Here is a 175,808-nt window from a genome sequence, read left to right on the forward strand (position 1 = left end):
AATTACTTTCTTAATGACTCACAAATAAAAATGATGCTAAACTACGCATTTTGAGGTTTAGCACCATTTTTCTCTTTTTACTCCTAAAGACAGGTTACACAAAAAAAAACCAACCGTAAACGGTTGTTTAAATATTGGATGCATAAATTATTTGTTATACATATTTTTTAAAACATATTAAAAAAATACATTATAATCATGTATTTCTTTATAGACATGAATATCCAATAAAAAAAGGAGATACATTATATAAATCACGATAATGAAGTTACAAGGCAAACATCACCATACAAAATAGGGCAAATTCTATTGCATTATGTTAACTATACACTCTAATAGAATGGTGGTTACTATAATGAATAGAATAGGCCAAATACTTAAAATTGATAATAAAAACCAAGAATAAAAGGATATACCAGCGTTATATGGCAGTGCTTTACCACCTTAAAGGTTACCTCAACAAAGATATTGCTGAAATGCTTGAGCTTTGCCAACATAGGGTTGAAACCTATGTGACCAGATATAAAGCAAGTGGCATTGATGTGCTGGCTCTTGGCCATAGCCCCGGTGCTCCTCATATACTCACCGATGAACAGTAATCCAAAATGGTACAAATTGTCACAATGCATACCCCTGATGAAGTCGGTTTCCCAAACAGAAAGAACTGGTATGTCGATATTATCCGGCAGTGGGTACAGCAAAACTTTGAGATGCAATACATCTACACAGGTATACTTGATTTACTGTATCGGTCCAACTTGAGCTATACTCAGTCCACATACATACTGACCAAGGCAAATCCCCAAAAGCAAGAAGAGTTCTAGCAGGAGCTCTAGCTTTTTAAAAAAACTACTGGAGCCATTCCTGCAGGAGAACGAAGACAGATTGAAATTTGTATTCCTGCCACCCTACAGCCCAAAGCTCAACTTGATTGAAGGTTTGTGAGCTTGACTGAAATCAGAAGTTATAAATAACGTCTTATTCTCCGCTGTGAAGCAGATACACCAAGCAGTCCGGTGTTTATTAATTCAATTTTCAAGATCCATTTGCAGGTTATTAATAGATTGTGCCTGCGAATGTAAAATCTTTATCGTGACTTATATAGATATTTTTTTCACTTTTCAATATGCAACTGTTCGATATTTCTTTACTTTAGGAGTTTTTATAGCTTAGTTAACACTACCCGTTTAGTTTCTTGACAATTCTCAAACTACAGGGAAATCGTGATTTTTTGCAATGACGAAACCGCTTATGCATGAAAAACATTAAATAATTTGTTGTATACATTGCGAAATAATTTAAATCTTTCTTTAGTCATCAAAGCAGATTCATCTGTAAATAGAAACTTAATCTGGTAAGTTTTGTGCCCGAATGGCAGTATTTCGCTAACCAAGTCAGGATTTATAATAAAGCCTTTATGGCAACGGTAAAAATTAATGTCCAATCTCCTTTCCATTTCTTCAAGAGAATCATTCGTCCTAATATGGGCATATCTGGTGACTATTATAGTTTTACGTTCATAACGTGTTATAAAGATTATATCATTTGGATTAATTATATTGCATACTCCGTTACATTCTACAATCACCTTTTTACATTCTTTCTTTAATATTGTCTCACAAACATTATCAGAAGCATTGTATGTGACTGTCTTCCTAAAGTCCAATATTCTCTGTATTGTCTGTTGAATACGCTCGACCTTAAAAGGTTTAATAATGTAATCAAAGGCATATACCTTAAAGGCTTCGTGAGCATATTGAGTGAAAGCTGTTACAAAAATTATACAAATTCTTGAATCGAAACCAAATATTTTTTCAGAAGCTTTTAAGCCATCCATTTTAGGCATATTTATATCTATGAAAACTACATCAGGAATTATTTCCTGCACCATATCAACAAGCTGTCCTCCATTTTCAGCCTCACCTGCAATCTCTACATCCGGGATTCTTTTCAAACACCGTGACAAAAACAATCGCATATAGTATTCGTCATCAGCTATTATAATTTTAAGCATTTTAATACCCCCAAAATGAATTTAGTAAATTTGAATTATCAAATAATAAAGGGTATAATTTTTTTCTTTACTTTTTTTGAGTATTCTATGTACTCATCTCCATATTCTTTAATCAATTCCTTTTCCTCATACCTTATAAGTATATAATAAAGCACCGTTGATAAAGGAAAATATAATAGCGGTATCAACGCCTCAAACAAAACTATTAATCCTAAAAAGACTATTAAAGTACCAGAATATATCGGATGCCTTACAAGACTATACGCTCCACTAGAGATTATTTTTGACTTTTGTTTAAGACTTGGTATGGCTCCTATCCTACGGAAAGCAGAAATTATAGTTAGTGACCCTAAAAGGATAAAAATACCACCAAAAAGGTATTTTAAAAAAACTGTACCAAAGTTAATACGAGGCTGTTGCACAATCGTAGAAACGAATAAAGGCCCTACAGCTCCGAAAACTAACAATTTTTGTAAAAAAATAGGTATTTTTAAGAATACTGCCTTTTTTTCATCGCTGGATAAAAAATACGAATATATTATCATTGTTAAAAAGTTTATTGTTAGAATCAACAATAAACATCTGACTCTTTCCATCATAAGCTCCCCTTTAGTTCATCAAATAAAGATTTCATCCATCAACTAACTCCAGTTAAGTGCAATAAGCATTTTTCAAAATAGTATTATTAATAATACCTACGATTTCTTCCATATGGTTATGCAAAAAGAAGTGACCGCCTTGAAACTTATAAAAAGCACATTGCTTTTTTGTATAGCTGGGCCATTCAACTATATCAAGATCGCTTACATACTGGTCTTGATTACCAACAAATACAGTTATATTGCAGTCCAATTTATCATTCTTAGCAACAAACTGACATTCTTCCGCCAACTTTAAATCTGCTCTCAGTATAGGAAGGTAAACCTTTGTCAATTCCTCATCTTCAAATATTTCTTTTAATGTTCCCTCAAGCGTCATAACTTCTGCTATCAGTTTTTCTTCGGTCATACCTCTCATAGTGCTTTCGTACCCGATATGGGGAACCTGCCTTCCCGAAAAGAATATATGTTGCGGACTACATTGTTTCAATTCCGTTATTTTATGCCCTAGTTCATATGCAAGTAGCGCACCATAGCAATGCCCAAAAAGCACATAAGGTGAACTATATATCTGATTTTCAATCTGGTCGTATAAGTAATTAATTAGCTCTCCTGCAGAATTACATAGAGGGTCGCTGAATTTTTGACCTCTCCCAGGAAACTCCACCTGGCAAAGTTCAATAGATTCATGGAGGCAGCTTTTCCATCGGCTGTATAACGTCGCTGAGCTGCCGGAGTAGGGTATACAGAACAATTTAGTTTTAATCATTTTGAGTTCATCCTCCTTTGATACTCTCGTATATTAGCGGAAATTTTTAGTAGCGCAATTGTGCCAAATACTAAGATGCTGTTGGTCTAGAACACGCCGCCTATATAGACAGAGTGCTCTAAACCTTTTACCCAGCGTTACAGGCGTTAATTGGATGGTGCGTCCAAATTTACCGTCTCATCAACTTTCTTCTTAAGCTTATCGCTGAAGAATGCAGGTATTATACCAAATATCAATAATAAGCTGAAGAATCTGAATGTATCAGCGAAGCTTATCTGCATGCTGCCTTTTAAGTCACCTTCAACTACAGGCCATATATTTTTTATTTCCTGCTTTTGCTCATCAAACATTGCCTTTACTTTCTCCTTTTTATTTTCGGGAGTGCTTTTTAAAATCTCTTCCTCCTTTTGGTCTGCAGCAGCAATAATATCTTCGAGGGTTATTGCCTTGCTGTCACTCGAAACCTTGATATTACGAACTTTTTCTATGAAGCTTTCCTTAAACTCTGAGTTAAATACCTTATCGGCACTTATATTTGCAATAACTTTTTCTTTACCGTTCTCTATTTGACTGTTCATATTCATGCTTAACAAGGTTGCCAGAATAGCTACTCCCAGCACCATACCGAAAGTACGCGCAACATTGGTCACACCAGATGCTATTCCTATTTTTTCTGGCGGAGCGTTCCTCACTGCCGCTCCCATTACAGGGGATATTGTCATTCCAAGACCTGCTCCCAAAATTATTAATCTCCAAATAACGTCCCAGCGGGCTGAAGCAACATCAAGGTCACCAAATAAGAACACCGCCAATGATGCTATCGCAATCCCCAGCACGCCAAATATTCGGCATCCGAATTTATGTGAAAGTGGCCCACCAACAATAGAGAATACCATCATGGCTATAGGCATTGCTATTGTCGTCATTCCTGCATCCAGTACAGACATTCCCATAAAACGCGTCAAGTAAAAAGCAACGAGGAAAGAGCCTGCCATCAAACCTGCAGTTGCAAACACCAACGTAATAGTAGCAGCACTAAAAGATTTGATTTTCATCAACCACATTGGAAGCATAGGTTCTTTTGATTTAAGCTCAATAATAATAAAGGCTATTAATGAAACCACTGCAACAGTAAACAGGGTTATTATGTAACTTGACCCCCATCCCTTATCAGGTGCTTGAACCAAGCCGAAAGTTACAGTCAGCATTGAAATAGAGATAGCAAGTATACCGGGTATATCCATATACCGGCTTGCGGTTTTATCATACGATTCGTTTAAGAGTATGGCAGAGAAAATGAAAGATATTATTCCCAGCGGCAGATTCACATAAAATATTGCCTGCCAATTAAATATTTCAGTGAGTACACCCCCCAATGCCGGTCCACAAGCAGCAGCAAGGCCACCAATAGCTCCCCATAAACCAATTATCATTCCGAGCTTCTTCATCGTGAAAATTTCTATAATCAACGGAACAGTAACAGGCACTAAAATAGCTGCTGATAGGCCTTGTAGTACCCTGAATATAATCAACATCTGCAATGAAGTTGAAAGTCCTGACAAACAGGACGAGAGGGTAAAAGCGAAGAGACCGAAAAGAAAGAATTTTTTACGTCCGAACTGGTCAGCCAATCTGGATGCAGTAATCATTAATACTGCAAAGGCGATATTGTATCCATTAATTACCCAAGATATATCTTTAACATTGGTATGAAAATAATCCGTCATTTTAGGCAGCGAGATGTTGACAATTGTAGTATCAAGCAATGCCATAAAGAATCCTAATATAATTGCTATAAAAGCAGCTACTTTTCTATGTTTGCAATTTTCCTTCTTGCAACCGTTCATAATTTTTCATCCTCCTCATTATTCATGTTATTTTTCAATATAAAACTATCCTTTTCTGCACCTAGAACTCTTTCCAAAAAATCTTCGATGGCCCTTAGCTTGGCCGAATAGATTGCCTCGTCGTATTTTAAAAGCTTTAACGTATCATACACTCCACTTATACCAGCAACAATCATTTCGGCAGCATCTTCTGGATATTGTGCATTAAATACCCCTTCATAAATACCGATACGAATCAATCTTCCTACTATAGGTATTAACGTCTTTCTGCTTTCAATCTTAAACATCTGATGAAGCAAAATATTCTCCTCACGATGAACAAATTCAATGGTTTCCTTGTTCCAACCGCCAAAGTCAATAATACAGAATATCACCTTTTGCAGTTTCTGGTTTACGCTTAAGTTCTCATTATCTTCTATTGCCTTTGCTTGTTTTGCAATATTTTCAGTACTACGTCGCATCATCGCATCCAGGACTTCATCTTTTGATTTAAAATAATTATAGAAAGTCCCTTGAGCTACATTCATATGCTTGACTATATCGCTGACAGCAGTTTTTTCATATCCGTTTTTCATGAAAAGCTCTTGCGCAACATCAAGTATCTCTGTTCTTCGCTCATCTCGATCTTTTGTTATCCTTGACAATTTATCACCCTCCTTTAATACAATATAATGTTGACTGATTGTCAGTCAACATTATATTGTATTTCCGACAATCAGTCAACATTATATTGTGGCAATTTTTACTTCCTTAGTATTCTAAGTAAGAATACATTACCAGTTAATATTTTGTAAGAACGTGTTATACTCCCTTATGCAAGGGGGTCATACCACATGATAAAGATAGAACTTACAACAGAAGAAAAATACTGGTTAGAAAGAGCAAGTAAAACAGGGAAAGGGCAGATATCTTTCCGTTCGAATATCGTTCTTATAGACAATGCAGGCGTAAGTGCATCTGCAATCGCTAAAATGTTAGGTATCACCCATCAAACCGCGCTTTCATGAATTACAAATATAAAAAGAACGGTATTGATGGGCTCAAAGATAAAGAGCATAAGATTGGTAGTCCATCAAATCTTGGTGATAAAAATCACGAGGCTTTAAGAGGATTTATGGGTAGAAGCCCCAAAGAGCTTAAGTATCTTCAAACCTGTTGGACAATCCGTCTCATGCTTTATCGCCTGCAGAATGAATATAACTTAGAACCCATCTACACTACTGTAAAGAGGCAACTTAAGATACTTGGATACCTCTAGAGATGAAGCATACGGTTGTAAATGCCGATGACCATGAATTTGCAGCTAAAATAAATGCCATAAAGCAAGCTATTCAAAATGCAGGGCCTAATGATTTTGTTGTATTCATTAAGCAAACCCACCCTACCGAAACTATCAACATCATAGCTGATAACGATCCGACACATATGTCCAAAGATACAGCGAAGTGGCCGGAGAAGCATCCATGAATTAACCTGTTATTTTTGCCAAAGTGCAGTCCTCAAATTAACCCGGTTGAGAAGGTATGGTGATTTCTCAAAAACAGGCTGTTTGCCAACAGGTGTATCCTTGCTTTGAGAATATTGAAGCTGTTATATATAGGTTTTTTTGTAAAGTTGCAGCCTGCTAATATTTTACAACTGGCACCGCTAAACATTTAAACTGGTTTCGAATTACTACTTAAGAAAGCCTCAGCAGAGTATTTTTCCATCAATTACATCATTAAGAATTTCACGGGATTTATCCAACCATGCATCAACTTCCTGTTTATCATACGAAATTACTTTTTCAGCCCAGCTCTTGCAATAAGAACATGTTAACGAACTATCGCCAATTACCCTATTGCTTCCATCAGGGCATTGCATTCCGTTACAAACTTTTTTATTGCATTCATAGTTCGAAACGAACTTTTCTACAAATCCATCCAATTTTTTGTTATCGATATAAATATCCGGAAGCTTGAAGAAATCCATAAATCTTTTCATGCCTGCCAGCTTATCAGGTTCTGAAGCAGATTCCAATGCTATAAGAGGCTTGCTTACATTGCTCATTTCTTTAATTGCTGGCCACAATATGATATCAAGCAGGTTTCCTTCATACCCCCTTGAGAGATATGCTTTTGCCACATTTAACAGGTATTCAGTCGGCTTTGTTCTCTCCACCAGCTTAATTGAAAATTTATGATTGCCTGTTTTGTCACAAAGCGCTTCATAGTATTTTACATCCTCGGGCCTAATCCATTCAGCAGCAATCATATGTGTGGGATTTTCAACTTTTTCGGTGGTGCAGTTCATTAGATTATTATCCATATAAAATTTTGCCGAACGCTCACCTGTTCTGCTGGCATGTGACTGCCCTGTTGCATGGGACATACGGTATGAGCAATTATGCAAACATGCAGAGTTTCCAAAAACTCTAAGTGCGACACCTGATCCCTTGGTGTAATTTAACATCCTCTCGAGAAGTTCGAAATTCCGATTAATATACATTTGTAAAGTAATCTCATCGGCCCCCATATCTTCCCAGTACTTTATATGCTGCAATTCACACACGCAAGAATGTACACCTATAGATACTTTTATGCCTGGAAAATCCTTTTTGACGACTTTACATAGATAGGGAGAATTTACCGTTATCCAGTCAATACCAATACCCTCAAGATCCTCTATAAATTTAATAATTTCATTTCGGCTGTCTTTTTGAAGTTCTTTATTTGACAAGCACATAGGGTTTAAAAGATAGTTGAATTCAAGACCATTTTTATGGCATAACTTTATGTAATTTTTTAAATTATCCATAGAAAGTGGGGGAAGAACCATAGATGCCCTGCCTCCCCCGATGATATCACTTTTCATCTTTCCGTAAACCGATTTTATAGATTTACCAGTATCCATTTTTGCAATCTCATCTATAAGCTTAGTGTCAAAATTTGTCGCTATTGAGTACATCATGTTGAATTTTTCATTCGCTGTTTTGCTCATTTATATCCTCCTCAATTATTTATTAAATATAAAATTATTCCCTTTTATATACGTGTCACTATATTTTCTCGTCCAACCAAATACTTTTCCGCTTGTCCTTTTCAGCCATAAACTTCTCCAAGCTTAATGCACAGTTCCTTAAATCAGACTTTGGAGCCCTCCCAATTTTGGACATTACATCGCTTGTCCTTCCGCAGGAACATTCACAGTCCCTCTTCAGGGTAGCTAAATCTTCAGTCAGAATAAAGCCCGGATATGATGTGGAAATCGGATCTAAAATTGCAATAAGCCCTTCCTTCCCATCTTCAGCCTCCGACGCTGGATTGCCCATATCCCTTATGCTGACATGGACTGTCGGTGGAATATGCTTATTGTTGTTCTCACATTCAAAAGCCATCAAATTGGATTCTGCTAACCCGTAAAAATCGCGGATCTGACTTTTATTTACGCCAAGATACTCTTCACACTTTCTGTCTAATTCCTCACGGGGAATCATAGCTCCAGTATGATGCTTCCAGCCGCCGACAGTGACTATTTTGGAGTGTTTATCCAGCTTTATTCTGATATCATTTTGCGCTAGATAATCCACGAAGCTGCTTAGCATAAACGGCGGGGACAACAGAAACCGTGTAAATTTTCCCTCCCACTGCTGCAGGAACTTTACTGCTTTTTCACAGTTAAGTTTCATATTTTCTACAGCATATCCACAGGTATGGAGCGCAAAATTTAACAAAGTAAACCCTTTTATCATACCCATATCCGGAACTTCTGCTGGCGAAGGAACTAGATAGACACCAGCACTCTTTCCTCCTGTTGGGAAATCCCTAAATAAGAATTCCCTGTAGGTACCGATATATAACATTTGCGCTATGGTATAGGTGTCATAATCTCTTCTTGCTACACTAGGAGTACCGCTTGTTCCCGAGCTGCGCAATTCATGTTCAATAGTTTTTAACGGAACAGACAGCAAGTATTGGGTCTCCTGTTCCTGTTGTTTGAAAGATCGGATAGGAATAAGAGGAATTTTATGGAAGTCTCCAATTCCTTGTATATCTTCTGGTGAAATGCCCGATACCTCGCAAAGGCTTCGGTAATAATCATTCTTTTCATAATGATAGTGAAAACTTTTTTGGATAACTTCAAACTTAATCTTATCCTGTTCTCCCTTTTCACAGTGGAATAAATAGGGGCTTATTGCTAGTTTACCTAAAATTTCGTACACCGTAATCCCTCCATTTTCATTTATTATTCATACTTCCGACCCGTTTTTCATTCTAAATGCCTCCGAAACAATCTATCTGACCAGTAGTTCTCCTCTATATCTTCTCCCTTATTCTGTTATGTTTGACAGACATATCAGGCCTCATTGATATATGCTTAGCCATAAAATTGCACTCTCCTTTATTGACATGCTTTGACACGACATTTTCAACTTTACGTGTAATATGCTTTGCAATGGCTGCAACGGTCTTGTTCTCATAAATAGTGTTGGGTCCTATTGTAAATAAGCCCCGCAGTTTTGTATAAATCCGCATTGCACTTAATGAGTCTCCACCTAGATCAAAGAAGTTGTCATTTATCCCAACCTTTTCTCTTCCCAAGACCTCTTGCCATGTCTCAGCCAATTCTCTTTCAATATCATTTCTAGGTGCCACATAATCTGACACATCTGCATTATTTGTGTATGGTTCAGGTAGTGCCTTCCTATCAACCTTTCCGTTGGATGTCAAAGGAATTTTGCCCATCCTCACGAAAACTGAAGGTATCATATATTCAGGAACTTCCTTCTGCAAATGCTCCTTCAAGCTCTGTGGGTTCAATCTCTCATCGGAGACAATGTAAGCGCACAGGTACTTTTTCCCACTTGCATCTGTCCTGTCTATCACTGCCACGTTCTTTACACTCGTATGCTTGGTAAGGTTGCTCTCAATTTCTCCCAATTCTATGCGGTGGCCCCTTATTTTTATCTGCTGGTCTTTTCTTCCTAAAAACTCAATATACCCCTTGTGCAGTACACCATAATCTCCTGTCCTGTAAAGGTCACCCAGCTTAGAATGACTGATAAAAGCATTTCTTGTTTTTTCCTCATCATTCATGTAACCCTTAGCTATGCCGACACCTCCGATGTACAATTCACCCTGTACACCAATAGGGCATATTTCTTTTTTGTAATTTAATACATAGAATTTCTGGTTTGCCAGTGGTATCCCATAGGGTATACTTTTCCAGATTTCCTTGACCTCTTTTATAGGGTAATAGATAGACCAGATGGAAGACTCTGTGGCTCCTCCCAGACTTATAATGTCCGCACACGGAAAACTGCTTCTTATCTTTTCTGGAAGCCCAAGAGGTATCCAATCCCCACTAAGCATTACCAAGCGTAGTGCATCGTTTTCACTGTAATCGATAAGCAGTTCCGGATTATAGCTCATTTGCCAGAAAGGCAACTCTTCATCCGCCTCTGTTTCTATATTTTCAATAAGCATATCCATGATTGCCGGAACAGAATTCCAGACAGTTATTTTTTTCTTTTTTACTATTTCCATCACATTATTCATATCTCTGAGGTCCGAAACCATGACAAGGGTCCCTCCCACAGAAAGTGTGCCAAATATGTCGTAAACTGACAAGTCAAAGCACATGGAGGATAGTCCAATAACCTTATCGTCTTCTACGACACCGAACTTCCTATTTATATCCTGGATAGTATTTGACGCTGCACCATGGGTAATCATAACCCCTTTGGGCCTTCCCGTACTTCCGGAGGTATATATTATGTATGCAAGATCCTCTGGATTCTCGCTCATGTTTATTTCTCCAGTCGGATAACGATCAACGCCACTTTCCGCATATAGCTCGGGTTTAAGCAACAGCTTGCAATCACTGTTCTCAAGAATATATCTCCGCCTGTCTTCAGGATACTCAGGATCAATAGGCACATAGGCCCCTCCCGCCTTGAGTATGCCAAAGATATTAACAATAGTTTCAATACTTCTTTGTGCCAACACACCGACTGGGTTATTTCTGCTTACTCCTCCTTCTCTTAAGAAGTGCGCTATTTGGTTAGACTGTTTGTCCAATTCCAGATAGGTTATGCTTTTTTCTCCAAACTCTACCGCTATGTTACTCGGTGTTTTCATTACCTGCTCCTTGAACAGTGCATGCAGCATCGATAGGCTGATGTCCTCTTTAGTGTCGTTGTATTTCCTGACAAGCTCCATATCCGCTGTTGAAGCACATATCTCATAAGTCCCGGTTGCCGCCAGATCCTTCAATGCCTTTGTATATTGTTTGAACATAGTGTCAATCACTTCTTCTTCAAACAGCTCCTTTACAAAATCCCAAGTGATGGTCAGTTCCCCTTTTACCTCCGACACTTGGTAATCTAGGTACACCTGGGAAGTCTGACTTATGCCCATTTTAATTTCTCCGAAATCAGTCAGGCTGCCTTCCTCCTCATCCGCGTCATCAGAGAATAGTAAGCTGGTAAATACAATAGGCATTACCGCTTTGGTGCCGAAGTTGTTATGCTTGGACAATTCACGAATAAATTTTACTCCGTCATAGTGACGGTGTTCCAGAGCTTCCATCAGCTTTTCCTGCAACAATGTAGTGTTGTCCCAAATGGTAAGTTCCGGCTTCAAATCAGCCTCTACCAGCATCACCGATGTGAAATCACCTATAATACTGTTAATATCTTCATGAAACGGATACCGCGTAAATATAGTTACGTTAATTGCATGGTGCTGCTGGTTGCTCCAGAACCCCAATATATCGCTATAAACAGTACACAATAGAGCAGAAGGAGTTACATTCTTCTCCCGTGCCTTCTCCTTGATCTTCTCCCACTCTCTTCTGCCGATCACTTTTTGGTATCTCTCGAAATTGGGAAATGTTATTTGCGCCGGGTCTTTTTTTAACGGCAGTTCAGGAGAAGTGGGGAATTCTTCCAGCTTGTCCAGCCAGTATTTTTTATCTCTAGAATATATATCATGCTTCTGGAACTCCTCGCAGGCCAATACATAATCCCTGAATGAAAATCCAATATCTGGCTTTTTCATGTCGCCATTCCTATAGAAATCCATAACTTCCTTGATCATGATTCGTACACTGCTTCCATCTACCACAAGCAAATCAAAACTCATAAATAGGTAATTGGTCTCATCGGTTATTCTGTATGCCTTAAATTCAAATAGCGGCCACTCATCGGTCTTAAATATGTAGTGTGACATCCTTTCTCTTTCTCTCATGATGAGTTCCATCTGCTCTTCCCTGCATAAATACCGTATATCTTCAACAGCAATGGTATATTGAGGAGTGTCTTCAAGTATTTTTTGCTCCCCATTAGGCAAAATAACAGCCCTTAGCATCGACTGGCGCTTGATTACCTTTTGCAGACTTTGATTGAATCTTGCTATATCCAGTTTTGTTTCAAACTCATAATATCCATGGGTAGAAACTCCTCCCATCTCAAAACTACTGCTGCGTCCCATCAAATAGGCTGTTTGAACGTCAGTTAGCGGAAACGGTTCGTTCATATTATCAAAATCCGCTTCTCTAGCCTTGAATTTAAATTCTGTAGCCGTGTTCATGTTCAGTGAGACAAAATCACTCAGATTGGCGATATTGCTCAAAGCCGTAAAATCCTTGATACTGATTTCCAGGCCATAATCCCTGCTAAGGTCTGAAATAAGCTGCATCATTTTGATGGAATTTCCTCCTAATCTGAAAAAGTCATCGAAAATCCCTATTCTTTTCGTCTTGAGCACATTTGACCAGAGTTTGAAAATATGGGCATCAATATTGTTTCGCAGTCCGGACAGGCCTGCGCCATCTGCAATATCGCTAGCTTCTGCGTCCTGTCTTGTTAACAAAGGCAAAATGTCGTCAAACCCTCCATTTAAATATTGTTGACCCAGTTTGTACCTCTGCAGTTTCCCACTGGTTGTTTTTGGGATGGTCTGCACAGGCAGCACATGTGTAAGGGGTTGCCCCAACTTGCAGTTAATATGCTCCTTGGTTTTTTCAGCAATGGGTAAAAAGCTTTCGGTTTTTTTTCTAAATTGCACAAAAACTAGTATCTCTTCCTTGCCGACATTATAGTTAAACACTCCGCAAGCAGCAACTTTTCCCAGTTCAATATCATCAAGCTCTTCACAGATCCTTTCCAGATCATGAGCATAATAATTTTGACCGTTAAAGAAAATGACATCCTTTTTTCTTCCGGTAATAACCAAACGGTTGTTTTTTACGAAACCTAAATCCCCAGTCTTTAAGAAACCCTTTATAAACAATTCCTTATTGATTTCAGGATTATTAAAATACCCTAGAGTTACATTTGGACCTTTAATTATAATATTTCCAATCATACATTCATCAAGCAATTGATAGTTATCGTCCACTATTTGTACTTCTGTTGCATTCAAAGGATAGCCGACTTCAATAAATTCAATGAAATCCTCTGCTGTTTCGTCTACTTCCACAATCCGGTTTCCGAAATTGAATGCCTTTCTATCAAGCCTATAGCTCTTTTGAACTTCACCTACATCTGGAAAGGTAACACCTACACTGGCTTCCGCCATTCCATATGCATAAATTAACGCGGAGCTTTTTAGATTGCATACGCTGTATTTATTGAGAAATTTTCTTGAAACTTTCATTGAAATTGGTTCTGCACCGTTTATAATCGTCCTTATGGAAGAAAGATTGATTAGAGACAATTTTTCTTGCGTAACTTTTTCTTCCAACCATGCTAAAGCAAAATTTGGAGCACCAAAAAATGTGGCTTTATGTTTGGTAACTTTTTCAAAGAAAAGCATTGGTCTCCTAATAAACAAATCTGGTGCCATAATAAATTGATTGGAGGCCGCCATTACAAAGGTTAAATGAAGGCAAATAATGCCCATATCATGGGTTAGAGGCATCCAATTTCCAACAAAATCATTTTCACCTATCTGCAGCCTAGAAATAATAGAAGCAGTATTGCATGTCAGGTTGCCATGCGTCAGCATTACTCCTTTCGGGCTACCTGTACTTCCAGAGGAAAATTGTATAAAAGCCAGATCTTGAGGAACTACGGTAGTTATTTCACCGCTTTCTACAGACATTTTTTCAATATCCTCAAAAAACACAATAGATAACTCCTTGTTTTCTTGCGCCACTTCTTTAAAAATATCTTTCAAAGAATATTCCGTCACGATTTTAGGATTAGATAGCTGCCTCAAAACATTCAACAGCTTAGCAAAAGCTTCTGAATTGGTGGAAGCAGTGTTGGACACCGTCAATGGAACAGGTATTATTCCTCCCATAATACACGCCCAAAAAAGATTTACAAAATAGTATTCATTCTTAATTTGAAAGACTAATTTATCACCTTTTCTGACTTTAAGCTCTTTTAAACCACCCAAAATTTTTTTGGCACTTTCCACCAGTTCATAATATGGTTGGAATCTTTCATTGCCGTCTCCTTCAATAAAATAGATGCCCTTCAATCTGTTTTTTGATATTTCCTCCGCCTTCAAAAGCACTGATACCAAATCCCTCGACATATTCTGTATATTAAGTTCTTTCGCAATAATATGAGCTTTCATTATTCAACCCCCTTATAGCAAACGTTAGTGTAAACTCCGTTACACTTTTGATTTTTTAAATTACCTATATATAAAGGGTTTCAAGATTTTTTTGAATAAAAAAACAATGACCCCTCTTTTCCTGTATAATTGAAGTTCTCAGACACCAAAAATCCAGAAAGGAAAGTGTCATTGTGAACTCAATTATAATCCTTTTGATAGCATATAATTAAATGCTACTTTTACAAATTAATAAATTACTCGTTTTTATTGCAAAAAACATACCTCTAAGCTCTTCTAAATATGACTCCAAAAGTCCCAAATACAACAAGTACAACATCGACAAATCACCTATTATCAAGCATTTTGAGCGTTTAGATTACAAACCGCTTCTTTCAGAGCACATGTTATCTCATGGTAAGGAACTTAAACTTGTTAAATCCCGTGGTAAAAACCCTGTCCCCGAGTCCTTTACCTGCTCTCGCTGTGGAGCTCCTTACACTTTCCTTTACGACAACACAGGTGGTAGAGGTCAGCTTCTGTGCAAAATTTGTGATTTCCGTTTTAGAAGACAGAAAACCAAATTCAAGCCTATTGTTTTTATCTGCCTTTACTGCTGTCATATCCTCGGTCTTAAAAAGAATTGCAAGCATTTTAATATCCATAAGTGTGTCAATAAAATGTGCTCTTTTTATGTCCAAAACCTCAAAAACATTTCACCAGTAGACTTAGCAGAGTATAAAAAGAAAAATCAAAATTCAAACTCCATTGCATTTACAGGAAATTTATAATGGATTTCTTCAAAATTGATTTATCCTCGATTCCTGATAAGCTGTTTTCTATGAGCTTTAAGAACTTCTCTGGCTTAAGCAATCATCGAACGCCTAAATCGTACCTTTAAGTTCTCATACCAAGTTACAAATGTCTATGGCAGTAATGAAGTGTCAAATACCTATGTAGCCTTGTTTGTAGCCTATTACAACTTCTTTAGACCTCATCCGTATAACTACTGGAGACCTCTTAATGAAGTACCTGAACTTGAGAAACTATCAACCATGCCTGCCAAATGTCAGATACTTATCGAACTTTCCCAAAAACTTATTATTGTTAAACAGAACCATCCTTGTGCCGCGAAAGCCTGACGATGTCAAGGGCGAGTGCTTTTTGCTCGTTCATAGGAGGTGTAGCCGTAGACCCTTGATATCCACACTGCATCCAAATTCTCTTGTTGCGGTGGTCCGTATAACAGACCGCCTGCCTTCCAGCGAGGACAGAGTTTGGGACAAAGTTCCAAGGTCTTAATTCTTTAGGTATATTTTTCACTTTTCAAGGTACACCTGTTCGTTTTTTTGCTTTAGTTTTTTATGGCTTAGTTAACACTATCTGGTAAACTCTTAGTTAGCTTGTTTCAAAATTAAATTAGAATGCTTAGAAAACCGACTCTACCTCATCATAAGACTCTAACGATTTTAGTCCAATTTCCAATGTATGAAGGAGCACCTGATTCTCATTAAGTTTAAAATACTCTTCTATTTTCTTAAAATTTAGATCTCCAATAGAACATAATCCTACATTATTCTGCTCTGCAACCAAGGTCAAAGTTCCTACGATAATGCCAGAGTCAATAGCTGCAAACAAATATGCCATTCCGCCGTATTTGGGCATAGTAACCTCTGCATTATAAACAAGGAATAATGAAAAAGCTGAGTTTCCGAATATGGACTGATTAGTGAAATAGTGTGTATCTTTTGACACTTCACAAGTATCGTCGATTAAGGTCAAACTATTTTCCGACGGACTATAGTAATACAGCCCCTTATTGACATTTTCTACCCGGGCTTCTTTCACATATACATAAATATCAATCGGATAAAGTCCTCCTGCACTAGCATAGTTATATCGAATACTCCCTTCAGTTTTCTCCTGCCTCAAAAGCGATAGCATTTTAGAAAAGATACTATAGGGTAGCTTGTTTTGAGTATCAAACACCCTACAGGTTCTTCTCCTGCTGATAAGTTGCAAAACTTCATCTTTATTAAGTTCTATTTTAGGCCCCGTGTAAACCTCATAAGCTCTGTTCAAGTGCTTCTTTTTGAACTTATTGAGTTCCTCGGCATTATACTTTATTTTCTCGCTGTATTCATTTTTAAATAGATGGTTCTGAAGATAGAAAACCTCTGCTGGAGATAGGATGGAACTAACAAGTATCCTCTTTTTGATTAAATCCTGTAAAAACAGAAACAGCTTCTTTGCATCAAATTCAGAAAACTCTGCCATTATATCACTCAGACTGATACCCTTTTGTGTCAAAAAATAAAACTGGGGAAACATGTCTATAAAAAAATCCTTATACGAAAACATTTCTATCCGAACTTCCATATTGGTCTTTTCCCACCTCACAGCAGGTGACCAGTAATATTTTTTCTGCCCTTCATATGTAGCTTGGCTAGTTTGTATTTCCATCATAAATTACCTCCTGCAAAAAACATTTAAAAAATTTGAATAATAGCCCCTTCTACATTGCTTTTTCCAACAATTCATTCTCCAATGCCATTATTCTTCTCATTAAATAATTAATCTGGTCTTGAACAGGGTCAGATAGATGTACTTAATCCAAGTCAACTTCATCATTTCCCTTTAGATATCTTATTCTCTGGTTATCTTTTTTCACAATTCTTCCAGATACCCCTACTACCATACAATTTGGTGAGGCTTCTTTTAATACTACAGCTACAGCCCTATGTTAGAATTTTCCCCAACTGTAAACGGTCCCAATATTTTTGCACCTAAGCTATATATTTAGCAATAAAGCTTTTACATGGAGGATATAATTTGATGAAAGAAATTTTTTTGACCCGTAAGGAATACATCTAAGAAAAGCGCCTGATGACATACCCGTGAGACATTTCCCCGCAAGGCGTCTTTTCGTTGCTATTAAAAATTTCTGTAAGCAATTATATCCTCCATGTTTGTAAAATCTTTATTGCATCCTATATAATAACAACATTATCGTAAATTGTTGTGTATCTTTTCCCATCCCAGCTAAAGTAACACCTTGGTATATGGTTACATTATTTCCTATCACTGCAGTTTCACCTATCATGGCTCCCATACCATACTCAATAAAGATACCTTCACCAATCTGAGCTTCAAGATGTATGTCTATGCCTGTAAAGGTTCGACTTACATTTGATAATATCCTGAATAGCAGAAAATAACTTCCAATGTATCAGTAACGTATGAGTCAAGTTTAAGTATCGCTTCAATATCCTTTCTAACTGTCTTAATTTACATGGGCGGAATTCCTTACAAGCACTGCGGTTTCACATTCCCAAAATGCATCAAATACAGGTACTGGTTTGATTATTACGGTATTAAAAAGCCTTCGTCTTACTCTGATAGCAACTATAGTAGGACTATCTACATTAAGCCTATGATTTGCGCTTGTTTCCTCCAGTTTCCCGAAATTCTGAAGCTTTCAAAAAAATGTTTAAGCGCAGGACGTCTGTAGAACGCTCTAACAAAAATATTCTTGTTGACTACAACATTGAAGCTAGCAGATGTAGAAGCTCAAAACACAGATTTTTCAGGGCAACCTTTGCCGTCGTTAACACCCATTTAGATCCTTGGATTAAGCACAAAAACTTTTTAATAAACAATCTTCCTTCTGAGGTTGGTACTAAAGTAGCTTGAGTTTTAAATTTCTACCTTTCACATTAAGGTTAGCTTTGCTATTCCTTTTTTTATCCAGTTCAATACATAATTCAGTTTTCAAGGAACCTTTGCAGCTTATTCATCTTTATTTTTATAACTATGCCTTCTATAATAAAAACTTCGGCATGTACAGGTTGTTGAAAATATCATACCCAAACCCCAATCAGCAATCAGCAATACAAAAAATTCAAATATATTACTCCCTCAATTACTACCTTTAATAATATTACCATAAAACTACTTTTAAAAAGTATTAATGTCTAAAAAGGCACTTTTTATGCTTAAAAAGTCAAAATATTTTTCATCATTTTTTATTCTGGAAATATTATATGGATATACTCAAATATGGTTTCTTACACTTTTAATAAGTATTTTTTAGGGCAAAGACTTTCTGAATCTTACAAATTATGGCGTTTGATAGTGCCAAGGTTTTTGTGATTCAGCTAATTATGATTGACAGTATATATTTTTATACATATAATTAATTATATGGGTTTGGAAAAATTTTGACATAAATTGATATTTTTGCTTGTATTAGCGCAGGAGTTGAGGTTCTTGTATGCCAATGGGTATAATTAACTTTTTAACTAATTATTTAATAATTTTTACTCAAGCGACTCTAGTTATGCTACTAGGTCTTATATTAGCAAATACCAAGATATACATTAGAAAAATACTTATTGTATCTTGCTTGTATGCTTTTTTAGCACAACATCTGCCCTATACCAACCTAAATGCTGAAAAGCATACATTGTTACATGTCATTTTTTTATTTCTTCTTCTAAAATTTTTTATGCCGCTGTCATATAAAACAGCCTCAGTTATCGTACTATCAGGCACAATTATACATATTACAGTAGGTTTAATAGTTGCTTGGGCCATTTTACCTTTTGGTAGTATACAATTACAAAGTATAATATATGCTCATATTTTGAGTTTTATTATAGAAACTTCGATTATTATGATTTATTTGGTTATTAAAAAACGTAGGCCTCATTTTTACATTTTCGGTTCTATCACAGATAATCTAAGTGTAAAAAATCTTTTGGAAGGAAAATTCTTTTTACTTACGAGCATTTTCTTATTTCAGTGTCTTTTAATTTGTTTATTTAGCTGTCGATTTTCAGAAAATACTGCCTTGTTAGTGCCTCACGACTTTCTAACAGCAATCATTGCTACAATTTTTATTCCTTTGGCTATTGTTTTAGTATTAAATAATCTTACCAAGATTCTTCATGATGAGGCAAAGTATAAAGATCAAATTCAATCTCTTAAAGCCGTTGAAGAATTATTAATCTCGTTAAGAATTCAACGTCATGATCTCTGCCATGATTTTCAAGTAGTATATGGGTTGATAGAAGTAGCTGAATTTGAAGAAGCAAAAAAGTATATAAAGAAAAGCATTTCAGAATTATGCCTCTCTACAGAATTTGTAAAAATGGATAACTTGCCACTAGCTGCTTTGCTTTTTTTAAAAAAAAACATTGCAGAAGGTAAAAATATAAGTTTTAATATAACTACATTGTCAAGTCTTAAATCACTTAACATTGAGGTAAGAGATATAAATATAATACTTGGAAATCTAATAGACAATGCTATTGATGCTTGTTTAGGGACACCTTATGAAAAAAAGCAAATAGATATAATAATCTCCTATGAAGCTGATAAATACATTTTTGAAGTAATAAATTATTACTCCCCTATAGGCTTTGATCTGAAAGAAAAGATATTCTCTTTGGGATATACAACTAAGAAAAATGGGGCAGGCATAGGACTGTATAGCGTACAAAAACTTCTGCAAAAATATAATGGTCGCATAGAACTATTTAGTAATGATCAAAGTACTTGTTTCAAAATAGTTATACCAACAGAAAGGTAATACCGACCCTGTAAAAAATGTAAGCAGTGGAACAATCATAAGGCGCCAAAGCCTCAGGGAGAATCCGGAGCTTGGATCTCCTTATCGCCGGAAGCATCTCCTGCGGCACCCTTCTTTTCGACGGAAAGAACAACGCTGATATTTTCAAGGCTGTGCTTTAGATTATCCAACTCCCATTGCACATAGCCTATTTCCTCCTCTGTTTTAACAGCTTCTTCAGGCACCATTTCTTCATGAGCCGAAGCTTTCTTTTCGTTCAAGCCTGAAAGCTGGTCTTGCAAGGAGTCTAGCCGGTCTTTAACATCTACCGACTTACTCTCTCCCACCACAAGGGAATCCTGCCCAAAGGCATTTCCCAATTTCTCTATAAAGCCGCTGTATTGAACCTTCGGCATTTCAAAGGCCAGCTTGCCTGATCCGATGACTTCGGCAGGGCCTCCTGCTTCAGCAGGTTCAGCAAAGCCGCTCATATCCTGCTCCCCCGAAGCCTCAGCCTCCGTAAGCTTCCCTCCGAAGTCTGCGATATATGTCCTTGCTTCTTCTCTTCCGCTCTCGGGGTCATCTACCTTCAAAATTAAGTCCACACCCTGAAGACAGGCTTCCTTTTTGTCTTCCTGACCCGCACCCCTGTCCTCTTTTAAGCTTCTCTGTGTTTTTTCATGCTCCACGGTACTTTTGGGGGTATGCTTATCTATGGAGCTTTGATTTTCCTTCTTCTTTGCAGGCGCCTGCACAGGCTTATCCTGCTTATATGAGCCTGTATCACCGCTGCCGGACTCCTTTTCCTGCTTTTCGCTTATAATGATCTCTCCATTCTCTGCGCCATATAACGACGAATCAGGCAGCATAGCCATACCGGCATCGTTTTCCAGATCCGCCTCTGAGCCTACAGAGCCTGAAGAGCTGAATTGTCTCATATTTAAGGGTTCGGATTGGTCGTGTGTTTTTGTGTAAGGGAAAAGTCCTCTAAGCAGCACCGCCAGTATCAGCGCAGCCGCTATTGACGAACAGATTTTTAAATATCTGCTGTTTATAAATGCGAGTCTGCTCTTTTTTAAAGAGGCCGAAGCATTTTGTCCTGCGCTTATGCCAACCAGCTTTTCATGAAGCTGACTGTGAAAATCTTCAGGCAGCTCCTCCTGAGGCATACCGGCACACAGCTCCATCACCTGCTTTATATCGTAAAGCTCAGTCCGGCAAAGCTCACATTGTTCGATATGCTCTTCTACTTGGTTACGCAAGTCTTGATCCAGCTCATTTTCAATATACGGAACAATCATATCCCTTACAGCATTACATTTATCCACGTCCATCCCTCCCTTCTGCAATACATTATTTGACGTACTCCTCATTTAAAAGTTCCACCCTGTCTTTAAGTAATTGTTTTAAGCTTTGCCTTGCCCTGTTTATTCTCGATTTAACCGTCCCTTCAGGGCACCCTGTTATTTTGGCAATTTCCTCATAGCTAAAGCCCTGAATATCTCTCATTATTATAACAAGCCTGTGCTCCTCGGTAAGAAGCCCAATAGCATCGTTTACCTTTCTCCTCAGCTCATTTCTTTCCGCAACAGCTTCGGGAGAAGGGCCGGTATCCTCTATCTGCCGGCTTACCTCTCCGTTCTCAAGCTTAATATCCTCATCTAAGGATATCTCTTTTTTTCCCTTCCTTTTCCTCAATTCATCAAGGCAAATATTTGTGGCTATTCTGTATATCCATGTGGAAAACAAGGATTCCTCCTTAAACTTACCAATGGATTTAAATACTCTTATAAAGGTCTCCTGAGCAAGCTCACTTGCATCCTCAGGATTCCCTATCATTTTTAACGCAATATTAAATACCCTCTTCTGATAGCCCGCAATCAATTGTTCAAATGCCTCAACGTCTCCTTTTTTGGCCTTCTCAAGGAGCAACCCCTCATTCATACGCCTAACCTGTCCTCTCTGGAGAGAAACGGCATTGTTCAATGCCTGAAACCTTTTCTCTTATGTAATGCTGAAAGGATGACAGCTCGTTTCCATCATCCTTTTCATTCATATTATACATTCTTTTTTGAGGTTTTTAAATATATTTTTTATGTTCGTCAGATATATCCAGCTCAAACCAGAATTCCACTCCTCCTTCGAGGTTTTTTACACCATACTCGTTGCCGTGCGATTCCTGTATTGCCCTGACAATCGAAAGACCCAAACCCGTGCCCCCGTATAGTCTTGTCCTTGCCTTGTCTACCTTATAGAAGCTCATCCATATTTTGTCGATGCATTCGTCAGGAATATGTCTCCCTGAGTTAAAAACACATACCCTCACCTTTCTGTTTTTTACCTGAGTTGTGACCCTGATCACTTTTTTCTCGTCGACATGATCCACCGCATTGTTTATATAGTTCAGCAGTATCTGCTCACACCTGTCAAAGTCAGCGTTTACACGCAGCTCCTCTTGCCTGTCGAAGATCAGCTCTATTCCCTTGTCCTTTATTATAAGAGAGCTTTTTACAAGCACAAGGTCTATAAGCTCAAAAATGCTGAAATCCACCCTCTCGGGAGCCAGCATACCCGATTCTATTTTGGAAAGCTCCAAAAGCTGCTTAACCAGCTTATTCATTTTAAAGGCCTCATCTATTATCATGTTGCAGTAGAAGTTCTTGTTTTCCTCATCCTTGTTGACATTCACCTTCAGCCCCTCGGCATAGCCCTGAACTATCGCAATAGGCGTTTTAAGCTCATGAGAAACATTGGATACAAACTCCTTTCTCATTTCATCTATCTTGCGCTCTCTTTCAATATCCTTTGTAAGCCTTTGGTTTGCCTCCTTAAGCTCAAATATTGAGCTCTCAAGCTGCTCGGAAAGAGAGTTTATGCTTTCTCCAAGCTGCCCTATCTCATCCTGGCTTTTAACAGGATATCTCCTGCTGAAATCCAGAGTTGTCATTCCCTTTGTAATTTTGTTCAACTCCAGTATGGGCCTTGTAAATTTTCCCGTCATGAAAAAAACAATAACGGTTCCCGCCAGAAGCGTTATTATGCCTGTAAACAGGAAAAACTTATTTGCTATATCCGCACTGTCCTGTATGGCGGATACAGACATGCTCAAAAATATATAGTCTCCATTGTCAAGAGGAGAAAACAGCCTTATAAAGCTGGCATTCAGCCTGTCATCCCTGCTGGTTTCAATTATTACTCCATTCTTAATAAAATCCTGAGAAAACCGCCTTCCCATAGCACCGCTTATTTCGCCATATTCCTGAGCATCACTGCGTCTGAAAAGTCTTGGGACAGGTACAAGCTCTCTGACCCTTTCATTGTATTTTACTTCAAGCTTCTTATTAAGTATAGTTATACGCATACCCTTAATGCTCTCCAATTTCTCAAGCTCTAAGGATATGTCGTCGGGATCTCCCCGGTATATTCTGTTTATCTGGCTATAAGCATCCATAAGCGTATTTTTTTTGCTGTACAAATAGTACTTGTCCAGAAAAAAGATGTTCAGCAGCCATGAGAGCGACACAAAGAAGAGTATCAACCCCGCTGTTACAGCAAAAAGCTTAAGTCTTATTGTAAGTTTCATTTTTCACCTCAAATTTATATCCAAGTCCCCTTATTGTCTGGATATAATCCCCTTTACCACCTAACTTAAGCCTCAGGTTTTTTATGTGAGTGTCTACAGTTCTTACATCTCCGAAATAATCGTAATTCCATATTGTATTTAATATTTGCTCCCGCGACAGCGCAATCCCGTCATTATCAGTGAGGTACACCAGCAGCTCAAACTCCTTAGGGCTTAAATCAACAGCCTTTTCATCAAGATATACCACATGCCCCACCTCATCTATTTTTAAGCCGTTATATTCCTTGAGTGATTTTTTATCCCTTCCCGCCCTTCTTAAAAGCGCCTGAACTCTTGCAACCAGTATAAGAGGGCTAAAGGGCTTTGTTATATATTCATCAGCTCCTAAATTAAACCCATAGAGTTCATCGCTTTCCTCACTTTTTGCCGTGAGCATAATAATTGGAGCCGAGCATTGCTGCCGTATTTCCCTGCATACCGACCAGCCGTCAATTTCAGGCATCATGACATCCAAAATCACCAAATCGAACCTTTTCTCTTTATGGAACAGCTCAAGAGCCTGCCTTCCATCTCTGGCCTCATGCACACTGTAGCCCTCTCTTTTAAGAAAATCGGACACAAGCTTCAGCATGGGCAGCTCATCATCTGCAATCAATATTTTAACCCTGTCCAAAAAACATATCCCCCTCACAAAAAGCACTCTTTTAATTATAATTATATAACTGTTTTATATAGGTTAAAAGGGCCTAATCCTTATGAAGATTAGGCCCTTTTAATCCGGATTTTACTTTAAAACAAGCTATATGCTATTTTTTTCTTCACTTCTTTTATGGCTTCCAGATCCCTTGCTATGAAAATCGGGGTATCCTTTTCCATCCCACTTTTCTATCTTCTCCGAAAACTCTTTTACCAACTGCTCTGCCTTATCCTTTTCAAGCTTCCCCTCTTTTACCTTCCTGTCAAGCTGTGCCTTAAAGTCGGCTAAAAGCCTCTCTTTTTTCTGCTGGGGATTTAAGCTGTCAAACTCTTTAATTCCTTTTATTCTGATGTCTATTTTCTTAATTATTGCATCGGCCTTCTCCTGAGTAATTTCCCCGTCCCTCACCATTGCCTGTATTTTTCCCTTTTTTGCTTCCAGCCTCTTTACGGGGTCCTTTTCCTCAAGACTTCTGCACTTGTCCTTACACTTATTGCTGTCTTTGCTGTCTTTGCTGTCTTTGCTGTCTTTGCTGTCTTTGCTGTCTTTGTTGTCCTTGTTGTCTTTGTCGTTTTTGCTTTCTTTCTTGTCTTTGTTCTCTTTGTTGTCTTTGCTGTCTTTCTTGTCTTTGCTTTCTTTCTTGTCTTTGTTCTCTTTGTTCTCTTTGTTGTCTTTATTCTCTTTATTGGCTTTGTTCTCTTTGTTTTCTACAGGACTGTTTTTCCTAACCTCGGTTGCAGGCCCTGATGACGGTTCAACAGCCGCAAATGCCGCAGAAGACATAATTCCGACAACAATAGCAGCGGTAGCAGCAATCCTCATAAGCTTCATTGTATCACCTCCTCCAACACTTAGTATGATCTATTTTGCGTGTTAATAGTGTGGGAATTTGTGAACAATTTTTAAATTTTAAGTCAGGCTTTTCATTTCCTCTTGTTATCTTAGAACTATAACCTCAACCTTTCCCCCTGAGGCGGAGGGCTTATCGAGGTATAGGGAAATTTTCCCATACGCAACATTCGATTTTAAATCCGCTATAGTCTTAAAGGTAACATTTCCCGAAGCGTCCACCTGATATACAGACAAATTATTCTTAAACCAGTAAACCCTTCCATCAATTTTTATTCTCTGAGAATCGAACGCCTGTATCACAGTCCCGCTTTTTTCTGCACCATAATTTATTATTGAATCTCCGTCAATCGAGCCTTTGGACAATTTCAGCTTAAATACCGAGCCTATCTGTCCTATTTTTCCGGCAGCATTACTGCTGTATTGGTAATCCTGCCCGTTAACAGTCATGGTGTAAGAGTATCTGGACACACCGCTGTCTGTGGTTTGGGCGGTTATATCCTTTATAATGGCAGGCTTGTATTTTTCCTTGAGAATGTCGTTGGCAAGAATTACGCTTACATCCTCAAAATCTCCCGTAATGCCTGTAAAATGTATCTCTCCGTCGGTTATCCTGCCCTCCGGCATGTCGCTCCAGTTCAATATTCCTGCAACAGCGTCCTCACCGCTGTTATTTGATATTACATTGAATATTTTTACATTTTTAGTTACATAATTTGAGTTCAGCAGCCTTTCATTCTTATTGGTATACACACCTGTAGGATAGTTATATACTACCGTTTCAAGATCTGCCTCACCGCTGCCGAGCTTTTTTACTTTTACCAGCTTGCCCTTGAATTCTTCTGTATTCCACGCGCAGCTATATTCTCCGATAGCCCCGTCCGAGGTCAAAAGCTTCACCGAGTAAAAGGTTTCGTTTCCGACAACCTTACTGCTCTGGTTCAAAACCACCGCATACTGCGAATTGTCCTGGCTTCCCGAATATTTTACGCTTACGATTTTCCCGTCGTAGCCTAAGATGGCAATTATATTGTCGTCCACATCCAGACTTGAGGACAGGTCGCCCAGCTGTGAAAAGTCCATGTTCTTGCTGAAGCTGTAGTCAGTTCCGTCTATTTTAAGAGTCTTGGGAGAAAGCTTGTTGGGAAGTATGGCGGTTATTTTGCCCCCCACCTTATTTGAAGTAACAAGTATGTACTTATATTTACCCCATATATCCGACACCTGATATATTACGTCATTTTCTTCGATATCCTGAATTTGGGCTAATGCCCCATCCTTTATGACACTGAGGCCCGACAAATCAATGGAGCCAATCTTATTTGAAATAGTGCGGTAGCTGTTTGCCACCTCCGGGCTGCTGTATACAGGGTCAAAAACCACGGCATATTCATACCCCGTCCTGTCGCTGTTATATGCAAAAACAATTGAGCTTCTCGTCTGCACTACTTCCTTCAGACTGTCATAGCTTTGCTTAACCCCGTTATAGTAATATGCAGTTTTCTCAGGAAGAATTTTATACTGCGTCTTGCCGTCCTCATCAGTGTATGAAATCTTTGTGTCGGCAATACCGTCCACCGAAATTCCGTCGGTATATTTAAGTCTCCCGTAAGATGCCTTTATGGTATCCTTTTCTACGAGTAAACGGTATGTATTGCCTAAATCGAGCTTAATTGCTTTGTCCTTGACATACAATATTCCCTTGTCTGTCAGCACCTCATTGTCTCCCAGCTTATCCGAGGTAACAGAATCGGCAAGTATTATGCATTGCGAAAAAAGCCCTGACGCATCTGCAAAGCTTTTATCGGAATCAGATGCCGAAGCCTTCTTTACATTGGTGTCCAAAAGCCTGTCTATAATCAAAGCGGCTGCCCATAGCGGGACGCTGTCGCTGCTTTTAAAGCTTATGCCTTCAGTAAGCTTAAGGCTTGACGCCTTATCAATATAGTTTTTAGGCCATATTCCCGGAACATCCGCATCGGTATACCCCAGTGCCTTTACAGCGGAGGTACATATTTGAGCATATGTAATGCTGCCCCCCGGGTTGAATTTGCCGTCGGTCATTCCCAAGATATATCCATTGTTTACCGCGGCTGCAATATATCCCGATACTGAGCTTTTGGGGTCTACATCCGAAAACATTGTAGAGCCCTTTAATGCATCCGCATCACTTTTAAGATTGGCTGCCGTAACCATCATTACGGCAAATTGCCCTCTTGTAACAAGTGCTTCGGGCGTAAATGAAGAGTCGGATACCGGCTCTATTACTCCCAGAGAAGCAAGCCTTACCGCAGAGTCGGTATAATATGCCTTATCCGGTGCGCCTGCCGCTCCTGCCTGTATAACAGATGAAGCACATATTAACGTGAAAATCAAAATTACAGAAATAACCCTTCTCATTTTTTTAGTACCTCCGTATTATTATTCAAATCTAAGCGCATCAATGGGATTAAGCCTGGCCGCCTTATACGCCGGAAACATGCCGAACACAACTCCTATTATAAGTGAAATCCCAAAGGAAAGACTCATCCACAGGGGAGAATATACAGGAGTCGTTATGTTGAAGCCTCCTATGATAAAATATATTATGGATACGCCGAACAAAACACCCAGTAAGCCCCCAATCCCTGTTACCATAACAGCCTCAATAAGAAATTGTATTAAAATGCTTTTTTTCTTTGCTCCAATGGCCTTTCTTATGCCTATTTCACGAGTTCTTTCAGTAACGGAAACCATCATTATGTTCATAATCCCTATGCCCCCGACTATAAGCGAAATGGCAGCTATGCCTCCAAGCACAACCATCATTGAGCCCGTTACGCTGTTTAATGTGGAAATCATCTGGGCCTGATTGAACACACGGAAGGCATTCTCATCGTGATATATTTTTGTGAAATAGTCCTCCAGCTTTTTCATGGCAGCATCCACAGTATCGGGAGTTGCGGCCTGAACCAGATAGTTTGCAATCATCATCTGCCTGCCCATTCTCTGAGCCACCTTAAAGGGAATTATTATCTGGTCGTCATCCGACTGCTTCTGCCCTCCGTTCTTTTCTGTCAGCACACCTACCACCTTGAATATGTGTCCGTTTATTTTCATGCTCCGGCCCACAGGGTTCTGCCCGTCAAACACGTCATTAACCACAGCGGTGCCCACAATAGCAACCTTTTGCATATAGTCATTGTCGAAGGAAAGTAAAAACCTTCCCTCCTGAACGCCGGTGCTTTTTATAACCTCATATTCCGAGCTGGTGCCTATTAATGAAGTGTCACCTGTTTTTGTGCCCACCTTTACCGTAGCACCGGTGCTTACCTGAGGGGCAATCATGGCTATTTCGGAGCTGTTTTCCGCCCCAAACCTCTGCAAATCCTCATAGCTTACGCTCCTGTTGCTGTTCCTTCCCATAATTGTAACCTGTATCAAATTTGTCCCCAGCTCTTCTATGGAGCTTGTTATGCTCTTTGTGCTGCCCTGTGCAAAGGCAACTGCCGCAATAACCGAGGCCACCCCTATAATTACCCCCAGCATAGTCAGAAAGGAGCGAACCTTGTTGCTTAAAATGCTCTTTATAGCCATTTTATATGCCTGAAAAAAGCCCACTATTCCACCTCCCTGTCCTCAATAATCTGCCCGTCCTGAATTCGCACCACCCTTTTTGCCTGCATTGCCACATTGTTGTCATGAGTAATAAGCACTATTGTATTTCCGCCTGCGTGAAGCTCCTTCATAATGCGCATAATCTCCACTCCCGATTTTGAGTCAAGATTTCCCGTCGGCTCATCCGCCAGCAATATGGGAGGCTGGCTTGCAAGCGCCCTGGCAATTGCCACTCTCTGCTGCTGCCCTCCCGAAAGCTCATTTGGCCTGTGATTTATTCTGTCTCCCAATCCGACATTTTCGAGGGCCTCGCTGCACCTTCTGTATCTTTCCTTTGTACCCACTCCCTGATAAATCAGGGGGAGCTCGACATTTTCTATTGCAGTCAGCTTTTGCAGCAGATTAAAGCCCTGAAATATAAAGCCTATTTTTTTATTCCTTATTTCCGCGAGTCTGTCATCCTTTAGTCTGCTGACCTCATCACCATCTAATATGTAAGTTCCCTCAGTAGGCGTATCAAGACATCCCAGCATATTCATGAGAGTGGATTTCCCTGACCCTGACGGTCCTATTATGGCTACAAATTCATGCCTTTTTATATGCAGTGAAACATCATTCAGCGCATTTATTACATTGTCTCCCATCTTATACCTTTTGTACATATTTGTTATTTGAATCATATTTTCCTCCCCGAACACCGTCGCCAGATCCTTCTTAAGGCCTGCTTCTCTGCGAATTGCCGCTTATCTGGAAGGTGCGGGTTGTTCCTCCAATTCCCCCCATACCTCCCATACCTCCCGAGAATTGCATATTAGCACCGCCCTGGCCGGTTGATGCTGTAACAGAGGTGACAATAACCTCATCCCCCTCCTGAAGTCCGCTTATAATTTCTATATATTCATCGTTGTTTATACCTACTTCAACAAATGTTATAACAAACTCTGAATTTGCTGGTTCCGTTCCCTGCCTTACACTAAAGTCCGCTTGGCCTCGCTGCTGCCTGTTGCCACCCGCCGTCTCACCCGGGCCGGGTGCGGAGGCATTAGAATCCCTTCGCCCTGCGGAAGCATTACCCACCGCACCCTCTGAAGACCTCTTGCCTTCACTATCCCTTGCGGGAAAACTTCCGGTCCGGCTCCCTCCGCTGCTTTTCAGCCTGACAAAGCTTTTGCCCTGAACCGTCTGCACAGCGTCAATAGGAACCATAACAACATCCTTTTTCTCATTTACTATTATCTCGGCATTGGCGTTCATGCCTATTTTAAGGCTGTCGGTATTGCTTATCTTTACAGTAACGGGATATGTAGTTACGCCATTTGAAGGGTTGCCCTGAATGGAAATTTTTGATACTTCTCCTGATATAGGAGATGAAGTGGTTTGAGGCAAGGCGTCAATTGTTATATTGGCCTTCTGTCCCTCGGCAATCTTTGCAATATCCAGCTCATCAATGTCTATTTCAAACTCCATAGCCTGAGTATTTGAAACGACACAAAGCATATCGGCGTTTTTCACTGTTGTTCCCACCGTTATAGTCTGAGATACAATGACACCGTCTATAGGAGAGTAGATTTTAAACTCTGAAAGCTGCTTTTGGGCGGATTCCAACTGCGAATTCAAGTCCTCCATTTTTAGGGATGTGGTCTGAGCCGATACATGCAGGTCATCATTTTCAATCTGAATCAAGGTCTCCCCTGACTCAACATGCTGATTTTCCTTTACATTTATGCCTCTGACGGTACCCCCCGAAACACTTTTAACAACCTGAGTGCTTACATACTCAAGCATTCCTGTTCCGGCACTCATCTGCGAACCGCTTTTGGTATCTATTTCAACGCTTACGCTCATCCCGTCGGTTATACTTCCCGGATTGTCAAGCGTCACCTCAACGTTGTAGACCCTTCCTCCCGAGCCTGAGGCAAAGGGAGAGCTCCCTACATACGAAACGGTAGCGTCTACCGACTGCATCATATCCTGAATATTTACAACAGCCTTTTGCCCCACCTTTATATCGCTTATGACGGCTTCGCTGAATGTGACGTTTGCCGTTAGCCTTGAGGTGTCGGTAATGGTAAGTATATTGGCGTTCTTACCCAGCTCGTCACCCACCTTCAGGGCGGTTATATTGCTTACCCTGCCGCTGAACGGAGCCTTCACATCAAGTCCCTGCAAGCTCTTTGAATCACTGTTTGCAGTGAGCTGTGCCTGTGCAATGCTGTTTTTAATTTTCTCCACGTTAAGCTTTGCCTCAGAATCATCAATTTCCATCAGCAAATCTCCCACTTTAACGGAATCGCCCTCTTTAAACAGCACATTTGTAACCTTCCCTGCCACCGCCGAGGTTATCTTGGATTCGTTGGACGAAACTATAGGGCCCGATCCGCTGACGCTGACACCTATATCTCCTTTGGAAGCTATTGCCGTTCTCTGCTGGATCGCTGAGTTATTACCTGACGAACCCAATTTAGATACCAGCACAACAACAATTACTCCCACAGCCACCAATGCCACAGCCCCTATGGCAGCCTTCTTTAAAACACTTTTATTAAAAAATCCCGAAACCTTTTTTACCGCTTGTAGCCGCACATGTATACCTCCTTAAAATAGGTGTTATTTTGAAAAGCTTTATGCCGGAATTTCCTCAAATTCCTTTTAGCCACCCAAAATTCCAACAATTTGATATAAATAATCAGTTTAATAATATCCCATAATTGTGACGGAGCAGTGTTAGAAATGTTAATATTTTATGAACAAATACTGCTTAATTCACGGTAAATATCGGGCAGGATAAAGCTCCAATATATTCTTTAATATTTTTTTTAAAAGTGCCCAGACTATCTATAGTCAAAGCCTTCTAAAGCTCAAGCAGAATTTTTATTTGGAAAGCGGAGACGTTATAAAAAATTTATAGAGTATTTAAAGCAAAGGGAGGGAGCTTCTATGAAAATTCGAGAGGGCTTAATCCCAACAGTTCTTGGGACAGCAGTTACGGCAACGGGTCTGGGTCTTAAGCGCACCGCGCCGTATTTGTCATGGGGAATAGCGGGCTTTGGGCTGGCACATATAGTGCTTGGTTCAATCGACCTGATAGGACACCGTCGCTAGGATAAAAGAGGCGGGCCACTTTAAAAATTTCGGCCCGCTTTTTTATTTTCATTTACCGTCTCCCCCGTCCGGGCATGTAGTACTTTCGAGATGTGCCAAAGACCTTTCCGCCTCCTCAGGGCTGCTTAAGCACATCTCCTCCGAGGGCTTCAAGGACAGGCACACAAGCGGCCTCTCCGGCTTTCCGAACAGCCTGCACCTGTTATCCTCTGTCAGCTGCACGCATCTTATCCCTGCCGGCTTGCCATCAGGCATTCCGGGTATGTACGAGGATATCGAGGGTGCTATGCAGCACGCCCCGCACCCTGCTCTGCATTCCTTCAAGTTCCTTACTCCCCCTTATAACCGGAACTTTTTAATATAACAAAATTCCGGCAAGCTATTTGCCAATACCATTACATACCCACCCGGATAGCTGTACACCGTGTAAGCACTCAGGCCCTGCGTCTATTGCCGCAGGCTCTCAATTCCGGCTTCGGGGAATATTCTGCACAAGCTGTCAATGTTCTCGGCCAGCTCTATTTCAACACTGCCGCCACAGCCTATAAGTATTCTTTTGACTATAAGCTCAACATTGTGTCTGCGCGGCTTTTCCGCCCCAATGATACCGTTTAAGACGCTAACAGCATTCCGCGCGCCCCCTTCAAAGGAGCTTATGCACAAGGCCCTTTGGGCAATACTCTCCAAATGCCTTTCAACGGAAGCTATGCTTTGGAGCTTTTGACGCTCAAGCTCGCCGTACGCCTCCTCCACCGTTTGCTTCATATCCTCATTCACCATAATATCCTTAAGTTTCTGCGAAAGCAACCCCCTATATTCCGCCTTCAAGGCTTCAAGCTGCTTTTCAAGGCTTCCGGCAGCATTGCCACATTGCTTCTCCTTTCGCAGCCTGACCTCTATTTCCGCATCAAGTGAGCTTATAAAACCTTTCATGCGGCTCCTTATGAATATAAGGTGTCCCTTAATATAATTAATCAGTTGCCGCTCCTTAATGCGGTGGCTGGAGCAGTGCTTTGCCCCCCGTCTGTGGTATGTTCCGCAGACATAGCTTTTCTCACCCGTTTTAAGGGTATGTGCAACCATATATGCCCCGCATTCGGCACAAAAAAGCAGTCCTGAGAAAATATTGCCTTCACGCGCTCCCGCCTTCCCTGTACCCCTGTATTTGACCTTGTCCCTCCGCTTCATCATATCCTGAACAAAATAAAAATCTTCTTTTGTAATTATTGGTTCATGCCTGTTCTCAAAAAGCATGTGTTCATTTGCGCTGACTCTGACGGATCTCGCCTTTATCAAGGGCTTCTTTGTCTTTCCCTGTCTTAAGCTGCCTATATACACATCGTCCTTGAGAATTCTTGATACATGTGTAGGAGACCATGCATGGGAAATAATATTTTTATATTCCCTTCCCCTGCTGCCGCAGCTCTCTGCTATAGCCTCCGAGGGAGTAATACATCCTTTTTCATTTAAGCATTCCGCAATTCTTCTGTATCCGTTGCCCTCGGTATACAAGACAAAAATCTCCCGTACTATGCGGGCCTTTTCCTCATCGGGCACAAGGCAATTGCGGGCTCTGTCAATGCTATAGCCGAACTGGGGCCTTATCAGAAGCTCCCCTCTTTGCTGCTTCTCTCTTAGCGTGCTTATTATTTTTCTTGATATGTCCTTTACATATCTTTCATTATACCATGTTTTAATGCCTATTATATCGTCATCGTCCTTTGAGCTGTCATAGCCTCCCGACATTTCGTCAGTCAGCACAATTCTCTTTCCCGCAGCCCTTACATCCTCCAGAAACAGAAGGGTCAGAGCATTATGCCGCCCTATCCTTGAAAGATCCTTGGCAATAATAATATCAATATCACTGCTTGCCAAGCAGCTCTTAAGTTCATTTAGTCCCGGCCTGTCAAAGGTGTAGCCGCTTACATTGTCATCCTCATAAACCCTCAGAATTTTTATTGAATTTTTTTGTGCATAGGTATTAATGACAGCCCTTTGATTCATCAGTGAGGCATAGTTCTTTCTGTCCTCATCCCTCGACAGCCTAACATATGCAATTGCTTTCAACATATAGCCACCTCATGGCAGGCATCCTTCCGCAGCGTTGTCAAGAATAACCCTTCTGTACACCTCCTCGCCCGGCGCCTGCCCCGAGCGGTACACGCAAACCCTGTGCCTCTGTTTTATTGCTGCCAGTATATCCTGAATAACGCAATCCTCCGCGTCGCCCTCGGACAGCCATACAAGCACCGCATCGCTTACGCCGTGTGTATTTCCCGGCTGAACGACCATATACAGCCACCCCCTCCCTTAATTTAAACATCATACTAAGATAATATGAACAATATATTTCCCGTATGTTTTTAAAATTACCGAAAGACATGGGGATAAAAACGTCTGAACAAGATTAAAGGATTAAAGGATGGATAAGATTAATAACAAAAGCACTCATCCTGTAAATCTTTTTAATCCTTTAATCCTGTTCAGACGGCTTTAAAATAGACATGTATCCTTCAAATAGGGAACGGGTACTTGATTCAGCATATTCTTGCTGATGAAAAAAACATATTGCTTACATGCGTATCAGAGGATAAGCCTGATTATAACTATTACTTAAAAAAGAAAAGTTTAAGCAGCATCTATATACCATGTGAGTAAAGTACAAAGGCAGGCACAGCAGCTTAATGGCTGACTGCGCCTGCCTTTGTAACCTTTAAAAACAGTGCCATTGCCAGTATGGCAGCACCCGCGCACAGCCCGAACATAACGCCTACTCCCGCCCGCTCTATAATTACCGCGCCAAAAGCTGAAGACGCCATTCCGGCAAGCCCCGCAAATACAGCGTCAGTAAGCGTCTGCGCCGATGTACGCATCTGCTCAGGAGAATTGTCATGCGCAAAGGTGCGCAGGTTGGGCAGCAGCACCGAAAACCCTATGCCCTGAAAAAGCACCCCAACAGCAACCATTGTGGTGGAATGCGCAAGCGCAATTATTGTATACTCCAGCACATAGGCACAGCAGCTGAACCAGAAGCACTGCCTGGGGCTGAACCGGGAAAATATCCTTGCGGAATAGAAAAAAAACGGCAGCTCCGTTATGGCAGAAAGAAATATAATCATCCCCAGATCCCCCGAGCCTCCGCCTACCTCCGATACAACCAGTGAAAGCAGGTTGTCCGTCGCCTGATTTCCAAATCCGATTAAAAAGCACGCCGCCAGAAACAGCAGGTATCTTCTGTTTTTAATAAGCCGCCCGTAGCTCAGCCGCAAATCGCCCAGCCTTATTCCCTCGCCTCCCCCACCGCAGTCAGACACAAGCAGTGAAACCGCCAGCGTAACCGCCACAAAGGCCGCGGCAAACACAAACATTACCCCGTAGCCCGCCCCCTCAATGCTTATGCCTATAATCCATCCGAAGCAGGAAAAGCCTATAGATGCCCACATGCGTATAAAGCCGTAGTTAAGTGGTGTATTTACATTTTTCTTCAGAATCCAGCTATCTAAAACAGCGGGCTGGGGTGTCTGGCAAAAGCCCAGAAAGCCTATAAAAATAAGCACGCTGTATGGTGACCTAGGATCGGCAAGCGCCAGTATTGCCGCAAGCAGTAATATGTTTGCCAGAATAAACACTTTTTTAATGGATTGCAGCTTATCACATAAAAACCCCCAGAACACCTGGCCCGCGATTCCACAGCAGATAGCCACTGACATTGCGGCACCGACAAAGGAATAGCTGTATCCGCTATGAATAAAATACATTCCGGCAAACGAGAAAAAAGAACACCAGGTAGACCAGAAGGTAAACTGAAGAATGCTGAATTTCAACGTCAACTTCTTGTCTCCGTGCTCCTTTATGAATTGCCCGTACCGCAAAAGTGACTCCCCCCTTGTTTTTATCGGAGCCGCGCGATGGGTAAGCCATGCGCAGCCCCTTATCTATTCCATTGCCTTTAGAAATCCAGCTCATGAAGCGTTCCTATCGCTTCACACAGGTTTTCAATACCGTCCTCCTTTATGACAATTCCCTTTTCCCACCTTGCACCAAAGGTATCCGTTGTAATAAATGTGTCAATCTGAAACGTCATATTGGGTTCAAGAACATAGTCCGAAATGGTTTCCATCCACGGCGCCTCAACCTCGATCATTCCCGTTCCGTGGCATGGGCCGTAGAGGTAATTGCTCTCATGTCCACTGTCCTTGTAAAATTTATAAAAGCCCTTTGCAACATCGCTTGCTAAAACTCCTGCCTTAAGCTGCTTTTCAGTCCACTGGTGCGCCTCCCAGCAGAAATCTATATACGCCCTGCGCTCAGGCGACAGCTTGCCCATGCTTATGGGAAGCCCCACCGAAGGAGAATACCCGTCAACCTTTGCAGAAAGGTTGAGCTGAACTATATCACCCTTCTTTATCTCTCTGTGGGAGGAACGTGAAATTGCATGGCGTGTGGAGGCCTCACTGAAAACGTACATGGGAAGCCCCTCATACTCCGCCCCATTCTCATAAATGGCCTTTTGCGCCACCCCTACCATCTGGCACTCGGTCACCCCCGGCCGAATGGCCTTTATCACCTCACGGGTAGCAATTTCTGTAATCCTGAAGCCCTCTCTCATACATGCAATTTCATTTTCAGACTTGATTTTACGCATCTCAATCATGATATGGTTTGCGTCAACAATCTCCGCCTTGGGGAAGCTGTCCCTTATCCCCTGCATAGTTACAACACTGGTGTCCAAAAGGCTTGCCACACCTATTCTTAAATTGGAACCGTTTACCCCCAGAAAGCTGAACACATCCTGAAATCTTTCGGCCTTCACCTCGGGATAGCTGGGGTCGGCTGACTCCCTGTACTCCATAAGCATGAAAATATCCTGAACTCTGGAAAAATCTGAAGCATACACCCTGCTTTCAGGTCCCACCATAAGCGCGGTTTTGCCCTGTGGCGTTATCGCAAGCCCGGCCCTCTCAAAAAGAGGCCAGAAGCCGCTGAAATATCTTACATTTGCATAATCCGCTTCATTTGAGTTAACAATTAAAACATCCAGATTGTTTTTTTCAATAAGCCTTGCAACCCTTTGCGCCCTCTCTTTATATTCGTAATCAGGTATACATATACGGTTTGCCATGGTAACAGTCTCCTTTTTCACTCTATTAGTTTTAAGATAATTCTGATCCCTTAATTATTCGCATATTCCCATTGTTGTGTAAAACGCCATGTTGGGCTGGCGGTTATCCAGTCTTCCATATTGCGCAATGATGGGGACATCGCTGGAGAGCTTAATTGCATACTGAGTCTCCAGCGGTAAAACAAAGCCGCACAAATGCTCAGGGTTATTAGTTCTTATGCATCTTACCCTCTTTGCCCTGACAGTCGCGGTGATATTTTCAACAGGCTCCAAGTCGGTAAAATACAATGTAATTTTAACATTGGCATCCCTTGAATTGGGATTTAAAATCACAATTGATTCATGTCCCTTCATTTCCCCTTCACCGGGAGGGGGAAGCTCCCCGTCGGGGAAAAACCACACTGTTTTCCCGTACTCCTTTTCCATTTCCGCACCTCTTTTTTATCAATCTTTTTTTGAATTCATATCAATAAGCACAACCGAAGCAAGGATGACTCCCTTTACAATCCACTGCCAATAAGTGTTTATTGAAAGCAGAACCATTGCATTGTCCATAACGCCCAGAATCAGAGAGGCTATAACCACCCCCCACACCTTTCCGCGCCCGCCTGTAAGAGAGGTTCCTCCAAGCACACATATCGTCATGACATCAAACAGCATGTTGTCACCCACCGCGGGCAGGCCTGCCATTGTTTTGGAGGTAAGCGCAATGGCTCCTACAGCCGCCAGTACCGAAGACAGCACAAACGCCAGAGTCTTAATCCTTTTTGTGTTTATTCCCGAAAGCGTACTCGCTTCCTCATTGCCCCCCACAGAAAAAACATTCCTTCCTGTCTGTGTATGGTTTGTAAACACCCAGCATATCAGCGCCACAACGAGCATCAGCATTACAGGAACGGGAAGAAAGCCTCCTATATACCCCATTCCGATTACATTAAAGGACTTTGGCAGCCCGGAAATGGGAATGCCGCTTGACATGAGGTAGTTTATACCCTTTATTCCCAGCATTGTCGCCAGTGTCGCTATAAAGGACGGAACCTTTCCGTAGACAGACACTGCCGCGTTAATAAGGCCTATGGCGACGCTGGCCGTTAAAACAAGCACAATAGCAGTTCCCACGCTTGTCCCGCTCTTTACAAGGGTAGCCATCAATACCGACACAAAGCCTATTACCGAGCCTATCGACATGTCCATATTGCCGACTAAAATTACAAAGAACTCGCCTATGGCAATAATGGCGATAAACGAGACCTGCCGCGCAATATTTAAAAAGTTTTTACTGTCAAAGAAATTGGGAACAAAAATTGAACATACCACTACAAGTCCTAAGAGGATGAACAATACTATCCATTCCTGCATGAACAGCCTAGCCGACCTTTTATTTTTCATTTCCAACTCAGCAGTTACAGAGCTCATATTTTTATACCCCCAGCATCTTATTAATAATATTTTCCTGTGTTATTGCATCTCCCTCAACACAGCCCTTGAACCGGCCCTCAAACATAATATAAACACGGTTGCTGAGGCCTATCAGCTCCTCCAGCTCGGGAGAGACTATAATTACTGATTTGCCCTCCTGAGTAAGCTGGTTAACCAGCTTATAAATCTCCGATTTGGCTCCCACGTCGATTCCCCTTGTCGGCTCGTCAAAAATTATAATTTCAGCCTCTTCCAGCAGCCATTTGCCTATAACAATCTTTTGCTGGTTTCCTCCCGACAGCTTGCCCGCCTTCTGGTTGATTGAGGAGTAGTTGAGCTTCATCTTCTCGCACATCAAAAAGGCTTCCTTCGCTTCCCTCTTATGATCTAAAAACAGCCCGCGCAATCTTTTATAGCGGCGCAGTGAAACCAGCGATGTATTAGTCTTTATATCGGCACCGAGAATCAGTCCAAGACGCTTTCTTTCATCCGGCACAAGGGCAATTTTATTCTTAACGGCATCAATGGGTGATTTGATTTTTACCTTTCTTCCGTTCAGGAAAAGATTTCCGCACTTTAGGGGGTATGACCCGAAGATTGAGTTTATAAGCTCCGTTTTGCCTGCTCCTACCAGACCGGCAATACCCACTACCTCCCCCTTTTTAAGTGTCATGTCAATATTCTTAAAGGCCTTTTCGGAGGTAAAATTCTTAAGCTCAAGAACAGTCTCTCCAAGCTTTGTGTTTACCTTAGGAAATACCTGCTTCAGCTCACGGCCTATCATCATGGTTATAAGCTTGTCCTTATCTATATCAGCCACGTTTCCGCTATGAGTCAGCTTTCCGTCACACATTACGCTGAACCTGTCGCACACCTCAAAAATCTCGTCCAAGCGGTGCGAAATATATATGATTCCTATCCCCTGAGCTTTAAGCAGGCGCACCAGACGGAATATGTTTTCTATATCGCTTTCCTGAAGCACCGCCGTCAGCTCATCCAGAATAACAACCTTTGCCTTAACAACAATTGCCTTTGCAAGCTGTATAATCTGCTGCTCCGCCATTCTCAGCTTTTTTACCGGAACCTCCAGCGGTATATCGCATTGCAGGAACTCAAGTATCTCCTGAGCCTTGCGCTTTAAGGCCTTCCAGTCCACAAACATACCCTTTTTGGTGTAATTTCCTATAAAAATGTTTTCAATGCCGTTAAGCTCAGGGATAAGCTGCAGCTCCTGATGAACCACCGCTATGCCCATTTGCTGCGACATCTTAACATTGTAGTTTTTGTTAAGCACATCCTGCCCGTCAACCTCAAAGCTTTTAATGTCTCCTTTGTACGCACCTATAATGATTTTGGCAAGCGTGGATTTTCCCGCGCCGTTTTCTCCTGCCAAAGCCAGGCATTCTCCCGGATACAGTGTGAAGGACACATCGTCTAAAGCTTTCACATTGGGAAATGTTACCGAACAGCCCTTAATATCTATTAACGGCCTTTGCTTAGCTCTATCGGACAAAAAACTCAACTCCCCTCTTAGAATATAAAGCGGCAGAAAATTCCCTTGCGCTATTTAAGCTCCCCGGCAATTTCAGCGGCAGTTTTAAATGATGCTCCCTGCTCCTTCAGCAGCACGATAAGCCTTTCAAACTCTCTTATTGCAATGTCACCGCAGCCTGAGACAATAAACTCATCAGGTATAACAGTGGCCTCACCAAAGTTATAGCTTTTTTTGCAGGGTATAAACTCCCACGGATGTATATAGTAGCACAGCACCACCGGAAGCCCCTTTCCTTCCGCAAAGGCGGCAAAGTCCATAGAGCGCTTCATAAGGTATTCGGCTCCCTTCGTTCTGAAAAGCGGCCACTGATCCCTGTCCCGCTCCAACGGGCTGTCGTTGCTGACCATAGTCATATCTGCAAAATTGGGGATTTCAACCAAGCGCATGTCGCCCTCCTTTGTCCAGTCCTCTCTCGACGGATGATACGGTGCAAACTTATCCCTGTAAAAATACATGGGATAGGTTGCGTCGGAGGTATAGCCCAGCCTCTCTAAGGCATTCACAACGGCAGTTGAGCCCCACAGTCTGGGGCAGCGGAAGGCCTTCGGAGCCACGCCCGAAGCCTCCCTTACCCATTCGGTAGCCATTTCCAGGCGAGGGAACACCTCATGAGGCAGCAACGGATTTACTCCCGGTAGAGGAAAAAGCTCGTCCCCGACGGTTTCATGGTACAGCGAATGGCACCCCACCTCGCTGGTACCGGCAGCGACTATTTTGGCCTGCTCCGGGTTCTCTCTTGCCGACTCTCCCGTAAAATAAAAGGTGCCCTTGATGCCGTGCCTGTCAAACATCTCAAGAAGGATGGGGACACCCTTTTTAACGCCCTCGTAAAAAGGGGTAAAGCTCCCGACATCCGTTTCTACATCTACTCCTATCAGTACCGAAATATCTTTTGCCATATGCTCTCACGCCTCCTACAGCCATAACCATCCCAGTGCTTCCACTCCAAGATAGACAGGCACATTATCCGCATTGGCCGGGTCCAGCGCGTTGTTGATGACGCGCCGGAGCTCGTGGTACGGTATCATGCATGACTTGGTGCCTGTCTCCGATACAGGGTTAACATCAAAATAATTGCTCCTGACTATTTCAAAATTCCTTTCATTGTGCAGCGACATTTCCTTTAAGTACTTAATTTTTTCCTCTTCTGTGGGCGCATTGTCATAGCTTATGGATGCCAGTGCCAAGTCATATATCACTCTATTTCTTAGGTTTGCCACAATAAGCTTTTCAAAGTGCGGGGAATAGACCTTAAGCCTTGAGTCTGCGTCCACGGCAGCCTTGACTCTGTTCAGCCTCAGCATTATATTGTCATGATCGGCAATAGCGGCCTGTATGGCGGGAATGTCACGCTTTTCAACCTTGTTCCTCGCAAACGGGAACTCGGTGGGGAATATCTTCATCTGGCTTTCGTGTATTGTAAACATGTTTTTGAGAACATAAAGAATATCATCCTTTAAGCCTGCTCCAAACACCGCCGTTACGGCATAATCGTAGAACTCCTCCGGCTCCATAATGCTTCCCCATCCATAATTGGCGTGTGCAAACAGGTGAAGGAAAAAACCGTACCATTCAAACATATAGCCGTTGATGCCCTTTACCCCCAATTTAACAGAGCCTATGTGCTGCCGTATATCCTCTTCAATATACTGGTGGTTGGTTTCCTCGTCACAGCGCAGGCCGTTGGAGCGGAAGGTTCTTATAAGGCGTCCCATACATGCTGAAACGGCGTTTGATTCAGTGTCTCTTGCCCATATTCTGTCCTTTCCGAAGGCCTTCGCCCATTTTTCGAATTCATTCTCGCCGCAGTAAAGCCCCGGAGCCCAGAACAGCACCATATCGGGCGGCACAGAAGCCACCATCTCCCTTAAATACTCCTGCGGCTTTTCAAGCGGCGGCTCACGCCACATCCTTGCTCCTATAACAATATCGGGGTTTACATCCCTCACCGCTTCATACAGTATTTTAAGAAGCTCATAATTGGCGTGGTGCTTTGCCTCGGCGGGAGTACCATACTTATCGAGGTATTTTTCACTGCATTTTTCGCAGTTGCAAAACCAGAAGGATTCCTCGCTTTCCTCAAAATCAATTCCGTCGTAGCCAAGAGAGGCAATACGCCTCATGGCGGACTTCAGGTACTCAATAGTATCCGGCTGGCTTAAGCAAAGAGTGTCAAAATCATTTACAAACCTGCTGTTCTCCGGCAGCTTCATCCGTTTTTCCTTATAAATACTGGGGTACCCGCCGCTGTAGCTGTTCAGTCCTATATATGCAAAAAATTTAAAGCCCAGCTTATGACCGTAATCGAATAATTTGCTTAAAAACTCCTGCGATAAATTGGGATGGCTGTATCTTACCTCAACCCAATTCTTGCTTTCCTCGTTCCACACCTTAACGGGGTAATTGCGAAGCACAGTCTCGGGGTATTCGTCAAACTCAAACGGCCAGTAGCCGTACATGCACATATTGAACTGATTGATTTTGAAATCGGAACAGATATTAAGATATTCCTTCCACTCCTCAAAGCCCCACAACTGCATATCAAAGCCAAGCCGCCCATACCCGGCATACCATGCAAACGTATTGGAAACCGACCTTATTTCTATTGATGGCCAGTCGGCAATTTCACAAAAACCAACAGTATATCCGTCATCCTTTTTGGTTAAAAGCTGCTTCAGAGTAGAAATTGCATTTATCAGCCCGTCGCGGCATAAAGACTTGATTGTAATGCCATCTTCGTTAACGTCAATACAGTAGCCCTGTTTTTTGTACAGCTCGTCATTATCTGCAAGCTCCTGCGGAGGAAGCCCATAAACCAGCCTTACGGCAACAGAATTCTCCGGCGAAAGAGCTATTTCACTGTAATTCCACAACTTGTACCGAAACAGCTCGGCGATATCTCCATACTCTTCATTTAACATACTGCCTTCTAAATCAAAATTTTTAAAGCATGGTGTAGCACCCTCTTTTTTGTTATACACCTTCACTCTGGGCAAAGTATAATTCATCGCAACTCCTCCTCGTATATTTTTGTTTATATAAATTAGGATACAGACTATCTAAAAAGGATGTAAAATAATTTCCGGAATAATAATTTCCCCGGAATGCGTGACCGGAATATAATTTAAGCTAACTAAAATCACAAGCGCCTTCTACAGGTATACATGCTTTTATAGTTAGAGTAGAAATTATTATGGAGGATATTATTTTACATCCCCCGTTATCCTATATGCAAAAGCCTAAACTATATAGAAAGGGCGTTTTTGAAAAATCATCCCTCGTGCCTAAGATACACCTTTCAGAAACGCCCCTGCATTATGATTAAAGGAGCATTTCATATAAGCTGCCGCCCACCCCCTTAAAGGGGACGGCAGCTTATACTTAAAATGCATATCTTCTAGTTCCCAAGCCAAGTCCAGCTCTTCCAATCCTTCTGCCCAATATTTTCAGGTGTCAGGGCCTCCGGTGCAGGCAGATCAAAATTATCCGGCAGCTTCTTTCCATCCAGAGCATTTACAAGAGCCTCCATAGCTGTATATCCGAGTACAACGGGGTCCTGAAGCACCTCTCCAATCCATGACTTGTTTCCGTCGGCAAGGTACTGTATAACCTCCTTGTCCCCCGCCATGCCTATAAATTTCATTTTATCGGCAGCATTAGCACCTACCGCCGCATTGTACGCACCCACTACAAGAGCGTCATTATGCCCGCAAACAATATCTATGTCAGAGGATCTTTGAAGCACGTTTTCAAACAGCGTTTGTGAAGAACTGCGGTCGCCGGTTGAATCTCCCTCCTCGATTATCTTTGCATCAGGAAGCTCTGCCAAAACAGCCTCCTTAAACCCTTCAAAGCGCTTTACCGAAGCCTCGCCCGACTTTGGAAGCGACAAGTAAACGCAGGTTGGGTTTGTCTTTCCCTGTGCCTTCATTTCTTTAACGGCAATCTGTCCCGCAACAGTCCCCATTGCTTTAAAGTCATGCCCAACAAAGGTTTCCCACACTATGTCATCTTTTGAATCGGGGTTCTGTGCATAGTCGCCTACTACAAATTTAATTTGCTTATTTTTATGCAAATCAACCATGGTAGGTATAATTGCCTTACTGTCAACGGGGAATATTACAATACCGTCAACTCCCTTTTGAGCCATATTTTCAAGCTGCTTAATCTGTGTCTGAATATCATTCTGGCTGTCCTCGAACTGGAACTCGACATTCAGTCCTTTTTCCCGTGCGTACTGCTCCATTCCTACCTGCGTGCCTAAAAACCACGGCCACGCCATGTTCATAATTACCCCGCCAACGACATATTTCTTGCCCTCGGCTTTATCGTCAGTCTTAGATGCCTGAGTGCCGGCAGAGGATGCCTGAGTACCGTTATTCCCATTTGAGTCTGCTCCTGAAGAAGAACCGCAGCCGGAGAATAATACCATCGAAACCATAGAAACCGCAAGAATCAATGCTGCTAATTTTTTCATAAAAATTCCTCCTGTCATTTTTTTAGTATTTGCATCATCCCAATTATATAAGTAATTGTGATTTATAGTATTTTCCGAAAGAGCAGATAAATTTTGTAATAACGTTTGCATTACCTGCAAAAAAAATTCCTCCTTTCTTATATGCTGCTCCTTCAAGCAAAACCACCTTTTTCAGAATCAAATGAAACCCATCTCTCACCAACGGTACACTGCCGGTGTGTACCATCACCTCTGATTCGTCTTGCATCCGCAGGAGTCCCCTATTTTGAGCTCCGCCTCCAAAATAATATTCTCGTATATCTGTAAATCAGTTTTACTAAGCTTTCTGCTGATAATTTCACCCGCAAGCTCTCCTATTTTTTCTGCAGGCTGTACCATAGTAGTCATTTCAGGCACCATCAGGCCTGTCTTATCGACAGCGTCAAAGCAAACCAGAGCCACATCCTCGGGAACTCTGAGCCCGCATTCTCTAAGTGCATGAAGTGCGCCGTACGCCTGCATGTTATTTGCAACAAACAGCGCTGTTGGGCTCTCTTGCTGCTGGAACATTTTTTTGGCAATGCCATAGCCTGTTTCCAGCTGGAAGCTTCCCTGCCGGAAATATTCCGGCTTTATCTCAAGTCCACTCTCTTGCATTGCCTTCTTAAAGCCCTGCAAACGTTCCGACCCTGTAGATTCCGACACAGGCCCGGAAATGGCGGCTATGCTTTTATGTCCAAGTGAAATAATATGCTTGGTAAGCCTGTAGCTTGCTTCCACATTATCAATTGTGACAAAATCAAATTTTGTTTTCATCTTAGGGAGATTATCGATAAAGACCACTGGTATTCCAAAGTCCTTATAGGTCTTGAAAATACTTACGTCCTCGCTCACAGTGGCTATAACCAGTGCCGTAATCTGCTTCTTTAGCAAAAGCTTTAAATATTCCTCTTCTCTTTTTGCATCACCATCGGAGTTGCAAATAACGGCGGAATAATTATTTTTCCTTGTAGTACTTTCAACGCCCTTTATAACGCTGGCAAAAAAGGTATTTGTAATATCGGGAACAATAATACCTATTGCCTTTGATGTTTGGGCCTTTAAGCTTCTGGCAATCTCGTTGGGCTGATAATTCAGGCTTTCCAAAGCTGCCAGCACAGCCGCTCTTGTCTCGGGGCTAACCCTGTCCTTCCCGTTCACAACACGGGAAACAGTAGAAACAGAAATCCCGAGATGCTCTGCAACGCGCTTTAGATTTGTTCTCACATCACATCATCCTCGTTGTTTTGTAATAACGTTCTTACAAAAAGTATACAGCATAAATAACCAGGCTGTCAAGAGAGATTTAAAGCCCTTTTTATTCTTTTTGCATATAAGTTTTTAAGCACGGCATTTAAATTATCCATGATTATCCTTTGTTTTACTAAAGTAAATCTCCGGCAAAATAACTTTAATCTCGTTTTCCGAATTTTCCTTCTTCCAATACACTATAAACCTGATTTTTGCTTCTACAGGAGCATAGTTGTTTTTCTTCATGGCATCTGTCTGCCGAATAAAATTCTTTGAAAACTTTAATACCTGCCGACCGTTTACGTCACGGCAGCCATCCTCGCAAATACCAAGTCTGTCTCCGCTCATTAGATGTGAAACAGGCTTTTGGCAATACTGAAAAAAGTCCAGCCATACATCTTTAAAGGTCAGCTGGGCAGCTAATTTGTCCGGCTGCAGGTAGGTCTTAGAATCCATAACCGTTTTAAGTCCATCTGTCTTTATAAAATCAAAATAATTTCCGTTGCAGTGTATACTAAGCTTTTGCTTTGCTCTGGTCACTGCAACATACAATTGTCTCATCGCTTCTTCCTTTGCGGCATTGAATCCGTCAAGCATTAAAAATACATTGTCAAACTCCCGCCCCTTTGACTTATGAATTGTTGAAACAAATACTGTTTCCACATCGCCACCGCAAAAATCCTCAAATCTTGACTCCCTTATAAAAGTCTCAAAATCGGATCTGTATTTATTTTTGGGATTTGCAGTCTCAAAGTCTTTGAACATATTAGTGCATACATCCAAATTCAAACTACCTTTGAATTTATTTTCAAGCTTCTTTTTGGCCTCTCCCCAAATATCGTCATCTATAATATAAATATCATCAGCTAAATTCAGAGCATTTTGGAAAAACCTTATTTCCATAAGATTGTTAAAATTAAACCCGTCGTTTGATTGAATAAGCCTTGCCTTTAACCCTCTTTCAATAAGCATTCCCGAAATCTGCAGTGCTTCCTCATTTGTTTTAGTCAAAATACAGGATGTTCCAGCAAGACCTTCTGATAGGATATCCTTTACCAGCGGTATAACAAGGTTACCACTGGTGTATCTCACCAACTCTATTTTTCCGATATCACTCTGAGCCGCAATAATTGGAGCCTTCTTCAGCCTGTGCGGGATTCTGCTTGCGTACTGATTTGCAAAGTCTACAAGATTGCTTTTACTCCTGTAGTTCTCTACAAGCTCATACATAACCGCCTCTTCCTTATAAGCCAAACTCTCCAAGTGCTTTGAGCTTGCGCCTCTGAATTCAAAAATATTCTGGTCATCGTCTCCCACCGCAATAACACGCATATCCTCATTGTGCTCCATCAATGCTGAGATTAAATTAAACTCGTTTGCATCCATATCCTGAGCTTCATCTATAACCAAAACCGTTTTAGTAATTCTGCCTGCCTCAACCTCTCCCCCTTTAATTCTCTTTATAGTCTCTGAAATTACCTCATCTGACTTTTCAACATTACCAACCTTACCTAATAAATCAAAACAATAGGAGTGGAAGGTTTTTATCTCCACAAAATTTGCAGCGTTTCCTATCAGCTTAAGCAATCGCTTTTTAAATTCCGTAGCTGCCGCCCTTGAAAAAGTTAGCATCAGCAATTGCTCATGCTTTACATCCTCCATTAAAAGTAATGAAGCCAGCTTGTGAACCAAAATACGGGTTTTTCCGCTGCCAGGGCCGGCTGCTACAACAATGTACTTTGATTCATTGTCGGTGATAATTTTCAATTGGGTGGGAGATAACTCTCCGAAAAGCTGCCGAAATTTGGCAGGGGTAATATTTCTTTTAATTTCATCCTGCCTGCTACCCTTAAAATACTTATTCAGAAAGGAGGAATAGTTCAGCTGAAAATAATCGTCCACAAATTGCAATGCTGCCTTATAATTGCTGAGCATTGTTCTGGCATACTCACCCACAATATGAATTTGCTGCATCTTATTATGGTAAAACTGGCTGAGCTTTTGGTAATTCTCCATTTTGTAACGCTTTTTAGTATCCTTTTCAATGCGCTCAATAGTCAGAGCATTATAAACAACCATGAACCCACCCTCTATTTTTAACGCCTGTATTCTTGACAGATAAAAAAGGCTGTCCTCAATATCGTCCACAGAGGCTTTTGAATCAAGGAGAGTTAACCTGCCCTCAAACTCCTCCTTCAATTCCAAAACCGAAAACTCAACCAGAGCCTCCTCTTTAGTCTCCTCATCCTTTGATTCTTCTTTATTGACTTTACTATAGAGGTACTCCAAAATAAAGTGCGCAAGCTCATGCCTTTTGGCAAGCCTTTCCTCCAACTCTTTTGTATCCTGCATACAAATAACGGTAATATGGTTTTTCGAGTATTCTGAGATTTGGCGCCTTATCCATCCCTTAATTGCCCAGAAATTAACGATTGTTTTTATCTTATCAGGGTTGACATCCTCACACCCATTTTCTTCTGCCCTCTCATTAAGCTCCTTTATATGAAATGTCTTTTCCTCACCATCCAGACAGCTTAAAAAAAATCTTTCAATTTGGCGGAAGGACTTCAATATATCCAATGAACGGTTTACATTCTCTCTCTTTTTTATAAACGCAGTCAAATCCTTTGTATCTGCCAAAATCCTTTCTTCTCTAAGAAGATTTACAATCTTAATTACTTCCTCTTTTACGATTCCCAGACGATCAGATATGTAATCAACTCTTGATTCCGCCTCCTCATCTCCTAGATGCTTCCTGCTCCTGCTGGAAAAAAGCCCTTTTATGATCCTCACTGCTTTTACCTTTTGCTTTGCATCAAACCTGTCCGATGCGTTAATTTTTCCAATAGCCTCCTCTGCATTTCTCGCTAGAATGCTGCTTGCAAATATTCTTGGCATATTATAGCCACGTTTGAGATATCCTGCATCCTCTAACGCTGCAATTGCTGTCTTAACCTTTGTTTCTATCTCTGCAATGCTGTCATCCCATCCGGCTCTTCTGGCAATTTCCAGTGCAGACTGTGATGCCTTCAAACGGAATCTTGTAATGTCCTTAATTGCCTTCCATATCTGCTGAATTTCCTGAATACTAAGCTTGTTTTGATTCAGAAGCATAAAATGCTTGTTCAGATCCTCATCATCAAATAGAACAAAGCAATCTGCAGATATATTTTCATCTCTTCCTGCCCTTCCAGCTTCCTGAACATAATTTTCGAGAGAATCGGAAATGTCGTAGTGAATGACCATTCCCACGTCCTTCTTATCCACTCCCATTCCAAAAGCCGAGGTTGCAACCATGATACGAACCTCTCCCCTTATAAAAGAGTCCTGATTCTCAATTTTTTTCCGGCTGTCCATTTTTCCGTGATATGGCCTGGCTGTATAGCCATCCTGCATCAATCGCTGCGCTAAAGAGTTTGCTTTGCCTGTACGTGAGACATAAATAATTACAGGACAGCTCTTTTGTTCAAGCAAGTCTCTTAAGGTATTGTATTTTTCTTCCTTACTTGCTCTTTGAAGCACCTTATAGCTCAGGTTGCTCCTTGATGCTCCCGACCTGAAAACCTCCATTTCAATAGACAGCTTTTCCTTAAAATAACTGCGGATATCTTCAACAACCCTTCGCTTGGCAGTAGCAGTAAAGCAGGAAACTGGAATTCCGTCCTGAAGGTTCTTCTTTTGCTGGATTGACTTTATAAAATCGCCAATATACAAATAGTCAACCCTAAAGTCCTGTCCCCAGGACGAAAAGCAGTGTGCCTCGTCAATTACAAAGCGGACGATATTCCTTCCTAAGAGCAGACGCTCGATAGTCTTTGAGCGCAAAGCCTCAGGTGATAGGTAAAGCATATACGCAGATCCGTTTTCAACCCGCTCAAAGGACTTTGCTCTTTCAATAGGATCGAGCAGACCGTTAATAGTAACACCATACGGTATACCAGCCTTTTCGAGATTGTCTACCTGATCCTTCATCAGTGATTGCAAAGGTGAAATAACAACAGTAAGTCCCTTTGAATTTATCCCGCTCATTAAAGCCGGTACTTGAAAGGTAATTGATTTGCCTCCCCCTGTGGGGAACACAGCTAAAAGTGATTTGTTCTCAATTGCCGCCCTCGCCGCCTTCTCCTGTAAAGCTTCTCCGGCATACGTCCTATAAGAGTCAAACCCGAAAAACTGCTTTAGGCCCATGTGAATATCAAAAGCTTTATTGCAATAAGCACACCCCTTAATACACGGATTTCTCCTTAACAAAAACATAACATGCTCAACCGCCGGAAAATTTCTCAAAACCCACGGAGGAGTGATTGAATATTTGCTGTTGGCATTTATCAAAGCTAAACAATAAGCCAGCTCAACAGAATATTGTGTTATTATATCGCCAAGATTTGCCTGTTCACATATCCATGATTTAAATTTTTCCTGAATCTCCTTTTCAATATTTATATGAGCTTCAGTATAGCCTAAAAAAAGAAAAAATGAACTGAACTCCATTTTATCCTTTAAAAGAAAATAGAGAATCCTCTTTAGTTTATTATCCATCCGTTGAAAAGCCGCAACCTCATCAAAAAATAGATCCCTCGCTTTCATAGAATCGTTCAGCGGGTTGTTGGCATCCTCCGTTTGCAGCTTATCATCTTTGAGCAGCGCATGATAGGGTCTGGTGGGAAACATAAGAGGAGAGAGATAGAGCGTATCTATAAAATACAAATCGTCTATTTCCGTGGCATCAACAGAAGCTTTAATATACCTTAAATCATGATTTAAAATATTATGTCCACAGAGATACCGCAAGCCCTTTATAAATTTGATAAATCCGGCAACAGAATTGGAATGGAATAAACTGCCGTCACTCTTAACGCCTCCAACGTCAAGAATCTTTTTACTATTAGGCTCACCCTCTATATCAAAAAAAATAATCGGCTCCATTTTCTTCTCTCCCAAAAATTGCAAGCTGCACAAAATTCGATTTTATTACAAGTAATATTATTTTATATTTCTATATTTTATTACTATATCCTTCCTTTCTTCAAGATAATTTTGGCAAATAAGGCATACATATTAATTCATAAATACTCTGCTCCAGCATATAAAAACAGACAATAGCCTTCCAACGGCAGCACCGCCATTGGAAGGCTATTATAAAGTAATCTATTACCGACCATACAGGACATTAAAAATTAAACTCTTCCCCTCAGTCAACATCCACCCAATTTCCACCGTTTTTATTGCTGGCCAGACAAGCATGGACGAATTTTACGCCCGCAATACCATCATCAATGGATGGAAAATCATCATCATATTTGCTGAATTCGTCGCCATTGAGTTTTTTTAAGTTTGCATTAACCCATACTTTGTAGATATTGGCGAATGCTTCATATAATCCTTCCGGATGGCCGGACGGAATGCGGCTCATTTGTGCTGATCTTTTCGACACGTATGACATGCCCCGGTTATATATCTGAGTCGGCTTTCCTTTAAGTGTCACTGAAAGAATATTGGGGTTCTCTTGTACCCATTCAATTGAGCCTTTTGTTCCAAAGATGCGCACGACAAGTCCGTTCATATGTCCAACGCAAACTTGGGATGAAGAAAACACTCCATGTGATCCATTATCAAACTCTACAAGGATATTGGCATTCAAATCAAGAGGCTGCCCGAAATAGTCCATTTTTGCAGCTAATCTTTTCACTTTCAACCCTGTGATATAAGAAACGGTATGTTCAATATGCGTGCCTATATCACCGACACAGTTGGAGCTGCCTGATAATTTCGGATCCTTCCGCCAGACGGATAGCTTGTTCATAGTATTGTCACCGGCGCCAATATCATCAATTAACCATTCCTGCAAGTATTCAGCATTGACATTGATGATGTCGCCAATAACGCCTTGCTCAACAAGCTCTCTTGCTTCTTTGACCATATTGTTGCCTGAATAAGCGTAGTTAACAGCAAATAAAAGTCCTTTTTCATTTGCAATTTTTTTTAGCTCCTCGCCTTCGCTGACCTCAAAAGAGAGCGGTTTTTCACACAGAACATTGATGCCGTGTAAAAGGAATGTCTTTGCGACTAGATAGTGCATATTGTTTGGTGCGGCAATTGTCACAAAATTGATGCCATCCTCTCTTGCGCTTTCTTTTGCTGCCATTTCTACATAGTCCTTGTACACTCGATCTGAATCGAGTCCAAGGAATTCACCGCACTCTTTATTGGGTTCAGCATTAGGATTAAAACATCCCGCTGCCAATTGAGTTCTTCCGTCGAAGGAAGCGGCTACCCTATGAACTCCGCCGATAAAAGCATTTAAATCTCCGCCGACCATACCATAATTCAATCGCTTTATCATACAAACCTCCTAATTCGCTATTGCTTCATCGAACTTTATATTTGATGCTTCAAAATCAATTTTCCTAACAAATGCCGCTGCCTCAGCTGCACCATATTCTCTTTCCATTCCGGAATCTTCCCATTCCACAGACAAAGGCCCCTTATATCCGACTTTGTTCAACACACGTATAATGCTTTCGAAATCCACATCACCGTGTCCCAAAGACCGAAAGTTCCATCCCCTGTTTAATTCTCCAAAATCAACATGGGAGCCCAGCAAACCGTTTCTGCCATCAAGCGTCACTGCTGCATCTTTCATGTGGACATGATAAACACGGTCTGCAAAGTCCATCAAAAACAGCTCTGGTTTGAGACCTTGCCAGATCAGATGGCTTGGATCGAAATTCAATCCGAATTCAGGTCTGTCAGCAAACTTCTCCAGCAACCTTTTTGTGGAATAGTAATCAAATGCAATCTCGGCAGGATGCACTTCCAAAGCAAATTGAATACCGGATTCCTTGAAAACATCAAGTATTGGCGACCAAAGGTCATAAATTTCCTGGTAGCCGGCTTCTATAACTGCTTCCGTTGTCTGAGGAAAGCTATACATGTATTTCCAAATCGGTGAACCTGTAAATCCGGTGACGACTTTGCATCCAAGCTTCTTCGCTGCAATAGCGGCATATTTCATATTGGTAACCGCCCATTTGCGAATTGCCTCAGGGTTATCTGCAAGCTCAGCAGGTGCAAAATTATTCAAGCGAGGATCATTATAATCACCTACACATTGTCCGATAATATGTGTTGCCAGAGCATATACCTTAAGCCCATACTTATTGAGCAGTTTTTTGATATCCTCAATATACCGGTCATCATCAACAGCTCTTTTCAAATTCAGATGGTTACCCCAGCAGGCAAGTTCAAGTCCGTCATATCCCATCGCTTTAGCTTTCCGGCACATTGTTTCCATTTCAAGATCTGCCCATTGGCAGGTCATAAGAGTCAACAATCTTCCCATAGTTCTATCCTCCTGCTCTATTAATTTTTGTTGGGTGACAAACATTCCGCCATATGCTGCCAAATGATTCGTCAATTGCATTTTGAAGGAAAAGGCGCTTTGATTAAAAATCAAAACACCTTTTCCAATAAAAGTCCTAAGTTATCCCATATACGCTGCATTTTTGGGACATTCAATTTCACATGCATAGCAATCAAAGCATTTTTCCCTGTCAATTTCCATGTGCTTTTCGCCCTCTGAAATAGCTCCAACAGGGCAGAATTTCACGCAAATACCACAGTTAATGCAATCATCATCTATAACTCTAGCCATAATCTATTTCCTCCTCAATATTCAAGATATCTTATAACGGTTGTTTTTTATTACATCTGCCGTTCAAGTGTGTTTTGCCTTCAGTTTTCCTTCAGCTTTGATCATATCCACATACACAGTTGTGTAGTGCTTGTCATAGGTAGCGCAGCCACAATTGTGCTGACGAATGAGCAACTCTACGCAATGGTCGCAAAGGGTACACCAGTGTACTTCCTTATCCTTGTCTTCCATCATCTTCGCAGGCAGATAGGGATCAGCAAATGCCTGCCGGCCGATGGCTACTGCATCCACGACACCTTCCTTGATATTTTTGTTTCCCCAGAAGCGAAGTGTATTGTTTTCTGGCTTTACAGCGCAGAATGGTTGTTTGCCATCTCGGAAGATGGAATATGCAGAACCCATTACAACGGTTTCTGGCTTCAAATTATCTCTGCATATCTTCTGGAAGTAGAAGTGCAGATAAGCATAGTCAGGTGTGCGCCTGTCAGGATGCGCAAGATCCAATGTATGGGATGGTGAACCGGCAGATTGTAAAATGTAATGTGCTCCATGTGCTTCCAAGGTTTTGATGAGATCAATTGATTCTGTCAAATCCATGCAAGCACTGTCTGGGCTCATTGTACCTACACCGCCCGGAAAACCTTCATACATTGAAATTTTGGATCCAAGTATGAAGTTATCATCGTTCACAGCAAGACGTACCCGATCATAAATGTCAATAGCAAACTGTCTTCTGTTTTCCCAGGCTCCGCCATATTTCCAGTTATCTTTGTTGAATGGGCGTAAGATCTGTGTGCCAAGATACCCATGGCAAAGTTTCAGGTCAACACCATCCGCTCCAACTTCATACGCATATCTAGATCCAAGTACGTAATCCTTGATAACCTGTTCGATTTCAGCCTCTCTGACAAGTTTTGCATCCTCATATCCCGCAAGTGGTTCTTCAGTAACGCGGATTCTTTGTGAATACACGTTATTGCTTATTTCACCTGAATGCGTGATTTGGAATAAGAAAATGGTCTCCGGGTTAATCGCCTTGAGGTGACTGACAAATTTCTTCAATGCCGGCAGATTGTGTTCCTTAATAGAAAGCTGATTTTTACGTGCAATGTAATCATACTGGGGTGTAATAGCCTCTAAAACAACTACGCCGGCTTTGCCTTTGAAGTAGTCTTCATAACGTTTGTAGGTTAATGGGCTTGGGTCACCATTTGGCAGTGCATCGCAACATTCCATCGCATTGATAACAATACGATTTGGCGCTACCTTCTTTCCAATTTTTAGTGATGTAAATAATGATTCGCTCATGTCATTTCCTCCATGGATTATTTTTATTAATGCTTTGCCATATAATCATCTACTGCTTTGTCAAATTTCTCATATTTTACCATGTTCTTATCATAGCTTTCTTCGTAATAAGATAGATTCCATTCAAAAACATTATTGGCACGTTGCTTCATGTAGGTGTCAAGTACCCAGGATATCCCCTTGTCTGTATTCTTTGCATCAAGAATAATAGACGGTGTAATTTGAATTTGCTTTTTGTATGGCTCTTTTGAGAAATACTTTACAATTTGCTGTACACATAGGTCAGCACTTAGTGAAGGGGGATTTGGAACAGAAATTGCAAGTCCTCCATCTTTCATCGCATCCCAGCCAGAGTCTTTACCATTGTTTGAAACAACGACAATACCATCTTTCCCGTCGTCCGGATATTGCTTAATTGGTATATCGCGTTCTTTAAGAACCTGAATGACGCCAAATGCAGTTTCGTCATTTGCAGCAAAGACCACATCAAATTTTTCTCCAGAATCAATTAATGCTTCCATAATCGGAACGGTTTTTTCTTTCTGCCACTCGCCACTTGCCAGAACCTTCAACGGTGTCATGCCGGCTTCATCAAGAGCCATTGCAAAACCAACCACTTCGCCCTCGGCCATTCTCTGGCCAAGCTGACCAGGTATTGTGACGCATTTGGCCTGGGGATATTTTTCGCTAACCCATTGTCCTGCCATATAACCCATCATTACAAAGCTGTCTGTTACATGTCCCTGAATTTCAGATCCTGCTTGCAATTCAGGCTTGCCACCAACATAAAAGATTGGAACACCGGCACTGTTTGCAGCTGCAATAGCAGCAGAGCTGCCTGCGGTATTTGCACTTATAACTGCGATCGCATCAACGCCTGCAGATATCATATCCTGAACATTGGCCAGCTCTTTTTCTGCACTATAAGCAGAGTTTAGTTCGGCCACATTCATGCCATAAGATTTTGCTACTGCTGTAAATGCGTTACCGAAAGCAGCATAATAGTCATCCGGTCCGGCATTTATAAAGGCTAATTTTTTGTTCTTCAGATCTACGGCAGTATCTGCGTTTGTCCCCGGAGTCAGAACTGTTGTATCCGTTCCGTCAGATGTTGTTACAGGTGCTGGAGCATTGGATGAACATGCACCCATGGACAATGCTACTACAAAAACCATAAATATTGTTGCAAGTTTCTTCATTGTTTCCTCCTTCATCGTAAACAAGTTATTTTTAGGCTATACTTCTCTGGTTCAGTCTTGTTTTTGACTTTTTTCTCAATCCGCTATAATATCCAATGAAAACAGATAAAACAATTAAGCCTCCCTTCATAACATATTGATAATAAGGATTGACTCCCAAAATGTTCAGCGCGTTTGAGATACATCCAAGTAAGATGACCCCTATCAAAGCTCCCCAGACATTTCCCTTCCCGCCGGACATTGCAGTTCCACCCACAACAACTGAAGCTATTACATCAATTTCTTTTCCTTGTCCCATATTTGGGCCACCCGTACTCAATCTGGAAATCATAATCATTGATGCAATGGAAACAAAAAAACCATTCAATCCATAAACCCATAATTTGAAATTTTTTACGCCGATGCCTGCCAAGAATGCAGAATTTTCATTTCCTCCCACAAAGTAAAGCCGACGGCCGAACTTAGTATATTTAATGGCTAACCATACGATAACCGTCAGTAATACATACAAGATAACGGATGAAAATATTTTAAAGTTGCTAGTTATATTAATTGAGGTTTTGCCTATAAATTCAAATTTATCTCCGATGCTAATCTCCCGGCCATTTGTAATCAGATAGATAAAACCTTGGTATATGCTCATAAAGCCTAATGACACAATAAATGATTCCAGTTTAGTACGGGATATAATCAAGCCCATCAGCAGCTCACAAACAATAGCCGTGGACATGCCTATCAGTACAATAGACCACATTGGCAGGTTGCCCGCTTTTATCAGCGAAGCCATCAGAACACCGATAAAGCCCATCAACTGGCCGACCGAAAGGTCAATTCCACCCATCAGCATGACAAGCGTCATCCCAATTGCGAGAATGCCTGTGATTGATACCTGCTGCAAAACACTTGAAATATTTCTTGATGACAGAAAAGCAAGATCCTTGAATACCATCCCTCTTGCTAAAAAGAATTCGGCAAGAACTACCAATGCAATTACAAGCAGCAATACAAATAAAATGGATGAATTTTCATGATGCATTAGTTTTTTTGTAAGTGCATTTTCCCACTTTTTTTCATTGACTAAGTCCTTTTTAATCATCACTACCACCGCCTATTGAAAATTTTAAAATATTTTCTTCTGTCATTTCATCTTTGGGAATATCAGCAACCAGTCTCCCCTTGCGCATAACCAGTACACGATCACTCATTGCAATTAATTCAGGCATATCAGAAGAAATCATTATGATACTTTTTCCTTCCTTAAGCAGTTGTGTCATGATTTTATATATCTCTTCTTTGGCACCAATATCTATTCCTCGGGTAGGCTCGTCAAAAATGTAGATGCTGCCGTTGGTTGCAAACCATTTTGCAAGAACTACCTTTTGCTGGTTTCCGCCAGATAGCAGACTTACCTTCTGATGAACAGTTGGCGAAACAACATTCATGCTCTTGCAATATTTTTGTGCAACCCTCAAATCATCTGAAGGCTTTACAAATCGTTTGTTGTCTTTTGAATACATGGCGATATTGGAATTACTGAGAATAGAATGCTGCAGTGATAAACCGGTTGATTGTCTGTCTTCCGTAATAAAACACATACCATTTAATATAGCATCTATGGGAGAATCAATTCGGACATCTTTCCCGTCTATTTTAATGCTGCCGGTGTCAGCCTTTTTGACACCGAACAAAAGCTCTGCCAGTTCAGATCTGCCCGCTCCAACCATACCCGAGAAACCGACCAATTCACCTTCACGAACAACAAAAGAGACATTACTGACACCGTTTCCCGAGAAATCGGTCGCTTCGAATTTGATGCCTCCAATATCCACCTTTTCACGGTTAAAAAAGGAACATACATCACGTCCTACCATGTCATTGATTAAGGTGCATTCATCTAAATCCTTGATATTGTAAGTATTGATTTTCATACCGTCACGAATGACTGTGACGCGATCAGCAATTTCAAAAACTTCTTCAAGATGATGAGAGATATAAATAATACTGATTCCTTCGCTAGAAAGCTTCTTGACAATATGCAGAAGATTTTTGATTTCTGCTTGACTGAAAGAGGCTGTTGGTTCATCCAGAATAATCACTTTTGATTCTTTTATAAATGCTCTTGCAACCTCAACTGTTTTTTGCTCACCGCTTCCAAGCTGTCCAACAATATCAAATGGCGAAATATCAGAATTCAAAAACGCTAATATCTCCGAAGTCTTCTGTACCATTTCGGACTTCCTGAGCAATCCGCCTTTCGTATATTCATTTCCTGCAAATAGATTTTCATATACGCTCAATAGCGGAAACAGATTATGCTCCTGATAGATGGTTTGTACACCCAGTCCCATTGCTAAATGGGGCGTATTATTTTCAACAACCCTGCCATCTATACGTATTGTCCCACTATCTGGCATATGTGCTCCGGAAAGTATTTTGATTAAAGTGGATTTTCCGGCACCATTTTCACCACAAATACAATGCACTTCCCCTTTCCGCACATCAAAACACAGGTTATCAAAAACCTTTACACCCGGGAATGACTTTGAAATACCGTCCATCTCCAGTATCGTTTCGCTTTGCATTGTCACTTACGCCTCCCCCTGACTAATATGTAAAATTTTCAAATATATACTTTAACATCGATACAACTTTACATCATATATGAAGGATTGCATTCAAATATTTGATAATGACTGGATGTGTTTTATTGTTTTTGCTTAAATTTAAACTGACTATGTATAATATTATTATGCAATATGCACAATTTAGCCATCCCAACAATGTAATAGGTTAATACCAGTAAACTTTAGTATCTGAAAATATACCTGAATGTTATTTTCCAGACATATAACAAACTTGTTTTTTTATATGTATACATAAAAGACAGCGTGACTTCCGCTAAAGCTAAAAAAAGTCAAAAAAATAGCGTCCAAATCGAAGTTGAACGCTATTATAAAACTATTTTATTTTTAAATTTAATCTTTCTCGGCATTGTTTTTAATACATTTTCATTTACATATTCATTTCAATATATCGCTGCAAATTGACCTCTGGACTAAGATTCAGTTTTTTACGGATATTGGTGCGGTGAAAGTCCACTGCCTTTTTTGTTATCTGTAATTGATCAGCAATCTCCTTACTCAGCTTGTTTTCAACGATTAATTTTGCTATCTGGATTTCCTTCGGTGATAATCGTTCAAACAAATATTCTTTCTTCTCGGTAATTGTATGTGTCGATAAATCCAATTGGCGTTTAACAATGTTCATGGCTTCTGCATCTAATACATTTTCTAAATACCGCAAAACCGGCTGAATAATGCGATCAATATTGACCGCAAAATTACGTTCCATTATTTCTTTTTCTTTTCGTTTTTCTTCAAGAAAGCCCATCAAAAGTTTATTTTGACTTTCTATCAGCTCGGAAGAGAGCTCTAAATGTTTGAATTTGCTGATATCTCGAATATATTCAATGGCAAGAATGACTTCGTTGTCATTATCAAGTATAGGGGTGCAATAAATTTGTTGCCATCCAAAAGCAGCCTTGCTATTTTCAAACGGAACTATACCCGTAGTTGGATTTTTATCCTTAATCGCCTTCAAAACAGGACATTCGTCGCACGGCTCTGAGCGATGATGATATACCGCATAACACTTTCGCCCTTTCGTTGGTACATAGTCAGGATACCAACACAAAATTGTCGGGTTGATGTATATAATGTTTAAATCCTTATCCAAAAAGCAAATGCCATCCTGCACAAGTGTCAATAAACTTGTCAGCAAACCATCACTCAGATCTTCCATGAGACTATCCATTTTAAATTTCTTAATTTCAGGGATGTTTATCCAATCTTGGCTTTCAGGTATCATTGATTTATCCTCCGGATATAGTGTAAATATAAATTAGAATTTATCGCTGCCAATGTCTTTAGCACATAACACAATCACTGTTCAATTTTAAATGCTGTATTGATATGTTAAAGTACTAACAAGGCTATCATTAACGATATTTACTAAAATTTTGCTATTAATCCATCAGGTATGATTCTGACAATGTTGAAAACTCTTATTGAAAGTCTTTCCAAAAGCTTTTATCGTTTGTGCAAAGCAATTATATATAATGATACACCAAAAAACCACATTTGTAAATTGCATGATTTGTTATTTGTCGATACTTTTTGATTATTAGATTCACTTTTTATATCTTTTCCAAAGGTATTTGAATTTCGGTAAGGTACTTATCGGGGCTTTCCTCGTTCCAAGGCCCGCGGTGGACAATTTGCCTGCTCTGCCCGCTCATTTTATACTGGCTGTGAGCTTGCAGCCAGCTTGCGAAGGCAAGGTATGCGCCCGAAATGTTTTTAAAAGGTCCGTACACCATGGTACATGCCATAATCGGCACAGGCTCGGTATTGTGCGGTATGTAAAGCCGCACATGTCCTTTTCTGTACGTGACACGGGAGCGCATATTTCTATATCCACATCCGTTTCCCTGTAATCCGTGTCATGGTAAATGGTAAATGTGCTGTTTGAAATGGGAATGCCGTTTTTGTCTGCAAAAGCCGACATTTCCTCCCACAGCTCGCCCTCGGCATAATAATCGCATACAATCCTCCTTAAAGAAAGCACCTGACAGCTTGGTATGGATTTAATAGAAACATTGTAATGCGTCGCTATTCTTTGCTGCCGGATATCCCTTTTTGCCAGCTCGATTTTAAACAGCTTATCCTGCGCGGCCTTAATTTCACCTTCAATCTCCAGTCGTTTATTTTCAAGCCGATCAGTTATAAACCCGTCGTCCCAGTGCTTCATGGCGGCGGCAATTTCAGCAACATTAAAGCCTAAATCACGTAGGAATACTATTTTATTCAGAACATCAATTTGTTCCGCGGAATACAGCCTGTAATTTGTAAATTTATCTGTCTTGGCGGGCTTTAGCAATCCCGTCTCATCATAATATCTTAACATTCGGATTGATACTTGCGTTAACTTGGAAAACTCACCTATCTTGAACATGCACATCACCTCTGTACTGAAATATTATATCCTGCACAGAATTAAAGTGCAAATAAATAAGTATCAATGATATCCTTAAATCAGGCATTTCCCTTTGCGGGCAGTCAGAGTACCTTAGTTCTTTTAAAGCTCGCCCTCTTCGTATTCTCCTTCCATATCCTCGCCATAATCGCCCAATATTTCCGCCAGCTGAGCAACCGTAGACCTTTCAAAAAAGCTTTGCAGATTTATGTTTTTATGAAATTTCTTTCGCAGGATTGAAATCATTGAGGTAGCAAGCAGCGAATGCCCTCCCAGCTCAAAAAAGTCATCATTTATGCCAACGGGGTAAACACCAAGCTGTTCCTGCCATATGTCGGCAATTGCTTTCTCCGTCTCACTTTCAGGGGGTATATATTCCGTCCCCAGCTTGGGGCGGTTATCCTGCGCTGCAGCTCTATTTGCGCTCTGCTTGTGCTCTTGTCCCGATGAAAGCCTGAAGCTGTTAATCTCTTCAAGCCTCCCTAAAAAGTCTCCCGGAACCACAGCTACCTGCTCAAACGACCGCGCCGATATAATACGGTCAAGCAGCTCCATCCCCTCTGCAACGGTAATTTTTCTTCTTGTGCTCCGGGCTCCGGTATTGACCGCCATACCTACCTGGCCCCATTCATCCCAGTTCACCGATACGGTAAAGGTGCTTGATATTGTGTTCCTATAGTGAGCGTATGCATCCAAAAAGGAATTGGCCGAACAGTAATCAATAAATCCCGCCTCTCCCAAAATAGAACTGCTGGATGAAAATAATACTATAAAATCCGGCTCATCCCTGCCGATAAGCTCGTCTATAACAAGAATTCCCGAAACCTTTGGGGCAAGCACCTGTGCGGCAAGCCGGATGTCCTTTTCCTGAATCAGTCCGTTTCTTGAAATTCCCGCCGCATGTATAACTCCGTTTATAGGGCCAAACCGCGCTTTAGCACTCTGTATCAGCTCACTCATATGCTCAAGGCTTGAAGTGTCAACACCGGCAGCCATAACCCGACACCCAAGCTCCTCTATTTGCAGGAGCTGGCTAATAATACCGCTCGTCTTATCCTCGCTGTCATGCGTATCAATCCACTCCTGCCACCTTTCCCTTGAAGGGAATTCCGAATACCTTGTTAATATCAACTTGACCTTTGCAAATTGCGCCATATGCAGGGCAACAGCAAGGCCAATACCCCCAAGCCCCCCGGTAATCAGGTATGTGCCTCCGTCCTTTACCCAGCAGCCATCACCGCAGCCTTCAATTTCTACATTTTCAACCGATTGAACCCACCTGTGACAACCCCTGAGCGCCACTGCCGTCTCAGGCTTTCCGGCAGTAAGCTCCGCTAAAATCATCGCCACAAGCCTGTCGCGCGGTGCATTGCTGTCAGGCAAGTCCACATCTATAGACTGGCAGAAAATATTGGTGTACTCCATGGGTATTACCTTGCACGGACCTATAACAACCGCCTTTTCGGGCTGGACGTCCCTTTCCTCAGATATTGCATGAATACCCGTCGATACCACCGCCAGCCTTATGTTATCATCTATAACACACTCTCCAAGTGCCTGTGCAAGAAAAAGCAGGCTGCCGAAGCCCGACCTTTCGCACCGGCCGAAAAGCTCTCTCCTTGAATTAAAAGGCTTGTCTCCCGTAACGCTCCAGAGATGAAGGATGGGACCCGGTTTTTTGTCATGGAATACCTCCCTTATCAACCGCAAATGGTCTTCTTTGCTCTCGGGATTGATTGTATATTCCGAGCTGCCTGTTCTGCAATACCCGTTGGCCGTTGAAACCGTTACTGTCTCAATCCCTTCCTCTTGCAGACGGCTCTTTATTTGTGCAGCCAACCCCATTTCATCCTCAAATATAAGCCATATGCCCTCCTTATCCAGCCTTTCCCCGTCAAAAGGAAGCCTTTGCGCCCTCTTCCACAGGGGAGAATAGAACCAATTGCTTAAATCATCGCCTGCATGGGACGGAAAATTGCTTTTCCTTGTCAGCTCCGACATATTGTATTGCTCCGCCCAATACCTTTTTCTTTGAAATGGGTATGTAGGCAGAGGCAGCTTAAGCCTTTTTTCATCCTCATGAAAGGAAAGCCAGTCTATGGGCGCGCCTTCCATCCATAGCACTGCCAATGATTCCAGAACCTCTCTTTGTCCTAGGTCCTTGCCCATAACCGAACATGCACCCTCATCGGAACAGCTCATATTCTTTGCCTGTCCTGAAAAAATCCCCTCTCCCCTGCCCGCTCTCAACATGCCGATTGCACCGCTTACACTGTCGCAAACTATTGCGCGCCTGTATTCAAACTCTTTTCTCCCCACGTGAAGAGTGTATGCGGCATCCGCCAGATTAATCCCGGGGTTTTCCTCAAAATGCCGCGCAAGATTGACGCACATGCAGTCCAATGCATTAAGACTCTTTGCCGACAGCGTTATCATGTGATAGCGCCTTGTAGAAGGGTGCTGCTGTGACGGCGGCGCTTCCTCAACCACCGCATGTACGTTTGTCCCCCCAAAGCCAAAGGAGCTTACTCCCGCTATTCTGGGCTTTCCGTTTGTTTGCCAGTCAATAAGCTCTGTATTTACATAGAAAGGACTATTCTCAAAATCAATCTTGGGGTTGGGATTTCTAAAGTTTATGCTTGGAGGTATTTGCTTATGCTTAAGCGCGAGAAGCGTTTTTATCATTCCCGAAACACCGGCGCCCGAAATTGCATGACCTATATTGCTTTTTACGGATCCTATCGCGCAAAAGCCCTTCTTGTCGGTTTGCCTCTCAAATACCATAGTCAGCGCCGACACCTCTATAGGATCTCCTAAGGAGGTTCCCGTGCCGTGAGCCTCTATGTAGCTTATATCCTCGGCATTTACTCCCGCTAAGCCCTGTGCAGCCGCAATCACCTCAGCCTCTCCCTCTCTGCTGGGTGCCGTAAACCCCACCTTGGTGGAGCCGTCATTGTTTACCGACATCCCCTTAATTACTCCGTATATGTGATCCCCGTCTCTTATGGCATCCTCCACACGCTTTAAAAGAATAACCCCTACCGCGCTCGTAAAAACAGTTCCGTAAGCATCGGCGTCAAATGGGCGCGTATGCCCGTCGGGAGATCCTATAAAGCCAGTCTGAAACATATAGCCGGATTTTTGCGGAAGCTTTATTCCCGCACCTCCTGCCAGCGCCATATCACAATGGTAATTAAGCAGCCCCTCATACGCCATGGCAATTGCAGTCATGGAGGTGGAGCAGGCAGTCTGTATATTAACGCTGGGGCCTTTGAGGTTAAATTCATAGGATGCCCTCGTCGCCACATAATCCTTGTCATTTCCCACCGCTATTGCAAGGTCGTCCTTGACACCAAGCTTATTAAAAAGGTGATAAAGAAAATAGTAGCTCATGTTGCTTCCGGCATATACACCTATGGGATAATTGTAGTCATTGCATGAATACCCGGCATCCTCCAGTGTTTCATAGCAGCATTCCAAAAAAAGCCTTTGCTGAGGATCAAGATTCTCTGCCTCTCTGGGATTGAGGCTGAAAAAATCGGCGTCAAACAGTTCAATATCCTCCAATATACCTCCCGCAAAAACGTAGTTGGGGTCGTTTATGCTTTCCTCATCTATACCGCACGCTCTTGCCTCTTCTTTTGAAAAGTAGGTTATGCATTCCTGTCCGCTTTTTAGCCTGTCCCAAAATTCCGCCGTATTTTTGGCCCCCGGAAAACGCCCCGAAACTCCTATGACGGCTATGCCTTCCAGAACACCCTCCATGCTTGTATCCTCCATTTCTCCATCCCCCTTAATGCTCCATTGTTAAATATAATTTTATGTAAATGTAATAAAACAAATTATTCTATATATTTATCTGTCGGCAAGCCTCGAAAATAGCCCCGATTAACCTTCTGCAATACAGTATCTGACCTTATACACCTTAATTGTTTATTTGAGGCTGGTATGCTTTAAATACCCTCTCTGTATAAATTATACTATTTATGTATACATACTAACATAATATGAAATACTTGTCAACGTAAGCCAACAGTAGATATGTTTTTAAGACAATATTATACACAGTGTATACACACCCACCCGGGTAGCATATACTCACTTTTCCGCACCGCGCCAGCATAGGGCCTATGAATATAACCGAGGATCTCATTTCAGTGGCAAGCTCCTGGGATATCTCCGTACTGCTTATGGTTGAAGAGTCTATAATTACCATATTGCCCTCCACCACAACCTTGCATCCTATATTTTTTAATATTTCAAACATTATTTCTACATCTTTTAATTTAGGGCAATTTTTTATTATATTAATGCCTCCATTTAGAACAGTTGCAGCTAAAACAGGTAAAACAGCATTCTTGGAACCCTCAACAGTTATTTCCCCTTTTAGTTTCTGCCCACCGGTCACCTCTATTCTGCTCACAAAAATACACCTCCATAAAACGCGGTGAAATACGGCATATGGCAACAAAAAACATTTATATTCGCATTTATGCACACTATTATTCTATGCATGGCATATAAAATTGTTACAGAGAAAGGGAAACGGGACACACCTCTCCGATGTCGAGGAATGTCCCGTGGGGTGGCGTGGTGGCAGGGGGGGCATGGATGGCAGGCTTTATGTAATCTATTTTACTCCCCGCGGACCGATGATTTGTGTGATGATTTCATATATCTTTTCACAGGCGTTTGATATTCCCATTTTTTTTGCGTTTCTGGACATTTTGCAAAGCTGCTCCCTATCCTTTAGCAGCTCTGTCATCTGATTGTACAATATATCGCAGCTCAAATCCTTTTCAAGGATTACAACGGCTGCGCCGTTCTTTTCTAAAGCCCTTGCATTATACTCCTGGTGGTTTGCGGTTACATAGGGCGAGGGAATCAATATTGAAGGCACACCCATAACGGTCAGCTCGCTTGTGGTTATGGCCCCCGCACGGCATATTACAATGTCTGCCGAGGCCATAACGTTTGCAGTGTCATAAATATACGGCAAAACCTGTACATATTGAGGATCTGCGTCCTTAAGCCTGTCGTTTATCCTTTCAAACTGCCCCTCTCCGGTGGCAAATATAAGCCTTAAGTCACTGCGCTTAAGATTTTTCAAAACCATATCCGCCACAGTATCATTGATTTTTTCAGCTCCCCTGCTTCCTCCCATAACTACCACTATGCGCTGTTCCAAAGGCAGACCGAGATTTTTTCTGGCTTCCGTCCTGCTTGCCAACGCCATTTCCTGCCTAACTGGATTACCCGTAAAGCAAAGCTCCTTTGCAGACTTAAAATAGCCCCTTGACTCCTTAAAGCTTATCGCCACGGCATTAACAAAGCGGGAAAGTATTCTGTTGGTAACCCCCGGAAACGCATTTTGCTCATGTATAAGCGTGGGAATTTTCATTCTTGAGGCGATAAACAGCACAGGGCCGCAGACATATCCCCCTGTGCCTATAACCACATCGGGCTTAAGTTCCTTAATAATGCCGCGTGCTTCTATTATTCCCTGAAAAAGCTCCTTTACGGCTATAAACGTGTCTGCCGACAGCTTTCTCTTAAAGCCTCTTACCGTTATAAGCCGGAGCTCAAATCCCTCACGGGGGACGAGCGAAGTTTCAAGGCCCCTTTTTGTCCCCGCAAACACTATCTTAGCATCGGGGCTTTTATTTTTAATATGCTTTGCTATGGATATACCGGGATTTATATGCCCGGCAGTGCCCCCGCCGGCTATTAATACCTTCAAAAGCTCACCTCATTTACTAAATTTATGCCATACGGCTATAGTCTATCATAGTTTGCATATCTGGATATATTCAAAAGGATTCCCACTTCCGCCATAAGGAAAAGAAGCGATGTCCCTCCATAGCTGAAAAAGGGAAGAGGCATACCTGTTGTAGGCATTGAAGAGGTCACTACAGCGACATTTATTATAACCTGTATTGCAATAAGGGAGGTAATGCCTATCGCCATCAGGCTTCCGAAAGTATCGGGAGCGTTTATGGATACCTTTATTCCCCTCCAGATCAGTATAAGGAAAAGCATTAATACAACAAACACACCTATGAAGCCCAGCTCCTCAGCTAGAATAGAAAGTATGAAATCATTGTGCGGCTCAGGCAGGTACAGGAATTTTTGCATGCTCTTTCCCAGTCCTTTTCCGAAAAGCCCCCCCGAACCAATTGCATAAAGGGAGTTTTTAATCTGCCATCCGCTTCCCTGAGGATCGCTTAAGGGATCTAAAAACGCATATATCCTCCTCATCCTGAACGGCTCTATTATAATAGCTGCCGCAAGGCCCGCCACAGCCGGAATTACCATAAGTAAAAAGTGCCTCATTTTTGCTCCGGCACAAAATAAAATTACGCATGAAACGGAAACAATAACAAGCGTGGCGCTTAAGTGCTTCTGAAGAAGCACCAGAGGCAGCGCTACCACGCCAATAATCACAAGATATGGAAGCAGCCCCTTTGCAAAGGAGCTTAGCTGATCCTTTCTCTTTGAAAGGCTGTAAGAAAAGAAAATTATTACGGCCATTTTTGCAAACTCCGACGGCTGAAAGCCAGGCCCTATATTTATCCATCTTCTGGCTCCGTTGGCCTCAACCCCTATTCCGGGTATGGCAACAACTATCAGCAAAACTATGCTTATAACCAAAAGAATCGGAGACAGCTTTCCCAGCTTCTTATAGTTGAAATTCATCGCCACAATCATGCCCGCAAAGCCAACAGGAAGAACTGTTAGCTGTTTTTTAAGGTAAAAATAAGCGTCCCCGTCATTATTATTATATGCCCAAGGCGCACTGGCACTAAATACCATTATAGTCCCCAATGCCAGCAAAATCAACACCGTCATAAATATCCAGAAATCAAAAGGCTTTTTCGATTTCATCAATTACCTCCAAAACAGACCATGCGTTATTATACTAAAAAAAGCTGAATCCAAGCACTACCAAGCCCGCAATACAGCAGGAAAGCGTCGCCACCCAAAAAACAGCTACAACCTTTGTCTCCTTCCACCCGCAAAGCTCAAAGTGATGATGCAAGGGAGCCATTTTAAATACCCTTTTCCCTCTCAGCTTAAAGGATGCAACCTGAATTATGACAGACAACAGCTCAATAACATAAACGGCACCCACCACAAGTATTATAAACGGCATTTTAAGCATAATTGCCGTAGAAGCCACCGCACCTCCCAAGGCAAGCGAACCGGTGTCTCCCATAAATACCTTTGCGGGATGTATATTAAATGTAAGAAAGCCCAGACATCCTCCTGCCAATGAGGCGGAAAAGATTTTTATATAATCCCATTCGGGTCTCGTCATTGCCACAACAGTAAAAAACACCATTACTATAAGCGTCATCCCTGTGGCAAGACCATCTAAGCCATCTGAAATATTTACTGCGTTTGTAGTCGCAATAAGTACAAAAACATTAAACAGCACAAAAAACCAAATGGAATTTACCTTGCCAAAAAGGGGTATTGATATGTCGGTATCAACATTCGTTCCAAGAGCCAAATAAAGGACAAAGGCGGTGGATATAAGCAAAAGCCCCAGCATTTTCTGCCTTGCATAAAGCCCATCCTTACGCTTTTTTACAACCTTAATAAAGTCATCTATGAATCCTATTGCGCCAAAGCCTATGGTAACAAGCACAAGCGGCAAAATTTTAGCGTCATACCTGGCAAAAAATATGCCTATCACAAGCAGCGGTATTAAAAAAATCACTCCTCCCATAGTAGGTGTCCCCGTCTTTTTCAAATGCGTGGACGGCCCGTCGTCTCTCACCGTCTGACCGAATTTCAGCCTTGCCAGCATTGGAATAAAAATGGGGGCCGCAATAAGCGCAAGAAAAAAGGTTGCGACAAAGACCACTACCTGTATGGAGCTATAAAATTGTATATCCAAATTTTTTCACCTCACGTTGTAAATTAATTGCTTCTAAGCCTTAAGCCGTAAACCGCTCTACTATTTCTTCCATTTTCATTCCTCTCGAGCCCTTCACAAGGATTACGTCTCCCTCTTTAAACAGCTCCTTTAAAAAATCCGCCGCGTCCTCATTTCTCTCAAAGCTATGTACCCTGCATTTTTCGGCCCCTGCTTCAACCGCACCCGCAGCAATATTTTTCCCGCTTGCCCCCACTGTTAAAATATAGTCCACTCCTTTGGAGACTGCAAATATTCCCACATCCACATGGGCATTAAGAGCCCATTCCCCCATCTGCAGCATATCTCCCAGCACTGCTATTGTACGGTTATTTCCCGCCAGCTCTTTAAGCACATTTATAGCCGCTTCCATAGACTGGGGGCTTGCATTATATGTATCGTTTATAACAGTCGCTCCCTTATGCTTTATTATATCCATTCGCATTTTAGACGGAATAAACCGGGCAATTCCCTTTATAATGGAGTCCATATCCATTCTCAGCTCAATGCCTGCCGCAACTGCCGCCAGAGCGTTATAAACATTATGAAGCCCCGGTACCGGCACGTGTATCTTATAATCCCTTCCGTTTACCGTCAATTCAAAGCCTGTTCCTTTTTCTCCTTCAGTCTTAATATTAAATGCCTGATAGTCAAGACCCTCCTCCATACCATAGAATACAGTCTTAAAGCTCACCAGATCCTTAATACCATACAAAAGCTTGTCGTCTCCGTTCAAAATAACAGTTCCGTGATTGTGAAGCCCCTCCAATATCTCCAGCTTGGCCTTCAGTATATTTTGCCTTGAGCCCAGCTTTTCAATATGAGAAAGACCTATGTTTGTAATTATTGCAATACTTGGCCTGACAATCGACGTAAGGCGGCTTATTTCACCAAAGCCGCTCATCCCCATTTCAATAACAGCGGCCTCATGTCTGCCGTCAATATTAAAAATGGTCAGCGGAAGTCCTATTTCATTATTAAAGTTCCCCTCTGTCTTCAGCACGTTAAAGCTTCCGGCCAATACCTCCGCAACCATATCCTTGGTGCTTGTTTTGCCAACGCTTCCGGTAATGCCGACAAAAGGAATAGCAAACCTTTTTCTATAATATTTTGCAATTTTCCCAAGAGCCTCAACAGTATCGCAAACCCTGATTATGGCCTTTCCCGGCACTTCGGGAGTAAGACTGCTTTGAGTAAGTGAAGCGGCTGCTCCCGCCTCTAAAGAGCTTGTTATAAAATCATGTCCGTCAAACCGCTCTCCCGCAATAGGTACAAACAGAGCTCCCTTTCCGACTCTTCTTGAATCGGTTGAAATACTGCAAATATCAAGCTCCGCATCCCCAAAGGCCAATGTGCCTCCCGTAGCCTCTAATATTTCTCTGCATTTTAAATTCTCCATTTAAATACTCCCTATATACTCATTCTCAAGCTGGTGCTGTCCAATTCTCCAAGAATTTCCGCCACAACTTCTCTCTCATCAAAATGAACTGTTTTGTCCTTGAATATCTGATACGTTTCATGTCCTTTTCCCGCAAGCACTATTATATCTCCCTGCGCCGCGTTTTGCATGGAATATTTTATGGCGCTTCGTCTGTCTGCGATTGTTACATATTCCGCTCCCGTCCCTTTAATGCCCTCCTCTATTTCCTTAAGTATGGCCTCGGGCTCTTCCGTTCTGGGATTATCCGAGGTGATAACGGTGTAGTCGGCTATCCTTCCCGCTACCTCTCCCATTACCGGCCTTTTGCCCCGATCCCTGTCTCCTCCGCACCCGAAGACACAAATCAATCTCCCCGGAGCATATGCCTTAACGGTGCTTAATATGTTCTCAAGGCTGTCAGGCGTGTGGGCATAATCAATCATTACGGTAAAGTCCCTTCCAGTGTCAACTATTTCCGCACGGCCTGGCACACTTATTGCTTCAAGCCCTTTTTTCACCGCATCATACCCTATGCCTGCAATTCCGCATACACCTATGGCGGCAAGTGCGTTGTACACACTGAACCTTCCGGGAACGTTAACCCTTATTTCGCCCTCGAACCACGGTGTCACCGCATAAAAATCCACACCTCCGGGGTGCTCTGCAATGTCTGCCGCCCTGATGTCCGCTTTGCCGTCTATTCCATATGTTAAGACATCGCATTTCGCTGCCTGTATTATATATCCCGAATATTTGCTGTCTATGTTCACCAGAGCCTTTTTGCACATTGTAAAGAGCTTGGCTTTAGCTCTCAAATAATGCTCAAAGTCAGGATGCTCATTAGGGCCTATGTGATCTTGAGATATGTTGGTGAAAACACCTATGTCATAGTCACATTGAGATACCCTGTGAAGCTCCAGCCCTTGGGATGAAACCTCCATCACAACACTGTCAACCTTCTTCTCAAGCATTTCGGAAAACAGTGCCTGAAGGTCATGAGACTCGGGTGTTGTACGCTCTGTAACAAGCACCTCTCCGCCTATTCTGCTGCCTAAAGTGCCTACCAGCCCTACCTTCTGCCCCGCAGCCTCCAAAATGGATTTAACCATAAACGAGGTGGTGGTCTTACCCTTAGTTCCCGTTATTCCCATAAGGGAAAACCGCCTTGAGGGATGACGGTAAAATGCCGCCGATACTTCCGCAAGGGCTTCTCTGGTGTCTCCAACCCTGATAGCGGTAATTCCCCTCGGTACATCCACATCCCTCTGGATTAAAATCGCACTCGCCCCGTTTTCCGCCGCTGATGCTATGTAATTGTGCCCATCGGTCTTAAAGCCTTCAATGCACACAAACACAAACCCGCCTCTAACCCTTCTGGAATCATATGCAATACCCGATATTTCCAGTTCTGTGCTCCCCCAAATGCTTATTACCTTCAAATTATCAACTAAGTCTTTTAACAGCATATAAACCTCCATATGTCAGTCTGCCCTTATAATTAAAATTCAACCCTGTACCGGCAATTTATTCAGTATCCAAAAATCTCAATTCCACCTCTACAACTGTACCCTTCTCAAGCTCTGTCCCGGGCTCAAATTGCTGCTCAACCACTACCCCTATTCCCTTGCCTTTTACATTCAGGCCTACCTTGCTGAGAGTTTCCACAGCCTCATCAATAGTTTTGTTTTTAATGTCTGGCATTTTCACCTTAATGCCCTGCTGTGGCTTATAGGTATATAATATAACAACAGATTTTTTAGTCAAGCTTATTCCGGGCTTAGGAGACTGCTCAACTACTATTGTATTATTGTCGTAGCCTTCTCCCTCTATGCTGTACTTAAGATTAACGCCCGTGGCGGACAATATCTGTCTGGCCTCGGCAGTACTCTTGCCTCTTACATCGGGGACAGTAACCTGATCCTCAAGCTCTTCCTTATCCTTCTCAGTGTATCTTCTTTCCACACCAAGGTATTCAAGACTGTTTTCAATAATATCCCTGACTACCGGAGCAGCTATCTTGCCCCCTCCATGTCCGAAGGGCGAGCTGGGATCGGGATAATCAAGAACCACAAGGACACATATAACAGGGTTGTCGGCGGGTGCAAATGCGGAAAAGGAAGCTATATACCTTCCCTTGCTCTTAGTCTCAGTCGTCTCGGACGTACCCGTCTTGCCTGCCACTCTGTACCCCGGCACATATGCATTACCTCCCGTCGCAGTATCAACCGAAACGACCCCCTCCAGTATTTCACACAGGGTGTCTGAGGTTTGCTTGGAAATAACATTCCTCACCGGCTGGGGCTCAAACCTCTCAATAATATTTCCATCCGAATCGGTTATTTCCTTAATAACTCTCGGCTTCATAAGCGTTCCTCCGTTGGCAATAGCACCGTAAGAGGATATCAGCTGAATAGGCGATATCTGAAATCTCTGGCCAAAGGCAGCAACCGCCATATCTATTTCCTTAGGCTGTGCATGGATTTGGCTCTGTGCCTCTCCGGGCAGCTCTATCCCCGTTCTGTCATAGAAGCCGAAGGCCTTCATATACTTGTAAAATTTGCTTACCCCCATCACCTGAGCTAAGCGTACAAACACAGGGTTGCAGGAGTTGTACACACCCTCTGCGAAGCTTTCCTCCCCATGAGGCCTGTAGCCTCTCCAGCATTTAATGGTATTTCCCTGAACAATAACGGGAAAGTCATTGACGCGGGTCTGAGGGGTTACAATTCCCTCCTCAAGGCCCGCCGCGGCGGTAATGGCTTTAAAGGTAGACCCCGGCTCATAGGTGTCAACCACCGCCTTATTCCTCCACACAACGGAAAACATAGCTTTCTTTTCTTCAGAGGACATGCCCTCCCATTCTGCCTTATCTGTATCAGTAGGACAGCCGAAGGGGTCGTTGGGATCAAAATCAGGCTTGGAAACCATAGCCAGAATATCTCCGTTTCTTGGATCTGTTACAATAGCAGTGGCTCCGTTCAGAACCATATTGTCGGTCACCGCTTTTTCAAGAGCTCTCTGTGCAAAATACTGTATCGTTTCATCTATCGTCAGAACTATATTGGCGCCGTCCTGAACCCCTATGTGTTTTTCCTCATTAAGCGGAAGTCCTCTGCCCCTTGCATCTGTTTCACTTAGGATTTTTCCCGGAACTCCCTTAAGATACTTATCCATCACCGCTTCAATTCCGTCCAGCCCCTGATTGTCATCACCCGTAAACCCAAGAATATGAGCCGCAAGATTTCTGTTAGGGTAATACCTCTTGCTGTCCTCGTCTATGTATATTCCTCCCACATCGTGTTCCTTTGCCCATTTCCTTATATTATTGCCTACTTCATCATCTATTTTTCTTTTTATTATTTCATACATGCTTTTTTTCTTTATTTTTTTCAATATACCCTCGGGGTTCATGCCAAGAATTTCTCCCAAATTATCGGCAATAGTTTCCTGATCAAGCTTAGATTCCCTTACCTCCTGAGGGTTAATGGTTATTTTTTCTACCGAAGCACTTACAGCAAGAGGCTTTCCGTTCCTATCAAAAATAGTCCCTCTCTTAGGGCTTATATCGCGCCCTCTGGTCTGCTGGGAAAATGCCTTCTTCTGATAGAAATCACCCTGTACTATCTGTATCCATCCAACCCGGACTACTAAAGCAGCTATTAATACAGAAAACGTGACCAGCAAAAAAATCAGTCTTTTTTTCATCGTCAACCCAAGCCCTGCCAATTTGTACCCCCCCAAAAAAGCCTTTTGCACCCTTTTAAAAAATCACTGCCTTTTTTAGTTTATTCCCTAAACCCCAATATTATTTCTATGATATAAAGCAAAAAGACTACAGACCGCATAAAAATATATTTTATACCATCTACAGCCCATTATCCAGCTATATATGTAGCGATAAAGATTTTACATGTAACCTTTGTCCCCTCTCTTTTCAAAAGAGGGGGGCACGCGCTTGCTCCCATATACCTTAAATAAACAATCAGTACAGCAGCGCCACAAGCTCTTCAAGCTTATTAAGCACCGACTTCAGCACTTCCTCTCCGCTGCTTTTCTCCTTATATTTTTCCGATACTATAGACAAATTCTCTCTGGGAATATTCACGTACACTATCTGGTATTTATCAGGCTTATGCATACCAAGCTTGCTCTCTGCAATCTCCTTTACCTTTACAAGATCCATCTCCTGCTGTATGGCAATTTCCAGCTTGGCATTCTCATTGGAAATTCTCGCGTACTCCTTATTCCGGCTGTCAATAGAATAATTAATCTGCGTAATCATTGTGTACCTGAGCATAACGGCAGAGCCCGCTATAAAGACAAGGAATATTGCAAACACCATCTTTAATTTCGCCTTGTTATTGCTCCTCTGCGTCTTTTTAGCTTTTAAAACCTTATTCTCTTCGTATACGTCATACTCAATCTTAGGAGCAGCAGACCCATGAATATAATTTTTTCCGGATTCCATACTTTTAATCACCTCTAAACCTTACTTAGCATATACAACAGGCCAAGAGACAGTAAGCCGGGAGATTGACTTTACCTGTCAATCCCCGGCAAGAGCTTATTTCCTGAATTTTATGCTTTTGTTTTTTATATTTATCTTTTCCTTTGTAAGCCTTAAAACACCTGTCAATCCTCTTTTGTATTTCTTAAACCCACTTTTCTTAGAGTGTATTTATATTAAATCCTTTGTATAATCCGTAATTTTGCACTTCTTGCCCGGGGATTGTCCTCTATTTCAGCCTCTGAAGGCAATATTGGCTTTTTTGATATATGCCTTGCCACAGCCTCCTTGCCGCAAACACATATCGGAAATTCGGGAGGGCATGTGCAAGGCTTAACCATTTTTTGATACTCCGTTTTAACAATCCTGTCCTCTAATGAATGAAAGGTTATTATACAAAGCCTTCCCCCCGGTGAAAGCACCGAAACAGCGTCCCTTATGGCAGCCCCCAATATTCCCAGCTCATTATTCACTTCAATTCTTATTGCCTGAAAGGTTCTCTTTGCAGGATGAGGGCCTTCCCGTCTGGCCGAGCTGGGTACAGCCGCCTTTATTATATCCACCAGTTCTCCTGTAGTTGTCACAGCCTTTTTTTTTCTGGCCTGAACAATGAACGCCGCTATTCTGGCCGCCCATCTTTCCTCACCGTAATCCCTTATAATATCCCTTATCCTGTTTTCCTCATACTCATTTATGATAAATTCGGCAGTCACACTGCCTCTTCTGTCCATCCTCATATCGAGAGGAGCATCAATGCGGTAGCTGAAACCCCTTTCTCCTTCGTCAAGCTGGTGGGATGAGACACCAAGATCCAGCAATATACCGTCAACACAACACACGTTGTTCTCCCGGCAGACATCCTTTATATCCTTAAAATTCACATTGGCAAAAATTAATTTTGCCTCTCCTCCGGCCTTTTCCAGCACCGCCTTAGACGACTGTATGGCAAAGGCGTCCTGATCTATTCCTATAAGCATACCCCGGCTGTCAAGCCGTCTGTAAATTTCGCGGGAATGCCCCGCTCCGCCCATAGTACCGTCTATGTATGTTCCAAAGGGCTTTATTTCAAGTCCCTCAATGCACTCCTTAAGCAAAACAGGCTTATGATTAAATTCCATTTAACTTAAACTTCACTCCCAATTTATATACCAAGCATGGCCATCTTTTCGGCTATCTTGTCGGCACTTATATTATCATCCCCGCTATAGCTTTCCCATTTATGCTTGTCCCATATCTCTACTCTTGTTGAAACACCTATAATATATATGTCCTTATCTAAAGCGGCATATTCCCTGAGATTCTGCGGGATTAATATTCTTCCCTGCTTATCCGCCTCACATTCAGCGGCGCCTGAGAAAAAGAATCTTACAAAAGCTCTGACATCCTTGTCGGTAAAGGGAAGGGATTTAAGCTTTGATTCCAGATTGCACCACTCCTCTGAGGAGTATGCAAATAAGCAGTTGTCAAGGCCCTTGGTTAAAATAAATTTCTCTCCTAAGCCCTCCCTGTACTTAGCCGGGATAATTGCCCGTCCTTTTGAATCCACGGTATGCTGGTATTCTCCATAGAACAATTATCTCACCCCTGCTTCTCTGTCCTTTCACACCACTTTCCACCACTTTCCACCACTTATGTACTTATTTTATTTTAAAAATAATAAATAATCAAGCAAATTTTATGGTTTTTAAAGGCAAACAAAAAAGATAGGACATAAGTCCTATCTTTTTTGTTTAAACTGGCCCCTACTGTGAGCTGTTGAAAATGCTTCGTTTGCGGCGTATTGACACACTAAGTATTATTCCTATGGCAATATAATTTGTTATCATCGCGCTTCCTCCCTGACTGACAAATGGCAGAGGCAGACCTGTTATGGGAAATATTCCTATGTTCATTCCTATATTCTCCACAAAGTTAAATCCCATCATTGCTGTTAATCCCGTCACCAGAAAAGACCCGTACAAGTCTCTGGAGTTTTTTGCAATATAAACGCACCTCAAAAGCAGAAAAAATATGATAATAACGACTATTGCAGAACCAATAAACCCCAGCTCCTCACCTATAACAGTAAAAATAAAATCCGACTCCTTTACAGGTACGGTTCCCCTCTGGGTCTGTATCCCTTGAAAAAGCTTTTTACCGAATATCTGCCCCGAGCCTATGGCCCTTATCGAGCGCAGCACCTGAAACCCCGCATTTGACTGGTCATCCTCTGGATTAAAGAAAAACCTTATTCTGTCCCTTCTTTTGTCATTAAGCAAAAAAATCCATGTGAAAACTCCGCACGGGATTGCCGCTATGAATGCTCCCAGCATATATTTATAGGGCAAGCCGCAAATAAAAAGCATAACAAAAAAAACAAATATAAACACCATTGACATGCCGAAATCATTTTGCAAAATAACAAGCCCTATGGGAATTGCAGAGTAAATAAGGAATTTTGCTATATTTTTACCTCCCTGACCTTCCTTAATTCTTTCAAGAAAGGTGGAAATCACTACAATAAAAGTGATTTTTGCTATTTCCGAAGGCTGAAAGCTTCCGAAAACAGGAATTTGCATCCAACTGTTGCTCCCCCATGTCTCGGCTCCCACCCCCCTGAATTTAACGTATACAAGCAAAACCACACTTATAACATAAAAAACAATTCCTATTATTTTAAAATCCTTATAATCCACCAAGCTTATGACCAGAGCCATAACTATGCCTATTGCAAGTGCCAAGCCCTGTTTCAAAACCATACTATCACCATTCTCAAAGGACAAGGTGGCGCTATAGAGCACCACCAGCCCAATAGCGGACAGTGTCAGCACAGTTATAAACAGGATATAATCAAAGCTTTTTATAAAGCTTATGCCCTTTGTTTTTTCCACAGAATACATTGGAGCCACCTTTTTTTACAGTAAAATTTAAAAAATCCTAAAGCTACTTGTCCTTGTTTTCTTCCTTAAAAGACGCATCCTCCTCATGCATAAAATCTTCCCCGGCATCCTCTTCATCCTCAATAATGTCCTGACAGTCCGGGTCGTCGGCGCAAATTCCCTCTTCGTCCTGCTCCTTCTCGTTCTCCTCAAGCTCCCTTAGTATTTCCCCGTACCTGCTTGAGCCGGCCTGTTCTGCTTCCTCCAACGACAGGTTGAATTTCCTTCTTCTTAAAACAAATGCAATAACAAAAGAAATAGCAAACAGGAAACCAAGCAATTGAGAAACTCTTAAGCTTCCAAGCATGAGGCTGTCTGTACGCAAGCCCTCAATAAATGCCCTGCCTATGCCGTAAAGTATCATATACAAAAAGAATACCTCACCCTCTAGCTTCTTCCTTTTCCTGTACCATATTAAAAACAGAAATATTCCTATGTCCATTAAGGACTCGTATAAAAAAGTAGGATGGACGGGAAGATCAGGCGTTACTGCCATTCCCTTCATTTGAAGAAATGCAAGCTGCTCCCTTATGGAATCCCCCGTCATTCCCCATGGCAGCCGGGTATTTACCCCGAAGGCCTCCTGATTGACAAAATTTCCCCAACGCCCTATCCCCTGGGCAAGCACTAAATACGGCACACCAAAATCTATCAGCTTAAGCACCCCTATTTTTTTGTGCCTTGCAAAGAAATACGCAACTATTACGGCGCCTATTACTCCCCCATATATAGCCAGACCGCCCTGCCTCGTATTAAAGACCGAAAGCAAATCGTCCTTAAACTCTCCCCAATTGAATACAACATAGTAAAGCCTTGCAAATACAATTGCCACAGGAGCGGCAAACAACACGAGATCGACTATGCTTTCAGGCTCTATCCCAAATTTCTTGCTGCTCCTCATACCAAGAATTACAGCCAGAATAAATGCAAACGCTATAATAATTCCATACCAGTAAATGGGCAACGTAAAAATTTTGAAAGCCTCTCTGCTTATTTCAAATTCCAGCCCCAGACGCGGAAATTCAATCATCTCTTATCCCCCTCGTTTTTTTAAGATATTTACAGCTATTTTGACGAAGACGGCCTTATTACCGACAAAGCCATATTTCCGAGGTCAAAATGCTCCTTAAAAACCTCATTTACATACTCAAATGATATTTTATCATAAACATCCAAATAATCAAACAAATAAACACCTTTAAAATAGACAGAAATAAATGAGTGGGATATCCGTTCTACAGAATTGAGCTGCTTTATAAACCGGCCCTTCATAGCCCTTCTGATTCTTTCAAAGCTGTCTCTGTCGAGCCCTGCTTTATTCATGGAGGCTATTGCCTGGCTTATTTTATCTTTAACCGCTGCAGGGTCTGCCGACTCCCCTCCCATCATTGAGAAGGCATAATTCTCCTCTATAGTATAATCGAACTCAAAGGTATTATTAATCAGACCCTCTCCATAAAGCTCATCGTAAAGCTTAGAGCTCTTTCCCATAATCATCTCAAGCAAAAGCTTGACGGCAACCTCACGTTTTAAGCAGTCATAGCCCCTGATATTGTTTGTGTTATCCTTAAAGCCCATCTGAAACAGGGGCATGGAAACAGCCAGCGTCTGTTCAGTGTATGCCTCATTCAACGCACCGGCCTCCTCAGGGAAAATCCTCTTTATTTCCCTCTTTTCCCCCTTGTTCACCATGCCGCTCTCAATCTGGCGGAAAACATCCTGAGGCTCGACATCTCCCACAACAAGAATTATCATGTTTGAGGGATGGTAGAAGGTGTTGTAGCACTTGTAAAGAGTCTCCCTGTCTATTTTTGATATGCTGTCAATAGTTCCGGCTATGTCAATTCTCACAGGATTATTGCTGTAAAATGCCTTAAGCAGATTAAAAAACGCCCTCCAATTGGCATCGTCCTCATACATCCTGATCTCCTGCCCTATAATCCCCTTTTCCTTTTCAACACTTTCCTCCGTAATATACGGATTCTGCACAAAATCCAGCAACAGCCCGAAGTTTTCATCAAACTTGTCGGTGCATGAAAACAAATATACCGTCTGGCTAAAGCCGGTATACGCATTAGGGCTTGAGCCCAGAGCTGAGAATTTGTCCATTACGCTTCCGTCCTTCTGCTCAAAAAGCTTATGCTCCAGAAAATGTGCTATTCCGTCAGGCACCTGTGAGGCTGTGCTGTCACCCGGAATTACAAATTCATTGTTTATTGAGCCGTAATGGGTTGCAAAGGTGGCATGTTTTTTTGAATACCCTTTTTTAGGTATGACAAAAGCCTTGAGTCCGCTTTGGTGGGTATACATATATATCAATTCGTTTATATTTTTATATTCTATTGTTTTAATATCCATTCCTTCTCTCCCTTCATGATTTCAAAACTGCCTTTAATTATTTGAGGTTAAAAAATACACCGTATCCGGCACTATATTTTGCGACACCGCAATGGCATTCTGTATCGATACATTCCTTATCTTTTCAAGCATTGTATCAAATGTGTCATTTGTGCCCGCCACCGACTGTCCGAGATAAAAATCCACTATGCCGAGCTGGCTGTCCCCTAACGACTTAACCGCTGTCTCAAGGCTCTTAATAGATGATTTATACTCATATTCCGAAACATTTCCCTTTTTAACCTCCTCCAACTGCTTTAAAATAATCTCCTCGGCCTTATCCCTGTTGGATATCTCAATGCCGCTGCTTATGACCATAAGCCCTTTGAATTTTTCCAGTCTGGAAAAAGCGTAATAAGCCAGCCCCGCCTTTTCTCTTACATTCTGAAACAGCTTTGAATGAAGCCCCCCTCCCAATATTCCGTTATAAACCATTAAGGAATGATAATCCGGGCTGCTTGCGCAAATATTGGTCCTGAAGCCTAAGGACAGCTTGCCCTGATTGACATCCATTTTTTCCGTTATATTCTTTTGTTCTCTTGAGTCTACGGAAATAACGGGGGGATCGATTGTTTTGACATTCTGCCTTTGTATCGCGGTGAATTTTGAGGTAACCTTTTTTATGTACTCCGCATCCATATCTCCCGTTATATAAATGCTTACGGGAAGGCTTTTTAAAAAGCTGATGTAATGCTCATAAAGGGTTTTTCCGTCTATTGAATCAAGATCGGAAACGCTCCCATATTCGTATATTCCAAAAGGCTCCTCCCTGCACATTTCCTCCAGGCATCTTTCCACTCCGTACTGCATCTTGTCGTTTACCCTGCTTTCAATGAGCCTTTTAAGATTTTCCTTCTCCTGCCTTACATATTCTCCGTTAAACACTCCGTTTTGCAGAGCAGGCTTTGTAATTAAGCCCTCTAAAAATTCAAATGCCTTTTCAAACAGACGCTGGCCTTCTCCCGCATAGCTGTCGGATACAAAGTCCATATAAAATTGTATTATCTGTCTCTCTCCTTTTTTTGCCACACCACAGTCAAAGGCTGCCCCGTATAAGCTCTCCATATAAAGAGCTATATCCCCGAAGGTAGGATAAGCCTCGCTGCCTCTCCTTAACACCGCAGGCAGTAAAGCATTTTTCGCGGCGTTTTCCCTGCTCAGGCTGTCATGAAAAAAAATGTTTATAGTATTTGTTTTAAATTTAGTGGCCCGGATATTATATATCTCTATGCCATTCATTGAGTAAATCTTTTTCACCTGCTCATTAGGCAACATATTGCTCATCAAACCCTTCCTTTCGTTAAATCGGTATTATTGCGATTTTCATAGTATTAGTATAATAAAAAAACACTGAAGTATTCAATATTTTGGGAAAATAAATGTTTGAAGTAAAATATCACGGTATTAATAATTTCCTTAATAAATAATAGCCGTGTCATTTGAAAATAATATAGATTGAAAAAAGACTGTTTCTTTAAAGATATATGCACAAGCTGGGAGGGATATTAATGGACGGTGTCAGGTACAGACAGTATCCGAGGATATATAAAAAGAAAAATTCTAAAGAGCAGGAGGATGAATGCATTTCCTTCAGTGTCACTGCAGCCGCAGGGATAGCTGCCCTTGTTTTTGCCAAAGGCGTGTTTTGGGGGTATATGCTCAAAAAATGGCTGAGATAAAAGGCTAAAAGCACAAAACAGCCCGTGTTTAGGGTTGTTTTGTGCTTTTTTTGTGCTGTTTTGTTATTCACAGCATTTTTTGTCATTTATTTTTTCTACTATGTCGGGAACCATTTCAAGCAGCTTTTCCAATCCCCCGCTCTTCTTTATCGGAATAAGCTCTGTTCTGTCGCCCTGTATTATCAGCACTGCAGTGGGGGAAACCCGTGCTCCCATTCCTGCTCCTCCGCCTCCGCCTCCGACACCTTTTTCGTCTATGCCGTCTCCTCCTCCTGAGCCCATTCCAAAGGATACATTAATAAACGGCACTATAGTTGTTTCGCCTATCTTCATTGGCTCACCCACCACCGTCTTGGTTTTTAAAAAATTCTCAATTTTTTCAAAGATAATGTTTATGTTTTCGCTTACGCTAAAGGTGCTTGCCATATTATACTCCTCCTTTTATTTTCGTTTTAAAATCATTCATCCATATATCTCTAAATGGCCTGGTGATAATGGTGCCTATTGCAACTAGTATTAAATAAGCCACCCATATCCTTCCGCCAATTAAAAATCTTCCTTCTATCACTTCATCATCAAAAACAGCATTAATTCTTACTCTAACCCCTTTGAACTCACCCCATGCCATAGCATTTACAGCGCATAGCATCCCCGTCAATGCCGGGTCCTCAAATCCCGCTCTTGCATTTACATAAAATCTCGCCGGCATGCAGTGCTTAAATATTTTAAACGCCGCATCCACCGCCTTTTTTATTACTTCAGGCTTCATATACTTCTTTGCGCTATTTGTCTTTTGCTTACTGTCTTTTTTTGCATGTTCCTTGCTTTTGCCCGGCTTCAGCCTTCTTTCAATCCCAAAGGCCTTAACCGTGGTCTCGCTGTCTTTCCCTTCACCCTTAAAAAAATTTATTTTAACAGCTCCGAAGAGCCAGCAAACTGAGCCCTTAACATAGCTTTCGTCAAGCTTTTTCCCTGAAATATAATATTTATAAGGTATAAATATTATACAAGCAACAAGCACGGCAATGCCAAGCAAAGCATACCCCAGAATTGATACTAAAAACATCACAGCCTCCAACCTTAATATTTAAATTGCCGGGAAAGCTATTTTGCAATAATCTTCCCCACACCCTTGACAAAACTCTTTGAAGCTTTCCAAACAACAGCGGAGGCTGCCCTTCCCCCTTTTTTTATAAGCCTTCCACCGCCCTTGGCACCTGGTATATATTTAACAAACGCCACAGATGAGGCAAGGGTTCTTTTCTGGGCCTCCACAACAGCACCCGCGGCACTTTTTCCGCCATTACTAACAACCTTGCCCAGTATTGCTTCTTTTATATCATCCAATTCATCAGGAAACTCAACCTCATAATTATCTTTATTATTCAAATCCCACAACAGCAGCTTCAATTCGCTCAGCTCTCTCCTGCATTCACTGCAGCACTTTAAATGCTCCTCAACAACTATTTTTTCAATCGGATCAATAATGCCCTCAAGTAAATCCTGCAGCAGGCTTTTATCAAGATTACAGTTCACGCTCATACCTCCCAGACTCCTTCCCTTGCCAGATGCTCCTTAATGATTTTTCTTCCCTTGTGCAGGAGTGTTTTTACAGTACCCAGAGGCAAATTCATCGTTTTGGATACTTCCTCATATTTCATACCCTTCATATGTCTTAAAAGCACCGCCATACGTTCCCTATCGGGAAGCTCATTTATTGCCCTCTCCATACACTCTTTTATATCTCTGCACACAACCCGGTTCTCGGTGCTTTCATCAGAGGGTATAAATTCCTGCATTTCGCTCCCATCCTCAGTTGTCTGATTCAGCGAGACGGTATCCTTTTTATCTCTTACAAAATTAAGGCACCTGTTTACCGTCACCCTCCTGACCCAGGGCAGGACCGAGAAATCCTCCTTAAGGCTGCCCATGGATTTAAAAAGGGATATAAACACCTCCTGAGTTAAATCAAGCGCATCCTCTTTAGTACCGGTATAGCGATATGCAATAGCATATACATACTTCTTGTATTTATTATAAAGAAGCTCCAGACCTTGGTGCGCATTACCCCTGTATTTTTTAACTATATTAATGTCTGAGACCTCCAAAGCTTTTTACCGCCCTCTTTATATTTGTCTTTGATTATATATACACATGAAATCGCAAAAAGTTTTGGGGGACGCTTCTTTTTTTTTTGCTTTTAAAAGTACCCCTAAAATTAAACTTTATATGCATTTGCTCATTATATGCTATACATTATAATAAAAAATGTTTGCTTGAAACAAGAACATAAGCTTAGAATATATCCCAAAAGAATTGTTTTGGAGATAAGAATATCAGTATTACTCTTGGTAATGGTTTTTATGATAAATCCGTGCACGCTTAAAGAAAGCCCCTCCTAATAATATGGAGGAAATAATATTTTACATAATATGCCACTGTACTTTAAGGGTAAAATATGCCTCGTTTTAATCCGAGTAAATCAATGTTCTAAATACACTGCAGTACTGCATATCCCTGCCCAGCAGCCTAAAGCCCTCATTTGACAGCCTTGACACCCCGGAAACGGACATATTCCCTATATATTTGCATATATCGGTATATGTATACCCGCATAAGGCACGCATGACGTAGGCTGTAAAGGCTCTCACCCGGCTTGCTTCCCTGCTGAATTTTGCTCTAAGCATTTCAGGAAGCCTTTCACCTAAAATTATCTCTATCCTTTCTATCAGCTCTTTAGGCGTCTCATGCCTCATAATGTGCTTTTTACCGCTGCTATACGCATTCTCAGTGTATTCACGCATAATACCTTCATGCACCTCTTTCATTATACCTGTGTCTCTCATTGATTCTGCAAAGCCTTTATACTTTTGACGTGCTTTTGTTTTATCACGGCTAAAAAGCTCCAGCAAAAAATCATCGTCAACAATACCCTCCGTATTCTTCCTCCTTCCTGTATAAATGCCATAGGAAGAATATATATAAGAATCCTCGTTTCCGTCATAACCGGCAATATCCTTTGCGTTATTATGTATATACGCAGACAAGGTCAGGCTGTATGTATCGTTGTCTACTATCTTGCTGCCGAAACGCCCCTGAAACAGGTGCCCATGTCTGCTGTAGCGCTTATTGTAGTAAGCCGCATAAGCGGTATTTATACAGCGCATAAAGATTGAAATGTCAAAGCCACAGGTATTTATATAAAAATGGACATGGTTGTCCATAAGGCAGTAAGCATAAATTTTACAGTGATACTTCTCTATATAACGCTTCAGCAATTCCAAATAATATGCTTTATCCTCTTCACACTGGTAAAGGTCTATTTCACTTATGCTTCTGGACATAATATGATACATCGCATCCGCCGATTTTTTTCTGGCCGCTCTTGGCATAGCACTCACCTCAATATTTGTTATTGATATTATAACCTTTCAAGGCAATGTTTGTCAAGAACAAATGTTCTAAGAGCAGGAGCGTCCCCTAGTCCCCCATCCAAAAATATAATATTCCTGTGGTTCCGTCTTGACGCTCAATTCCATACCAAAAATCATCCATAATAATTATTTTTATTTTCTCGCCTTTTTTAAATTCTACTGCTTTTTCAATATCCCATGTAAATTTAATGTCCTGTTTGTTTAATTTATTGCTAATGCTTTGTTTGATGAAAAACGCCTCAAAATCACTTGCAACGATATATTCATCCAAAAGATATTTAGTATAATCGATAGAATTATATATAAATTTATTATTTTCTATTGAATAATAGCCTTTCATAATATTTGGAGAGACAAATTTCACAATGCTGTCAGGAGGTATAAAATTTCCTTTGCCGTCAGTCAGGACATTCCCATAATATGTGGATATTGAGTGGCTTATGTTAATATCAGTGTGAAAAGAACCTAATTCATAAATCTTTATACCATCATATCTGTAAAAAGTAGTCTTTGGATCCCCGCTTGGACCATCATCATAAATGGCTAATTCAATAAACTTATCATCGGAAATAAGATCGACCAAATAAAAATCAAACGGGTTTTCACAGTCTATTGATATTTCACAGTTGTTGATCCGTAATGAAGAATCCTGTCTCCCTAAAAGCCTAATCTCAATTGTCTCTGTTTCTCCATCTGTATTAAGGTCATACTTGCCATCAACATTTAATTCCTTAATATCGTGCTTTTTCTCAATGGCAAAGTCATTTTCAATAATGCTTTCCTGTAAATTTAAAAATGAATCAATGTTAAAGCTTTGTTTCTCTTGCTCCACCCGCTCACACCCCATTAATCCAGCTGTGATTACCAAAAGGACATAAAAAAATAATATACTTTTCTGTACATATTTTGACTGCTTCATACATATACCCGCCTTTCTTAATTATTCTATTTTCAACAGTTATCCCCCCTCCAGAACGCCATAGGGGGGAACGCCACAGGGGACGTTCCGTACAAGTTAAAAACAAAAAAACCGCTTAAGCGGTTTTATCTGGTGAGCCATCCGCGACTCGAACGCGGGACACCTTGATTAAAAGTCAAGTGCTCTGCCAACTGAGCTAATGGCCCATATTTAAGAGATGAGACAGCCGTCTTAGTTAATCCCCTGCTCTCTCCATCTCTAAATTGGCTGGGATGGCTGGACTCGAACCAACGAAATGCCAGAGTCAAAGTCTGGTGCCTTACCGGCTTGGCTACATCCCAATGCTTGAATACATGTACCATATCTTACTGGGCCATGTAAGCCAAAGTCAACTTTCGTCGACTCGGCTACATCCCAATAATTTAAGAAGAAATGAAAAGTCGGATTCATATCTCAACTCCTCACCTCTAAAGTGGGGTGAATAGTGGGAGTTGAACCCACGGCCTCCAGAGCCACAATCTGGCGCTCTAACCAACTGAGCTATACCCACCGCAATACATACAGCATATGCGCTTACGGCATTATTTGCTACATCCCGTCAAGACACATTAGATATTTTAAGACAGATATATCAATTTGTCAAGGAAATTCTTTAAATAAATATTTCCCATAATTTTCTATATGTCATTTCCGCTTCTGCAAAATCCTAATCCAACTGTCTAAGCCATACCTCGGCACATGCGTCGCTTGGCATACGCCAATCCCCCCTCGGCGAAAGGCTGATTGTGCCCACCTTGGGGCCGTCAGGAAGGCATGACCGCTTAAACTGCTGGCTAAAGAACCTTTTATAAAATACCTTAAGCCATTTTTTAATCACCTCCGGCCTATATGAATTGCCGAAGGCCTGCTCCGCAAGGAACAGTATCTTAAGCGGAGGAGCACCGTACCTCATCATATGATAGAGGAAAAAATCATGTAGCTCATAAGGCCCCACTATGTCCTCCGTTTTTTGTTTTATTTCTCCCGACTTGTCCGGCGGGAGAAGCTCCGGGCTTATGGGAGTGTCCAGCACCTTGCGCAGCACATTTGAGGTTCTCTCATCCACTACATTTTCAGCGGCCCACAGCACCAGAAACTTTACAAGCGTTTTTGGAATGCTGCAGTTAACGGCATACATTGACATGTGATCTCCGTTGTAGGTACACCACCCAAGCGCAAGCTCGGATAAATCTCCCGTGCCTATGACCAGCCCCCCAATTTTGTTTGCCATATCCATAAGTATCTGCGTTCTCTCACGCGCCTGAACATTTTCATAGGTTATGTCAAGAATTTCGGCATCATGCCCTATGTCCTTAAAATGCTGCAGGCAAGCAGGTCTTATATCAACCTCTCTTATGCCGACCCCCATTGTGTCCATAAGCTCTATCGAATTGTTGTATGTGGCATTTGTTGTCCCAAAGCCCGGCATGGTTACGGCAATAATGTTTTTCCTCGGAAGCCCCAGCATGTCAAAGGTTTTTACCGTTACCAGCAGCGCAAGCGTGGAGTCCAGTCCTCCCGAAATACCTATAACGGCATATTGGGCTGCCGTATGCCTGTATCTTTTCGCCAGCCCCGAGGTCTGTATGGAAAATATTTCGCTGCACCTCTCATCCCTCTTTTCAGGGCTGGAGGGCACAAAGGGGAGCGCATCTACCGCCCGCTCAAGCCGCTCTAAATCCAAATCTCTCAGCTTAAAGTCTATAAACCTGTAATCGGGCTTTTGCTGCAGCTCCATAAAGCTTGTGTTTTTGCACCTGTCATTTAAAAGCCTTTGAACGTCTATTTCAGCACAAATAAGCTGGTCCTCATCGCAAAATCTTTCCGACTCCGACAGTATCGTTCCATATTCGGATATCAACGCGTGTCCTCCGAAAACCACGTCTGTGGTGGATTCATAAATTCCCGCCGAAGTGTATACATACCCCGCAAAGCACCTTGCAGACTGCTGCCTTACCAACTGTCTCCTGTATTCATACTTGCCTATAACCTCATTGCTTGCAGACAAATTAAATAAAATGGACGCGCCGCAGACAGCCTGATATGAGCTTGGCGGCACCGGCACCCACAAATCCTCGCATATCTCTATTCCAAAGCAAATACCCCCGTCATTTTCGTCCCGGAACAAAAGATCGGTGCCGAAGGCTGCTTGCCTCCCTAAAAGCCTTATGCTGCTGGTCAAAGCCTTACTACCCGGCGCAAACCACCTTTCCTCATAAAACTCGCTGTAGCCCGGTATATAAGCCTTAGGCACTATTCCCAGAATTTCGCCCTTTAAGATTACCGCAGCACAGTTAAAAATCTGGCTGTCTGCACGAATGGGCAAGCCAACTATTGATACGATATTTTTATCCCGCGTCTCGGAAATTATACGCTCCAACTGCGTAAGGCACTCTTCTAAAAGCATTTCCTGATGAAAAAGATCCCCGCATGTATACGCCGATATGCACAGCTCGGGAAAAACAACAATTTGTGATTCCTTTTCATATGCCCTTGCAATAAGTTCAATTATCTTTTCTGCATTATATGCGCAGTCTGCCACCCTAAGGCCCGGCACTGCGGCAGCCACCCTTATAAACCCATAGTCCATAAAATCACCCGTTTTAGTAGAAGTTATTTTTAAGTTTACCACAAAGGCAGCCACAGTTCCATTTTATTTTTCATTCCATTTAACTCGTAATTTAGATGTACAAGGGACTATATGAAATAAAATTCCTATACTGCGCAAATTTATTCATCTTATTAATTTTACTATATTAAACATGTTGTCTAAGACATACCAATTTTGCGGGAAATCCATACCAAGCACCCAGTAGCTCACCCCTCTTAAGCCCAATTCGCTTGCAAGTCTGAACTTGGCCTCAATGCTTCTGGCATCCTCAAACCATACCTCATGCCTCGTGCCGTCATTATCGGTATAGTTAAAATGAGGAGCTTGGGTTTTTACGTCATACAGAATGCTTTGATTGTATCTCGCCGCCAGCTCTACGGCGTATACCGGGCTTATGCTCCTGGCCCACGGCCCTCCCTCTACATACGGCAGCTTCCAGTCATAGCCGTACAGAGGGATGCCCATCATGATTTTATTGCTCGGCATGACGGAAACAGCATATTCCAGTACCTCTCTCACCTTGTCTATAGGCGCAACGGCATACGGCGGCCCACCCGACCACCCCCATTCATACGTCATTATAATTACAAAATCGACGATCTCTCCATGGGCCTTATAGTCATGTGCTCCATGCCACACACCCGTCTGGTAGTCGGAGGTCTTGGGAGCAAGTGCCGTGGAAACGTAGAAGTTTTGCGCATGAAGTGCATTTGTTACCCTTCTTAAAAAGCTGTTATAAAGCTCCCTGTCCTCAGGCGGTATCCTTTCAAAATCTATATTGATGCCGTAATAGCCCTTATTCCTCATAACCTCGGTTACATTCCTTATCAAGGAATCCTGTATGCTTTCACTTCTAAGTATTGCGCGGGCAATGTCACTGTCAAAATTTCCGTCTCTGAAATTGGTGATTACCATTAAAGGGGCCACTCTGTACTGCCTTGCAGCCTGTATGGCAGCGTTGTCATTAATGCTGTTTAAGGTGCCGTCCATGCTGACCTGATAGCTGAACGGGCTTAAATATGTAAGATGCCTTCCCACCTCATTTACACGCCTTGCCCCGGCCTCATCCGTTGTAGGCTCAATATACGCGTTAACCTCTATATACCCATAATTTTTGTAAGGCTGTGGTATTCTAAGAACCATTCCGGGATATATGACATATGGGTACACAAGCCTGTTTAATTCTATAATGCTGCCGTACGGAATATTAAACCTTCTGCCTATTGACCACAGAGAATCTCCGACCGCAACAGTGTATGGTCTTTCTGTAGTCGGCATTACCAAAGCCTGACCCACTACCAGATTGGGAAGCTGCTGCAAACCGTTTATAGCGGTGATTCTTTCTGCAGACACCCCGTATTTCCGGGATAAAAGCCAAACGGTATCCCCGGATTGTACAATATGTATAATCAATATTCTCAACTCCTAAAAGGCATTTTATTCTATTATATTCAGCCGCTTTGCATAGGTTCAGTTTCCAGCCAAAGAAAGTTTTATATTACGCTCTTTTAATAACAGCAAATTTTGTATATAATATCTTTTATGCGGATGCGGATTCTGTTACATGGTATTAATTAACATAAGAGGAGTATATTTAAATGAAAAATATTCCATTGTATGATGTAAGACAAATAGCCAATCTCAAGGAAATGCTGGAAGGAAGCGCAAAAGCCTTCGGAAGCAAGCCTGCATTTCTGGTAAAAAGCAAGGCGGAAGAGCATTATAAGCCCATAAGCTATCTTCAGTTCAAGAAGGATGTCGATGCCCTGGGGACAATGCTTGTAAAGCTGGGCCTCAAAGGGAAAAGAATAGCCCTGATAGGTGAAAACCGCTATGAATGGTGTGTTTCATACCTTGCCTCAATCAATGGAACCGGCACAATAGTTCCTCTTGACAAGGAGCTGCCGTCTAACGAAATAGAGAACCTTATTTCAAGGTCAAAGTCCAGTGCCATTATATTCTCGGGAAATTACCGAAAGCAAATAGAGGAAATGAATTATGCCTGTCAATACTATATTGATATGGATGCGGCAGAGGACAACAAAAACTTCCTCTCTCTTTCCAAGCTGCTTGAGAAGGGCTGCGAGCTTATTGCTTCGGGAGACACATGCTTTACCTCCTCCGAAATTGACAATGGGGCACCCGACATATTGCTGTTTACATCCGGCACAACAGATATTTCAAAGGCGGTTATGCTGTCGCACTCAAATATAGCCTCAAACCTTACCGCAATGTGTTCTATGCTTTATATAGGTCAGGAGGATATATTCCTTTCTGTCCTGCCCATTCACCATACCTATGAATGCACCTGCGGCTTTCTGTGCCCATTGTACAGAGGCGCCACCGTAGCCTTTTGCGAGGGCCTCAGACACATACCGAAAAACCTCAAGGAGTCAAAGGCAACGGTAATGCTTGGAGTACCCCTTATTTTTGAAGCGATATACAAGCGCATATGGGATCAGGCATCAAAAACCAAAGGGCTGGTTAAAAAGCTCAAGGCTGCTATAAGAGTAAGCAACCTGCTCCGCAGGGTTGGTATCGACATTACTAAAAAGCTATTCAGGCAGGTGCATATGAGCTTGGGAGGGAATGTAAGGATATTTATAAGCGGAGCTGCGGCAATAGACCCTATTGTGGCAAAAGGCTTTCGTGAATTGGGAATACAGTTTGTACAGGGCTATGGCCTTACCGAATGCTCTCCTATAGCGGCACTTAACCGCGATGTTGATTTTAATGACAGCGCCGCCGGAATACCTCTCCCCAATCTTCAGATAAGAATAGATAACAAGGGACAGGATGGTGTAGGAGAGATAGTTGTTAAGGGGCCCAGTGTGATGCTTGGGTATTTTGACGATACCGAGCAGACAGGCTCACCCAAAGGCATAATCGACGGGTGGTTTCATACGGGAGACCTCGGCTATATGGACGAAGAAAGCTTTTTATATATTACCGGGCGTAAGAAAAACGTAATTGTCACCAAAAACGGTAAGAACATATACCCCGAGGAAATAGAGACATTGATAAACAGGATACCTCTGGTGAAGGAATCCATTGTCTACGGCAAAAACGATTCCGATTCCGCAGATTTAACAGTAGCCGCCATTGTGGTTCCCGACATGGATAAAATTAATGAGGCTTTTGAAGGAAATCCCTTGTCTCACGAGGATATATATAATATGATACAAAGTGATATAAAAGCAGTCAACAAAGGGCTGGTGTCCTATAAGCATGTAAAGCATATAACCTTAAGGCATGAGGAATTTGCAAAAACCACAACCAAAAAAATAAAAAGATATGTATAAAGCATATTAATTAAAGAAAGGAAGATTATTTTGAGTCAAAATCCTATAGCATCAATTGAAATGGAAAACGGAGATATTATAAAGGTTGAGCTGTATCCCGATATTGCTCCTAATACCGTAAATAATTTTATTTCCCTTATAAAAGAGGGCTTCTATGACGGTCTTATATTTCACAGAGTAATACCCGGCTTCATGATTCAGGGAGGAGACCCTAACGGAAGCGGTACAGGCGGCCCCGGCTACAGCATAAAGGGAGAATTTTCAGCCAATAACTTTGAAAACAACCTGCTCCATGAAAAAGGCGTAATTTCAATGGCGAGATCCGCGGCTCCAAACTCAGCCGGTTCACAGTTCTTTATAATGGTTGAAAGCGCACCTCATTTAAACGGACAGTACGCTGCATTCGGAAAGGTAATAGAGGGCATTGAATTTGCAGACAAAATTGTTGCGGCAGATACCGATTTCAGGGATAAGCCCCGGCAGGATCAGAAAATGAAAAGGGTGACTGTTGACACCTTCGGTATAGATTATGCTGATGTAGAGAAGCTGTAGCAGTAAGTTGTCAATATATGCAGGATAAAAAATCAAAAGCAGCGGCAGCCATTTGAGGAACCCTCTATGGCTGTCTTTTTTGCCGATATTGACAAATATGCCGTTTAGGTTCGCTGTATTTTTTTTTATTTCCCTTAATGAAACTTTTTAGGTTTATTTTCGTCTTTAAATGGTAGCAATTTATATTTGTACAAATGATTAACGGGGGGTAATAAATTTGGAGGCCATAATTGAGCTTAGCGGAATAAGAAAGGTATACAGGGTGGGAAATGAAAAGGTTGTAGCTCTGGACAATGTCGATCTTTCCATAGAAAAGGGAGAGCTGTGTTGTCTTCTGGGTACGTCCGGCTCAGGCAAGTCCACTCTTTTAAACCTTATGGCAGGGCTTGAAAAGCCTACCCGCGGCCAGATACAGATAAAGGATACATATGTAGAGAAGTTGAATGAAAAAAAGCTTGCCGTCTTCAGACAAAATTATATAGGCTTTGTATTTCAATCCTATAACCTCTTACCCACACTGACCGCACTGGAAAATGTCAGCCTGCCTTTAGCTTTCAAGGGTGTTCCGAGATCAATAAGGGATAAAAAGGCAAAAGCTATGCTGGAAGCAGTCGGACTGGGCTCTCATTTCAAGCGCAAGCCGTCGCAGATGAGCGGAGGGCAGCAGCAAAGAGTGGGAATAGCGAGGGCCTTTGTGAGCAGGCCCGAGATTGTTTTTGCAGATGAGCCGACAGGTAATTTAGATTCAAAAACAACCAAGGATGTAATGGGTCTTATTACCGCAATGGCCCGGCAAAACAGCCAGACGCTTATAATTGTCACGCACGACATAAGCATAGCGGCATATGCCGACAAGATTATACATATACTTGACGGCAATATTGAAAAAACAGAAATAACTACACCTACAGGGGTTGAAAGGGGTTAATTATGAAAAGAGGAATATTGAATTTTTTAATGATTTTTGCGATTTTATTTCAAATTACAGCTTCACAGGTAGTGTTTGCGGATGATCCTTTAAGCATTACTTCTCCGGATATCACAATATCCGGCATTGAGATATCCGGGCGCAGCTCGTCCTCTAATGATATAGGAGAGGGAGATAAATTCAGACTGACATTTAAGCTGAACAACAAAAATTCGACAGAGACCTTAAAGAACATATCCGTGGCAATTAACAGCAGTTCATCATTTTCACCTGTGGATTCCGGCTCTGTAAAGTTCCTGTCAAAGGATCTGGCTCCGGGAAGCTCCGATGAGGTGATTTTCTATTTACAATACGATGGAGGAAGCAATACCAAGCTGCCTCTGACTATTAAATACACCCGGGGTGATGGCACAACAGTGTACGAGCAGAGTGATTTCATTGCTATAAGCGGTGCATCATCCGGCGGCTCGTCCTCGCCGTCTCCCTCATATCCCTCCGACACAACCAAATACGCTCCTCAGCTTATTGTTGCGGGCGATTCTCTCATTCCTACGGGATGGGCGGGAGGAAAGCTTTCTTTTTCACTTCCTGTAAGAAACAACAGCAGCTATGCCGCAAAGAACATAGTGATTTCCCCCGTTATAGACGACATCAGCGGTGGGCTGCTTTCTCTGGATAAGATGAACCTTTCGGTCAATGCCGAAGCTATGAAGGCAAATGAGGTGAGGGAATTCCCCTTCAGCTTTGATATTTCTCCCAATGCCGTTGCAAAGGTTTACCCTTTAAAGTTCAGCTTTCAGTATGCAAATGCCTATGGAAATACCTTCACCTCAGAGCAAATTATATATGTAAGAATAGGAAATGCTCTTAAATCCCCAAGAATTGTTGTGAATTCGGTTGTGACCGATCCATCCTCCATTCAGCCGGGAAACCCCTTCAAGCTTGACATAACCCTTCGCAATCAGGGGAATACGCCTGCAAAGGATGTAAGAGTATCTCTTACAGGGCTTAAAAACGACGGAATAAGCATTATAGGTTCTACCGACAAAAGGTACATTGACGGAATAAACGGAGGAAAGGAGGCCGTCCTCACCTATTCCCTCTCATGCTCTCCAAAGCTGGAAGGCGGCAGCAACGGCCTTACAGCCAAAATTGAATATAAGGATGAGTCCAATACAGAACATACTGAGGAAAGCCAGTTTTTCATAAACTCTCTTGGCAGTACTGAGCGGGCAAACGTTGAAATAAGCGGCATTACTTCCCCCGAGGGAAGTGTGAAGCCCTCGGAGGACTTCCAAATAGCCTTTGACTTACTAAATTCGGGAACCACCGATGCAGTGAATGTCAAGGTAAGCGTGGCAGGAGACAAGGATATAGTTCCTAAATCCGCCGATACAAAAATTTTGCCCTCCTTAAAAAAGGGTGAGTCACAGAAGCTCGTTTTTACCATGTTTGCCTCACAGGATGCCGTTACAAAAAACTATCCGGTTGCAGTCAATGTGGAATATGAAATAGATCAGGCGGGTACAAAGGTAAAGCAGTCGGTCTCGCAGTATGTCGGCGTGTATGTCGATAACGGGCAGGGTAAATCGGTGCCCAGAATAATTGTAGACAAATACAGCTTTGAGCCGTCACAGATTATAGCAGGAGAAAATTTCACGCTTGACATGTCCTTTATGAATACAAGCAAGCAAACCCCGATAGGAAACGTTAAAATTTCCATATCCTCCGACGACGGTATATTTTCACCCGTTGATTCAAGCAATACCTTTTTCGCAGACAGCATATCTCCTAAAGGCACAATTAAAAGAGATGTTGTTCTCCGACCTAAATCCGATGCCGAATCAAAGCAATATGTATTGAGCGTCAATTATGAGTATGAGGATGACAAGGGTAATCCTTACACCTCCAAGGACATAATCAGCATACCTGTTATTCAAACCCCCCGCTTGGTTACAGGGGAAATTTCCATATACCCTGAAGTCTTTGCAAATCAGCCTGTGCCTATATCCGCAGAGTTTTTCAATATGGGCAAATCTATTTTATACAACCTTATTATAAAAGCAGAGGGAGACTTTCAGGTACAGGGCTCATCCTATTTTGTAGGAAACTTTGAGCCTGGAAAAAGCGATATGTTCGATGTAACCGTTGTTGCTGCATCAGCCGGAGAGGCTAAGGGAAATATTATTTTCTCATTCGAGGATGCCTCAGGAAAGCCAATGGAAATAAGAAAGGATTTTACAATGAATGTAATGGACATGCCCCCGCCGCCGGATATGGAAGGCATGAATCCTGAAAACATGAAGCCTGAAGATGCTAACGGCGGACGCTTAAAGCTTATATTGTTTGCCGCAGGAGGGCTTGTTCTGTTAGCGGGAATAATTATTGCAACGGTAATTATACGCAGAAAAATCAAGGCAAGGAAGGATTTGATGCTGGATGAATAGCCTCGATCTAATCAGTATGGGTTTAAGAAACCTTTATAGAAGGAAAGCCCGAACGCTGCTCACGGTGCTTGGAGTTGTCATAGGTACGGCCGCAATAGTAGTTATGCTGTCCCTTGGAATAGGCATGAATGAACGTTCTGAAAAGCAAATAAGAAGCATGGGAAGCCTTAATATAATTGAAGTAAATAACTATGGAATGTACAATGAAAGCGGGAGATCAAGCCAGTCCTCTGTGTTAGACGATAAGGCGGTGTCACAGTTTTCCAATATGGAGGGGGTTGAGGCCGCCACTCCTATGCTTGAAACATACCTTAAGCTGGTGTCGGGAAAATACGTTGCCTATACCCAGCTTATAGGCATTGATACAAGGGTTATGAGCGCATTTGATTATAAGGTGTCGGAGGGAAGGCTTCTTCAGGAGGGAGAAGCCAATGCCATAGTTGCTGGGGTAAACATCCCTTACAATTTTTACAACCCCAAATCGGGGAACAGCTTCAGAGGATTTTATATGGGAGGCTCAGGTGAAGAAAAGCCTCCTGTCGACATTATGAATGATAAGCTGGAGCTTACCTTTGACATGAGCTATGGAGAAAAAAGGCCACCGGGAGGAACAGGCGACAATTCTCAAAACAAGCCTGCCAAGCTTTACAAAATTAAAGTTGCCGGACTGCTGGCTCAATCCAATGATGAAAAGGATTACAACATTTATATGGACATAAACCAGCTTAAAAAGATGATGAAGGAATATGAGCGGAGCCGGAGCCCTCAGGAAAGGCGCAGGAATACGCATCAGCAGCAGGAGAGCTATAACAGAGTTCTTGTAAAGGTTAAGGAGATAAAGGATGTTGACGCGGTACAGGAAAAAATAAAGCAAATGGGGTTTGGAACCTTCAGCCTTTCAGATATAAGAAAGTCCATGCAGGAGCAGGCAAGAACCATACAAATGGTGCTGGGAGGAATAGGTGCAATTTCTCTTCTCATAGCGGCACTGGGAATAACCAACACCATGATTATGTCAATATATGAGAGAACGCGGGAAATTGGAGTAATGAAGGTGTTGGGCTGTATGCTCGGAGACATAAGGCGTTTGTTCCTTTTTGAAGCGGGAATGATAGGTCTTATGGGGGGAATTGCCGGAATAGCGTTTAGTGTAGGTGCGTCTGCTCTTCTTAATTATGTGGGGGGAGGCTTTATGGAGGCAGGGGGAATATATATGGGAGATCCTTCCGAAAAAATATCCGTTATTCCGCTGTGGCTTATACTGTCTTCGGTGGGCTTTGCAGTCCTTATAGGCTTAGTCTCGGGATTTTATCCCGCAAGAAGGGCTATGAAGCTGAGTGCGCTTGAGGCTATAAAGACAGAATAGCTTGAACAATTATGCATGTAATAAGTAAAATTATGTATTTATATTGGGCAATAACCCCAATAATTCTTGAATTTATTTACATGTTATGTTATAATCAATTCCATATCAGTTAATGATATATAATATTATAATGATTTAATTTGTTTTTCAGACACTTGCCCTCCTTAAACATGTTTGGAGAGTCAAAGTCCAGAAATCAGTTAAATCCAATTTTTAAGGAGGGTATTTAATATGGCGGACAAAACTCTGGTATGCAAAGACTGTGGAGCGGAATTTATCTTTACAGAGGGAGAACAAGCTTTCTATCAGGAAAAAGGATTTGAAAACGAGCCACAGAGATGCAGAGACTGCAGAAAAGCAAAAAAGCAGCAGAGAAGGTCTAACAGTTCTGGATTTGGCGTTGGCAGGAATTCGGGTGGCAGGAATTACAGTGCAAATACCGGATGGTAAAAATTAAGCTTCAAAAAAGGAATTCTTAAGGCAGCTTCGCCCTAAGAATTCCTTTTTTATTTCACACCTACTTAAGCTCGTCCCTCAGTATCTTGTTTATAATCTGAGGATTTGCCTTCCCCTTTGTCTCCTTCATGGCCTGTCCCACAAGAAAGCCCATTGCTTTTTCCTTTCCGCTTCTATAGTCGGATACCGACTGCGGATTTGCCTCAAGCACTTTCCTGACAACGGAAACTAAGGCACCCTCGTCGCTTACTACCTGAAGCCCCTCTTCCTTTACGATGCTTTCGGGGTCCTTTCCCGTCTGGAACATCTTTTCAAAAACCTTTTTGGCTATGGTGCCGCTTATGCTTCCCTTGTCAATCATGTCTATCATGGCAGCCAGATACTGTCCCGGGAACGGAATATCCTGCACCTCCATATCCTTGTCCTTCAGAATCCTCATTAGATCTCCCATAATCCAGTTGCTCACAGCCTTTGAATTGCTGCTTTCGCTCACCGCCGCTTCAAAAAAATCGGCAAGCACCTTTGATGAGGTTATTATGGCTGCATCATATTCAGGAAGCGCATATTGGGAAATATACCTGTTTTTTCTGGCCTCGGGAAGCTCGGGCAGGGATTCCTTCACCTTTTGCACCCACTCCTCCTCCAAAACTATAGGCACAAGGTCGGGCTCGGGGAAATACCTATAGTCGTGAGCCTCCTCCTTGCTTCTCATAGTGTAGCTCATGCCCTTGGTATCATCCCATCTTCTCGTCTCCTGAACTATAGTGCCTCCAGATTCTATCTCTTCAATCTGCCTTTGGGATTCAGCTTCAATGGCTCTTATAATGGCCCTGAAGGAATTTAAGTTCTTCATCTCAGTCCTTGTTCCAAACTCCTTCTGCCCCTTAGGCCTTACCGAAAGGTTTACATCGGCCCTTAAAGAGCCCTCCTGCATCTTGCAATCAGATACCTCGGTATACTCCAAAATTGCCTTCAGGCTTTCCAAAAAAGCTCTGGCTTCCTCGGCGGATCTCATATCGGGCTCGCTTACTATTTCAATTAACGGCACTCCGCACCTGTTATAATCCACAAGAGTACCTGTCTCCCATTCGTCATGTATCAGCTTTCCTGCATCCTCTTCTATGTGTATCCTTGTTATTCCTATCCTTTTGCTTTTGCCGTCAACATTTATATCTATATGCCCCTCTTTGCACAGAGGGAGATCGTACTGCGACGTCTGATATGCTTTGGGAAGGTCAGGGTAAAAGTAATTTTTCCTGTCCTGCTTGCTGTAGCCGGCTATGGTGCAATTGGTTGCCAGCCCTGCCTTTACGGCATATTCAACGACATTTTTGTTAAGCACCGGCAGCACTCCCGGCATACCCGTGCATATGGGACAGCAATGCGTATTGGGGGCGCCTCCGAACTCGGTTGTGCATGAGCAGTATATTTTTGATTTGGTAGCAAGCTCGGAATGTACCTCCAGCCCTATAACTATTTCATACTCCATCTGTTTCACCTCAAATCTCCGCTTTATTTTTATGAAACTCAGTGTTTTGTTCAAATGTGTATCCCGCTCTTAGCAGGGTACTCTCCGAAAATGGCTTGCCAATCATCTGAAGCCCTATGGGCAAACCGTTCGCGTCCTTTCCGCAGGGTACTACAAGCCCCGGCAGACCCGCAATGTTTACCGATACGGTATATATATCCACAAGGTACATCTCAAGAGGATTCTCAGCCTTTTCTCCTATTTTAAAAGCAGTTGTGGGAGATGTGGGCCCAATAACCATGTCGTATTTCTCAAACGCCTCATCAAAGCCCTTTTTAATCAATGTCTTAACCTGAAGAGCCTTTTTGTAGTACGCATCATAATAGCCTGAGCTCAAGGCATACGTGCCAAGCATTATCCTTCTTTTTACCTCATTTCCAAAGCCTTCGCTTCTGGTCTGCCTGTAGAGGTCAAGCAAATCGGTGAACTTTTCAGCCCTGTACCCGTATTTTATTCCGTCATACCTTGCCAGATTAGAGCTGGCTTCGGCACAGGCTATTAAGTAATACGCGGGAATTGCATACTCGGTTATGGGCAGGGGAAATTCCTCCACCTCGGCTCCAAGCCTCCTGAACGTTTCAGCGGCATCAAGCACAGCTCTTTTTACATCGGGATTTAAGCCCTCCCCCAGATAATCTCTGGGTATGCCTATTTTCATCCCCTTGACATCATTCACCAAAGCCTTTGTGTAATCGGGATAATCTGTTTTGACAGAAGTGGAATCCATGCTGTCATAACCGCATATTGCATTAAGCACCAAGGCGCAGTCGGTTATATCCTTTGTCAAAGGTCCTATCTGGTCCAGAGAGGACGCAAACGCCACCAGCCCAAAGCGTGAAACGGCTCCATAGGTGGGCTTTAATCCCACTGTGCCGCAAAACGAGGCAGGCTGCCTTATAGATCCCCCTGTGTCCGAGCCTAAAGAAAATATTGACTCATGAGCCGCCACCGATGCCGCAGCTCCTCCGCTGGAGCCTCCCGGCACCCTTTCTAAATCCCACGGGTTTTTGGTCTGCTTGAAAAACGAATTCTCGGTAGATCCGCCCATAGCAAACTCGTCCATGTTAAGCTTGCCTAAAAGTATTGCATCGGAATTATAAAGCTTTTTAACAACAGTGGCATCGTATGGGGGTACAAAATTCTCAAGCATTTTTGACGCACAGGTAGTCTTTATGCCCATAGTGCATATATTATCCTTTAAAGCCATAGGTATTCCGGCAAGGGGCGAGACAGGCCCATCCCTGTCAATCTTGTCCTGAACACTCTGCGCCCTTTTCAATGATTCTTCCTTGCAAACCGTTATATAGCTCTCCAGACTGGAATCAAGCTTTTCAATTCTGTCCAGCAGCGATCCCGTTATTTCCACTGCACTTGCTTTTCTGTCTTTAATAAGCCGTCCAAGCTCATGCGCTGTAAGTTGGTATAACTCCACTCTATCTCCTCCAATCATTATAGGCACATCATAAATTTTATTTCTAAATTGAAGCCCTTTAAAAAGGCCTACTCAACCACCTTAGGCACTTTAAAGCAGCCATCCTCACTCGACGGGGCATTACTTAAGATCGTATCCCTGTCAAACGACTGGCTGCATATATCCTCTCTAAAAACGTTCTGCACCGGCAGAACGTGTGAGGTAGGCTGAATACCTTCAGTATCAAGCTCATTTAACTTATCAACATAAGAAATAATGCTTGCCATTTCTAAAGTAAGCTTTTCTTTTTCCTGCTCGGAAAGGTTAAGCCTTGCAAGATTTGCAACATGTTCAATGGTTTCTTTTGTTATTTTCATAAAGTTCCCTCCCACTTATTAGAAATATTATATAAAATGACACACACCTCGTCAATGATTATGGCATCTAAACTATATACACAAAAATATTATTGCCAATAATCGCTATCAAAACGCCTGATATTATGATATACGATATAAGCATGGGAAAATCCTCCTTAACGCACTCTTTAAGGAGGATTTTCCCTGTACACTGTCTCTTTTTAACAGACCTTTACTGAAGCGACCTGTCTTTTTTTGTATTTATTTTAATACATCAGCAATACTATCATATATTAATATGGAAATTTGTCAATAGCTATTTTATTTTTAATAAATTACATTTAATATAATAATACACCTTTTAAGTTAACTATTACAACAAAAAAAAAGCGACCTTTGTATAAGTCGCTTCCCCTATAAAGGAGGTAAAAGTATGTTAAAAAGTTTAAGTGTACAAAATGAATTATAAAAGAATAATTCGGATATGTCAACACCTGCTTGTAAAAAATATACATCACTATTATATATTTTACTATTTTTTAACTATATATTAAAACTACTTAAAGCAAATGCCTATTATGCCGTGCATTTCTCAATAAGCTTTTTAATGGCTTCTCCCAATTCCCCGTCTGTGCAGATGCCCGGAATAACCCTGCCGGGGACAGCATAATTCATCTGGTATGTTCCATCCTCACTCCGCCTTGTAGCATTTAGCACTATACCCGTACTTTTGCAATACTTCACCGATATGCTGCGCTTCCCGTCAGAAAACTCCCTCCAGCCCTTAAAGCCCAGATTCGCCATAAGCTTGGTGTCAGAGCAAGGCACCCCTCCCTCACATTTTCTCATGGCAGCTCTTACTGACTGCCCCAAAATGCAGGAATTATACGGCATATTCAGGAACATAGGACTCCCTGTTGCTCTCCCCATACCGCACATGTCCTTAACATAAGATATTACCGTAACATTGTTGTGCCTGTCAAAAAACACGCTTACATTTCCAAAATTTTCAGGGTTTGAAGAAAAATTAGCATTATTTTTTTCATATGATTTTTTTTTCAGCCTTAGCAGCAGCCCAATAAAAATAAAGACAACAACAAGAATACCCAAATAAAAAAGATATATGGAATAATTTCCTCTCATTCTTTGCCCCCATAACAAAAGTTTTTATGTGCTTTCAAAACACCAACAAAATCAGCTTATAAAGCTTTACTTAACATATTTCACATAATCTGCGGCTTTAACTGATTTCACAATATTTTTCCGCAAGCTGCCTGCCTGTTTGAGTCTTGAAAATAAAATGAAGCCCGCCCCGGGACAAAAATGATGATTTTTCTATCAAAACTATGTCATACGGCACATACCTTTTTATGCCCGGAGAACTATCTCCGTTTTTATCCGGGCTGTTCATACTGACCTTTACTTCAATGACGCTTCCCCTCTGGGCTATATCAAGTATTTTTATTCTGTATTCAGGTAAATAAACCTCTCCCAATGTGCAATACATCAATATGTATTTATTGAAATCGGTGCTTAAGACTTTATCCTTAAGCCTGACCGCTAAATCCTCCTCAAGCTGCTCTTCCAAGCCTTTATAGGCTCCTGCATTTGCAATAATTCCCATTTTCATTCCATCAGGATAGTTATCCAGCGTCCATTTGTCATAAGCAGTATCTCTTTTAATGCTGCCAAATCTGCCCTCATATTCCGAATACCATTCAAAATCTATGCCATACACCTGATTTATTGCCCCAAGCGAGTAGGCTGAAAGCAGAGCCATCATTACCGTTATTACAAGCAAAATAAAGTGTGTCCTTCTCATTTTTTCACCTGTGTATTTCAATATATTTAGAAGACATTCTTCACAAATCGAAAAATGCCTCCCCAAAATAGTATTATATCACAAATTAATACAGTCTGTTTAATATGCGGGCTCTATAACTTTATTATATTCTTCGTAATACAAGTACAGTATTCCCTTTATAACGTCATTATGATTTTCAAAGGTTACTGGATAAAGGTCTTCCGCATCAATCTGCACACAAACCGAAATGTCGTACTTATCTCTGTTGTCGACAGCAATGCTTATAATATCAATGGCATCGACAGGCTTGTGATATACGTATATCCAATGTTCCACATCCTCATCCAAAGTAATTTGCTTATCATAATATCTTTCCAGGAATTTCCTTATTTCCCCTCTTTGCTCAGAGCATAAACTAACAGCAATAGACATCCATCTGCCTCCTCAATTCACATAGCACAGCGAGCTACAAAATATTTAAAGGATATACCCAAAAAAGCGTATAACCTCTTTAGTTTATAATTTGACAAAGCTTTTTAAATTCCTTTATGTAATTATTTCATGCTATGTCAGACACTTCAACTTTATATAAAGGCACCCGCCGGTATTATAATGTGAAGTTAATGAAATAATAATAATAATAAAATTCATGTATAAAATTAATAGCACCGGAAGAAAGGACAGTATAGAACTGTAATAATTAATTATGATTATGATAAAACACCATACATTTAAGATTGCTTTATTTGTGACAGTATTAAGCCTGCTCCTTACAGGCTGCGGACAGAAATCGGAAGGCTCCGATCCTAAGGCTCAGAAAATGGAGGGTACAGAGCAAGGCGATAAAATACCTGAGCAATTAATAAAGCTTGAAGCAAGCATTGAAAAAATAATTAAGGATTTAAACGGTCCTGCCGTAGAAACACAGCAGGAGAAAGGCGATGAAGGCGGAAAAAAGGAGGAGAAGGGCTCTGATACGGAAAGCTCCTCCGGCGAAAGCGGCAGCTCTGGGGAAGCCTCCGATACTAAAAGTTCGTCTGATGAGGAAAGCGAAGACTCGGATAAAAGCAAGACGGGGGAGGAGGATACCAAAAAAGACAATGGACAAAAAAAGGAGGGCGAAAAAAAGGAAGGCGGACAGGATAAGCAACCCCTTGACTCTATTTTCCCTACAATAAACAACCTTCACTATCAGTGGAACGGGTATATGCCTATGGCGGTGAAAAAAGGGGCAAACAACGTACTTGTAGACAATTTCAGCAAAGCCCTTAACAACCTCACAGGCACCGCACTGGAAAATAACTCCGCAAAAACCCTGCTGGCTGCAAACTCGTTATACCGTCATGTGCCTGACCTATACTCTTTGTATAAAACAAGCGTGTCCCCCGAAATAAAGAGGATAAGGTACTATATAAGAAACGCAATGCTTTGCTCAATAAGCTCGGACTGGCAAACCGTTCAAAAGGATATGGCCAGCTTAAAATCGTCCTGGGCACTGTACAAGAACACACTTGATAAGGAGCAGCAGTCTGATTCAAACATGCTTGACTTTTCCATATCTGAGCTCGACAAGGTGATACAGGAAAAGAGCGGAGCGCTTATAAGCATAAAAGGAAAAATTGCTCTCTCAAATGTTGAAGCACTCGAAAAGGCCGTCAACAAAAAGGCTAATTCTGAAGCCGGGCAGGGCTCATCTCAGTAAAAGCAGCCAATCGGTAATTTTGTGCGAATACTTGTAAGCCATTAGCTTTTGGGCTATAATTTTAGGGAACAAATTTTTTTAGAAAGGCTTTGCTGTAAATGAATTTGAAGGCGACAGGCTTAATTGTAGAGTACAATCCCTTTCATAACGGACACCTGCATCACCTGCGGCAGTCAAAGCAAATAAGCGGGGCAAATTGCACTGTATGTGTGATGAGCGGAAACTTCATACAGAGAGGCGAGCCCTCCATTGTAAACAAATGGGCGAGAACTGAAATGGCTTTAGCCTCAGGAATTGACCTTGTGCTTGAGCTTCCTGTCGTTTATTCAATGTCAAGCGCAGAGTTTTTTGCGTATGGAGCAGTCAGGCTGCTGGACAGCACCGGCGTTGTGGACAGTATTTGCTTCGGCAGCGAAAGCGAGAGCATTCAAGAGCTGGACACACTGGCAAGCGTACTGGCCGACGAGCCTGCCTCTTATAAACGGCTGCTGAAAGAAAATCTTGCCCGGGGGCTGTCATATGCCTCCTCGCGTGAAAAGGCTCTGCAAAGCTATTTTCCGGCTTCCTCAGGCATAGAAGCAATTTTGAACTCGTCAAACAATATACTCGGAATAGAGTATTTAAAGGCTCTTAAGAGACTAAACAGCAACATGCTGCCGTTTACAATAAAGCGCATACACAACGAGTATAATTCTATAGAAATGACCGGCAGTATTTCCAGTGCCACCTCTATAAGGAAAAATATTTTCAGCAGCCCGGGCGACGCCGTTTATTCATCACAGGCAGAAAAAGCTCTTCCCTCTTATGTCACCTCCATTCTGGATAAGGAGTTTAATGCGGGAAGGGGACCCATTTGCTCCTCGCGCTACGAAAGCATTATTATAAGCAGTATACGCAGTGCACCTGCCAGTGCCTTAAGGAAGCTTCCATACGTATCCGAGGGCATGGAAAACAGGCTTAAGTCGGCGGCGGCAGAAGCAGGAAGCTTAAATGAATTGATTGACAGAATCAGCACCAAAAGATATCCTAAAACCCGCATACAAAGAATACTTTTCAGCATACTGACAGGTGTAACGGGAGAAGAGCTGGAGAACTTCAGCGCATACTCGGGCCCCCAATATATAAGGGTTCTGGGCTTCAACGGCACAGGCAGGCTTTTGCTTTCCCAAATCAACAAAAAAGCCACTCTTCCCGTGATTGTAAAAGCAGCCGGTTTTAAAAATTCATGCAATCCCCTTTTGAGAAGGATGCTTCAAATTGAAGCTCATGCAACGGATCAGTATGTTCTGGGGTACTCAAATCCAGAGTTTAAAAAGGCGGGACAGGAGTTTACACAAAACATAATTTTAAAGGGACACCCCCCTTGCCTTTCAGGGGATATCCCTTTGCCGCTTACATCTCTATGACCATCTTTATAATATCACTTTTGTTTTGTACGTGGTACTCAAGAGCTTCTGAAATATTGTTAAGCTTATAGCTGTGAGAGACTATTTTCTTTAAGGGTATGCTGCCGCCCTTCACTGCCTGTATGGCCCCGCCGTATATATTGCGGTACCTGAAAACCGTTTTTATCTCGGCCTCTTTAAACAGTATATCCCCGAAGTCAAACATAATGCTGGTCTTACTGCCCATACCTACCAGTACGACAGTACCCCCTCTTTTTACCGCTTTGCCGCAGCTTTGTATGGCCTTCTCCGCACCTGTCATTTCATATACCATATCCACGCCCTGCCCGTCGGTCAATTTCATTACCTCGTCGATTACATCACATTTTGAGACATCAAAGACCGCCGACGCTCCAAGCTCCTTGGCCTTTTCCATTCTGAGACCAACCATATCGCACATATAAATATCCGATACCCCCTTGCTTTTCAACGCCATAAGCGTTACAAGCCCAATGCAGCCGCAGCCGAAAATCAGAGCAGATTTACCTAAGTCCGCTCCTCCCTGATTTGCGGCATGTATTCCAACCGAAAGAGGCTCTATTAATGCCCCCTCCACAAAGCTCATATTATCGGGCAGCTTGAAGGCCCACTCGGGCGGGTATGCCACATATTCCGCAAATACTCCGTCAACCGGCGGAGTGGCAAAGAAAATCACATGGGAGCATAGATTATACCTTCCCTCCTTGCAAAAGCCACACTTGCCGCAAGGCACCCCCGGCTCTAAGCTCACCCTGTCTCCCACCTTGAATCCCGATACGCTCTTTCCAACCTCACATACAACTCCCGCACTCTCATGCCCCAGTATAAAGGGGGGCTTAACAACAAAATCCCCTATGGCGCCTTCGGTGTAGTAGTGAAGATCCGATCCGCACACTCCCACCGTATGAACCTTTACGAGTATCTGATTGTCCCCGCATACCGGCTTATCTATCTCTTCAAGCCGTACATCACGTATCCCGTGCATCACTGCTGCTTTCATTTTTTCCGGCATTTTCCTCTCCTCCTTGTGTCGTGTGAGCTTGCTGTTTAAGTATTTTTATTCTACAGTAAATATCGCTTCAAGAGGTGCTCTGCCCAACAGCTCAACACTTCTCGCATCGGGCTGGGCCCCCCCTGCATATATGGTAAATTGTCCGTTTTCTATATAACGCCTGCCTTCCTCGTCAACTATCGTCATTGCATCAGGGGAAATTTCAAAGCCGACCGTTTCCTTTTGCCCCGGGCTTAAAGAAATGCGCTTAAAGCCGCACAGGCTGTATTTAGGAACCCTTACCGATGCCTCCATGTCCTTGATATATAGCTGCACCACCTCATCGGAAGCTGTGCTGCCGGTATTCTGCACATCAACGCTCACACATATGCCTTGCCCGTTTTTTATAGTGTTATGGGAGCATTTAATGCCTGAATACTGAAAGCTGGTATATGACAGCCCAAATCCAAAGGGGTAGAGTGCCTCATTATTCATAAATTTATACGTTCTGTTGTCCATTGAATAATCCTCAAACGGAGGTAGCTCCTCTGTCGATCTATAGAATGTGACAGGCAGCCTTCCCGACGGTGAATAATCCCCGAATATAAGCTCGGCAAGAGCCTGCCCGCCTTTCGATCCGGGATACCAGCACTGTATGACGGCGGCGTTATCGGGAACCTCCCCTATTGCCAGCGAGCTTCCGGAGCACAGTGCGATTATGGTGGGCTTGCCTGCTTTAAGCACCGCCTTCAGCAGCCTTTGCTGGGACTCGGGCAAATTAAGGTCTGCCTTGTCTCCGCCTGCGTCAAGGATTACGGTGCCCTGATCGTTTTGCTCTCCCTCAATGGAAGCATCCAGTCCAATACAGAGAACAACGGCATCGCTCCTCTCCGATACCGAAACCGCCTCCGCTATCCTGTCATCCTGCTGCGCCAAGTCCTCCACTCTGTTCATGTAAAGATGACAGCCCGGAGCATACCATACCCGTGTATTGTGTGATACCCTTTTGCGTATGCCCTCTAAAAGAGTAATGTTATGTGAGGCCGTACCGCTATAGTTGGCCTTCAGGACAATCTCACTGTCTGCGTCGGGCCCTATAACGGCAATATTTTTTATTTTTGCCGGATCCAGAGGCAATACCGCTGTATTCTTGAGCAGAACCATGGATTTTCTGGCGGCTTCAAGCGAAACCTTATTATGCTCCTCGCTGTCATTTATTTCATAGGGAATACTATTAAACTCACAGTCATCATCAAACATCCCGAGCTTCATTCTGGTTGTCATAAGCCTTACAGCCGCACGGTCTATATCCTCCTCGGAAACAAGCCCCTCATTGAGCGCAGTAAGGATATGCAGGTATGTGTTTCCACAGTTTAGATCACAGCCGTTTTTAAGAGCCATTGCAGCCGATTCCGGAGCTGTTGATGTCACATGGTGGTTTTCATGGAAATCCTTTATTGCCCAGCAGTCGGACACCACATGTCCGTCAAAGCCCCATTTTCCCCTCAGTATGTCGCCAAGCAGCGTTTTACTTCCACAGCATGGCTCTCCGTTTGTGCGGTTATACGCTCCCATAACAGACTCAACACCCGCCTCCTTCACCAGAGCCTCAAATGCCGGAAGGTATGTCTCATAAAGATCCTTTTGAGATACTACGGCGTTAAAATGGTGCCTGTCGTTTTCGGGACCGCTGTGTACTGCAAAATGCTTGGCACAAGCGGCGGTTTTCAAGTGCCTGCCATTCCCCTGAAGCCCTTTTACAAATGCCACCCCAAGTCTGGAGGTCAGGTAGGTATCCTCTCCGTAAGTCTCATGGCCTCTTCCCCATCTGGGGTCTCTAAAAATGTTTACGTTAGGGGACCAGAAGGTTATTCCCTTATATATCTCCCTGTCATCCTTTTTTACACTTTCATTGTATTTGGCTCTTCCTTCATCGGCAATGATTGCAGCTATTTTCTCAAGATAACTGTCGTCAAAAATTGCCGCAAGGCCTATTGCCTGTGGAAACACCGTGGCAACACCCGCACGGGCAACACCATGCAGAGCTTCATTCCACCAGTTATACCTCGGTATTCCCAGCCTTTGCACTGCGGGAGCGTCATATCTTAACTGCGAGGCCTTTTCCTCTGTTGTCATTCTCGATACAAGATCGACGGCCCTATCTTTAAAGGATAGATTCTTGTCTAAATATCTGTGAGTAGCTTCCATAAACAATCCTCCCTAGTTTATTCCATAACATATTTATATTACCCTTTTACTGCTCCGACTACAAGGCTGTCCTGAACTTTTTTGCTCATTAATGCATATATAATCAATGTAGGTATAGTCGCCACCGTCAGGCCCGCTCCCATTGGCCCCCATTCTACAGTATACTGTCCCGCCAGAGACTGTATTCCCACTGTAAGAGTTTTATATTTTGCATCATTTATAAAAACAACTGCAAACATCAGCTCATTCCACGCCTGCAGGAAGGTAAATATCGCTATTGTGGCTATTGCCGGCTTCATAAGAGGAAATATAATGCTGTAAAATATTCTGTAAACACTGCAGCCGTCAATACATGCGGCCTCCTCAAGCTCTCTGGGTACGGATGCCATAAACCCTGAGAAAATCAATATTGCCATCGGTATTGCAAACGCCGTATATGGAATAATCAGCGCAGCATAGGAGTTAATAAGCTTAAAGCTTCTTAACATAATAAATATGGGAAGCAGCGCGGAGTGTATGGGAACGGTAAGCCCCAGTATAAAAAGAGCATTTAAGCGTCCCTTAAGCTTAAACACCATCCTTGTCAAGGCATATGACGCCATAAGCGATATAGCTGCCGTCAATACTATGGTTACGCCGGTTACAATTACGCTGTTTAAGAAGTACTGACCCACATTTCCACCTATAAACGCCTTGCTGTAATTTGACCACAGCCATTCACCGGGCAGGCCTACAGGATTTCCTCCGAATATTTCGGAATTGCTTTTTAATGAAAACGTAATCATCCAGTAAAGAGGAAAAAGCTGAATAACAGCTATTGCAAACAGCATTGCATAAAGCAGAATTTGCGAAATGCCCGGAAGCCGCACTTTTTTAATTTTTTTCCCCTGCAGGGGCTTTAATGCTCCTGTCATTTAACCCTCTCCCTTCCTTCTGAATATTCTTTCAACAACCATTGAAAGCACAAAGCATTCAATTATAACAAACACTGCCATAGCACTTCCATATCCATACTGATTTCCTTTAAAAATTGTACTTACCATAAGCGTGCTGGTTACCTCACTGGCATGGGCAGGCCCCCCTCCCGTGAGGACATATACAAGATCAAACACCTTCAAGGACCCTGTTACTGCGAATATGACACATACCTTAAGCACAGGCTTTAACATGGGTATTGTTATTTTAACCGAGGTATTCCACCAGGATGACCCGTCTATTACTGCCGCTTCATATATATCAGTCGAAATAGATTTGATTCCCGCATACATCAGTAGCATGTGGTAGCCTATATACTGCCATATAATAGGTACAAACGTAGCGAATAAAGCGGTTTCAGGATTGCCGAGCCATTCGTTTGTCAGGACCTCCAAGCCTATCGAGCGCAATAAAATATTCAAAAGTCCGTATTCAGGGTTAAATATCCTCATCCACAACTGGCCTATAACAACCGTTGAAATTATAACCGGTATAAAATAAATGGTAATAAACGCTCTTTCAAATTTCACGCCCTTGGCCAAAACCATTGCAAGCAGAAGTGATATGGGAAGCTGGATCAGCACCGAGGCTACAGCCAAAACCAAGGAATTAGCCACTGATTTAAGAAATATGCCGTCGGAAAAAAGGTCTGTAAAATTTTTCAGGCCTATAAAATCCCCCTTCCCGAACCCGCTCCAATCCTGCAGGCTATAGTAGGAAGACATGGCTATAGGTACGCAGATAACCAGTATAAACATAATAAGTGCCGGAAGCAGAAACAATATTATAGCTTTTTTATCATTCATAACCTTATCCAAAATAATTCACTTCCCCTCTAATGTAGCGGGACACCCCTCACTTTACCGAGGAATGTCCCTGTATGGCAGATGACGGCTATTTATATATTGTCTGAAGCTTGTCTACAAACTGCTGAGGGGTTGCAGTACCTATAAACAGCTCCTGCAGAGCGTTAAGGTATGTTTCTGTGTCCTTGCCCTCAAGCATTGTATCCCACCAGATTGTATATGACTCAGCATCGCTTGTGAGCTTAACCACATCAACCAGGCACTTGTTTATCTTGCTCTCGTCAACCTCCACCTTCCACGCCGGCATTGATGCCCCGGCCTGATACGACTCCCTTGCCATGTTCTCGGCGAAGTACATCTGGAACTTAACAGCCTCTTCCTTATTTTTAGTATTTGCGCTGACCATCACGGCATCAACCGCTCCGCCGGTATACTCCTTTATATTTCCCGCTCCCCCGGGAAGCTCTGGGAAGGCAATGGGTATAATCTTTCCGGACACCTTGGAGCTTTCTCCCTCGGCCTTTCCTGCCGTCCAGCTCCCCTTGAACATCATGGGTATTTTACCCTCAAAGAAGGGAACCTCGGCCTCGTCGTTGGATATTCCGGAGGCTCCGGTTGAAAACGCGCCGGCATCTATAAGCTCTTTAAACCTCTGTGCTGCGTTAAGGAACTCAGCATCCTTGAAGGAGCCCTGCTTGCTCAAGGTTTTTGTAATTTTCTCAGACCCTGCGGCCCTAAGTGCCATAACATCAAAATACATGGCTATCGTCCACTTGTCCTTGCCTGATACCGCCATAGGAGTAATTCCCTTTGCTTTAAACTCCTTTATGGCTGTCAAAAGCTCATCATAGGTGGAAGGGATTTTTATATTATTGCTTTCAAACATTTCCTCGTTTACAAACAGCCCTCCGACTGAAAGCAAAAACGGCAGTCCGTAGGTTTTTCCGCCATACTGGACATTAACCAAGCCTCCGTTTACAATTTTGCTTTTAACATCCTCTGTGAGGTATTCGTCAATTGCCAAAACCCTATTTGCGTCTATAAACGGCTTTGAAAAGCCTGCTCCCCATGTTGAAAAGAGGTCGGGCAGCTCGTCGGCCGCAGCCATTGCTTTAATTTTCGTCTTGTACGCTTCATTTTCGTTTGTATCAACAATAATTTTTACATTCTGATTTTCCTTTTGGTAATCCTCTATTACCTTTTTAGCAGAGGCAGTAAAGGGATCTGTGTCCGAGCCCCATATATGGCTGAATTTCAGTTCAATCTGCCCTTTATTTCCCGTTCCGTTGCTGCCGGGTGTACTCTGCCCGCACGCCGCCAGGCTGAGAGCTATAACCCCTGCGACCCCCAGTGCCAGTCCTCTTTTAAATACTGAGCCTTTCCACATATTGTTTCCTCCCTTAAATTAATATGATTATAGCCATATGATACTTTCAATTCAAAGGAAAGTACACGCAAAATGATTACTTAAAATCATGCAATATTTTTACCCTAAGCTATTGTTATCTCCTTTGCAAAAGATTTTTAGTCTGGCAAAGACGAAAAAACGGCGACGGAATTGTTCGCGGTTTTTGAGTGCGTTGACTATAACTGTGGTATAATAAATGTTGCGCTGTATATTGTGAGCTGAAATTGTCGTAGAAAATATAACGGAGTGACGCATCAAATGACGTACTTTAACAAGGCTGTCAACAGTATAAAAGCATTGTTTTTAAATTCCTCAATAAAGCATAAAATGCTCATTGTATTCACCGCCTTTATGCTTTTTTACATTTGCATCAGCTCAGTAATATATATCAATATCCTAAGCAGAGAAACCACCAGCCAGATAAGTCAGCACTCTCACAAGACAACCGAGCTGATACGCTCAAATATAAACGCCCTCGTGCAAAGCGCAAGCAATATCTCAAGGATTTTTACAATAAATTCTACAGTGAGGAAATACCTTTCAGACCCGAAGCCCTCTATCGAGCTGTCGGGCAGTGTTAATGAGATATTGTCCAATACTCATATAACCTTTGCAAATATTGACTCTATATACCTTTATAACCTCTATGGCTCCTGTCTGAGATCCACAAAATTCTTAACCTTCTCTACTGTGGAGGATATTACTCATTCCCCCATGTACAAGGAGCTTCTTGACTTAAGGGGAGGGTACAAAATCAGCATTAACGCCGAAAAAACCCTGTTTTCAACCTCGGGAGAAAACCTCATCTCTGTGGCAAGGGTGATAAACGACATAGACAGCCTTATGCCCATAGGCGTGCTGATTGTAAACATATCCGAAAGCAGCCTTTCGGATATTCTTCAGGAAGCGGGAGCAAATCCCTCCTCCTCCTTTGTAATTTTAGACGCCGACAATAATTCAGTTATAAAGAATTCCGCTTCCTATGAGATCTATAGCCCTTACTTCCCTGAGTCCGGAGATACCGAACGCATTGTAAGCATCAATAACGAAAGGTATTTCATATATAAGCTGGACGTTGCCGAAATGGGCTGGAAAATAATAATCTGCTCAAGCCTTTCACACCTGTCCTATGGCACAAGAACTCTGAATATAGTGTATGTCGTGTTTATTGGAATAACCATTCTGCTGTTTATACTTGGCTCGGTGTTTACCGCAAATCTCATAACCTCGCCCATAAAAAAGCTTATAAACTCCATGCAGGGAGTTACCCGCGGCGTTTTTAAAAGGGTGAGCTATAACACGGGGAACGACGAAATAGGAGAGCTGAAAAACAATTACAACCTGATGATTATAGAAATTAACAACCTTATTATAAAGCTGGTTGACGAGGAAAAGCAAAAGATGAAGCTTGAGCTGGGTATGCTGAATGAACAGATAAAGCCACATTTTCTATATAACACCTTAGACAGCATTGCCTTCCTCGCCCTGTCGGATAATAACACCGGCGTTTATGAATCTCTGAATGCCCTAGCGGGCTTCTACAGGATGAGCCTCAGCAAAGGCTCCGAAACAATAAGCCTTTCCGATGAGGTAAAGCTTGTGAAAAACTACCTGACGCTGCAAAAGCTAAGGTACGGCGAAATCATTACGGATGAATACAATATTGAAGGTAATGCTATGCAAATAAAGATATTGAGAAACATATTGCAGCCGTTGGTTGAAAACTCCATTTATCACGGAATCAGACCTGGCGGTGAGGCAGGAGTTATTAAAATTTCGGCATACACAACGCCGGAGTACCTTTTCATTTCGGTAGAGGATGACGGAATAGGCATGGACTCCTCCGAAATACAGAGCATAGCAAGCGGCAAGCTGGAGCAGAATCAGGCCAGCTTCGGCTTAAGAGGCACAATCCGGCGCCTCAGCATTCATTATGGTACGGACGATATATACACAGTTGAAAGTGAAAAATATGCCGGTACAAAAATCACACTCAAGATTCCTTTGCAGGGAGGTTAACGAAATGAACGAAAGGCCGCTTAGAGTCATGCTGGTTGATGATGAAAGCAATATAAAAAACCTTTTAAGGCTGTGCATAGACTGGCAAAGCCTTAATATGGAAATCGCGGGTGATGCCTCAAGCGGGCTGGAGGCTATTGATATGGCCGAGTCACTCATGCCCGATATAATTATCACCGATATCCAAATGCCGTATATGGATGGGCTGGAGCTTAGCAAAATTATTAAGGCAAAGCACCGCGACATTGCCATTGTCATTTTAACGGCCCATGATGAATTTGCATACGCTCAGAGTGCAGTTTCAATAGGCGTATCGGATTTTATTCTCAAGCCCATTGACAGGGATGTGCTCTTTGAAACCATGTCCAAGCTGAGTCAAAGCATAATTTCAAACAGACTGCGCTTAAGCCGGCTTGAGCTTTCCCACCAGTATATCAAAAACAGCCTCGACGTACTTCAGGGCAAGGTGCTCAACGACCTGATATCAAACAGCCCGGAATTCTCCTTCCAACCCGAGGAATTAAACCTTTTAGATATAAACCTTGATGCGTCTTATGACACCTATCAGGTTTCGCTTATAAATACGGCAATTGACAGGGGCAAATACACCGCTCTGGAGAGTCAGATGCTTTTGCAGAACTGCTGCGGCTATATAAAGGATTGCTGGCTTTTATCGTCCAGCGCCTTTGTGTTTACAGATATATACAACAACATAGTGCTTTTAAGCAATGATCCCTCAATATACTTAAACGATATTTCGGAGCACGTGGTAAGGTATTTCAAGGAACAGCTTGCCGCCCCCGTGTCCTGTGGAATAGGTATGCCTGTGAATGGCATAGGAAACGTGTTTCTATCGTACCGGCAAGCCCTGAACGCACTCAAGCTATGCTATATCACAGGCGAAGAAATAACCTTTGCCGACTCTCATATATCCGAAGCACAGCAAAGCGGGCCGCAGCAGCATATGCTGGACGACAATTTAAAGCTCGCTATAAAATCGGGCTCTGCCGTTCAGGCTGTCGATATTGCATCTAAAATACTAAATGCCTATGCCAGAGAAAACATTAATGATTTAAACGGGATCAAGATTCTTGCCCTCAATATATTTATATATGTCAAGGATTTGCTTTCGGAAATGAAAATAGCCCCTGTCGGCAATTTATCACTGCCGGGAGAAATGCTGCTTGAGGTTTTCAGTCTGCCAAGGTATTCAGATGTGGAAAACACCGTAACCGGCCTTATAGAAAAGGCGTGCGGCTTGATATACGAAGCCCTCAGCACTAAAAGCAGCTCTGTCGTCGCCCAGGTCACAAGCTATATTGACGAAAATTTCAGCGATTGCAGCCTTAGCTTAAAGTCAGTAGCGGATAAATTTTTCGTAAATTCAAGCTATTTAAGCAGAATTTTTAAAAAAGATACCGGCATTTCCTTTTCCGAATACCTTATAAAGGTACGCATAGAAAACGCAATGAAGCTTCTGGAGGAGCAGGACTATAAAGCCTACCAGCTTGCACAGCTTACCGGCATACCCGACCCAAATTACTTCGTAAAGTGCTTTAAGAAAATTTCCGGAATGTCGTTTGCAGAATATAAGCAAAAAAAGGAGAGCGGGGACACTCCTTAAGTATCCCCACCCTCCTTTTTCATTTAAGATTAAATGCAGTGTCTATTTCCTTCACCTGCTTGTCGTTTATGGCAACTATACTGCCTATGCTCTTAGAGGCAATAAGCGCCTTTGCGCTGTACTCCGCAACCTCCAGCCTGTCAAAGGCATTTAACAGGCTGGTCCCGGTGGCAATAACAGAATCGTTTTCCACCAGAATCACGGGAGTCCTGTCATTTATCACCTGAGACACCATCTGGGGCTGCATGAAGCTTGAGCCGAAGGCTATCTTCTTCACGTACCTAAGAAGCAGGTAGCTCTCAGGAATGGTCCGGGAATCAAACTCCTCCCCTGTAACGGCAAAAGCCATAATATTGGGAGGATGAGCAATTATTACAGAGTTTATTTCAGGATGCTGCTCATAAATAATCTTATGAAGCATAACAGATCTGCTCGGTGTTTTGCCCAACTCGCACATTCCCCTGTCTATCCTCACCACATCCTCTATCTCCATATATTTCCTATCCTTCATATATGGGGTTATTAGGAATGAATCTCCTTCAAGCCTCTGTGAGAAAGTTCCCTGAGTGCTTGTAAAAAGAGTCTGGTCATATGCGCGGTGTATGAGATCGCACATTTGCCTTCTGGCTTCCTTCTCCTTGCTGGTGCGGAGATTGGGCACAAACTCGTCCATCTTCACTTGCTGCTTGTTTCTTGCCATTTCGACATGCTTATCGGACAGAGCCACAATATTTCCAAGCTTGCTGGCCTCGATCTCAAGCCTTGCGCAAAATTCAAGCGTTTCAAAGGACTTGAATGCGTTGAACAAATCCTTGTGTGCCACTACAACGCCGTGATTCTCCATCATAACGGTGTTAACACCCTTCTCAAACACGGCAGCTATCTTGTCACCCAGCTTGATGCTTCCTGGCAGGTCGTATTCAGCCATTCCCACCTCTCCGCACACCACATGGGCGTCGGGCACAATCCTTGTGTTTGGTATTTTCCTGACAATGCTAAAGGCCACCAGAGCCGGAGGATGTGCATGTATAATAGCTCTTACATCGGGCCTTTTCCTGTACACCGACGCATGAAAGGGCAGCTCCATTGAAGGCTTATGAATCCCTATCATAGTGCCGTCAGGCCTTACACATATTATGTCCTTCCTTGTCAGCGTTCCCTTGTCTATTCCTCCCGGTGTTATCCATATATCACCGTCATCATCCAATATGGACAGGTTGCCTCCCGAGGTGGTAGTCATTCCATATTGGTAAATCCTTTCCATGATCATAACAAGCTGATCAGCGGGATGTAATAATTCAAAATTCATTCATTATCTCCTCACAATCATATTTTACTTAAAATGCCCTATGTATTTCTCTATTAATATGTTCGTTAGTCACATACTAATAGGTATAATCATGTTACATATTAACGTTCAATGTTCATTTATAACATAATTATATACCCTCAATCCTTATCAGTCAACAGCAACTGTGATATATGTCAGTTGTTTATTGACTTCAATGCAGCTTCCAATGCATTTACCACTTTGTCGCACCATTGGTCGAACTCTATGTCCTCAATCTGGCATTCAGGGTGTTCCAGTATATAATTGACAGTCTGCCTGATGCCGTGATCGAACCTGATAGTTGCAGTAAATTCCGGAACAAGTCTTTTGAGCTTTGTATTGTCAAACACCACCGAATTAGCCTTGTCCCCTATCAGAGATCCCATATAATCGTCCTTGCTGCACAACGCTAAAAACCGAGACGAGACGTGTACAGCATTAAGCCTTACCCCCAATGCGTCTGCTATGCACTGGTATATCTGATTCCATGTAAGCGTCTCGTCCGAAGTAATATGCACCGACTCTCCGATAGCATGAATATTTCCCATCAGTCCGACAAAGCCCTTTGCAAAATCGCTGTTATGCGTCATTGTCCACAAAGAGGTTCCATCCCCGTGAATAATAACCGGCTTTCCCTGCAGCATACGCAAAGCAACCTGCCAGCTCCCCTTGCCTCCGTGTACTCCAAGGGGAATGGAACGCTCTCCGTAAGTATGGCTTGGCCTTACAATTGTGACAGGAAATCCTTCCTCCCTGTACATCCGCATTAAATATTCCTCGCATGAAATTTTATTTCTCGAATACTCCCAGTACGGATTGGACAAAGGAGTTCCTTCGGTAATGCCGTAGTGTGATAAAGGCTTCTGGTATGCAGAGGCAGAGCTTATAAAAATGAACTGGCGGGTTTTACCCTTAAACAGCCTGTAGTCCCTCTCCAAGTGTTCGGGTACAAAGCCTATAAAGTCGGCCACCACATCAAACTCCATTTTGTCAATAAGCCGTGCCACGCTCTCCTCATCATTTATATCAGCTCTGATGACCTTCACGCTGTCGGGCAGAGCATTATTTCTTGTACCCCTGTTAATAAGATACAGCTCCCATCCCTTTTCATCCAGCAGCCTTGAAACAGCAGAGCTGATTGTACCCGTACCTCCGATGAACAGTGCTTTCATAATCTACCTCCATAAATATATCTATTGCTTAATACAGTAGTTATTTTAGTACAATATTTAAAGCCCTTACAAACAAATTTTTTCTTTCATTCTACTCTAATTATTAAAGCCTTTCAACCTATAATTTTGCGATAACATTTATAATAAAAATCTGCATGTTATTTGAAAATTGCAGACAAAAGGCAAAACACCTTGATAGACAGTGCCATCAAGGTGTTAGCCCGTGTTTGTTATAAAACAGTAATTTTTAGTCCTTACATCCGCAGCCATATCCTCCGAAGCCACCGCAGCAGCAGCACAGGATTATTATAATTATAATAATCCATATCCATTCACAGCCACCGCCGAAGAATCCAAAACCGCCTCTTTCATCTGCCATAAATTACACCTCTTTCTTCAACAAATATATTGCCCTATAATAATATATGCAGTATGTTCTCTAGGGGGGACATTTCTCTAATTCTTCTACCGACAAGTATGTTGCTATACGGAATGAGTAAATCACGACTTCGGCCTTAAAACCATAGGAATGGAGGAAACAGCTTTGTGAGCCGGCATGGTACGTGATACGAAATTTTTGTTGAATATGGCAAATTAAAGGCTTATAATAAATTGAGATAAGTTAATATGAAAAACAGGTGCCCGTTGTCGGGCGGCAGGCATATTTCTAAATTCTGAAATGAATTTTAAAAGCTTTGCCGCCGCTTCCGCGGGTTAAAAGGGAAGTCAGGTGTAAATCCTGCGCGGTCCCGCCGCTGTAAAAGAAGAATCCTTTCAACAAGTGCCACTGTTTTAAAAGCCCCCCTTTCTAACATAAAGGGGCGGAGCAGAAATGGGAAGGCCGAAGGGATGATGATGCTTAAGCCAGAATACCTGCCTGTTAGTGTAACACCATAAACTCTACGAGTGATAGGGGGTGTATTCTGCATGAATATCCATAAGATACCCTTTGCTTTTTAAGCCCCTTAACCGTTTTGTTCGCGGTTTAAGGGGCTTTTGGAATTTTTTTAGAAATCAATAAAAATTACAGAAGGAGTGATTATATTGTCAAAGAGATTTCAATTGGCTATTGGCCTGGCACTTATGCTGATCCTTATTCCTGTCTCAGCCTCGGCCATGCATATAATGGAGGGATTTCTGCCTCCCGTATGGTGTATCTCATGGGGGGCGCTTACAATACCGTTTATAGTTATGGGTCTGTTTTCGATAAATAAAACCGTCCGGGAAAATCCCCGGTTAAAAATCCTTATTGCAATGGCGGGAGCATTTGCGTTTGTGCTTTCGGCATTAAAAATACCTTCAGTGACGGGAAGCTGCTCACATCCTACAGGTGTAGGACTTGGAGCAATTCTCTTCGGGCCCTCCGCCATGTCGGTGCTGGGCCTTATCGTACTTTTATTTCAAGCCCTGCTGCTTGCCCACGGCGGACTTACAACCTTAGGCGCAAACACATTTTCCATGGCGGTAGTCGGGCCTCTGGCAGCATATTTTATCTTCAGGCTGGTTAAAAAAGCCGGAGGGCCCCAATGGCTCGCCGTGTTCCTGGGGGCTGCACTAGGGGATCTTCTTACATATGTTACAACCTCTGTACAGCTTGCGCTTGCGTTCCCTGCCGAAATAGGAGGCTTCGGGGCGTCCCTCGCAAAGTTTACGGGCATATTTGCGGTAACCCAGATCCCGCTTGCCATAAGTGAGGGTATACTCACCGTACTTATATTTAATGCCATTGCAGCATATGGAAAGGATGAGCTTAAGGCGTTAAAATTATTTTCCCCGGGAGGTGCGAACCATGCAAAGTGAAACACTTACGCAGAAAAACGGAAGCAAAATGGCAGCTAATATAGCTATGATTGTTATAGTAGTTGCGCTGGCAGTTTTGCCATTATTTATTGTAAAGGATGGAGAATTCGGAGGTGCCGACGGTAAAGCCGAGGAAGCTATTACCGAAATAAATGCAGAATACCAGCCGTGGTTCTCTCCTTTAGTTGAGCCCAAAAGCGGCGAGGTTGAAAGCCTGCTGTTTGCGCTGCAGGCGGCCATAGGCGCGGGAATTATAGGGTATGGGCTTGGGTGGCTTAGAGGACGAGCAAAAAATCAGGATGTGAAGTAGCCATGCTTTCAATTGACAAATATGCGTACAGCTCAAAGCTTGCGGGTATAGACCCCATGCAAAAGCTTTTTTTTACCTTTATTACACTTGGTGTCTGTCTTTGGGCCAATGACTGGGTGATATCCTTGCTGGTAATTTTCATAGCGGTAGGGGCTGCTGTCATTAAGGGAGGAATACCCATAAGAATTTTTGCAAAAATGCTGTTGATTCCTATGGTATTCCTTGTTATAGGGGTTCTTTCTATTGCAATAAATGCATCTAGCAGTGCTGAATTCTTTTTAATATCAGTACAGGTGGCAGGAACAGCAATAGGAATTACCTCATCAGGAGCAATAAATGCCTTTAACCTGTTTATAAAGGCTATAGGCTCAGTCTCCTGTCTGTACTTTTTGTCCCTTACCACACCTATAACCGACCTGCTGGACGCTATGCGGCGTTTAAAAGTGCCAAGGCTTTTTACTGAGCTTATGGGACTCATTTATAGGTTCATCTTTGTGCTGCTTGAAAGATCCGGCACCATGTTTACGGCCCAAAGCTCACGCCTAGGATACTCAACGCTTTCGACAGGCTACCGCTCGCTCGCTGCTCTTGCCTCCACGCTTTTTATAGACGCATACAGAAGGTCGGACGAACTGTATACCTCTCTTGAGGCGCGAGGATATGAAGGAGAGCTGAGGGTACTTCCCCGAAGCTATAATAAAAGCCGGGCCGGCTATATTTGCACCGCAGTATTAAATATACTGCTTATATGTACTGCTCTGGCCTTGAGGCATTTGTAAAGGAGACGTGATTCTATGGGGCAAAGCATTCTGGAAGCCCGAGACGTAAATTATATATATTCCGATGGTACACACGCTTTGAATGGAATAACAATGGCAATAGAAAAGGGAAAAACAACTGCTGTGCTTGGAGGCAACGGCGCAGGAAAATCCACGTTGTTTCTTTGCTTCAACGGAATACTTAAACCCCGGACGGGAAGCATCCTGTTTGATAAAAGCCCCATAGACTATTCGCGTAAGGGAATGAAGGAGCTGAGAAGCCATGTGGGAATAGTTTTTCAGGACCCTGACAGCCAGTTGTTTTCCGCAAGCGTATATCAGGATATTTCCTTCGGGCCGTTAAATATGAAGCTGCCGCAGGAAGAGGTGGCGGCAAGGGTTAAAACGGCTATGGAAAGAACAGGCATACTTCACCTTAAAGACAAGCCTACTCATTCCTTGAGCTTCGGGCAGAAAAAGCGTGCCGCCATAGCAGGTGTTCTCGCCATGAGCCCGCAGGTGCTGGTGCTTGATGAACCCACCGCAGGGCTTGACCCAAGCGGAGTCAGTGAAATAATGAAGCTCCTTAAGGAGGCTCAAAGGGACCTTGGAATATCTGTTGTAATTGCAACACATGATATTGACATTGTACCCCTCTATTGCGACTACACCTACGTAATGGATCAGGGCAGTCTGGTTGCGGAAGGAACTCCCCATAATGTATTTTCCCAAAAGGAGGAGCTGAGAAAAGTGAATTTGAGGCTGCCCAGAATAGGTCATCTTATGGAAATATTAAGCAAAAAGGATGGCTTCCGCTTCTCGGAAAACGCTCTTACCATATCTCAGGCCAGAAGGGCTATAAAAGCACTATGGGAAAGCGGTGACGCAAGAAAGGAGCGTTGACAAATTTAATTTTATTGTGATATTGTATACATAGAAATTCTATATATATAGATTCTTTATGTATGGAGGTAGAGCATGAAAATCAATAAGGAGCTTATGAAGGGCAGTACATCTATCCTTATATTGTCACTTCTCGAAACGGAGGATATGTACGGCTATCAGATTACACAGCAGCTCAGGAAAAGGTCTGAGAATGTTTTTGAAATGAAGGAGGGCACTTTATACCCCATGCTTCACTGGCTTGAGAATGAAAAAGCCATTGAGGCGTACTGGCTCGACGCTGATAACGGAAAACGCAGGAAGTATTACAGGCTTACCAGTGAGGGCAAAAAGCTTCTTAAGCACAAAAAAGACGAATGGCAAACTTATACAAAGGCAGTTAATGCCGTGATTGGAGGGGCTTGCTGTGGATAATAGAATATCTTCGTTTTTAGACAATGTGTGTATACATATCAATTGCAAATCGGTACATAAGGATATTCGGGAGGAGCTTACAAGCCATATTACAGAGCTGCGAGATGAATATCTGCGCAAGGGCAGTACAGAGGCGGAAGCTCTTGACATGGCAATTGCCTCAATGGGGGATTGCGACGAAATCGGCAACAGGCTGAACAGGCAGCATAAGCCCCAGACAGAGTGGTCTATAATAATACTTACTGCAATTATCGCACTTGTAGGCGGAGTAATCATGTTTATAAGCAGCAAATTTGAATCACTCCAGGCTGTCAGCTTTGAGAGGTATTTATTTTTCGCTTTTATTGGGATTGCCGTAATGGCGGCACTTTATTTTTTTGATTATACCAAACTAAAAAGGCTTGCGCTTCCAATTTATCTTATAGCCCTTGCCGCCCTCATATTTACTGTTTGCACCGGAAATGTAATAGCAGGAAGAAAATACATTTCATTCATCGGCCTTTCAGTTTCGTCAAATTACGCCACACTATTGCTTTTAATTGCATTTGCAGGGTTTATGGAGAAGCTTAAAAACAAGGGCGGAATCGCCATTGTGTACTTAATAGGAATAGGCGGGGTATCACTTCTTCCCATTGTACTGCTGCCAAGCCTTTCACAAGCACTGGTATTGCTTGCGGGATATGCTGTTTTGATGTTTTCGGCAGTCATGCGGAGGCACTTCGGCGGCAGCAGAAGGCTTCAGATGTTTTCCCTAGGCGGTATAGCTGCCGCAGGTGTACTTGCTTTGGCAGCCGTTGTCGCCTCCGAGCCCCATAGACTGCATAGAATAGCAGTATTTATTACAAGAGGAAGAAGTGATTCCTTTGGAAGCGGGTGGCAGCAAGTAATGGCCGACAACTGGCTGTCGGTCTCAAAGCTGTTTGGAAGGACAACGGAAACGATAAGCGGTTACGGTATAGATATGGCAATGCCTTCCGTCACCACAGACTATGTCCTCATTAACTTGATAGCCACGCTGGGCTGGGCGGCAGGTATAGCTCTTATAATTCTGGCGGCCCTGTTTATTATCAGAATGCTTATGACTGCAAGGAGGGTAAAAACCAGTTACGGGCATTACCTTGCCCTTGCCTCATGCACTGTTCTATCACTGCAGTTTATTATAAGCATATTAATGAATTTCAATCTGTTTCCACTAATGGGTATGAGCCTTCCATTTATTTCATACGGCGGCACGGACTATGTCATAGACATGGCACTGGTGGGTGTTATTTTATCGGTATGGAGAAGAAATAATCTCATTGCGGCACATGATAAGCCCAAAGGCAGTAAGAGCGGTAAATTCATTGTTTTTGAGGACGGCAAGCTGATTATAAACTTCAAGTGATTGCACGAAGGTGCGGGGACATTCCTCAAAAATGAAGCACAATTCTGCGTTATTGTTGAGGAGTGTCCCCGCACCACATGTTTACGCTTACATTAAGGAATTTGTCGTCTATTTTCCCTTACGACAAGTGGTTTCAGGGCATAATTTAGGGGCTATAGCAAAATGGGAAATTACTATAGCCCCTTTTACAAACGGATAAAATTATTAGCAATTAACAAACAACTAACATTAGTGGTCTAAACATATGGAAATGTAACAAAATATAATCTTATACCTATAAAATAATAATTTCAGCAAAAACATTAGTAAGTAATAGAGCCGCTCTTAACAGTAACAGTGCTAGAGGATTTGTTTTTAATATAGAACTTATAAGTTCCGTCAGCCGGCATATTAACCGATTTGTTAATTGAACTACTGCTACCGGTACCTATAGGTGCTGTGTATTGGCTGCTGGAATAACCACATTCCCAACTGATGCTTTTATCAAAACTCGCTTTTACTGTTACTTTTTGGCCTCGATCAAGTGTATATCCATTACCGCTACCTGTGTAGTACATTGTACTACCCGAATTAATCGTGTGTTCTGAGAAACTTCCAAAAATCTGGAAAATGGAATCTCCATTTGCATCAACTTGGTAGCAGCCAGTTTTATTAAGATCGATTATGGTAGTTTCAGTCCCTCCGTCCGAAGACTCAACGGTAATTTCAATTACATTTTCCCCCAATACTAAATCTTCGGAAGCCGCAAAACCGGTGGTAGTTAATACCATAGATATGCTTAATACGGTTGCGGCTAAGATAGATATTGTCCTTTTTAGTTTCATAACATATACCTCCATTTTTTTTATTATTTAATTATAGGAACGTGCACTTTCCTATAATTAATTATAAGTTAAATACATTTTATTACAAATATGTATTTAACGGATATATTTATTTGCTGTAATTTTAATCCAAAATACTCTTTATTTCATATTATTCCTATATTTTTATATAAATACATTATTTTACTAATATTGATATGCTTTGTAGTAATCACAAATAAGCCTCCATCCATCAGGCTAGGAGCATTCTGTATTAGTAATTACTTGTCAGTAATTCATTGTACATCTTATCATTTTCGTCATATCATCTAACAAGGTTATTACTCCTCAGGAGTGTCCCCGTACTTAATTAAATTGAATTTTTGGAATTTATTTGATAGAATGTTCTAAGAGTTTAGATAGAGATGGTTATTGTAAAGGGGATAATAAGTATGCGAAAAAGAATTTATGAAATAGTAGATATAGCAAAGAAGACCGATAAATCCAGTTCGATCTACGATTATACGATGTTACTAATAATTGTGGCAAGTATTGTTCCAGTATGCTTTAAAACAAGTAATGTATTATTTATTTGGATTGATAGAATTACTGTCTTAGCCTTTATTCTTGATTATATATTTCGTTGGGTTACTGCTGATTTCAAATTTAAGGATAAAGGGGCTAAATCATTCCTACTATACCCATTTACTCCTTTTGCAATCATAGATTTGCTTTCAATTCTGCCGTCATTAACAGCTTTGAACATGGGGTTCAAGCTGTTTAGATTGTTAAGATTGAACAAAGTTTTTAAAGTGTTGAAAATTCTAAGATATTCTAAAAGCTTTGATCTTATCCTTAATGTAATAATGAAAGAGAAACAAGCCTTATTAGCAGTTTGCTATTTAGCCGGCGGATACATATCCTTATCGGCTCTGATAATGTTCTCAGTAGAGCCGGACAGTTTTAATTCCTTTTTCGATGCAATTTATTGGGCTGTAGTAACTTTAACTACCGTCGGGTATGGAGACATATACCCTGTAAGTAATTTAGGCCGTATATTTGGAATGGTTTCTTCGTTTATGGGTATTGCAATAGTCGCATTGCCCACCGGCATCATTACTGCAGGCTATATGAATGAATTAAACCGATCAGATAATAAAAGTAACAGGTAGGGAGCGCCACAGGGGGCGTTCAGACTGTGTGAAAACCCTAAAATTGTTTGAAAAATTGCAGCTTGCCACCGCTGCGGAATCATGGGGTACGGTTCTTCTGCTTTCCTTTCAGTCCTACGCTGCGCTACGGAAGCATAAGAATCCGTCCCCAAAATTCCTCCGCTGTTTTTCTGCAGATTATTGGGGACACTCCTCAAAAATGAAGCCCCTGCGTTATTTTTGAGGAGTGTCCCAATACCTATTATTTCTGAGCAAGCAATATAAAAGATAATGGATATCCTTTTTTATCATATACATTTGTCAATCCCACATCATAATCATATTCATTCAGTTTTTTTATTGCTATTCCAGCAGTAATTACCGAATTAACAATATCAGATAAAGTGTGTGAAAAGCTTGTAAATGTTTTTGACTCATACTGTGGTGTCATATACCCCATGCCGCTGTTTTCAACCCAAGGTTCTTTTCTATAATATGAATATGTTATTTGGTTTAAATTTTCCCCATCAAAACCATCTTCATGCGGTAGAGGGAGCATATTCATGAATGGATGAGAGTCATTAATAAGCAGTAGTCCGTTTGACTTCAAACATTTTGATGCTTTTACCAATAATAAACTTAAATCTTTAAACCAAGTAATAGCCCCAATTGTAAAGAAAATAAAGTCAAACTTGTTATAGTAGTTTTCATCAATGTCCATAATGTTAGCTGTCACAAAATCACAGTTAGTTATGTTTGCTTTTCTCGCAGTCTCCTTTGCTTGCTCAATAATGTTTTCAGCGATATCAAAACCAACCCCATAGCTTGGATTTAGCTGCATCATGGATAATAATTCACGGCCATTATTGCAACAGAATTGACCAATTGTTTTTCCCTTTAAACCGATTTTTTCAATCTCACTAACAACATCAGCATTTAAAAAGGGAAGCTTCTCATTCATTAGGATTTTATAGTTATCATCTCCCCAGCTAGGTTGTCTGTGTTCAAACGCTTCTTCCCATGCTGACTTATTATTATTTATATAGTCCACTTCTACTCCTCCATTAATAATACTTATTATAATTATGGGGGGACATTCCTCAAAAATGAAGCACAATTCTGCGGTATTGTTGAGGAGTGTCCCCGCACCTCCCCGCACCTATTACAAATTAGTAAGCAAAAGAAATAGTTTTGCTAATCTGCTCTATGTGAGCCTTATCTGCCCATAAAACAAAATAAAAATAAGTGGTATTGTCTATTTTAACTGCTGTTGGATATTTAACTATTAATCCAGCCTGATTTTGCATTTCTTTAGGTTGGTCAGTTGAAGGTAAAATTAATCTTGCTTCTTGCCCCTGAATTGTTAATTCCTTTATTTGTGGATTAGAACCATAAGGCTGTAATTTGTGCAATGTATCTAATTCAGTTACTTTGTCAATGGATAGACCTTCACCATTAATTGCAGAAATTTGAAAAAATCCATCTTTATCCTCGTACCTTACAGTATATTTAGGATTTAATTCCCAATCTGAAGGATATTTTAAGGAAACATGATAATCTGTGTTACTATATGTTTTTGATTCTGTCAAATTGGCTTCATCCTCTTTAAATGGTTTTGCTCCATATTTTAGTCCTAATTTGTCTTCAGTAACTACTTTTATATCTGTAATATAAGGCTCAAGGTTAACAATATCCTCTTTAGATAGTCCTTTTGCATCAAAATTTATCTGAAAATTAATGTCTAATGAAGTGTTTGGTTTTATTGTTTTTTCAATAATAACTTTATCTTCCATATCCCTAACTTTATCTGAAAATTTAGATGTCAAAACAGGCTCAACCCATTTAATATATTTCTCTTTTATATCCCAATTAAAAAGAGAAATATTGTAAGTAATAGTTTGATTATCAATAATTTCACCTGCCCCTATGCTATAGATCATACCTTCAATTTCAATATCATGACTTAAGCCCATTAGCTTTTCTTCTCTACTGATATTATTTCTACTGCACCCAACCAACAATATTGAGAAAATAAAAATCCATATCATAGCCTTACCAATTGTTTTTATCATTGCTTGATAGTTCCCCCTTCAGTTCATTAACAATGTAACATTCACCATCATATTTATAATTACATTTTGGGCATACCTTTTCCTGTCTTTGAGTCCTTCTTGTAACTTCTTCCTGATACTAAAGTTTGTATAAGATGTCTTCTTGAAATTCAATAATTCTTGCAAAAAATGTAGCGGAGGAATCTTGGGGACGGATTCGTCCGCTTCCTAAAGCGTAGCGAAGGACCGAAGGGAAAGCGGAGGAACCGTACCCCATGATGCCGCAGCGGTTGCGGGCTGCAATTTTTCTCGAAGGTTCAGCGTTTTCACACAGCCTGGCATTCCCTTCCCCCGAAAAACAAAAAAACCGCTTAAGCGGTTTTGTCTGGTGAGCCATCCGCGACTCGAACGCGGGACACCTTGATTAAAAGTCAAGTGCTCTGCCAACTGAGCTAATGGCCCTTAAATTACGGCTCAAGCGTTTTGTCTTGAGCCGCAACAAGTATATATAATACAGCATTCATTCCATTTTTGTCAACCGTTTTTTAAAAAATATATTTTAAATATTTATATCTATACCACTATAGTCTGCTCTCTTTCCTTCCCAACTCCTATAAGCCCTATCTTCACTCCCACTAATTCCTCAATCCTTGAAAGATATTTTTTCGCGTTCTCAGGAAGCTGATCATACTTCTTAATGTTCGAAATATCCTCATTCCATCCGTCAAACTCCTCATAGATAGGCTGGCATTTCGCCAGCTCCTCAAGGCTTGCCGGGAAATGGTTTATTTCCTTTCCGTCCTTTAAATATGCCTTGCACAGCTTTATTTTGTCCAGCTTGCCTATGGTGTCCACATGGTTTATGGCAAGAGCCGTAAGCCCGTTTACTCTGGCGGCGTACTTTATCATAACCGCGTCAAGCCATCCGCAGCGTCTTGGCCTTCCCGTGGTGGTGCCGTATTCCCATCCCAGCTCCCTTATAGTATCTCCCGTTTCATTGTCCTGCTCGGTCGGGAAGGGCCCCGCCCCTACTCTTGATGTATATGCCTTTAGCACGCCATACACCTCGTCAATGTACACAGGCCCAATCCCCGCCCCCGTACATACTCCTCCTGCAACAGGATTGGAGGAGGTTACAAATGGGAAGGTTCCGAAGTCCAAGTCCAGGAATGTGGCCTGAGCCCCTTCAAACAGTATGTTTTTTCCTGAATCCATAGCGTCAAAAAGCATTGCGTTGGTGTCGGCAACATGCTTTTTAAGAATCTTAGCATACCCGCAATATGCCTTTATGATCTCCTCTGCATCAAGTGCGCGTCCGCCATATACCTTTTCGATTATCTGATTTTTTATTTTAAGATTTTTTCTTACTTTTTCCGCAAAAAGCCTCTCGTCTATAAAATCACATACGCGTATTCCACATCTCTCAGTCTTGTCTGCATACGCCGGACCAATTCCTCTTTTAGTGGTTCCAATAGAGTCCTCTCCCCTTGCCCGCTCCTGCAGCTCATCCAATTCCTTGTGGTACGGCATTATAACATGAGCTCTGTCACTTATGAATAATTTATCCGTATCAATTCCCTTTTCATTAAGCTCTGTGATCTCCCTTATAAGCACTTCAGGGTCAACAACCACTCCATTGCCTATTATGCACGTCTTTCCCTTATGAAGTATCCCTGAAGGGATTAAGTGCAGGGCATATTTTACACCACCGGCAACTATAGTATGCCCCGCGTTGTTTCCGCCTGAAAAGCGCACAACAAAATCAGACCCCGAAGCAAGCATGTCAATATATTTTCCCTTACCCTCATCTCCCCATTGAGTACCAATAACAACTCTTGTAGCCATTACCAAAATCCCCCCGTCAATAAAGCATATAATTTTCAGTGCATTTTGCTTTAATCAATATCAGTCATTATATGCTATAGTCCTTTAATACAATACTCTTCTTTTTCATACAAACAAAAATACACGCCTTTGCAAAAAAATAAGACGTTTAACAACGGCTATGAAAAATCCAATGGTTCATCCCATTTTTATGCACATTAAAAATTACTTGCCTTCTAAGTATTCATTTAACTGCCTCACCAGCACATCTGCGTCTATCTCATGAATAGCACACGCCTCTTCAATGCTCTCACCCGATGAAGAAGGACATCCCAGACAATGCATTCCGTTATTTAAAAATATAGGTATAGTGCCCTTATCAAGCTTTAAAACATCCGAAATTATCATATCTCGCGTAATTTTCGCCATAAATCAATACCTCCTGTCTTAAAAATATTATACACTATGTATTCTTAAAAATATACAAAAATTTAATTTCCTAAGATAAATTCCAGCTCACAGCACTATGTATCATTTATAACATTATCTATACACAGAACAAATTCTTCTCCCTCAACATTTGTAAAAGTCTCGGAAATGGTTACACATAAGCTGCCCGTTGCGATTGAAACGTAAGGCTCCGTGACAAATCTTCCTTGCCCGTTTCCCACCGCAAGATAGTAGTAATCCTTAAGGGAATGGTCAGTTCCTTTGGCAGCAGGATAAAAAATAGACTTCTTCCGTGATGAAAAGCTTGTAAAGCTGCATACCGTTTCGCTGAATTGTATGCCCGTTTTGCATAAAACATAAATACACTCTACGTGACAACAGGAATGAGCTATACGCGTTAGAATCTCATCAAAGCCGCATGAGCATACTTTGGAAAGCTCTTTTGCAACCTGAGACGCCGTACATGCAAAACAGTCTTTCTTTTCCCTTTGGGTCTTTAGCTTGGTTAATATGTATTGCTTAAAAACCCCGGCCAATTCGCTTCTCTTCTGCCGCAGCTCCTCAAAATCAAGGCTTCTTATATTTTGAGGTCTGGCAAAGTAATATCCCTGAAGCATATCCACGCCTAAATCAAGGGAATTTATTGCCTCTTGCTGTGTTTCAACTCCTTCTGCAACTACAAGAGCCCCTATCTTTCTGGCAAGCTCCACCATGGATTTAACAACTTCCTGTTTGTAAAACTCCTTGTCTATATCGCTTATCAACGCCATGTCAATCTTCAGTATATCAGGCTTAACCACGGCGAGCCTGTTTAAGTTTGAATAACCTGATCCTATATCATCAAGCGCCACTATAAACCCATAATTCTTATAGGTATCTATAAAGTCTTTTAATGCCGGGGTATTGTTAGTCTTTGTTTCATTTATCTCTATCACTATATTGCTTGGATTGAGGTTTAAGCATGATACCGCATCATGTAAATTGCCTGAGCCCACTACTCCACGATCTATAACCGAAGCATCAAAATTTAAAAACAGCAGCATATCCTGGGAGGATTTTGTCATAGACGCAAACCCCTCCAATGCCTTTTTCCTGCACAGCCTATCCAGCTCAAGTGTAAGATCCTTGTCCCTTGCACAATCGAACAAAATATTGGGGGGAATTATTTTTTCTCCGTCAATACCCCTGCATAAGGCCTCAAAAGCAGCCATAGAGTTTTTTCTGATTGAGATAATAGGCTGAAAGTACATAGTTATATGTTCATTTTTAATTATTTTCTCTATGTCCACTCTATCTTTCAACTCAGCTCTCATAGCTTAAAACCCCTCCCGGTATAATATTGCCCATTAAGCTTGCTTGAGCTTAACGTCAATTCCTATTACTCCTGTTATCTTACCGCCACTGTCCTTTAGCGGCGCTGAAAGAGTAATACAAGGATTTTTAGTTATAGCTGATATATAAACCGGGGACACATACTCTTCTCCGGCTATCCCACGCTTAAACCACTCCCTGACCCCTGCATTGGCTATACCTGCTTCAGGAATTGAGCATATGAATTTGCCTCTGCTTTCATTAGTCCAGGCCGCTTCTATAAATGAATTATTCTCAATAATTTTCTCAAGCAACGCTCTATGTAAAGACTTATCCATGCTGTCTGAAAGCCCTCCGCTTGCCAGTTCTCTGCATATAAGCCTGAAAGACTGCACAGCCTCATTTATTTTATTTTCGTCCGCCGACATGCTTGCTTCGCCTTCCGAAAGGCTAAAAAGCTCCTCAAGGTTCCGGGAAGACTCATTAAGCCTGATTCCCATTTCGGCTATGTCCTCTATGCTGTTCTTCTGCTTGCGCACCGACTGCTTAACATCCTCAACACTTTTTTCAGCGACATTCATTATTTTTTCTACTTCGCCTATTCTGTCCTCAATGTCTTTTGTCAGCAGCACCTCCTGATGAAAAAGCTCGTTTATTTTAGCAACCATATCAATAACTCTGCCAAACGACATATCTATTTTACTTAAATTTTTCTCTATATTGCACGACACCCTCACACCGGTATCGACCTTCGACGAATTTTCTCTTACCACCTTGAAAACGCTGCTTATTTCTTCCTGAATGCTTTTTATTAATTTATTCACATCCTTCACAGCCTCGCTGGTATCAGTGGCCAGCTTTCCTATCTCTCCTGCCACAACGGCAAAGCCCTTTCCCGACTCTCCCGCCCTGGCAGACTCTATGGAAGCATTTAAAGCCAGCATCTGTGTTTGCTTTGATATATTGCTTACTGTTTCCAGTATATGAATTATTTCGCCCGAAGTTGTGTTGAGCTTATCCATGTACTCCATTGTACCGTTTGAAGATTTCTGTATCTCGTTAATGGTGTTTACGATTTCCATTATCTCGTTGAGGCTGCTTTTTATAACACTGTTTGAGTCCTCGCTGGTATCTTCCATATCCGAAATGGTTTCCCCCGCATCCTCTAAGAGCTCTATTATGTTTTTCACTCCTGAAATGGTGCTGTTTATATTTGCATTGGCTTCGGAATTAAGACTTGCCATTTCCTTTGTTTCGGCATATAGCTGCTGAGCGAATGCATTATTCTCGTCAAGCGTGATCGCTAATTGCTGAGAAACAGATGATATCTGGCTTGAGGATACCTGCACCTCAAAATTAAACCTGCCTATTTCTTTTTTAAGAGAATTGATTTGCCGGGTATACTCCTCTACAGACCTTTTATTTATCCTTGCTGCAACAATCGTAGTTCCCGCTGCGATAAAGAGATATACCAAAATATTTACCGATACATGTCCCAAAGGATGAATTAGCAAAAAAGCTGCCGACACAATTATAGCTGTAAGTTGAAAGATTACTGTACCATATTTATTCACGTTCATTTCCTCCTAGACTAAAAGGGCCTCTATTGCAGTGCCATACTGCATTAAAATGCCTTAAAATAAAATAATTATTAAATATATTCTCAAAAAAGACTATATCACTCTGTACCGCTCTTTGCCCTGTTCATACAGGTTGTTTCCATATGAATCTATTATAACCGTTGCCGGAAATCCCTTAACGGTAAGCTTTCTTACCGCTTCAGGCCCAAGCTCGGGAAAAGCTATCACCTCCTCAGCCGTAATGGCTCTGGATATAAGAGCACCTGCACCTCCTGTGGCGCCGAAGTATACCGAACCATGCTTTATCATAGCCTCTATAACCGCACTGCTTCTCAAGCCCTTCCCTATCATTCCCGTAAGCCCCATTTCAATCAGAGCCGGGGCATACGCGTCCATTCTGCTGCTAGTGGTAGGCCCTGCCGAGCCTATTACCTCCCCTTCCCTCGCGGGGCATGGCCCAACATAATAAATTATCTGATCTTTCACATCGAACGGAAGAGCCTTACCTTCCTGAATCATTGCCGCCATTCTCCTATGCGCCGCATCTCTTGCCGTATATATGGTGCCGTTTATCTCTACACTGTCTCCGGCCTTAAGCAATCTTACCCTTTCCGCTGTCAGCGGCGCTTCAATTGTATATACCATGCAAACCATAACCTCCTATTTATTTGGGGACATTCCTTAAAACAAAACAGCAATTCGCTCCCCCGAAGCCGAACACCACAGGGGGTGTTCCGTACAAGCTTGCTCCTCAAGGTGGCATTCCTTAATCAATATTTCCAGACGGGAAATGCTTCAATGAATATTTCCCATGGGACATCATCTCCATGGGAAATTCCTCGACGAAGGAGAGGTGTGTCCCATTACCTATTTCGGTGTGTCCCATTACATTACACCACCGCTTCAGCATGTCTTGTGGCATGACAGCTTATATTTACCGCAACAGGGAGTCCGGCAATATGAGTAGGAAATGTCTCTATTTTTACACCAAGTGCAGTGTTTCTTCCTCCTAAGCCTCCCGGACCTATGCCCAGCATATTAATTGCCTCAAGCATTTCCTCCTCAAGTTCCTTAACATACTGAATGCCGCTTGGCATATCAATAGGCCTTAAAAGGGCTTTTTTAGCCAATATCGCCGCCTTTTCCATTGTTCCTCCTATCCCCACTCCTATAACCATAGGCGGGCAAGGATTTGGGCCTGCGTTATCGACTGTCTTCAGTATAAAGCTCTTTACTCCCTCCAGACCATCCGACGGCTTTAGCATCTTCAGAGCACTCATATTTTCACTTCCAAAGCCCTTTGGTGCCACAGTTATTTTTATGCTGTCCCCTTCAACCATTTCAAAGTGTATCACCGCAGGAGTATTGTCACCTGTATTTATTCTATGAATAGGGTCCTCTACTACAGACTTGCGCAGGTATCCGTTTTTATACCCCCTCCTTACTCCCTCATTGACCGCCTGTACTATGCTTCCTCCCTCTACATGCACATCCTGTCCCATATCTATAAATACAACCGCCATTCCGGTATCCTGACATATAGCCATTTTATTTGTACTCGCTATTTCCGCGTTCTCTATAATCTGGCCCATAATAATTTTGCCTGTGTCCGACTTTTCCTTTTCAAGCCCTGAATTTAAAGCACACATGATGTCTCTATTTAAATAATAGTTTGCGTCTATACATAATCTTTCCACAGTGTCGATTATTTGTCCAACACTTACACTTCTCATAAGCTACCTCCGAGCAACATATATTTGCTTGTAAAAATATTTCCTGTATTTGCATGATATCATGAAATAATTTTAATATACCAAAAAATAAAAAGCAAGGAAAAGCTATTATGCATAAAGCAAAGCTGTTCTTTGTATTCCCGGCAAAGCAACAATCTCATAAGAACACGCAAAAAATAGAAACAGCACGCTAAAGCATTTTTATTACCTAAATTTAGCTTTGCAATAAAAGACTTTATCATTATTCTCTAGTATAATATATTTAGAGAGTTTAGAACCTTTGACTAGAAACTAATACCATCATTTGAAATACTTTACACAAAGTGTTTCAGCAGAATTTATATATTTATTTTACAGTAATTTTAGCTTTAAGCTGAAAACGGAAGGAGTTTTTCTTAAATATGGCACATAACATTCTTGTGTGTGTAACCCAGCAAAAAACCTGTGAAAGGCTGATAAGAAGAGCAGCCGAAATGAACGTGGAAATGGAGGGAGAGCTTTTTGTACTGCATGTAGCTAAAAACGGGTGGAATTTTTTGGATAACGCAAAGGAAGGTGAGGCGCTGGAATATCTGTTTGGAATATCCAAGTCGGTAGGTGCCAACCTTACTGTGCTGAAATCTGACAACATCATAGAAAGCATTATAAATTTTATAAAGGAAAATGCTATTAGCTACATAATTATAGGTGAGTCTCCCAATGATCACAAAGAAAATAACTTTGCTCAGGAGCTGGAAAGTTTGCTGCAAAATGTTCATATCCGTGTAATATCTAATTCAAGGCGCTAGTTTATTGCTTTTAACCATAATTTGGGTTCATTTAAATCAATTCTTTTATGCTTTGTAAAGTCCTGCCCCCAAAGCCCCAATTTTTTTGCATAAAAAATTAGGGCTTAAATACTAATTTATTCTGAAAAGCTTGACTTGGTGCCGCTTTCATTATAAAATAATGTCGAATTCCAAATTTAGGAGGTTATATAAATGAACAAGACAGATCTGATAAACTCAATTGCTTCCGCTTCAGGCTTAAACAAGAAAAATAGTGAAGCCGCTCTCAACGCTTTTATAGCGTCGGTAGAAGATTCTCTGAAAAAAGGGGACAAGGTTGTTCTTGTGGGATTTGGTACTTTTGAAGTAAGAAAAAGAGCTGCCAGAAAGGGCAGAAATCCTCAAACTAAAAAGGAAATTACCATTCCCGCTTCAAATGCTCCAGTATTCAAGGCCGGTAAGGGGCTAAAAGATAAAGTAAACAGCTAAATATGTAAAAGGCTCTCAGTTATTCTAATATCCGGGGGCCTTTTATCTATTTCAACCTCTTCTCTGTTTTTATCTTATCCCTCATTATAGCTATAAACTCCGAATTTGTGGGCTTGCCTTTGCTGAAGCTTAGCTTATGCCCAAAAACAGATTCAATAGGGCTTTCTTCACCCTTTGTCCATATTTCATTAATAATTTTTCTTATAGACCTCTCTACCTTCTGAGGTGTGGAATTAAATTTTTGTGCTATAGAAGGGTACAGCACCTTTGTTATGGACATTGACGCCTTTTCGTCATTAACAGCCTGAATTACAGCCTCTTTTACAAACTTATACCCCCTCATATACGGAAGTATTCCTATATTTATCATAAGCTTCGAAACTTCAAGCTCCACATCAAAAACAGACTCCTCTTTTTGTTCAAAGCCTGCCGCAGGTATCTTCCTGATGACACTGAACGGCGAGCTGTCCTTGTTTTCATAAATCTGCCGTATCCTTGAAATAAATACGTCAACATCAAAAGGCTTTACCATATAATACTCAGCGCCTAATGCCATTGCCCTCTGTATAAATACATCCTGTCCTATTGCCGAAAGTATTACAAACATTGTTTTTCCTGCCCGCCCGGAGCTTTTTAAGGTTTCCAGAACTCCTATACCGTCAATTTCAGGCATTATTATATCCAGCACAACTATATCCGGCAACAAATCAGTAATCATGTCAATAGCCTGTTTTCCGTCTCTTGCAACTCCCACAACATTTAAATCTCTCTCACTGTTCATGTGAGCATTTAACAGATCACCGAATTCTATATTATCATCAGCAATCAAAACGGAAATCCCATTTCCCATTTAAAATATACATCTCCCATGTAAAAAGATTTTATTAATAAATACAAAGCAGCAAATATTCAATTAAAATCTTATTTAATATATATATATATGTATATATAACTATTCTATAGAAATTTACAAATTCCTTCAATATTCAATTATTTTTGCATATAAATTTACAGTCTGTCCCATTTATCGCCAACATCTGCGACAGACGCATATCCCCTTGCCATATAAATTGCGTCCAGTATAGCTATACGCACCATTGCTTCACATACAGGGTATATTCTGGGGCATATTGAAGGATCATTTCTGGATTTAAACGCTATATTTATATCCTCCTCCTTATTCATGTCAACTGTTGATTGAGGCAGTGAAATGGTGGGCGTGGGCTTAACCGCTATTCTTATCCTGATATCCTCTCCGTTTGAAATGCCTCCCAAAAGGCCTCCCGCCCTATTGGTTCTAAAGCGCACCCTTCCCGATTGCGGGTCAATGTACGGCGTATCATTCGACTCCGAGCCCTTTAGAGCGGCATGGGCAAAGCCTTCGCCGAATTCAATGCCTTTAACGGCGCCTATTGACATAACCGCATGGGCAATTATAGCAGAAAGCTTATCAAATACAGGCTCTCCCAAGCCTGCCGGCACTCCCCTTGCAATAACCTCTACTATTCCCCCGCAGGAATCTCCCTCGGCTTTTATTTTTAACAGCTCCGCTATCATTTGCCCTGCCTTTTCCTCATCGGGACAATTCAGCTCATTCTTCCTGTAATTGGCCTTTGCCGTCTCATAGGTTATGCCCTCGGCATTTATTCCGTGTATTCCCGAAACAAACCCTATTACATCTACCCCCATTTTGTCCAGTACGGCCTTTGCAACCGCTCCTCCCGCAACTCTGGCAGCGGTTTCCCTTCCGGACGCACGGCCCGCCCCAAAAACATCGGCATTCTGCCCGTACTTTTTATAAAAGGTATATGCCGCCTGACCCGGTCTGACAAAATCTCTGTAGCTTCTGTGGTTTTCTATTTGATTGTCCTCAATATCCCTGTTGGGAATAATCAAGCCTACCGGAGCTCCGGTAGTAATGTCATTCTCCATTACTCCTGAAAAAATATATACCCGATCCTTTTCCTTTCTGGGAGTATCCAGCTCGGACTGTCCCGGTCTTCTTTTGTCCAGCTCCTGCTGAATCACGTCCGATGTGATTTTTATACCCGGCGGGACACCGTCAACTATAGTCAGTAGTCCTCCATAGAGCTCACACGGAACGCCGGGGTATTTACGAAAGCCTCCCGAATAGGATTCACCTGATGTAGTTATTCTGAACATCCTTCCAAACGTATTTCCCATCATATAAGCCTAACCTCCCGCGTTTAACGCCTCAATAATGCTTTTGACCTCTTGGGCCACTTCATTTGCCGACTTATGCGAACATTTTATTGTAATGTCGGCATACCTTAAATATAACGGCGTTCTCTCATTATATAAATCTAAAAGCGTTTGGTCTCCATTTCTGGCAAACCTTCTCCCCGCTTCCACCCTGCCCTCTATTTCACTATACTCCTCCTCAAGGTATACAACTACTCCGTTCTGTTTCAAATGAAGCATTGAAGCCTCACTGTAGACTACGCTTCCTCCTGTTGATATTATAGAGTCGGTTAAATTAATTTTTAATATAACCTCCTGCTGTATCTTAAGAAAGGCGTCCAGCCCATCATTATTTACAATATCCCTTAACGCCCTGTTTTCTCTTTTAAATATTAAAGCGTCGGTATCGGCAAACGCCATACTCATTTTATCCGACAAAAGCTTTCCGACGGTACTTTTGCCTGAGCTGGGCATACCTATAAGCACTATATTTTTCATATATTAAATCACTCACCTTAAAAATCAGTCTTCCATAAGCCTCATGCTTGCCTTGCAGGTATTCATATACTTTATAAATTCCGGGAATGTTACATTAACAGCCTCCGCCGTGTCAATGACAGTTTCACCCTCAATATTTAATCCCGCGACGGAAAGAGCCATAACAACCCTGTGATCGCAATGCCCCGACACCCTGCACCCCTTAAGCCTGCTCTCCCTTACTACAAGCCCGTCGGCAAGCTCTGTTATATCCGCTCCCATTTTTGAAAGCTCGGTACACATTACGTGAATTCTGTCTGTTTCCTTAAGCCTTGCCTGCGGCACATTTACAAGTCGTGTCTCCCCTTGTGCAAAGCACGCGGCCACAGCCATTGCAGGCAAAGCATCGGGGATGGAATTCATGTCAATCTCTCTTCCCTTAAGCCCGTTTCCTTTAATGACTATGTAATCGCTCGCTATATCAACCCTTGCGCCCATATCGCGGAGTATCGACAAAACAAGCTTGTCCCCTTGGGGATCGGTCATATCAAGGTTTTTAAGAACAAACTCCCCTCCCGATATGGCCGCCAGCACCATAAAAAACGTGGCTGAGGAAAAATCCCCCGGGATGGAGGTTTTAAAAGGCTTATAGCTTTGGCCTCCCTGTATTGAAATTGTTTTAAAGCCGTTATTTTGGTATTTTATGCCTTGCTTGTCCAGCCACCACAGCGTTATCTCGGCATATGGAACCTCATACAGTCTGGTTAAGGCTATTTCACTGTCCTTAAGGCACATGGGAAGGCTTAGCAGAAGCGAAGAAAGATACTGTGAGGTAATGCCGTCAAGGCCGGTATATCCGCCTTTAAGCCTGCCCTTTATAACAATTGGCGGTACTCCGGTGCCTCTTGTAGAAAAGGCCTGTGCCCCAAGATTATTCAAAGCCTCAAGTAATGGCCCCATGGGCCTGCTTCTTATCTGCCCGTCGCCTGTAAACACCGTGCAGCCTTCTCCCAGCGCGGCGGCAGAGGCGGCAAAATTAATCGTCGTGCCTGAATTCCCTGTATTTATTACGTCTGAAGGAGTATTGGGAACACCGTTGAAGCCCTTAACTGTAAATTTACCGTCAAATGCCTGTATTTCCGCTCCCAGTGCCTTGCATACCTCGACAGCGGACAGTGCGTCACTTGAAATAAGGGGATTTAAAATTTCGGATACGCCTCCTGCAAGGCCTGCAATAAACAAAGCCCTTATGGTATGGGATTTGGAGCCCGGTATGTGTACTATTCCTCCGGTCTCGGATTTCATAACCTTTAAATACATTTTTAAAACCCTTTCTGCCATGCTGCAAATTTATTAAACATATATTTTGTAGCGATAAAGATTTTACATGGAGGATATAACTTGCTGTAAGCAATTATATCCTCTATATTTGTAAAATCTTTATCGCACCCTATATAGTTTAACAATTTATACAATATAATAATATAGCATAAAATATAAGTCAAACCTTTTTTAGCATATCGGTACCCGGCTCCCTTTTAGGGGGCGGAGGCCCATAGAATTGATAGTAGTTGCACAAAATCCTTCCGTTATAAAGCTTTCTCTTCTTATCCGCCCTGCGGCCAAAAATCTTTTCAAATTCAGGGTGGGATGCAAGTATATAATACGACCAGGTGTCAAGCTCTTTAAAGGTCCTTGCCATATCCCTGTACAGGCCTTCCGCCTGCCGGACTTCTCCCAGCCTCTCCCCGTATGGGGGGTTGCATATTATAAAGCCGTATTTATATCTTGAGCTTATATCCGCCATATCCATCCTTTGCAGGTGAATGTCGGAATCCACTCCGGCCTGCTTTGCATGATACCGCGCAAGGCTTATTGCCTCTTCGCTTATATCCGAGCCATGAATTCTAAGCTCACAGCCATGCCTTATCAAGTCCTGAGCCTCATCCCTAGCCTTTTTCCATAGCTCTTTCGGTACAGTTCTCCATCCCTCCGCAGAAAAGCTCCTTTTCATTCCAGGTGCAATATTTTTCGCTATCATCGCCGCCTCAATAGGTATAGTGCCCGATCCGCAAAAAGGATCAATTAATATTCTGTCCCCGTTCCACCTGCTTATCATCAGCATGGCACAAGCCATTGTCTCTTTAAGGGGAGCATTGCCCGCAAGCCTCCTATAGCCCCTTTTATGAAGCCCCGGTCCCGTGGTATCCAAGGTTAGAGTGGCCATATCCTTAAGAAGAGCAACCTCTATTCTGTATAGCGGCCCTGTCTCTTCAAACCACTCTCTTTTATACCTCTGCTTAAGCTTTTCCACAATGGCCTTCTTAACTATAGCCTGACAGTCGGGAACACTTGAGAGCTTTGAGGATACCGATTTCCCGTCAACAGGAAACTCTGCGTTTTCAGGAATCCACTCATCCCAGGGAAGCGCCTTTGTCTGCTCAAAAAGCTCCTCGAAGGACAACGCCTTAAACTCGCCCATCTTCACCAATACACGGTCGGAGGACCTGAGCCACAGGTTAGTTCTGCATATGGCGGACTCATCCCCTGAAAATGTAACCTTTCCGTTCTCAATGTGCTGGTCGCCGTAGCCCAGCCTTTGAAGCTCCCTTCCTACAACCGACTCTATACCGAATGCGGAGGTAGCTATTAAATGCATTTTTGACATGTATGTCCCATCCTTAACAAAGAATATATTTTTACTATATCAATATGTATATTACCACAAAAAGCATGAGGTTAATACCTCTGCAAAGCAATATAAAGTAAGAAGCGGCAAAAGCCCCTTCTCTTTTTGCCGCTTCTTACTTTTATAAACACAGTTTGTACGATATTTTGAAGGCACAAACTTCCCTATGCCATTTCTCCCCCAACAGAATTTTCCATATACCGTTTTATCTTTTGCGTGGTAGTTTTCACGAACTCCTTTTCTCTGACTGTAAACTCCCGTATATGCTTATAAAGGGGCATTTCCCTGTTTGCATTTTTGACGACATCTCCAAGCACCTTCATAATCTCTTCTCTGGAGATACTAATCATTTTAAGCTTTTCCCTTATGGCCTCTAAATTGGGAAGTATCTGCGCACAAATTAATGTTTCACCCGACTCCTTGTCATACTTCCCCCACACAAGCGCATCCTGCACAAGAGGGTTGCGGTTTATATAAGTCTCCACTTCTTCGGGAAATATATTTTTACCGTTTTTAGTAACAATAACGTTTTTAAGCCGTCCCGATATATAAACAAACCCCTTGTTATCTATATATCCTAAATCCCCGGTATAAAACCACCCATCACGGAGGACCTTTTTTGTGGCCTCTTCATTCTTGTAATAGCCCAGCATAACGTTGCTTCCTTTTACCGCGATTTCCCCTATTCCCTTTTCGTCAGGGTTAACGATCCTGACCTCAACTCCCGGAATAGGCAGCCCCGCCGCGCCGTCCACAAAATCGTAATCCCTGTTCCCCGCTACAAGAGGCGCGCATTCTGTCAGCCCATACCCTTGAAGAACATGTATGCCAAAGTTTCTGAAGCATTTGGATACCTCCGGCCTTATAGCAGCCGCTCCCGTTATAATCAGCCTCATTCTGCCCCCTACGCCTTCATGAACCGCTTTGAAAACATTCTTGCGGATATCCACCCTTAAGGTGTTATACAGCACGCTTGTGAAAAATATTGCCAGCTTGAGCTTAAGCTTGGTAAGCTTGCTGTTTTGTGCCTGATTCCATATCTTTTTATGCATGTTTTCAAGCAGAAGAGGTACTGTTACAAGAACAGACGGCTTGATTTCCTTAAGGTTTTTAGGTATATGCTTTAGTCCTTCGTTAAAGAAAATAGCTCCTCCGTTATAAATAAGACATAAAAACCCAAGGGTACACTCATAGGTATGATGTATGGGCAGTATCGACAAAGCCAAATCATCACTGTTTATGCGTACGGTAGAACAGACAGACATGATGTTTGTACAAATATTTTCATGCGAAAGCATAACACCCTTTGCCAGATCCGTCGTACCTGAAGTGTAGAGCAATATTCTCATGCTGCGCGGGTCTATCTCTGCACGGCGAAAATCATCGCTGCCTCCCCTGATAAGCTCTCTTCCCCTCGTAAGTAATTGTGCAAAGGACATTATACCGTCCTCTTCCCTGTCCGCGTCCATATCAATACAATATTTAAGCCCAGGAACACCTCCCCGAAGCTTTTTTATCTGCTCCCTATGCTTCCCCGAAAAAACAATTGCCGAAGCTCCGCACCTGTTTAATAAATTGGCTATTTCATTTTCAGGAAGCTCCTTATCAAGAGGAACTGCTACTCCCGCCCCGTTGACGGTAGACATATACGCCACACACCACTCGTACCTGTTCTCTCCTAAAATGGCTATAAACGGGCTGCCGTGCTCAAGCTCCATTAACGCCGTCCCAAACGACTCAACATCACTTCCAAATTGCCCGTAGCTGATACAGCCGAGCTTATTTTTGCCGTCCCTTATGATAAAAGCGCTTTTATCATAAAACAACCTGCAGCTTTGAGCCAGCATATCCTTTAGATCTCTAATCTGCCTTATAGTATATAATTCCTTTAATGACATTATATTCCACTCCTCCCGAAAACATATATATGCTGCCGCAATGCCGCCAACAATTTCAATTATAATATACGCAAGCAATGAGCTTATGTTTAATTTTAAAAAATAAAAATTCAGATATTCGGTAAATTGAAAGGAATCGTGATTTTTTATTTTTTAGATATTCCTCAAATGAGCTTATCATAAGCAGGCTTTTAATAATATCCTATGCGTTAACATTAGCATATATACAGTGCTGTGTAAATAAAAAGATTTATTTGTAAAAATATGCCTGCATTATAAAAAACACAGGCATATTTTTTATTCTATCATTCTTTTAAACTCTTCCTCGTCAATGACCCTTATCCCAAGCTGTACCGCCTTCTCAAGCTTACTGCCGGCATCCTCTCCCGCCAGCACATAGGAGGTTTTTTTTGACACACTCCCTGAGGTTTTGCCTCCAAAGCCTTCTATAATCCGACTTGCCTCACTTCTGCCGTATTGGGGAAGCGTACCCGTCAGCACAAAGGTTAAGCCCTCAAAGCGTTTATCCTTAAGCTCCCTTTTGCCTGCGCTCTTTAAGTTTACTCCGGCGGCTGCAAGCTTGCTTAGGGTATCGGCAGCGTGAGCCTGCTTAAAAAAGGACACAAGGCTCATAGCCGTTTTTTCTCCAAACTCCTGAATATTAACAATATCCTCGGCAGAGGCATTTATAATATCGTCCACAGACTCAAAATTTTCCGCCAGAAGCTGTGCGGCTCTTAAGCCCACATGTCTTATTCCGAATCCGAAAATAAGCCTGTCAATGTTGTTGCTTCTGGAGTTATCTATCGACCTCAAAAGGTTTTCAGTGGATTTTTTGCCCATTCTCTCTATCTTTTCAAGCTCCGCCTTCCTCTCGTGAAGATAGTACAAATCGGCAATTCCTGTTATAAAGCCCTTATTCAGCAGCGCCTCTATAATAGCGGGACCCAATCCGTCAATATTCATGGCATCCCTTGAAGCAAAATGCACTATGCTCCTGAAAAGCTGTGCGGGGCACTCAATGCCGGTGCATCTGCTGGCCGCCTCTCCCTCCTCACGCACTACATCAGAGCCGCAGACAGGGCATTTTTCCGGCATTATATACTCCGTTTCATCCCCTGTACGCTTGTCAAAAACAACCTCGACAACCTCCGGAATTATATCTCCCGCCTTTTGAACCCACACGGTATCCCCTATACGTATGTCCTTTTCCTTAATATAGTCCATATTGTGGAGGGTAGCGCGGCTTACAACAGTTCCCGCCAGCCTCACCGGCTCAAGCACGGCATTGGGAGTCAGCACTCCCGTTCTCCCTACATTTGCCCATATGGACTTAATTACAGTCTGTTTCCTCTCTGCAGGGTACTTATACGCAACAGCCCATCTGGGGGTCTTGGAGGTACTTCCCAGTATATCCCTCTTGGCAAGTGAATTTACCTTAACAACGGCTCCGTCGATTTCAAAGGACAGCTCTCCTCTTCCCTCGCCTATTCTGTTTATCTCATCCATAACCTGCCGTATATTTTGACATACCTTGAAGCCGTGATTAACGTTAAAGCCAAGCTCTCTCATATAATCAAGGCTCTCAGAGTGGGATTTGAAGCTCATCCCCTCTATTCTCTGTATATTAAACACATATATATTCAGCTTTCGCCCTGACGTTATTTTAGGGTCAAGCTGTCTTAAGGAACCCGCGGCAGCATTTCTCGGATTTGCAAACACCTGCTGCTCCATAGCCTCCTGCTGTTCATTCAGTTTAATGAAATCCCCCTTTGATATGAATACCTCTCCCCTCACCTCAATAAATGGAAGCTTGTGCTTAAGCTTTAATGGAATTGATTTTATCGTCCTGAGATTTTGAGTTACATCCTCCCCGACAAAGCCGTCTCCCCGGGTAGAGCCTCTTATAAAGCTTCCGTTCTCATATTCCAAAGACACTGAAAGCCCATCAATCTTTCTCTCTACAACATACTCAACCTCATCACCCAGAGCATCTCTTACTCTCTGATCAAACGAAAAAAGCTCCTGCTCCGAGAAAACATCCGCAAGGCTCTCCATCCTTACCACATGCTGAACCTTTTCAAAGCCTTCAAGAGGCTTGCCCCCCACACGCTGAGTAGGGGAATCGGGCGTAACAAGCTCCGGCCTTTGCTCCTCCAAATCCTCAAGCTCCCTGTACAGCCGGTCATACTCAAAATCGCTTATTTCAGGACTATCCTCCACATAATACCTGTGGCTGTGATAATCAAGTATCTTTCTCAGCTCATTTATCCTGCTTTGCATTTTATCCCCTGTTTCTAACTCCATTTACCGTCTCCTCCCCCCGTATACCTTCGACTTTCTCCGTAAAAGCGCATAAACCGCTGCCAGGGCAATTGCGAGCCATATTATTCCCCATACTATAGCCGGTATTCCCGTCATTTTTGAAAGCTGCATGGCATCAGTGACATGCCCCCCGCTCCTCCATCCGTTAATCAGATTGAATTGAAGGTTTATTTGCAGCAGTATTGTGTCTACAAACGTATCATATACAGCATAAGCAACCGAGGCTATCCCTATTATATCTATTATCCAGTCATTAAGCTTGTCGTTTTGGGCCATATAAATCACCAGCACAGCAACGGCAAAAATCACAGCATATATCAATGCAAAGGAAAGACCTGAAAATCGTATGGTTACAACAAGAAATCCAATGGCTATGGTTCCAAGTATATACTTCTTAAAGAAGGTATCCTTAAGAAGCAAAATGAGCAATGCAAATAAAACACTTCCCAAATATCCTCCGTTGGCTATCATAAAGGAAGAAAACCAGCCCTTGGACTGGACAATGGTATATCCGCTTTCATTGAAATTAACTTTAAATTCCTTTATTCCATATCCGAAAGCAAATGCCATAGCGGTATGCCCCAGCTCGTGCAAAAATACCGTAAAGATCCTTAAAGGCTTCATTATAAAGGTATTCCAAAGCACAATGGCACCAATCAGTATTAACAAATATCTTCCCACATTTTTCATGATATAAAGCCCCCGGATCAATATTACTTTATTACAGCTATAATTAAAAGCATTTCCTAAAAGATTAGAATTATATAAGCATTGCATTTTGGTTAAGGCTGTTCATCAAAAAAGAAAGGCTTGACCTTTCTTTTTTGAATACATGCCGTATTTCATTCCTTGCGCATTATCTTTGCATCTCGTCAAGGGCTTTTAAGGAAGCAGTGAAAAGCGCCTCTGCCGCAAGCTCCTTATATTTGTCACTTTTAAGCTTTTCTCTGTCCGAGGCATTAGTTATATATCCCAGCTCAGCAATAACCGCAGGCATATTTGTCTGTCTCAAGACAGCTAGTCTCGGACGCTCTATTATACCGTTATCCTTAGTACCCAACGCCTCCACAATTTCGCTCTGCACCATTTGGGCAAATCTCTCCGAGTCCATTTTTCCCTCTGAATTGCTGTCCTTGCCGCAGAACAATGTTTCACTTCCGCTGCAGAGAGTATCATCCTCAAGGGCATTAATATGAACGCTTATAAAAAGATCAGCCCCGGCGTTATTTGCAATTTGAGCTCTTTTGCCAAGTGTTATATATTCATCAGTACTTCTTGTGTACAACACCTTAACTCCCGAATCCTCAAGCAGCTTACCCAGCTTAAGAGAAATCTCAAGCACAACATCCTTTTCATCGATGCCCTCAGCCCCTGTGCCATAGTCATTGCCTCCATGACCGGGGTCTATGACGACAAGAAAATTCCCCTCACTCCGATCAGCAACTTCCTCTCTCTCTTCATACGCACGGCTTTTGCCGCTGTCCATTCCCCTGCTGCCATATTGCCTCTCATTATCCTTGACGGTACTGCCGGCCACAAGTCCTCTCTTTGAGGAATCCCCCTCGGAGTGATCCATTATTGAGGAGGCCACCGCAAAAACAACCGACAAAACGGCGAATACCAGTGCTGCAAAAAGAATTAAAGTTCTTTTCGTTCTAAATAATTTCCTCAAAATTGACCTCTCAAAATAAAATGAATATATCACATGCTGTCGTTTACAAAAAGTTGTCCATCTTTATAATAATATCTTCCAATGCCTTTAGTCAAGCCTTATTGCAGGATTTTTACTTCAATAAAAAGGCAGCTAGTGCACATACCTGTTGACATCCTGCAAAGTAATTCCTTTATGCAAAGCTATATTTAACCCATTAGCAATAATTTTAGAAATTCTTTCTATAATATCATCAATTTCCTTGGGCGTTACAATAAGATTGCCTATATATGGATTTAAAATCTCCTGTATTAACTGGTATTTCTCATTCTTATCAATATCATTGAGCATACTGTAAAACTCCGTGCCCTGACTTGCCTGCTTAATCATGCTGTCAAGCATGAGATCTATTGTGTCGTTTGCCATCGTCGCCGCGTCCACAACTGTAGGAACTCCTATTGCAATGACAGGCACTCCCATAGTTTTCTCTGAAAGCTCCATTCTTTTATTACCCACCCCCGAGCCGGGAGCTATACCTGTATCGGCTATCTGAATTGTAGTATTTACCCTTTCCATCTTCCTTGACGCTAAAGCATCAATCGCTATTATCAGCTCAGGACTTACCCTGTCTACTATTCCCTTTATAATTTCTCCCGTTTCAATTCCCGTTATACCCAAAACTCCCGGTGAAATAGCACAGACAGGTCGCACCCCTTCATCCACCTGATCCGGCACATACTCAAGAAGATGCCTTGTGACCATTACACTGGAAACCACCTTTGGCCCCAGTGCGTCAGGAGTTACATTCCAATTCCCCAGACCCACTATAAGAACAGTATCCTTTTCTCCAAGGCTTATTAACCTTTCAATCTCCTTGGCCGTTTCCTTGCAGGTGTCTTCAAACAACTGCTGGTTATTTTCCCTGAGCCCGGGAATCTCCAGCGTAACATAGTTTCCCATGGGCTTTCCTATTGATTGCTCTCCCGCCTGAGACGTAACCCTCACTCTTGTTATCCGGATATCATTAGTACCTGCATTTTCCACCTCCACCCCCTCAGGCTCTCCACTCCGTTCAAGCCTCTCCTTCATGGCCTGCTGCTTAAAAAGCTCGTTAGCCTCAAGTACAAGATCCGTTCTGGTATTTTTATTATTCGCCATAATTCCTGTCCTTTCAGATATTTAAGTTGTCATATGCTTATTATATTTTCACACATTTGATATTTATTTTTCCAAATTAATTATTTTAAATACTAGCTTGCATTTTAAAATTTTTCATGGTAGAATATTTGATGTTATTAATATCGCAGGAGGTGAAAAGTTTGCCAAATATTAAGTCAGCTATTAAAAGGGTAAAGGTATCTCAGACTAAGACGCTGAATAACACTGCCAGAAAGTCCGCTTTAAAGACTGCTATCAGAAAATGCAAGGAGGGTATCGCTAAAAAAGAGCCTACCGCCGCTGAAGCATTAACTGAGGCTATTAAAGCTCTTGACAAAGCAGCAGCAAAGAATTTGCTACATAAGAACGCCGCTGCGAGAAAAAAATCAAGATTGACAAAAGCGTTAGCCGCTGTAAAATAAAAAAAGACGTACAATGTACGTTTTTTTTATTTTATCCCGCACTAATCCTGTGCAAACCTTGCTATCAGCATCTCTGCCGCAATTCTGTCCTTGATTTTTCCAGTTTTTATGGCAACATCCATTTTAAGGCTTTCCTCCATAGCCTGCTTAAGCGTTTCCTGAGTAAAGTGTCTGGCCTGCTTGATCAGTTTGCCCGCCGCATAAGGAGTTATTCCCATTTTAGAGGCGGCTTGTCCGAGGTCCAATCCCTCCTCTGTTAAAAGCTTAAGCTCAAGAACCTGTCTGAATTGTCTGGCTATCATAAACAATATTTTAGGCATGGGCTCTTTTAAGGCAGCCATGTCATTAAGGAGCTTAAAAGCCCTTCCTGCATTCTTCTCCGCAATTGCATCTGTAAGATCAAATACCCTGCTTTTAATAGACGGTGTGCATACCCTGCTTATATCCTCACCCGTCACAGCAGTCCTGTCACCTATATAAAGCGCCACCTTGTCAATCTCATTCAATATTTCCGTCATGCCCTGCTCGCTGCTGTCCACCAGCTTAGAAGCCGTAAGACGGTCAATGTCCTTTCCATAAGATTTAAAAACCTTAATTGCCCATTTTACAAGCTCTGCAGGCTTTTGAAACGCGCACTCAACTATCAGTCCGTTTTTCTTTATCGAATCTACCGCCTTAATCCTTTTGTCAATAGAATCCTCATAAAATATCAGGCAGGTATATGGAGGTATATTTTGAAGGTATTCCAAAAGCTCATCTCCGGAGCTGCCTTTAGACTTGCCTTTAGCACCCCCCGGCTTCTTCTTTGCCTTGAAGACCTCTGAATTTTTTACAACAACAAGCTTTCTGTCGGAAAAAACAGGCATAGTCTCACAGGCCTCAGACAGCTTCCGTATGTCTATACCCCCATCCATAACAAGCCTGTTCAATGCTCTTGTTTCCTTTGCAATAATTTGCTTTTCTATACAGTCTACATAATACCTCTTAAGATATTCCTCCTGACCGTAAAATAAATAGAGGCTCCTTATCATACCGCTTTTTATATCTTCCTTCAATATATCAATACTCATAAGCTAAGGTCTCCTAAATATCCCGCATTGTAGCCGCCGCACCTCAAAGGGTACTCTTATAGCTTACCACTTATGTCCTCATGCCGCAACGGGGACATTTCTCAAAAATACCATTGACATACAATCCCATATAAGGTATTATAACGGTGTAGTATGTTACAAATATTTACATGCAAAAAGATATATTATCATTATGCTGTAATTTATATTTAAGGATGAAATCTATGAAAATAAAAAGAAGTTATATCATTATAACTATTTATGTTCTTATAAATGTACTTGTTCTTTTATTTTCAAAAAGTATTACTGACTTCTGTATTAGTGTAGGGGTAACAAGTATTGTATTAGGTCTGGTAATTAAATTTTTATTAAAAAGGAAACTCTATATTTACCCAATTGCAGCAGGAAGTATATTGCTTTTATTCATCTACTTTATGCATTAAACTATATTGTTTAGGCTTTTGCATATCGGATAACAGAGGATGTAAAATAATATCCTCCAGAATAATTTCTACTCTAACTATAAAGCATGTATCCCTGTAGAAGGCGCTTGTGATTTTAGTTAGCTGAAATCATATCCCGGTCACGCATTCCGGGGAAATTATTATTCCGGATATTATTTTACATTCTTTTTAGATAGTTTATATCCTAATTTATATAAACTTAATCAAAGGGACGGAGCAATGTCATAAAGCTTAACTGACATTGCTCCGTCCCCTCATCGCGCTGCTGCTTCCAGCATGGTTTCGATTCTTATGCTGCTTCCGTCGGACTTCACCAGTACAGCCCCGCTTTCATCCGTCCTGAACACCTTAACGTTATTTTCCCTAAGCCTGTCCAGCACCTCCCCGGAGGGATGCCCGAAGCTGTTGTTTCTTCCCACGCTTATGATTGCAGCCTTTGGAGAGGCAAAGTCTAAAAACTGCTGTGAGGTAGAGTATTCCGAGCCATGGTGCGCAATTTTAAGAATATCGGTACGTATATCCGCCCCGCTGTCTGCAAGAAGCTTTTCAGCCTCTGCCTCAATATCCCCCGTCATCAGAAGGCTGACGTTTTTATATTTCAGCTTAAAAACCAGCGAACCGTTATTTAAAGCAGACTTATCAATCCTCGTTTGCCTTGAGGGATGCAGAATGTTCATATAGGTATGCCTGTCCAGCGTTATCACATCCCCCTTGGCGCAGGCCTCGACAGGTATATTTTCCTCTCCTGCTATTTTCAGCAGCCCTTTAAACTCCCCTTCATTTCCGCTGTCGGGTATAACCAGCCTTCCCACAGCCAGCTCCTCCAGCACAGGCAAAAGCCCTTGCACGTGGTCATCATGTCCATGCGTGGCAATAACCATGTCCAGCCTTGGAACTCCATAATCCATCAAAAATGGGATCACTACTGTCTCCCCTACGTTTGAAGAAGATCTGCCTGCACTTCCTCCCCCTCCGTCAACAAGTATTGCCTTTCCCGAATATGTTTTTATAAATGCACAGTCTCCCTGTCCCACATCCAAAAACACCACATCAAGCCTTCCAGGCATAATTCCGCATACAAAAGCAACAAGCCCCAAAGCACCCAGAACGGCAGCGTAATGTGCCGGCTTAATCTTAAGACTTATATTGCGTAAAGGCTTATACCATAAAAAATAAACCGCCGCTATATAGTATACGGTAATAATTACCGCATGGGGGGTAACAACTCTCAGCACGGCAAATGGAGTGACTGCCGATATTTTTGTGACATACAGTATAAACGTAAGCAGTGCACAATTAAAATACCCCAAAAGCTCGGCAAGCGCAAGGCTTATCTGCCCCAATAAAACCGTTATAAAGCCCACCACCGTTATTATTCCTGTAAGTGGCACAACCAATATATTTGATATGATTGAGATAACAGATACCTTGTTGAAATAAAAAGCAGTTATAGGCAATACCCCTGCCTGAGCGGCAAGAGTCCCTGCAAATACCTCCTTTAAAAATTCCGGTATATACTTTGAATCAACCCATTTTTTAATACTTTTATGGAAAAGCATCAGAGAAAGGGTCGCTCCGAACGAAAGCTGAAACCCCACATCAAACAGGGTATAGGGATTAAACAAAAGCATCAGAATACCCGCAAGCGATATGCTTGCGGCAGCATCGGACTCCCTCATAGCAATCCTGCCGGCTAAAAAGATGACAGCCATAATTACAGCCCTTACAACCGAAGGCGAAAAGCCTGTAATAAACACGAAAAAAACAAGAGCAATAATTATTATAATATTTGCGATAGTGCTTTTTATTCTTAATTTCTTGAAAATGAAGGCGAGAGGTATTATTATGAATACAATGTTAGCGCCTGAAACTGCCATAATGTGAGTGAGTCCGGCATCACTGAAGGCTCTTTCTACGTCCTCTGAAAGACCTTCCCTATAGCCTATCAGTATTCCCGCCAAAAGACCTGCCTGCTGCCGGGGAAGAGTTTTTTCAACCATATCAATTATTCTGTTCCTTACAGCCATTCCAGCACTGACAACAAAATTTTCATGCCTTGTATTTAAAATGCTTATATTATGCTCCCTTGCAAACATTGTTGCCGATGTGCCCGAATTCAGTAAAAATCTGCGATAGTTAAAGCCTCCCGGATTCCTCCTTGAGCTGGCCTCCTCCATTTGTCCCCTTACCTGTATTTTCTGCCCATAGGACAAAGCAGCGCTGCTCTCACTTTTTAACACTCTTAAAAGAATCTTTCCTCCCGTGCTTATATCCTCGTCATCATGAATAATTGACCGGGCTTTTATAAAATAACTGATCGTCCATTCCGACACATCGGGCTCGGAGGCTATAAAACCTTCAACAGTAATATCCTTTCCAATATAATTCTGGAACCTTTTTGAATTTATGTCGTCTAAGATAATGTATTGAAATGAACCTATACAATAAAACAGCACAACACATGATACTATGCCGGTAATGTCAGGCATTTTAAGAGACAGCAGCGCTCCTGCCGCAAACACAATTAAAGCAAAAATTACTGTTGGTAAAAGTGATGCCGTAAGAGAGGCGGCGGCAATCCCCGACATAAGAGCTGCAAAAAACCATGGCAAGGGTCTTTTCATAACGGTCTCCATATAGACAAAAAGGCTGCTGCAATTTGTTTTGCAACAGCCCTGTGAAAATTTTAATTAATTATTCTTCTTGCAGTAATATATGATTTTGCATAGTAGGCATCCGACAGAGACGTTATTGTAACATCATATTTGGGAGATGATGCGTGAATAAACTTGCCGTCGCCGATATATATTCCTACATGGTTTATACTGTTACGTCTTCCATTGGTATCGAAGAATACAAGATCACCCGTCTTTAAATTGGATTTGCTGATCTTCTTTCCCTGTGCCGCCTGTTCTGAGGATGATCTAGTTAAACTGATACCATTCTGCGAATAAACATATTTTACAAACCCAGAACAATCAAAACCTTGCTTTGGAGAACTTCCTCCGTACACATACTTAACCCCTATATACTTTTTGGCGGTAGAAACAATCTGCTGTGCCTTAGTTGCGCCCTTTTGGGATACAGCCTCCTGAGTTCTCTGCACCGCTCCGCCTCTCGACGTAGAAGCCGTGCCTTTAGAAACATATTCGCTGCTTACCCACCCTTCGGTACCGTTAGAGGTTTTAATTTTAGACCAGTCACCGGAAGTACTCGATATAGTTACCTTTTCTCCCTTGCTTAGCTTACACAGCACATCTGCTGACAAGCTTGCCTCCGCCCTTACATTAAGAGTTTCGGCCGTGACGGTACCTGTACTGGTTGTCCCCTTACTTGAGGCGGTTGATGAAGCCCCGTCTACCGACATAAGCCCTGTAAAAATCCATCCCGTGGTGCTGCTGTGCTTAACCTTGCTCCAGTCCCCGGACGAAGATATAACAGAAACCTTCTCGCCCTTCTCAAGTGTTGCCAAAACCTTTGCATCGGTGCTTGCAGTCTCGCGTATGTTCACCCTGTTACCGGTAATAACACCCGTCTTGTACTCTGCCGCATACGTAAGGCCTGTACACAAAGCAAGTACAACCACAACCGCAAAACAACCCATCAACAGTTTCTTGAGATTAAACATGTCCTCCTCCTATTTTTGGCTTCCGAAGTTAGCTGCCGGGTTCGGGTAATAGGACCCACCCCTACCATACGGAAAACAGTATCCAAGCACAGAAAGAAATGCTTAAGCTTTAATCTCTCATATAATTCGATCACCGTTAATCCGCACAGATTAACCCCACTTATTCGGTTCCTCCGTACCCCTTCCTTATTTGGAAGAAGATTCAGCCTATTGAATTGGTTTTTTATGCACACCGATATTATACCCTTCCAAAACTGGTTTGTCAAACCCAATATTGGAATACCATATAATACCTCGTGTTGAACTCATACGTCCTCATTGCCTTGTTTCCAAGCTATATATTAATGTATCTTATTGAATGCTTTTGTACATCACGACTGCATTATGGCTTTTGTTATTCAGCCGTATATGGTTTTCAATTTTTCTTAAGGGCTTGAATTTCTGCTTTTCCCAAAATGTTATCCCGCTTAAGTTTTCTTCGATAACCGCAAGATATGCACGGCGTATATTTTTTTCCTCTTTAAGGTGCTTTAAGAGCAATTCCAATGCAATACTGCCATAACCCCTCCTCTGGAACCGCCGGTCTATAACAATCGAGCTTATCCACACAGCAGGTCTGTCCTTGTACTGAACTCTGCCCTTCATTATTCCAATCATTCTGTCGTGCTCCTTGCTGAATATTCCCACAAAGAACTCATTGCCGCAAACAGCAACCTCGGCATATTTTCCGACCAGTGCCTGAAGCGTCATGGGTGTGTCAATGCCCGTTGCAAACTTAAATTCCTCCACATTATTGTACCATTTAAGAATTTCTTTCAGATCCCGTATATTTATGTCCTTAAAATATACTATGCTGTTTTCTATATTTAGTGAATACATTTATCCTCCGCCGCTGCCAAAGCAGCCTTTTATCCCCTGTATAAAGCATCCTCCTGAAATTATATATTCGTTATTGAAGGCCCTTAATCCTCTTATTGCTCTTAACAATTACCCCAACTTTTTTTGCGTAATAAAAAAAACCTCCTGCTATTTCTTAGAAGAGGATTTTTTCATTTGCTTTTTTATCTCAAGCTCTTTATTCAATTACCGCGCCATACGAGCATACTATGATTGCCGCCTGCATAACATCAAGCCGCACTCCCTTTAACTCTATATTCCTGAAATCTATACCGTTAATTATAGCGTCCCGCAAATCAGCTCCCTGCATATTTGAGTATGCCAAAACGGCACCGCTCAAATCAGCCCCCCGGAAAACAGCCTTTTGAAGATTGCATTTATACAGATCCGCCTTAATAAGCTTCACCCTGCCGAAGTTAACCCCCTTCAGGCTGTTCAGCCTGAGGCTGGTATATGACCAATCACCTTCTGTAACAGTTATACCAAGCATATTGGCCTCTGTAAAGCTAGAGCCCTGCATTTTGCACTGGTTAAATGCGGCACTGAATAAATTTGCATACTCAAACTGGCAGTTTGTAAAGGCAGAATTTTCATGCAAGGATGCATTAAAGCGTCCCGCTCTGAAATTACAGCCCGAAAAGCAGCAATGCCTGGTCATGCTGCTTTCCATATTGGCACTCAGGAATGAGCATCCTTCAAACCTACAGCCCGTCAATTCCTTTCCATACAAATTTATTTCATTAAAATTTTCATCAGTATATGTCCGTCCATTTTCTATTTCCATTTTAAAGCCCTTCTCATCTTGTCGCTATACCCTTTCAGGCGCATCAATGCCTATCAGTCTTAACCCGTTTGCAAGAGTAATTCCTGAAGCCGCCACAAGAGCAAGCCTTGCAGCCTGAAGCTCATGGTCCTCCACAAGCACCGGAAGCTCATGGTAGAAGCGGTTGAAATCCTGTGCAAGATCCACGAGGTACCTTGTAACAATAGAAGGCTCCAGCTCCTCCATAGCCTGGGAAACTATGCCGGGAAAGCTGTAGAGCGTTTTTACCAGCCTGTATTCTTCCTTTGCAGTAAGCAGTCCCGCGTTAAAGCTCCCCGTAAGCTCCATACCGGATTTTTTTATAAGGCTGCACGTTCTTGCATGGGTATATTGAACGTATGGACCCGTTTCTCCGTCAAAATTCAATACCTCTTCCCATGAGAAGGAAACATCCTTTATGCGGTTGCTGCTTAAGTCACTGAATATAACCGCACCAACCCCAATCTGGCGCGCAACCTTTTCCTTATCCTTAAGTCCCGGATTTTTTGCCTCAATAACCTCGGTAGTCTTTTTTATTGCCTCCGACAGTATTTCCTCAAGCAGAACAACCTTTCCCTTCCTTGTGGAAAGCTTTTCTCCTCCAAGGCTTACAATACCAAAAGGCACATGCGTAAGATTGCCGCTCCATGAATAGCCCATAAGCTCCATAACCTTAAACCACTGCTGGAAATGCAGGCTTTGAGCGGCACCTGTAACATATATGCATTTTTCAAAAGCATAGGTGTTTTTTCTGTAAATGGCAGCAGTTATATCCCTCGTAGCATATAACGTGCTTCCATCCTTTTTAAGAATGATGCAGGGCGGCATACCGTACTGCTCAAGCTCAATAATCCGGGCGCCCTGACTCTCCTTCAGCAGTTCCTTTGTCTCAAGCTCATCAATGACGGCCTGCATTTTATCATTGTAAAAGCTTTCGCCTGCGTATGAATCAAAGCTGACCCCCAGCACATCATAAACCCGTTGAAACTCCTCCATGCTTATGTCCTTAAACCATTGCCACAGTCTCAGCGCCTCACTGTCTCCCCGCTCCATTTTTACAAACCATTCCCGCGCCTCATCGTCAAGCTCAGGGTTCAGTTCAGCCTCCTCATGGAATTTAACATACAACGACATAAGCTCCTTTATCTGCCCCTGTTTAACCCTCTCTTGATCCCCCCACCTTTTATATGCAACAATAAGCTTTCCGAACTGCGTACCCCAGTCTCCAAGATGATTTACACCCACACATTTATACCCGCTGAAGCTGAAAATCTTATATAATGAATTGCCTATTACCGTTGAACGAAGGTGTCCCACATGAAACGGCTTTGCTATATTAGGAGCAGAAAAGTCAATGACCACTGTTTTTCCGTCCCCCGAGCTGCTTGAGCCATACCTGTCGTTTGCCGCAAGAACATCTTCGACAACGCTGCAGATAAATTCTTTCTTGTTAACGAAAAAATTCAGGTATCCCGACAAAGACTCTACCTTGTCTATATACTGCGACTTAATGAATTTTCCCGACAGCTCCTCTGCTATTGCGGCAGGAGCCTTCTTCAGCGTCTTGCTGAGCTTAAAGCACGGCAGAGCCACATCTCCCATATCGTCATTAGGAGGAATCTCCAGCATATTGTATATTTGCTCCATATCCATAGACTCAATTAAAGAACTCAGACCCTCTGCAATTACAGTTTTTATGTTCAGCATAAAAGCACTCCTTTTAACCTTCTTAACTCTATTTTTAAAGCCGGGGCCGTCAGACTGTGTGAAAACCCTAAAATTGTTTGGAAAATTGCAGCTTGCCACCGCTGCGGCATCATGGGGTACGGTTCTTCTGCTTTCCTTTCAGTCCTACGCTGCGCTACGGAAGCATAAGAATCCGTCCCCAAGATTCCTCCGCTGTTTTTCTGCAAGGACAAAGCTTTACAATTTCATTCAAAATAGTTTTCACACAGCCTGACGTTGCCGTATGCCCGGCATTATTTTGTACGGCTTTTCAATTAGAATATAATAACATATATTCATCAGGCTTTTCAAGCTTATTATTCTTCCTCCACATATTCGTCAATTGCCTCCCATAGTGCCTCCCTGCCCTGCCTTGTCTCGGAGGAATAAGGAAATACCTTTATGCCCTCTGCTGCATTTAAAGCCTTTCTGATGTCAGAAAGCCTCGGATTAACCGCTGAACGTGTTATCTTATCGATCTTGGTAGCCACCACCATATGCGGCACATTGTTTGCAACAAGCCAGTCGTACATCTGCTTATCATCCGCCGACGGCTCATGCCTTACATCGACAAGCAGAATTATCACCTTGAGCTGGTGACGCGTCAAAAGATAGGTTTCTATTATATTCCCCCACGAGGATTTTTTCTGTTTGGAAACGCTGGCATATCCATACCCGGGCAAATCCACAAAAAACAGCTTTTCATTAACGTTGTAAAAGTTAATCTCTCTGGTTTTTCCGGGTGTACCGCTGATTCTTGCAAGCTTTTTCCTGTTTAAAAGAGAATTGATTATTGAGGATTTTCCCACGTTGGATCTCCCAACAAAGGCAATTTCGGGCAAATTGCTCTGAGGATATTGCGCAGGACTTACAGCCGTTATTTCAAACCTTGCATCTTTTACTATCACTTAAATTCCCCTCTTCATATATTTTATACCGCTCTGCACACCTTTACTCTGGCTATTTTCTTCTCTTCAATTTCATCTACTCTGAATACCAGCCCGTTAAATTCAATATCTGGACTTTCTCCTTTTTGGGGTATTCTCCCTAGCTGGCCTATTACAAAGCCGCTTAAAGTATCATAGTCATCGACAGGCAAATCAACCTTAAGGAAATCCCGTACTGTGTCGAGGCTGGCAGATCCGTTTATCATAAATGTATTTTCATCAAGCTTTTCAATGTCCTTCTCCTCCTCGTCATATTCGTCAAAAATATTTCCCACTATTTCCTCAATCAAATCATCAATAGTAACTATTCCCGCAGTTCCTCCGTATTCGTCTATTGCTATAGCCATATGCGTTTTGGTTCTTTGAAGGTCCTGAAATAAATCATCTATTCTCTTGGAGGCAGGAATAAAATACGGCTTGCGTATAATATCCCTTATAACAAAATCTCTTTCTTGATTCTCTAAAAGCTGTATCAAATCCTTTACATGCATTGTTCCTATGATGTTGTCTATATTGCCCTCGTACACAGGTATTCTTGTGTATTTTTCATTCTTAACAAGGCTTACAACATCATTAAGGGTTGCTTCTACGTCCACTGCCGCAATGTGTGTTCTGTGAGTCATAATATCGGAGACAATTTTGTTGTCAAACTCAAATACATTGTTAATCATCTCCTTTTCGCTTTCGTCTATAGCTCCTCTTTCCTCGCCGACATCAACCATCATCCTTATTTCCTCCTCCGTAACCTCTTGTTCGTCAGCATTGGGGTCAACTCCGAAAAGCCTTACAAAGAAGTTTGTAGACAGTGTTAAAAGCTTCACAAACGGCGACGATACCTTAAGAAGCATACTCAAAGGTCCTGCGACAAACATTGATATGGATTCAGCTTTTTTCATAGCAACTCTTTTAGGCACCAGCTCCCCTAAAACAAGGGTGAAATATGACAATATGACAGTTACAATAAACACCGAGGCAGTTTTCAGCCATGCCTCAGGAACAGATATTCCCGTCATCAATATCAGTCTTACAATAGGGTCTGCGAAGCTGTCCGCAGCAAAAGCGCTTGCCAAAAATCCGGCAAGAGTAATTCCTATCTGAATGGTTGCAAGAAACCGGCTAGGCTCGCTTAAAAGCTTTTTAAGCAGCACAGCCTTTTTGTTGCCCTCCTCAGCCATCATTTTTATTTTATTATCATTCAGTGATATAAGCGCGATCTCGGAAGCCGCAAAAAAGGCATTAATTATTATGAGTATTATCAAAACCAAAACTTCAGTAAACAAATCCTTTTAATCCTCCCTTATATTTAAAGCTCAAAGCAAATAAAAAAAGACATGGAAAAACCACAGGATACGGTTTTACAGTCTTCTATAAAAGCTTGCAACAAAAATGCTTTTTGCTCTAAGCAGTAACAGGGACAATATACTGTCACCTGTATCCTCAGGATTGTCCTCCATTTTGCTTCCCACCCCCACAGACTTTTGATTATAATTTACTATATTGCCCGCACTAATGTCAAGTGAAGTGTTAAATGAATATAGTGTAAGGATATAATGCTTATATTTACCTCAAAATTTAAATATAAACCTGTTTTAAGGCGGTATTTACAGGAAAACAGCGATTACCGATGTTTTCCTGTAATATTCCTGAACGAACCGCTATATAAGGTCAGACTTCTTTAAAAGCCTTTCAACAATTATCGCTACCTCACAACGTGTTATTTTGTCTTCCGGCGCAATAAGCTTTCCGATTTTACCGTTTATAATACCCGTCTTTATGCACGCCGCTATAGATTCTCTGGCCCACGCCGCCGTGTCCTCCATATCCTTATACTCATTAAGCAAATCTTCAGCCTCTCCTGCTTTCAGATCCGCACTTAGGCCTGTAATACTCATAGCTCTGGATAAAATAATCATAGCCTGCCCTCTGGTTATTTTATCCTCGGGACCGAATTTCCCATTCCCATAGCCCCCGATTATACCGTATTCACATGCCGTATTAATATAGCCGGCATACCACTGGGTTTCCTTTACGTCATTGAAGATATTTTCTCCCTGCTTGGGCTCAAGCCCCAACGCTCTTATCATAACTGCCGCAAATTCAGCTCTGGTAATGCTATCTGAGGGGTTAAATATTCCGTTCTCATTTTCAACCATTATAAGTCTTGCTCCCATATTGTTCACAGCGCTCTTTGCCCAATGGTTCTTTACATCCTTAAACTCATAAGGGTTCCAAACCGCTGAATATATGCTGTTCGTAAGGCTTGAAATTTTGGCATAGTACCTTCCGTCAATAAAGACAACCTTTGTCGGAACATGCCTTATAGTACCATTGGCGCCAACCACAACGCCGGTTGTTATTTTATGGGGGTCAGTACCCTCAGGTATTGCAAGCAGCCTTTCTACATATGTATTAAACCTCTCTGTCACCACAGTTTTATCCTCGAATGTTGCCTTAACTATAAAGCTTATAGGCGGAACGGTAACTGTAAGTCCGTCCTTTTTTGCGGAATCCTTAAGAAGCCTGCCTCCCTGTTCTAAATCCTTTGATATTTCTATATGAACTTTAATCTCCTGCATTCTTTTATTATTGCCTATTGCGTTTGCCAGCTCATCAATATTGATTTCCGAAACCGGCAGGTTATATACGGCATCTCCTGTGTCTATTTTCAATATTGTCTCTCTGAGCTCCATAAGCTTTGCCATGTCTCCATAAAATTCCGTAATAACTGTACCTGAGCCTGTTCTGACGGGAATAGCTATTACAGCCTTGCTTTTGACATTTTGAAGCTTTTCCTTAAGCTTTTCAGACTCGAGAGTGACTGTTGCAACTGTTTTCCCCCCGTCTTCTCTTGTTGACATTACGGCAAAGCTCTCTTGACTCTCTCCGTCAATAATAATTTCCATACTGCCATCCCTTTCAGGAGCAGGAGTGCCGGCAGCCGGAGTTTCCGGTTTCCCGCCGCTTGGGGTTTGCCCTTGTGTGCTGCCCTTCTTCACAATATTTATAATTGAATTCCGGGAATCTGTCGGTATCTGTTCCAAAGCATCATTGCATGCAAAAACATAGTCCGCCTTAACTACAGTCTGTCCTATGGCCGCGGCATCCTTAACCTTAAACCTCATGGAGAATAAAGTTATTCCGCCCTTTGCTTCGATCCCTTTTGATGCGGCAGCCGAAAATTTCAAATAGGATTTTTCTTTAATTACATTACTGTCATATGTGAATTTGTTTAAAGCCTCTCCTATGGTTATGTCCTTATTTTCTATGTCAAGGATTTTGCTGTCATACGCTATAGTGCACTGTATTCCCGCAATTCCCTCAGGGTTGTCTAAAATTACATTTACCGTAATCGAATCTCCGGGATACGAGCTGCCCCCCGTCAGTGTAACAACCCTGCTTTCCTGCGCGGACGCCAAAATTCCACTGCATAATATTGCTGCAAATAAGAGCATCCCAAGTAATATTTTTTTATTTTTAATTAAGCTATACATAATTTATCTCCTTGAAAAACATAATGATTTGCTGATCTCTCAATGCTTAATCCCTAATGCTTAATATCTATAGAATAATCTAAAATTAATTTTACGTCCGCAGTATTAATCCCGTTTGAATTATTATAGTCCCCCGCAGACTTTTGCTGGAAGTCCAATTTAACCAATCCCGCAGTATATTGAAGCAGCAGCAGTGCATCCTTGTGGTCTAAAGCCCCATCTCTTGTTACATCCCCTGCTGCTATAGCCGTATTGCATCCATTATCCCCAAATACGCCTATCCCTTGGGCTTCCTTATTTTTAGGAGTTATTTTAACTCTTATGTCTTTACCTAAGTACTCTTTTTTTACCAGCAGTGTTCTTGACTGTTCTCCTTGAAGCAGCTTATAGTCAGCACTTTTTTTATCAGCTATATACCACTCAAATACCGTGTTCTCTTCAGGCCTGTTCAAAGGGTCGGAATAGATGTATGAAGCTGTCAGCAGATGTCCCTCCACAGCTTCTCCCGAAAAGGCGGCACCCGAAACCGAAGGTATTCCGTATGTTCCGTTCAGCAGCCTTACCAGAGAATTCAGTTCATGATTATCCCTCAAGTAGTTGTATGTATACATGCTGTAGCCGCTTACATTATTTGTATTTCTATTGATATTTACCTGCCTCTCAATTTCGGAAACCCCGTACCAAGGGCTTGTAATGTCTGTATTGCCTGCCTTGTATGCTGCCTGTCCTATATAAAGCTTTACATTTGTACCCTGTGCCACATCGGCCCACCAGTCCACCAGCTTTGCATAGTCTGCCGCCACATAGCCTATATTCCAGTATATCTGAGGCAAAATATAATCCAGATATCCTTTTTTTACCCAGCCTCTGGTATCCGCATACCCCTTGTAATAGGTCTGGCTTCCGTTTGTATCGCTTCCCAGAGAATTTGAAGACTTATTTGCCCAAATCCCTCCGGGGCTTACACCGAAGCTCAGTCCCTTGTCTTTTTCATGAACCTTTCCGTAAATCCCGCTAATCAATAAGTCATTGTTGTTTCTTCTCCAATCGCCTATATCTGTAAATCCGCTGCCATACTTCGCAAAGGCATCCTCATCATTAAAATCCCCTTCGGGGTAAAAGTAATCATCCATATGTATACCATCTACATCATAATTATCAATAATTTCTTTTATCCCATCAATTATTAATTGTCTGGCTTCAGACTCGCCCGGATTGAAATATATCCTCCCGTCGGTGTGTGTAACAGTTAGTCCGGGCTGCAATAATGCAGGGCTGCTTTTATGCAGAAGACTGTTATCTGCAGGCGATGCCGTCACTCTATAGGGATTTACCCATGCATGAAGCTCAATACCTCTCTTATGCGCCTCATCCACAAAAAAAGCAAGAGGGTCAAAGCCGTTATCCGGCGACTTGCCCTGTACCCCTGTAAGGTACTTCGACCAAGGGAAAATTTTAGATTTGTAAAAAGCATCCCCGCTTGGTCTTACCTGAAGAAACACAGCATTAAAACCCATATCCTTAGCATCGTCCAGCAGCTTTAATGCATCAGCTCTTAAAGCTTGGTCATCTGCCGTATAGCCGGATGAGGGGTAATCAATAGCATAAACCGTTGCTACCCACATGCCCCGGAACTCCTGCTGTGCGTATACTGCTAAAGCAGGGCTGCACACATTAATTACCGGAAATGCTAATAAAACCGTTAGTATTATTCTGTTAATAATTCTTTTACGCTCAGTCATTGACCCACCTCAACTAAAAAGTGCGCGGGCGAGGGCTTTATAATACAGTTCCTCACCCGTCACATATATTAATTCTTTATTATTTAATCTTGAGACACACTTAAAACAGCCTTAAGCATATAAATTACATCCTGAACATTTACCTGGCCATCGCTGTTAATATCTGCCGCAGCAGTCTGCTGCCGGTTCAGCACAACCTTTTCCACAGTGCTCTGGAGTATGTGCAGCGCATCCTTGTAGTCAACCTTACCGTCCATCAGGACATCACCCCGAACAATAACGGTATTTCTTGAGTTATCTCCCTGTACAGGCTGCCCTGAGGCTTTTGCATTTCTGACTGTCACCTCAACTCTGATATCTTTTCCTGCATACTCAGGCTTGACAAGCAATGTATTTCCCGTCTCATTTTCGATAGGCTCAAAAGAGTTCTTTCCAGTCTCTGAAATAAGCCACCTGAACGAGGTTCCTTCCTCAGGAACAGATTTTGCGTCTCTATAGGTATATTTTGCCGTCAAGGTTTGTCCGACAACAGCTTCTCCCGTAAAGGAAACATCAAGAGCTTCCGGTATTGAGGCTTCTCCGGGAATTACCAGCACACTTCCGTCCTGCCTAAATACAGCCAGATCCTCTTTATCGGTGTTGCAAGCCTCGGCACTTAATATGCTTATAGGCAATTCCATCTGGGTATCTATATCGCTATTTACATCAAAGGTTATTCTGGCTGCTTCCAATTGCTGCTTTGTAATGCCCTCAGAGCTTAAAACAGCAAAATATATCTCTCCGGGTATATCGGCATTTACAGCGCTGACCTCCATCTCTTCTGAAAATTCTATTTTTTTATAGGTCAGCTTTGAAGAATCATAGCCCAGCTTAATTCTAGCACCCCCGAAATCTTCAAGATCCGTAAGCTTAACTCCCACCTCCACGCTTCCTCCTGAAGATGCAGTAGCATGGCCTGCCTCTACCGTTATACCTTTTTCGATTGTAAATGAATCCACCTCTGTTCCGTCAGGTCTTAACGCTTTAATAGTGATTGAGTCTTTACCTGCACTTCCCGTTATATAGATAGGTTTTTCTTCATTTGCAAACACTGCAAAGGTGCCGTCATTTACTCCCTTATAGTACTTTATCCCTGTAGAGCCCGCAATAATGTAAGTAGTTCCCGGACGGCTTTCTTTGCCGCCCTTTAGCTGCAGGGTTCTCCCGTACGAATGGTCATGTCCTGAGAATACCAAGTCAATTCCAAGCTCGTCCATAACAGCAGGCAGCACTTCCTTGAAGAGTCCGTTTCCGCCTTCAGGGTTTGAGTAGTATACAGGCTGGTGGGTTACAAGCATCTTCCACTTCTTGTCTGTCTTTGCAATGTCTGCCCTCAGCCATTCCAGTTGAGCCTCCAGCAAGTCCCGATCCGTAGTAAAGCTTATAACGGCGGCATATACATTCCCATACTCCGTCGAATAGCAAGCTCCAAGGTTTTCTGCAGGACCGTTTAATGGAGTATTATAGTATGTTCTTGCAATAAATCCGTCCTCATCTCCCATATACTCATGATTTCCCAATACCGCTATTAAATCGGCATCGGAGGAACCGGCATAGGACTCAAGTGCGCCGGACACTGCATCCAACTGGTTAAATCTGCTGGCATCGTCTATAATGTCTCCCACATGCATTGAAAAATCGTAATTTATCCCTGTATTCTCAAGTGCGTCAAGTACAGAAAGCAGATTGGCAGTATCGGATGTCTGGGTGTCACCAAGCACAAAGAAGTTTGTATCGGCTCCATCCTGAGCTGTGCTGAACTCTCTTACATCAGACCAGCTTACCCCGTCACCCACCCTGAACGAATACACCGCGCCTGCAGTCAGTCCTTTTGCAACGGCACTGTTAAGCCTTACAATACCATTGCTGTTTATATCGCTTTCTCCGGCAAAGCTTGCTTCATTAAATTTACCGGTGACATTTGCAAATGCAGCCTCTCCCTGAGCTTCATAGTCAGACTTCAGAGCTATCTGCATAATTGCGGCATTCTGGGAGGTCAAAGGATTGGACATCCATGTTATATTCTTACTGGTTGAGGAATTTTCAACGGCAACCGCAAGAATATTGCTGGGGATGTTATCCTTAAAAGGCTTAAAAGACTGAGTGCTTACAGTGAAGGAAATCAGTCCGTCCTTCTCCGCATATACCTCTATTCCCTTTACAGCGTCTGTCATTGCCGTACCGGCTGCAATTCCATCCGGGCCGGTTACCCCAAGATCAAGCACAGTGCCTCCCGTTCTCACTTTCACTGCCGCTCCCTCTACAGGATTCCCGCTTCTGTCTTTTACCAGCACCCTGCCTTCTCTTCCTACTAATGCATCCTTTATTTCCACGGTATAATCAGCCGTAATGTCCACGCTTTCAGGCATTGCACCGAAGGATGCCCCATAGCTTCCCTTATCCGAATTGTATTTTATATCACTGTACTCCAGACTGTAGTTCAGCTTCTGTGACGGAAGGGTAGCAGCAGGAACGCTTATGTTGGCAGTTGCCAGTATCTCCTCAGAGGTATTCACAGAGCTGTTGCTGATGTTTAATGTAAGTATTCCTTTTTTATTATCGTACTGGCTTGTGCTGCCGGAATCTCCGGGACCGAAATCCACACTTTGCACCGGAAAATCCTTTCCGATTTTAATTTTGGCAATAACCTCTTTTATGTCCGCGGGATTATTTGTTTTTATATTTATTTTATATATCCCTCCCAGAGGTGCGCCCTCCGTGTTTGGAGAATCCATTGAAACAGTTGTGCCTGTTCCTGTATTTATAGTAAAATAAGCGGTTTTCTTAGTTTCATTCCCGAAGTTGTCCTGTACAACAACATCTGCTCTATGCAGACCGTCGGGAAGACTGAAGCCGGATATCGAAACGGTATTTAGACCCTTATTAAGCGCGTATATTCCCTCTGCATGAGTATAGTCCTTTCCGTCAACATACATGTTAATCCTGTCATAGTTCATGCCGGTGGCATATTTATCCGACAGATCCTCAGTAAAGGTGGTGCTGATATTTACAGCGCTTGTAGTGTAAGTCTTTCCGTCAACATTTATATCGTTGATTATGGGATTGAACATATCGTCAACACTTGCACCGTATACCATACGCACATTATCTATGTAAACCTCACCCTTTGTCATTGGCCCTACTGTTCCGGATTTAGTAGACATCATCCTGATCATCTGATTGGGGTATGTCTTAAATGGACCCTGATATGTTGAAGGAATATTTGCCTGTACATACTTCCATCCCGTCCAGTCAATGCCCGGAACGTTTGCGGTAAAGTCTATGGGCTTATACTGTCCTCCGGCATCATACAGGTACATCCTGAGCCAGTATCCCCTCGCCTCCTCAGTAGCATAAATCCATGCTCCTATTGCTGTCGGCGCCCCCGGGATATCCTTGCTTGTGCCAGGTCCTGCGTAAGCTCCCAGCGTTGTACCCGTCTGGGCTGTAGTCAAATCAAAGTTAATCTTAAGAGACTTGTCCCCAAAGCGAACAGGCTCGCCGCTTGCATAGTCAACAGCTTCAATAGAGACCTTCTCGCCTCTTCCCGCTGATCCTGGCTTCCAATCGCTCACACCATCCTCAAAGTCATATAATATTACAGGAAGCTGTCCTACCTTGACATCCAATTGGGCTGTAATGCCCGTTGCTGCAAGCGATGCGGTTATTATTCCCGAAACGCTTCCATCCAAAGAGGTATGGAATATATTATTGGAATCCATAACACCCATTCCATCCGGTATATTCCATACAATATCTCCATCCTTAAGCACAACATCTCTTCCCTTGTACCTTGCCATAAATCCAAGATCACTGGAAATATCAAACTCCAGACTAAGCTCCGTCTGTACGAAGTAAATATCGTCCGGGACAGCAATTTCAACAAAGGTGGAGCCTACAACCTCCCCTCCTGCCGCAAGCCCTGAGTTGCTTATATCCATGTTCTGCGCGGAGGTATCGCCGTCTTGCGGAATAAAGATATCCTCCGTATGTCCGTCACCCGTTTCTTCAGGTGTACCCGTATCGTCTATATCTGCTTCATTTGTTCCCTCGGGTGACTCTTCCTTCACTCCGTCTGCTTCATCCGTTCCCTCGGGTACCTCTGAATTCACTCCATCTGCTTCATCCGTTCCCTCGGGTGACTCTGCATTCGCTCCGTCTGCTTCATCCGTTCCCTCAGGTGACTCTGAATTCACTCCGTCTGCTTCATCCGTTCCCTCGGGTGACTCTATATTCACTCCGTCTGCTTCATCCGTTCCCTCGGGTGACTCTGCATTCGCTCCGTCTGCTTCATCCGTTCCCTCGGGTACCTCTGCATTCGCTCCGTCTGCTTCATCCGTTCCCTCGGGTACCTCTGCATTCGCTCCGTCTGCTTCATCCGTTCCCTCGGGCACCTCTGCATTCACTCCGTCCTTATCATTTGTCTCTTCCCCTGCATCGCCCTCTGTCATCATATTAGCAGAGCCGGCTCCCGCTTCTTCATAGACCAATTGAACCTCTACCTGTCCCTCCTTTCCGTTGGAAATAAATTCTCCCGTCTCGGAATTGAGTGTGCCAAAGCTGTCATCCGACAGTCTCCAGCTTAAGCCGCTCTCGGGGAGAACAGCGGAGGCTCCCGATGAATCCATACCCTTTGCGCTAAAGCTTATCGTTGAGTTTGGTGTATAGGTCCTATCAAAAGGCTCAATAACTGCTGAAGCAAATTGATGATTAGCAGGAGTATCAGACACAACCAGAAAAGAGTTTGCAACCACCCTTTCAATTCCATCCGAAGGCCTATTCTTATAAACCAGCCCGTCTGTCCCCTGCTCCCTTGCAACAAAAGTGGCAGAGCCTCCGCCATCAAGATTTAGTGCCTCTACACACCCCAAATCCTTCATAAGCTGCGCCAGCTCCGTATATGTATATCCAGCAGAATAAGGCTCCTGCCTGCCGTCAGATATTATAAATATTACAGCCCCATTTTCTTTAATACCTACTGCACTCCTTGGGTGTATTTCAGGATTGGCTGCAAGAGCCTCAATTACATTTCCGTTGTCAACCAGCTTGCGCTGACCCCCAAGTGCTTCCTGGAGCTCCTCCCTATTGGCCTGATATTCATCATAATCTCCAATAACAGGAGTGCCGTCTTTTTTTATGCCGAAAAAGCTCCAGTTTGAGGGAAGAGCTTTTATCTCCGAACCATTTTTTACAAAGCATCCCAGTGGCTCACCTGTAGCCATATTATAAAAATCGGCGTTAACGCCTGCCACTACCTGTTTACCGTTGGCTATGGCATAGCTTGCCTGCTCCCTTACCGTAGACATTCCGTATTCTGTTCCATCCTTGTATGAACCTGTTACTATAGACGTATTTGGACTGTTTTTGAGATCAACCTCAATAATAAAATTTTCCACTCTTTTTCCGATGCTGTTCAGCAGAGTAATCCTTCTCTCCTGAACTCCCGGTGCCACAGGCAGCGTGCTGTCATTTATAAGCCCTGTCATCATTGAAGAACTGAAATCCAGATTCCCCAATGCCTGTGCCACCGGAGATGCAAATCCAATGCACTGCATAATAATTAATAGTACGGATAATGATTTCAATACGTGTTTTTTAACTGCTTTCACTTTAATCCAAGCCTCCTCCGACCTTATGTATATTTTAGTTTTTGAAAACACTGCATAGTAATTGAACTTAAAACACCCCCATTAGAGATTCGCTATAATCACAAAATATGCAGCATATTAAATTGTATTTTAAAATAATTATTAAAGATGAGTACTTTACGTAAACTTCTTGTAAGATTTTTTTTCAAAATAATGTATTTAGGCTTATTATAGAATAATTTTAACTGGTTTTTAGCCTTTTTATTTTGGGAATATATTTATCATAATTCATAATTTATATGCAAAAGCTAATTATTAACAAAGTGTAAACTCGTGGTTTTAGCCACCACGATATATTGACAAGGGCTCTACACTCATGGTATGCTGGTGTAACATAACAAAGATTGTTTCTAATGGTTTAGTGAGTAAATTTTATTACAGACAATTTGGTGCCTTTAGTCCTTTATATAATAAATTTTTATATAATAAATTTTGCAATGAATGGAGGGATTTTCAGATGAGAAGAATACGACACTATCAAAGGTATGAAGCCACGGGAAAGGGTACTGTAAAACACAGCAATACGCATGGGACAGACTTCACAATTAAGAATATCTCTGCTTCAGGTATTAAGCTGTTCACAGCCGTAAAGCTTGATGCGAATTCTGTTATTTTAATGGATATTCATATACACGGAACTGTTTCGTCATTTTCAAAGCAGGTTAAAGGGAAAATATTACGAAGACAAAAGCATCATAACAGCTATTTTTATGCCATACATTTTATAGACCTGTCCCATCAGGAAATAATTGAGCTGGATGAATATCTAAGGCTTAATTTTGGAAATTCCCTGCTTCATCATTCGCCTTATGAAATTGAGCATGAGGAATATGCAATAAAACAGTTGATGAGAGATGAATCTTTGTAGTATTTTTGATACCTTCCCCCTTACAGCATTAAGGCTGCAAGGGGGGATTTTTATTCTGCTTCAGGGCTTTAAGCTGCCTTGAGCCTGTAGAATTACAGACCCAGCATAAATTCATAAGTGCTGTCCCCGAATCCCGGAATCCACTCATGCCCGAAATCAGGGTAAATAATCATACTCTTGGGAGCGGTAATCTTATTGTATGCCGCAAATTGGGTGGACGGAGGACATATTCTGTCCATAAGCCCTACTGCCATAACAACCTCTCCTTTTATGCGCTTTGCAATATGCTGGTTATCTATATACCCCAATTTTGTAAATACCTCATTTTCAGTTTTGTGGACAGGATCAAAAAGCCTGAAATAGTCCCTCAGCTCCGCATATGCATCAGCCGCAAGATCCATTTCCCACACCCTTTGGTAATCACACAGGAAAGGGTATATGGGCGCAAGCCTTTTAATGCGAGGCTCTAAAGCAGCACAGGCAAGGGTAAGCCCTCCCCCCTGTGAACCACCCATAGCTCCTACTCTTTCTTCATCGACCTCCGGCATATCCATAACAATGGATGCCAGTTGGGCGGCATCCAGAAAAACATGCCTGAAAAGCATATTTTTCGGGCAATCATTAAGACCTCTTATAATATGTCCATGCAGGGTGTTTCCCTTAACACCGCCGACATCCTGTGAAAGCCCCCCCTGTCCGCGGCAGTCCATAGCGGCTACCGAAAACCCTGCGGCAACATAGCCGAGCTTGTCCGCCCAGTCCCCTGAGCTGACTGAGTAGCCATGAAACTGGACTACTGCGGGGTGCGGGCCGGAATTATTCTTAGGCCTTAAATATTTGGCATGTATTCTTGCCCCTCTAACACCTGTAAAATAGAGGTGATAGCATTCTGCAAACGGGACTTGAAATGCAGCCGGTATAAGCTCGACCGATGGCTCCACAGACCTCATCTCAGCCAGCGCCGAGTCCCAAAATTTATCGATATCCTCCGGGCATGGGTTTATTCCCTCATATTTCTTCAGTTCCTCCAAAGGCAAGTCCAATATTGGCATAAATTAACCTCCTTTTCAGCTTGGGTTAAAAATATAACTTTACTTTTAATAGCAATAAAAGTATATTCTATATCCCGCTCCTAAATCCTTCTTAACCATAAACCGCAGTCTATAATTATTTTTATTGCATTGCCAATTCATATAATATATAATTTTGAATTGTTAAAAATAAGACTGCTTGATGTAATGTAAGATGAAAGGAAAGATGACATAGATGAGATTAGGTATTGTAGGACTTCCGAACGTAGGTAAAAGTACGCTGTTCAATGCCATTACAAAGGCCGGAGCCGAATGTGCAAATTATCCCTTCTGTACTATAGAGCCAAATGTCGGCATAGTTGCGGTTCCTGATGAGAGGCTTGACATGCTGACTAAGATGTACAGCCCTGAAAAAACAACCCCCACCACCGTAGAATTTGTAGACATTGCAGGGCTTGTGAGGGGCGCAAGCAAGGGTGAGGGTCTGGGCAACAAGTTTTTATCCCATATACGTGAGGTTGACGCAATTGTGCATGTTGTGCGCTGCTTCGAGGATGGAAACATAGTCCATGTAGACGGCTCGATAGGCCCTGCCAGAGACATAGAAACAATTAATCTTGAGCTTGTTTTTGCGGATTTGGACGCAATAGAAAAAAGGATCGATAAAACCAGGAAAATGCTTAAATCAGGCGACAAAAAATATCAGTTGGAGCTGGAGTTTTATGAGAGCATAAGGCAAACCCTTGAAAATGGCAGCCCGGTCAGATCCATGAATTTGACCGCGGAGGAGCAGGCAGCCGTTGAGCAGTTGTTTTTACTTACATCCAAGCCTGTCCTGTACGCCGCTAATGTTTCGGAGGATGATCTTCAGTCGGGCGGGAATAATTCTTTTGTTGCCGAGCTCAAAGCCCTCGCAGAAAAGGAAGGCTCTGAGGTAATGGTGATTTGTGCCAAGATAGAGGAGGAAATTGCACAGCTTGAGGAGTCTGAAAAGCAGGATTTCCTGTCGGAGCTGGGGCTGTCCGAATCGGGACTTGACAGGCTTATAAAGTCAAGCTATAAGCTTTTGGGCCTGATAAGCTACCTCACTGCCGGACCACAAGAGGTAAGGGCGTGGACCATTACAAAGGGTACAAAAGCCCCTCAGGCTGCCGGAAAGATCCACAGTGACTTTGAAAGAGGATTTATACGTGCTGAAATTGTTGCGTATAGTGATCTGATGCAGTGCGGAGCCTATTCTGCCGCAAGAGAAAAGGGCTTGGTACGGTCGGAGGGCAAGGAATATATCATGCAGGACGGAGATGTAACCTTATTCAGATTTAATGTATAGAGGTTCTTATATCACCTTTTAGGCACCGTGCTTCAATATTATAAATTCCTTTTGAGTGTTTTATGATATTGAAGCACGAGGGCTCTGCAATAAAGCTCAATAAGCCCGGAGCTATAAATTTTGTCAGCTTTTTAAGGTCTGAAGCTCATTGCGATCCAAAATACTGCTTAAATCCAGTATGGAAATTATCTTTTCTCCTTTTTTTCCCACACTCTTAAGGTATTTGTTTCCCGCCTGTCTCAATATATCCGGCAATACCTCTATTTCTTCCTCCTCAAGCTTCATCAGCTCATATACGTCGTTTACAATATATCCTATAAACTGCCCGTCAACCTCGGAGATTAGCACCTTGGTTTTTTTTGTAATCTCAGTGTCACCTAAGCTAAATCTTTTATTAAGGTTAATAATAGGCACCACATTTCCTCTTAAATTTACCACTCCATCCACAAACTCCGGCATTTGAGGCATTTTTGTGACTTCCTGGTACTTTATAATCTGTTTAATCTGCAAGGTATCGGCTCCACACAGGTCATTATTAAGACTGAACACAACTATCTGCAGCTCAGACATATTTTCACCCCCTTTGAAAAAGTAAGCAAAAAAAACCCTTTGCTTAATATAAATATGATACCATACTGCCTTATTTCTTTGCAAACATTTGTGCATGGGGTATTTCCTAGTCGCAGCATTCTTTAAAATTGCTAAAAAGATTTGTGCCTTCCTTATTCTTAGCAGCAACCTCTGCGGCAACAGCCTCAAGATAGCCGAATATTTCCGTTGAAAGCTTATGCGCCGCATTGAAATATTCTTTGGCTCTTTCCTGCTGCTTATCCTTTACCGCCTTAATCGCCATTTCTCCAGCTTCATGAAGCTCTCGATGAACTTTATCTATGGCCGACCAGTTTTGTGCAATAGAGGGATGCTTTACTCTTACCGCGTGATAAAAATGCCCGAACGCACACTTGCTTCCGTTGATTTGCAGAGGATATACCCTCTTTTCATCCACTATTCTTTTTAATGTTGCCATCCATTCCCTATGGGACTTTTCAGCCTTTACTATATTATCCAAAAATTCCTGATTAGTCATAGAATTCTTGCCGCAGCTCAGTGCCTGCATGAAGTCCCTTACAATTGCCGAGAGCACGTCATCAACCCGCGCTATCTGGCGCGCATATTCCGAGCTTGTTAATGCGTCCTGGTGAATAACCTGAGTCATGCGGCTAAGCTCTTCAGCATCTCTGCTTGATGAATCCATTGCTTGGTTTATTTCATCTGCCGATGTCCTTATCCCCACAATAGAGTCATTTATAAAGTGTACATCCCTGATTGTGGCTTTAAGCATGTCAACATTCTTATTCATAGTATCGGTTATAATGTCTATTTTATTGCTCATTTTTTCCGTTGACGTTATGGTATTATCCATGCTCTGCTTGCCGCTTGCGGATGCGTTCTGGATATTGCTTACGAATGTCCTCATGCCCTCGAGGCTCTTTTTTGTATCATCGGCGAGCTTTCGTATCTCCTGAGCTACAACACCAAAGCCCCTCCCGTTCTCTCCCGCCCTTGCCGCTTCTATGGATGCGTTAAGCGCAAGCAGGTTTGTCTGCTCGGCAATATCCCCCACTCCCTCTACAATATCGCTGACCTTGCCCGCCATTTCAACAAGCTGATCAATCTGAAGTCCCATAACCCTTGCATCCTCCATTACGTTTTCCTTAAGCTCATTTATATCCTTAAGCTCCGTCAGACTTTCATTATTGCTTCGTACAAGATCTTCGGAAGCGGCAGACAATTGCTTCAGTGTTTCAGAAGCATCTGCTATGGTGTCATTTACCTGGCTCATTCCGGCAGTTGTTTGCTCAACAATAGCCAGATTGGACTCGCTTAACGCCGCCATCTCCTTTGAAAAGTCAATTAATTGATACGAGATATGAGACATATTCACGTCAAAATTGCTGAGATCGGCAGTAATATCAAGCAATTCTCTTGCAGACTTTGCCATTTTTGCTTCATTGGAAAAAAATCTTTTGAAATTTGCCAGAAGAGCTTTATGTATGGGATAATTCACCTGTGGCTCTGAATCTTCCTTCCCGTCCATAACACCCTCTACATATTTAACAATGCACTCACTTTCATGACAAGGCTTTCTTTTAAATAGCCGGATCATTCCTCGATTCCCCCTTCACTTTTTCAGTATAATTTTGTTATTTATATAAGAACAATAAATAATTACCCCAAAACCCACTGTATAATCATATAACAGGGTTTTTAATGCAATATTAAAGACAGGTAAATTTGCCTTTGTTTTATATAATAAAAAAAGCTGCCATTCACTGACAGCTTTCAGGCTTTAATTCCTTACTTAATTTTTTGATTGCTTTCTTCTCTATTCTTGATACATACGATCTTGATATTCCAAGCATTTTCGCTATTTCCCTCTGTGTTTTGCTGCTGCCGTTCAGCAGTCCGTACCTCAGCTCAAGCACAGTCTTTTCACGCCTTTTCAGTACCGCACGCATTTTGTTATACAGACGCTTTACCTGCATTTTAAGCTCCACTTCCTCAATGACCGACTCCGATTCATTTCCCATAACATCTATCAGCGTTATTTCAATAACATCATCATGTTGTACGTAAGTAAAAGGCCCGAATAACCTCCGGGCCTTTCGTCTTGCCTTACTTAAATTTGCACTTGTTTACGCTTA

Annotated in this window: 144 protein-coding genes, 4 tRNA genes, 2 pseudogenes and 2 riboswitches; of the genes and pseudogenes, 32 read left to right on the forward strand and 118 right to left on the reverse strand. The window is 42.2% G+C overall.

Features of this window, described 5'->3' with window-relative positions:
* Positions 1-383: 383 nt before the first annotated feature.
* Genes DFR58_RS09805 through DFR58_RS22610 form a run of 3 tightly spaced genes read left to right on the forward strand, consistent with a single transcriptional unit; the run spans position 384 to position 945 of the window.
* Positions 384-599: a terminase gpP N-terminus-related DNA-binding protein gene (locus tag DFR58_RS09805; RefSeq protein ID WP_114297673.1), complete on the forward strand. Its 216-nt coding sequence runs from the start codon at positions 384-386 to the stop codon at positions 597-599.
* A gap of 6 nt (positions 600-605) precedes the next feature.
* The gene (locus DFR58_RS09810; RefSeq protein ID WP_114297674.1) at positions 606-824 is read left to right on the forward strand and encodes a winged helix-turn-helix domain-containing protein; all 219 of its coding nucleotides are present in this window, start codon (positions 606-608) and stop codon (positions 822-824) included.
* Positions 799-945, forward strand: coding sequence for a transposase (locus DFR58_RS22610; RefSeq protein WP_114297809.1), 147 nt, complete (start codon positions 799-801; stop codon positions 943-945). The genes DFR58_RS09810 and DFR58_RS22610 overlap by 26 nt, the downstream gene beginning before the upstream one ends.
* A 304-nt stretch (positions 946-1,249) precedes the next feature.
* On the opposite strand, the gene DFR58_RS09820 is transcribed toward DFR58_RS22610, so the two are convergent.
* The 5 genes from DFR58_RS09820 to DFR58_RS09840 all read right to left on the reverse strand — a co-directional run bounded on the left by DFR58_RS09820 (position 1,250) and on the right by DFR58_RS09840 (position 5,873).
* Positions 1,250-2,014 (reverse strand): LytR/AlgR family response regulator transcription factor, encoded by a 765-nt coding sequence (locus tag DFR58_RS09820; protein ID WP_114297675.1) that lies wholly within the window; start codon positions 2,012-2,014, stop codon positions 1,250-1,252.
* Between the two features lie 38 nt (positions 2,015-2,052).
* On the reverse strand, positions 2,053-2,613 hold the full coding sequence (locus tag DFR58_RS09825) for a methyltransferase family protein (RefSeq protein WP_114297676.1): 561 nt from the start codon (positions 2,611-2,613) through the stop codon (positions 2,053-2,055).
* 52 nt (positions 2,614-2,665) lie between these two features.
* Positions 2,666-3,382 (reverse strand): thioesterase II family protein, encoded by a 717-nt coding sequence (locus DFR58_RS09830; protein ID WP_114297677.1) that lies wholly within the window; start codon positions 3,380-3,382, stop codon positions 2,666-2,668.
* 146 nt (positions 3,383-3,528) lie between these two features.
* Positions 3,529-5,229, reverse strand: a complete 1,701-nt coding sequence (locus DFR58_RS09835; RefSeq protein ID WP_242987533.1) for an MFS transporter — start codon at positions 5,227-5,229, stop codon at positions 3,529-3,531.
* The gene (locus tag DFR58_RS09840; RefSeq protein WP_114297679.1) at positions 5,226-5,873 is read right to left on the reverse strand and encodes a TetR/AcrR family transcriptional regulator; all 648 of its coding nucleotides are present in this window, start codon (positions 5,871-5,873) and stop codon (positions 5,226-5,228) included. Before DFR58_RS09840 ends, DFR58_RS09835 begins: the two co-directional genes overlap by 4 nt.
* Positions 5,874-6,062: 189 nt before the next feature.
* Between DFR58_RS09840 and DFR58_RS21845 the strand changes: the two genes are divergently transcribed.
* The 3 genes from DFR58_RS21845 to DFR58_RS09850 are packed head-to-tail and all read left to right on the forward strand — an operon-like array spanning position 6,063 to position 6,696.
* Entirely contained in the window at positions 6,063-6,236 is a 174-nt protein-coding gene (locus tag DFR58_RS21845) for a hypothetical protein (protein WP_170138105.1), read from the forward strand.
* Complete coding sequence (locus DFR58_RS22165) at positions 6,233-6,487, forward strand: COG3415 family protein (RefSeq protein ID WP_114297680.1); 255 nt, start codon at positions 6,233-6,235, stop codon at positions 6,485-6,487. The genes DFR58_RS21845 and DFR58_RS22165 overlap by 4 nt, the downstream gene beginning before the upstream one ends.
* A 2-nt stretch (positions 6,488-6,489) precedes the next feature.
* Positions 6,490-6,696 carry a hypothetical protein gene (locus DFR58_RS09850; RefSeq protein ID WP_114297681.1) on the forward strand — a complete coding sequence of 69 codons (207 nt, stop codon included), beginning with the start codon at positions 6,490-6,492 and terminating at the stop codon, positions 6,694-6,696.
* Positions 6,697-6,918: 222 nt separating this feature from the next.
* Here DFR58_RS09850 and DFR58_RS09855 read toward each other — a convergent pair whose 3' ends face one another.
* The 6 genes from DFR58_RS09855 to DFR58_RS22385 all read right to left on the reverse strand — a co-directional run bounded on the left by DFR58_RS09855 (position 6,919) and on the right by DFR58_RS22385 (position 17,889).
* A complete protein-coding gene (locus DFR58_RS09855; protein ID WP_114297682.1) occupies positions 6,919-8,208 on the reverse strand; it encodes a U32 family peptidase in 1,290 nt (429 codons plus the stop codon).
* A gap of 58 nt (positions 8,209-8,266) precedes the next feature.
* Entirely contained in the window at positions 8,267-9,430 is a 1,164-nt protein-coding gene (locus DFR58_RS09860) for a LuxE/PaaK family acyltransferase (protein WP_114297683.1), read from the reverse strand.
* Between the two features lie 94 nt (positions 9,431-9,524).
* The gene (locus DFR58_RS09865; protein WP_114297684.1) at positions 9,525-14,798 is read right to left on the reverse strand and encodes a non-ribosomal peptide synthetase; all 5,274 of its coding nucleotides are present in this window, start codon (positions 14,796-14,798) and stop codon (positions 9,525-9,527) included.
* Between the two features lie 386 nt (positions 14,799-15,184).
* A complete protein-coding gene (locus DFR58_RS09870) occupies positions 15,185-15,478 on the reverse strand; it encodes a hypothetical protein (RefSeq protein WP_114297685.1) in 294 nt (97 codons plus the stop codon).
* A 727-nt stretch (positions 15,479-16,205) separates the two neighbouring features.
* Positions 16,206-17,243: a SagB/ThcOx family dehydrogenase gene (locus DFR58_RS09875; protein ID WP_114297686.1), complete on the reverse strand. Its 1,038-nt coding sequence runs from the start codon at positions 17,241-17,243 to the stop codon at positions 16,206-16,208.
* 514 nt (positions 17,244-17,757) lie between these two features.
* Positions 17,758-17,889 carry a hypothetical protein gene (locus DFR58_RS22385; RefSeq protein WP_242987535.1) on the reverse strand — a complete coding sequence of 44 codons (132 nt, stop codon included), beginning with the start codon at positions 17,887-17,889 and terminating at the stop codon, positions 17,758-17,760.
* Between the two features lie 1,161 nt (positions 17,890-19,050).
* Here DFR58_RS22385 and DFR58_RS09885 point away from each other — a divergent pair.
* The gene (locus tag DFR58_RS09885) at positions 19,051-20,370 is read left to right on the forward strand and encodes a sensor histidine kinase (RefSeq protein WP_114297688.1); all 1,320 of its coding nucleotides are present in this window, start codon (positions 19,051-19,053) and stop codon (positions 20,368-20,370) included.
* Positions 20,371-20,423: 53 nt separating this feature from the next.
* Here DFR58_RS09885 and DFR58_RS09890 read toward each other — a convergent pair whose 3' ends face one another.
* The 9 genes from DFR58_RS09890 to DFR58_RS09930 form a co-directional block, all read right to left on the reverse strand.
* The gene (locus DFR58_RS09890) at positions 20,424-21,722 is read right to left on the reverse strand and encodes an anti-sigma factor family protein (protein ID WP_114297689.1); all 1,299 of its coding nucleotides are present in this window, start codon (positions 21,720-21,722) and stop codon (positions 20,424-20,426) included.
* A complete protein-coding gene (locus DFR58_RS09895) occupies positions 21,703-22,293 on the reverse strand; it encodes an RNA polymerase sigma factor (protein ID WP_114297690.1) in 591 nt (196 codons plus the stop codon). The genes DFR58_RS09890 and DFR58_RS09895 overlap by 20 nt, the downstream gene beginning before the upstream one ends.
* 136 nt (positions 22,294-22,429) lie before the next feature.
* Positions 22,430-23,932: a sensor histidine kinase gene (locus DFR58_RS09900; protein WP_114297691.1), complete on the reverse strand. Its 1,503-nt coding sequence runs from the start codon at positions 23,930-23,932 to the stop codon at positions 22,430-22,432.
* Entirely contained in the window at positions 23,910-24,605 is a 696-nt protein-coding gene (locus tag DFR58_RS09905) for a response regulator transcription factor (RefSeq protein WP_114297692.1), read from the reverse strand. The genes DFR58_RS09900 and DFR58_RS09905 overlap by 23 nt, the downstream gene beginning before the upstream one ends.
* Before the next feature lie 126 nt (positions 24,606-24,731).
* The gene (locus DFR58_RS21850) at positions 24,732-25,460 is read right to left on the reverse strand and encodes a hypothetical protein (RefSeq protein ID WP_170138106.1); all 729 of its coding nucleotides are present in this window, start codon (positions 25,458-25,460) and stop codon (positions 24,732-24,734) included.
* A 105-nt stretch (positions 25,461-25,565) separates the two neighbouring features.
* Positions 25,566-27,878, reverse strand: coding sequence for an S-layer homology domain-containing protein (locus DFR58_RS09915; RefSeq protein WP_114297693.1), 2,313 nt, complete (start codon positions 27,876-27,878; stop codon positions 25,566-25,568).
* 21 nt (positions 27,879-27,899) lie between these two features.
* Entirely contained in the window at positions 27,900-29,078 is a 1,179-nt protein-coding gene (locus DFR58_RS09920) for an ABC transporter permease (protein WP_114297694.1), read from the reverse strand.
* Positions 29,078-29,755 (reverse strand): ABC transporter ATP-binding protein, encoded by a 678-nt coding sequence (locus DFR58_RS09925; protein ID WP_114297695.1) that lies wholly within the window; start codon positions 29,753-29,755, stop codon positions 29,078-29,080. Before DFR58_RS09925 ends, DFR58_RS09920 begins: the two co-directional genes overlap by 1 nt.
* 34 nt (positions 29,756-29,789) lie before the next feature.
* Positions 29,790-31,658, reverse strand: coding sequence for an efflux RND transporter periplasmic adaptor subunit (locus tag DFR58_RS09930; protein WP_170138107.1), 1,869 nt, complete (start codon positions 31,656-31,658; stop codon positions 29,790-29,792).
* Positions 31,659-32,018: 360 nt separating this feature from the next.
* On the opposite strand from DFR58_RS09930, the gene DFR58_RS09935 reads away from it, so the two are divergent.
* The gene (locus tag DFR58_RS09935; RefSeq protein ID WP_479722738.1) at positions 32,019-32,177 is read left to right on the forward strand and encodes an asparagine synthase; all 159 of its coding nucleotides are present in this window, start codon (positions 32,019-32,021) and stop codon (positions 32,175-32,177) included.
* 48 nt (positions 32,178-32,225) lie between these two features.
* Here the strand turns inward: DFR58_RS09935 and DFR58_RS09940 are convergent, their stop codons facing one another.
* From DFR58_RS09940 to yfmF, 38 genes and pseudogenes are all read right to left on the reverse strand, one after another.
* Positions 32,226-32,501 carry a YkgJ family cysteine cluster protein gene (locus DFR58_RS09940; RefSeq protein WP_114297698.1) on the reverse strand — a complete coding sequence of 92 codons (276 nt, stop codon included), beginning with the start codon at positions 32,499-32,501 and terminating at the stop codon, positions 32,226-32,228.
* A 123-nt stretch (positions 32,502-32,624) separates the two neighbouring features.
* Complete coding sequence (locus DFR58_RS09945; RefSeq protein ID WP_114297699.1) at positions 32,625-34,247, reverse strand: recombinase family protein; 1,623 nt, start codon at positions 34,245-34,247, stop codon at positions 32,625-32,627.
* Positions 34,248-34,256: 9 nt separating this feature from the next.
* Complete coding sequence (locus DFR58_RS09950; protein WP_114297700.1) at positions 34,257-34,469, reverse strand: hypothetical protein; 213 nt, start codon at positions 34,467-34,469, stop codon at positions 34,257-34,259.
* 389 nt (positions 34,470-34,858) lie between these two features.
* A complete protein-coding gene (locus tag DFR58_RS09955) occupies positions 34,859-36,049 on the reverse strand; it encodes an MFS transporter (protein WP_170138108.1) in 1,191 nt (396 codons plus the stop codon).
* Positions 36,050-36,126: 77 nt separating this feature from the next.
* Complete coding sequence (locus DFR58_RS09960; protein ID WP_114297702.1) at positions 36,127-37,299, reverse strand: M24 family metallopeptidase; 1,173 nt, start codon at positions 37,297-37,299, stop codon at positions 36,127-36,129.
* Between the two features lie 54 nt (positions 37,300-37,353).
* Positions 37,354-37,725 (reverse strand): sensory rhodopsin transducer, encoded by a 372-nt coding sequence (locus DFR58_RS09965; protein WP_114297703.1) that lies wholly within the window; start codon positions 37,723-37,725, stop codon positions 37,354-37,356.
* Between the two features lie 18 nt (positions 37,726-37,743).
* Positions 37,744-38,715, reverse strand: coding sequence for an ABC transporter permease (locus DFR58_RS09970; protein ID WP_114297704.1), 972 nt, complete (start codon positions 38,713-38,715; stop codon positions 37,744-37,746).
* Between the two features lie 4 nt (positions 38,716-38,719).
* Entirely contained in the window at positions 38,720-40,231 is a 1,512-nt protein-coding gene (locus tag DFR58_RS09975; RefSeq protein ID WP_147273166.1) for a sugar ABC transporter ATP-binding protein, read from the reverse strand.
* 50 nt (positions 40,232-40,281) lie between these two features.
* Positions 40,282-41,172 carry a polysaccharide deacetylase family protein gene (locus DFR58_RS09980; protein ID WP_114297706.1) on the reverse strand — a complete coding sequence of 297 codons (891 nt, stop codon included), beginning with the start codon at positions 41,170-41,172 and terminating at the stop codon, positions 40,282-40,284.
* 15 nt (positions 41,173-41,187) lie between these two features.
* Positions 41,188-43,281: a glycoside hydrolase family 20 zincin-like fold domain-containing protein gene (locus DFR58_RS09985; RefSeq protein ID WP_114297707.1), complete on the reverse strand. Its 2,094-nt coding sequence runs from the start codon at positions 43,279-43,281 to the stop codon at positions 41,188-41,190.
* Positions 43,282-43,670: 389 nt separating this feature from the next.
* Positions 43,671-44,750 carry a sugar ABC transporter substrate-binding protein gene (locus DFR58_RS09990; protein WP_170138109.1) on the reverse strand — a complete coding sequence of 360 codons (1,080 nt, stop codon included), beginning with the start codon at positions 44,748-44,750 and terminating at the stop codon, positions 43,671-43,673.
* Positions 44,751-44,793: 43 nt separating this feature from the next.
* On the reverse strand, positions 44,794-44,997 hold the full coding sequence (locus DFR58_RS21855; RefSeq protein ID WP_170138110.1) for a hypothetical protein: 204 nt from the start codon (positions 44,995-44,997) through the stop codon (positions 44,794-44,796).
* Complete coding sequence (locus DFR58_RS09995; RefSeq protein WP_114297709.1) at positions 44,976-45,995, reverse strand: LacI family DNA-binding transcriptional regulator; 1,020 nt, start codon at positions 45,993-45,995, stop codon at positions 44,976-44,978. Before DFR58_RS09995 ends, DFR58_RS21855 begins: the two co-directional genes overlap by 22 nt.
* Before the next feature lie 132 nt (positions 45,996-46,127).
* Positions 46,128-50,945, reverse strand: coding sequence for a RecQ family ATP-dependent DNA helicase (locus tag DFR58_RS10000; RefSeq protein ID WP_114297710.1), 4,818 nt, complete (start codon positions 50,943-50,945; stop codon positions 46,128-46,130).
* Between the two features lie 265 nt (positions 50,946-51,210).
* Positions 51,211-52,362, reverse strand: a complete 1,152-nt coding sequence (locus tag DFR58_RS10005) for a Gfo/Idh/MocA family protein (protein ID WP_114297711.1) — start codon at positions 52,360-52,362, stop codon at positions 51,211-51,213.
* Between the two features lie 9 nt (positions 52,363-52,371).
* The gene (locus DFR58_RS10010; protein ID WP_114297712.1) at positions 52,372-53,361 is read right to left on the reverse strand and encodes a sugar phosphate isomerase/epimerase family protein; all 990 of its coding nucleotides are present in this window, start codon (positions 53,359-53,361) and stop codon (positions 52,372-52,374) included.
* Positions 53,362-53,502: 141 nt separating this feature from the next.
* A complete protein-coding gene (locus DFR58_RS10015) occupies positions 53,503-53,673 on the reverse strand; it encodes a DUF362 domain-containing protein (RefSeq protein ID WP_114297713.1) in 171 nt (56 codons plus the stop codon).
* A 63-nt stretch (positions 53,674-53,736) separates the two neighbouring features.
* Positions 53,737-54,981: an oxidoreductase gene (locus DFR58_RS10020; RefSeq protein WP_114297714.1), complete on the reverse strand. Its 1,245-nt coding sequence runs from the start codon at positions 54,979-54,981 to the stop codon at positions 53,737-53,739.
* A 26-nt stretch (positions 54,982-55,007) separates the two neighbouring features.
* On the reverse strand, positions 55,008-56,180 hold the full coding sequence (locus tag DFR58_RS10025) for a sugar ABC transporter substrate-binding protein (protein ID WP_170138111.1): 1,173 nt from the start codon (positions 56,178-56,180) through the stop codon (positions 55,008-55,010).
* A 31-nt stretch (positions 56,181-56,211) separates the two neighbouring features.
* Positions 56,212-57,276 carry an ABC transporter permease gene (locus tag DFR58_RS10030; protein ID WP_114297716.1) on the reverse strand — a complete coding sequence of 355 codons (1,065 nt, stop codon included), beginning with the start codon at positions 57,274-57,276 and terminating at the stop codon, positions 56,212-56,214.
* Complete coding sequence (locus DFR58_RS10035; RefSeq protein WP_114297717.1) at positions 57,269-58,762, reverse strand: sugar ABC transporter ATP-binding protein; 1,494 nt, start codon at positions 58,760-58,762, stop codon at positions 57,269-57,271. Before DFR58_RS10035 ends, DFR58_RS10030 begins: the two co-directional genes overlap by 8 nt.
* Before the next feature lie 430 nt (positions 58,763-59,192).
* Positions 59,193-60,047, reverse strand: coding sequence for a LuxR C-terminal-related transcriptional regulator (locus tag DFR58_RS10040; protein ID WP_114297718.1), 855 nt, complete (start codon positions 60,045-60,047; stop codon positions 59,193-59,195).
* Between the two features lie 328 nt (positions 60,048-60,375).
* Positions 60,376-61,193 (reverse strand): annotated as a pseudogene (locus DFR58_RS10045) (MerR family transcriptional regulator).
* A gap of 123 nt (positions 61,194-61,316) precedes the next feature.
* Positions 61,317-64,994 (reverse strand): type I polyketide synthase, encoded by a 3,678-nt coding sequence (locus DFR58_RS10050; RefSeq protein ID WP_114297719.1) that lies wholly within the window; start codon positions 64,992-64,994, stop codon positions 61,317-61,319.
* A 217-nt stretch (positions 64,995-65,211) separates the two neighbouring features.
* Complete coding sequence (locus tag DFR58_RS10055; protein ID WP_114297720.1) at positions 65,212-65,637, reverse strand: UDP-N-acetylglucosamine 1-carboxyvinyltransferase; 426 nt, start codon at positions 65,635-65,637, stop codon at positions 65,212-65,214.
* 207 nt (positions 65,638-65,844) lie between these two features.
* On the reverse strand, positions 65,845-66,954 hold the full coding sequence (gene murG, locus DFR58_RS10060) for an undecaprenyldiphospho-muramoylpentapeptide beta-N-acetylglucosaminyltransferase (protein ID WP_114297721.1): 1,110 nt from the start codon (positions 66,952-66,954) through the stop codon (positions 65,845-65,847).
* A 35-nt stretch (positions 66,955-66,989) separates the two neighbouring features.
* The gene (gene ftsW / locus DFR58_RS10065) at positions 66,990-68,099 is read right to left on the reverse strand and encodes a putative lipid II flippase FtsW (RefSeq protein WP_114297722.1); all 1,110 of its coding nucleotides are present in this window, start codon (positions 68,097-68,099) and stop codon (positions 66,990-66,992) included.
* 34 nt (positions 68,100-68,133) lie between these two features.
* A complete protein-coding gene (mraY, locus tag DFR58_RS10070) occupies positions 68,134-69,117 on the reverse strand; it encodes a phospho-N-acetylmuramoyl-pentapeptide-transferase (protein WP_114297723.1) in 984 nt (327 codons plus the stop codon).
* 40 nt (positions 69,118-69,157) lie between these two features.
* A complete protein-coding gene (locus tag DFR58_RS10075) occupies positions 69,158-70,534 on the reverse strand; it encodes a UDP-N-acetylmuramoyl-tripeptide--D-alanyl-D-alanine ligase (protein WP_114297724.1) in 1,377 nt (458 codons plus the stop codon).
* 11 nt (positions 70,535-70,545) lie between these two features.
* The gene (locus DFR58_RS10080; protein ID WP_114297725.1) at positions 70,546-72,021 is read right to left on the reverse strand and encodes a UDP-N-acetylmuramoyl-L-alanyl-D-glutamate--2,6-diaminopimelate ligase; all 1,476 of its coding nucleotides are present in this window, start codon (positions 72,019-72,021) and stop codon (positions 70,546-70,548) included.
* Positions 72,022-72,079: 58 nt separating this feature from the next.
* The gene (locus DFR58_RS10085; protein ID WP_114297726.1) at positions 72,080-74,281 is read right to left on the reverse strand and encodes a PASTA domain-containing penicillin-binding protein; all 2,202 of its coding nucleotides are present in this window, start codon (positions 74,279-74,281) and stop codon (positions 72,080-72,082) included.
* A 256-nt stretch (positions 74,282-74,537) separates the two neighbouring features.
* Positions 74,538-75,023, reverse strand: coding sequence for a cell division protein FtsL (locus tag DFR58_RS10090; protein ID WP_114297727.1), 486 nt, complete (start codon positions 75,021-75,023; stop codon positions 74,538-74,540).
* A 215-nt stretch (positions 75,024-75,238) separates the two neighbouring features.
* Positions 75,239-76,180 carry a 16S rRNA (cytosine(1402)-N(4))-methyltransferase RsmH gene (rsmH, locus tag DFR58_RS10095; RefSeq protein WP_114297728.1) on the reverse strand — a complete coding sequence of 314 codons (942 nt, stop codon included), beginning with the start codon at positions 76,178-76,180 and terminating at the stop codon, positions 75,239-75,241.
* Between the two features lie 23 nt (positions 76,181-76,203).
* Entirely contained in the window at positions 76,204-76,635 is a 432-nt protein-coding gene (gene mraZ, locus DFR58_RS10100; RefSeq protein ID WP_114297729.1) for a division/cell wall cluster transcriptional repressor MraZ, read from the reverse strand.
* A 169-nt stretch (positions 76,636-76,804) separates the two neighbouring features.
* A complete protein-coding gene (locus tag DFR58_RS10105) occupies positions 76,805-77,941 on the reverse strand; it encodes an FtsW/RodA/SpoVE family cell cycle protein (protein WP_114297730.1) in 1,137 nt (378 codons plus the stop codon).
* 43 nt (positions 77,942-77,984) lie between these two features.
* The gene (gene lgt, locus DFR58_RS10110) at positions 77,985-79,010 is read right to left on the reverse strand and encodes a prolipoprotein diacylglyceryl transferase (protein WP_114297731.1); all 1,026 of its coding nucleotides are present in this window, start codon (positions 79,008-79,010) and stop codon (positions 77,985-77,987) included.
* A 35-nt stretch (positions 79,011-79,045) separates the two neighbouring features.
* Positions 79,046-80,338: an EF-P 5-aminopentanol modification-associated protein YfmH gene (gene yfmH, locus DFR58_RS10115; protein WP_170138112.1), complete on the reverse strand. Its 1,293-nt coding sequence runs from the start codon at positions 80,336-80,338 to the stop codon at positions 79,046-79,048.
* A 33-nt stretch (positions 80,339-80,371) separates the two neighbouring features.
* Positions 80,372-81,661 (reverse strand): EF-P 5-aminopentanol modification-associated protein YfmF, encoded by a 1,290-nt coding sequence (gene yfmF, locus DFR58_RS10120; RefSeq protein ID WP_114297732.1) that lies wholly within the window; start codon positions 81,659-81,661, stop codon positions 80,372-80,374.
* A 224-nt stretch (positions 81,662-81,885) separates the two neighbouring features.
* Here yfmF and DFR58_RS21860 point away from each other — a divergent pair, with 224 nt between their 5' ends.
* Complete coding sequence (locus DFR58_RS21860; protein ID WP_170138113.1) at positions 81,886-82,056, forward strand: hypothetical protein; 171 nt, start codon at positions 81,886-81,888, stop codon at positions 82,054-82,056.
* Positions 82,057-82,119: 63 nt separating this feature from the next.
* Here DFR58_RS21860 and DFR58_RS10125 read toward each other — a convergent pair whose 3' ends face one another.
* The 11 genes from DFR58_RS10125 to DFR58_RS10175 all read right to left on the reverse strand — a co-directional run bounded on the left by DFR58_RS10125 (position 82,120) and on the right by DFR58_RS10175 (position 90,472).
* Complete coding sequence (locus tag DFR58_RS10125; protein WP_114297733.1) at positions 82,120-82,482, reverse strand: GerW family sporulation protein; 363 nt, start codon at positions 82,480-82,482, stop codon at positions 82,120-82,122.
* 1 nt (position 82,483) lies between these two features.
* Complete coding sequence (locus DFR58_RS10130; protein ID WP_114297734.1) at positions 82,484-83,122, reverse strand: DUF2953 domain-containing protein; 639 nt, start codon at positions 83,120-83,122, stop codon at positions 82,484-82,486.
* A gap of 38 nt (positions 83,123-83,160) precedes the next feature.
* Positions 83,161-83,598, reverse strand: coding sequence for an anti-sigma factor family protein (locus DFR58_RS10135; RefSeq protein ID WP_423230833.1), 438 nt, complete (start codon positions 83,596-83,598; stop codon positions 83,161-83,163).
* Positions 83,595-84,164 carry an RNA polymerase sigma factor gene (locus tag DFR58_RS10140; RefSeq protein ID WP_114297736.1) on the reverse strand — a complete coding sequence of 190 codons (570 nt, stop codon included), beginning with the start codon at positions 84,162-84,164 and terminating at the stop codon, positions 83,595-83,597. Before DFR58_RS10140 ends, DFR58_RS10135 begins: the two co-directional genes overlap by 4 nt.
* A 360-nt stretch (positions 84,165-84,524) precedes the next feature.
* On the reverse strand, positions 84,525-85,448 hold the full coding sequence (locus tag DFR58_RS10145; RefSeq protein WP_114297737.1) for a transposase: 924 nt from the start codon (positions 85,446-85,448) through the stop codon (positions 84,525-84,527).
* Positions 85,449-85,536: 88 nt separating this feature from the next.
* Positions 85,537-86,409 carry a hypothetical protein gene (locus tag DFR58_RS10150; protein ID WP_114297738.1) on the reverse strand — a complete coding sequence of 291 codons (873 nt, stop codon included), beginning with the start codon at positions 86,407-86,409 and terminating at the stop codon, positions 85,537-85,539.
* A gap of 130 nt (positions 86,410-86,539) precedes the next feature.
* Positions 86,540-86,615, reverse strand: a tRNA-Lys gene (locus DFR58_RS10155).
* A gap of 58 nt (positions 86,616-86,673) precedes the next feature.
* Positions 86,674-86,750, reverse strand: a tRNA-Gln gene (locus DFR58_RS10160).
* 132 nt (positions 86,751-86,882) lie between these two features.
* A tRNA-His gene (locus DFR58_RS10165) sits at positions 86,883-86,959 on the reverse strand.
* Positions 86,960-87,115: 156 nt separating this feature from the next.
* Positions 87,116-89,038 (reverse strand): NAD(+) synthase, encoded by a 1,923-nt coding sequence (locus DFR58_RS10170; RefSeq protein ID WP_114297739.1) that lies wholly within the window; start codon positions 89,036-89,038, stop codon positions 87,116-87,118.
* Between the two features lie 144 nt (positions 89,039-89,182).
* The gene (locus DFR58_RS10175; protein WP_114297740.1) at positions 89,183-90,472 is read right to left on the reverse strand and encodes a glycoside hydrolase family 18 protein; all 1,290 of its coding nucleotides are present in this window, start codon (positions 90,470-90,472) and stop codon (positions 89,183-89,185) included.
* 185 nt (positions 90,473-90,657) lie between these two features.
* Here DFR58_RS10175 and DFR58_RS10180 point away from each other — a divergent pair, with 185 nt between their 5' ends.
* From DFR58_RS10180 to DFR58_RS10205, 6 genes are all read left to right on the forward strand, one after another.
* Positions 90,658-92,361 carry an AMP-dependent synthetase/ligase gene (locus DFR58_RS10180; protein WP_114297741.1) on the forward strand — a complete coding sequence of 568 codons (1,704 nt, stop codon included), beginning with the start codon at positions 90,658-90,660 and terminating at the stop codon, positions 92,359-92,361.
* Positions 92,362-92,421: 60 nt separating this feature from the next.
* On the forward strand, positions 92,422-92,913 hold the full coding sequence (locus DFR58_RS10185) for a peptidylprolyl isomerase (protein ID WP_207659214.1): 492 nt from the start codon (positions 92,422-92,424) through the stop codon (positions 92,911-92,913).
* A 217-nt stretch (positions 92,914-93,130) separates the two neighbouring features.
* Positions 93,131-93,841, forward strand: coding sequence for an ABC transporter ATP-binding protein (locus DFR58_RS10190; RefSeq protein ID WP_114297743.1), 711 nt, complete (start codon positions 93,131-93,133; stop codon positions 93,839-93,841).
* 2 nt (positions 93,842-93,843) lie between these two features.
* Complete coding sequence (locus DFR58_RS10195) at positions 93,844-96,288, forward strand: COG1361 S-layer family protein (RefSeq protein WP_114297744.1); 2,445 nt, start codon at positions 93,844-93,846, stop codon at positions 96,286-96,288.
* A 16-nt stretch (positions 96,289-96,304) separates the two neighbouring features.
* Positions 96,305-97,654, forward strand: coding sequence for an ABC transporter permease (locus DFR58_RS10200; RefSeq protein ID WP_242987538.1), 1,350 nt, complete (start codon positions 96,305-96,307; stop codon positions 97,652-97,654).
* 231 nt (positions 97,655-97,885) lie between these two features.
* Complete coding sequence (locus tag DFR58_RS10205) at positions 97,886-98,104, forward strand: zinc-ribbon domain-containing protein (RefSeq protein ID WP_114297746.1); 219 nt, start codon at positions 97,886-97,888, stop codon at positions 98,102-98,104.
* 67 nt (positions 98,105-98,171) lie between these two features.
* Here the strand turns inward: DFR58_RS10205 and gatB are convergent, their stop codons facing one another.
* The 6 genes from gatB to DFR58_RS10235 all read right to left on the reverse strand — a co-directional run bounded on the left by gatB (position 98,172) and on the right by DFR58_RS10235 (position 103,644).
* On the reverse strand, positions 98,172-99,599 hold the full coding sequence (gene gatB, locus DFR58_RS10210; RefSeq protein ID WP_114297811.1) for an Asp-tRNA(Asn)/Glu-tRNA(Gln) amidotransferase subunit GatB: 1,428 nt from the start codon (positions 99,597-99,599) through the stop codon (positions 98,172-98,174).
* A gap of 10 nt (positions 99,600-99,609) precedes the next feature.
* Positions 99,610-101,070: an Asp-tRNA(Asn)/Glu-tRNA(Gln) amidotransferase subunit GatA gene (gatA, locus tag DFR58_RS10215; protein ID WP_114297747.1), complete on the reverse strand. Its 1,461-nt coding sequence runs from the start codon at positions 101,068-101,070 to the stop codon at positions 99,610-99,612.
* A 68-nt stretch (positions 101,071-101,138) separates the two neighbouring features.
* Positions 101,139-101,426 (reverse strand): Asp-tRNA(Asn)/Glu-tRNA(Gln) amidotransferase subunit GatC, encoded by a 288-nt coding sequence (gene gatC, locus DFR58_RS10220; RefSeq protein WP_114297748.1) that lies wholly within the window; start codon positions 101,424-101,426, stop codon positions 101,139-101,141.
* Positions 101,427-101,984: 558 nt separating this feature from the next.
* Entirely contained in the window at positions 101,985-102,551 is a 567-nt protein-coding gene (locus DFR58_RS10225; protein ID WP_114297749.1) for a hypothetical protein, read from the reverse strand.
* A gap of 97 nt (positions 102,552-102,648) precedes the next feature.
* Positions 102,649-103,251 carry a hypothetical protein gene (locus tag DFR58_RS10230; RefSeq protein WP_207659211.1) on the reverse strand — a complete coding sequence of 201 codons (603 nt, stop codon included), beginning with the start codon at positions 103,249-103,251 and terminating at the stop codon, positions 102,649-102,651.
* Between the two features lie 78 nt (positions 103,252-103,329).
* Positions 103,330-103,644 (reverse strand): hypothetical protein, encoded by a 315-nt coding sequence (locus DFR58_RS10235; RefSeq protein ID WP_114297751.1) that lies wholly within the window; start codon positions 103,642-103,644, stop codon positions 103,330-103,332.
* A gap of 274 nt (positions 103,645-103,918) precedes the next feature.
* Here DFR58_RS10235 and DFR58_RS10240 point away from each other — a divergent pair, with 274 nt between their 5' ends.
* Together DFR58_RS10240 and DFR58_RS10245 are read left to right on the forward strand one after the other, a co-directional pair.
* Complete coding sequence (locus tag DFR58_RS10240) at positions 103,919-104,914, forward strand: hypothetical protein (RefSeq protein ID WP_114297752.1); 996 nt, start codon at positions 103,919-103,921, stop codon at positions 104,912-104,914.
* A 98-nt stretch (positions 104,915-105,012) separates the two neighbouring features.
* Complete coding sequence (locus DFR58_RS10245; RefSeq protein ID WP_341457397.1) at positions 105,013-106,320, forward strand: nucleotidyltransferase; 1,308 nt, start codon at positions 105,013-105,015, stop codon at positions 106,318-106,320.
* Here the strand turns inward: DFR58_RS10245 and DFR58_RS10250 are convergent.
* The 5 genes from DFR58_RS10250 to DFR58_RS10270 all read right to left on the reverse strand — a co-directional run bounded on the left by DFR58_RS10250 (position 106,307) and on the right by DFR58_RS10270 (position 112,705).
* A complete protein-coding gene (locus DFR58_RS10250; protein WP_114297753.1) occupies positions 106,307-107,350 on the reverse strand; it encodes an NAD(P)-dependent alcohol dehydrogenase in 1,044 nt (347 codons plus the stop codon). The two genes, DFR58_RS10245 and DFR58_RS10250, sit on opposite strands and share 14 nt — an antisense overlap.
* Positions 107,351-107,395: 45 nt before the next feature.
* Positions 107,396-109,537 (reverse strand): glycoside hydrolase family 3 C-terminal domain-containing protein, encoded by a 2,142-nt coding sequence (locus DFR58_RS10255; protein ID WP_114297754.1) that lies wholly within the window; start codon positions 109,535-109,537, stop codon positions 107,396-107,398.
* 38 nt (positions 109,538-109,575) lie between these two features.
* Complete coding sequence (locus DFR58_RS10260; protein WP_114297755.1) at positions 109,576-110,451, reverse strand: carbohydrate ABC transporter permease; 876 nt, start codon at positions 110,449-110,451, stop codon at positions 109,576-109,578.
* A complete protein-coding gene (locus DFR58_RS10265) occupies positions 110,452-111,318 on the reverse strand; it encodes a carbohydrate ABC transporter permease (RefSeq protein WP_242987541.1) in 867 nt (288 codons plus the stop codon).
* An 88-nt stretch (positions 111,319-111,406) separates the two neighbouring features.
* The gene (locus DFR58_RS10270; protein WP_114297757.1) at positions 111,407-112,705 is read right to left on the reverse strand and encodes an extracellular solute-binding protein; all 1,299 of its coding nucleotides are present in this window, start codon (positions 112,703-112,705) and stop codon (positions 111,407-111,409) included.
* 279 nt (positions 112,706-112,984) lie between these two features.
* Between DFR58_RS10270 and DFR58_RS10275 the strand changes: the two genes are divergently transcribed.
* Together DFR58_RS10275 and DFR58_RS10280 are read left to right on the forward strand one after the other, a co-directional pair.
* The gene (locus tag DFR58_RS10275; protein WP_114297758.1) at positions 112,985-114,745 is read left to right on the forward strand and encodes a sensor histidine kinase; all 1,761 of its coding nucleotides are present in this window, start codon (positions 112,985-112,987) and stop codon (positions 114,743-114,745) included.
* A 4-nt stretch (positions 114,746-114,749) separates the two neighbouring features.
* Positions 114,750-116,369, forward strand: coding sequence for a response regulator (locus tag DFR58_RS10280; protein WP_114297759.1), 1,620 nt, complete (start codon positions 114,750-114,752; stop codon positions 116,367-116,369).
* A gap of 19 nt (positions 116,370-116,388) precedes the next feature.
* On the opposite strand, the gene DFR58_RS10285 is transcribed toward DFR58_RS10280, so the two are convergent.
* From DFR58_RS10285 to DFR58_RS22495, 3 genes are all read right to left on the reverse strand, one after another.
* Positions 116,389-117,678, reverse strand: a complete 1,290-nt coding sequence (locus DFR58_RS10285; protein ID WP_114297760.1) for a class II aldolase/adducin family protein — start codon at positions 117,676-117,678, stop codon at positions 116,389-116,391.
* Positions 117,679-117,854: 176 nt separating this feature from the next.
* Complete coding sequence (locus DFR58_RS10290) at positions 117,855-118,871, reverse strand: SDR family oxidoreductase (RefSeq protein ID WP_114297761.1); 1,017 nt, start codon at positions 118,869-118,871, stop codon at positions 117,855-117,857.
* Between the two features lie 247 nt (positions 118,872-119,118).
* Positions 119,119-119,250, reverse strand: coding sequence for a hypothetical protein (locus DFR58_RS22495; protein WP_278278808.1), 132 nt, complete (start codon positions 119,248-119,250; stop codon positions 119,119-119,121).
* A 295-nt stretch (positions 119,251-119,545) separates the two neighbouring features.
* Positions 119,546-119,766: riboswitch (cobalamin riboswitch) on the forward strand.
* Positions 119,767-119,915: 149 nt separating this feature from the next.
* On the opposite strand from DFR58_RS22495, the gene DFR58_RS10295 reads away from it, so the two are divergent.
* From DFR58_RS10295 to DFR58_RS10320, 6 genes are all read left to right on the forward strand, one after another.
* The gene (locus DFR58_RS10295) at positions 119,916-120,671 is read left to right on the forward strand and encodes an energy-coupling factor ABC transporter permease (protein ID WP_114297762.1); all 756 of its coding nucleotides are present in this window, start codon (positions 119,916-119,918) and stop codon (positions 120,669-120,671) included.
* Between the two features lie 28 nt (positions 120,672-120,699).
* Positions 120,700-120,981, forward strand: a complete 282-nt coding sequence (locus DFR58_RS10300; RefSeq protein WP_423230834.1) for an energy-coupling factor ABC transporter substrate-binding protein — start codon at positions 120,700-120,702, stop codon at positions 120,979-120,981.
* Between the two features lie 2 nt (positions 120,982-120,983).
* Positions 120,984-121,760, forward strand: a complete 777-nt coding sequence (gene cbiQ / locus DFR58_RS10305; RefSeq protein ID WP_114297764.1) for a cobalt ECF transporter T component CbiQ — start codon at positions 120,984-120,986, stop codon at positions 121,758-121,760.
* 15 nt (positions 121,761-121,775) lie between these two features.
* A complete protein-coding gene (locus DFR58_RS10310; RefSeq protein ID WP_114297765.1) occupies positions 121,776-122,642 on the forward strand; it encodes an ATP-binding cassette domain-containing protein in 867 nt (288 codons plus the stop codon).
* Positions 122,643-122,717: 75 nt separating this feature from the next.
* Positions 122,718-123,056 carry a PadR family transcriptional regulator gene (locus DFR58_RS10315; protein WP_114297766.1) on the forward strand — a complete coding sequence of 113 codons (339 nt, stop codon included), beginning with the start codon at positions 122,718-122,720 and terminating at the stop codon, positions 123,054-123,056.
* Positions 123,049-124,440 carry an FtsW/RodA/SpoVE family cell cycle protein gene (locus tag DFR58_RS10320; RefSeq protein WP_114297767.1) on the forward strand — a complete coding sequence of 464 codons (1,392 nt, stop codon included), beginning with the start codon at positions 123,049-123,051 and terminating at the stop codon, positions 124,438-124,440. Before DFR58_RS10315 ends, DFR58_RS10320 begins: the two co-directional genes overlap by 8 nt.
* A gap of 302 nt (positions 124,441-124,742) precedes the next feature.
* On the opposite strand, the gene DFR58_RS10325 is transcribed toward DFR58_RS10320, so the two are convergent.
* Positions 124,743-125,264: a hypothetical protein gene (locus tag DFR58_RS10325; protein WP_114297768.1), complete on the reverse strand. Its 522-nt coding sequence runs from the start codon at positions 125,262-125,264 to the stop codon at positions 124,743-124,745.
* 431 nt (positions 125,265-125,695) lie between these two features.
* Between DFR58_RS10325 and DFR58_RS10330 the strand changes: the two genes are divergently transcribed.
* On the forward strand, positions 125,696-126,415 hold the full coding sequence (locus tag DFR58_RS10330; RefSeq protein WP_114297769.1) for an ion transporter: 720 nt from the start codon (positions 125,696-125,698) through the stop codon (positions 126,413-126,415).
* A 241-nt stretch (positions 126,416-126,656) separates the two neighbouring features.
* Here the strand turns inward: DFR58_RS10330 and DFR58_RS10340 are convergent, their stop codons facing one another.
* The 9 genes from DFR58_RS10340 to DFR58_RS10380 form a co-directional block, all read right to left on the reverse strand.
* Positions 126,657-127,445 carry a class I SAM-dependent methyltransferase gene (locus tag DFR58_RS10340; protein ID WP_114297771.1) on the reverse strand — a complete coding sequence of 263 codons (789 nt, stop codon included), beginning with the start codon at positions 127,443-127,445 and terminating at the stop codon, positions 126,657-126,659.
* A gap of 118 nt (positions 127,446-127,563) precedes the next feature.
* Positions 127,564-128,466, reverse strand: coding sequence for a hypothetical protein (locus tag DFR58_RS10345; RefSeq protein ID WP_114297772.1), 903 nt, complete (start codon positions 128,464-128,466; stop codon positions 127,564-127,566).
* A 365-nt stretch (positions 128,467-128,831) separates the two neighbouring features.
* A tRNA-Lys gene (locus DFR58_RS10350) sits at positions 128,832-128,907 on the reverse strand.
* Between the two features lie 111 nt (positions 128,908-129,018).
* Entirely contained in the window at positions 129,019-130,290 is a 1,272-nt protein-coding gene (locus tag DFR58_RS10355) for an adenylosuccinate synthase (RefSeq protein ID WP_114297773.1), read from the reverse strand.
* 204 nt (positions 130,291-130,494) lie between these two features.
* Entirely contained in the window at positions 130,495-130,698 is a 204-nt protein-coding gene (locus DFR58_RS10360; protein ID WP_114297774.1) for a DUF1858 domain-containing protein, read from the reverse strand.
* A 95-nt stretch (positions 130,699-130,793) separates the two neighbouring features.
* Positions 130,794-132,032, reverse strand: a complete 1,239-nt coding sequence (locus DFR58_RS10365; RefSeq protein WP_114297775.1) for an EAL domain-containing protein — start codon at positions 132,030-132,032, stop codon at positions 130,794-130,796.
* Positions 132,033-132,065: 33 nt separating this feature from the next.
* On the reverse strand, positions 132,066-133,604 hold the full coding sequence (locus DFR58_RS10370; protein ID WP_170138117.1) for a methyl-accepting chemotaxis protein: 1,539 nt from the start codon (positions 133,602-133,604) through the stop codon (positions 132,066-132,068).
* Between the two features lie 99 nt (positions 133,605-133,703).
* The gene (locus DFR58_RS10375; protein ID WP_114297777.1) at positions 133,704-134,255 is read right to left on the reverse strand and encodes a Fe-S-containing hydro-lyase; all 552 of its coding nucleotides are present in this window, start codon (positions 134,253-134,255) and stop codon (positions 133,704-133,706) included.
* Between the two features lie 245 nt (positions 134,256-134,500).
* Positions 134,501-135,343: a fumarate hydratase gene (locus tag DFR58_RS10380; protein ID WP_114297778.1), complete on the reverse strand. Its 843-nt coding sequence runs from the start codon at positions 135,341-135,343 to the stop codon at positions 134,501-134,503.
* A gap of 401 nt (positions 135,344-135,744) precedes the next feature.
* Between DFR58_RS10380 and DFR58_RS10390 the strand changes: the two genes are divergently transcribed.
* Both DFR58_RS10390 and DFR58_RS10395 read left to right on the forward strand, forming a co-directional pair.
* Positions 135,745-136,131 (forward strand): universal stress protein, encoded by a 387-nt coding sequence (locus tag DFR58_RS10390; protein ID WP_114297780.1) that lies wholly within the window; start codon positions 135,745-135,747, stop codon positions 136,129-136,131.
* A gap of 192 nt (positions 136,132-136,323) precedes the next feature.
* On the forward strand, positions 136,324-136,599 hold the full coding sequence (locus DFR58_RS10395; protein WP_114297781.1) for an HU family DNA-binding protein: 276 nt from the start codon (positions 136,324-136,326) through the stop codon (positions 136,597-136,599).
* A gap of 46 nt (positions 136,600-136,645) precedes the next feature.
* Here DFR58_RS10395 and spo0A read toward each other — a convergent pair whose 3' ends face one another.
* From spo0A to gpr, 10 genes are all read right to left on the reverse strand, one after another.
* Positions 136,646-137,449, reverse strand: a complete 804-nt coding sequence (gene spo0A, locus DFR58_RS10400) for a sporulation transcription factor Spo0A (RefSeq protein WP_114297782.1) — start codon at positions 137,447-137,449, stop codon at positions 136,646-136,648.
* A 158-nt stretch (positions 137,450-137,607) separates the two neighbouring features.
* The gene (gene aroC / locus DFR58_RS10405; RefSeq protein ID WP_114297783.1) at positions 137,608-138,786 is read right to left on the reverse strand and encodes a chorismate synthase; all 1,179 of its coding nucleotides are present in this window, start codon (positions 138,784-138,786) and stop codon (positions 137,608-137,610) included.
* Positions 138,787-138,792: 6 nt separating this feature from the next.
* Entirely contained in the window at positions 138,793-139,299 is a 507-nt protein-coding gene (locus DFR58_RS10410) for a shikimate kinase (RefSeq protein WP_114297784.1), read from the reverse strand.
* 24 nt (positions 139,300-139,323) lie between these two features.
* Positions 139,324-140,583 (reverse strand): 3-phosphoshikimate 1-carboxyvinyltransferase, encoded by a 1,260-nt coding sequence (gene aroA, locus DFR58_RS10415; RefSeq protein ID WP_479722737.1) that lies wholly within the window; start codon positions 140,581-140,583, stop codon positions 139,324-139,326.
* A 196-nt stretch (positions 140,584-140,779) separates the two neighbouring features.
* A complete protein-coding gene (locus DFR58_RS10425) occupies positions 140,780-141,946 on the reverse strand; it encodes a THUMP domain-containing class I SAM-dependent RNA methyltransferase (protein WP_114297787.1) in 1,167 nt (388 codons plus the stop codon).
* A gap of 185 nt (positions 141,947-142,131) precedes the next feature.
* On the reverse strand, positions 142,132-143,865 hold the full coding sequence (locus DFR58_RS10430) for an AMP-dependent synthetase/ligase (RefSeq protein ID WP_114297788.1): 1,734 nt from the start codon (positions 143,863-143,865) through the stop codon (positions 142,132-142,134).
* 297 nt (positions 143,866-144,162) lie between these two features.
* Positions 144,163-146,172 carry an NAD-dependent DNA ligase LigA gene (ligA, locus tag DFR58_RS10435; protein WP_170138118.1) on the reverse strand — a complete coding sequence of 670 codons (2,010 nt, stop codon included), beginning with the start codon at positions 146,170-146,172 and terminating at the stop codon, positions 144,163-144,165.
* On the reverse strand, positions 146,173-146,880 hold the full coding sequence (locus DFR58_RS10440) for a M50 family metallopeptidase (RefSeq protein WP_114297789.1): 708 nt from the start codon (positions 146,878-146,880) through the stop codon (positions 146,173-146,175).
* Positions 146,881-147,046: 166 nt separating this feature from the next.
* Complete coding sequence (locus DFR58_RS10445; RefSeq protein WP_114297790.1) at positions 147,047-147,862, reverse strand: N-acetylmuramoyl-L-alanine amidase family protein; 816 nt, start codon at positions 147,860-147,862, stop codon at positions 147,047-147,049.
* A gap of 132 nt (positions 147,863-147,994) precedes the next feature.
* A complete protein-coding gene (gpr, locus tag DFR58_RS10450; protein WP_114297791.1) occupies positions 147,995-148,999 on the reverse strand; it encodes a GPR endopeptidase in 1,005 nt (334 codons plus the stop codon).
* Positions 149,000-149,160: 161 nt separating this feature from the next.
* On the opposite strand from gpr, the gene rpsT reads away from it, so the two are divergent.
* Positions 149,161-149,421: a 30S ribosomal protein S20 gene (rpsT, locus tag DFR58_RS10455; RefSeq protein ID WP_114297792.1), complete on the forward strand. Its 261-nt coding sequence runs from the start codon at positions 149,161-149,163 to the stop codon at positions 149,419-149,421.
* Positions 149,422-149,462: 41 nt separating this feature from the next.
* Here the strand turns inward: rpsT and holA are convergent, their stop codons facing one another.
* Positions 149,463-150,491 carry a DNA polymerase III subunit delta gene (gene holA, locus DFR58_RS10460; protein WP_114297793.1) on the reverse strand — a complete coding sequence of 343 codons (1,029 nt, stop codon included), beginning with the start codon at positions 150,489-150,491 and terminating at the stop codon, positions 149,463-149,465.
* Between the two features lie 224 nt (positions 150,492-150,715).
* Between holA and DFR58_RS10465 the strand changes: the two genes are divergently transcribed.
* Entirely contained in the window at positions 150,716-150,934 is a 219-nt protein-coding gene (locus tag DFR58_RS10465; RefSeq protein WP_114297794.1) for a hypothetical protein, read from the forward strand.
* 275 nt (positions 150,935-151,209) lie between these two features.
* Here the strand turns inward: DFR58_RS10465 and DFR58_RS10470 are convergent, their stop codons facing one another.
* The 10 genes from DFR58_RS10470 to DFR58_RS10515 all read right to left on the reverse strand — a co-directional run bounded on the left by DFR58_RS10470 (position 151,210) and on the right by DFR58_RS10515 (position 169,811).
* The gene (locus DFR58_RS10470) at positions 151,210-153,579 is read right to left on the reverse strand and encodes a DNA internalization-related competence protein ComEC/Rec2 (protein ID WP_170138119.1); all 2,370 of its coding nucleotides are present in this window, start codon (positions 153,577-153,579) and stop codon (positions 151,210-151,212) included.
* Positions 153,580-153,641: 62 nt separating this feature from the next.
* Positions 153,642-154,583, reverse strand: coding sequence for a C40 family peptidase (locus tag DFR58_RS10475; protein ID WP_114297796.1), 942 nt, complete (start codon positions 154,581-154,583; stop codon positions 153,642-153,644).
* A gap of 1 nt (position 154,584) precedes the next feature.
* A riboswitch (cyclic di-AMP (ydaO/yuaA leader) is annotated at positions 154,585-154,801 on the reverse strand.
* Positions 154,802-154,934: 133 nt separating this feature from the next.
* Positions 154,935-155,462 carry a GNAT family N-acetyltransferase gene (locus DFR58_RS10480; RefSeq protein ID WP_114297797.1) on the reverse strand — a complete coding sequence of 176 codons (528 nt, stop codon included), beginning with the start codon at positions 155,460-155,462 and terminating at the stop codon, positions 154,935-154,937.
* A 196-nt stretch (positions 155,463-155,658) separates the two neighbouring features.
* Positions 155,659-156,264 (reverse strand): pentapeptide repeat-containing protein, encoded by a 606-nt coding sequence (locus DFR58_RS10485; protein ID WP_114297798.1) that lies wholly within the window; start codon positions 156,262-156,264, stop codon positions 155,659-155,661.
* Positions 156,265-156,288: 24 nt separating this feature from the next.
* Entirely contained in the window at positions 156,289-157,986 is a 1,698-nt protein-coding gene (gene argS, locus DFR58_RS10490) for an arginine--tRNA ligase (protein WP_207659215.1), read from the reverse strand.
* Between the two features lie 338 nt (positions 157,987-158,324).
* On the reverse strand, positions 158,325-158,915 hold the full coding sequence (yihA, locus tag DFR58_RS10495) for a ribosome biogenesis GTP-binding protein YihA/YsxC (protein WP_114297799.1): 591 nt from the start codon (positions 158,913-158,915) through the stop codon (positions 158,325-158,327).
* Between the two features lie 23 nt (positions 158,916-158,938).
* On the reverse strand, positions 158,939-160,234 hold the full coding sequence (locus tag DFR58_RS10500; protein ID WP_114297800.1) for a hemolysin family protein: 1,296 nt from the start codon (positions 160,232-160,234) through the stop codon (positions 158,939-158,941).
* Between the two features lie 375 nt (positions 160,235-160,609).
* A complete protein-coding gene (locus tag DFR58_RS10505; protein ID WP_114297801.1) occupies positions 160,610-162,445 on the reverse strand; it encodes an S-layer homology domain-containing protein in 1,836 nt (611 codons plus the stop codon).
* Between the two features lie 53 nt (positions 162,446-162,498).
* Positions 162,499-164,187, reverse strand: a complete 1,689-nt coding sequence (locus tag DFR58_RS10510) for a family 10 glycosylhydrolase (protein ID WP_114297802.1) — start codon at positions 164,185-164,187, stop codon at positions 162,499-162,501.
* A gap of 83 nt (positions 164,188-164,270) precedes the next feature.
* Complete coding sequence (locus DFR58_RS10515; RefSeq protein WP_207659213.1) at positions 164,271-169,811, reverse strand: phosphodiester glycosidase family protein; 5,541 nt, start codon at positions 169,809-169,811, stop codon at positions 164,271-164,273.
* Between the two features lie 520 nt (positions 169,812-170,331).
* On the opposite strand from DFR58_RS10515, the gene DFR58_RS10520 reads away from it, so the two are divergent.
* Entirely contained in the window at positions 170,332-170,742 is a 411-nt protein-coding gene (locus DFR58_RS10520; protein ID WP_170138120.1) for a PilZ domain-containing protein, read from the forward strand.
* A 92-nt stretch (positions 170,743-170,834) separates the two neighbouring features.
* On the opposite strand, the gene DFR58_RS10525 is transcribed toward DFR58_RS10520, so the two are convergent.
* The gene (locus DFR58_RS10525) at positions 170,835-171,794 is read right to left on the reverse strand and encodes an acetylxylan esterase (protein WP_114297805.1); all 960 of its coding nucleotides are present in this window, start codon (positions 171,792-171,794) and stop codon (positions 170,835-170,837) included.
* Between the two features lie 214 nt (positions 171,795-172,008).
* On the opposite strand from DFR58_RS10525, the gene ychF reads away from it, so the two are divergent.
* Positions 172,009-173,103, forward strand: a complete 1,095-nt coding sequence (gene ychF / locus DFR58_RS10530) for a redox-regulated ATPase YchF (protein WP_114297806.1) — start codon at positions 172,009-172,011, stop codon at positions 173,101-173,103.
* 123 nt (positions 173,104-173,226) lie between these two features.
* On the opposite strand, the gene DFR58_RS10535 is transcribed toward ychF, so the two are convergent.
* The 3 genes and pseudogenes from DFR58_RS10535 to DFR58_RS10545 form a co-directional block, all read right to left on the reverse strand.
* Entirely contained in the window at positions 173,227-173,673 is a 447-nt protein-coding gene (locus DFR58_RS10535) for a chemotaxis protein CheW (RefSeq protein WP_114297815.1), read from the reverse strand.
* Positions 173,674-173,779: 106 nt separating this feature from the next.
* The gene (locus tag DFR58_RS10540; protein ID WP_114297807.1) at positions 173,780-175,270 is read right to left on the reverse strand and encodes a methyl-accepting chemotaxis protein; all 1,491 of its coding nucleotides are present in this window, start codon (positions 175,268-175,270) and stop codon (positions 173,780-173,782) included.
* Positions 175,271-175,433: 163 nt separating this feature from the next.
* Positions 175,434-175,715 (reverse strand): annotated as a pseudogene (locus DFR58_RS10545) (sigma-70 family RNA polymerase sigma factor); the annotation flags it as partial.
* Positions 175,716-175,808: the final 93 nt, after the last annotated feature.

It is taken from the genome of Anaerobacterium chartisolvens, assembly GCF_003337415.1.
GTDB lineage: Bacteria > Bacillota > Clostridia > Acetivibrionales > DSM-27016 > Anaerobacterium > Anaerobacterium chartisolvens.

Excerpts from the sequence above, each read along its gene's own strand:
- DFR58_RS10280 (WP_114297759.1), top strand. The coding sequence starts at position 114,750 with ATGAACGAAAGGCCGCTTAGAGTCATGCTGGTTGATGATGAAAGCAAT.
- DFR58_RS10250 (WP_114297753.1), bottom strand. The coding sequence starts at position 107,350 with ATGCCGGAAAAAATGAAAGCAGCAGTGATGCACGGGATACGTGATGTA.
- gpr (WP_114297791.1), bottom strand. The coding sequence starts at position 148,999 with ATGGCGAATAATAAAAATACCAGAACGGATCTTGTACTTGAGGCTAAC.
- DFR58_RS10010 (WP_114297712.1), bottom strand. The coding sequence starts at position 53,361 with ATGGGAAGATTGTTGACTCTTATGACCTGCCAATGGGCAGATCTTGAA.
- DFR58_RS10355 (WP_114297773.1), bottom strand. The coding sequence starts at position 130,290 with ATGGCTACAAGAGTTGTTATTGGTACTCAATGGGGAGATGAGGGTAAG.
- DFR58_RS10430 (WP_114297788.1), bottom strand. The coding sequence starts at position 143,865 with ATGTCATTAAAGGAATTATATACTATAAGGCAGATTAGAGATCTAAAG.
- DFR58_RS10130 (WP_114297734.1), bottom strand. The coding sequence starts at position 83,122 with ATGTTTTTAGTATCAATTCTGGGGTATGCTTTGCTTGGCATTGCCGTG.
- yfmF (WP_114297732.1), bottom strand. The coding sequence starts at position 81,661 with ATGAGCAATATGTTGCCTAATGAGCAGGTGAAAAAGATTTACTCAATG.
- DFR58_RS21860 (WP_170138113.1), top strand. The coding sequence starts at position 81,886 with ATGGACGGTGTCAGGTACAGACAGTATCCGAGGATATATAAAAAGAAA.
- DFR58_RS10205 (WP_114297746.1), top strand. The coding sequence starts at position 97,886 with ATGGCGGACAAAACTCTGGTATGCAAAGACTGTGGAGCGGAATTTATC.
- gatC (WP_114297748.1), bottom strand. The coding sequence starts at position 101,426 with ATGAAAATAACAAAAGAAACCATTGAACATGTTGCAAATCTTGCAAGG.
- DFR58_RS09825 (WP_114297676.1), bottom strand. The coding sequence starts at position 2,613 with ATGATGGAAAGAGTCAGATGTTTATTGTTGATTCTAACAATAAACTTT.
- DFR58_RS10365 (WP_114297775.1), bottom strand. The coding sequence starts at position 132,032 with ATGAGAGCTGAGTTGAAAGATAGAGTGGACATAGAGAAAATAATTAAA.
- DFR58_RS10480 (WP_114297797.1), bottom strand. The coding sequence starts at position 155,462 with ATGTATTCACTAAATATAGAAAACAGCATAGTATATTTTAAGGACATA.
- DFR58_RS10150 (WP_114297738.1), bottom strand. The coding sequence starts at position 86,409 with ATGAAGCAGTCAAAATATGTACAGAAAAGTATATTATTTTTTTATGTC.
- lgt (WP_114297731.1), bottom strand. The coding sequence starts at position 79,010 with ATGATTGAATTTCCGCGTCTGGGGCTGGAATTTGAAATAAGCAGAGAG.
- DFR58_RS21850 (WP_170138106.1), bottom strand. The coding sequence starts at position 25,460 with ATGAAGCTTATGAGGATTGCTGCTACCGCTGCTATTGTTGTCGGAATT.
- DFR58_RS09875 (WP_114297686.1), bottom strand. The coding sequence starts at position 17,243 with ATGATGGAAATACAAACTAGCCAAGCTACATATGAAGGGCAGAAAAAA.
- DFR58_RS10225 (WP_114297749.1), bottom strand. The coding sequence starts at position 102,551 with ATGAGAGGAAATTATTCCATATATCTTTTTTATTTGGGTATTCTTGTT.
- DFR58_RS10520 (WP_170138120.1), top strand. The coding sequence starts at position 170,332 with ATGAGAAGAATACGACACTATCAAAGGTATGAAGCCACGGGAAAGGGT.
- DFR58_RS10330 (WP_114297769.1), top strand. The coding sequence starts at position 125,696 with ATGCGAAAAAGAATTTATGAAATAGTAGATATAGCAAAGAAGACCGAT.
- DFR58_RS10375 (WP_114297777.1), bottom strand. The coding sequence starts at position 134,255 with ATGGTATATACAATTGAAGCGCCGCTGACAGCGGAAAGGGTAAGATTG.
- DFR58_RS10080 (WP_114297725.1), bottom strand. The coding sequence starts at position 72,021 with ATGCTGTTAAAAGACTTAGTTGATAATTTGAAGGTAATAAGCATTTGG.
- aroC (WP_114297783.1), bottom strand. The coding sequence starts at position 138,786 with ATGATGGGAAATACGTTTGGAAGGATGTTCAGAATAACTACATCAGGT.
- DFR58_RS10185 (WP_207659214.1), top strand. The coding sequence starts at position 92,422 with ATGGAAAACGGAGATATTATAAAGGTTGAGCTGTATCCCGATATTGCT.
- gatB (WP_114297811.1), bottom strand. The coding sequence starts at position 99,599 with ATGGAGTATGAAATAGTTATAGGGCTGGAGGTACATTCCGAGCTTGCT.
- DFR58_RS10200 (WP_242987538.1), top strand. The coding sequence starts at position 96,305 with ATGGGTTTAAGAAACCTTTATAGAAGGAAAGCCCGAACGCTGCTCACG.
- DFR58_RS10290 (WP_114297761.1), bottom strand. The coding sequence starts at position 118,871 with ATGAAAGCACTGTTCATCGGAGGTACGGGTACAATCAGCTCTGCTGTT.
- DFR58_RS10195 (WP_114297744.1), top strand. The coding sequence starts at position 93,844 with ATGAAAAGAGGAATATTGAATTTTTTAATGATTTTTGCGATTTTATTT.
- DFR58_RS10440 (WP_114297789.1), bottom strand. The coding sequence starts at position 146,880 with ATGAAAAATGTGGGAAGATATTTGTTAATACTGATTGGTGCCATTGTG.
- DFR58_RS10535 (WP_114297815.1), bottom strand. The coding sequence starts at position 173,673 with ATGTCTGAGCTGCAGATAGTTGTGTTCAGTCTTAATAATGACCTGTGT.
- DFR58_RS10145 (WP_114297737.1), bottom strand. The coding sequence starts at position 85,448 with ATGCCAAGAGCGGCCAGAAAAAAATCGGCGGATGCGATGTATCATATT.
- DFR58_RS10525 (WP_114297805.1), bottom strand. The coding sequence starts at position 171,794 with ATGCCAATATTGGACTTGCCTTTGGAGGAACTGAAGAAATATGAGGGA.
- DFR58_RS10240 (WP_114297752.1), top strand. The coding sequence starts at position 103,919 with ATGATTATGATAAAACACCATACATTTAAGATTGCTTTATTTGTGACA.
- DFR58_RS09890 (WP_114297689.1), bottom strand. The coding sequence starts at position 21,722 with ATGAGGAGTACGTCAAATAATGTATTGCAGAAGGGAGGGATGGACGTG.
- ychF (WP_114297806.1), top strand. The coding sequence starts at position 172,009 with ATGAGATTAGGTATTGTAGGACTTCCGAACGTAGGTAAAAGTACGCTG.
- DFR58_RS09945 (WP_114297699.1), bottom strand. The coding sequence starts at position 34,247 with ATGTTGAAAGCAATTGCATATGTTAGGCTGTCGAGGGATGAGGACAGA.
- ligA (WP_170138118.1), bottom strand. The coding sequence starts at position 146,172 with ATGGAGTTAGAAACAGGGGATAAAATGCAAAGCAGGATAAATGAGCTG.
- DFR58_RS22495 (WP_278278808.1), bottom strand. The coding sequence starts at position 119,250 with ATGGCAGATGAAAGAGGCGGTTTTGGATTCTTCGGCGGTGGCTGTGAA.
- DFR58_RS10000 (WP_114297710.1), bottom strand. The coding sequence starts at position 50,945 with ATGGAGCCGATTATTTTTTTTGATATAGAGGGTGAGCCTAATAGTAAA.
- DFR58_RS09885 (WP_114297688.1), top strand. The coding sequence starts at position 19,051 with ATGCCAATGGGTATAATTAACTTTTTAACTAATTATTTAATAATTTTT.
- DFR58_RS10050 (WP_114297719.1), bottom strand. The coding sequence starts at position 64,994 with ATGGAGGATACAAGCATGGAGGGTGTTCTGGAAGGCATAGCCGTCATA.
- DFR58_RS09980 (WP_114297706.1), bottom strand. The coding sequence starts at position 41,172 with ATGGCAAAAGATATTTCGGTACTGATAGGAGTAGATGTAGAAACGGAT.
- DFR58_RS10345 (WP_114297772.1), bottom strand. The coding sequence starts at position 128,466 with ATGATAAAAACAATTGGTAAGGCTATGATATGGATTTTTATTTTCTCA.
- DFR58_RS10265 (WP_242987541.1), bottom strand. The coding sequence starts at position 111,318 with ATGAATGATAAAAAAGCTATAATATTGTTTCTGCTTCCGGCACTTATT.
- DFR58_RS10390 (WP_114297780.1), top strand. The coding sequence starts at position 135,745 with ATGGCACATAACATTCTTGTGTGTGTAACCCAGCAAAAAACCTGTGAA.
- DFR58_RS10270 (WP_114297757.1), bottom strand. The coding sequence starts at position 112,705 with ATGTGGAAAGGCTCAGTATTTAAAAGAGGACTGGCACTGGGGGTCGCA.
- DFR58_RS21845 (WP_170138105.1), top strand. The coding sequence starts at position 6,063 with ATGATAAAGATAGAACTTACAACAGAAGAAAAATACTGGTTAGAAAGA.
- DFR58_RS09835 (WP_242987533.1), bottom strand. The coding sequence starts at position 5,229 with ATGAACGGTTGCAAGAAGGAAAATTGCAAACATAGAAAAGTAGCTGCT.
- DFR58_RS09895 (WP_114297690.1), bottom strand. The coding sequence starts at position 22,293 with ATGAATGAGGGGTTGCTCCTTGAGAAGGCCAAAAAAGGAGACGTTGAG.
- DFR58_RS10030 (WP_114297716.1), bottom strand. The coding sequence starts at position 57,276 with ATGATTAAAAAGGACTTAGTCAATGAAAAAAAGTGGGAAAATGCACTT.
- yfmH (WP_170138112.1), bottom strand. The coding sequence starts at position 80,338 with ATGGATATTAAAACAATAGAATATAAAAATATAAACGAATTGATATAT.
- DFR58_RS09985 (WP_114297707.1), bottom strand. The coding sequence starts at position 43,281 with ATGAATTATACTTTGCCCAGAGTGAAGGTGTATAACAAAAAAGAGGGT.
- DFR58_RS10135 (WP_423230833.1), bottom strand. The coding sequence starts at position 83,598 with ATGAGCGTGAACTGTAATCTTGATAAAAGCCTGCTGCAGGATTTACTT.
- DFR58_RS10245 (WP_341457397.1), top strand. The coding sequence starts at position 105,013 with ATGAATTTGAAGGCGACAGGCTTAATTGTAGAGTACAATCCCTTTCAT.
- DFR58_RS10255 (WP_114297754.1), bottom strand. The coding sequence starts at position 109,537 with ATGGAAGCTACTCACAGATATTTAGACAAGAATCTATCCTTTAAAGAT.
- DFR58_RS09950 (WP_114297700.1), bottom strand. The coding sequence starts at position 34,469 with ATGGTCGTTCAGCCGGGAAATACACACGGCGTAAGCGATGCGGTGCTT.
- DFR58_RS10470 (WP_170138119.1), bottom strand. The coding sequence starts at position 153,579 with ATGAAAAGACCCTTGCCATGGTTTTTTGCAGCTCTTATGTCGGGGATT.
- DFR58_RS10485 (WP_114297798.1), bottom strand. The coding sequence starts at position 156,264 with ATGGAAATAGAAAATGGACGGACATATACTGATGAAAATTTTAATGAA.
- DFR58_RS10410 (WP_114297784.1), bottom strand. The coding sequence starts at position 139,299 with ATGAAAAATATAGTGCTTATAGGTATGCCCAGCTCAGGCAAAAGTACC.
- DFR58_RS10180 (WP_114297741.1), top strand. The coding sequence starts at position 90,658 with ATGAAAAATATTCCATTGTATGATGTAAGACAAATAGCCAATCTCAAG.
- DFR58_RS10020 (WP_114297714.1), bottom strand. The coding sequence starts at position 54,981 with ATGAGCGAATCATTATTTACATCACTAAAAATTGGAAAGAAGGTAGCG.
- DFR58_RS10540 (WP_114297807.1), bottom strand. The coding sequence starts at position 175,270 with ATGATCCGGCTATTTAAAAGAAAGCCTTGTCATGAAAGTGAGTGCATT.
- DFR58_RS10125 (WP_114297733.1), bottom strand. The coding sequence starts at position 82,482 with ATGGCAAGCACCTTTAGCGTAAGCGAAAACATAAACATTATCTTTGAA.
- DFR58_RS10505 (WP_114297801.1), bottom strand. The coding sequence starts at position 162,445 with ATGTATAGCTTAATTAAAAATAAAAAAATATTACTTGGGATGCTCTTA.
- DFR58_RS10380 (WP_114297778.1), bottom strand. The coding sequence starts at position 135,343 with ATGAGAAGTGTAAGTGTTGGACAAATAATCGACACTGTGGAAAGATTA.
- DFR58_RS10260 (WP_114297755.1), bottom strand. The coding sequence starts at position 110,451 with ATGACAGGAGCATTAAAGCCCCTGCAGGGGAAAAAAATTAAAAAAGTG.
- DFR58_RS10075 (WP_114297724.1), bottom strand. The coding sequence starts at position 70,534 with ATGGAGAATTTAAAATGCAGAGAAATATTAGAGGCTACGGGAGGCACA.
- DFR58_RS09960 (WP_114297702.1), bottom strand. The coding sequence starts at position 37,299 with ATGGCAAACCGTATATGTATACCTGATTACGAATATAAAGAGAGGGCG.
- holA (WP_114297793.1), bottom strand. The coding sequence starts at position 150,491 with ATGAGTATTGATATATTGAAGGAAGATATAAAAAGCGGTATGATAAGG.
- DFR58_RS09810 (WP_114297674.1), top strand. The coding sequence starts at position 606 with ATGGTACAAATTGTCACAATGCATACCCCTGATGAAGTCGGTTTCCCA.
- DFR58_RS09820 (WP_114297675.1), bottom strand. The coding sequence starts at position 2,014 with ATGCTTAAAATTATAATAGCTGATGACGAATACTATATGCGATTGTTT.
- DFR58_RS10005 (WP_114297711.1), bottom strand. The coding sequence starts at position 52,362 with ATGATAAAGCGATTGAATTATGGTATGGTCGGCGGAGATTTAAATGCT.
- DFR58_RS10015 (WP_114297713.1), bottom strand. The coding sequence starts at position 53,673 with ATGGCTAGAGTTATAGATGATGATTGCATTAACTGTGGTATTTGCGTG.
- DFR58_RS09830 (WP_114297677.1), bottom strand. The coding sequence starts at position 3,382 with ATGATTAAAACTAAATTGTTCTGTATACCCTACTCCGGCAGCTCAGCG.
- DFR58_RS09865 (WP_114297684.1), bottom strand. The coding sequence starts at position 14,798 with ATGAAAGCTCATATTATTGCGAAAGAACTTAATATACAGAATATGTCG.
- DFR58_RS09855 (WP_114297682.1), bottom strand. The coding sequence starts at position 8,208 with ATGAGCAAAACAGCGAATGAAAAATTCAACATGATGTACTCAATAGCG.
- DFR58_RS22385 (WP_242987535.1), bottom strand. The coding sequence starts at position 17,889 with ATGGGAGCCATGATAGGTGAAACTGCAGTGATAGGAAATAATGTAACC.
- spo0A (WP_114297782.1), bottom strand. The coding sequence starts at position 137,449 with ATGGGAAATGGGATTTCCGTTTTGATTGCTGATGATAATATAGAATTC.
- DFR58_RS10285 (WP_114297760.1), bottom strand. The coding sequence starts at position 117,678 with ATGAATTTTGAATTATTACATCCCGCTGATCAGCTTGTTATGATCATG.
- DFR58_RS10040 (WP_114297718.1), bottom strand. The coding sequence starts at position 60,047 with ATGATACCTGAAAGCCAAGATTGGATAAACATCCCTGAAATTAAGAAA.
- DFR58_RS09900 (WP_114297691.1), bottom strand. The coding sequence starts at position 23,932 with ATGAAACTTACAATAAGACTTAAGCTTTTTGCTGTAACAGCGGGGTTG.
- aroA (WP_479722737.1), bottom strand. The coding sequence starts at position 140,583 with ATGAAATCCGAGACCGGAGGAATAGTACACATACCGGGCTCCAAATCC.
- DFR58_RS09990 (WP_170138109.1), bottom strand. The coding sequence starts at position 44,750 with ATGAAAAAATTAGCAGCATTGATTCTTGCGGTTTCTATGGTTTCGATG.
- cbiQ (WP_114297764.1), top strand. The coding sequence starts at position 120,984 with ATGCTTTCAATTGACAAATATGCGTACAGCTCAAAGCTTGCGGGTATA.
- DFR58_RS10170 (WP_114297739.1), bottom strand. The coding sequence starts at position 89,038 with ATGGACTATGGGTTTATAAGGGTGGCTGCCGCAGTGCCGGGCCTTAGG.
- DFR58_RS09915 (WP_114297693.1), bottom strand. The coding sequence starts at position 27,878 with ATGAGAAGGGTTATTTCTGTAATTTTGATTTTCACGTTAATATGTGCT.
- DFR58_RS10325 (WP_114297768.1), bottom strand. The coding sequence starts at position 125,264 with ATGAAACTAAAAAGGACAATATCTATCTTAGCCGCAACCGTATTAAGC.
- DFR58_RS10090 (WP_114297727.1), bottom strand. The coding sequence starts at position 75,023 with ATGGAATCCGGAAAAAATTATATTCATGGGTCTGCTGCTCCTAAGATT.
- DFR58_RS09970 (WP_114297704.1), bottom strand. The coding sequence starts at position 38,715 with ATGAGCTCTGTAACTGCTGAGTTGGAAATGAAAAATAAAAGGTCGGCT.
- DFR58_RS09850 (WP_114297681.1), top strand. The coding sequence starts at position 6,490 with ATGAAGCATACGGTTGTAAATGCCGATGACCATGAATTTGCAGCTAAA.
- DFR58_RS10310 (WP_114297765.1), top strand. The coding sequence starts at position 121,776 with ATGGGGCAAAGCATTCTGGAAGCCCGAGACGTAAATTATATATATTCC.
- DFR58_RS10475 (WP_114297796.1), bottom strand. The coding sequence starts at position 154,583 with ATGTTTAATCTCAAGAAACTGTTGATGGGTTGTTTTGCGGTTGTGGTT.
- DFR58_RS10425 (WP_114297787.1), bottom strand. The coding sequence starts at position 141,946 with ATGTCAAAAATGCATTTAATAGCTACCTCCGCATTCGGTATAGAGTCG.
- DFR58_RS10275 (WP_114297758.1), top strand. The coding sequence starts at position 112,985 with ATGACGTACTTTAACAAGGCTGTCAACAGTATAAAAGCATTGTTTTTA.
- DFR58_RS21855 (WP_170138110.1), bottom strand. The coding sequence starts at position 44,997 with ATGCAAGACGAATCAGAGGTGATGGTACACACCGGCAGTGTACCGTTG.
- DFR58_RS10105 (WP_114297730.1), bottom strand. The coding sequence starts at position 77,941 with ATGTATTCTGTGGAAAAAACAAAGGGCATAAGCTTTATAAAAAGCTTT.
- DFR58_RS10395 (WP_114297781.1), top strand. The coding sequence starts at position 136,324 with ATGAACAAGACAGATCTGATAAACTCAATTGCTTCCGCTTCAGGCTTA.
- ftsW (WP_114297722.1), bottom strand. The coding sequence starts at position 68,099 with ATGAAATCGAAAAAGCCTTTTGATTTCTGGATATTTATGACGGTGTTG.
- DFR58_RS09925 (WP_114297695.1), bottom strand. The coding sequence starts at position 29,755 with ATGATTCAAATAACAAATATGTACAAAAGGTATAAGATGGGAGACAAT.
- DFR58_RS10315 (WP_114297766.1), top strand. The coding sequence starts at position 122,718 with ATGAAAATCAATAAGGAGCTTATGAAGGGCAGTACATCTATCCTTATA.
- DFR58_RS10360 (WP_114297774.1), bottom strand. The coding sequence starts at position 130,698 with ATGGCGAAAATTACGCGAGATATGATAATTTCGGATGTTTTAAAGCTT.
- DFR58_RS10025 (WP_170138111.1), bottom strand. The coding sequence starts at position 56,180 with ATGAAGAAACTTGCAACAATATTTATGGTTTTTGTAGTAGCATTGTCC.
- DFR58_RS10235 (WP_114297751.1), bottom strand. The coding sequence starts at position 103,644 with ATGTCTATTGCTGTTAGTTTATGCTCTGAGCAAAGAGGGGAAATAAGG.
- DFR58_RS09965 (WP_114297703.1), bottom strand. The coding sequence starts at position 37,725 with ATGGAAAAGGAGTACGGGAAAACAGTGTGGTTTTTCCCCGACGGGGAG.
- DFR58_RS22165 (WP_114297680.1), top strand. The coding sequence starts at position 6,233 with ATGAATTACAAATATAAAAAGAACGGTATTGATGGGCTCAAAGATAAA.
- DFR58_RS10510 (WP_114297802.1), bottom strand. The coding sequence starts at position 164,187 with ATGACTGAGCGTAAAAGAATTATTAACAGAATAATACTAACGGTTTTA.
- DFR58_RS10465 (WP_114297794.1), top strand. The coding sequence starts at position 150,716 with ATGAAAATAAAAAGAAGTTATATCATTATAACTATTTATGTTCTTATA.
- DFR58_RS10300 (WP_423230834.1), top strand. The coding sequence starts at position 120,700 with ATGGCAGCTAATATAGCTATGATTGTTATAGTAGTTGCGCTGGCAGTT.
- rsmH (WP_114297728.1), bottom strand. The coding sequence starts at position 76,180 with ATGGAATTTAATCATAAGCCTGTTTTGCTTAAGGAGTGCATTGAGGGA.
- DFR58_RS10035 (WP_114297717.1), bottom strand. The coding sequence starts at position 58,762 with ATGCAAAGCGAAACGATACTGGAGATGGACGGTATTTCAAAGTCATTC.